Here is a 230,686-nt window from a genome sequence, read left to right as displayed (position 1 = left end):
GACCATTTCCGATACTTGTACATAACGTGTCATCCATTGCGAATGACTGTAATGCATGGAATGTTGGTCCTAAACTAGACTGATCTACAATACGCCACTCTGGCTGAGATAAAATGGAACGGGAATTGCTCATATAACTAACCCCTTATCTTTAAAATGACAATCTCTATTATACCAAAAAAATGAAGAATGGAGTTTTCTCATATATAAAGGGGAGGTTTAGGTGTGAAAGAATAAAAAGGATGCATTACATGCATCCTTTTTATTCTGCAATTTTTTCTAAATTACCGTTTCGATCCATTCGGAAAGATGTTTGAGAACGTTCTTCGTCATCCATGACTGCCAACTTACGAGCTCGGTTCATAATGTTCATAAGTGTTTCGTAATCTTCTTGTACAGTATGAGATTGCTTTTCTAATTTTTCTAGTTTCTTTTCTAGTTCTTCATTTCGAAGGATTTGTGCTTTAATTTCTTGTTTCAATCTCGTATTCTCGTTTTCAAGAGCTGTTACTTTTATATTTGAGGATCCAACTGTTTGTAAGAAATAAATAACATCTTGCATTGTCATAGAGCTTTTTGCAACAGGAACGGTAGATTCTTGATATGGAATAGCCTCTTTATATTGTACAATTGATTCCTCTTGTACGAATTCTTCATAATCAGTTATCGAATCTGAAGCTGGTGGTGTATAAAGTAAACGTTTTTTCGCTTGCTCACCGCTTGCAGCGCGCATTTTATCTTTACGATGTTTTTTTGCTAGTTGAAGAGCTTGTTCATAGCTATAGCGAACGACAGCATTCCAGCGGAAACCACAGGCAGCGGATGTACGATTTAACTGATCCCCTACTTCCTCAAATGCATTTAATTGCGTACTTCCTTCTCGAACATGACGAAGTACCGTTTCAGCAAGTAATAAATCATCCTCATCTGTCCAAGCATCTTGTCTTACTTTCATAGATTCAACTCCCTTTCTTTTTATGAACTTCCTATTTTTATAATGGGCAAAAAAATAAACTTTTATACAAAGCTTTTAAAAATATGGTAGATTTCGATGAAAGGTAAAAATTTTCCCATGAATGGTGAGCGCTTCTGTAGGAGAGCATATAAATATGTAGCATTATGTAGAGAATAGGCCCTGTAGGGAAACTTGCAACGAGCTTCAAAGAACGGTAAAATACCATTTAGTGTTTATTTTTAAATGTACTTGAGAAAAGTTTAAAATAGAGGAAGTGTTATATAATGGGAAACGAATTTCGCGTGTGCGATGACTGTCAGGCAACGAACGTTAAAACGTTAGTTCCGAAGTTAAAAAAAGTAGATTCATGTGCAACGATTGAAGTTGGATGTCAGTCTTACTGTGGTCCTGGTCGTAAAAAATCATTCGCATTTGTAAATAACCGTCCAGTTGCGGCTCCAACAGAAGATGAGTTAATCGTAAAAATTGAAGCAAAGTTAAATAAGTAAGAAAAAGAAGAGTGAAAAGATTACTCTTCTTTTTTATGCCCATAAGAGGAACGATTTATTCTGCGAAAGTGCTCTTGTGTGGACGAACGTTTTCTAAAGGATGGATATAACTTTTGTATTAAAGTTCTAATTTATATAAATTTGTATTTCAAAATAATGGTTGACAGTCTTTTAAAGCGATAGGTAGAATAGAAGTGTCTGATTCTGAGAATCATTATCAGGAAAATAACAATTCACCTAATTTTTTTATTACTATTTGAGAATAAATTTCATTTTAATAAATATATGTTGTTGGTTAGGATGGTTGAGGGATGGAAGCGAGCGCAAGCAGTATAGAACAGCAAGAAGAGAATGTTAAAGAGATTAAGAGCAGACCGCTTATTGCTTCTATTATTTTAGTAGCGGGTACAGTTTTGTTAGCTTTAAGCATGGCAGTTTCTATTTCTTTTGGGGCTGCAGATATTAGTTTAAAGACTGTATGGCAAGCTGTATTTCAGTTTGATGGATCTATTACACATCATAACGTAATTCAAGAGCTTCGCATGCCTAGAGCAATAGGGGGCGTAGTTGCAGGTGCCTTTTTAGCGGTATCAGGAGCAATTATGCAAGGCATGACGCGAAATCCACTTGCTTCACCATCGTTAATGGGGATTACAGATGGTGCAGTATTTGGAATTGCAATTATGTATGCATTTTTCCCTAATTCACCTTATTTAATGTTTGTTATTGCATCTTTTATTGGAGCTGCGTTTGGTGCAAGCATTGTATATGGAATTGGGTCTTCTTCACCAGGTGGATTAACACCTGTGAAATTAGCTTTAGCAGGTGCAGCTATTAGTGCTTTATTAGGGGCAATTTCATCTGGAATTGCATTGTATTTTAATCTTGCCCAAGAGGTGAGCATGTGGAATGCAGGCGGAGTTGCTGGAGTGAAATGGCAAAGTATTAATATGTTAGTGCCAATTGGCCTTGTTTGTCTTTTTATCGCAATTATGATGTCGAGATATATTACAATTTTGAGCTTCGGTGAAGAAATTGCGATTGGACTTGGTCAAAATACGACATTAATTAAATTTATCGGAACAGTACTTGTTCTTGTTTTAACGGGTTCCGCAGTTTCCATGGCAGGATCAGTTGGATTTGTTGGTCTTGTAATCCCGCATATGACTCGTTTCCTTGTAGGCTCGGACTATAGATGGGTTATTCCATGTTCTGCGGTCTTAGGCGGGCTGTTAATTGAATGTGCAGATATGTTATCTCGCGTTATTAACCCGCCATTTGAAACGCCAATTGGAGCAATTACAGCGCTAATTGGGGTTCCATTCTTCCTCTACTTAGCACGTAATGAAGGGAGAGGAAAGATGTGAGGACGAGTGTCTTAACAAAGAAGAACATTTCTATATTAACGATTTTAGTAGGACTAATCGTTTCTATATTTCTTATTAGTTTAAATACAGGAACTTTTAAAATACCGCCAATGGACGTATTAAAGTCATTGGTTGGAATAGGGCCTGAAGATCAGTCTGTTATTTTATTTGAATTCCGTATGCCGCGTATGGTGATTGCTATACTAGTCGGATCTGCTTTAGCTATGTCAGGAGCGATTTTGCAAGGTTTATCACGAAATCCGCTTGCTGATCCAGGTATTATAGGTATTAATGCTGGAGCGGGATTAACAGTTGTTATATTCGTCTACTTCTTCTTCGGGAAAGTAGGGACTGGTACATTTTTATCTGTATTCATTCTTCCATTCTTCGCACTAGTTGGAGCGATATTAGCAGCGGTAATTATTTATTTACTAGCATGGAAAGACGGCGTTTCATCGACTCGATTAATACTTGTCGGTATTGCCGTTGCAGCTGGATTTGGAGCTGTTAGTTTAATTTTCTCTATGAAAATGACATCTAACGATTTTCGTTTTGCTACGATTTGGCTGGCGGGAAGTCTGTGGGGGACAGATTGGAAATTCGTATTAAGTGTACTTCCATGGATGGTTATCTTCTTACCGCTTGCTATAAGTAAAGCACACATATTAAATGTAATGAACCTAGGCGACTCTACAGCTGTTGGTCTTGGTTTAAATGTAGAAAAGGAAAGACGTAAATTATTATTTATTGCAGTTTGCTTAGCTGGTGCATCTGTCGCTGTTGCCGGAGGAATTGGTTTTATCGGTTTAATGGCTCCGCATTTAGCGAGGCGCCTTGTTGGTGGTAAACATCAAATTATGCTGCCTACTGCTGCACTAATAGGGACGTTTTTACTTTTATTCGCAGACGTAATTTCAAGAAGTGTACTAACAACTTCAGAAATACCAGTCGGTCTTGTTATTTCTGTAATTGGTGCACCGTATTTCATTTATTTACTTATGAGGACAAAATAAAGGGAGGCTTTTCGTATGGCAACTTTAGCGGTGGATGCGGTATCTGTTGGCTATAATGAAGGTTTAATTATTGATAGATTAACAGTTGAAATTCCGGAAGGGAAAATTACAACAATTATTGGACCAAATGGTTGTGGGAAGTCCACATTATTAAAAACGGCGTCTCGTATTTTGAAGGCAAAGCAAGGTACTGTTTATCTTGACGGAAAAGCAATTGAGAAACAGCCAACGAAAGAAATTGCAAAGAAAATGGCGATTTTACCACAAACTGCAGAAGTGCCAACGGGTCTTACTGTATTTGAGCTTGTGTCATATGGAAGATTCCCTCATCAAAAAGGGTTTGGCACGTTGAAAGAAGAGGATTATCGCTACATTAACTGGGCACTTGAAGTGACAGGAATGAAAGAATTTGCGAATCGTCCAGCAGAAGCGCTATCAGGTGGTCAACGTCAACGTGTGTGGATCGCAATGGCCCTTGCACAAGGAACAGAATTACTTGTATTGGATGAACCAACAACGTACTTAGATATGGCTCATCAATTAGAAGTATTAAACTTATTGAAAAAATTAAATGAAGAAGAAGGTAGAACGATCGTTATGGTTATCCATGACTTAAACCACGCTTCTCGTTTCTCAGATCATATGATTGCATTAAAAGCAGGTAAGTTAATGAAACAAGGAACGCCAGATGAAGTTATGACAAGTGAAACACTTCGTAACGTATTTGAGATTGAAGCTCAAATCGTTCCTTGTCCAGTAAACTGTAAGCCAATTTGTTTAACATATGATTTAGCGATGATTAGTAATCAATTGCGTAAAAAAGCATAAGTAGGACCCCCTCGTGAAGAGGGGGACTTCTAATGGACGTTGAGCTTCTTATATAAGAATGGGAAGTTGAACGCCCGTTAGAATGGGTTATTAACAACAGTTAATATATATATATTAATTAATTGTTATCTTTGTTTCTTATAGTTCATTGTAACTTATAAGATAAATACAGCTAGAAGGAGTGGGAACATGAAGAATTTTAAAATGGCACTATTAGCAATGGTATTAGTTGTGACTTCTGTACTATTTGCAGCTTGTTCTAACAAAGAAGAAGAAAAGAAAGCAGATGCAAAGACTGAAGAGCGCACTGTAAAACATGCAAAAGGGGAAATTAAAATTCCTGCAAACCCAAAGAAAATTGCTGACCTTAGTGGTTCAACAGAAGAATTATTAATTTTCGGTATGAAACCGGTTATTACTGCTAATACATCTCAAGAAAAAATTGATGCACATATTGAAAAGAAACTAAAAGACGTTAAACCAGTTGGTTCTGCTTGGGGAGATAAAATTAACATCGAAGCAGTAGCTGCTGCAAAACCAGATTTAATTCTTGTAAATAATCGTCAAGAAAAGATTTATGATCAATTATCTAAAATTGCACCAACAGTTATGTTAAATACTCCATTAGATCAATGGCGTCCAAAATTCGAAGAAGTAGGCCAAATCTTCGGTAAAGAAAAAGAAACAAAAGAATGGTTTAAAAAGTATGATGAAAAAGCAAGCAAATTGCATGACAAAATTGTCGCTAAAACTGGTGAAGCAACATTCATGAAAATGGCTGCATATCCAAATGCTTTCCGCGTATACGGTGACTATGGTTACGGTAGTGTAATCTTTAATGATTTAAAACTACCAGCAGTTAAAGGTACACCAACTGATAAACCGTTAGTACAAGTACAAAAAGAAGCTTTAATCGATTACAACCCAGATTACTTATTCGTATTTACAACTGGTGACGGTTCTCAGCGCTTAAAAGAATTCAAAGAAGAATCAATTTGGAAAAACATGAACGCTGTTAAAAACAACCACGTATTTACAATTAAAAATGAGGACTTAAACAAAGGTTACTTCCCACTAGGTAAAGATATGATCTTAGACGAAGTTGCTGAATTCGTTTTAGGTAAATAATGTATAAAGGAAATCACTTTTACTTCGGTAAAGGTGATTTTTTCTTTTTATAAAGGGAATTAATACAGTCTTTCATTTCTTTCTGTTTCTCATTTCGTTTATAATATAAAGTAAGAATGTAGTAAAGAAAGGGGGATGTCGGAAAGTGGTATATTTAAACGACAAACTCAGCGAAACAAAAGTGTTTAAAGACCCAGTACATAAATATGTGCACGTGCGTGATCGTGTTATTTGGGATTTAATCGGAACGAAAGAATTTCAACGCTTGCGCCGTATTAAGCAGCTTGGAACGACATTTTTTACATTTCACGGTGCAGAGCATAGTCGCTTTACTCATTCGTTAGGTGTATACGAAATTATTCGTCGTATGATTGATGATGTGTTTGATGGCAGACCAAATTGGAATGCTGAAGATAGATTGTTATGTTTATGTGCGGCATTACTTCATGATGTCGGCCACGGCCCATTTTCTCACTCGTTTGAAAAAGTATTTTCATTAGATCATGAGAAATTTACGCAAAAGATTATCGTTGGCAATACGGAGATTAATGATGTATTAAGTCGTGTTGATAAGGAGTTTCCACAAAAGGTAGCAGATGTAATTGCAAAAACGTCTACTAATAAATTAGCGATTAGTATGATTTCGAGTCAAATTGATGCGGATCGTATGGATTATTTATTAAGAGATGCTTATTTTACAGGTGTAAAGTACGGAAACTTCGATATGGAACGTATACTGCGTGTAATGCGTCCGTATGGGAATCAAGTAGTCATTAAAAATAGTGGTATGCATGCTGTTGAGCATTACATTATGAGTCGTTATCAAATGTATTGGCAAGTATATTTCCACCCGGTAACGCGAAGTGCAGAAGTTATTTTAACGAAGATTTTACACCGTGCGAAATCACTGCACGAGAAGTATTACACATTTAAAAATCATCCTGTTCATTTCTATTCTTTATTTGAAGAAGAAGTAACAGTAGAGGATTATTTAAAGTTAGACGAGAACGTTATGTATTACTACTTCCAAGTATGGCAGGAAGAAGAAGATTCAATTTTAAGCGATTTATGTCGCCGTTTTATGAATCGAAATCTATTTAAATATGTAGAGTTTACAGATAAACACGGTTTAGATAATTGGATGGAATTAAGTAGTTTATTTAAAAAGATTGGACTTGATCCGGAGTATTATTTAGTAGTGGATTCAACATCAGACTTACCGTATGACTTTTATCGTGCAGGAGAAGAAGAAGAGCGTCTGCCGATCCTACTTCTTATGCCAAACGGAGAGCTTAGAGAGCTTTCACGTGAATCGGATATTGTTGAGGCGATTACAGGTAAGAAAAGAACGGATCAAAAGCTATTCTATCCACATGATTTAATCTATGAAGATGGAAGAAAAGGAAAATATAAAGAGAGAATTATTGAGTTGTTAGAAGGAAAGAAATAAGAAGCAGCTAATGGCTGCTTCTTATGAAAAAACTTGAAATTATTTGTCGCTTAAGCGTTTTCCGCCAACTGCATAATGGTTTTTAGACATTTCTTCGATGAAAACAACGATGTTTTCTTCAGGAGCACCAGTTGTTTCGCTTACTGCTGCTGTTACTTTCTCAGCAAGAGCTTTCTTTTGTTCTTCTGTGCGTCCTTCTAGCATTTTCACTGTTACGTATGGCATGTACAATCGCTCCTTTTATGTAAGTTACACTCTTATTATAGCGGATTATGGGGAAGAACAATCGAAAAAACAAATAATTTCTTTTTTGGACATATTGAAGAGGAGTTGGAGTATGGATCAGTTATTTAGATATCCATTGCACGAAATTCCGTTAGTAGCAATGGCGATTATTATTGCACTATCCGTTCATGAATTTGCACATGCATATGTTGCATATAAATTTGGGGACGATACAGCAAAGAGACAAGGGCGTTTAACTTTATCACCGATGGCCCATTTAGATCCTATCGGTTTGATTGCAGTATTAATTCTTGGTTTTGGTTGGGCAAGACCAGTTCCTGTTAACCCATATAACTTTAAAAGACCGCGTCTTGCAGGCATATTAGTTTCAATTGCAGGGCCGATTAGTAACTTAATTTTAAGTGCAATTGGTTTAATTATTTGGTATAGCTTATTAAAATTTGGTGTATTATACTCAATTCCATCTGCAGTAGCAGATACGTTAGCACAATTTTTCCAGATTTTTATTATGCTGAATATCGTTTTACTTGTATTTAACTTATTACCGATTCCACCACTTGATGGGTATCGCGTAGTGGAAGATTTAGCACCAGCAAATATTCGCGCGAAAATGACACAGTATGAAAAATACGGGGCAATTGCGTTATTAATTCTCGTTATTACACCGCTTAGTAATTACACAATTCAACCTATTTTTCAGGTAGTTATTCCGCATGTATTTGTATTTTTAGATAGCATCATTGCGCCTATTTTTGGCCTTTTATAATTTTTAAGTGAGGAGGATTTTACATATGACAGAGAAAAAGAAAAAAATCGGTTTTAATATCGTGAAAAATGATTCAACAGATGGACATGGTGGATTTGGTGTTGGGGCATTAAGCTTAGAAAACATTTCACCTGTATTTGTTGATGTACTAGAGAAGACTGCATTCGTTGATATCGGTGCGATGCATGCGCGTAGTACAGTAGAAAAAGGTATTAAGTTTTTAACAAATAAAGATGAAGTTCCAAACGGAAAACCATTTTGGCTTGTTTGGGTAACAATTGAAAGAACTGCGACAGGTGCGTATTACGCAGGTGTAACAGCTTGTGAAATGACAGTTGACCGTGAGATTCGCCGCGGATATAAATCACTTCCAGAACACGTAAACAAAATGGATAAATCAATGAAGCGTCACATTATGGTTGACCATATGGATGAATCATCTAAAAAAGTACTTGGTACGTTCTTAAAAGAACATAATGAAGCGATTTGGAACGAATCTAGTGAAGAATTGCGCCGTGCATTATTAAGTGAATAAAAATAGCTGACGGATGCCCGTCAGCTATTTTTTTTACCAAGGAAGATATTTTTTCCACCAACTTATTTTTTTCTTTTCTTCAGTCGTTTTTTCAAATTCTTCTTTATCATCGACGTGATCCATACAATATTCAGTCGGTTCGGTACCTTTAGCGAAATACATTTTCACAGAAATAGGGCAATTTTTTGTAGCAATTTTACCGTTCTCTGGATTGATATTAACCGCTACGACGTCACTTGGTTGTTTAAATTCTTTTTTAGGCTGTCCATCTAAGCCTTTCTCCATCGTATCAGTCCATATTTTCTTCGCATATCCTTGTTCTGCTACGTTTGAAATAGATTTAGGTTGATCGTATCCGACCCATACACCAGTTACGATTTGCGGAGTAAATCCGATCATCCAACTATCTGTTTCAGTAGAACCAGATTTGCCGGCATATGTTCTTGATAGTTTGGATAACATCGATTGACCAGTTACAGCAGCATAACTGCTTAGTTTCTTATTAAACATACCAGTCATCATTTCTTCCATTACAAACGCTTTGCTCTTGTCGAGAACTTGTTTACTCTCTAAATGAGCATCGTATAATATATTTCCTTCATGATCCATAATGCGGCGAATGAAAGTAGGTTTTACTTCTTTTCCACCGTTTGCGAACATGCTATAAGCGTTGACCATTTCAATTGGTTTTACTGGTGATGTACCGAGAGCTAGAGAAGGCACATCTTTTAATGCACTTTTAATTCCAAATTGTTTCGCTGTTTTTGCAAGCGCGTCATCTCCTAAAAATAAATTCGTTTTCACAGCATATATGTTATCAGAGACTGCGAGAGCTTGTGCCATCGTTACGAAATCATCGGCATAATAATCTTTATAGTTCTTCGGTTTATACTTTGAAACACCGTCACCTAAGGTGAATACAGTATATTCGCTTTTTAAGCGCGTAGCAGGCGTGAATCCTCGTTCTAATGCCGCATAATATAGAAATGGCTTAAATGTAGAACCAGGCTGACGGATGGCTTGTGTAGCCCTGTTAAATTGACTCGTAGTATAATCAGTTCCGCCAACAAGAGCAGCCACTTCACCTGTCGTTGGATTCATAGAGACGAGAGCAGTTTGTATGTTTGTTGTGTCAGGTATATGATCTTTTACAGCTTGTTCTGCTACAGCTTGTAGTTTAGGGTCTAGCGTTGTATAAATTCGCAAGCCACCTCGTTGTAAAGCTTGTTCGTCTAATCCAACATCACGAAGAAGCGAAGCTTGTACAGCATCTTGGAAATATGGTGCGACCTCTGCTACTTTTTTCGTATCTAATGAGGCAAAAGTTAGTGGCTCTTTCTTCGCTAAGGCTGCTTGTTGCTTCGTAATATATCCTTGTTCTACCATTTCATCTAATATGAGAGCTTGTCGCCCTTTAGCACGATCCTCTTTCAAAAAGGGAGAATAGACACTTGGCCCTTTTGGGATACCTGCGAGCATACTAGCTTCTGCTAATGTTAACTCTTTTGCTGTTTTATCGAAATATAGACGGGACGCAGCTTCGATGCCATAAGCGCCATGTCCGTAATAAATTGTATTTAAATATCCTTCTAAAATATGATTTTTATTATAGTTTACTTCAAGGCGGACAGTGTACATTGCCTCTAATAATTTCCGTTTCCACGTTTTATCATGATCTAAATACAGATTACGCGCGTATTGTTGTGTAATTGTACTAGCTCCTTGTACCTTTGCCATCGCTTTTAAATCAGCAACAATTGCACCTGCAATCCGTTTTACATCGAAGCCGTGATGTTTATAAAATCTTTGATCTTCAATAGAAAGGGTCGCTTCTTTTACATAAGGTGAAATTTCATTAAGAGAGACATTGTAACGTTTTTGAATTTCGTTACTTTGTCCAATAACAGTATCATCGTTTGCGTAAAAGACGCTTGTTTGCGGGACCGCAACAGGAGGAGGTCCCATAATTTTTGCAACTATAATAATAACAAAAAAAGAAAAAACGAAGAAAAGGACGCAAGAAAACATTGCGGTGAAGAAAAGACGTTTATATTTTTTAAGTTTTGGATTCATAGTTTGATCCATCTTTTTTCAGCCCCTCATTAATACAAGCGTTATTGTATTAGTATTGAGGGTTTTCGTTTATTTTAAACAATGAAATTTCGAAAATAAAAAAGCCCCTTCCATTAAGAAAGGAGCTCAAAGGCACGTGCTGGCCAATCGGTAATGATGACATCTACACCATAATCAATCATAGTTTGTAAATCTTTGTATTCGTTAATTGTATACGGACGGAAAACATATCCTTGCTCTTGTGCTAACTGTACAAATTCTTTCGTTAATAGCTGGAAGTTTGGATGTAACCCACTTGCTTCTCGACGTTTTGCTTCGGCAATTGGATCAGCAATCGGTGTATCATATAAAATTGCTCTTGGAATTTCAGGAGCAATTTCTGCTAATAATGAAACAGAGTCATGGTTAAATGATGAAAATACAATTTGATTTGAAAGATGATATTCACGCACAAGTGCAACGACTTTTTCCTCAATATTTGAGTAGTGAATAACATCTGTTTTTAATTCGATATTTAGTTGTAAGTTCGTTGTGGAAAGCCAAATGAAAACCTCGCGCAACGTTGGAATTTTTGCTTCTTGGAAAGAAGGGGCTTTATGGCTACCAGCGTCCAATGATTGTAATTCCTCTACCGTTTTTTCAGCAACAAGTCCAACGCCATTTGTTGTACGATCGACGGTTTCATCGTGAATTACGACAAGTTCACCATCTTTTGATAGGTGGACATCGAGTTCAATTCCGTGAGCGCCGATGCGTTCAGCTTCTTGGAAGGCAATCATCGTATTTTCGGGATGTGTTCCTTTTACTCCGCGGTGAGCAAAAATAAGTGGTTTACTCATGTGAAAATCTCCTTATTATCTCTTTTCTTTCATTATGAAACTGCTTTAGGGAAAATACAATTGAATATGACAAACATTTACAAAAGTCTAACAGTTGCATAAAAGTTAACGTTAACGTAAAATGTAATAATTGAGTGAAGGGAGGAATAAACATGTATAAAATTGATGAAGTAACAAAGCAAGTCGGTTTAACAAAACGTACACTTCGTTATTATGAGGAAATTGGTTTAATTCATCCCCCAGAACGTAGTGAGGGGAATATTCGTCTGTATACGGATGAGGATATTGCCAGAATTAAAAGAATTGTAGAAGCGAAAGAAGTGCTAGGAATCACACTTCAAGAAATGCAACATTTCTTATCACTAAAAGAAAGAATGGAGCAAAGAAGAAATAGCGAGAACCCTCGTGATCGTGAAGTGATTCAAGAGATTAAAGATATGCTTGAAAAACAAGTGCAAACGTTAGACGAAAAAATGGAGCAAATGCAACGTGTAAAGGCAGAACTTGAAGATAGTTTACATCGTGCAGTAACATTTTTAGAGAGCACAAAAGGAGAGTAATCAAAATGGAGAGCAAACAAAAACTAGGGAGATTGATTACAGTGTTAGCTACCTTTCTTGCCTTTTCGGGTATAGGGGTAGTTGACCCAATCTTGCCGATTATTGCTGAGAAAATTGGTGCAACGCATTGGCAAGTTGAAATGTTATTTACCGCTTATATTTTAACAATGGCAATCATGATGTTACCAGCTGGTATATTTGCATCGAGATTTGGTGATAAACGAATGATGACAATAGGTCTTGCGATTGTGACTGTATTTGCGTTTATATGCGGTATATCGCAAACGATTGCTCAATTATCTCTTTTCCGTGCTGGATGGGGATTAGGAAATGCGATGTTTTTTGCGACAGCAATGACACTGTTAATAGCATTAAGTAAAGAAGTTCATGAAGCAGTAGGATTATACGAAGCAGCTATCGGCTTAGGTATGGCTGGGGGGCCGTTATTGGGTGGAATACTAGGTGGACATTCTTGGCGTTATCCGTTTTTCGCGACGAGTATTTTAATTTTCTTAGCATTTATTTTAGTATTCTTTTTTGTAAAAGAACCAGAGCGAAAAGCGAAGCGTAAGGCTGCTGGCGTAGGGGAATTATTTAACCTGGTGAAGTATAAACCATTTATGCAAGGTGCCATTTCAGGGATGCTATACTACTACGGATTTTTTGTCGTGTTAGCATATTCACCACTTATTATGCATTTATCAGCTATTCAATTAGGCTTTGTATTTTGCGGATGGGGACTCGCGTTAGCTTACGGTTCTGCAATTTTAGCACATAAGCTAGAAGGGAAATATGAACCAAAAACATTATTGAAGGGGAGTTTACTCGTATTTGCGATTTTCTTAATTGCACTATTCTTTGTGAAAATTATGTGGTTACAAATTACTCTTATCGTTTTATCAGGATTGGCATCTGGCTTAAACAATGCATTATATACAAGTTATGTAATGGATATTTCACCTTATGAAAGATCTGTTACGTCAGGTGTTTATAACTTTGTTCGTTGGTTAGGTGGTGCGATTGCTCCAATTTTATCAGGAGTTATCGGGCACACAGTTTCACCACAAAGCCCATTTTTAGTTGGGGGAATTGTTGTGTTAGTTGGTTGTATTATGATCCTAATTCCAATTCGTAAACCAGTAGAACTAGAGACGAAAACCCTTTCTTAAGAAAGGGTTTTCTTTATACACATATGTTAGAACCCTCTGACTAAAATATATTTTCGGTATTTTTGTACTTTTAACTATACATTTTGGATGTTTTGTTTTATTTTTGTTAGGGGACATTAATGATGTCCCTATTATAAATTTGCATTGAAAGGCGTGATTGTACGATGGAACTATGGTTCACTGAAAAACAAACAAAACATTTTGGGATTACGGCGCGTATTAACCGCACATTACATACGGAGCAAACAGAATTCCAGAAACTTGATATGGTTGAAACGGAAGAGTTCGGAAACATGCTTATTTTAGACGGCATGGTTATGACAACAGAAAAGGACGAGTTCGTTTATCACGAAATGGTAGCGCACGTACCTTTATTTACACATCCAAACCCTGAGAACGTATTAGTTGTTGGCGGCGGCGATGGCGGTGTTATTCGCGAAGTGTTAAAACACCCAAGTGTAAAGAAAGCAACTCTTGTTGAAATCGATGGAAAAGTAATTGAGTACTCTAAACAATACTTACCATCAATTGCAGGCGCATTAGATAATGAGCGTGTAGAAGTAAAAGTAGGAGACGGTTTCCTACACATCGCAGAAAGCGAAAATGAATACGACGTAATTATGGTAGATTCTACCGAGCCAGTAGGCCCAGCAGTAAACTTATTTACGAAAGGTTTCTACGCTGGAATCTCTAAAGCGTTAAAAGAAGATGGTATTTTCGTTGCACAAACGGACAACCCTTGGTTCACACCAGAACTAATTACAACTGTGTTTAAAGACGTAAAAGAGATTTTCCCAATTACTCGTTTATACACAGCGAACATCCCAACTTACCCAAGTGGTCTTTGGACGTTCACAATTGGATCTAAAAAACATGATCCATTAGAAGTAAGTGAAGAGCGTTTCCACGAAATCGAAACGAAATACTACACAAAAGAATTACACAATGCAGCATTCGCATTACCGAAATTTGTTAGCGATTTAATTAAGTAAGAAATCGAGTTTGAACAAATAAAGTGTAGGTAGCTCATTTAAGGTGTTTGTCCAGAAGACTTGAACATGCTAGCTACTTACACTCCTGTAAAGAAAATCGTCTTCTTATTGTTAAAAAAGAAGACACCGGTAAATCGAGAAAGAGGAGCAGTTCGCTCCAAATTTGAGAAATAATGAAAGGTTGGGATACCTTAAGTTCCACATAAGGAGGAAAAGAATATGCGTTTTGATGAAGCTTATTCAGGTAAAGTATTTATTAAAAGTCATCCAAGTTTTGAAGAGTCAAAGGTAGTTATTTACGGGATGCCTATGGATTGGACAGTAAGTTACCGTCCAGGTTCTCGCTTTGGTCCTGCACGTATTCGTGAAGTATCAATCGGTCTTGAAGAATATAGCCCATATTTAGATCGTGAATTAGAAGAGGTAAAATATTTTGATGCGGGTGATATCCCATTACCATTCGGAAACGCACAACGCAGTTTAGACATGATTGAAGAGTATGTATCAAAACTTTTAGATGCCGATAAGTTTCCACTAGGTCTCGGCGGTGAGCACCTAGTGTCTTGGCCAATTTTTAAGGCAATGGCAAAAAAATATCCGGATTTAGCAATCATTCACATGGATGCTCATACTGATTTACGTGAATCGTATGAAGGGGAGCCTTTATCCCACTCTACACCAATTCGTAAAGTGTGTGATTTAATTGGTCCGGAAAACGTATATTCTTTTGGGATTCGTTCTGGAATGAAGGAAGAATTTGAATGGGCGAAAGAAGTAGGTATGAACTTATATAAATTTGACGTATTAGAACCGTTAAAAGAAGTATTACCGAAACTCGCTGGACGCCCAGTCTATGTCACAATCGACATTGATGTATTAGACCCAGCTCACGCTCCAGGAACAGGAACGTTAGAAGCTGGCGGTATCACATCTAAAGAATTATTAGATTCCATCGTAGCAATTGCAAATTCAAATATAAATGTAGTTGGAGCAGACTTAGTAGAAGTAGCTCCGGTCTACGACCATAGTGATCAAACACCAGTCGCAGCAAGCAAATTCGTGCGGGAAATGCTGCTCGGTTGGGTGAAGTAAAAGTGAAGCCGACTGTTTAGACCCGGTGACTAAGGTTCTTTCCTGCAAAAGGTGCTTTTTGCCTCGAAGGAAGAAGCGGAGCCACCGATTATTCTAGCTGCTGTAGCTGGATAAAATAGAGGCCTCTATATAAATAGGGGGCTCTTATTTTTGCCATTATGTGTCGGTAAGTCGATATATTAAAAAAATCGTCAATATAATCTTATTTACCATGGCAAGACATGAAAAAAAGAGTTATTCTCAAAAGGTGAGAATAACTCTTTTTCTTATGCAACTTTCTCTTCCGAATTAACGCCGCGAATTTCATCAGCAGAGCGGATCGGATATTTGCGGAACACAATAGATCCGATGTATCCGACAATAGTGGTAACGATTCCACATAGTACAGCAGCAATTGTTACTTTTATAACGTCATTAAATCCGAATAGGACGAGAAGACCTGGAATTGGTGATGCTGTTCCTGGTGCATTATTAACAAGCTGGAATAGCGATGTAATAATACCGGCAAGTGCACCGCCAACGAAATTTGTCATATAAATTGGAATTGGATTTGCTGAGACAACATCGGCTTGTGTTAAAGGCTCGATTGCTACAGCAATTGTATCTTTCTTTGAACAAATTTTTAATCGTTTAAAGAAAATAAAGTTCATCGGGGCTGAAGCTGCTACGGCAAGACTACCAATTGCCATTGGTAAACCTGTTAATCCAAGCATTGCCGTTAGTGCCATAGAACTCAGTGGAGAGGTAGAAATAACTGTTATTAATCCACCAAGCATAATACCCATAATGATAGGACTCTCTGTAGTTGCAACTGAAATCATAGAACCGATTTTACCAAGTGTTGCGTTAACGAGCGGATCCATAAGCATTGCCATTCCACGTGAGATTGGTGCAGCGATGAATAGGATTGCTAAAAATTCCACACCAGCTGGTAATTTCTTTTCGAGAAATTTCACGACGAAGGCACAAACGTATCCAGCGAAAAATCCTGGTAAAATACCGAATCCACTAGTAGCGATACCAATTAAAACAGCGTATACGGGGGAAACACCGATTGCTAATGCGACTAAAATCGCTGCTGCGACACCGCTCATACTACCAGAAGCTTCTCCTACTGATTGTAAAAAGTCATTATGAAACATTTCTCCACCTATATAACGGTGAAATGCTTCAATAAGAAAACTTGCGATTGCTGCATTAGCTAAAGCACCCATCGCCTTCATTCCGTAAGGTGCACGGTAACTGAAAAGTGTAAATAGACAAAGTACAACAAGTAATAGTGCTAAACCTTGCAAGATAGCCATTTGAAAACTGTCTCCTTTGATTTTTGTAATAAAGTGAAACTTTAATCAGTGGGTGTTTTGTCCCTTCCCACTGATTATTAGTTGAACCAATCGGGCATTTACGGGCAGTTGTTTCCCACCGACTTTTCCCGTATTCACCGCATTTGGGGGTGGGAGTCTTACTGCCCGTTAATGCGGGATAAAAATTCGTATCATTCAATAATAATATAAAAGTGTATGAAACGGAAAAAATTTTTCTTGGGAACTTGCTGTAAGAAAAAATCCCTTACAATAATGTAAGGAATGTGTAAGACTTTTCGATAGAGTATAGTATACCCTTTTCCGTATAATACAGGTATAGACATAACATTAGTGAGAAAGAAGTGTAAAACAGGAGGCGCATGTATGAAATTGGTCATTAAAGTTTTAGCTGTATTCGCCATTATTTTAGGGGGAACAGCGTATTATTTGAATACAAAAACAGAAGGTGTACATGCTTTTGTAGACAACTTCTTTTCAAATAAAGAAATACAAGATTATTATGCGGTTGTAGATAAAGGTGAGAAAAAAGACGGTGAGTATTTGTATACATTTAAAGGGTATACAGAGGACGGAAATCAACAAATTATTAAAAGAATGGTAAATCGTGAATTGCATGCAGGTGCTTTTATAAAAATTTATGCAAAAGGTATGCAAGGAAAAGGATGGGCTGAAATAACGAAAGAGTCAATCCCGCAAAAAGCGTTGCAAAAAATAGAAAAACCATAAAAGGAGCGACTCATTCGCTCCTTTTTTAGTACGTTAAAATAGTGATAGATGTCTTTTCTTTGTTAGAAATAATTTTTGCACGTCCACCAATTGGGAAAGTGAAAATCGGGGTTGTATGCCCGAAACTTGCGTTTGCAATGATAGGAATATTTGCAAGTTCAGGTTTTGAAGAAATCATTTCTTGAATGCCCGCTATCGTACATTCTGCTTCTTTTTGCATTCTTCCTATTACAATACCTTTTATATGTTCAAAATTAGGTTGCTGCATAAGGGAATGCAGATAGCGATCAAAAGTTTTAAGTGTCGATTTTCCTGTTAAGCTGTCTTCTTCAAGGAATAAAACTTTGCCCTTTAAGTTTGGCATATATGGTGTGCCTTGTAGTAAATTAAGTGTGCTCATATTACCACCGATAATATCTCCTGTTGCTTCCCCCTCTTGAATCGGAACATACCCTTCATTTTTAATAAATTCTCGATTTTCCTGATCTATATACCAAGAATCATCGCTCCACGTTTCAGCCGGAATGATTTCAATAGGCTCATTAATGGTTAAGCATTGTAAAAAATAATCAGCCGTGTAATGGAGTCCTTTTTCCATTCCAAATGAAGAGAAGTGTGGACCCGAATATGTAACAAGACCTGTTTTTGCGTAAATTGCATTATTTAAGGCAGTAATATCAGAATAACCACAGAAAAATTTCGGGTTTTCACGAATTAAATCATAATCGAGATGTTTCAATAAACTATTTGAGTTGTATCCGCCAAGTGTCGTCAAAATAGCTTTTACATTAGGGTCTCCAAATGCTTCATGGAGGTCTTGAATGCGGGAAGAAATAGAAGAGGAAGCAAATCGATCTATCTCATCAGCATATTTTGAGAATGTCACTTGAAAGCCCATGTCAGTTAATCTTTTTATAGCAAGTTTTCTATTTTCATTTGAAACAATACTTAAACTACAAGATGGTGAAATCACTCGTATTTCATCACCCTTTTTTAGCTTTGTTGGTATCACTGAATTCACCTCTGTAATTAAAAGAATATTTAGATTTAAAAAATATTTTATCATATGAAATAAAGTAGAAGGGAATTATTTTTTGAAATGGAGTTTTCCTGATTTTTCAGCAGACAGACAGAGTCTTTTTTTGATATGATAGGAAAAGTGATTTATTATAAGTAGTATTTAATATCTATAACATTTGAAAGGTGTGCAAGACGTGGAGAAACAACTTGCAGGCTTGCCGGTACACGTTCATTTCGTAACAGAAATCCGTGAAGGGGCGAGGAAGGAAACCGTTGCTTTTGAAGCAAATGGTCAATACTATGTAAAAGGTCAAGGTACATATGTAACATTCCAGGAGCCGAACGAACAAGGCGAAGTGAAGACAATTATTAAAATTCAAGATGAACAAGTTCTCATTATGCGTTCAGGTGCTGTTTCTATGCGTCAAACGCATGTGAAAGGTGAATGGACAACTGGTACGTATACGAGTGAACTTGGTACGTTTGCATTGCAAACAAAGACTGATAACGTTCTTTTTAAATGGTCGGATGAAAAGAAAAAAGGACAACTCTTCTTAACGTACGCATTGCTTCTAAGTGAACAAGAAGCTGGCAGATATACTATTACAATTAATTTGAAGGAGGCAAAATAATGAATTCCTTAGAACAGGTAAAAGGATTGATTAAAGAAGAAATTCAAGCCGCTGTATTAAAGGCAGAATTAGCGACAGAAGAACAGATTCCAAACGTTGTATTAGAATCTCCAAAAGATAAAACAAATGGTGATTTCTCTACAAACATGGCAATGCAACTTGCACGCGTTGCGAAAAAAGCACCTCGTATGATTGCAGAAGAACTAGTTGCAAACTTCGATAAAGCAAAAGCTTCTATTGAAAAAATCGAAATCGCTGGTCCTGGTTTTATTAACTTCTATATGGATAATAGCTACTTAACAGATTTAATTCCAACAATCGTAAACGCCGGTGAAGCTTACGGTGAAACGAATACTGGTAAAGGTGAAAAAGTACAAGTTGAGTTCGTATCTGCGAATCCAACAGGTGACCTTCATTTAGGACATGCACGTGGTGCGGCAGTGGGTGATACTTTATGTAACGTATTAGCAAAAGCAGGATACGATGTATCTCGTGAGTACTATATTAATGATGCTGGTAACCAAATTCATAACTTAGCTCTTTCTGTTGAAGCTCGTTACATGCAAGCTTTAGGTTTAGATAAAGAAATGCCAGAAGACGGTTACCATGGTGCGGATATCATTGGAATCGGTAAACGTTTAGCTGAAGAGTTTGGCGATCGTTACGCAAAAGCTGATGCTGAAGAAAGCTATGAATTCTATCGTTCATACGGTTTGAAATATGAGTTAGCAAAACTTCAAAAAGACTTAGAGAGCTTCCGTGTTAAATTTGATGTATGGTTCTCAGAAACATCATTATACAAAAACGGAAAAATCGATGCTGCACTTGCTGTATTAAAAGAGCGTGACGAAATCTTTGAAGAAGGCGGAGCAACTTGGTTCCGTTCAATGACTTACGGTGACGACAAAAACCGTGTATTAATTAAAAATGACGGTTCTTACACATACTTAACGCCAGATATTGCTTACCATCGCGATAAATTAGAGCGTGGTTTCGATAAGCTAATCAACATTTGGGGTGCTGACCACCACGGTTACATTCCTCGTATGAAAGCTGCTATTCAAGCGCTAGGTTACGATAAAGAAACACTTGAAGTAGAAATCATCCAAATGGTACAACTGTACCAAAATGGTGAAAAAATGAAAATGAGTAAACGTACAGGTAAAGCAGTTACACTTCGTGAGCTTATGGAAGAAGTAGGCGTGGACGCAATGCGATACTTCTTCGCGATGCGTAGCGGTGATTCTCATTTAGACTTCGATATGGACTTAGCTGTATCAAAATCTAATGAAAACCCAGTATACTATGCACAATATGCTCATGCTCGTGTATGCAGTATCCTTCGTCAAGGTGAAGAGTTAGGATTAGCTGCAGATGGAGACGTGAATTACAAACTTGTTACTTCTGAGAAAGAAGTAGAATTACTGAAAAAGCTTGGTGAATTCCCAGCTGTAGTTGCGGATGCAGCACAAAAACGTCTGCCACACCGCATTACAAGCTATGCATTTGAATTAGCAGCAGCATTACACAGCTTCTACAATGCAGAAAAAGTATTAAACCAAGATAACTTAGAATTAAGTAAAGCTCGTTACGAGTTAATGAAAGCAGTACGCACTACACTTCAAAATGCATTAGCAATCGTAGGAGTATCTGCACCAGAAAAAATGTAATGAAGAAAAGCGGAGCCGACTGTTTAGTCCCGAAGGCTAAGGTTCTTTCCCACAGAAGATGCCTTTTATCTTCTCGTGGGGAAGGTTCTTAGACAGAAGGGGCTAGGAGGCAGAGCTGGACATAAAGAAAAGTGGAAGCGGCTTGTTTAGAATATGAGGTGGATGGAGCTCCTGACAGAGAGGTGTACTTTGCCTCGGAGGAAGGCGCGAAGCCACCGAGTATTCTAACCGCTGGAGCTAGACAATAAAGAAAAGCGGAAGCGGACTTTCGTTTTTAAATAAAAGGCAATCACATGATGTTGTGATTGCCTTTTTGTATGGAGATAATAAAAAAAAAAAATTTATCAAACAAAAGGATAATTTGCGTCGTCTTATATAAATGACAGGAGGCTTATGATGGAAGAAAAGGTAGAAGAATTAATTGATATATATAAGCAGCAAATATATTCCTTATGCTATAAGTTAGCGAAAACGAAAGAAGATGCGGAAGATATTTTTCAAGAGACGTGGATAAAGGTTTTTTCATCAAGGCACCAACTTTCCTATGTGGATAATTATAAAAAATGGATTACTACAATTTGTGTTCGTACGTTTTATGATTTTTATCGTAAGAAAAAAAGGTGGAAAGATCGAATATTGGATTTGTTTCATAAAGAAGATGGTGGAGAAATAGATTTCGCAGATGAAGTAAATATATCAGAAGAATTTATTCAAAAAGTGGAAGCGGAAATGATACGGGAAGTTATACAGTTATTGAATGAAAAGTATAAAACTGTGCTCGTACTCTACTATTATGAACAATACTCTTATAAAGAAATGAGTGAAATATTAAATATACCGATTGGTACAGTGAAATACCGCCTTAATTATGCGAAGAAGCAAATGCGAGAACATTTGGAGGGGTTCGTTTATGACGGAAGATAAGTTTGATCAGAAGATAAAAAGTAGCTTAGCGAGAGAGATGGTTCCTAACGAAGAGCTAATAAACGATACGAAACAGAGCGTGCGAAATGCTCGAAAATTAGAAAAGAGATGGGTTGTTTTCATTCATGCTATTTGGATGATTGTATTAACAGTCACCCTAGAGCAGTTTGTTAGTCATTTGGATCATAAAATATCTGTCGTTATAACAATAATTATTATGATGCACCTATACATTCCTATATATGTTGTCATACAGTCATTTTTAAAGAAGGAGTATAAATTACATGATAGAGTTCGCTAATCCATTTGTAGTATTTGAGATAGCTGGGATTACAATGTTTTTGGCTTTTATAGCACTTTTAGTATGTGTAGCATCATGGGTGTATACAGATGCGAAAACGCGTGGAATAAGTAAGTGTTGGAGTGTTATAGCGATTGTATTGCCATTTTTTATTGGAGCTTTGTTATATATGATACGCAGAAGTAGCCGGAAAGTAGAAGGAGAACATACGATGAAGGGTATGAAAAAGCAAAAGGTAACATTAGTTGTTATATTTGCAAGTGCGATGTTTGTATTACTTAGCGGCTTTACTTTCGTTCAAACGTTAGATGATATGTGGAAAGCTGGTGATATATATTTAGAAAATGAGAAGAAAGGGGAGACAAGTTACGAGGCAAAATTCTCATCATGGGATATTGCTGGGAAAGATGTTGAACTTGAGTATGCAAAAGATACAGAAGTAACATTTTCTTATGAAACAGATGCAAAGCGTGGTAACTTATGCTTTAGCTTGTATGAAAGAAAAGGAGAAGGGATAAAGGAATTAAAGGAGATTTGTGAATCGAAAAAAGGTACTTTTAAAGCTACATTAAAAGCAAATGAAAAGTATGTATTCAATATAAGTGGTTTAATGGTGAAAGATGGTTTTGTAAAAGTGAATTGGGAAGCAAAATAAAGGGCCCCTGAGAAAGGCCCCTTATTTTATTGGATTGTATAAGTAACAGAAAAACTAACAGGACTATAGTAAACGTAAGGTGCATGAAATTGAACGTACATATTTCCATCTGTTTTTGCAGTGAAAATTCGGCCGTAACCATCAGAATAACGCCCAATAAGGTTATGATTTGAGTCATAAACACTGTAACTAGGAGTTTTGCTGTTAGGATGAATTGTTAGTTCTTGTCCTTTTTGAAGGAAAATAGGTTCTTGTTCAGAACTACCTCCAGTTTGCAAAGAATAAAATTTTGTAAAGCTTTGTTCTTGAGCGGCAGCAGCGACTTTTGTTTCAGGAATAAACGCGGTAGATCCGGTAATTCCTGCTAAAGTTAACGCACCTACTAAAATCATTTTTTTCATAATAGAAAAAGCCTCCTTATTAGTTGTAATCGGTGTTGTTACAGTTAATATTGTATACGATAATGAGTAGGATAAAATATGCTTTTATGCATATATATTTTTTCTCAATAAAAGACCACTGATAAAAATCAATGGTCTTTAAATGATTAAGCAGCTTTCTGTTCAGTTTGAGTAATAGATTTTTGAAGCGAGTTATAAACTCCTGTTCCGATAACGTCTAATGCCATTTTCATTCGTTCAGGTGAAATGTTTTCTAATACGTTATCTTGAGGTGTATGGTATACCTTCTCAATATGATAGATTAATGGATTCCAACTATCGACACCCATCCAAATAAATAGAGCAGCAGGAATACCAGCTTCAGCAAACGGTACGTGATCACTGGAGCCAAATTTCCCTTGAAGAACGAGGTCATTATTTAATTGTTTACCTGCTTGCAAGGCAGCATCTGTTACAAAGTTTGTAGAGCCATCAGGTGTCATAGCGTATAAATTCTTTGCTTTATCATAATTTGTTGCAACCATATCAGCATTAAAGACGCCTAAAATACGGTCACGTTCTTTTTGGGATAGACTATTAACGTAATAATCCGAACCAAGTAATCCAGTTTCTTCAGAACCAAAGGTAATAAAGCGAATTTCTTTATCAGTTTCTACATTTTGAAAAGCACGAGCTAGTTCTAATACTAATCCAGTTCCAGAAGCATTATCATTTGCGCCAGGTGCTCCAACAACACTATCATAGTGCGAGCTTACAACGACTGCTTTTTCATTACCCGTACTCTTTTTGGGTTTCTTTTTTGCAATAACATTTAGAGATGTTAATTTAGATTCATGTCTTGCTTTTAGGGAAAGAATTGTTGTCTCTTTTTTAGCGATTTCTTCTTTAAATGCATTTCCTTGCGCATAAGCAAGACCAAAGACAGGGATAGATTGCTTTTTCGTTAGGCGGGGATTGAAGGTTTGTCCATAATTTCCGCGTCCGCCAATTAAACTGTATAAAAGAACACCTTTTGCACCTTTGCTAACAGCATTTTCAACTTGTTTATTATAGTCTGTAACTGTCGTTCCTCTTTCAAATAAAACAATTTTACCGTTTACTTCATTTGGAATATCTTCTAATTTTGTCCCACCTTGAACAAAGATAAGGGGAGCTGTAATAGCTTCTGTAGAAATTAGTGCATTAGGAGCAGCACCGGCTTGCCAATTACGTTTTGTTGATAGTGGTGATTCAATAAATCCAATGTATTGATCGGGCACCTGAAATGGCTGATATTCTACTTCATAGCCCATTGATTTAAGCTGCATACCAATGTAACGAGAAGCCCATTCTTCGGATTTTGTTCCACCGGGGCGAGGACCAATTGTTTCAGATAAGAAACGAACATGTTCAATGGCGCGGTTTGGATCAATTTGTTTTGTAATAGATGAAGTTTGTGTAACTTCTGAAGTGGAATCCGCTTTTGTTTGCCCAATTGGAGCTAAGCTAACAGCAAGTGATATAGCAAGCAAAGAGCTTACTATTTTTTGTTTCAATGATTTGCTCATTTTTTCCTCTCCTATTCCTCTATTCTCTCTGACTGACAAAAGAAGACGGATAATGACTTTATTTTACCTTTGCGCCTTTTATTTTTCAATATTCTGACATTGAGAAATAAAAACAATATATGCATATTTGCATATTTTTGAGGGAGATATGTATGCTATCATTTTAAACGAAGGTTCGCTTTCTACTCTGAAAGCTCCTACATTGCATGAATCTAGTGTACCCAAACTTTAGATTATGTAGAGGAATGGAACCACTGTAGGGTTTCATTTCTCATGTTTGAATCAGTTGATGGTAATTATGTTTCCGCATTTCATAATTATTATCAGTGATATATGTAAGGCATCCATATGAAAATACGAGGCTGTTCAAAGGTTTTCCGTACTTTTGGGCAGCCTCACCCCGTTAAAAGGACGATACTTTATGTATCGTCCTTTTTGTATAAAAAAAACACCCAATCCATTGAGAGATTGATTGGGTGTGAAAAAATTATTAATAATGTTTTTTACGTTTTGTAGCTAAAATACTTAATAATCCAGCTAGTAGAAGAACGATACCTACTGTTTGTATAGGATCTTCTTTATGACCTGTATTTGGAAGGTGCTTATCCGTATTTCGATCATCTTGCTGTTTGTTATCTGTTTCATTCGATGTTTCTTCGGAAGTTCCGTTTTCGTGTTTCTCAGATGTTTCAGTGCCTTTGTTTTCTTCTTTATTTGGAGGATTAACTGGCTTGTCATCTCCACCTGAAGAAGATTCAATCTTTTTATTTGAAACTGTAATTTGTAGTGGCGTAGCTTGGGCTTTATCAATTGTAAAGTTTATTGGTGATGCATCTAATTGATAGCCTTTAGGAGCCTTTGTTTCTATTAATTGATAATTACCAGGTTTCAAATCATTTATGATTACTTTTCCTTGTTGATCTGTTTTTAAACCTTCTCGGATGACGTTTCCATCTTGGTCTAAAATATTGAAAATGGCACCTTCAAGTGTTCCATGGTGATCAATATCAACTTTAGTTAACTCAATTGAACCTGTTGTTAAACTATTTAAAGCTGTAACAGAGGTAACCTGAGTTTGCCCTTTCGTAATTGTGAAAGGAATTGGTTTAACGTTTAAATCATAGCCAGTTGGAGCTTTCATTTCAATGAACTGATAGTCACCAGGACGTAAATCAGAAACAGAAATCTTACCATCTTTATCAGTAGTTAAATCAGAACGAACATCCTTGCCGTCCATATCCACAATTTTAAAGATAGCCCCTTCAAGAGTAGTGCCGTCGATGTCATCGACCTTAATTAATTCAACTGCACCTTTCGTTAAGCTATTCGTAGCAGTAACAGAGGCAATTTTTTCTTGGCCTTTTTTAACTGTGAACTTAATAGGTGTTTCGTTTAAGTCATAGTGTTCAGGAGCTTTTGTTTCGATAAACTCATAGTCTCCTGGTGGTAATTCATCCACAACTAAACGGCCGTTTTTATCAGTAGTTAAATCGGTACGGACGTCGTGTCCATCCTTGTTAACAATTTTAAATACTGCCCCTTCAAGTGTTGTGTTTTTCTTGGCATCATCTACTTTAATTAACTCTACACTACCTTTCGTTAAGCTATTAATAGCTGTAACGAAGACATGCTTTGTTTGACTTCTTTCGATTGTGAACTTAATTGGTTCTTCATTTAGGTCGTAATGTTTAGGAGCTTTCGTTTCAATAAATTGATAGTCTCCTGGTTGTAAGTTTTTAGCGATAATTTTACCATCTTTATTCGTAACTAAATTCGTGCGAATGTCGTTACCATTCATATCAGTAATTTTAAATACCGCACCTTCTAGCATTTCTTTCTTATCTATAGAGTCAACTTTCGTTAATTCCACGCCACCTTTTGTTAGGCCATTCTTGGCAGTAACAGAAACGTGAGTTAGTTGACTTTTCTCGATAGTGAAATCGATAGGTGTTTTATTTAAATCGTAATGCTTCGGAGCTTTCGTTTCAATAAATTGATAGTCTCCTGGGCGTAAGTTCGTAGCAGAAATCTTACCATCTTTATCAGTAGTTAAATCAGTGCGAACAATTTTACCTTTCGCATCGATGATGTTAAACACTGCATCAGAAAGTTTTGTATCTGGATTTATATCATCCACTTTTATTAATTCTACAGCACCCTCAGTTAAGCTATTTGTAGCAGTAACTTTGAGCTTTTCTTTTTGGCTTTTCTTAATTGTAAACTTAATAGGTGTACTATCTAATTTATAGTGTTCAGGAGCTTTCGTTTCAATAAACTGATAGTCCCCAGGACGTAAATCAGAAACAGAAATTTTTCCATGTACATCTGTTGTAAGCTCAGTGCGAATGTCATTACCATTCATATCAGTAATTTTAAATATCGCATCTTTAAGAGCGGTACCATCAACATCATCCACTTTAGAAAGCTCCACAGTGCCTTTCGTTAAGCTATTTGTAGCTGTAACAGAGATAGGCTCAGTTTGGCTCTTTGTGATTGTGAATGGAATTGGCTCTTTGTTTAAATCGTAGTGTTTCGGAGCCGTTGTCTCGATGAATTGATAATCACCAGGACGTAGGTCAGAAATGCTAATTTTCCCGTGTTGATTCGTAACAAGATCTTTGCGAATTACAGTACCATTCATATCCACAATTTTAAATACTGCGCCTTCAAGAGTAGTGCCATCGACGTTATCCACTTTAGAAAGTTCCACGCTGCCTTTTGTTAAACTATTTTTCATAGTAACGGTAGCAATATCCTTTTGGCTTTTTTTAATTGTAAATATAATTGGCTTTTCGTCTAAATCATAGTGTTCAGGAGCCGTTGTTTCAACGAATTGATACGTACCAGGACGTAAGTTTTCGACAACGATTTTACCTTCACTGTTTGTTTTTAAATCTGTTTTAAGTACTTTGCCATTTTGATCTAGTAAATTAAATATCGCATCGGCAAGTTTTGTTTGATCGTTTAAATCATCAACTTTAAGTAATTCGATACTACCTTGTTTTAAGCTATTTGTAGCAGTTAAAGAAATAGATTTCTTCTGTCCTTTTTCAATAGTGAATTTGATTGGTGTTTCATCTAAAACGTAATCCTTAGGAGCTTTCGTTTCGATGAATTGGTAATCACCAGGACGTAGGTCGTTAATTTCGATTAGTCCTTGATCATTTGTAACAAGGTCTTTATGAACTACATCACCGTTCATATTAACAATTTTAAATACTGCATCTTTAAGAACAGTGCCATCAACATCATCAACTTTAGAAAGTTTAACTGCACCCTTTGTTAAAGCATTTGTAGCAGTGACATGAAGAACTTCAGTTTGGCTCTTTTTAATTGTAAATACGATAGGTTTTTTATCTAAATCGTAATGTTCAGGAGCAATTGTTTCAACGAATTGATACGTACCAGGACGTAGATTTTCAACAACAATTTTACCTTCATCATTTGTTTTTAAGCCTTCTTCAACTAGCTCTCCGTCTGCATCTAATAAATTAAATACGGCGTTAGCAAGTTTTGTATTTATATCAATATCGTCAATCTTTGTTAGTTCAACGCTACCTTTTTTCAAAGCATTTTTACCTGTAACATTGATCTCTTTCGTTTGACTTCTTTCAATTGTAAATGGAATTTGTGTTTCTTCTAATACATAGTGCTCAGGAGCTTTTGTTTCAATGAACTGATAGTCTCCAGGGCGTAAATCAGAAACAGAAATTTTTCCGTTTTTATCTGTAACAAGATTCGTATGAACTTCCTTACCGTTCATATCGACAATCTTAAAGATTGCACCTTCGAGCATCGTACGATCGATGTCATCGATTTTTGTTAATGTTACTGCACCTTTCTTTAAACTGTTAGTAGCAGTAACAGTAATATTCTCTTTTTGACTTTTTTCGATAGTGAAAGGAATAGGCTCTTTGCTTAAGGTATAGTCTTTTGGAGCTTTTACTTCAACAAATTGATAGTCTCCAGGACGTAAATCAGAAGCAGTAATTTTACCGTTTTTATCAGTCGTTAAACCTTTGCGAATTACCTTTTTAGTATCATGAGCGTCAACGATTATAAATTCTGCACCTTCAAGAGGAGTGCCATCAACATCATCAACTTTTGTTAAAGTGACGCCACCTGTAAGTAAACTGTTTTTTACAGTAACAGGGATAGGAAGATCTTCCTTACTACCTTTTTTAACTGTGAACTTAATAGGTGTTTGATCTAATTTATAGTGTTCAGGAGCTTTCACTTCAATAAATTGATAATCGCCTGGTGCTAAATCAGGGATGACTAATACTCCGTGTGCATCTGTTGTTAAATCTTTCATAATTTCTTTGCCAGTTGCGTCTTGTAATGTGAATACAGCGCCGGCAAGAGCTTTCGCGCTCTCCACGTCATCTTCTTTAATTAATTTGACCTTTCCTTTCGTCAAACTATTTTTGAAAGTAATAGGGATGAGTTTTTGTTGACTCTTTTCAATCGTAAATTCGATTGGCTCTTCATTTACATCGTAATAAGTAGGAGCCTTCGTCTCGATTAGCTTATAATTACCCGGACGTAAGTCTTGTACTACTAATTTACCGTCTTTATCAGTAGTAAGTTCCGTACGAACATCCTCACCTTTGTCATTAACAATTTTAAATACTGCACCTTCTAGGGTTTCCTTAGCATTTACAGAATCAACTTTTGTTAATTCAATACCGCCTTTTATTAAGCTATTAGTAGCTGTAACGTTAATAGCAGTCGATTGGCTCTCCTTAATTGTAAATTCAATCGGTGTTTTATTTAAGGTATAATGCTCAGGAGCTTTCATTTCGATAAATTTATAGTTACCTGGATGTAAACCAGTAGCAATAATTTTACCTTCCTGATTCGTAACTAATTCTGTACGGACATCTTCATTTTTGTTATTAACAATTTTGAATACGGCACCTATAAGTGCAGTGCCATCAGTATCATCGAGTTTTGTTAGTTCAACATCGCCTGGTAATAGACCATTTTCAGCTGTAATAACAATCGGTGTTTTTTGACCTTTCTCAATTGTAAATTCAATTGGTGTTGATCGCAGTTCATAATGTTCAGGAGCTTTCGTTTCAATAAATTTGTATTTGCCTGGACGTAAGTCAGAAGCTTTAACAGTTCCGTTTGTATCGGTAGTTAATTCTGTACGAACGTCTTCGTTCTTATCATTCACGATTTTGAACATAGCTCCAGCAAGAAGAGTCTTTTTATCAAATTCGTCGACTTTTAATAGCTCAACAGCACCTGTTGTTAAACTGTTTTTTGCAGTAATTGAGATAATGCTTGTTTGACTTTTCTCAATTGTAAACGGAATTGGTTCTTTATTTAAGTCATAGTATTTAGGTGGTGTTGTTTCAATAAATTGATAATCACCAGGATCTAAATCTTTAACGGTCAAAGTTCCATCTTTTTCTGTTTTTAAGTTTGTACGGACATCTTCATTTTTTTCGTTAACAATTTTGAATACCGCACCTTCAAGGGTAGTGCCATCAATATCATCCACTTTTGTTAACGTAACGCCACCTTTAATTAAAGCGTTTTTTGCTGTAATAGAAGCGGCTGTAGTTTGGCTTTTTTCTATTTCAAATAGAATAGGCGTTTTGTCTAATTCATAATGCTCAGGAGCTTTTGTTTCGACAAACTGGTATTTACCCGGACGTAAATCTTTTGCTTCTATTTGTCCATGTTCATTTGTTGTTAATTTCTCATATCCAGGAATATTTTTTCCGTTGCGATCCTGAACAGTAAACTCTGCCCCTGCTAAAGTTTTATTATAATTATCCACTTTTGTTAAAAGAGCAGATCCTTTAGTTAAAATATTTGTCGCAGTTCGGTTTACTACTGTTGTTTGATCTTCAGAGATAGTAAACGGAATAAGTTTGCTATCTAATTGATAATGCTCAGGAGCCTTCGTTTCTTGTAAGTAGTAAGTTCCTGGTTTTAGTTTATCTATAATAATTTGTCCGTTATTATTTGTTGTTAATTCTTCATGTTCTGGAATTACTTTTTTGTCTTTATCTAGTAGTGTGAAAACGGCGCCTTGTAGTGTTGCGTTTTTGTTCAGGTCATCAGATTTTGTTAAAACTACTTTCCCGACAAACTTCTTATTTGCAAGTTTATATGTTGTAGTCTCTTGTGTACCAAGTTCAACAATTTTCCCTTGTTTTAAATCCCAGCTAATTACATAGCCTTCAGGAGCCTTTGTTTCTTTTAATAAATATTTATCGCGTTTTAAATTATTAAATTTAGCGATACCGTCTTTGTCTGTTGTAATTTTACGGATAACAGTTTTACCTGTACGATCGTATAAAGTAAATTCTGTCCCAGCTAATAGTACGTTCTTATTGTCGTTATCTACCTTTATAATTTCAAGGTTTCCACGACCTTTGGTAGCAGATCCTCCGCCTGAACCAGAAGACATTCTCACTTCAATCGTTTCAGTAGTTTCTGTGTTTTTAACTGTCAACTTATTGCCTGTGATTTTCGCTTTATTACTTACTTTTTCTTTATCGTCTGCATTAATAAGTGAGCGATATTCTAAAATATAAGCTCGATCAATTTTTTTCAAGAAGGCAATTTCGAAATGTTGCTTTCCAGTATTATTGTCTGTTGTTATTTTGAGTTTATAGTCTGTTCCTTCTTTTAATTCGTTTACTGTATCTTTTGTTAAATTTCCATATGGATCAACAGTTGTAGGATATAAGTGGAATGAATCTTCTACAATTACCTGATTTTCGGTTGGGTCATCTGTTACAACCGCATCTGCAATGGTTGATTGGCTTTCGTTAATTGCGATACTCCAATTAATATAGTTGTCGTCTTGCACAGCTTTTTTAGTAACGAAGCTGCCACCTTTATTTACTTGAGTGTCACCTGTAAGGGTGTTAACAATTTTAGAGCCATCTTTTAAATCTGCCTCGTTTTTGTAGGTGCCTTGGATAAGTTCACCATCAAGGCTTGTTTTAAAGATAATATAGTAAGGTGAATTAATTGATTGTTTGAAATGAACCTTTAGGGTGTTTTTATTTTTCTCTGTAGGTTCTTCAAGTTCATATTTCTCAGTTGGTACAGCATTACCAGGTTGTGCATTATCAGGATTTCCATTTAAAATCATATCGCGCACTTCAATGGATCCAGGAACTAACTTTTGTTTATCTTGTATTACGTCTATAACATAAGGATCTTTAATCTCAACATTATTATAGTTAAAGCCTATTATCCAAGTAATTTCCTTCGTTTGGGCGTTATAAGAACCGTATTTATAACCATTTGCCTTTGTGAAAGTATCAGGATCGAAACTAGCTTCAACTTTATTTGATTGTGGCTTAGAATCCGTATCTATCCAAGATAGGTTACCTGTATTTTTAAATGAAGTTTTACCACTTTCTAGCTTTGTATAATCAAAGTCTGTCGTATATTTTACGACTAATGTCTTTGTCATATTAGACTGATATGTACCTATAAGAGTAATTTTGAAGCCTTTATCTGTTGCATCTAAAACATAGTCAGTCCCAGCTTGAAGGGTATAATTTCCGTCTTTAATTTCTAGTTTTTTATCTTTTAATTGTAATCCACCATGATCAAAGGTGTCCGTAATGATCGCGTTGTTTAATGGATAGTTGTTATTATTTACTATAATTGTCCAAGTTGTTGTTTTGTCTTTATAATTTGTTTCAGCTTTATTATTAGATTTAATAATATTTTGCTGCTTGAAGCTAGCTTCATTTTCTTTACTTGAATCATTATCAGCTGTAACTTTATTTTTTACTTTTCCATCTTCTATAACTTTATTAGTTGGCTTGGTTTTATAGGTAATCACATAAGCACTATTAATATCATAATTAAACTGTAAATCGAATCCATTCTTCTTGTTACTTACAGTGTAATTATTAACAGCGTCTCCTGTTACAAGCGTTCCCTTTTCATTATATGAAGCGTTTTTCACAACAATAGAATTTGCATCTAGTTCGTGTGTATCGTCAAAAATATCTTTTAAAATCGCATCTGCTTTTTTGATTTCTCTTTGATCACCATTGTAAGTAATTGTCCACTCAATTGTTTGCGTTTTTGGATCATATTTACTTGTTTTATTTAAGTGTGTACCACGAGAAACCGTTACAGTAGAGCTTGCGTTTTGTTGCTTTTGATTATCACTCGTTATCGTAACGTTATTTCGGAAACTTTTAATATTTTCATCAGTAATTTTTGTGGCATATTCGATTTGATATGCTCTATTGATAGAATCTTTAAAAGCAATCTCCAATTTTGATCCATCTGATGAAATAATATTGTACTCTGTTGGCTCAGCTTCTGTACCACGCGTTACATTCCCATTAACATCAACTTCTAAATAATAAACTTTAATAGAATCTTTATTTAAGCTTGTACCTTGTGGGATGTTATCTTTAAAAACAGCATTTTTAAGGGTGTCTTTCGTTTTGTTCATCTCTACTTTCCAATTAATTTCATTTGTATTAATTGGTCTATCAGGTAACCCTTTTTTATTCGTAGCTGTTTGTACATTAGGCTTAAAGTCAACTGTAATAGAAACATCCTTATCTTTAATTGGGAAAGGAATTTCTTGTGTTGTTGTACCTTTAATTTCAGCTTTATTAAATTCTGTCTTTAATTGTAGGTTACCAGCAACATCTGGATGCTCTTCAACATAATCGTTGAATGTCATCGTGACTTTTCCGTCTTTTGTAACAGTAAAATTACCAATTTGATTGTTTTCACTATCATATAAAGGACTGTTAATTGTATTGTAAATCTTAAAATGTTTAGGAAGATCAAAGATATAGTAATCTCCGCTTTTCACATTCATTGATTTTAAAAGCTCCCATGTAAATTCAATATTGGCAGGGGAATCTGTATTTGGACGGTTATCCTCTGTAAATGGTTTTCCGTCTTTATCCGTCAACTTTACACCGGTTAAAATGTTTGTTGTTATTTGCTTTGGACCTGAATTTGTATTTTCAGCAGGGTCGCTTGCTAGCTTTCGTTCTGGATTGTCAGTAGCAATTTTAGCTGCTGGGTTTTGTTCCGGATTATCGGTAACAGGTTTAGTTGCTGGGTTTTGTTCCGGATTATCAGTAACAGGTTTAGTTGCTGGGTTTTGTTCCGGATTATCAGTAACAGGTTTAATTGCTGGGTTTTGTTCCGGATTATCAGTAACAGGTTTAGCTACTGGATCTTGCTCCGGATTGTCAGTAACAGGTTTAGCTACTGGATCTTGCGTTTGTTTATTAGTATCCTGTTTGGTGCCATCTTCTTTAGAGTCTTCTACCTGAACAGGAACTGATATAGGCTGAACCATTGTTCCTAAAGGAAAAGCGATTTGAACTGATTTTTCTCCAGTTTTTAAAGTTGAGTTAAACACGGTATCAACTTTAATTTTTCCTTTAGCGTCTTTCAAATTTTCTACTTGATCATTAAATATTAATTTTAATTTATTATCTTTAGCTGTTATAAAATATTGACCAATATTTTTTTGATCTGTTACTAAATCCCCTTGCAAATCTTTAGATACTTTTAATGCAAGTGGTATTTGAACTACTGCTGTATCATTTGCATGTGCAACTTGTTGATCCTTTATTGACCAAGCGTATTCTAATTGAATGGTTGATCCTATCTTTATTAAGTTGGTAGGATTTTTTGCTTCGTCAATAATATGATTCGTTGCATCTTTCATTTCAACAGTGTCAAATAAGGAATCTCCTGTTAAGGTTTCCGCTTTTACTTGATTGTATGGAAAACTAGCAAGTTGCGAAAATAGTACGAATACAATTAAACATACATTGAAAAGTTTTTTCATTTTTCCTCCTCTGAACATTCATTTGTCCATTGGGGACTTATTCCACATGAACAAATGGAATATTAAAAGTATTTGTTATAAGCTATTTGTTTTTGCTATCCCTCCGTTTCTATACGCGTTCTCAGACAAACTGGATTATGTTCAAAGTAATATTATTTAACGTAAAACAAAATGTATATTTACACAGTGATTTGGAAATATACACAATTCGACAAAAAATGTCGAAAAAAACACTGATATAAAGAATGATATCAGACCTTTATATATGAGATAGTTTTCATGTATATCTAGTAAAAAAGAATGGTTATAAAGGTAAGTTTTACGATACATACTAACCAAGGTAGTGTATCCCCTTGTGAAGGCTTATTTTTGCCTTAAAGTTATGTGGAAATAAAAATCTAGATAGGGTTGTTTTTGGTCAGAATGAAGACAATATGTACTTTGAAAACAGTCATCTATTTTGTCTAAAGAGAGTTGTACGATTAGTGGACCGAAGTTGAAAGACGATAGTTTCTTACATTGTTAGAGGAATATAAGAATTACAGAATATTCGACTAATCCGTTACTACGGTCATTTCGAGACTGTTTAAACAATAAAAAAGAAGGTGTTTTCCTCCTTAGCTACAATATCTTTTTAGTAAAGATAAGCTGAAGTAACCTCCGCTAAAGATTATATACTTAAATGATAAAGAGTTCAACAATAGTTCACATATTTTCCCAAAATTAAAAAACGGCTGTTTTATGTGGAATAAATCTACAAAACAGCCGTTTTTTTATATTAGATTTCTGTTAAGATTATTGGTTCACCGCGTGTTACGACAACGGTATGTTCACATTGTGCAACAAGACTTTTATCAGGTGTAACGAATGTCCAACCGTCGTCACCACGCTCAATAATATGATCAGCTTTCATAGAGATGAACGGTTCTACAGCGATAACAAGACCGTCTTTTAGAAGCGCATTATCCATTGGATCATAGTAGCTTAAAATGTGATTTGGTGCTTCATGTAAGCTAAGACCAATGCCGTGACCAGTTAAGTTTTGAATAACATTGTATCCACTTTTATGTGCGAAGTTTGAAACAGCACGACCAATTTGATTTTGTTTTGAGCCAGCTTTAACCTTTTTCATTGCTGCCCAAAATGCATCAACCGCTGCTTGGCAAAGCTTTTCTTTTGCCTTGTCTTCTCCAAGTACAAATGAAATACCTGTATCAGCATAATAGCCATCAAGTGCAGCAGATACATCGACGTTTACTAAATCGCCTTCTTTTAATACACGATCTCCTGGAATACCATGAGCAACTTCTTCATTTACACTAATGCAAGTTACACCTGGAAAATCATATTCTTTTTCAGGTGCAGAAATAGCACCATGCTCATCTAATACTTTTTTACCGATCAAATCAAGCTCTTTCGTTGTCATACCTGGCTTCGCTTGTTTTTTCATTTCTTCACGTGCAAGCGCAACGATGCGGCCGATTTTTCGTAAGCCTTCTAAATCTTGTTCATTACGAATAATCATGAAAACCACTGTCCTTCCTCGAATATATATCTTATCCGATTGTATCATGTTTATTTTCGTCCTGCTACTTGCTTGCGGTATGCGAGCTGATTCCTATCACAAGGAATATATGACAATTGTCATATCGATGTCATGACGTATCATACTGTTTCCTAAGTTTTCCAGATAATACAATGTAAATATAAGAAACGGCGGGGGTGGAGAGATGGAAAAGATTATTGAAGTAAATGGTGTTTCTAAAACATTTAAACATAAAAACGCAGTAAATAACGTTTCATTTCACGTGGATAAAGGAGAAATAGTAGCATTACTTGGACCAAATGGTGCAGGGAAGACGACGATAATTTCGATGATGCTTGGATTAAAAGATCCTACAGAAGGTACGGTTTCTATATTTGGAAAGAGTCCAAAGCATAGAGGCGTTCGTAATAATCTTGGGGCAATGTTACAAGAAGTAAGTGTGATTGATAGCATTACAGTGGAAGAGGCAATTGAGCTATTCCGCAGTTATTATACGAATCCGGTAGCGAAAGAAACGTTACTGCAGTTATCAAATTTAGAATCAGAGCGAAAGCAAAGATGTGAGAAATTATCAGGTGGGCAAAAAAGAAGGTTAAACTTTGCGCTTGCACTTGCGGGAAATCCTGATTTGTTATTTTTAGATGAGCCGACAGTCGGAATGGATATTACGTCTCGAAGAACGTTTTGGGAAACGATTCGAAAGTTAGCAAGTGATGGTAAAACGATTATTTTAACTACGCATTATTTAGAGGAAGCAGATGCATTGGCGAATCGTATTTTATTGTTTGCGAACGGAAAGATTATCGCAGATGGCACACCGGATGAGATGAAAGCGACGATTTCTCGAAAAACGATCTCGTTTTATTCGAAAGAGAAAATTCCTAAGAGTTTACTAAAGGAATTACCGCATGTAACAGAAGTACAGTCAAATGAAGGGCGCTTCACTTTGACGACGGAAGATACAGATGCCACTTTACAAGCAATTTATGAGAGGAATCTACCTGTAACAGATGTTTCAGTTGAACGTGGAAGTCTTGATGAAGCATTTGAACAGTTTGTAGCAAATCAAAAGGGGGAAATCGCATGAGAGCGTTATGGATGCAGTGCAAAATAGAAATTTTACGTACATTCCGCAATAAATTATTTATCTTTTTCTCATTATTAATGCCTGTTATGTTTTACTACATTTTCACAAATGTTGTTCAAGTACCACAAAACGGAGATGCGTGGAAAGCACACTATTTAATTTCGATGGCAACTTTCAGCATTGTAGGGACTGCACTCTTTAGTTTCGGTGTGAGACTTTCTCAGGAAAGAGGGCAAGGATGGACACATCTTCTAAAAATTACACCGCTTCCAGAGGGAGCATATTTAACAGCAAAAATTATCGCTCAAACAGTAGTAAATGCTTTTTCAATATTAGTTATCTTTATTGCAGGGATACTAATTAATCATGTTGAGTTAACGGTAGGGCAATGGATTGGTGCGGGATTATGGTTATTGTTAGGGGTGACACCATTTTTAGCGTTAGGAACAGTAATAGGTTCTATTAAGAAGGCAGACGCAGCTGCTGGCTTAGCAAATATTTTAAATATGAGTTTAGCTGTAATTGGCGGGTTATGGATGCCGATTGAAGTATTCCCAAAAATATTAAGAACGATTGGTGAGTGGACACCGACATATCATTTTGGAAGCGGTGCATGGGATATTGTAGCTGGAAAATCTATTGGATGGGAAAATATCGCGGTACTAGGAGGTTATTTCCTTATATTTGTTGTAGTATCAATATATATAAGAAAAAGACAGGAAGCGGTATAAATGATAGAGAAGAAGAGGATTGAGGTTTTTCCGAAACATATGGGGTTCTTTCCGTATATGTGGCTTGTGTATTTAGCGTTTCCGATTTATGCACTTGTACAAGAGGAGGGCTCAAGGTTAATGTTTGGGGCTGGTATGCTAATTCTTTTTGTATTAGCATACCGGCAGCTGTATTTTGTTACAAAAATGTTCGCAATGTGGGCTTGTATGCAAATGGTTATAGCCTTGTTATTTAGTTTTTTTTATAGTCCGTATCTTATTTTTTTATGTTTTTTCACATCAAATGCCATAGCATTCGCACCTACGAAAAAAATGTTTCGAATATTATTGGGATTATTAGTTGTAACACTTATAACATTTGTATATGGTGCGGGTTTTTCATTTACAAGCTTTATAAATACTGTACCGATGCTTATTTTAATGCTTGTTGCGCCTTTTGGGATGCGCAATTTTAATCAAAAAAAGATATTAAGAAATCAATTAAACGAAGCAAACGAGCAAATTAAAGACTTAGTAAAACGTGAAGAACGGCAGCGGATTGCGAGAGATCTTCATGACACATTAGGGCATACGTTATCTCTTATTACTTTGAAAAGCCAGCTTGTAGAGAAGTTAATTGTGAAAAATCCAGAGCGTGCAAGTGTGGAAGCGAAGGAAATTACACAAACGTCTCGTACAGCCTTAAAGCAGCTGAGAGAATTAATTTCTGATATGCGTATGATTACGGTAGAAGAAGAGCTAGAGCAAATAAAGGTAATCTTACAAGCAGCTAATATTGAATTAGAAGTGAGACAAGAAGCAAGCTCGAGCTCGTTATCACCAATTGAACAAAATATTGTCGGGATGTGTTTACGCGAGGCCGTTACAAATGTTGTAAAACATAGCAAGGCAACGCGGTGTGCAGTTTCTGTATTAGAATTGCAAGGTGAGCTAATTTTGAAAGTAGAAGATAACGGAATCGGTTTAACAGATCAAAATCATGATGGAAATGGTATCCGCGGCATGAAAGAACGAATTGCTCTTATTGATGGATTTGTTGAACTAGGTACAATCAATCCAGGGACGTTGTTAACAGTAAAGGTTCCAGTTGTTATTAGAACAGGAAAGGATGAGGTGAGGGCATGATTCGAATTATTATTGCAGAAGATCAACGAATGCTTCGTGGTGCATTAGGGGCCTTACTTGATCTAGAAGATGATATCGAAGTAATTGGGCAAGCGGCAAACGGGGAAGAGGCGCTAAAATTAATTGAATCGTTAAAACCGGATATCAGTATTATGGATATTGAAATGCCAATTCAAAGTGGATTAGATGTTGCTGAAGCGTTAAAGAAAGAAAAATCACCATGTAAAGTAATGATTTTAACAACATTTGCACGGCCGGGATATTTTGAAAGAGCAATGAAAGCTGGTGTGCACGGCTATTTGTTAAAGGATAGTCCAAGTGAAGATTTAGCGGCAGCAATTCGTAATGTAATGAAGGGGAAACGAGAGGTCTCCCAAGAGTTAATGTTCGGTCTATGGCAGGAGCAAAATCCGTTGTCAGATCGCGAAAAGGAAGTATTGTTGCTTGCGAAAGAAGGAAAGACGGCAAACGAAATTGCGAAGGCACTTTATCTTTCACCGGGTACAGTACGTAATTATATTTCTGAAGTATTAACGAAGCTCGACGCGAAAAATAGAATTGAGGCAATTACAATTGCGGAAGAAAAGGGTTGGATATAAGAAGAAGTTTACCTAAGAGGAGTAAACTTCTTCTTTGTTATTGTACTTCTATTAGCTTATTTACTCTTTGTAACGACTTGTAACCATGTGCTTCAAATGCCTTTGCAAATTCATTTGATACGGCAGTGCCATATAAATCTTTTGCAGCTTGTACGATGTGAGATTGAAGTGATTCAAAGTCTTCAGCGGAAGTTGCATAATTTTGCAATGCACGCATAACAACTTTGCTTACTTTTTCATTGCCTTGTTTTTGAACAGCAACACCGTTATATGTTTTACCTTCAGCTAATTGATATAATACGTGACTGATAATACCGGAATTCACGTGTGATTCTTGATTATTACCATCGTTATAGAAATCTTGTAAATTTGTATATAATTTATGACCGCCGTCACCAATTTCCCTTGGGATATCACGAATTGTTAGGCCACCTAATGTATCGCCCATAATCCAGTTTCCTTTATCTTTCTTTACGTAATATTCGATTTGTGTACCCCAGAAATCCGCTAATCCCTCGTTTAGTGCAGATGTTTCAGCGCTTGGATATCTCACGACTTTATTTTTCGTCGTGCCACTGAATACAGCATGCCCAAATTCATGAGCGGTTACATCAAGAGCTGATGTTAGTTTTCCGTTTAAACCATCACCAAATACCATTTGGTTCCAAGCGGGATGCCAAAACGCATTTACATAGTCCTCTTTTATACCATCACTAACTTCAGTAGAATCAAAACCGTGTACACTAGCAACAACTTTTGAATCTTTATTATCGTAACTTTTTAGATTATGTTCTTTCTTAAAGTAATCATAAATATCACTCATGTTCTTCATAGCGCCCGCGGCTTCTTTATCTGCAAAATTAGGAGTGCTACTTGAAATTAGTGTCCCTGGATAACCAGCTTGACTATATCCTCCGAGGGAATCGGCGTAGTTTGCATTATAAATATAAATACCATTTCCGCGTGATAAATCCGCTAAATAAAATTTCCCATCAGTTCCTTTGGCAATATTGAAAGAGATGTTTTCTTGAAGTGCATTTTTCCCAGTTCCTTGCTCACTTGCAGGGGATAATCTAGGTGATGTTACTTGATTTATAGTCTTATTCTCTTTGTTTTTAATGAATTTTTCTTGGAAAAGTACTTCGCCAGTTTTTAAATCAACGATAGCATTGCCGTTTATAATTTGTTCATTGTTTTCATAAGTAAATGTAATAACAGTTGCGAATGTATAATAGCCATCTTTTTTCTTATAAACAACGGTTTCGCTAGAGAATTCTGTCTCAACTGCATCACTTGAAATTTGAACTATATCGCGTAATTTAGATTTTACTTCATTTTTCGACAAAAAATTTGTTATAGTAAGATTAGGTTGTTGATTTAAATTTTGAACAACTTTACCACTAACAGTTGTGATCACTCCATTTTTATCTACTTTTACAATGAGATCTTGGCCATATACTTTATAGTTTTTATATGTTTGTGCAAGGCGAACTTCGGTTTGATTTTCTTTGGTTTCTTTATTTGTAGGTTGGAAATCTACATTTTTTTCAGTAGTGACTTGTTCTTGTTGAGCTTTAGCCCCATCTACCTCACCTTTTAAATACTTTTTAGCAATATTTTCTTTCGTATCATTTTGAGGTTGTGTTAATTTCCCGATTGTTAAACCAGGCTGAGCAATTTCAACTTTGACTGCACTTTTGTCTAATTCTTGAGCATGAATAGCTTCTGTTGATAAAGGGTAAAGAAGACCGAATGTAACGAAAGCACTGGCAAGTTTTCTATAATTCATCTATAACACTCCTAATCTATTATTGTATGTGAGATGAATTGTATGAAAAATTTGCCGAATTTTATATATATTATGCATTATTTCATATCAAAAATTGTCGAATGCACATTATTGTAGTGGTATGACAACTTAACAAATTAGATTGTTATAATGGGATGGTGAGTAAGTATGCAAGCAGAGAAATTAGGAAGTGAAATTAAGAAAATTAGAGTGTTAAGAGGATTAACACAAAAACAGTTATCCGAGAACATATGTCATCAATCGGAAGTAAGCAGAATTGAATCGGGTGCGGTATACCCAAGTATGGATATATTGCAAGGTATTGCAGCAAAGTTACAAGTTCCCATTATTCATTTTTATGAGGTACTCATTTATTCCGATATTGAGAGGAAAAAGCAGTTAAAAGATCAAATCATTATGCTTTGTAAGCAAAAGAAATATAAAGAAATTTATAATAAAGTATGGAATGAGCTGAAAAAGGAAGAATATCATCCGGAGTTTCAGCAATTTCTTCAATGGCAATATCATGTAGCAGCTTATGTATTGAAGAAAAGTGATTATGAATATTGTATTTTAGAATTAAAAAAATTGTTAAACCAACAATTAACTGGGATTGATGTGTACCAAAATCTTTATATAGAGAATGCAATTGCAAATATTTATGCTGAAAATGGTTACTTTAAGAAGGGTATGGAGTTATTTGAAGGTATATTAAAGCAATTAGAGGTATTACCTGAAAATAAAGAGTTTGATGTGAAGGTAAGACATAATTATGCAAAAACATTATACTTAGATAATCAATATGAAGAGGCTCTTTTTCAAATAAATAAAGCTATTGAAATATCGTGTCGAATCAATAGTATGGCATTGATTGGGCAGCTATACTATCAAAAAGGTGAATGCTTGGAAAAGCTAGGCTATGATGAGACAGAGAGTGAAGAGGCTTATGAAAAAGCTTGTTTCTTTTTTGATATATTAGAAATGCATACGTATAAAGAAAAGTTTATGAAAAAAATGAAGAAATAAAATAACACAAAAACTAAATATGCATAATTGCATAATGTATGGATAAATTTTCATGATATATTAAAAGAAAAAATGTGGGTGATGGAATATGAAGAAACTACTTATTGGTAGTTTATTAACGTTAGCAATGACATGGGGTATTTCATTAGCAGATACAGCTTTAGAGAAAAGCCAAGTAATTTCTCATGATGATCAAGAGGTACAATTAGCTTCAGATATGCCTTTTGAGTTTTAAAAAACAACCGCCTTACTTAGACGGTTGTTTTTTTATGGAGTAACATCCAAACGTCTTTACTAGAAACAGGTTTGCTAATAAAGAATCCTTGAATGTGATCACAATTTTGTCTATGTAAAAATTCCCATTCTTCTTCCGTTTCTACACCTTCTGCAATCACTTCTAAATTTAGTTCTTTTGATAGTGTAATAATGGAAGAGACAATTGCTTCTTCTAAAGGACTATTTGTAATTCCACAAATAAACTCTCGAGCAATTTTTAATGTGTTAATTGGATATTTTGTTAAATAAGCTAAAGAACTATAACCAGTTCCAAAGTCATCGATTGAAATTTGAATGCCGAGATTTTGAAGCTGTTCTAGTTTTGCAACTACAGATTGATTTTGATTAATTGCGATGCTTTCCGTAATTTCAATATCTAGTGCTTCTGGTTTCAGTTCTGTTTCTTCTAACACCTTTGAAATAGTTGGGATTAAATCTGCATGGTTAAATTGAACAACAGATAAATTCACACCAACTTTTAAGTGAGAAAAACCTTGATTATGCCATCTTTTTGCCTCTAAACAGGCAGTACGTAAAATCCAATTACCAAGTTCAATAATAAAACCAGTTTCCTCTGCTAGAGGAATAAATTGGGCAGGAGATACGATACCGAGTTTTGGATGCTTCCAACGTATTAATGCTTCAAAACCGATAATTTCTTTTGTTTTTGTGCTTACTTGTGGTTGGTATTCAAGGAAAAATTCATTTTGTTGTAATGCTTTTGAAAGTTCACCTTCTAAGAATTGAATTTCATTTTGAGCGATACTCATTTCTTTTGAGAAGAAAACAAATCTGTTTTTTCCATTTGCCTTCGCACGGTACATAGCCATATCAGCATTTTTCATTAACTCATTTACATCAGTTCCATAATCAGGATACATCGCAATTCCGATACTTGGTGTAATAGAGAGTTCTTCGCCTTGAATGAAGAACGGTTTGTTTAAAATAGTTAAAATCTGTTCAGCTATAAAAATTGCACTTTTTTCTGAGTACATTTCTGGTAATAGAATGGTAAACTCATCTCCACCTTGGCGAGCGACGACATCTTTTGAACGCAAGCAACCGCGTAGTCTGTTTGCTACTTCAATTAATAATAAATCTCCGACGTCATGGCCAAGTCTATCGTTAATTTTTTTAAATCGATCTAAATCAAGGAATATGACGGCGACATCATTTGCGTTAGTTTGGGCTGTATTCAAAATGGCTTTTAAATCTTTTTCGAACTTTCGGCGATTTGGTAATCCAGTAAGTGCATCGTGAAAGGCTAAATGTTCTACTTGTTTTTGTTTCTCATATAAAGTGGTAATATCACGCGCTATCCCAAACATTCCGACCACTTCTTTGTTTATAAAAGTGGGGATAAGTGTAATATGGAGATAATAATAATAGCCTTCTTGTTCTTTTGTACGAACTTCTAACGTTTGTGGCTTACCTTCCTTTGTAATTTGTAAAGCCTTCTTTAGTAGTTCGTGGTCTTTTGAATCAATGAAGTGTACCAGAGAATAGCTTGCCACTTCGCAATAATAGGCAGTAAATAAGCTTTCGCATGCCTTATTAGATTGTTGAAAAATGCCATTCATATTTAAAGAGAAAACGGCATCGGGATGATCTTCGAATAAAGATTTATAGCGTTGTTCACTTTTTGATAATGCAAATGCACCTTCTTCAACTTCGCCCTCTAGTTGTGTAGTCAACTGTTCATATGTATGGATTAGTGCTTGATTATCTTTCCACATGTAAAGTTGCCGCAAGAATAACAAAATAAGTGATAACACGAGGCCGATTAACATGAATTTATCATCCCAAGGTTGAATGATAATAAAAGAAAAAGTAATAATTATACTAAAATAAGGTAGTATAAAACGTATATAATCGAATCGATAATATTTTGCTTTCGTTTCATGCTGCATTGGTTTATCCAAAATATATAGTATGGAAGAAAGTCCAATTAATAAAATAGAAGCAGTGTGTATTAAATAATTAATTTCAGCGGAAGTTTTCATCCCAAAATTCAATTGAAACAGATGAATATAACCGTATACGAGTATAATAGTGAAACCGATAATTAATGCGACTCTACTAGAAGAATATTGTTCTCTTCTATATAGGCTAATAACGGCGTAAATTACTAATGATTGTGCAATGAAATACCCAATTAAAATCCAAGTATCCTTTGTTAACATGCGGAAGCTTGAAATATCTAAGATAAAAGTTAAGGTGAAATAAATGTTCATAATAATAATAAAGATGCTATCGAATGAGAATTGAGAAAGTCCCTTAATAGAGTAATTTTTTATAAACTTTATAGCAAATCCAACAAAGAGCAAAATATATTGTATGATAAAAAAAGGTAATGCTTTATACGAAAATATAGATTGATTATTCATGGAAATCGAACTAAGAAATAGGGTTATCTCCATAACTAATCCACATAGGCAAGTGCATAGTAATAAAATCCAAAATAGTTTATCACTGCGTTTCATTTTTTTAATAGCTTTATATAAACAGTGGCAAGAAAAAAGTGCAGCAAAACAGAATAAGAAAAGAATCCCAATTTCCTTTATATGCGACTCATTTGGAATAAAGAGTATCCAAAGAGCAAATATAGATATGTATATTATGACAAATTGTACATACTTTTTTTGATTAATCATATTATGACTCCGTTTCAATAAAGTTGAATCTCGGGGGAATGCTAATTTAAATAATAGCATATAAAATAGGATGTTTTTTACTATAAAAATTACTTTTTTGAAAAAATGGTGCAAAGTTACAATTTACCACTGTAACATTGCACCACTTATTCTTTTAATGCCTCTTATAGCAGAAAGTTCATCTATTAATCGGAATAGTGCTAAGTCTTTTTGTTTACTTTCAATCATAATATCGAAATTATGATTGTTTTTTTTTGCAACGTGTAAGAAGGGCTTAATAAACTCTAAATCGATATATTCAGCATGAGCCCTAAATTCTTTTTCCGATCTTGGGGAGGAAATGTGAACTTTAGGAGAGATATTTGTATGTGACCAAGTTTCAAAAATTGCAGGAAGCAACTCTTCTAGTGGTTCCTCGCAAAGATTGGCCATATGATGATGATAATCAAATACAAATGGGATATTTTCTTTTTGGCAAATTGATAAAGTTTCAGAAGTTGTATACGTTTTATCATCATTTTCAAGAGTCATTTGTTTTTTTATATGTGCAGGAAGTTTTTTTATGTTTTCATGGAAGCGCTCAATTGCCTTTTCTTTATTTCCATAGGCTCCACCTACATGAATGTTAATGTAAGAAGAATCTGCAATGCCTATAGCATCCAATATTTTATAATGATAAGTCATATCCGTAATAGCGTTAGTAGTAATATGTGGCTTGTCGCTTGTAAATAACGTAAATTGATTTGGATGAAAACTTATTCGTAAATTGTGTTCTTTAATTAAAGCTCCTATTTTACGCCAAAGTGGTGTGAATACCCCAATATAGTCAAACTCGACTTCGGGGTGTGTTGCCAGTGGGACGATGGAAGACGATAGGCGATATAGCGGGATTTCATGCGCTATATTGTAATGAAGGATACGTATTGTGTGCTCTAAATTTTGCCTTATAACATGGTACAGTTTGTCTTCTCGCTCTTGTTTACTCAGTTTTTTAAAGCTTGTAAACGTCATTGTTTTGGCAGGAGAACAGTCCCAGAGTGCCATTGCATTTGAGACATATCCAAACCGCATAATCATATGAGATACACCTCTTTTATTCATTGTCTTTCCTATAAAAAGAAAGCAAGCATTGTTCCAATCCATTCCTTTCCTCTATCGATAAGAGAAGGTGGGTTTACATCGCTATAGGAAAGTACGGATGCATTCTCTAGATCTTCATGGAATTTATTTTTTACTGTTCGAATGAACTGTTTATTATATAACAGGCAGTTTATTTCATGGTTAATATATAAACTTCTCATATCAAAGTTTGCTGTTCCGATATCACAAATATCATCATCCACTATAATAATTTTGGCGTGAAAAAAGCCTTGTTGAAATGCGTAAATATTGCAACCAGCCTGTATTAATTTTCGGCAGTACGGGAATTTTGCTTCTCGAACGAGAGGATGATCAGCTTTTTCTGGGACGAGAATTGTGATTTGAACCCCTCTTTCTCTTGCTTTTAATAAGGCATTCATAATTTTTTTTCCAGGAATGAAATATGGTGTACCGATACAGATTTCTTTTTTTGCTCCGTTAATTAAATATAAAAAAGTATGCTGTAAATAAGCACCATCAGTCGGAATAAATCGATGCATTATGGTACCTTTGTTTTGTTTTGGAAAATAAAGAGAAGCATCCAAAAAATTCTGTTTCGTATCATCAAACCAGTCATGCAAAAATTGCTTTTGTAAATCTTGAACCCCTTCTCCTGTAAGACGTAAATGATAGTCTCGCCATAATCCTAAATATTCATTATGCCCTAGATACTCTTCGCCGATATTAAATCCCCCGATATAGCCAGTTTTCCCATCAATCACTGTAATTTTTCTATGATTTCTTTGATTGGCAGAAAAGAAAAGCAGAGGAAATTTTACCTTATGACAAAATGAAAAAGATACACCATGTTTTCGCAGGGAGCGAATAGCTTCGTTTGATAAATAATGGCTGCCAAATCGATCAAGTAAAAGTCGTACTTCAATTCCTTCCTGAGCCTTATCAATCAGCAACTTTAAAAATTCACGACTGATTTTATCGTTTTTTACAATGAAGAATAAAATATGAATGTGGTGCTGTGCTTGTTTTATATCCGTAAATAAGGCGTCATACAAATCTTTCCCGTATGTATAAAGGTGAAAATCACTTTGACGTAAAGGGAAAGTGCGAGAGCTTACCCGCTTTAAATGAAGAAGTCTCCCGTATGAAAGGTCAATTGTAATCCAAAGAGCAACGGATATTAACAAAAGAGATAAGTAGAGCATCAGTGAATTCCCTCCTTCGCATTCTTTTCACCTTCAGTGTGTTACAAATGATACGGGTAGCACGGTTGTTATTATAAATTTCATCAGAGGATAGTATGTTGCACTGATTAAAGTTTCACTTTATCCCGCTTTAACGGGCAGTAAGCTTCCTACTTCAAAAATTGATGAATAAGTAGAAGTGAGTTTGGAAATCAACTGCCCGTAAAAGCCCGATTGGTTCAACTAATAATCAGTGGGGGATGAACCGCCCCTACTGATTAAAGTTTCACTTTATAGTTTCACCGAAATAAACAGCTTTATGAAAAAATGTGTTGTTCTATAACAAAAAACTGTTGACTGAATGCTCACTCATTATATAATGGGGGTAGGGGATATAATTCAGAAAATTATATATTTTTGAAGATTCTAAAAAGAAAGAGAGCTTACAAAGAGAGGGGTAGCATAAAAATGAATAGCTTACTGATCATTAATTGGCTGGCTGCCATTGCTGTTATTGCTTATGCAGGATATTTGTTTGTATATCTTATACGGACGAGAATAGCCTACATACAATTAGGAAAAAAAATTGAATTTGACCGTCGTTTTAAAGAGCGTTGGGATCTCCTTAAGGTCAATGTTTTCGGTCAGAAAAAGCTGCTGAAAGATAAGAAAAGCGGCATCATTCACGTTATGTTCTTTTACGGATTTATTCTTGTCCAATTTGGAGCAATTGACTTCGTTTGGAAAGGACTCGCACCAGGATCACATCTTCCACTTGGACCACTATACCCTGCATTTACATTCTTCCAGGAAATTGTCACACTTGTTATTTTAATTGCAGTATTTTGGGCTTTTCATAGACGTTATGTAGAAAAGCTTGTTCGTTTAAAACGTAACTTCAAATCAGGTCTTGTTCTTATCTTTATCGGTGGTTTAATGATTTCTGTGCTACTTGGTAACGGTATGGGACTTATATGGCATGGCGAGGAGCTTTCATGGAGTGAACCAATTGCTTCTGCAATCGCTTACGTTTTTAGCGGGATAAATGAAACCGTAGCCATTTCAGTGTTCTATTTCTCTTGGTGGGTGCATTTACTAATTTTGTTAACGTTTTTAGTGTATGTTCCACAGTCAAAACATGCGCATTTAATTGCGGGACCAGCTAATGTATTTTTCGGTCGTATTTCAAACCCAGGGAAGCTTGAAAAGATTGATTTTGAAGATGAAACGCAAGAAACATTTGGTGTTGGTAAAATTGAAGACTTTAGACAAAATCAACTTATTGACTTATACGCTTGTGTAGAGTGTGGCCGTTGTACAAATATGTGTCCAGCAACAGGCACAGGAAAAATGTTATCGCCGATGGACTTAATTTTAAAACTTCGCGATCATTTAACTGATAAAGGGGCTGCGGTAACATCAAAAGCACCGTGGGTTCCAGTAGTTGCCTTCAATAATACACAAGGAAATCAGTTAGCGATGATGGCAGCTGGAAAAGGACAACAAGAATCAGCGGCTACAACGCTCGCTTACGATCCGAGTTTAATCGGAGATGTTATTACAGAAGAAGAGATTTGGGCATGTACAACGTGTCGTAACTGTGAAGATCAATGTCCAGTTATGAATGAGCATGTTGACAAAATTATTGATTTACGTCGATATCTCGTTTTAACAGAAGGAAAAATGGACGCGGAAGCACAACGCGCGATGACAAACATCGAGCGTCAAGGAAATCCGTGGGGTCTGAACCGTAAAGAGCGTGAAACATGGCGCCAAGGTGATGATGAAGTAACAGTTCCAACTGTAAAAGAAAAATCAAAAGCTGGTGAGGAATTCGAGTATTTATTCTGGGTTGGTTCAATGGGATCATACGACAACCGTAGTCAGAAGATTGCAATATCATTTGCGAAGTTAATGAACGAAGCAGGCATTTCATTCGCAATTCTCGGTAATAAAGAAAAGAATTCTGGAGATACACCACGCCGCCTCGGAAATGAATTTGTATTCCAAGAGATGGCGACAAAGAATATCGAAGAATTTGAAAAGGCAGGAGTGAAGAAAATCGTTACGATTGATCCTCATGCTTATAACACATTTAAAAATGAGTATCCGGACTTTGGCTTGCAAGCAGAAGTCTATCATCATACAGAATTGTTAGCTCAGTGGGTGAAAGAAGGGCGCTTAAAGCCTGTTCACGCTATTAAAGAAACAGTTACGTACCATGATTCCTGTTATTTAGGAAGATACAACGAAGTGTACGAAGCGCCACGTGACATTTTGAAAGCGATTCCTGGAGTGAATCTTGTAGAAATGGCACGTAACCGTGAAACGGGAATGTGCTGTGGCGCAGGTGGTGGCTTAATGTGGATGGAAGAAACAACAGGTTCACGTATTAACGTTGCTCGTACAGAACAAGCATTAGCTGTACAGCCATCCATTATCGGTACAGGTTGTCCATATTGCTTAACGATGATCAGTGATGGAACGAAAGCGAAAGAGGTAGAAGAGAAAGTTCAAACTCTTGATGTGACAGAGATTTTAGAACGATCTGTTATCGGACAGAAAAAAGAAGCGATGTAGTTTATAAGAATGTATACAACTTTAGAAAGAGGTGCAATGATTGCACCTCTTCTCAACGTAGGGATACCGAGCGAGCGCTCAGTGTTAAAAAATGAAATGGGGGAAAGAAACATGAGTAAAACAGTTATTTTAAGTGCTGCAAGAACACCAGTTGGAAAATTTGGAGGATCTTTAAAAGATGTAAAAGCGACGGAACTTGGAGGAATTGCAATTAAAGCAGCGCTTGAAAGAGCAAATGTTGCGGCTAGTGATGTTGAAGAAGTTATATTTGGAACGGTTATTCAAGGTGGACAGGGACAAATTCCATCGCGCCAAGCTGCGAGGGCTGCTGGAATCCCTTGGGAAGTGCAGACGGAAACAGTGAATAAAGTTTGTGCATCAGGCCTTCGTGCGGTTACGTTAGCGGATCAGATTATTCGTACTGGCGATCAATCACTGATTGTAGCTGGTGGTATGGAGTCGATGAGTAACAGTCCTTACATTTTACGCGGAGCAAGATGGGGATACAGAATGGGCAACAACGAAGTTATTGATTTAAACGTTGCTGACGGTTTAACATGCGCATTTTCAGGTACACACATGGGTGTTTATGGCGGAGAAGTTGCGAAGGAAGATGGAATTTCTCGCGAAGCGCAAGATGAATGGGCATATCGTAGCCATCAGCGTGCGGTTTCAGCGCATAAAGAAGGACGTTTTGAAGAGGAGATCGTTCCAGTAACGATCCCGCAAAGAAAAGGCGATCCTATTGTCGTTGCAAAGGATGAGGCGCCACGTGAAGATACAACGATTGAAAAGTTAGCAAAGTTAAAACCTGTATTTGATAAGACAGCGGCGGTGACAGCTGGTAATGCGCCGGGACTAAACGATGGTGGTGCCGCACTTGTATTAATGAGCGAAGACAGAGCGAAGCAAGAAGGAAGAAAGCCATTAGCGACAATTTTGGCGCATACAGCAATTGCAGTGGAATCTAAAGATTTCCCAAGAACGCCAGGTTATGCAATTAACGCATTGCTTGAAAAAACAGGCAAGAAAATTGAAGACATCGATTTATTCGAGATTAATGAAGCATTTGCAGCGGTAGCAATTGCAAGTACAGAAATCGCAGGAATTGATCCAGAAAAATTGAATGTAAATGGCGGCGCAGTGGCGATGGGACATCCGATTGGAGCAAGCGGAGCGCGCATTATCGTAACATTAATCCATGCACTTAAGCAGCGCGGCGGCGGAATTGGAATTGCTTCGATTTGTAGCGGTGGCGGTCAAGGGGACGCAGTGATGATTGAAGTTCACTAATTAAAGTTCGAGGGTATAAATTTTATTAACAATTAAGGGGGAAGAAAAAATGGGTGTACAAAACATTGTTGTAATTGGTGCAGGGCAAATGGGATCAGGAATTGCGCAAGTATGTGCAATGGCAGGGTATGACGTGAAGGTACAAGATTTAAAACAAGAGCAATTAGATAGAGGATTGGCTATTATTACGAAAAACTTAGTGCGCCAAGTAGAAAAAGGACGCATGAAGGAAGAAGAGAAGGAAGCGACATTAAATCGTCTTACAGTAACGCTTGATTTAGATTGTGTGAAAGAAGCGGATCTTATTATTGAAGCAGCTGTTGAGAAAATGGATATTAAAAAGAAAATCTTTGCGAATCTAGATGAAATTGCTCCAGAACACGCAATTTTAGCGACGAATACTTCATCTCTGCCAATTACAGAAATTGCAGCGGTAACGAAGCGTCCGGAAAAAGTAATCGGCATGCACTTTATGAATCCAGTTCCAGTTATGAAGCTTGTTGAGATTATTCGTGGTTTGGCTACAGATGATGCGGTATATGAAGCAATTGAAGATATTACGAAAAAAATTGGGAAAGTACCAGTTGAAGTGAATGACTTCCCAGGTTTTGTATCAAACCGCATTTTGCTACCGATGATTAACGAAGCAATTTATACGTTATATGAAGGTGTAGCGACGAAAGAAGCAATTGATGAAGTAATGAAGCTTGGTATGAACCATCCGATGGGGCCTTTGACGCTCGCTGATTTTATCGGTTTAGATACGTGTTTATACATTATGGAAGTGTTGCATGAAGGATTAGGAGATAGTAAATATCGCCCATGTCCGTTATTACGTAAGTATGTGAATGCAGGATGGTTAGGGCGTAAAACAGGTCGTGGATTCTACGTTTACGAATAAATGCCCCCTTTGTTACAAAATAGTGGTCTTACCAAATTGTTAAAAGGATATATAGCAAATGGAGGCGGAGTATATGAATTTTCGTTTTAATGAAGAGCAGCAAATGATGAGGAAAATGGTTCGGGATTTTGCACAGAAGGAAATAGCTCCCTTTGTTCCTAGTATGGAACAAGGGGTGTTCCCAAAAGAGATTTTACAAAAGATGGGTGAGCTTGGATTAATGGGGATTCCAGCGCCTGCAAAATACGGCGGGGCAGAAATGGATTTTATTTCTTACATTCTAGCAATTGAGGAAATCTCAAAGGTAAGTGCAACAGTTGGTGTAATTTTAGCTGTACATACGTCAGTTGGAATGAATCCGATTTTATATTTCGGAACAGAAGAACAGAAGAAAAAATATGTTTCTAAACTTGCAACCGGGGAATATTTAGGCGCATTTGCTTTAACAGAGCCAAATGCAGGATCAGATGCAGGGAGTTTGAAATCAAGAGCTGTAAAAAAAGGCGATCATTACATTATTAATGGATCGAAAGTGTTTATTACAAATGGTGGTGAAGCAAGTACATACATTGTATTCGCTTCTACAAATCCAGATGTAGGAAAAAGTGGTATTTCTGCATTTATAGTAGAGAAAGATACACCTGGTTTAATCATCGGAAAAGATGAACATAAGATGGGGCTTCTCGGTTCTCGTACGGTACAACTTACTTTTGAAGATATGAAAGTGCCAGCTGAGAATTTACTTGGGGAAGAAGGACAAGGATTCAAGGTGGCAATGGCGAATTTAGATGTTGGGCGAATTGGAATCGGTGCACAGGCGTTAGGAATTGCTGAAGCGGCGCTTACATGTGCGATTGATTATGCAAAAGAACGAGAGCAATTTGGGAAACCAATTGCGGCGCAGCAAGGGATTGGCTTCAAGCTTGCAGATATGGCAACAAGTGTCGAAGCAGCAAGGTTACTCGTATATAGAGCGGCGTCTCTTAGGGCACAAGGATTACCATGCGGTAAAGAAGCATCTATTGCGAAATTATTTGCTTCTAAGACAGCGGTTGAAGTCGCGATTGAGGCGGTGCAAGTATTTGGTGGTTACGGTTATACGAAAGACTATCCAGTAGAACGATTTTTCCGTGATGCGAAAATCACGCAAATATATGAAGGAACAAGTGAAATACAGAAACTTGTTATTAGCCGTGCTTTATAAAAGGGCGAGGGGGAGACGGAGATGCATTTTAAACTATCAGAAGAACATGAAATGATAAGGAAAATGGTTCGAGATTTTGCTAAAAATGAAGTAGCACCAACAGCAGCTGAGCGTGATGAGGAAGAGCGATTTGATCGAGAGTTATTTGATCAAATGGCAGAGCTTGGTTTAACCGGCATTCCGTGGCCTGAAGAATACGGCGGAATTGGAAGCGATTACTTAGCGTACGTAATTGCTATTGAAGAATTATCTCGAGTTTGTGCTTCAACAGGTGTAACACTGTCTGCGCATACTTCACTTGCTGGATGGCCAATTTTTAAATTTGGGACAGAAGAACAAAAGCAAAAGTTTTTACGACCGATGGCTGAAGGGAAGAAAATTGGTGCATACGGCTTAACGGAGCCAGGATCTGGATCGGATGCTGGTGGAATGAAGACAACCGCAAAGAGAGATGGCGACCATTATATTTTAAATGGATCAAAAATTTTCATTACAAATGGCGGTATTGCTGATATTTATGTTGTTTTTGCGCTAACTGATCCTGAATCGAAGCAGCGCGGTACGAGTGCATTTATTGTAGAAAGTGATACACCGGGATTTTCAGTTGGGAAGAAGGAGAGCAAGCTAGGGATTCGCTCTTCACCAACGACTGAAATTATGTTTGAAAATTGCCGTATTCCTGTAGAGAATCTACTTGGAGAAGAGGGGCAAGGATTTAAAGTTGCGATGCAAACATTAGATGGAGGTCGTAACGGTATCGCGGCGCAAGCAGTTGGTATTGCACAAGGGGCTTTAGATGCTTCTGTAGAATATGCAAGGGAGCGCCATCAATTTGGAAAGCCAATTGCGGCGCAGCAAGGGATTGGCTTTAAACTTGCGGATATGGCAACAGATGTAGAAGCGGCACGCCTTTTAACATATCAAGCGGCTTGGCTTGAATCAGAAGGGCTTCCGTATGGAAAAGAATCAGCGATGTCAAAAGTATTTGCGGGGGATACAGCGATGAAGGTGACGACTGAAGCGGTACAAGTATTTGGTGGTTACGGTTATACGAAAGATTATCCAGTAGAGCGTTATATGCGAGATGCAAAGATTACACAAATATATGAAGGAACACAAGAGATTCAGAGGCTTGTAATTTCTCGTATGCTAACGAAGTAGGAACGAAAGCGTAGGTATTTTCCTACGCTTTTTCCTTCCAAAAAATAATAGAGAGAGGTGAAGGTAATGGTTAAACATAATGTACATGCATCGGTGAAAGATGAAAAATTAGTTGCGTTAAGACGTGAACAAATGATTAAAGGTGCGGTGCAACTGTTTAAACAAAAAGGATTTCCGCGTACAACAACGAGAGAGATTGCAAAAGCGGCTGGATTTAGTATAGGGACACTTTATGAGTACATTCGTACAAAAGATGATGTTTTGTATTTAGTTTGTGATAGTATATATGAACATGTAAAAGAACGATTAGAGGAAGTAGTGTGTACAGAAAAAGGGAGTATAGAAAGTTTAAAGATAGCGATAACGAATTACTTTAAAGTGATGGACGAATTACAAGAAGAAGTATTAATTATGTATCAAGAAGTACGTTTTTTACCGAAAGAATCTCTCCCATATGTATTAGAAAAAGAGTTTCAAATGGTAGGAATGTTTGAGGATATTTTAGAACAGTGTACGGAAAATGGAACATTTATATTAAATAAAAAAGAAATACAGCTTCTTGCACATAATATTTTTATACAAGGACAAATGTGGGGGTTTAGACGCTGGGCACTGCAAAAACTGTATACGCTCGAAGAATATACAGAAATGCAAATTAGGTATGTGTTGCAAGGTGCCCATATGCTTCCGGAATAAGGAACAGACAAATTATTAATTTTATTACCATATAAAAGTTTCCCGTTTTTTTTTGTAGCATATTTGTGCGACTTTTGTTTATAATGAATAGTATGGATTTTTTTAAGCAGACCGTTATATATAAGGTTATATTTGATGAAAGGAAGTGCCGCATAAGTGAATTTTAAGCAATATTCACCAGAAGAGCTAAAAGAATGTTCAATGATTGAAGTTGTACATAGCGTTTTAGGGGATAAAAGACAAGCAACGACATTCAACGAGTTGGTTCAAGAAATCGCTCAAGTGCTGGGACTATCTCAAGAGCAAGTTAATGCGAAACTCGCACAATTTTATACAGACTTAAACATCGATGGACGTTTCATTAATTTAGGAGAAAATCGTTGGGGACTACGCAGCTGGTACCCATATGAGCAAATTGATGAAGAAATCTTACCGCAGCCAAAACCGAAGAAGAAACGTAAAGTTGAAGAAGACGGTTTTGACGACTACATTGAAGAAGATGAAGATGACTTTGACGATGCAGACGGAAATGCAGACGAAGAAGATGATGTAGAAGATTTGGACAAGGTTCTTGAAGAGGAAGACGGAGATGACGACGATCTTGATGATTTAGATGAAGATGAAGAAGACGACTTCGCTGAAGAAGAACTTGAGTATGATGAAACTGAAGAAGAAGAGGAAGAACTGTAGTTCTTGACTTTTCATTATCGTCCATGTAGAATCATTTTTGGGCTCTTTAAAAAAGGACGATAATACTTTTAAAGTGTAAATATAAAAGAAAATTGCTCCCTACTTGTTACTTTATGTGATGAGGGGAGCAATTTTCTTTTTTGTTTTTTGTTTAGAAAATAAAAAGAGTCTAACAATAAGATGGATACAGTGTTATCTACATACGTTGCGCTTTGCAACGGTGATTATATAACAGCAAAATAGAAGGGAGCTTTTTCATGACTAAGTATATTTTTGTAACAGGCGGTGTAGTATCGTCTTTAGGAAAAGGTATTACAGCAGCATCTCTTGGAAGACTTTTAAAAAATCGTGGTTTAAATGTAACGATTCAAAAGTTCGATCCATATATTAACGTAGACCCAGGGACTATGAGCCCATACCAACACGGTGAGGTATTCGTAACAGATGATGGCGCAGAAACTGACTTAGACCTTGGTCACTATGAGCGTTTTATCGACATTAACTTAAACAAATACAGCAACGTAACAACAGGTAAAATTTACTCTTCAGTTCTTCAAAAAGAGCGTCGCGGTGAATATCTAGGAGGAACAGTTCAAGTTATTCCTCACATTACTAACGAAATTAAAGAGCGCGTATATCGTTCTGGCCGTGAAACAAATGCGGATGTTGTTATTACAGAAATCGGTGGAACTGTTGGTGATATCGAGTCTCTACCATTCTTAGAAGCAATCCGTCAAATTAAGAGCGACATCGGTCGTGACAATGTAATGTACATTCACTGTACGTTAATCCCGTACTTAAAAGCAGCGGGTGAAATGAAGACAAAACCAACACAACATAGTGTTAAAGAACTTCGTAGCTTAGGTATTCAACCAAACATTATCGTTGTTCGTACAGAAATGCCTGTTTCTCAAGATATGAAAGACAAGCTTGCATTATTCTGTGACATCGATACAAAAGCAGTTATCGAAGCTCGCGATGCAGATACTTTATATGCGGTTCCATTATCTCTTCAAGAACAAAACATGGACCAAATCGTTTGTGACCACTTAAAATTAGACAATCCAGCTGCAGATATGACAGAGTGGACTGCGCTAGTTAACAAAGTACGTAACCTTTCTAAGAAAACAAAAATCGCTCTTGTTGGTAAATATGTAGAACTTCAAGATGCATATATTTCTGTTGTAGAAGCACTTCGTCATGCTGGTTACTCATTCGATACAGATGTAGAAGTAAAATGGGTAAATGCTGAGCACGTAACAGCAGAAAATGTACAAGAATTAGTAGGAGACACAGATGGTATCCTTGTACCAGGTGGCTTCGGCGATCGTGGTGTAGAAGGTAAAATCGTTGCGATTCAATATGCTCGTGAAAACAAAGTTCCATTCTTAGGAATTTGCTTAGGTATGCAACTTGCATCAATCGAATTCGCACGTAATGTATTAGGTTTAGAAGGTGCTAACTCTTCTGAAATTAACCCTGATACACCATACGCAATCATTGACCTATTACCAGAACAAAAAGATGTAGAGGACCTAGGTGGTACACTTCGTCTTGGTCTATACCCATGTAAGCTTGCTGAAGAAACAAATGCTTACAATGCTTATAATGAGCCGGTTGTATATGAGCGTCATCGTCATCGTTATGAGTTCAACAACCAGTTCCGTCCGGATATGGAAAAAGAAGGATTCGTATTCTCTGGTACAAGCCCAGACGGCCGTCTAGTTGAAATCATTGAATTAAAAGACCACCCTTGGTTCGTAGCAGCACAGTTCCACCCAGAACTTGTTTCTCGTCCAAACCGTCCACAACCATTGTTCCATGACTTCGTAAGAGCTTCTATTACGAATAAAGAGAGCAAGTAATAAAAAAGGCGCCGTCACTTTAAAGTGACGGCGCTTTTTTTAATATTCGTTTAACATTTCATCGATTGTAAATTTGATTCCGTGATAAGCAAATAAAGCTACTATTAAGCTTGGGAACCCGTAGCGATTACCTTCATCGTCTGGAATAAGGCCTTTTAACAGTTTTGTATCAATATGTACGTCTGTATATTGTTCCAGTGATTTCGTACCTTCTTGAAGAGCAGAAATGCCGACAATAGAGTGTCCCTCTTCTTGTAGTTTTTTTGCAATTTCTACAACTGCTTCATCTGTTGAAAAACGGCTAATAAGAAGTACACGATCCGCAGAGGTTACTTCTGCTTCTTTACCATTTTCAAATAAGCGTTTTGCTTGCTTCATTGGTTCAGCACCGAATAGTGCTTCGGTAACAACGCCATCCATTTCATTTGTACCATATAAATAAATGAAACCATCGCCAACTAGTGCTTGAGCAAGTAAACGAGCGCTATCTTCTATATTCATTTCTTCTTTTTGAGAAACTCTGGAGAAATAACCACTTAATTGAGTTGAAAAAATTTTTAACATAATGTTACTCCCTTCGTACGTGTTTGCCGGCTTTCATTATAGTTTATTTTTTTAGAAAGGTGAAATCGTAGGGTAGCATAACAAAATAGGAAACGGTAAAATAAGAAGTAATAGGAAGGAATTTGCCAAAGAATAGCGAAAATAAATCGTTAAGATATAAGAAGCTTTAAATCTTGTACTTACACAGAAAGGTTGGGAATTATGGAAGGTAAAATTTTAATCGTTGATGATCAATATGGGATTCGTGTGTTATTACATGAAGTGTTCCAAAAAGAAGGTTATCAGACATTCCAAGCAGCGAATGGATTTCAAGCTTTAGATATCGTGAAAAAAGATAATCCGGATTTAGTAGTATTAGATATGAAAATTCCAGGCATGGATGGTATAGAGATTTTAAAGCATGTAAAAGAAATTGATGAGAGTATTAAAGTCATTTTAATGACTGCTTATGGAGAGCTTGATATGATCCAAGAAGCAAAAGATTTAGGTGCTTTAATGCATTTTGCTAAACCATTTGATATTGATGAAATTCGTCAAGCTGTGAGAAATGAGCTCGCTGTAGAGGCGTAAAAATGAATTTTTTATAAAAAATATGGAAAAAAGCGTTTACATGGACTATTGTGCAGGTGAATACGGTTGAGTTTTTGAGTACAAGTTGTTATCCTATTGAGTGTAGAAAAAAGTCCGGTATGTAGATATACATATTTTACCTTATTCTGGTCATACTACCAGCGATAAGAACTTATCGGATACAAAAAACGTTTTTTAGGAGGATTCACCATGCCTTTAGTTTCTATGAAAGAAATGCTAAACAAAGCACTAGAAGGAAAATACGCAGTTGGTCAATTCAACATGAACAACTTAGAGTGGACTCAAGCTATCTTAGCTGCTGCGGAAGAAGAAAAATCTCCTGTAATCCTAGGTGTATCTGAGGGTGCAGCTCGTCATATGACTGGTTTCAAAACAGTTGTAGCTATGGTTAAAGCTTTAATCGAAGAAATGAACATCACTGTTCCTGTAGCGATTCACCTTGACCATGGTTCAAGCTTCGAAAAATGTAAAGAAGCAATCGATGCAGGTTTCACATCTGTAATGATCGACGCTTCTCACCACCCATTCGAAGAAAACGTTGAAACTACTAAACAAGTAGTAGAATACGCACACGCTCGTAACGTATCTGTTGAAGCTGAGCTTGGAACAGTTGGCGGACAAGAAGACGACGTAATCGCTGAAGGCGTAATTTACGCTGACCCAGCAGAGTGTAAGCACCTTGTTGAAGCAACAGGTATCGATTGCCTAGCTCCAGCTTTAGGTTCTGTACACGGTCCTTACAAAGGTGAGCCTAACTTAGGATTCGCTGAAATGGAACAAGTTCGTGACTTCACTGGCGTACCTTTAGTATTACACGGTGGTACTGGTATCCCAACTGCTGATATCGTAAAAGCTATCTCTTTAGGTACTTCAAAAATCAACGTAAACACTGAGAACCAAATCGAGTTTACAAAAGCTGTTCGTGAAGTATTAAACAAAGACCAAGAAGTTTACGATCCTCGTAAATTTATTGGACCTGGCCGCGACGCTATTAAAGCAACTGTTGCTGGTAAAATGCGTGAGTTCGGTTCTAACGGTAAAGCGTAAGAATAAAATTCCGTTTTGGAAACCGTCTAGTCTTTTAGACGGTTTCCTTTCGTTGTATAATGAAAGCGTGAACAAGTCGAAAGATTTTATCATTTTTGGTTTTTAAATAGAAAATAATGTGCATAGTCCTATTAATAAATGTGATAACGTATCTAAATTGATAAAGTGAATTCGATGAATAGTTGATCTTTATCTATTCGTGCTACAGGAGAAATGAAGATAATGGTTTCCTATTTATTGAGTTTTGGGATGGAAAGAGTAATTGAGATTCTTAAGGGGAGCTTTCTATAAAAAGATAGAAAGTAAATACATTCACAAGAAGGGAGCTCAATATGGAAAAATTGCTAATTGAAGGCGGAAGAGCTTTAAATGGAACAATTCGAGTAAGCGGTGCAAAGAACAGTGCCGTTGCATTAATTCCAGCGACAATTTTAGCAGATACTCCAGTAACTATTGGTGGTGTCCCTAATATTTCGGACGTGAAAATGTTAGGAGACTTACTAGAGGAAATTGGAGGGAAAGTAACTTATGGACAGGAGGAAGAGATGGTAGTCGATCCTTCTAACATGGTTGCAATGCCTTTGCCAAATGGAAAAGTGAAAAAGTTGCGCGCTTCTTATTATTTAATGGGTGCGATGCTTGGCCGTTTTAAAAAAGCTGTTATTGGGCTTCCGGGTGGATGTCATTTAGGACCGAGGCCGATTGATCAGCATATTAAAGGGTTTGAAGCGCTGGGTGCACATGTTACAAATGAACAAGGTGCCATCTATTTAAGGGCAGATGAACTACATGGAGCACGTATTTATTTAGATGTTGTTAGTGTGGGGGCTACGATTAATATTATGCTAGCAGCTGTACGAGCGAAAGGTAGAACTGTTATTGAAAATGCAGCGAAAGAGCCCGAGATTATTGATGTAGCTACATTGTTAACAAGCATGGGAGCACGTATTAAAGGTGCTGGTACAGATGTAATCCGAATAGATGGTGTGGACTCTTTACATGGTTGTCACCATACTATCATCCCAGATCGTATCGAAGCTGGTACGTATATGATTCTAGGAGCTGCATCAGGAGGAGAAGTAACGGTTGATAACGTTATTCCTCAGCACTTAGAATCAGTTACTGCAAAGCTAAGAGAAGCTGGTGTTCAAGTTGAAACGAACGATGATCAAATTACGGTGAACGGTAATAGAAAGTTAAAAGTAGTTGATATCAAAACGCTTGTATATCCAGGTTTTCCAACGGATTTACAACAGCCGTTTACGACGCTTTTAACAAAGGCGCATGGGACGGGAGTTGTAACAGATACAATTTACGGTGCCCGTTTCAAACACATTGATGAATTACGTCGTATGAATGCTCAAATTAAAGTAGAAGGTCGTTCGGCAATTGTAACTGGTCCTGTGTTACTGCAAGGTGCAAAAGTGAAGGCGAGTGATTTACGAGCGGGAGCGGCACTTGTTATTGCAGGGTTAATGGCAGATGGAATTACAGAAGTAACAGGACTTGAGCATATTGATCGAGGTTATGAGAATATAGTGGACAAGCTTAAAGGGCTTGGAGCAAACATTTGGCGAGAACAAATGACAAAACAAGAAATTGAAGAGATGAAGAACGCATAAGTGATACTTCCGCAAGGGGGAAGCGAAGCATCACTACTTGCGGAAGTACACTTTATAGAAAAACACGGTTCACAAAATACGGCAGAAATATAAAGACTTAAAGGAGAGGGATTATTGTGGAAAGAAGTTTATCTATGGAGTTAGTACGTGTAACAGAGGCTGCAGCATTATCATCAGCGCGTTGGATGGGGCGCGGGAAAAAGGATGAAGCAGACGGTGCAGCAACATCAGCTATGCGGGATGTATTTGATACAATTCCGATGAAAGGTACAGTTGTAATTGGTGAAGGTGAGATGGATGAAGCACCAATGCTATATATCGGAGAGAAATTAGGTACAGGATATGGACCACGTGTAGACGTTGCAGTTGATCCTTTAGAAGGGACAAACATCGTAGCAGCTGGTGGCTGGAATGCTCTTGCTGTTATTGCAATTGCAGACCATGGTAATTTGTTACATGCTCCTGACATGTACATGGATAAAATCGCGGTTGGCCCAGAAGCAGTTGGGGCGGTCGACATTGATGCGCCTATTATTGATAACTTACGTGCAGTTGCGAAAGCGAAAAATAAAGATATTGAAGATGTTGTAGCGACAGTTTTAAATCGCCCACGTCATCAAGAAATTATCGAAGAAATTCGTAAAGCTGGTGCTCGTATTAAATTAATTAATGATGGAGATGTAGCTGGAGCGATTAATACAGCGTTTGATCGTACAGGTGTAGATATTTTATTTGGATCTGGTGGAGCACCTGAAGGTGTATTAGCAGCGGTTGCTTTAAAATGTTTAGGTGGAGAAATTCACGGAAAACTATTGCCACAAAACGAAGCTGAATTAGCACGTTGTAAAAAAATGGGCATAGAAGACATTAATCGTATCCTTCGTATGGAGGACTTAGTAAAAGGTGACGATGCAATCTTTGCAGCAACAGGTGTAACAGATGGAGAACTATTACGCGGTGTTCAATTTAAAGGTAGCGTAGGAACAACGCAATCTCTTGTTATGCGTGCGAAATCAGGCACAGTTCGCTTCGTAGATGGTCGTCATAGCTTAAATAAAAAACCAAACTTGGTTATTAAATAAAAAGTGGAAGCGGCTCGCTCAGAATCGCAGGGCATTGGAACTCTCGACCTTGAAGCGCTCTTTGCTTCGAGTGAGAGAGTGAAATGACCGGGGATTCTAGCCGCTGGAACTGGATTTAAATAAAAAGCGTAAGCAGCTCGTTCAGAATGGGAGGGGGATGGAGCTTCTGATGTAGAGGCGCTTTTTGCCTCGCAGGAAGAAGTGAAGCCACCGACCATTCTAGCTTGCTGAAGCTGGATTAAATAAAAAGCGTAAGCAGCTCGTTCAGAATGGGAGGGGGATGGAGCTTCTGACGTAGAGGCGCTTTTTGCCTCGCAGGAAGAAGTGAAGCCACCGACCATTCTAGCTGCTGAAGCTGGATTAAATAAAAAGCGTAAGCGGCTCGTTCAGAAAGGTTAAGATGGTCGATCTTTTTAACTATCGGAGCTGGAACTAAATTAAATAAGAAGCGAAGACAAATTTTCTTGTCTTCGCTTCTTGTATTTGTGTTCCAACGTATTGATTAAAACTAGATAAAAGGGTTACAATAGTGAATATTACCCTACTTGAACTTATTGCCTTTCATTATTAATTATTTGCCTTCCGTATTTTTCCCTTTACCCATGAAAAAAGAGAATAACGTTAAAGTGTGGTGTCTGAATGAATTTGTCAATTGCAGCATTAGAAAACATGAAGTTAAAAGAGTTATACGAGCTTGCGAAAGAATTTAAGATTTCGTATTATAGCAAGTTAACGAAAAAAGAGTTAATCTTTTCTATTTTGAAAGCTCGAGCAGAAAAAGAAGGTTTCTTTTTCATGGAAGGCGTATTAGAAATTATTCAATCAGAAGGATTTGGATTCCTACGTCCTATCAACTATTCTCCAAGCTCAGAAGATATTTATATCTCAGCTTCGCAAATTCGTCGTTTCGATTTACGTAATGGAGACAAAGTTTCTGGTAAAGTACGACCTCCTAAAGAAAATGAACGCTATTTTGGGTTATTACAAGTTGAAGCTGTAAACGGAGATGATCCAGATTCAGCAAAAGAGCGTGTGCATTTCCCTGCATTAACACCATTATACCCAGATCGCCAAATGAAATTGGAAACGGAACCGAAAAAGTTACCGACACGTATCATGGATTTAATCGCACCAGTTGGATTTGGACAACGTGGTTTAATTGTTGCGCCTCCAAAGGCTGGTAAAACAAGTCTATTAAAAGAAATTGCACACAGTGTTACAACAAATCATCCAGAAGCAGAATTAATTGTTCTTTTAATTGATGAGCGTCCAGAGGAAGTAACAGACATTGAACGTTCTGTTAAGGGCGACGTTGTAAGTTCTACTTTTGATGAAGTACCAGAAAATCATATTAAAGTAGCTGAACTTGTGTTAGAACGTGCAATGCGTCTTGTAGAGCACAAAAAAGATGTTATCATTTTAATGGATAGTATTACCCGTTTAGCGCGAGCTTACAACCTCGTTATTCCGCCAAGCGGTAGAACATTATCGGGTGGTATCGACCCAGCGGCTTTCCATAGACCGAAGCGTTTCTTTGGAGCTGCACGTAATATTGAAGAAGGCGGTAGCTTAACGATTTTAGCAACAGCCCTTGTTGATACAGGATCTCGTATGGACGATGTTATTTACGAGGAATTTAAAGGAACTGGAAATATGGAACTTCACTTAGATCGTTCGTTAGCTGAACGTCGTATCTTCCCAGCGATTGATATTCGTCGTTCTGGTACACGTAAAGAAGATCTATTAATTCCAAAAGAGCATTTAGACAAGTTATGGGGCATTCGTAAAACAATGCGTGATACACCAGACTTTGTTGAAAGTTTCTTACGTAAGCTTCGTCAAACGAAGACAAACGAAGAATTTTTACAAAACATTGTTGCAGACTCGAAAAGATATGTAACAACTAAGTAAAGGGAAAAGATTGGGACTCGCTTATTTTATAGTAAGCGAGTTTTTTATGCCTTTTAGGTGATATTAAAGAGAGAAATAAGTGGGAGAACCTTAGCTAGTCAGAGCAGAATGAGCCGCCTCCACTTTAAGGTGATATCTAGCTCCAGCGGCTAGAATGGTAGGTGGCTTCGCGTCTTTCCATGAGGCAAAAAGCGCCTCAAGTGAGAGGGTGTGAAGTGTCCTGGATTTTTAAGTGATATCCAGTTCCGGTGGCTAGCTCTTCACATCTAAGAACCTTCCGCCCGAAAGGTAAAAAGCACCTTTAGGGCGAAAGAACCTTAGCTGGTCAGAGCTGAGCGAGCCCCCGCCGCTTTAAATTTAATATCCAGCTCCAGCGGCTAGAATGGTCGGTGGCTTCGCGTCTTCCTACGAGGCAAAAAGCGCCTCTACGTCAGAAGCTCCATCCCCCTCCCATTCTGAACGAGCCGCTTGCGCTTTTAAAATTAAAAAGACAAAAACAGGTAGTTGCAAAATGAAGTTAGCCTTGTTATAATTTCATCATATGTGTTTCATCAATATAGTTGTGTATGCAGCTGAAGATGAAAAACTCTGTTTCGAAAATGATTCAGGGCGGAAGGAGATGAAAAGAATGAAAGCAGGAATTCACCCAGATTACAAGAAAGTTGTATTCATGGACACAAACACAGGCTTCAAATTCTTAAGCGGGTCTACTAAAGGCTCTAGCGAAACTGTTGAGTGGGAAGATGGTAACACTTATCCATTACTAAAAGTTGAGATCAGTTCTGATTCTCACCCATTCTACACTGGACGTCAGAAGTTTGCTACTGCAGACGGACGCGTTGATCGCTTCAATAAGAAATACGGTATCAAGTAATAAAAACATAAAACAGGCAAGTGTATGTATTCGCTTGTCTGTTTTTTTTGCGAAAATATTATACCTTTACCCTACTTTTAACTAAAAAGTAGATGAAAGGAGAGCTTCATGTACTTAATAAATCAAAATGGCTGGATTGAAGTGATTTGCGGTAGTATGTTTTCTGGTAAATCAGAAGAGTTAATCCGCCGTGTGCGCCGTACGCAATTTGCGAAACAACATGCAATTGTATTTAAACCATGTATTGATAATCGCTATAGTGAAGAAGACGTTGTATCACATAACGGATTAAAGGTAAAAGCAGTTCCTGTTTCAGCTTCAAAAGATATATTTGAACATATCACTGAAGATATGGATGTAATTGCAATCGATGAGGTGCAATTCTTTGATGGGGACATTGTGGAAGTGGTGCAAGTATTGGCAAATCGTGGCTATCGTGTCATTGTAGCTGGTTTAGACCAAGATTTCCGTGGTCTACCATTTGGACAAGTTCCTCAGCTGATGGCGATTGCTGAACATGTAACAAAACTACAAGCAGTATGTTCTGCATGTGGATCTCCGGCAAGTCGTACACAACGATTAATTGATGGAGAACCAGCGGCATTTGATGATCCGATTATTTTAGTTGGGGCTTCAGAATCGTATGAACCACGCTGTCGTCATTGTCATGCAGTTCCTACAAACAAAGACAAGTAAAACTCGCTGCGCAAGGCGGGTTTTTTTCAGAATAGAGAGTGTGGGTGGTGTGAGCCGCTTACGCTTTTAAATATTATCTAGCTCCAGCGGCTAGAATCTCCGGCCATTTCACTCTCTCGCCTGAAGCAAAAAGCGCTTCAAGGTCAAGAGTTGAAAGTGTCCTGCGATTCTGAGCAAGCCGCTTGCGCTTTTAAATATAATTTGCGTTTTTTTGAGTAAGTACCATATACTATTTGTATTAGATACTAGGATGTAGAGGTGAATGATGTGTTAGATCGTTTGCAAGCTGTAGAAAATCGTTATGAGAAGTTAAATGAATTGTTAAGTGACCCAGAGGTTATTAGCGATACAAATAAGCTTCGTGAATATTCAAAGGAACAGTCTGATATACAGGAAACGGTAGAGGTGTATCGTGAGTATAAGGATGTTCGTGAGCAATTAAAAGATGCGAAAGCAATGTTAGAAGAGAAGTTAGACGCAGAAATGCGTGACATGGTAAAAGAAGAGGTTTCTGAGTTAGAATCACAAGAAAAAACGTTATCAGAACGTCTGAAAATTTTACTAGTTCCAAAGGACCCTAATGATGATAAGAACGTTATCGTTGAGGTTCGTGGGGCTGCTGGTGGCGATGAGGCCGCTTTATTTGCTGGTGACTTATACCGCATGTATAGCCGTTATGCTGAGGTTCAAGGTTGGAAAACAGAAATTATCGAGGCTAGCTATACAGAGTTAGGTGGATATAAAGAGATTATCTTTATGATTAACGGTAAAGGTGCTTTCGCGAAGCTGAAATTCGAGAATGGTGCTCACCGTGTACAACGTGTTCCTGAAACGGAATCTGGTGGACGTATTCATACATCTACAGCAACTGTAGCTGTATTACCAGAGGCAGAAGAAGTAGAAATCGACATTCACGAGAAAGATGTTCGTGTTGATACATTCGCTTCTAGTGGTCCTGGTGGACAGAGCGTTAATACAACGATGTCAGCGGTACGTTTAACGCATTTACCGACTGGTGTAGTTGTATCTTGTCAGGATGAGAAATCACAAATTAAGAATAAAGAAAAAGCGATGAAAGTATTACGCGCACGTGTTTATGATAAGTTTAGACAAGAAGCACAAGCTGAATATGATCAAAACCGTAAACAAGCTGTTGGTACGGGTGATCGTTCAGAGCGTATTCGTACGTATAACTTCCCGCAAAACCGTGTTACAGACCATCGAATCGGTTTAACGATTCAAAAGCTAGATCAAATCTTACAAGGTAAGTTAGATGATTTCATCAATGCCTTAGTGATGGAAGATCAGGCTCAAAGGATGGAGGCAGCTGAGTAATGCGTGTCTATGAAGCCCTGAAATGGGCTTCTTCTTTTTTACAGGAAAATGGACGAGATGAAAATGCGGGAGAAATTGTCCTTTGTCATGTATTAAAGATGAACAGAACAGGATTACTTATGAATATGCGTGAAGAAATAAATGAGGAACAAGAGGCAAGCTTTACGGAGTTTATCCACAAGCATGTAGAAGGTATTCCTATTCAATATATGATTGGTTATGAAATGTTTTATGGCCGGTCGTTCTTTGTGAATGAAGAAGTATTAATACCAAGACCGGAAACAGAAGAGCTTATAGTAGGAGTATTAGAAAGAATTGAGCGCCATTTTGGCGACAAGGAACTACATGTAGCAGATATAGGCACAGGTAGTGGAGCGATTTCTATTACGCTTGCTTTAGAAAATAAAAATCTTCACGTGTATACAGTAGATATTGCACAAGAGTCGATTGAAGTTGCAAAAGAAAATGCAAAATCTTTAGGTGCAGAAGTAACGTTCTATCACGGTGATTTATTGTCACCATTTGATAAAACGGGTCAAAAGCTAGATGTTGTTGTTTCAAATCCTCCATATATACCGGAAGAGGATTGGCGTGGTCTTTCTCCTGTTGTGAAAGAGCATGAGCCGAAGAGAGCACTTGTTGGTGGAGAAGACGGATTAGATTTTTATCGCCGTTTTATGGAAGAATTGCCGAATGTGTTGCAGGAGAAAGCAATTGTAGCGTTTGAAATTGGAGTAGGACAAGGTGAGGATGTAAAGAGATTGTTACAACAAGCTTTTCCGCATGCCCATGTTGAGGTTGTTTTTGATATTAACGGAAAAGACCGTATGGTATTTGCTGAGATGGAGTAAGGTTCACACCTTACTCTATTTTTTTTGGGAAAATTCATATAGATTTTGAATTTAATAGTTTAGAAATATGAAAGTCTGTCCACACTGTTTGTAGAAGGGACGGTGGAGGAAATGAAAAAACAAGTTATTGCTTATCTTCTTATATTATTAATTGGTGCACAGTTACTTGTGCAGTTTGGATATATGAAAGCTGATGCGAAAGGGCCTTCAGTTATTCCGAAAGAGGCCGTTCGATTAAGAATTTTAGCAAATAGTGATTCAGATAAAGACCAGGCATTAAAGCGTAAAGTGCGTGATGAAGTAAAAGCACAAATTGATGGATGGGTAGCGGATTTAACTTCATTTGAAGAGGCACGCAAAGTAATTCAAAATCATATTCCAGAAATCGAGAAAACGGTGGAAAATACGTTAAAAAGAGAAGGAAGTAAAGAATCATTTCAAGTGAAATTTAGTAAGAATGTAAAGTTTCCTACAAAGGTATATGGGAATTTTATTTATCCAGCAGGAGAATATGAAGCAGTATTGATCACAATTGGAGAAGGTGAAGGCGCTAACTGGTGGTGTGTATTATTTCCACCAATGTGTTTCTTAGATTTTTCAAGCGGGACAGCTGTAAGAAAAGAAGAGCACGTTGTGAAGGCGGAATCTCCTGAAGAGGAGCAGGTGAAACAACTAGATGAAGAAGTAGTAGATACAGAAGAGAAGAAAGTGGATAAGGTAAAAGAAAAGAAAGTTGTAAAACAGGAAGTAGTAAAAAAAGTAACAGCTTCTGAAAAGAAAGTAGTAAAAAATGAAACAAAAGTCGAAGAGCAGCCTGTAAGTGAAGAAGAAACAAAAACTGTGGAAAAAGTGGAGAAAACTGTGGAGAAAAAACAAGAAAAGCAAAATGAGTATGTAAAAGTCGAAGAGGAAGAAGAAAAGCCAGAAGTTAAATTGTTTATTGTAGAAGCTTTTACATCTTTATTCTCTAAATAGTACTATTAATAAATCCCTCCTCATATATAAAAATGAGGAGGGATTTATTATGAAGAAAGTGTATTTTGCTACGAAAGCAGATGTGGAAAGATTACATTCTTTTTTCGGACAAGCTAATAAAAAAGATGATAAAATAAATGAGTTGTACGCACAATTTATGATTTTGGAAGAGGCGGAAGAAATACGAGCTGTAATTGGTTATGAACAAAGTGGGGAAGATGTACTTATTCGTTCTTGTTTATTCACACCTCATGTGGATAAACAGACTTTCTTATATTTTTTTGAAATGTTTTTGCAGTATATGAAAGAAAAAAGTGTTCAACAATTGTACTTACTAACAAACCATCCACAATCTGTACCGATCTTTCAGTTCTTTGACTTTTTTACTATAGAAAAGGATGAGGTTCCAGAGGGAATTCAACAGTTAGAACATTTTTGTAAAAATATAAAAGAGCAGAATGCAATAATACTAAATTGTCAGCTATTCACAAAGTTATCCACGGATTAATTAGGTTTATCCACATTTTGTGGATAAACCTTGTTTGTCTTTTGGATAAATCTCATAGTAAACTAAAAATAGACAAGTATTTAAGGGTAGAAAAGGACGTGGAAAAAAATGCATACAAATATGTGGGTTGTGGATAATGTTGTGGAAAGAAAAAAATATTATCCACAGTTACAAGAAGCAGCAAAATTATTAAGAGAAAATGAGGCGGTTGCTTTCCCTACGGAAACAGTATATGGGTTAGGTGCAAACGCGATGGATGATGAAGCAATCGCGAAAATTTTCGAAGCGAAAGGAAGACCGAGTGATAATCCACTCATTGTCCACATAGGTACAAAATCTCAGTTAGATGGGATTGTGAAAGAAATTCCACCAGTTGCAGAGAAGTTAATGGCGCATTTTTGGCCAGGACCATTAACAATTATTTTGCCGAGAAAAGAAGGGATTTCAGAGAGGGTGACGGCGGGACTTAATACGGTTGGGGTAAGAATGCCTGATCATCCAGTTGCACTTGCTCTTATTGAAGAGGCGAATGTACCTGTTGCGGCACCAAGTGCGAATCGTTCAGGGCGTCCAAGTCCAACACTAGCTTCTCACGTATATGAAGATTTGAATGGGAAGATTGCAGGTATTGTTGATGGTGGTGCAACTGGAGTAGGCGTTGAATCAACTGTAATTGATTGTACAAGCCCGGTTCCAACAATATTACGTCCAGGTGGGATTACGAAAGAACAATTAGAAGCGGTGATAGGTACCGTTTCTTTAGATCCAGCTTTAAAGGATGAGAAGGAAAAACCGAAATCACCTGGAATGAAATATACACATTATGCGCCGAAAGCACCACTTAGTATTGTTGAGGGCTCACGTGAGTTTATACAGCAACTTGTGGATGGGAAAAAGGAAGAAGGATTTAAAGTAGGCGTATTAACGACGGAAGAGTATCAACATGTATATAACGCAGATGTTATATTGTCTTGTGGTGTTCGAAGTGACTTAGCTAGCGTTGCGACTAAATTATATGATGTACTTAGAACATTTGATGCAAGTGAAGTGGATGTTATTTTTAGTGAGTCGTTCCCTAATGAAGGAATAGGAAATGCTATTATGAATCGTTTAACAAAAGCGGCAGGACATCATATTATTATTGAATGATAAGGTAAGGTTAGCAAACAGAATATTTCTCCTTGGATAAGCATATTGTGAAGTAGCACGTCCAAGGAGGGGCATGAATGACGTTTGAACAGCTAATACCTTTAATAATTATGGCATTCGCCTTAGGGATGGATGCGTTCTCGGTGAGTCTTGGTATGGGGATGATGCCCCTAAAGTTAAGACAAATCCTGTATATTGGTATGACGATAGGGATATTTCATATTATTATGCCGTTTATAGGGATGGTACTAGGTCGTTTTTTATCAGAGAAGTATGGAGATATTGCACATTTTGCGGGTGCTATTTTATTAATTGGACTAGGTTTTTATATCGTATATTCGACCATTTTACAAAATGAAGAGACTAGAACTGCCCCTATTGGAATTAGCTTATTCGTATTTGCATTTGGCGTTAGTATAGATAGTTTCTCAGTAGGGCTTAGTCTTGGTATTTATGGGGCACAAACAATCATTACGATATTACTTTTTGGATTTGTTAGCATGTTATTAGCGTGGATTGGTTTATTAATTGGTAGACATGCGAAAGATATGCTCGGTACATATGGCGAGATAGTAGGTGGCATCATTCTAGTTGGATTTGGATTATATATCCTTTTTCCTATATAATTTTATGTAGGAGGGAATTATGAACAAGCTATTGGAATGGTATGTTAAGTTTTTAACCTTCTTTCCTCGATGGCTAAGAAGGCTTATAATTTGGGGTATTATTTTGCAAATTGCAATTTTAGGTTGGATTAAGTTAATTCGCGAATAGTAAGATAGCTCCTTTCTGTGCATAGTTTTGTTTGTACTATACTGATTGCGCTAAAAAATTACACATATAGAAAGGATGAGATGAATGACGAGATTGAAGCAAGTTTTTGGTATTATTATTAGTTTTTTTGTTTTTTGGTTTAGTATGCTCGGTGTACAAATGTTTGCTGAGTTTTTAGATATTGAGTCATTGAAATTTGTTGCGGGAAAGACTGAGGCGGCGCGTGCCTTTTACTCTCCGTACCCGTTTTTAATTGTTTTTCTTATTACACTGCTTTCCCTATATTTCTTCGTAATTAAGCTAGGGAAACCGAAAAAAGAAAAACTGCCTACTTTAGAGGAAAAGAAGGAAGAATTACAATGATAAAATCCCCTGCTAAAAAGCAGGGGATTTTATGTTTGAGTGATGGCAGGAATCGAGCCGCCTTGCTTTTAAATATATCCAGCTCCAGCGGGCTAGAATGGTCGGTGGCTTCGCGTCTTCCTGCGAGGCAAAAAGCGCCTCTACGTCAGAAGCTCCATCCCCCTCTCATTCTGAGCGAGCCGCTTCCGCTTTTAGGTATATCCAGCCCCAGCGGGCTAGAATGGTCAAAAAAGCGCCTCTACGTCAGAAGCTCCATCCCCCTCTCATTCTGAGCGAGCCGCTTCCGCTTTTAGGTATATCCAGCCCCAGCGGGCTAGAATGGTCGGTGGCTTCGCGTCTTCCTGCGAGGCAAAAAGCGCCTCTACGTCAGAAGCTCCATCCCCCTCTCATTCTGAGCGAGCCGCTTCCGCTTTTAGGTATATCCAGCTCCAGCGGGCTAGAATGGTCGGTGGCTTCGCGTCTTCCTGCGAGGCAAAAAGCGCCTCTACAAAAAGCGCCTCTACGTCAGAAGCTCCATCCCCTCTCATTCTGAGCGAGCCGCTTCCGCTTTTAGATATATCCAGCGGGCTAGAATGGTCGGTGGCTTCGCGTCTTCCTGCGAGGCAAAAAGCGCCTCTACGTCAGAAGCTCCATCCCCCTCTCATTCTGAGCGAGCCGCTTCCGCTTTTAGATATATCCAGCTCCAGTGGCCAGCTCTTCGCATCTAAGAACCTCCCGCACTAAAGGTAAAAAGCACCTTTTGTACGAGAGAACCTTAGCTGGTCAGAGCTAAACGGGCCACTTCCGCTTTTAAACTGGCCTAACCAGTTCAAATTGTTCTCCTAATTTTGCATAGTTGTGTCCTGCTAGGCGGCTTATTGGTTTGAGTCCTTCTGCGTGAATGCGCCCTTTTTCATATAGATGTTCGGCAACATGGAAACGAACGACGCGTCCAATTAGTAGATCGCAAGCTGGTGAGTCTTCTGTTCCACCAAGTGGAATTGCACGTTCTAATATGCATTCCATTCGAATATTTGCTTCTTTTACACCTGGAACGGAGATGACTTCACTTTCAATTGGTGTTAGTTTTGCTAGTTCAATTTCACTTTCATTTGGAGGGAGATTAGCTGCTGTTTCGTTAATTGCTGCTACATATGATTCATCAGAAATATGTACAACAAATTCTCCTTTTTCAATTGCGTTTCGAGAAGTGTCCTTTCTTTCTCCCGCTTTTCGTTGTACAGAAACTGAGATAAGTGGTGGATTAGCAGCGACAATATTGAAATAACTATATGGTGCTCCGTTTAATACACCATCTTTTGTTACAGAAGTAACGAATGCGACAGGGCGAGGGATGATACTTCCAGTAAGTAATTTGTAATTATCTTTTTCAGTTTGTTCATTTGGATTAATGGATAACATGCTTGTAATCCCCTTTCTAAATATGAATACTTATTGTTTGTTTACAAGATATCGGTGAGAAAATCCTGCTGGAAATAATATTTTGTTTCATAAAAAGAACTTACTTCAATTGTAATGAAGTAAGTTCTTTTTCAAGAATCTCAAGATTGAGATGAAAATTAAAGTAAAACGTATGCGCCAGGTCCGATTAAAGCTACACCAACAGCAACAGCGATTAACATTAAGTTATATTCATATCCGTTTTGTGTCACCCAGTAACCATTTTTCCCGTGAACAGTGAAGATAGCCATTAACATTGTTCCAACGATAAATAATGAGCCAACTATAATGAAAATACCTGATGCGAATAAGAAACCACCTAGTAATTCAGTTGCACCAGCCATAAATGCCATAAATACACCAGGACGTAAACCGATTGATTCCATCCAGCCACCTGTTCCTTTTAAACCGTAACCGCCGAACCAACCAAATAATTTTTGAGCACCATGACCCATGAATGTAATTCCTATAATAAGACGAATAATAAGAAGACCGAAATCCATCATTTTTAAAAAACCTCCTAAAAGTTATTAACTTACCTTATGTAAGTAATGATAAAATAGTTACTTACTTTAGTCAAGCGGATTTTGAAAAAAGTTTGAATTAAATTTTACAAATTAACAACAAAAAATAAAATGTAGTAAAGACCTCTAGACAAGTTGGACGAAAAAAGAGAAAATATAAATAGAAGTTAACTTCTTATTGTTATTCAGACAATCAGAATTGACTGGAATTTTGTGAAGCGCTACAATAAGAGTCTATTAGTAATGACGTAATTTATTTCGAAAGCGTTTTTACAGTATAATATTCGAAGTATGAAGTCTTACATGTATCCCGAGCTTTACTAGGGATTGCCCTATAAACTTTTAGGTAAATTATAAGGAGGACTATCCTATGTTTAAAAAATTATTTGGTCTTGGTTCAAAAACAAATGAAGAAACAATCGTAGCTCCATTAACTGGAGCAGTGAAAAATATTGAAGAAGTACCAGATCCAGTATTCGCTGGTCGTATGATGGGTGACGGTGTTGCAATCGATCCTACTGAAGGTGTAGTTGTATCTCCAGTTGATGGTGAAATCGTACAATTATTCCACACAAAACATGCTATCGGAATTAAAGCGAAAAACGGCACAGAAATTTTAATCCACGTTGGATTAGAAACTGTAAAAATGGAAGGCGAAGGTTTCGAAGCTCACGTTTCTGAAGGCCAAGCTGTAAAAGCTGGAGATAAATTAATCTCATTCGACTTAGAATTAATCCGTGAAAAAGCGAAAAGCACAATTACTCCAATCGTTATTACAAACACAGATGCAGCTGAGTCTATTAAGACAACTGTAGGCGTAACAGCTACAAAAGGTTCAACAGAAGTAATGAAAGTTACAATGAAATAATTGCTGCATAAGAGGAATCCGTTTCGTATGAAATGGATTCCTTATTTTTGTTGCATATTCAGTAGGTATGTTAAAATACTCTGGGCACTTGGAAATAGGGTTTCACATATATGTGGATAAGGCGCATTTTTCTTAGAAAAAATATAAGAGAAATGCGCCTTTTGTATATTCACATTTCTTTTGTTCTATTCTAATGTAAGTTATGATGAGTGGTAAGAAATTGAATATAGGGGTGGGTTTGGATGAAACGAGTGTTATTTGTTTGTACTGGCAATACATGTCGTAGTCCAATGGCTGAGGCGTTGCTTCGTCATCACGGAGGAGATAGGTTTGAAGTGCAATCTGCCGGTGTTTTCGCCTATCCTGGGAGCGATGCATCGGTATATGCGAAGGAAGCTTTAGCTGAAAAAGGGATTTCAATTGATCATGCCGCGCAACAAGTAAACGAAACTTTGCTTGATTGGGCTGATATTGTCGTAACGATGACAGAAAATCATAAACACATTGTACTTGGGCATTATCCGAGTGTTGAAAAGAAATTGAATACGTTATATGGATTAACTGAAGGTATAGGTAAGGACATTTCAGATCCATTTGGAGGCTCGCTTTCTATTTATAAAGAAACGTTAGATGAGATGGAAAAACTTGTACAAACTTTACTGAAAAAACATTCAGTAGGTTGATGTTTCGTGTATAATACGATATTGGAGATCACTTCGTTCTATTGAGGTAGCGAGTGTGAAATGAAGATAATTGATTGAAACTTTGGAGGGGTAAAAATGAAAGTAGTAATAGCATCTGATCACGGCGGTATGAATATCCGCAAAGAACTTGTAAGTTTATTAGAAGAGTTAAATATTGAATATATTGATTTAGGTTGTGAATGTGAAGCTGGTTCTGTTGATTACCCTGACTTTGCGTTTCCAGCAGCTGAAATGGTAGCGAATGGTGAAGTAGATCGTGGTATTTTAGTTTGTGGGACAGGCATTGGTATGTCAATCGCAGCAAACAAAGTAAATGGTATCCGTTGTGCGTTAGTTCATGATACTTTCAGTGCGAAAGCAACGAGAGAGCATAATGACACTAACATGCTAGCAATGGGCGAGCGTGTAATTGGTGCTGGTCTAGCGCGTGATATTGCGAAAATCTGGTTAACAACTGACTATGAAGGTGGTCGTCACGAAAACCGCGTAGGAAAAATTAAAACATACGAAACAAAGTAATAGATTCTAACTATTAGTAGTGTGAAATATAATTTGGTGAACCAACCTGTGAAAGGAAGAGGCGTAATGACAGAAATCGTAAAGGTAAGAGAACAGCTACAAATGTCGCTTTCTGATTTCCAAGAACAAGCTTCATTACAAAGCGGTCAAATTTTTGTAGTGGGTTGTAGCACGAGCGAAGTGCTAGGCGAAAGAATTGGAACATCAGGAACGATGGAAGTAGCAGAGGCGATTTTTTCTGAGTTAAAACAATTTCAAGAGCGAACAGGTATTGAATTAGCGTTTCAATGTTGTGAGCATTTAAACCGTGCTTTAGTAGTTGAGAGAGAAGTAGCGATAAAATATCAATTTGAAATTGTAACAGTTACGCCTGTTAGATCAGCGGGTGGTGCATTGGGGACATATGCGTATCACAATTTGAAAGATCCGGTAGTAGTTGAGTTTATTAAAGCAGATGCAGGAATGGATATTGGTGATACATTTATTGGTATGCATTTAAAACATGTAGCTGTTCCGGTTCGTACAAGTGTGAAGGCAATTGGAAGTGCGCATGTAACGATGGCCAAAACACGTGGAAAACTAATTGGTGGAGCACGTGCTGTTTACGCGGTGGCGGAAGAGACTACCACTTGCCGTTAAATATGAGAAATTAGGAAGTCATATAGTAGCTGTTTATCATAAGATAAAAGGTATGTTGTCTGACTTTATAGTAGAAGAAAGAAAAGACCGATTTTCGGTCTTTTTTTTCTTTTATGATATAGAAAGTCATGTTAGAATGTAGTTGAAAACATGAAGGTTCGAAAGAATTACAACCTGAATTTTCGTTTTTTCTGAATAAATGAGAAAAAACTGTTGGGAATCGATGTAATTCGTTCAGAAAAGGGGGATTTTGGTGGATCATTTAAAACGTCAAGATGAAAAGGTATTTGCTGCAATTGAGGCAGAACTAGGAAGACAGCGTTCAAAGATTGAGTTAATTGCTTCGGAAAACTTTGTAAGTGAAGCGGTAATGGAGGCGCAAGGTTCTGTTTTAACAAATAAGTATGCTGAAGGATATCCTGGAAAACGTTACTATGGTGGCTGTGAACACGTAGACGTAGTAGAAGATATCGCACGTGATCGCGTGAAAGAAATTTTCGGCGCAGAGCACGTAAATGTTCAACCACACTCTGGTGCACAAGCGAACATGGCAGTATACTTCACAATTTTAGAGCAAGGCGATACAGTACTTGGTATGAATTTATCTCATGGTGGTCACTTAACACACGGAAGCCCTGTTAACTTCAGTGGAGTACAATATAATTTCGTAGAATATGGCGTGGATGCTGACTCTCACCGTATTAATTACGATGATGTATTAGCAAAAGCGAAAGAACATAAACCAAAATTAATCGTTGCAGGTGCAAGTGCGTACCCTCGTGTTATCGATTTCAAACGATTCCGTGAGATTGCAGATGAGGTGGGTGCATACTTAATGGTGGATATGGCACATATCGCTGGTTTAGTAGCTGCTGGCTTACATCCAAATCCAGTACCACATGCACATTTCGTTACAACGACAACACATAAAACGTTACGTGGTCCGCGCGGTGGTATGATTTTATGTGAAGAGAAGTTTGCAAAACAAATTGATAAATCAATCTTCCCTGGTATTCAAGGTGGTCCACTTATGCACGTAATCGCTGCAAAAGCTGTTGCGTTTGGTGAGACACTTCAAGAGGATTTCAAAACGTATGCACAAAATATCATTAACAATGCGAACCGCTTAGCTGAAGGTCTTCAAAAAGAAGGACTTACACTTGTTTCTGGCGGAACAGACAATCACTTAATCTTGATTGATGTTCGTAACCTAGAAATCACAGGTAAAGTAGCAGAGCACGTATTAGATGAAGTTGGTATTACAGTGAACAAAAATACAATTCCATTTGAAACAGCAAGCCCATTTGTAACAAGTGGTGTACGTATCGGTACAGCAGCTGTAACATCTCGTGGTTTCGGTTTAGAAGAAATGGATGAAATTGCGTCACTTATTGCTTACACATTAAAAAATCATGAAAATGAAGCTGCATTAGAAGAAGCACGTAAGCGTGTAGAAGCGTTAACGAGCAAATTCTCAATGTATCCAAATCTATAATAGATTGAAGAAGACTGCTGAAACGTAATTGTTTTGGCAGTCTTTTTTGTGGACATATATTATTTTTAAAGTATGTATACAAATGATGAATAAATTTTGGCGATATAATGAAGGATACAGCTCCCATAATTGGTAAAGATACTAGATAGATTCATCGTAAAATCATGATTTTGCCAAATTTGCCCTTGAATATTAGTAGCGTTTTCTTTACAATCGTAAATAGTGTAAAAAAGCGTGCAAACGCATGAATATCATCTAAAGGAGAGATTCACATGGGAAAACTGTATGTATTTGATCACCCGTTAATTCAACATAAGATTACATATATTCGCGATAAGAATACAGGTACGAAAGATTTTCGTGAATTAGTGGACGAAGTAGCAAGCTTAATGGCTTTCGAAATTACTCGCGACCTTCCGCTTAAGGATATTGAAATTGAAACGCCTGTAAGCAAAGCGACAACAAAAGTGATCGCTGGTAAAAAACTTGGTTTAATTCCGATTTTACGTGCAGGTTTAGGAATGGTTGATGGAATTCTGAAATTAATTCCAGCAGCAAAAGTAGGACACGTTGGTTTATACCGTGACCCTAAAACATTGCAACCGGTAGAATACTATGTGAAACTTCCAACGGATGTAGAAGAGCGTGACTTTATCGTACTAGATCCGATGCTAGCAACAGGTGGTTCTGCGGCTGAAGCGATTAACTCTCTGAAAAAGCGCGGTGCGAAACAAATTAAGTTAATGTGTATCGTTGCAGCTCCAGAAGGGGTAAAAGTAGTACAAGAAGAACATCCCGATGTTGATATTTATGTAGCAGCATTAGATGAGAAATTAAATGACCACGGATATGTAGTACCAGGTCTTGGTGATGCTGGTGACCGTTTATTCGGAACGAAGTAAGACAACTGACGAGCAGGGGAGATTCCCCTGCTCGTTTTTTTTTTTTGCTGTAAGCAAGTAGGGGAGAGGATAAATATACATCGTATATACAACATAAGTTGCATACACATCACATATAATATAGAAGTCTTACGTCTGAGGAACACTATATTATGGAAGAAAAGCGTTATATCTCGAAAATATAATAGTGACAAACTTGTGAACATTTCCTTCTATTATAAAGAGAAAACTGTTAGAAATTGCATATATGTAACCAGTATTTAGAAGGGGAACGTTTTCATTTTTGGGAGGAAATGCCTAATACTCAAATTTTTAGATTTTTTACGATTTCTCGTTGACACTGTTAATACCCTATTGTATGCTAACAACGGGGATAGATGGTAGGGCTTTCAGTGACAAAATTACATCTATTCCGTGACGAAAATGTAAACTTTTTGTTTTGTATAGGATTTATGCAAAAAAATGAGTTATTATTAACACATCGTGAATGAGGGTTACATATTGGAGGGATGAATCCTTGCAAAAAAACGATCGCAGCCATATAAAAGCATATGCTTTAATGTCAGGAATTCTTGCTCAGTTAGTCGGTTCTATACTTGTTGGAATCTTTGGTGGGCAGTGGATTGATAATAAGGTTGGAACGTTTCCATTGTTTCTTATTATAGGGTTATTACTCGGGTTAGGAACAGGGGTATACGCAATGATTCGACTCATTCGACATTACTATTCGGGAGAGCAATGATGATAGACGTACATGGACTTGTCCAAAGACAAAAGAAATATATGTACTACTTGCTTGCGCTTCTAGTGCTAGGATGGGGATTTACCTCTTACAAGGATGTATTTCTTGGGCTGATTATCGGAACGATTTTCAGTTTTCTTAGTTTGCGCATCATTGCACGTAGAACAGACAAGCTGTTAGATCGCGTAACAAATGGAGAAAACGTGAAGTTTAAGGCGACAGCTGTAAGTACATATTCAAGATTCGCTACGATTGGGTTATTAATTTTATTTGCAGCCAAATATCAAGAGTTAATTGCGATGTGGGGCTTAGGTGTAGGATTGCTGACAGGATACCTTGTCATGATCATAGATTTTCTTTATTTAGAGTATAAGAGCAGGGAAGAGAGGTGAATTACTAGTGGAACACGGTAAATTAGTTAAATTTCTAGGTTTAACGTTCGATTTGTCATCAGTTATGATGGTTACTGTAGCAGCAGTTATTGTTTTCTTAATCGCTGTTATCGGAACTCGCAGCTTAGCCCTTCGCCCAACCGGGATGCAAAACTTCATGGAATGGGTGTTTGACTTCGTGAAAGGGATTATCAATAGTACGATGGACTGGAAAACAGGTGGACGTTTCTTAACGCTTGGCGTTACGCTTATCATGTTTATCATCGTATCGAACTTCCTTGGTTTACCATTCATGTATTCAGCAACTGAAGCTGGCGAACATATTGCATGGTGGAGGTCACCAACGTCTGATCCAGCAGTTACATTAACATTAGCCGTGATGGTAGTTACCCTCACCCATTATTATGGAATTAAGATGAAGGGTACGAAAGAGTATGTTAAAGGTTATTTCCAACCTATGAAATTCTTATTCCCATTAAAGGTTATTGAGGAGTTTGCTAACACATTAACGTTAGGTCTTCGTTTATTCGGTAACATTTATGCAGGTGAGATCTTATTAGGATTACTTGCTAAGTTAGGCGGGGCATCATTCCTTGGAGCATTAGGTGCGCTTGTACCGATGTTAGCGTGGATGGGATTCAGTGTATTCGTTGGATCAATCCAAGCATTTATTTTCGTTATGTTAACGATGGTTTATATGGCTCATAAAGTAAGTCATGACCATTAATATAATTTAAGTAAGAAAAAATTTATTTTTTTATAATACAAAGGAGGACAAATTAAATGAGTTTAGGTGTAATCGCAGCTGCAATTGCAATTGGTTTATCAGCATTAGGTGCAGGTATTGGTAACGGTCTTATCGTATCACGTACAATCGAAGGTGTTGCTCGTCAACCAGAATTAAAAGGCGCACTTCAAACAATTATGTTCATCGGGGTTGCTTTAGTTGAGGCACTTCCAATCATCGGTGTAGTTATTGCATTCATCGTAATGAACAAATAAGGGAGACTCCCCTTACATAGATGGCGAAGAGTGTTTTTCCGAACTTTCTTCGCCATTGCTTTATGAACGAAACGTATGTCTTTTTTTTTCATATGATCAATTTAGATATTTTGAAGGGAGTGAATCCTTGTGCCAACTTTATTATTAGGAGCTTCCATTCCATTTGGAACGATTGCTTATACATTGTTCATTTTCTTAATTCTATTAGTAATGCTACGCAAATTTGCGTGGGGTCCTTTAATGGGAATTATGAAAGAACGTGAAGAGCATGTTACTAATGAAATCGACGCTGCAGAAAGAAGTAACGCTGAAGCGAAGAAGTTAGTAGAAGAACAACGTGAAATGTTAAAACAATCGCGTGTTGAAGCACAAGAGTTAATCGAAAGAGCGAAAAAACAAGCTGTAGATCAAAAAGATGTGATTGTTGCTGCTGCGAAAGAAGAAGCAGAATCAATTAAAGCATCTGCTGTACAAGAAATTCAACGCGAAAAAGAGCAAGCAATTGCTGCTTTACAAGAACAAGTCGCTTCTTTATCTGTTCAAATTGCTTCTAAAGTAATTGAAAAAGAATTAAAAGAAGAAGATCAAGTTAAGTTAATTCGCGATTATATTAAAGAAGTAGGAGAAGCGCGATGAGCAATGGGATTGTAGCAAAACGTTATGCTGTCGCTCTTTTTAAAATTGCAAAAGAAAAACACGTATTAGAAATGTTTGAAGAAGAATTACGCCTTGTACAAAACGTTTATGTAAAGAACGGAGAACTACATAGCTTTTTAACACAACCAAACATTTCAAAAGAGCAGAAGAAAACGTTTCTTGCAAACGTATTCGGATCTGTTTCTGAATCAATTTTAAATACGTTATATATTTTAATTGATAACAAGCGTATTGATATCTTACCTGAAATTGCAGATGAATATGTTGTTCTTGCTAATGAAGAACGTAACGTAGCGGATGCAACTGTATATTCTATTCGTCTTCTATCTGAAGAAGAGAAGCTTAACATTGCAGAAGCATTTGCAAAGAGAACGGGAAAAGATGCAATTCGCGTGAAAAATGTTGTAGATGAAGATTTACTAGGCGGAATTAAAGTACGTATTGGAAATCGCATTTATGACGGAAGTTTACAAGGAAAATTAGCACGTATTCAGCGTGAATTAATGAAGAATAGATAGGGGTGAAGCACATGAGCATCAGAGCTGAAGAAATTAGCGCACTGATAAAGCAACAAATCGAGAACTATCAGTCTGAAATCGAAGTTAGTGATGTTGGTACAGTTATCCAAGTTGGTGACGGTATTGCGCGTGCTCATGGTCTTGATAACGTTATGGCTGGTGAGCTTGTAGAGTTCTCTAACGGCGTTATGGGACTAGCACAAAACTTAGAGGAAAACAACGTAGGTATTATCATTTTAGGACCTTACACAGAAATCCGTGAAGGTGACGAAGTTCGTCGTACTGGTCGCATCATGCAAGTACCAGTAGGAAAAGAACTAATTGGTCGTGTTGTAAACCCATTAGGTCAACCAGTTGATGGTCTAGGCCCAATCAATACAACAAACACTCGTCCAATCGAAAGTCCAGCACCAGGTGTAATGGATCGTAAATCTGTTCATGAGCCACTTCAAACAGGTATTAAAGCGATCGATGCTCTTGTACCAATTGGCCGTGGTCAACGTGAATTAATCATCGGTGACCGTCAAACTGGTAAAACAGCAGTTGCACTTGATACAATCATTAACCAAAAAGATGAAGATATGATTTGTATCTATGTAGCTATCGGACAAAAAGAATCAACTGTACGTAACGTAGTAGAAACACTACGTAAGCATGGTGCATTAGAGTACACAATCGTTGTAACTGCATCTGCTTCTCAACCAGCTCCATTATTATACTTAGCTCCTTATGCTGGTGTAACAATGGGTGAAGAGTTCATGTACAATGGTAAACACGTATTAGTAGTATATGATGACTTATCAAAACAAGCAGCGGCTTACCGTGAGCTGTCATTACTATTACGTCGTCCTCCAGGTCGTGAAGCTTATCCAGGGGATGTATTCTACTTACATTCTCGCTTATTAGAGCGTGCAGCAAAATTAAGTGATGCAAGAGGCGGCGGTTCTTTAACTGCACTACCTTTCATCGAAACACAAGCAGGGGACGTATCAGCTTACATCCCAACAAACGTAATTTCTATTACGGATGGACAAATCTTCTTACAATCTGACCTATTCTTCTCTGGCGTACGTCCAGCGATCGATGCGGGTACTTCTGTATCTCGTGTTGGTGGATCTGCTCAGATTAAAGCAATGAGTAAAGTATCAGGTACACTTCGTCTTGACCTTGCATCTTACCGTGAGTTAGAAGCGTTCGCTCAGTTCGGTTCTGACCTTGATAAAGCAACTCAAGCGAAACTAAACCGTGGTGCTCGTACTGTTGAGGTATTAAAACAAGGATTACACAAACCGTTACGTGTAGAGAAACAAGTTATCATTCTTTACGCTTTAACACGTGGATTCCTAGATGATATCCCAGTAGTAGATATCACTCGTTTCGAAGAAGAATTCCATGCTTGGTTAGATTCTAATGCGACTGACTTATTAGAAGAAATCCGCACAACTAAGAAACTTGCGGATGACGACAAATTTGCAGCAGCAATTAACGGATTTAAAAAAGTATTCGTAGCTTCTGAATAATAAAAGCAGAAGCGGCTCGTTCTGAATGTGAGGGGGATGGAGCTTCTGAAGAAGAGGCGGTTTTTGCCTCGTAGGAAGAAGTGAAGCCACCGAGCATTCAAGCCGCTGGAGCTAGATAATAATATATATAGGCATCTCAATCTTTGAGATTGCTGACGGTTATGTAAAGGAAAAGAGTAGGTGCACCTATTCTTTTCCTTCAATCATGAGCAAGAATATCTTGCAACGTAGATTAGGAAGAGGATTCTTACTAATCGTGCCAACTTCCGGAAAAAAGGTGGTGAAAACCTGTGGCATCTTTACGCGATATAAAAGCGAAGATTACCTCGACAAAGAAAACGAGTCAAATTACGAAAGCGATGGAGATGGTATCTGCATCTAAGTTAAACCGTGCAGAACAAAATGCTAAATCTTTCGTTCCGTATATGGAAAAGATTCAAGAAGTAGTAGCGAGCATTGCGCAAGGAAGTAAAGGAATTAATCATCCGATGCTAAATGCGCGTCCTGTAAAGCGTACAGGATACATCGTTATTACATCTGATCGCGGACTAGCAGGTGGTTATAACAGTAACGTATTACGTACAGTGAGTAACGTAATTCGTGAACGTCATAATATGGATTCAAACCAATATTCAATTATTGTGCTTGGACGACTAGGACGTGATTATTTAAAACGTCGCGGCTTTAACATTATTGATGAAGTAGTTGGATTATCTGACCACCCATCATTTACTGATATTAAAGATCTTGCTTCTCGAGCAATTGCGATGTTTGCAGATGGCGCTTATGATGAGCTGTATATTTACTACAACCATTACGTAAGTAAAATTTCACAAGAAGTAACGGAAAATAAAATTTTACCGCTTACTGATGTGGCGTCTGATAAACCGACGACAGCTTATGAATTCGAACCTTCTGAAGAAGAAATTTTAAAAGTACTATTGCCACAATACGCAGAAAGCTTAGTGTACGGTGCATTACTAGATGGTAAAGCAAGTGAGCACGCAGCGCGTATGACAGCAATGAAGAGTGCTACAGACAACGCAATGGAAGTTATCGATTCACTTACACTTTCATTCAACCGTGCGCGTCAGGCAGCGATTACGCAAGAAATTACGGAAATCGTTGGTGGAGCAGCAGCGTTAGAGTAGTATTAAAAAGCGTAGGCGGTTCGTTCAGAATGAGAGGGGGATGGAGCTTTTGACGTAGAGGCGATTTGTGCCTCGTAGGAAAAAGCGAAGCCACCGAACATTCTAACCGCCGGAGCTAGATTCAGTAAAAAATGGAAGCGGCTCGTCCAGAAAAGGAGGGCATTGGAGCTCCTGACGAAGAGGCGTAGTTTGCCTCACAGGAAGGCGCGAAATGACCGACTGTTCTAGCCGCTGGAACTAGATTCAATAAAAAGCGGAAGCGGCTCTTTCAAAAGAGTCGCGTAAGCTAAACTAATAAAAAATTAAAAGCCAACTTCTCTTAGAAAGCTGGCTAATTAAAAGAAAGCTAGGAGGGAACCCGATGAATAAAGGGCGCGTTACGCAAATCATGGGTCCGGTTGTAGACGTTAAGTTTGATGGCGGAAAGCTACCAGAAATCTACAACGCCCTTACGGTAAAACAAAGCAACGAAAACGGAAGCATGAACTTAACATTTGAAGTTGCACTTCATTTAGGTGATGATACAGTTCGTACAGTTGCGATGTCTTCCACAGATGGACTTGTTCGTGGCACAGAAGTAGAAGATACTGGTAAAGCAATCTCTGTACCAGTTGGTGATGTAACACTTGGACGTGTATTCAACGTATTAGGTGATGCAATTGACTTAGATGGTGAACTTCCTGCGGATGTACACCGTGATCCAATTCACCGTCAAGCACCTGCATTCGAAGAATTATCTACTAAAGTAGAAATTCTTGAAACTGGTATTAAAGTAGTAGACTTACTTGCTCCTTACATTAAGGGTGGTAAGATCGGCCTATTCGGTGGTGCCGGTGTAGGTAAAACAGTATTAATTCAGGAATTAATTAACAACATCGCACAAGAGCACGGTGGTATCTCTGTATTCGCTGGTGTAGGTGAGCGTACTCGTGAGGGTAATGACTTATACCACGAAATGAGCGATTCTGGCGTAATCAAGAAAACTGCGATGGTATTCGGACAAATGAACGAGCCACCTGGAGCACGTCAACGTGTTGCATTAACAGGTTTAACAATGGCTGAGCATTTCCGTGATGAGCAAGGACAAGACGTACTTCTGTTCATCGATAACATCTTCCGTTTCACGCAAGCGGGTTCTGAAGTATCTGCCCTTCTTGGTCGTATGCCATCTGCGGTAGGTTACCAACCAACACTTGCAACAGAAATGGGTCAATTACAAGAGCGTATTACATCTACAAATAAAGGGTCTATCACGTCTATCCAAGCGGTATATGTACCAGCCGATGACTATACTGACCCAGCACCAGCTACAACGTTCGCTCACTTAGATGCAACAACAAACTTAGAGCGTCGTTTAACACAAATGGGTATTTACCCAGCCGTAGATCCATTAGCATCTACATCTCGTGCACTTTCTCCAGAAATCGTAGGAGAAGAACATTATGAAGTAGCTCGTCAAGTACAACAAACTTTACAACGTTATAAAGAACTTCAAGATATCATCGCTATCTTAGGTATGGATGAGTTATCTGAAGAAGATAAGTTAGTTGTACATCGTGCTCGTCGTATTCAATTCTTCTTATCTCAAAACTTCCACGTAGCTGAGCAGTTTACAGGTCAAAAAGGTTCTTACGTACCTGTAAAAAATACAGTTAGTGGTTTCAAAGAAATTCTAGAAGGAAAATATGATGACCTTCCAGAAGATGCATTCCGCTTAGTAGGTGGCATTGAAGAAGTTATTGAAAACGCGAAGAAAATGATGGCATAAGGCCTTAGGAGGGACGAAGTATGAAGACATTTCCAGTCAGTATTGTAACTCCTGATGGACCGGTTTACGAAAAAGAAGTAGAAATGGTAAGTGTAAAAGCAGAGAGTGGGGAAATGGGGATCTTACCAGGTCACATTCCAACTGTTGCACCATTAAAAATTAGTGCAGTTCGTCTGAAAAATGGTGGACACACTGATTATGTAGCAGTAAGCGGTGGCTTTATCGAAGTTCGTCCAGATAAAGTGACTGTATTATCATCATCTGCTGAAGAAGCAAACCATATCGATATCCATCGTGCAAATGAAGCGAAGCGTCGCGCTGAGCAACGTATGCAAGATAAACAAGCACATGTTGACTTTAAACGTGCAGAAATGGCCTTGCAACGTGCCGTGAACCGTTTAAACGTTTCTGATATGAAGTAAAAAAATCCGTAAGGGCCCTTGCCTTTACGGATTTTTTTGTGTATTTTATGGATAATTTTACAAAACTGGTATAATTATATTGATGCTTGTATAAGTAGAAGTGTACAACAATTTATATTTCATAAAGGGGATGAATCAATGATTGGTGAAATGAAGCGAGAAGCATTGTACTCTTTAAAAGGAAAATGGGGACTAGGTGTTGGATCAACAATTTTATATTTTATTTTAAGTTATGTCGTTTCGATGGCTGCAATGCTTATACTATTAATTCCAGGAATTATTATATTTCTCTCAGTTGCAAGCTTAACTGGATCATTTGAAGAGGAAACGATGTCAATTGGAGCAGGTATTACCTTTGGGATTTTTTATTGCATTATGATAATTTTGAGTAACGCATCGTATGGGATTACATCATATGGTTATACAAATGTATTTTTACAGATTAGTAAACGAGAAGATGCTAAAGTAGATCACTTATTCGAAGGATTTCGCGGTTTTAAAAGAATGATGAAAACAATGTGGGCAATGCTTGCGATTTTGTTATATACAGGTACATGGATTCCGATGCTGTTAATAGGCTTATTTGCATTGTTAGGTGAAGAAGGGAATACGTCATTTGCAATAGCTTTCTTCGTACTATTAGCGATTTCAATTGTTGGTATGATTGTGATGTATTTTTCTTATGCGCTGACGTACTATGTGATGATTGAAAATCCAGAATATAGTGTTTCGCAGGCGATGAAGGAATGTAAGAATCTTATGAAGGGCCATAAGTTAGATTTGTTTCTTTTATGGCTGAGCTTCATAGGATGGGCTATTTTAGCGCTTCTTACTTTTGGAATAGGCTTTCTTTGGCTTAGTCCGTATATGAGTACAACGACAGCACACTTTTATCGCTACATTTCAAAAGGTGAATTTCAATAGGAACATGCTATACTAATAGAATTATTGTGTATAGGAGGCGAGGCTACGCATGATTAGTGATTTAAAAGGAGAAGCACTAGATTCATTAGAAGGAAAATGGGGATTAGCTGTTGGAGCTACACTACTCATTTCAATTCTTATCACGGCTTTTAGTTTTAGTGTTGATTGGGGATTTTCTTTAATTTTCGGTTGGCAAAAAACAAATGGTTCACTTTCAACGAATATTCTTACATTTTTTGTTACTGGACCGTTAACTTTAGGTGGATATTACCTTGGTTTAAATATCCTTCGTGAAAAGCAAGCTAGTATTGGTAATGTATTCATTTGGTTTTCAGAGGGAAAGAGATTTCTAAAATCATTTTTATTATATTTATTAGTAAATCTTTATCTTTTCTTATGGACGTTATTGTTCATTATTCCAGGTATTATTAAATCATTTTCTTATGCGATGACGTACTTTATTATAAACGATCATCCTGAGTATTCCCTGAACCAAGCTATTACAGAAAGTCGTCGTATGATGGATGGACATAAGATGGAGTATTTCATTTTATGTTTAAGTTTTATTGGCTGGTTTATATTGAGTTGTATTACGTTAGGGATTGGATTCTTATGGTTAATTCCATATTTCTACACAACATCTGCGGCTTTTTACGAAGAAATCGCAGAAGAATATTATGAGAAAAAAATTTAGCACTATAAAACCCCCAGTATGAATTATTTGTTCATACTGGGGTTTTTTTGTAGAAACTTTATAAACTGATTACTAGTAAGTGGTTTACTGAAATAGTAACCTTGCATATATTTACAGTTATGTTTTTGCAGAAACTTAAGCTGTTTTTCGGTTTCAATTCCTTCGGCAACGACTGAAAGATTTAAAGTATTTGCGAGGGAAAGGATTGTAGAAACGATGGCTCGTTCTTCAGGACGATGATCAGCTAATTGTGTGAATTCTCTCGGTACTTTTAATGTATCGATTGGAAAAATTGATAAATAAGCAAGAGAAGAATACCCAGTACCGAAGTCATCAATGGAAGTTTGGATACCGTACTCTTTTAATTGTTTCAGTCTCAATAACGTTTCTTTCTCGTCAATCATTGCAATTCTTTCTGTTAACTCAAGTGTTACATATTTTGGATCGACTTGCACGTCGTTTAATATTTGTGAAATGTTTTCGATTAATTGATCTTGCCGGAATTCTTTTGCGGATAAATTAACACTTATTTTTAAATTTTGGTAGCCAAAGGTATGCCATATTTTTAATTGGAGACAAGCTTCTTGTAATACCCAATGTCCAAGTGGGACTACTTGTGGCGTCTCTTCTACAATTGGAATAAACTCACATGGTGAAATGTCACCTAATAGTGGGTGTTTCCAACGTATTAAAGCTTCAGCACCGATAATTTTATTTGTTGTCGTATCAATTTGTGGTTGATAAACGAGATAAAATTCTTTGTTTACTAAAGCGATTGGCAAATCTTTTTCAATTCGAGCTTTTCGTTCCATTTTTTTATATAGTTCTTTCGTGTAAAGAGAGCTACCGTTTTTTCCTTTATTCTTTGCTTCGTACATGGCCATATCAGCATGCTGCAAAATGGATAGCGCATCTTCACCTGCTTCAGGATATATTGCAATTCCGATGCTCGGTGAGATTTGTAAATGTTGATTTTCGATTTCAAATGGCTCATTCATGGCCGCTACAATCCTATCAGCTATTTTTTGGACATCTGGCTTTTTTTTGTAATTCTCGATAAGGATTGTGAACTCATCCCCAGCTAGCCGCGCGAGTTTCATATTTGATGTTGCTATTCTTTCGAGCCTTTTTGCTACTGCGATGAGCAATAGGTCTCCTACTCGATGACCGAGGGTATCATTAATAACTTTAAAACGGTCTAGGTCGAGAAACATAACAGCAAAAGGCTTTTTCGATATTTTTGCTCGTGCAATTGCCTGTTCCAAATGTTGATGAAATGCACGACGATTTGCAAGCTCTGTTAAAGTATCATGGTATGCTAAGAAATTAATCTGTTCTTGCTGTTGTTTGCTTTCCGTAATATCTTTAATCATTAAATAAACCCCAGAAATTTTCTCCTTTAAAAAGATCGGTACGGCGGTAACGTGCAAGTAGTAAATATCTCTGTTTTTATGATACGCCCGTATTTCTAAAGAGATAGAATGTCCCTTTTTTACACGATGAAAGGAATTAATCATTTCTTCTAAATCTTCTTCGTATATGAGTGAATAGTAAGGCTGGTTTAATAATTCATTCGTTTGATAACCGAGTAAAGTAGTACCAGCGTTATTTACTTTGAGAAAATTGCCGTATAAATCTAATGTGAAGATTGGATCTGGATGATGCTCGTATAAAGATTTAAACATTTGTTGATTATGATAGAGTTCATTTTTCTGTTCTACTAAATCTTCTGTACGTAGTTTAATTTGTTTCTCGAGTTCTGAGTTGAATTGCATTTGAGCTAACAATAATATTTTATTTTGTTTTCGAACTAAACTATGACGTATGAGAACGAAAGAGAAAGTTATTATAAGACCGATTACTATAATAGGCGCAAAGACGTATTCAACTAATATAAAAAGAATAAGTGTTACTACTGAAATATAAGGCAATGATAATCGGATTGATTCACCAATTTTAGGTGTTAGTAGTACTTGCTCTTGTTTTTCAGGTTCTTTTGTATGGAGAATACAGGCGATTGCTACTAGCACTAAGGTTACTTGATAGAAAGGAGTAACTGTAAACATAGAATACTCTGGTGTGAAGTATTTTATATAAGCATAAATCGCATCTGTAGTAGTATATAAAATTAAGGCACTGCCAAGAAGTGCACCAACCTTTTTAGGTAATAAGGATAGTGGTTTGAATAAAAGATTGATTCCTATTAAGAGAAAGAGTAAATCAGCCATTGGATAGGTAAGTTGAACAAATATGTCGATATAGGATGTTGTAAAGATGTGAATGGTTCGTTCAATAAGTAGGTAGTAACTTAAAGTAAATTGGGCTGTAACGATAATACAAATATCACATAGCATAAAAAGTTTTTCTAATAAATCTCGGTTATAAATGATTTCGTATAGAAAGGCAAATGCAAAACTAACTAAAAAAAGTAAGTAAAAAAAATCAGACGGATCAACGAACGTATAGAAGTCCTTTACAATTAAACGCTGATAGGCAACGACTATATCACCGATAAAATAAGAGAGAGCTCCAGTAGATAATATGATCCAAAATAAACGAGGTAGCCCTTCTTTCATGTTTGAAAAGTAAAGTATATAACTACAAGCGATAATATCAATTAATAAGGTACTCATTCCGATTAATAGCTGAAAAGGAAATGAGTATTCATATAGAAAAGGCATCGCTACGTAGTGAATCGTTATAGACAGCAATACAATGCTTATAAGAATACTTACATGTGTTTGTTTTTTCATTTATATCACCTACGGTTTCTTGAAAAGCATATATAAGTTTTATATTTATTTTGCACAATTATATCAAGTTGTAAAGATAGATTTTAATAATTCTTGTTTCTGTCTCCCAACATATCGACATAGGAATTTGAAGTTTGCTATAATGATTAGAATAGTTGCATTATTTAGAAAAATTTAAAAATAATAATTACTGCAACTAGGACATATTGTTTACTATGTGAACTTGTTCTTAATTTAGGGGGGAGGGTTTCACAATGGCAAGTGTATATGAAAATAGTTATATGATCGTTTTGATTTTCTTGCTATTAGGTATATTGCTGCCGGTAGTGGCTCTTACATTAGGAAGGATGCTGCGCCCAAATAAACCAAGTGCAGCAAAGGCGACGACGTATGAGAGTGGAATTGAGCCTTTTCATGATGCAAATATTCGGTTTCATGCTCGTTATTATATTTTCGCTTTATTGTTTGTGATCTTTGATGTAGAAACTTTATTTTTATATCCTTGGGCTGTTGCGTATGACAAGCTAGGTTTATTTGCATTAATTGAAATGCTCATCTTTGTTGTAATGTTGCTAGTTGGATTAGCGTATGCTTGGAAAAAGAAGGTGTTACAATGGTTATAAATTTTGAGGAATTACATCCAAATGAGCGAGCAGAATTAGAACGAAATATCTTTTTTTCTACATTGGAACAGTTGAAAGGATGGGCGAGGAGTAATTCTTTATGGCCGATGACATTCGGACTGGCGTGCTGTGCAATTGAAATGATGGGAGTAGGCTCATCACATTACGATTTAGATCGATTTGGGTCATTTTTTCGGACTTCACCAAGGCAATCGGACGTCATGATTGTATCGGGAACAGTAACGAAGAAGATGGCTCCTATTGTTCGGCGTTTATATGATCAAATGCCTGAACCGAAATGGGTTATTGCGATGGGATCTTGTGCGACAGCAGGTGGTCCGTATGTAAATTCATATGCTGTTGTGAAAGGTGTAGACCAAATTGTACCAGTTGATGTGTATATTCCTGGTTGTCCCCCAAATCCAGCTGCTTTAATTTATGGAATTAATAAATTAAAAGAAAAAATTCGTTACGAAGCAAAGACCGGGAAGCAGGTGACGAATAAATGAGTAATCCAAATAAAGATTTAGAGGAGCTGAAAAAAGAAGCAGCTAGGCGTGCAAAAGAAGAAGCGAGAAAACGCCTTGTAGCGAAACACGAGGCGGAAATAAGTGAGCTTGAGGAAGAAGATCAAGAAAAAGAGAAAGCGCTACCAAAAAACGATGATATTACTATAGAAGAAGCGAAACGACGTGCAGCAGCAGCTGCAAAAGCAAAAGCGGCAGCGTTAGCGAAGCAAAAAAGAGAAGGGACAGAAGAAGAAAAAGCGAAAGTAAAGGCGAAGGCGGCAGCAGCTGCAAAAGCAAAAGCGGCAGCGTTAGCGAAGCAGAAAAGAGAAGGAATAGAAGAAGTAACGGAAGAAGAAAAAGCGAAAGCCAAGGCGAAGGCGGCAGCAGCTGCAAAAGCAAAAGCGGCAGCGTTAGCGAAGCAGAAAAGAGAAGGAATAGAAGAAGTAACGGAAGAAGAAAAAGCGAAAGCCAAGGCGGCAGCGGCTGCAAAAGCAAAAGCGGCGGCGTTAGCGAAGCAGAAAAGAGAAGAAACAGAAGAAGTAACGGAAGAAGAAAAAGCGAAAGCCAAGGCGAAGGCGGTGGCAGCGGCCAAGGCAAAAGCGGCAACATTGGCGAAGCAGAAAGCCTCGCAAGGTGATGGGGATTCGGGAGATGAAAAGGCAAAGGCAATTGCAGCGGCAAAAGCGAAAGCAGCAGCAGCTGCAGCTGCAAGAGCGAAGACAAAGGGAGCTGAAGGTAAGAAAGAGGATGAGCCGAAGCAGGAAGAACCGTTCGTAAATCAGCCGTATTTAAATCAATATGTTGAGGCTATTAGGGAGAAGGTAGGAGAGGGTGCATTAGTAGATTCCTACATTAATAAACTGTCAAAGGATGTGCCGACTCTTGTGGTAGATCCCGAAAAATATTATGAAGTGATGGAGTCACTGCGATTCCATGAAGGACTTGCTTTTGATTATATGTCAGAGCTACATGCGACGGATTTTGTGACACATATGGAAGTATATGTTCATTTGTTTTCATATGGTAAGAAACAATCGGTAGCGGTGAAGGTAAAGCTAGACCGGGAAGAACCGCAAGTTGAATCTGTGACAGCGCTTTGGAAAGGGGCTGACTGGCCGGAGCGAGAAGCATACGATTTGCTCGGCATTGTATTTAAAGGGCATCCGAATTTAACGCGCATTTTAATGCCAGATGATTGGGTAGGACATCCGCTTAGAAAAGACTATGAACCGTATGATGTGGAGGTGTAGCTATGATCCGTACGGAAGAGATGCTTTTGAATGTAGGACCTCAGCATCCGAGTACACATGGTGTGTTCAGGCTCGTAATTAAGATTGACGGGGAAATTATTAAAGAAGCTACACCGGTTATTGGGTATTTGCATCGCGGGACCGAAAAGATTGCTGAGAGCTTACAGTATACGCAAATTATCCCTTATACAGATCGAATGGACTATTTATCAGCCATGACGAATAATTACGTCATTTGCCATGCTGTAGAGACGATGATGGGGCTTGAAATTCCGGAGCGTGCCGAATACTTGCGAGTACTTGCGATGGAGCTAGGGAGAATTGCAAGCCATCTCGTTTGGTGGGGGACGAATCTTCTTGATATAGGAGCGGTCAGCCCGTTTTTGTACGCGTTTCGTGAACGAGAGATGATTATAAATTTATTAAATGAATTATGCGGGGCACGGCTTACTTTTAACTATATGAGAGTTGGCGGTGTGAAGTGGGATGCGCCAGATGGTTGGATTGAAAAGGTGGAAGAGTTTGTTCCGTATATGAGAGAGCAATTGGCAGGCTATCATGATCTTGTTAGCGGTAATGAGATTTTCTTAAATCGTGTGAAAGGCGTTGGTATATATAGCGCGGAAGAAGCGATCTCGTATTCTTTAAGCGGAGCAAATTTGCGGTGCACTGGAGTAAACTGGGATCTTCGCAAAGATGAGCCGTATTCGATTTATGATCGTTTTGATTTTGATATTCCTGTTGGAAGCGTGGGAGATGCTTGGGATCGCTACGTTTGCCGAATGCAAGAAATCGAGGAGTCTTTAAAGATTGTTGAGCAAGCAGTTCAGCAGTTCCCGAAAGATGGAGCTGTGCTGGCAAAAGTACCGAAAATTATTAAGGCACCTAAGGGAGAAGCGTTTGTACGTATCGAATCGCCGCGCGGAGAGATTGGTTGTTATATCGCTAGTGACGGAAAGAAAGAGCCGTACCGTTTGAAGTTTCGTAGGCCATCTTTTTATAACTTGCAAATTTTACCGAAGTTATTGAAAGGTGAAAACATCGCTAATTTAATTACGATTTTAGGTGGAGTTGATATTGTACTTGGGGAGGTTGATGGCTAATGATTGAGACGCTCTTACAATCACCTTCAAGCTGGACGAATTTCTTCATTTTTTTCGGATTAGCGGTGCTTCTACTATTTGCAGTCCTTGGCTTCGTTACATATGGAATTTTGGCAGAACGGAAAGTGATGGGGTTTATGCAAGGGCGGATTGGACCAAACCAGGTTGGAGGCCGATTCGGTTTACTGCAAACGGTAGCTGATGTTTTAAAACTATTATTGAAAGAAGATAGTATTCCGAAAGCAGCAGATAAACCGCTGTTTATATTAGCACCTGTCATTGCATTTGCGCCAGCATTTATGGTGCTGGCAGTTATCCCGTTCACTGATAAATTTCAATTTGCCGATATTGGAGTCGGGCTACTTTATTATATCGCTGTTTCCGGTATTACGACGATAGGTGTTGTAACTGGGGGATGGGCGTCGAATAATAAATATTCCCTTTTAGGAGGGATGCGTGCGGCGGCACAAATGATTTCTTATGAGATTCCGCTCGTAATGAGTGTAATTGGTATCGTTTTGTTAGCTGGTAGCCTGAATTTAAATGAGATTGTAGCGGCGCAGGAGAAGGTTTGGTACATTTTCGTGCAGCCAATTGGCTTCGTCGTTTTCTTAATTGCAGCAGTTGCAGAGTTAAATAGGACGCCATTCGATTTGCCAGAAGCGGAGTCAGAACTTGTTTCTGGATATCATACGGAATACTCAGGTTTTCGCTGGGCGTTTTTCATGCTTTCAGAGTACGTATATTTCTTCGGGATGGCATCGTTAATTACAGTGCTCTTTTTAGGCGGGTGGAATCCAGTCATGTTTCTTGGATTTATCCCAGGTGCCGTATGGTTTGCTTTGAAATTTAGCAGTGTAGTCTTTCTATTAATTTGGTTCCGCGTTACATTCCCGCGTATAAGAGGTGACCAGTTAATGGAGTTTGGTTGGAAAGTATTATTGCCGATTGCACTTGCAAATATTTTCTTAACGGCATTGATTAAGGAGTTATTCTTTTAATCTATGAGGGGGGTGCCAGTAAGAGATGAAAGGACTATTTAAAGGATTAAAATATACATTAAGTAATTTGAGCAAGAAGAAGGTAACGTATGATTATCCAAATCAACCGTTGCCGTTGCCAGACCGTTTTCGAGGAATTCAAAAATTTTATCCGGAGAAATGTATTGTTTGTAATCAGTGCTCTAACATTTGTCCGACAGACTGTATTCAGTTAACAGGAAAGAAACATCCGGATCCTACGAAAAAAGGAAAAATTATCGACACGTATGATATTAATTTTGAAATTTGTATTCTTTGTGATTTATGTACAGAAGTTTGTCCGACAGAGGCAATTGTCATGACAAATAACTTTGAACTCGCGGAATATTCACGTGATGACTTATTTAAAAATTTACAGTGGCTTGACGAAAACGACGAAAATGTCAGGAAGGAGAATAAAGCATGAATGGCGAGTTTGTAGCATTCTTTATACTATCCTTGTCTGCAATTATCGGCGGTGTTCTTATGTTGAACTTAACGAAAGTTATGCACATGATGCTAGCTCTCGTTCTGACATTTCTAAGTATTGCAGGTTTGTATTTTCTTTTATCAGCCGAATTTATAGGCGTTGCACAAATTTTACTTTACTCTGGTGCAATCACAATTATTATGATTTTCGGCATTATGTTAACGAAACATAACGCGGAAAATGAATCGCGTCTTACTCTTCGAAAATGGATTATCTTCTTTGCAGTTGTAGCATTTGGAGCGGTTATGTATTTCGCTGTTAATAATGTTGATTTTGCAAATGAAAGCACACAAGGAAGTTTACCTCTCCATGAAAACAATACACTTCAAATCGGTACGCTTCTCTATTCAAAATATATTATCCCATTTGAATTAACTTCAGTTATTTTACTTGTAGCACTCGTTGGCGCGATTGTACTTGCGAAAAAGGATGAGAAAGAGGAGGGTTCCAATGAGTAGCGTTCCAGCTTCTGCATATTTAACACTTGCGATTATTTTGTTTTGCATCGGTCTATTTGGAGCTTTAACAAAGCGGAATACAGTAATCGTATTAGTTTGTATCGAATTAATGCTGAATGCTGCCAATTTAAACTTAGTGGCGTTTAGTAAATTAGGCTTATTTCCGAATTTAACAGGTCAAATTTTCTCACTGTTTACGATGGCTGTAGCGGCAGCGGAAGCGGCGGTAGGACTCGCTATTTTAATTGCTTTATATCGTAATCGTACGACAGTTCAGGTGGATGAAATGGATACGCTCAAAGGATAGCATTGTGACCGAAAAAGGGGGAAGGAAACAATGATCGATTATGCATGGCTCATACCGCTTTTCCCACTCGTTTCGTTTTTGTTACTTATTATATTTGGGAAGAAAATTAGAGAAGGAAGCAGCGTACTTAGTATTTTTTTCGTCTTTCTCTCCTTTATACTTGCGGTACTTGTGTTAATAGAAAGGTTTTCAGAAGCAAGCGTGAAGCATAAGTGGGTGTGGCTTAGAGCTGGAGATGTGGATATATCATTCGGCTTTGAAGTGACTGCATTAGGAGCTTTAATGTTATTTATCGTGACGCTTGTGAGTCTACTTGTACATGTGTATTCGAAAGGTTATATGAAAGGTGATGAACGATTACCAACCTTTTACGCATATTTAGGACTCTTTACATTTGCGATGTTAGGGCTTGTTATATCAACGAATTTATTACAGCTTTATATATTTTGGGAATTAGTTGGCCTTGGCTCATTTTTACTTATCGGTTTTTATTTCTTTAAAGAAGAAGCGAAGGCTGCTGCAAAAAAGGCTTTTATTATGACCCGTATTGGGGATGTTGGTTTATTTATCGGGATGATTTTAATTTTTTGGTACGCAGGTAGTTTTGAATATGACGCAATATTTAGGGCGATTTATACAGGGGATCTACCTCCTTACATGATTACAATAACGGCGATATTAATTTTTATCGGGGCGATGGGGAAATCAGGTCAGTTCCCGCTTCATACGTGGTTGCCAGATGCAATGGAGGGGCCAACGCCCGTTTCGGCACTTATTCACGCGGCGACGATGGTCGCAGCTGGCGTATATTTAGTAGCGACGATGTTCCCTCTATTTTCAGCAAGTACAGTGGCGATGCAGACAGTGGCAATCGTTGGAGCTTTCACTGCAATCTTTGCGGCCTCTATCGGTCTTGTGCAAACAGATATAAAGAGGGTGCTTGCTTATTCTACAGTTAGCCAGCTCGGGTATATGATGCTCGCGTTAGGTTCTGCCGGTTATGTAGCTGGTATATTTCATTTAACGACACATGCTTTTTTTAAAGCACTACTATTTTTGGCGGCAGGAAGTGTAATTCATGCTGTGCATACGCAAAACATTAATAAAATGGGTGGTTTACAGAAGAAGATGAAAGTAACTGGTACGCTATTTTTAATAGGTACTCTTGCCATTAGCGGTGTTCCGCTCCTTTCCGGTTTTTTCAGCAAAGATGAAATTTTAGCGGCGACGTGGATGAATGGCAATTACGTTTTATTTACTTTAGCGGTAATTGCGGCGTTTTTAACAGCGTTTTATATGTTCCGCCTTTACTTTCTTGTCTTTACTGGAGAAGTGAAGACGAAGGAAGAAGTGCATGAATCGCCTCGCGTTATGACGTATCCAATGATTGTTCTCGGCGTTCTCGCAGTAGTGGCAGGATATATAAATACACCATGGTTTGGGACGTTTCTCGGAGATTGGTTGACGAAAGATGTAGGGTTTAAGGTTGAAGAAGCGCATGGACCAGTTTGGATTATGATTGTTGCGACACTCGTTTCATTTGCGGGAATCGCTCTTGCATATTTCATATATGGCAAGAAATCAATTTCTAGAGATTGGGCTGGGGGTACGAAAACATCGCTTTATAATCTTTTGAAAGAAAAATATTATGTGGATGAACTATACAACATGACGGTGATTCCTATTACGAAAGGAATCGCTCATGTGCTTCGCTTATTTGAAGTGTATGTAGTCGAAGGAATTGCAGTTTTAATTGCAAGTGTAGTTAAAGGCACAAGTAATCTTGGATCGAAACTTCAAAACGGGAATGTACAAGTGTACGGTACTGTAACGGCGGTTTCGCTCGCTGTACTCGTCATTATTTTGCTCTATACGGGAGGGGATTTACGATGAATGATTTGTTGTTAACGTTCTTCATTTTTTCCCCGCTTTTAGGAATTTTATTGCTTGTATTAACACCGAAAAAGGAATTGCGTACAGTGCGGGCGCTTGGCTTATTTGGGACGGCACTTCCATTTGGAATCGCCATCGTCCTCGCTTGTACATATGCTTCTGGAAAGAGCTTGTCACTATTTGATGAAAAGGTGAAATGGATTAAGTTCGGAGATTTTACAGCGGTGGATAAAAGGTGGTTTTCTATTTATTACGAGCTCGGTATTGATGGTTTGTCGCTTGTCATGATGGTACTGACGGCTCTTCTAGCGATGCTTGCAGCAATTGCAGCCTTTTCTATTAAAAGCAATTTAAAAGCATTTTATATGCTGTTACTCATGCTAGAAATAGGGATGCTCGGCGTCTTTGCTGCTCAAAATTTAATGTTGTTTTTTATCTTCTTTGAAATTACGTTGCCACCAATGTTTTTATTAATTGGGAAGTGGGGAAAATTGTCGAGTGAAAAGGCTGCTTATAGTTATTTAATATATAACGGTATTGGTTCAGCTATTTTGCTCATTGTTTTCTCAATTTTGTTCGCGAAAACAGGTACAACAAATATTGTGGAGCTGAAAGAGATATTAAGAAGCGTAAGCGCAGGGGGAGAACTCGTCATCCCAAGTAGCTTGCAGCTTGGTGTATTTATTGCCATAATGATTGCCTTTGCAATTAAACTACCTGTTTTTCCGTTGCACCGCTGGATGGTCAATGTACACATAGAAGCGCATCCAGCTGTAGTTATGCTTCATGCGGGTGTTTTGTTAAAGATTGGAGCGTACGGTATTATTCGCTTCGGGAAAGGGTTATTCCCGGAATATTTTCACGATGTTGCAACGCTAATTGCGATATTAGGCGTAATTAATTTATTATACGGTGCCTTTTTAGCGCTCATTCAAACAGACTTTAGGAAAGTCCTCGCTTACTCTAGTATTTCGCATATGGGAATTGTGTTAATGGGACTTGCGTCACTTAATGCACCTGGTACACAGGGAGCGCTATTCCAAGTTGTATCACATGGTTTAATTGCAGCCTTGCTCTTCTTCTTACTAGGTGTTATAGAACAACGATTTGGAACTTCGGATATTACGGTGCTAGGCGGACTTGCGAAAAGTGTACCGATACTTAGCGGATTCTTTTTAGCAGGAGGAATGGCATCGCTTGGATTACCAGGGATGTCTGGGTTTGTTAGTGAATTTCTTGCCTTTCTCGGTTTATTTCAAGGAGAGCCCGTCATTGCTGCAGTCGGTGTGATTGGCATCATTTTAACCGCTGTATACGTATTAAGAGCGACACTTCAAGTGACATTTGGAAAGAAAGAGTGGGAAGCAAAATCTGATATACACGGATGGGAGTATGTCCCTGTTTTACTACTTATCTTTTGTATTATTGCAATTGGAGTTATGCCAGAGATACTAGGGGATCCGCTTCAAAATACATTGAAAACATTGGGGGTGAAGTAGGATGGATATGAATACGTTACTTAGTTTATCGTGGCATCTAATGGTGCCAGAATTTATTATTCTTGGGGCCGCCATCCTTCTTTCCATATGTGATTTGTTTTTTAAGCTGAACCATAGATATGTAGCTCTTGGTGCGATCGCTGCCATTGTATTAGCACTTGTGTCATTAATTACGCTATATAGCGAACCAGCTGGAGATATTTTAAACGGATCGTTTGTGTTAGATGGATTTTCAAAAGGGTTTAAAACGTTGTTATTAGGCGCCTCAGCCCTCATTTTATGCACCGCAATGAGCGATGATAAGAAGAATCCAATTGAAGATAAGGGTGAATATTATTACTTATTTTTAATGGCACTTCTTGGCGCGATGTTCATGGCTTCTAGTGTTGATTTTATTACCCTTTTCGTTGGTTTGGAGTTACTTTCACTTTCTTCTTATATTTTAGTCGGAATACGAAAAAAGAGCCGTGCATCAAATGAAGCGGCAATGAAATACGTCATTAGCGGAGGAATTGGAACGGCGATCACGCTCTTCGGAATGAGTTATTTATACGGTATTACAGGTTCAACTAACATTGTAGATATGCAAAAGGTACTCACTGGGGAGCTCGCTAGTGGTATTCAGTTATTGCTAGCTCTCGCATTTCTTTTATTGCTAGTCGGTCTCTCATTTAAAATTGCCACAGTGCCGTTTCATATGTGGGCACCTGATGTGTATGAAGGAGCGACTACACCTGTTACCGCTTTTCTTGGAACGATTTCTAAAATTGCTGGGTTCCTACTCATTATTCGTTTGTTCCTTATGGTTTTTGCAAGTGTATTAATACAAGGAGATATGCAATCTTTATATGGGCATATGAGTATATATATTGCGGTGCTAGCAAGTATTACGATGATTGTTGGGAATGTAGTCGCGTTAAAACAATACAACATAAAACGTTTATTTGCTTATTCAGGCATTGCGCATGCTGGGTATTTGCTCGTTCCACTTGTGGCATTATCACCATTTACGCTGGATAGCATGTGGTTTTATACGCTGGCATACATGCTTATGAATATAGGCGCGTTTGCCATTATCCACGGCTTAATCTTACAAAACGATAAGGAAAACATAACGATTTTCACCGGATTATATAAGAAATCACCATTTGCAGCGATCATGATGACAATCTTTATTTTATCGCTGGCCGGGATACCAGGGACGGCTGGCTTCATTGGAAAGATTAACATCTTTTTAGGCGCGCTTCATGTAGAGCCAGCACATTACGTACTAGCTTCGATTATGATGGGTACGACAGTTGTTTCATTCGTATATTATTTCCGTATTTTACAACAAATGTTTTTCCGCACCGGAGAGACAGAAGAGAGGATACGGTTACCGTTAAATATAAAGGTTGTTATGAGTCTTTGTGCAATTTCGATTGTAATACTAGGGATTATGCCGATGATTGGGTACAATTTCTTTTATGAATATTTTCCATTAATGAAAGATTTCTTCTTCTTAGGGAACGTGGTACAATAGTGAAAATAAAAGGTGTGGAGTCAGTACTCTGCGCTTTTTATTTTGTGTTAACTTGTAATGTAGATATACGTTTTTTGAAAGAAAATCACGATGTAAAATGTAAGATGTCTATTTGCATTTGAAAAAGTGTGGCTCCTACTTATTATGGTATCGTTTTTATATTCTTTCATAAGTAGTAGCTGAGTAAAAAGGGGTCGATTTTTTGGCACAACTTTTAGGGCAACAAGCACTGATTGCCATTGTTTCGCATTTATTGTTTATTACCATTACGTGGTGGGCTTTGCAAGGCATTCACATTGAGCGTTTAATGAAGTCCGGAAAAGTGCTGCAGACGCGAGTATTACTCATCTTAATTACAATTGCAATTGGGACATCTGTAAGTAACTTTTTCCTTGATTATTTAGGCTATTCGAAGAGTTTAACGTATTTAGTAAAGTAAGTGTATAGAACCTCAAATCTCCGTTAACAATGGGGATAGGAGGGGATGAAATTGAAGCTTAAAGCCATTCTTATTGTTGCACTTAGTGTTGTTTTATTTTTGGTTGGATATAGAGAGATGAAACCGATAAGCGATGAACAGAAAATGGAGAGCATGATTAAGGCTTTAGAGAAAAATGATGCTAAAGTAGAAAAATGGTCATGGTTAGCTAGAGAAACAAAAACAATTTCTAATATACATACGTTTCAAAAGTTGTTAAACGATGTGAAGGACAAGGCAAATATTCAAAAGTGGGAAGTAGAGCAATCTCCAGATGGATATAAAGCTACATCCTATAAAAAGTTTGCTTCTCATGAAGAACGAGTAGTAGTAACTTGGAGTAAAGAAAATACTAAAGAAAACACTTTCATTATCTTTGAAGTAAGTGGGGCGAAATGGGACCCGAAGTATGTTCAAAAAGTGAATAAAATTTTTAGTGAAAAACCTATAATTTACACTTGTGTTCAAGGTGTACTGAATGATAAGATTGAAGGTGTTTTGCAAAATAAAACCAATCAGGTTTTGAAAGATCTTTCAGCAAGAGCGATCGAACAAGTAGAAGAAAGAGCATTTGTGTCAGTCTCCGCATACAATAAAAAGTGGGATGACGCTCTTTCAACAAATAGAGAGAAAATAAATGTGCAAATAGCAATACGTTCTACAGACAACAAAGATACAATTGTGGTTGGCACACCGATCATAACTTCTGAGTATTGAGTGAATAGATACTGAAAAAAGGACACGGAGGGGAATAATTTGGAAAAGATCATCGTCCGTGGCGGAAAGCGGTTAAACGGCACAGTGCGTGTTGAGGGCGCAAAAAATGCTGTATTACCTATAATCGCTGCAGCCCTATTAGCGAGTGATGGAAAGAATGTACTATCTGAAGTACCAGTTTTGTCTGATGTATACACAATTAATGAGGTATTACGTCATTTAAATGCTGAAGTCGTATTTGAAAATAATCAAGTAACAATCGATTCTTCTAAAGAACTAAACATTGAAGCACCATTTGAATATGTACGTAAAATGCGTGCATCTGTTCAAGTAATGGGACCATTATTAGCACGTAATGGTCGTGCTCGTATTGCACTTCCTGGTGGATGTGCAATCGGTTCACGTCCAATTGACCAACATTTAAAAGGCTTCGAAGCAATGGGAGCAAAAGTACAGGTTGGTAACGGTTTTGTTGAGGCATATGTTGAGGGAGAACTAAAAGGAGCTAAAATCTACTTAGACTTCCCAAGCGTAGGCGCGACAGAAAACATTATGTCTGCAGCTACATTAGCAAAAGGGACAACAATTCTTGAAAACGCAGCGAAAGAACCAGAAATCGTTGACTTAGCTAACTTCTTAAATGCAATGGGAGCGAAAGTACGCGGAGCTGGAACTGGAACGATTCGTATCGAAGGCGTTGATAAATTATATGGTGCAAACCACTCTATTATTCCTGACCGTATTGAAGCGGGAACATTCATGGTTGCAGCAGCAATTACTGGTGGAGACATCTTAATTGAAAATGCTGTACCTGAACATTTACGCTCAATTACAGCGAAAATGGAAGAAATGGGTGTTAAAATTATTGAGGAAAACGAAGGTGTACGTGTTATCGGCCCAGATAAGTTAAAAGCGGTTGATATTAAAACTATGCCTCACCCAGGTTTCCCAACAGACATGCAATCACAAATGATGGCATTATTACTACAAGCTGATGGAACAAGCATGATTACAGAAACGGTATTCGAAAACCGCTTTATGCACGTTGAAGAATTCCGTCGTATGAATGCTGATATTAAAATTGAAGGTCGTTCTGTTATTATGAACGGTCCAAACAGCTTACAAGGTGCTGAAGTAGGCGCAACTGATTTACGTGCTGCAGCTGCATTAATCTTAGCTGGTTTAGTATCAGAAGGTTATACTCGTGTAACTGAGTTAAAACATCTTGACCGTGGTTATGTAGATTTCCATAAGAAATTAGCTGCATTAGGTGCAACTATTGAACGTGTAAACGAAAAAGTAGAAGAAGTGAAAGAACAAGAAGTTTCTGATCTTCACGCTTAATTGAAATAGTCTCTATGTCTTTTGACATAGGGGCTATTTTTTTGGGTTATTACTGTTATAGTCAATAAATTCTATACTTATGCACGTACCAGTAAAAATATTTAGAAAATTTACGTTTTATGCTCTTCCTCCTTAAGTATGTTCTAAAAGAAAGAGTTGTTCCATAAGAATGAATGGAGTAAAGCTTTTATATTGGGGGAAAATAGGATGAAATTTTCAAAGCCACTTTTTATTACAGTAGCGCTCTTAATAGCGCTCGTTATCATTGTACCTGCAGCCCTTGTTATCCCATTTGCGAAAGCAAAAGTAGGGGAAGAAACGGCCTCTAAAACTCCTCCAGCGATAGAAAGTATACCAGCTCCAGGAAAAGTAGATACAGCGGTTCAAGTTGCTGTATATCGTGAGAAACAGAAGAAGGTAGAATCATTGCCTATGGAGGAGTATGTGACCGGTGTAGTAGCTTCTGAGATGAATGCCAGTTTTGAAATAGAGGCACTAAAGGCACAGGCATTAGCAGCGAGAACATTTGTAGTACAACGTATGCTAAGCGGAGGAAAGAAAAATAATGCGGACGTGACAGATACGGTGAAAGATCAAGTGTACAAAAGCAAAGATGAATTGAAGAAGCAATGGGGCAATAACTACGAAAATAATGTAAAGAAAATCGAAGAAGCCGTTTCGAAAACAGCAGGACAAGTTTTAACATATGATGGAAAACCAATTTCAGCATCCTTTTTTTCAACGAGTAATGGCCGGACAGAAAATGCGGCTGATTATTGGGGAAATGATTATCCGTACTTGAAAAGTGTAGATAGTCCGTGGGATCAAGCCTCTCCAAAGTTTACGAGCGAGCAAACATTTACAGTAGCTGATTTTCAAAAACGTCTCGGTGTGAAAGTGCTGGCAGACGGGAAGGTTGGAAACATTAAAGACCTTACGGAAGGAAAGCGCGTAAAGGATGTAGCTTTTCAAGGAAAAACATTAACAGGAAAAGAAGTTCGTGAAAAGTTAGATTTACGTTCTTCTGATTTCAAGTGGAAACAACAAGGAGATAAAATCATCGTTACGACGAAAGGCTTCGGTCACGGCGTTGGTATGAGTCAATACGGGGCGAACGGCATGGCAGCGGAAGGAAAGAAATATACAGATATCGTCGCTCATTACTATAAAGGCGTTGAAATAAAGACGATGAATGATTATGAAGGAAAATTGATGGTGAAGAAATAGGTGTCAGAACTCTGGCGCCTATTTCTTCTGTTTGGAATAGAATAATTTTCCATTAATTGTTTGATATAATAGGATAAAAAGTATTTGGGGGAGACGAAATGGCGCTACTGGAGTTAAAGCAGTTAGGGAAGACGAACCAGTTACCAGAAATTGAGCTAAAGGTTGAAAAAGGACAATGTATTGTTTTGCAATGCAATAATCATACAGCTAAAGTGTTACACCGCATCATTATTGGTGAAGAAGAAGCGTCGACTGGCAATGTATTGTTTGAAGGAGAAGCAATTGGAAAGAAAAATTATTCCCGCATCGGTTTTTGTTTTTTGAAAGATGAGGCATATGATCGTTTGAAGGTGAAAGAATACTTTAAGTTTTTAATAGGGCTTTATGAATCAAAGATAAGTATAGAAGAAGTTGTGAAGTCTGTTGGTCTCCTAGATAAACTAAACGTTAAAATAGAAAAACTATCGTTTTCAGAGAAGCGTCGTCTTCATATTGGACGAATTATGATTCATAATCCGGATTTAGTTATTTTGGAAGAGCCAGAGCAAAATGTAGATACAGAGAGTACGGTTATTATTCGAAAAGCAATCATGAAAATGAAAGAGCAAGGAAAGGCAATCTTTATTACGTCATCATTTCTATCGGATGCCCTTTCGTTAACAGAGGATGTATACATATTAAACAACGATGGTGTGAAAAAGATAGAAATTGAGCAAGAGGAAGTGGAAGAAGTCGATGAAGAAAAAGTCATTCAAATGATTCCGCAAATGAAGTTAGAAAGAATACCAGCGAAAGTGAACGATAAAATCATTTTACTTGATCCGATGGAAATCCATTTCATTGAAACGCAAAATGGAGTAACACATATTCACGTTCGTGAAGGCGATTTCGTATGCGCCTTAACATTAAGTGAACTAGAAGCGAGATTAACAGGTTTTGGTTTCTTTAGATGTCATCGCTCGTACCTTGTAAATTTACAAAGAGTACGAGAAGTGATTACATGGACTCGTAACAGTTTCAGTTTAATTTTGGATGACGAAAGAAAAAGTTCAATTCCGCTTTCAAAAGGACGCATGGATGAATTAAAAGGTGTGATTGGACTATAAAAAGTGCTCCAATAAGCTCAACATGCGATTCATTCACCGGTAAAAATACTCCTTTTACCGGTATTTTACTGCGTAATCCCTTTGTTTTTCATATGATTGAGTCAAGACAAGCGAAACAAATAAACGAAAAGCGCTAAAGCGACTTTCATCTATAAAGAAGAAAAACAAAGGGGATGAAGAAATGACATTGGCAATTGAAATGAAAGATGTAATGAAAAGTTTCGACGGAAAAACGGCACTTGGAAATGTAAATATTGAGGTGAAGCAAGGAGAGATTTTCGGATTCCTTGGACCGAGTGGATCTGGTAAGACGACAACAGTAAAGATTTTAACTTCTCAATTGCTTCATAGTGTTGGAACGGTAAGAGTATTAGGGAAAGATATTACAGGCCCAAGTAGCATCGATTACAAACGAATTGGTATTTTAACAGATAACAGCGGCTTATATGAAAGACTTAGCATTTATGATAACTTACTATTATTTTGTGACTTATACGATTGTAAAAAAGAACGAATCGATGAAGTACTAGCACAAGTAAATTTATTAGATGATAAAAAAACACCAGTAAAGAAACTATCAAAGGGAATGAAGCAACGCGTCACACTAGCAAGAGCAATCCTTCATAAACCAGATATTCTCTTCTTAGACGAACCAACATCTGCACTCGATCCAGTAAACGTACAAAACATTCATAAAATCTTAAAAGACTTAAATGAAGAAGGAACGACGATTTTCTTAACGACTCACAACATGGATGAAGCAGAAACGCTTTGTAACCGTATTGCCTTCCTTTGTGGCGGAGAAATTGTAGCGCTTGATACGCCAGAGAACCTACGCTTACAATACGCTAAGGATCAAATAGAGGTCGTATTAAAAGATAAACAAAAAGAAGTAGTGCAAAAAGATGAATTAGGCGCAAAACGTATTTCAGAATGGATGAAAAAGGGAGAATTACTATCCATTCATTCACACGAACCAACTTTAGGCGATATCTTTATTGAAGTTACTGGGAGGGGATTATAATGACATTTTCAATGAGACGTGTATCAGCTATTTTTAAAAAAGAAGTACAAGATTTTAAGACAAATTCACAAGTGTTGTTAATGGCATTTTTACCAATTATACTTTCATTTTTGTTTAGCAGATTTGGAGTGGGAAAGGAAATGTTAGGCATTACTACTATAACGGCCTTCCTATTTGTCGCAGGCTTTGTTCAATCTATGGTAATTGCAGAAGAAAAAGAAAAACATACATTGCGTGTATTAATGCTATCACCGGCATCTTCGGTTGAAGTTCTACTTGGAAAGGGTTTATTAACATCGGGTCTGACGATGGTCATTTGTATTGCAAATTTATTCATTTTAGATCAGTTAAATATTAATCTTCCATTGGTAGGATTGATATTCTTATGCGGAACTATTTTGTTTATCGTACTTGGAACAATGATCGGATTACTTGCATCTTCTGTACCACAAACATCAATAATTGGAATGCCGATATTAATGACGATGTATTTGGCTGTACAGTTTGAGCCAATGGTTGAAAATAAAGTAATTAAGACGATGATTGGATATCTTCCAACATCTCATATTGTGAAAGCACTTAACAGCTTAGCAGGTGGGGCGGGATTTAGTAATATTAGTGGGCATGTATTAAATGTTGCAGTTTGGCTTATTATATCGCTCGTTATATGTTTAATCGTATATAAAAAGAAACAATTAGACTAAAAACTGAGCTAAAAGTGCTCAGTTTTTTCTTTTTTCTATCATTTCCTCGGAAATTTTACAGTTCTTATACATATTTTTACAGATTTTGTCGAAAAGTAATTAGTTATGCGTTGTATAGGATACGTGAATATTGTTCAAAATGATTGCTGAGGTGATGATGGAATGCGAGGAAGAAATAATAAAAAGTCGCAAAAGGTAGTACATTTATTTCAAAAAAGATGGGTGTTTCCGGCACTATACATTGCTTGTGCAGCGGTAATCTTAATGGTTGCGCTATGGTTCCAAGGAGCTAATCCGAAGAAGACTCCAAACCACGATCAAGCAACACCGTATACACAATCGGAAGATCCAGCAGTACCAGTAACGAAATCTTCAGAAGTAGTGAAAATGCCAGCTGCCGCGAATGCGGAAGTAGTCGTACAGAAGAAATTCTATGAAGATGCAGCAAATGAGGCGGAACAAGAAAAAGCACTTGTCTTTTATAACAACACATATTCCCCAAACAAAGGAATTGACATTGCTGCGAAGAATGGAAAAGAATTCAATGTTGCTGCTGCTTTAAGTGGTACAGTAACGAAAGCTGAAAAAGATTCACTTCTTGGTTATGTTGTAACAGTTGATAGTGGAAATGGTGTAGCGGTATCTTATCAAAGCTTAGGCAGTGTGAAAGTAGAAAAAGGTGCAAGAGTTGCACAAGGTGAAGTATTAGGAACATCCGGTCTAAGTGCAATGAATAAAGAGGCAGGCTCTCACGTTCACTTTGAAGTACGTAAAGACAATGTGGCTGTGAATCCTGAACGTTACTTAAATAAATCAGTAACAGAAATTAAAGCTGATGCAGGTGCTGCAAAAGCTACGAATGCTTCTGGTAAAAAAGCTGACGACAAATCTCAAAAAGAAGAGAAGTCAACGAGCACGAAACCAGAAAATAAAACAGAAGACAAGTCTCAAAAAGAAGAGAAATCAACAAGCGGTTCAACTAGTGACAAAAAAGAAGAACCGAAGAAAGAAGAAAAATCAACAAATGGTTCTACAGAATCATCTAACGATTCTTCTTCACAAGAATAAGAAAGTGAAAAAATCAGTTCTCACTAGGAGAGCTGATTTTTTTATTTCTATATAAAAATAATCAATTTCGAGAAAAAAGTTGCAAAAACAAGGAAAAATGACGAGATTCTCGAATATATATTACAAAAGGGAGGGGATACTGTGTCATTTTTATTTGTTCTGTCGACTGCTATTATTTTATTGTTTGTTTTATTCACTTTATATTATTATATTGCCGGTAAGAAAGAGGTTCCCCACCATCAGTTGTTAGAAGAAGAATTGGAACGAGAAGAATGACGCCTTTTATACAAGGTGTCATTTTTTTTTGGCCATAATAGTCAGTTTTAACGTATTTCTCACAAAAAAACGTAATTTTTCTTAACTTAGTCCGCAAAAATAGTGAACATGTAGCATATATCAGTAGTGCGGGCAATACAATGGTATAAACCAAAGCAAAGAGAGTGTTTGAGGTGAGAAATCGTGAATCATTTCATTATAAATCCAAGAATGTTTAACGCTTACAAACAGCACTCACACTTACTTCTTAGTCGTATGCAGCGAGGCTCATTTCACCCTTCTCACATCCAAATTAGGGAGGCGAGTGGTGTGCACGATTACATCAAAGAGAGAACTATCAAGATTGGTAAGTATATCGTGGAGACAAGAAAGACAGTGCGTGTCATTGCAAAGGAATTTGGGGTATCAAAGAGTACAGTCCATAAAGATTTAACAGAACGTCTACCAGAGATTAATCCAGAGCTCGCAAATGAAGTAAAAGAAATTCTTGATTATCATAAGTCTATTCGTCATTTAAGAGGTGGAGAAGCAACAAAGCAAAAGTATAGAAAAGAAGATGTAGAGAAGCCTGTACGTCAATAATGTTACAGTAGCAAACATTCCGTTCACATTCGGTAATATTTTTCAGAAGAATTCTTTTTGCGAATATTACGTTTCTGTTAAATTTATGATAAAATCAGAAATTAGGTGAAAAGAATTCGGGTGTAACCTGATTTTGAATATCGAGGAGGAAAAAACGGGAATGTTTGCGCGAGATATCGGAATTGACCTAGGTACGGCTAATGTATTAATTCATGTTAAAGGTAAGGGTATTGTATTAAACGAGCCATCTGTTGTGGCAATTGATCGTAATAGTGGTAAAGTATTAGCAGTCGGTGAAGAAGCGAGAAGTATGGTGGGACGTACGCCTGGTAATATTGTAGCAATTCGTCCGCTTAAAGATGGTGTAATAGCAGATTTCGAAATTACAGAAGCAATGTTAAAGTATTTCATTAACAAATTGGACGTAAAGAGCTTCTTTTCAAAACCTCGTATTTTAATTTGTTGTCCAACAAATATTACATCAGTAGAACAAAAAGCAATTCGTGAAGCTGCTGAACGTTCAGGTGGTAAAACAGTATTTTTAGAAGAAGAACCAAAAGTAGCCGCAGTTGGTGCTGGTATGGAAATCTTCCAACCAAGCGGTAACATGGTTGTTGATATTGGTGGAGGTACAACAGATATCGCTGTACTATCTATGGGTGATATTGTTACCTCTTCCTCTATCAAAATGGCTGGCGATAAGTTTGATATGGAGATCTTAAACTATATTAAACGTAAGTATAAGCTATTAATCGGAGAACGTACTTCAGAAGATATTAAAATTAAAGTTGGTACAGTATTCCCAGGTGCACGTAGCGAAGAACTTGAAATTCGTGGACGTGACATGGTAACAGGCTTACCACGTACAATTACAGTATGCTCTGAAGAAATTACAGAAGCATTAAAAGAAAATGCAGCTGTTATTGTACAAGCTGCAAAAGGTGTACTAGAGCGCACACCACCAGAATTATCTGCAGATATCATCGACCGCGGTGTTATTCTAACAGGCGGTGGAGCTTTACTACACGGTATCGACATGCTTCTAGCAGAAGAACTAAAAGTACCAGTATTAATTGCTGAAAACCCAATGCACTGCGTTGCGGTTGGTACAGGTATTATGTTAGAGAATATCGACAGATTACCAAAGCGTGCTTTGAGATAATTTGAAAGAACTAAGGCTGACGCCTTAGTTCTTTTTTTCGTTTTTATATTTTTTTATTTTGTTTTTTTGCGAAAATGGAAGGAAAATAGAGAAATATGAAGGAAACAGGTAAAATATTCATATATATGGTTAAATTTAATATTTCCTTATTTGAAAACGTTTATAATATAATGAGTCGAATACGACATTAAGGCAAATAATGTTTCAATACATATTGCCTTTCCCTAATTTGGGCATACACTCTTTTCCACCTCCGTGTCAGTTGCAAAAATGTGCAACTATTTTAATGGAATAGAGTGTGTGCATTTTTTTTAGGAAGGCGTACTAAATATAAAATGTTACTTTGTAATGACAAATAATAAACAAAATGGGATAATAGCAATATGTCCAAGTGGTAAGACCAATATTACAAAAGGGGCGATTGTTACATGCTAAATATAGAACAAATTAAAGAAATCATTCCTCACCGCTATCCATTTTTACTTGTTGATAAAATATTAGAAGTAGATGAAGGAAAAAGAGCGGTTGGGATTAAAAATGTATCCGCAAACGAAGAATTCTTTAACGGACACTTCCCTGACTATGCAGTTATGCCTGGTGTACTTATTGTAGAAGCATTAGCACAAGTCGGAGCAGTTGCAGTATTAAAGAAAGAAGAAAACCGCGGAAGACTTGCTTTCTTTGCAGGTATCGACAATTGCCGTTTCAAAAAACAAGTACGCCCAGGTGATCAGCTTCGTCTAGAAGTAGAAATGACACGCGTACGCGGCCCGATTGGAAAAGGAAAAGCAATCGCAACAGTGGATGGTGAGGTTGCATGTGAGGCAGAAATTACATTTGCGATTGGTGATAAAAAAGAATAGAAATTAAAAAAATCTCCTTGTGAAAAGACAAGGAGATTTTTTAATTTCTGCTATATAACGATGAAACGATAATTTACAAACTAATCAGAAAATAACTTGTAAATAGATGGGAATTACCATATACTTACTTTATTATTTATCTAGAAAACAGGATAAGTGATAAAGGTAATAAAGAAATAAGGGCATTGTCATATTGTTAAGGTACTTAAATAAGACAAAGTAGAATGTTATTGATTATGATGAAATGTGGGGAAATCAGCAAGAAAATTAATTAAACGTATGAAATCGAGCATAAAAGAGAGAAAAGGGAAATGTCGCATTTCACAAAAGGAGATTATGAATATGTTCGGGAGAAAGAAAAGAAAACCATTACGACAATTAATTACACATAAAGAGCCTAAATCGCGTATTACAGAACAATACCGTAACATTCGTACAAACATTGAGTTTACATCTGTAGATAATCATGTTCGTTCTATCATTGTTACTTCAGCAGATCCAGGTGATGGGAAAACAACAACAATCGCAAACTTAGCAGTTGTTTTCGGACAACAAGGAAAAAAAGTTTTATTAATTGGAGCTGACTTGCGTAAGCCGACGATACAAAACTTATTTGCCATTCATAGTTCGAATGGGTTAACAAACTTATTATCAGGACAAGCAAAACTTATGCAATGCATTCAAAAAACAGATATAGAGAACGTATATTTAATGGCAGCAGGTCCAATCCCGCCAAACCCAGCAGAACTATTAGGGAGTCGGGCAATGGACGAGGCGTTGCTAGAAGCGTATAACATGTTTGATATTATATTAATCGACACACCACCTGTCCTTGCGGTTACAGATGCACAAATACTTGCTAATAAATGTGATGGAATCGTACTCGTTGTACGCAGTGAAAAGACGGAAAAAGATAAAATCGTAAAAGCGAAACAAATATTAGATAAAGCATCAGGAAAACTACTAGGTGTTGTTTTGAACGATAAAAGAGAAGAAAAAGAACAGTATGGTTATTACTGAAATAAAAAAAGCCAATAAGAATGAAGTGACCCCCGAAAGTTAGACAGGTCGTTTCATTAGGCAGCCTCTAGGGTATGAGCCCGGTATTGTACTGGGCTCATACCCTTTAATTTTGCCTTAATTCTTTTATGATTATAGTATTCTATATACTTTGCTAATTCTTGTTTGAAATGTGTTATACTTTCAAATTCTTTTCGATACAGAAATTCCGATTTCATGATACCGAAGAAATTTTCAATAACGGCATTGTCATAACAGTTTCCTTTGCGAGACATACTTTGAGTTATGCCACAATTCTTAAGAGAATGACGGTATTGTTTCATTTGATAGTGCCAACCTTGATCAGAGTGAATGAGGAGTTTATCCGGATCGGTTACACAATAAAGAGCTTGTTCCAACATCGTTGAAACAAGGGAATAGGTCGGTCTTGAACCAATTGTATACGTGATAATTTCACCATTAAATAAATCCAACATTGGTGATAGGTATAACTTCTCCCCAAATAACTTAAACTCCGTAATATCTGTAACCCACTTTTCATTTGGTTTTTCAGCTTGGAAGTTGCGATTTAAAATATTTGGCGCAATTTTCCCAACTGTCCCTTTGTAAGAGCGATATTTTTTCATACGAACCAGACATTTTAACCCTAATTCTTTCATAAGGCGATACACTTTTTTATGATTTACTTTGTGTCCACGATTCATAAGTTCATCACGAATACGACGATAACCATAACACCCATCGTGTTCATTATAAATAGCTTGAATCCGTTCTTTTACCTCCGCATTTGGATCAGGACGATTAAAACGTTTCATCCAGTAATAGTACGTACTACGTGGAATGTTTGCGAGTTGAAGTAACTCCTTGATAGGAAATTCATGCCTTAACTCGTAGATTACTTGCGCTTTGTCTTGTTTGGTGATTTTTCTTTGTTTTGAACTAAGGCATTCAACTTTTTTAAATATGCATTTTCCATACGTAAACGCTCATTTTCCGCTTGTAAGGCTTCGATTGATCCTTCATCTACTGGTTTTATTTTTTTATCTTTCATGGTTGGACGCCCCTTTTTCTTTGATTGTAGGGCATCCAATCCTCCTGTTTCATAAGCTATTTTCCATTTCCGAAGTGTTTCATAAGACGGTATATTGAAAAGTGCCGCTGTTTCTCTGATAGATGTCCCGTGTTCATTCATATAATAAAGTACATCTAGTTTATACTGGGCTGGGTAGAATGTATAGCACTTTTCAAAGGCCTTTTCACCTGAAGACTCATATCGTCTAATCCACTCACGAAGTACGCTAGGGTTAACTCCTATAGATTTAGCAATTGTTTTTCCACTTTCTGTACCATCTAAATATCGTTTCACCGCTTGGATTTTTTCTTTTGAAGAAAATTTAGCCATAAAAAATGCACCTCCAATTGTTAGGCTGTGTCTAACAATTGGGGTGCACTTCAGAAATACTTGTTGGCTTTTTTTCTCATTTTGAAATTTATTTCTCAAGTTACATAGCATAAAAAACATGATATGATAAATAATTTGGAAAATCATTGGAATGTGTTGTCATATTTAAGATTATTTTGTAAGATTAAACTTGTTTCTTGTGAACAAATATAGAACTGAATTATTAAAAATAAAAAATGTAAGATTTATATGTTATAATTTTTCCTATGTGTAAATTTTAGAAAGTTGGAGGAACTTATGGAAGAAACAATTAGTTTAAAAGAGTTATTTCATATCTTAAAAAAACGTTTAGCAATGATCCTCGTAATCGCATTTGGTGCAGCTATAGTAAGTGCTATCATTAGCTTCTTCTTTATGACACCAATCTATCAATCTTCGACGCAGATTCTTGTTAACCAGAAGAAGCAAGAAGGGGCAGCTATTCAATACAATGAGGTACAAACAAATATTCAATTAACAAATACATACAAGGTTATCATTAAAAGCCCTGTTATTTTGGATCAAGTGAAAGAAAAGCTAGGTTTAAATATAACAGTACAAGAGCTAAACAATAAAATTGAAGTAGCTAATGAGAAAGACTCACAAGTAGTGGCGGTAACTGCGCAAGATAAAGACCCAAAACTAGCTCGTGATATTGCTAATACAACTGCAGAAGTGTTTAAAGGTGAAGTTGCTAAAATTATGAGTGTTGATAACGTAACAGTGTTATCAAAAGCAGAAGTTGCAGAAAATCTATCTCCAATTAAACCACGTCCAATGCTAAATGTAGCAATCGCTTTCGTTATTGGTTTAATGGTTTCAATTGGTCTTGCATTCTTACTAGAATACTTAGATAACACAGTGAAAAAAGAAGAAGATGTTGAGAACTTACTTGGATTACCAGTGTTAGGTATCGTTGCTCGTATGGATGAAGAAACAATGAACGTGAAATCGCACGCTCCATCATCAAGAAAAGTGAGGGGACAAACAATTGGCTCTTAATTTATTTAAAAAGAAACAGAATCATCGTCAGCGTCGTCAATTAATTGCTCATCAACAACCGAAATCACCAATTTCAGAGCAATATCGTAATATTCGAACCAATATTGAATTTGCAGCTGTTGATACGAATTTACATTCACTAATGGTAACATCTGCGAACCCAAGTGAAGGGAAAACGACAACGACAGCAAATATGGCAGTTGTGTTTGCTCAACAAGGGAAAAAAGTATTATTAATTGATGCGGATATGCGTAAACCGGCAATGCATCAAATGTTCCAAGTAGATAATATTTTTGGACTAACGAACGTATTAACACATAGTGAACGTTTAGAGAAATGTGTGCAAACAACATTAGTAGATAATCTACACTTTTTAGCCTGTGGTCCAATCCCACCAAATCCAGCAGAATTATTAGGTTCAAAGTCAATGAAAGAACTTCTTGGACAAGCATACAGTATGTACGATCTAGTTATTTTTGATATGCCACCAATTTTAGCTGTAACTGATGCGCAAATTATGGCAAATGTATGTGATGCTTCTATTCTTGTTGTTCGTAGTGAATCAACAGAGAAAGAAACAGCAGTAAAAGCAAAAGGATTGTTAGAATCGGCTAAAGGTAAATTGTTAGGTGTTGTTCTGAACGATCGTGAACGTGAAGAAGGCTTATATTATTACTACGGTGCAAACTAATTAAAAGAGTGAGATATGGTTGAAACATATCTCCTTTTTTCCCTTGAATATGAGATTTCTCATATTCAAGGGAAAAAAGATTTTTATATGAGAGAGGGAGGATAAAATAAATGATTGATTTACATTGTCACATTTTACATGGCATCGATGACGGTGCACAGACAGTAACAGATAGTTTAGCAATGGCGCAACAAGCCGTAGCAGAAGGAATACATACCATTGTTGCTACACCACATCATCAAAATGGCAAATATGTAAATGAACGTACCTCAATTATTCATCACGTAAAACAACTAAATGATGAACTACAACAATATAATATTCCACTTACTATTTTACCGGGGCAAGAGGTCAGGTTATATGGTGATTTATTAGAAGACTATGAAGCTGGTAAAATCGTTACTTTAAATGAAACAAATAAATATATATTCATTGAATTTCCATCGAATCACGTACCTCGTTATGCTGAACAATTATTATACGAATTACGTGTAAAGGGAATGATTCCAATTATTGTTCATCCAGAACGTAATGCCGAGTTAATCGAGCGGCCAGATAAGTTATATAACCTTGTAAATAAAGGGGCATTAACGCAAGTAACGGCGGGTAGTTTATTAGGGAAATTTGGTAAAAAAATTAAAAAGTTTTCACTTCAACTTGTAGAACATAATTTAACACATATGGTCGCTTCAGATGCACATAACACAACTTCAAGAGGATTTCATTTAGCGGAAAGCTATGAATTAATTGAGAAAGAATTCGGGATGAATGTTATGAGCGATTTGAAAGAAAATCCGTATTTATTAATTAGCGGGAAGGCAATTTACAAAGAAGATCCAGAACAAATCCGTCGTAAAAGATTGTTCGGTATTTTTTAAATAAGGAACTGGTGATGTCTCCTAACCGTTATCAATGGAGGCACTCGGTCGTGCTGTGGGTAGAAAATTTATTTTCGAACCTACCTTAGACGCTTGTCGTCGGGAGTATGGCGTGAGGATGGGTTGGATGCCCATAATTTATTTCTAATAGAAACTCTACCTATGGAGTTATAAGTATGACTCTATAGGTAGGGTTTTTGTTATTGCTACATGTGAATAAATAGATTTATAGGGGGCCTATAATTGAAAAAAGTAAGAAAAGCGATTATCCCAGCTGCTGGTCTTGGGACAAGATTTTTACCAGTGACGAAAGCAATGCCGAAAGAAATGTTACCTATCGTCGATAAACCGACAATTCAATACATAGTAGAAGAAGCGATAGAATCAGGTATTGAAGATATCATTATTGTGACTGGAAAAGGAAAACGTGCCATTGAAGATCATTTCGATCATTCTTTTGAACTAGAACAAAACCTTTTAGAAAAAGGGAAGTATGAAATGCTTGAAAAAGTACAAGCATCTTCAAAAATTAATATTCATTACATAAGACAAAAGGAACCAAAAGGTTTAGGGCATGCAGTATGGTGCGCGCGTAAATTTATTGGAAATGAGCCATTTGCCGTGTTACTTGGTGATGATATTGTCCAAGGCGAAACACCATGTTTACGTCAATTAATGGACCAATACGAGGACACACAATCATCTGTTATTGGTGTAAAAACAGTACCAGAAAATGAGACACATCGTTACGGTATCATTGATCCAATCGAACAAAATGACCGTCGTTATCAAGTGCGTCAATTTGTAGAGAAACCAGCTCAAGGAACAGCACCATCAAATTTAGCAATTATGGGTCGTTACATATTAACACCGGAGATTTTTACATTTCTTGAGAACCAGCAAACAGGTGCCGGTGGAGAGATTCAATTAACGGATACAATTCAACAATTAAATGAGATTCAACGAGTATTCGCGTATGACTTTGAAGGAATACGTTATGATGTTGGGGAGAAGTTGGGTTTTATTACTACAAACCTAGAGTTTGGGTTGCAGAATGCTCAATTAAGAGAAGAACTTATAGAGTATATTAGCAATTTATTTCAAAACAGATTGGATAATTTTAGATAGAATAAGAGGTGCAGCATTATATGGCTATGAGAGAAATGAAAAAATATCCCCTAGATGAAACAATTGAAACTAATATTAACCTTCCTAATCATTACATTTATTTTACTTTAAAAAATACGGCTGATTTTCTTATGGCATTACTGGGTCTTGTAATTCTTTCGCCGATATTGTTACTTTTTGTTTTAGCTATAAAACTTGAGTCAAATGGCCCGGCTTTTTTTCTTCAAGAGCGTGTGGGATTAAACGGAAGAGTGTTTAATATAATAAAATTAAGGTCAATGTATATTGATGCTGAGAAAAATGGAGCACAATGGGCGAAGAAAAATGATGCTCGTGTTACAAAGATAGGTGCTTTTATTAGAAGAACTAGAATTGATGAGATACCGCAACTAATTAATATGCTAAAAGGTGATATGAGTTTGGTAGGACCTCGTCCAGAAAGACCAATATTTACTGAACAATTTAATAAAGAAATCCCTGGATTTAAAAATCGTATAGTTGTAAAACCAGGGATTACTGGGTGGGCACAAGTAAATGGTGGATATGATATTTCACCAAAGGAAAAATTAGAGTTTGATATTTACTACATAAAAAATTTAAGCCTGTTTATGGACGTAAAAATAATATTTAAAACTATTAAGGTTATTTTTACTGGAGAGGGCGCTAGGTAAGAAGAGTAGAGGGTACCTTATAGAAAAACTAAAAAGTTAAATAACATTTTATATTAGAATGTTAATAGTTAAAAAAGATATATTTTAGAGGTGTAATGTATATGAGAGAATTGGTTTCAATTATTACTCCAGTCTATAATGCTGAAAAGTATTTGAGAAATACCATTGAATCTGTGATAAATCAGAATTATTCTAATTGGGAATTAATAATTGTTGATGATTGCTCCAAAGATAGCAGTCGATTAATTATTGAACAATATATGGAGTCCGAGAAAAGGATTAGGCTAATAGCTCTAGATGAAAATAGGGGAGTTACTTTTGCTAGAAATACAGCCATAAAGGCCGCTAATGGGAAATATATTGCTTTTTTAGATAGTGACGATTTGTGGCATCCTAATAAATTATCAATTCAGTTAAGTTTTATGCAGAAAAACAATTATGTTTTCTCCTTTTCAAGTTATGAATGGATGAATGAAGATGGGACAACGTTTAATAAAATAATCGAGGCGCCTAGTGTTGTTGACTATCATAGGTTATTAAGAGGTGGTAACCCAATAGGGTGTTTGACAGTTATGATTGATAAAGAACAGGTTGGAGATATCGAAATGCCAGATTTAAGACATGAGGACTATGCAACGTGGTTGAGTATCATGAAAAGTGGAGTTATAGCTTATGGAGTAAATGAAAATTTAGCTTCATATAGAAAATCAAATAATTCGCTAAGTTCAAATAAATTCAAAACCATTATATGGACTTGGAATATATATAGGAAAAATCAAAAACTTAGTTTTTTAAAATCAATGCAATGTTTAGTGATGTATATTTGTAATACATCACTAAAATATTTGAGGAAATAAATGTAAAATCAAAACCTTATTGGAGAAAAGCATATCCATTAGGGATATAAAAGAAAAAATATATCAATGTTTATGGTAGTATGTACTGCTTATTTGGTATGTACTTTTTAACAATTATGTTAGGGATAAATTATTAAGAGTTTAATATGTAAAATTGGAATGGTACCTAATAAAAAAGGAGTAATTATGAATATAGAAATGTTAGTATCCACGATGAATCAAACAAATTATAATTTGATTCATCGTATGAATATAAAAGATAGAGCAGTGATTATAAATCAGTTGACAGATAATAACATCCAAATTCCACGGAATTTGGATGAGGAAAAACTTAAATTTATTAATGTGCATGATAAAGGATTGAGTAAAAGCAGAAATATGGCAATTAAAAATTCAAGTGGCGATATTTGTGTGATTTGTGATGATGATTTATTTTATCACGATGATTATACAAATAAAATAAAAACAGCATATGAAGAAAATGCAGAAGCAGATGTAATAATTTTTTGTTACGATACAGATGGAAGACATAAGAAAAAATTTTACAAAGAAGCGAAAAGCCTTGGATATATAGATGTGATGAAAGTATCTTCAGTACAAATTACTTTTAGAAGAAAATCCATAATAGAGAATGACATCTATTTTGATGAGTTATTTGGAACTGGTTCTTCTTATTATCAGTGTGGAGAAGAGAACATTTTTCTTTTTGAATGTCTAAAAAAAGGGTTGAAAATTCATTTTGAACCTGTATCTATATTATCTATTGATAATAGTGATGAATCAACTTGGTTTAATGGTTTTAATGATAAGTTGTTTTGGGATAAAGGAGCAATGTTTACTGCATTAAGTAATAAATTTTATCACTTTCTAATATGGCAGTTTGCTATTCGTAAGTATAAGTTATATCGACATGAAACAAATTTCATTAAGGCAATTAACAGTATGTATAAAGGTCATAAAAATTATCTCAGTATCCATAGATAGAAGAATGCTAGATAATGTTAGGTAGGCAAGGGTATAAAAATTATATATTTTTATTAAGTATAATATATAATTTTTATGAAGTAATCGACATAATTTAAGCAAGTATTTGGAGTGAAGCAAATTGAAGTTATTTTTTGTAGGTGATTTTGATAGTGACAATGGGCCAGCTAGTGTTAACAAAGCGTTAAAAAAATATATGCCTAATAATACATTATATTCAATGGAAACTAAATTGTATAAAAGGATAATAGAATTGTATTCAAAGATAAGGAAGTCTGATGCAGTCCTTTTTTCAGGTTTGTCAAAAATTAATATTATTGGATTCAAAATGGCAAAATTACTGGGAAAAAAATCAGCATATTTAATGCATGGGAGCGCGTTGTTAGAAGGTAAAATAAATCAAAATTCTAACTCTAAATTGATTAATGTGGAGAAACAAACATTAAAAGTGGCACCGATTACTATTTGTGTATCAGAAAATTTTATGGAATCCATAAAGGTTAGTTATCCTCAGTGGATTGACAAATTAACTTTTGTAAATAATGGAATTGATTGGGGGATGATCGAAGCATCGGATTATGAGAATGTAAAAAGGGAACCTAAAACATTATTATGTGTAGGTGGAGGTGTCCCTTTAAAAAAAATTAAAGTAGTTTGTGAAGCTATTGATTATTTGAATACACATAAGAATTCTAATTTAAAGCTAATAGTTATAGGGGCTGTTGGAAAAGATACTAATAAAATTAAGTCATATCCTTTTGTGCAGTATATTGAAAAGGTAGCAAAAAAAGATATGGAATCTTATTACAAAAAATCATATTTGTATATTCAAAATAGTGAATTTGAAACATTTGGCCTTGCAACAATGGAAGCCTTAATAGGCGGTTGTAATTTGCTCATTTCACAGAATGTTGGGGCAAAAGCGATTATTAATGGTTTAGAAGCAAATGATTTGATTAATGATGTCGATAATATAAAAGAGATTTCAAACAAAATAATGCATAATTTATTTAATAGTAACAATAATAGGTTGATCAATAGTATAAAAAAAGATCAAACATCAGTAGAAAGTTCTTATAAAAAAATAATGCATATTTTAGCAGAAGCAGAGTAGAAGTTAATTGTTATTTTTAGAGGAATTACTTGTAATTAGAATATCAGAGAAAAATAATTAATAAGGAAAATCTTTGGTGAAATATATGTCTATAAGAGTCGATAATACTGCAGTTTTAAAAATAAATAGTTTCATAATATCATTGATTGTCTTTTTAAATATTTATCAAATAGGTTTGAATTGGTTATTTGGTATCTCTTTTAACATGGCAATAGAGTATTTGTTCATTCCATTATTGTTCATGATAAATAAATTTCAATTGAAGATTTTTAGAAACTATAAACTTGTGTTTTATATGTATTTTATGATACTTTCATTTACTATTACATTTTATTTGAATAATAATGCCATGTTATCATATTATTTCAATCACTTTGTTTTATATGGATTGATATTATTAATTGTCTTCTTGTTCCCTATCAGTCATGAATACTTATATAAGTATATTTTATGGCATTCCTATGCTATAACGTTGATATATATGTCTGCATTATTTATGGGAAAAGTCAGCATTATACATGATTACATGACATGGGGATATTATTGTGTATTTGGTTTAAGCTTTATTTTAGGTGACGCAATTATAAATAAAAAGTTTTTTAAATTAATATGTTTAATTCCCTTGCTAGGAATAGCTTTTATTAATGGTCCTAAGGGAGCTTTTATTATAATAGCAGCTCTTCTAATAATCTGTTTTTATCAATTGACAAATAGTTGGTTAAAAAGGGTTTCAATGTTAATAATACTTTCGGTTTTAGCATTAAATTTTGTTGGTTTATTAAATGGATTAATAAAGATTCTTGAAAATATTAGTTTTACTGCAAATAGTTATTTCATTAATAGTTTAAAAAGTGTTTTATCAGTAGATAAAATTTCAGGCGTCTTTGATAATCGTGATTTCATTTATGGATATGGTATACATACGATAGAGGAGAATGTCTTTGGTATTGGAATAGGTAAATTTCAATCGACATATGGAGTCTTCCCACATAATATATTTTTAGACATATTTTCAACCTATGGTATTCTTCTGGGTGGTTTAATAGTTGTCTTTTTAGTATATGAAATAGTTACTTGTTTTATGGTTGTAAAAAATAAAAAACAATTAATAATATTTATAGTTGTTTTAAGTAATTCATTTAAGTTGTTAGTGTCAAAAACTTTTATTTATGATCCTGTATTTTGGCTTTTGATTTGTATTATGGCAGTTATAAAAGGGAAGAAGGATAGCTTAAGTAATAATAAGGTGTCTAATTGAGATTTTTTATATATTACATGAATATGGCTTTAGAAGGGATGAAAGATGGAGAACCTAACAATTTTTACACCTACATATAATAGAGGATATCTTATACAGCGATGCTATGAGAGTTTATGTCGGCAATCTAATAAAAATTTTGTTTGGCTTATTGTAGATGATGGTTCTATCGATAATACTGAACAAATAGTTAATTCTTTTATTAAGGAAAAGAAAATCAAAATAATTTATTCTAAACAAAAAAATAGTGGTAAACAAGTGGCACATAATACTGGTGTATTAATGTGTACAACAAAGATATTTGTTTGTGTAGATTCAGACGATTACTTGTCAGATAATGCAGTACAGTTGATTTATGATACTTGGGATAAGATTGAAAGTGATAGAAAATTAGCTGGTATAATTGCTTTAAAAGGAAACACCTTTAGTGAAGTAGTAGGTACAGAGATGCCGAATAATATTGAAAGATCGTCTATCTTTAATCTCTATGAGAAGTATAAATTTAAAGGTGACGCAATGTTGGTATTTAAAACAGATATTTTAAAAAAGCATTTGTTTCCTGTTTTTGAAGGAGAAAAATTTATTACGGAAGCTGTTGTCTATGATCAGATAAGCCAGAAGTATGAGATGAAATTATTAAATAAAGTCTTGTATTTCTGTGAATATTTAGATGACGGATATTCGAAAAATATACAGTCAATTCATAAGAAAAATCCTAAAGGATATATGTATTTTTTAGAGCAAAGAATTGAAAACGCAAGAGATTTAAAAAGTAAATATAAAGCAGTTTCATATTATATTGCAGGGTGTTTAGAAATAAAAAGTATATCAGCCTATATAAATTGTGATTTTGGTTTCTTAAAATTTATTTCGCTCCCAAAAGGTTTAATTATATATATAAAGCCAATTATAAAGAATAAATTAGTTAAGTATAACATAATAAAATTCTAATACATTGAGGTGAAAGCATTGAATAATGCTAAGGTAAGTATAGTAATTCCAACTTACAAAAGGGCGGATAAAATTGTAAGAGCTGTGGAGAGTTGTATTAACCAAGATTATAAAAATATAGAAATAATAGTTGTGGATGATAATGGAGATGGTTCGGAATTTAGAGCCAAGACCAAATCTTTAGTCAGTCCATATATTGAAAAGTACGGGGTTAGATATATAGAACATGAAGAAAATAAGGGTGGAGCAGGCGCTAGAAATACGGGAATCAGGGAGGCAACGGGAATTCTGATTTCTTTTTTAGATGATGACGATGAGATATTACCTAACAAAATTTCAGAACAAGTTGAATTATATAATCGACATAAAAATGAAAATGTAGGACTAATATATTGTTATTGTGAAGCAGTAAATGCAAAAGGTGCGCATAAACAGTACTACAATAATGATTTGCAAGGAAATCCCTTATATGAAAACATGTTGGGATGTATCGCTGGAACTTCATTATGGCTTTGTCCGAAACACGTATTAGAAGATGTGGGGTATTTTGAGAATACACCTTCTAAGCAAGATACAATATTATTATTGAAAATTTTAGCTGCAGGATATAATGTTTTTAGAGTTGATCAACCATTAGTTAAATATTATGAATATAATGATGGGAAAATTAGTGGTATAGGTTTAAATAATATTAAAGGAGAATGTAATGCACGGGTATTTAGTAGAAAATATTACTATAAGTTGAACAATGTAAATAAAATGTTAAATGTAGAATATGCATTCTCTAAAAAATTATTAACTTTATATTTATTAAATGGACTAAATGATTTGGCTAAGGAAGAATTAAAAAATATGATTACCCTTAAACGTTATTCTTTTAATACTTTAAAAGGAGTATTAAAATACAACTTTAAAACTATTTATAAAATATTTATAAATAATAAAAATAAAAGGCTTACTTAAAATGAATAATGTAAAAAAGTTTAAAGTTAATAAATTCACCAGTAATACAATTTGGTTAATATTAGAGAAAATTTTTCAATTAATTTTAGGTTTAGTTGTAGGAATCTGGACAGCTAGATATTTAGGGCCTTCAAATTATGGAATATTAAATTATGGCGCCTCATTTATCGCGTTTTTTTCTGTAATATGTAGCTTAGGGTTAGAAAATGTAATCATTAAGTATTTTGTTGATTATCCAAGGAAAAATAATATAATTCTCTTTTCCGCTATAATAATTAGATTTGTTACCTCGATAATATCTATATTAGTGATTTGTTTGATAGTTTCAATAACTCATTATGATGAAAAACTAGTTATTGCTGTTATAACATTACAATCATTAGCTTTAATATTTAATTCCCTTGATACAATTGATTATTGGTTTCAATCGAGATTAATGTCCATGTATGTGGTAATAGCAAAGTCAGTCACGAGGTTTATTGTTAGCATTTGGAAAGTGTATTTACTAATTTCAAATGCTTCATTACAACTTTTTGCCTTATCAAGTTCAATTGAAGCTATGATTCTAGGTGTGATTTTATTAGTAGTCTATTTTAAAAAAAATCCCATTAACTTCTCTTTTTCCAAATATTATTCAAAAGAGCTGTTTTTGAATGGCTATCATTTTATTTTATCAGGTCTTTTAGTAACTCTCTTTACTCAGATGGATAGAATTATGTTGGGAAATTTGATTGGACAAGAAAGTGTTGGGATATATTCTGTTGCATCAAACATAGCGACTTTGTGGTATTTTGTTCCATTAGCTGTGATTAACTCTGCTAGACCAATTATATTAAAAATGAAACAAATATCTATAGTAGAATACCAAGAGAAATTAAAGCAATTGTATGCATTTATTTTCTGGTTAGGGTTACTAGTATCTTTATTTATTACAGTATGCTCTAATTTGATAATACAAACATTATACGGACAACAATATATTGAAGCAGCTATTCCACTTGCGATTTTAATATGGGCGAGTGTTTTTTCTTTGTTAGGAACTGCTCGAAATATTTGGATAGTAAGTGAAGGAGTTAACAAGTATACAAAATATTATTTTTTAATAGGTATGTTTGTGAATTTTGTACTTAATTACATCTTTATAAATTACTTTGGTGTAGTAGGTTCTGCTGTAGCAACTTTAATTGCCCAAATCATTACTACAATTGTGGCCCCATTGTTTTTTGCAAAAACAAGAGAATCTACATATTTAATGAGTCAAGCAATGATGTTAAAGGGTGTAATACCAAAACGAAAAGAGGAGAAATAATTAAGAATTTTTACGATAGATAAAATATACTCTATAGTGTTAATTTAATGTTAAATTAATACTATTTATAGTAATTATAAGCAGTTAAAATATAGTAGTAAAACTTATTTTTTAGGATCTTAAAAGAAATTTTAAGGATAATTTTACTATTTTAGTAGATTAGTGCAAAAATTATTGATAGATAAGGAAGATAATAATGAAAATAGCTGTAGCTGGAACTGGATATGTTGGATTAGTAACTGGCGTGTGTCTTGCAGAACATGGACATTTCGTTTCTTGTGTAGATATGAATGAAGACAAAATACAACTCTTAAAATCTGGAAAATCTCCAATTTATGAGCCAGGGCTTGAAGAGTTAATGGTTAAAAATATGGATAAAATTAAATTTACTACAAATTATAAAAAGGCTTATAAAGATGCTGATGTTATTTTTATAGGTGTGGGGACCCCTGAGAAAGCAGATGGTTCAGCTGATTTACAGTATCTTTATTCGGTAGCGGTTCAAATTGCAGAAAGTGTTGAAAAAGATTGTATTGTAGTGGTGAAATCAACAGTTCCTATTGGTACTAATGAACGGTTAGAATACATTATCAAAAATAATCTTATGAATGATGTGGTTATACATGTTGCATCAAATCCAGAGTTTTTATCACAAGGTTCGGCAGTTAGGGATACATTACATTCTTCAAGAATTATTATCGGGGCAGAAGAAGAAAGTGTAGCGGATATTTTAAAAGAAGTATATAAAGATTTTGGTGCACCTATATTGGTAACGAGAAGACGAAGTGCAGAAATGATTAAGTATGCATCTAATGATTTCCTTGCGCTTAAGATTTCATATATTAATGAAATTGCTAACCTATGTGAAATTGTCGGTGCTGATATTGATGATGTAGCTAAAGGCATGGGATATGATAGTAGAATAGGGAATAAATTTTTGAATTCAGGTATAGGTTATGGTGGTTCCTGTTTCCCAAAAGATACTAAAGCGTTACATTGGTTAGCTAATTTCCATGACTATGAATTAAAAACGATTAAAGCAGCTATAGATGTTAATGAGAATCAAAAAATAAAATTAATCAAAAAATCACGTAAATACTTTCAAAGTTTAAACGATGTAACAATTGCTGTTTTAGGTTTAACCTTTAAACCAGGGACAGACGATTTAAGAGAGGCACCATCTTTAGTTAATATACCTATTATGTTAGACGCTGGAGCGAATGTGAGGGTTTGGGATCCGGTTGCCTTTGATAGGTTTAAGGAAATGTACCCTAATGAAATAACATATTGTGCAACTATTGAAGATGCATTATTAGGAGCAGATATATGTTTTATTTTTACTGAATGGGAAGAAATAAAAGATTTTGAAATATCTAAGTATGGGGATTTAATGAAAAGTCCAATAATTATAGATGGAAGGAATTGTTATGAATTAGATATTATCAAAAAGGATAATGTTATTTATGATTCCATTGGAAGAGAGACGATTAATAATTTAAAATATATCATGTCCTAAAATCTAGAATATGTATAACGGTTAATGATAGTTGAATAAGTACGAGGGAATTTTTCTATATTAGTTTAGTTTGGTAAAATAGGGTTTTTATTTCTATGCAATAAAAACCCTATTTTAATTTGGAATCTTCATACTCTATACGTCAGTGTTATTTGGGATTTGGGGTATAGGAGAGAAAAATGCATATGCTTTTGTTTATACAGTTTCATGTAGAATGTAATTACTGTTTTTTCTTTGAATTTTGCACTAGCTGGTATAAGAAAAAAGTTTTGTTTTGGATACTTGGTATTACCTTATTTGTTGGTGGCCTAGATATGTCGATAGCAACTGTAGAAAAACTCTTAAATATCCCTAGCAATTATTGTATCGAAGTGAATATGGAGGGATTTAGAGATATTGTAGCTGTAGTAGATATTAATAATGTCTTAGAGTTTTCCTTGGAAGAAAAGTGTTTTAAAAAAGGAATATTCACTTAACTGATGATTAAGCTTTAGCTTATGCATGCATAGAGAAGAGCCACATGGTGACTTTGGTCATCAAATGCGTCAATGTCAAGTTATGCAAACTTATCTTCGTTAGCTCATTATGTAGAGATGCTTATAGCAATTCAACAAAATGTGAAAATAAACTTAATGCAAGATTAAAATACTTAGTATGCAAAAGAATCATAAAGATTGCTTGAAAAAAAGTGAAGATATTCAAATCCCAGGTGATGGTCATAAAGCATCTGATAGTATCTACTATTATGTTTCAGATTTAGCGAAACAAAATTTAACAAATAAATTACGAACACATCTTGACTTAAATAAGTGAAAAAAACAATTCCTTTGGAAGGAGTTGTTTTTTTGTAGGCTTATATTGTGAGATAAATAGATAAGTCGAATTAATGAATAAGAAAGTAGTACTTGCCTTATTTGTTTTTATGTTGTTTGTCACTTCAATTGTGAACGATAAATTATATTGAGATAAGAAACTCGCTAATGCAACGGGACAAATGAGTGAATTAAAAAAGACAACGCATTGAAGCAGAAGATGGTGGAGGAAAGAAGATAGTAAAAAGAGAAAAAAACAAGATAAAAAGGTAATGAATCCTGTTATTGTTGGTGATCAAGTTTTTTTTTCTGAGAAAGATGCCTGAATATCTAATTTGATTTTATTATAGGTACTATTTATTACCTATAATAAGGGAAATGATAATTCTGTAGCTAATACCTAGAAATTTGTTCGAGTACTTTCTATGAATGCAGAAGGTAATACGATTATAATTCATCCATCAAAGAAGAATTTAGCTTCCCTAGTGAGAAAAGATATGATATTTAGGCATAATATGTAACAAATTATTTTGTGTCTACATAAAAAATAGTTTAAAGAGGAGATTGTAAATTAAATAATTTCTGCTTTTTTTAATAAATTATAGCAATGGAGGTTTAATTATGAGAATACTTGTAACAGGTGGAGCAGGATATATTGGTAGTCATACATGTGTAGAATTACTAAATAGCGGTTACGAAATTATAGTAGTGGATAATCTTTCGAATAGCTCGGTAGAATCTATAAATCGAGTGAAAGAAATAACAGGAAAACAATTTAAGTTTTATAAAGAAGATGTTTTAAATCGCGAAGCGCTTGACGCAATTTTTGAAGAAAATGCAATTGAAGCAGTTATTCACTTTGCAGGATTTAAAGCTGTAGGGGAGTCAGTAGCGATTCCATTAACATATTATCATAACAACATTACAAGCACGTTAGTGCTATGTGAAGTAATGCAGAAACATAATGTAAAGAAGATAATCTTTAGTTCATCTGCAACTGTATATGGTATCCCGGAAACGTCACCGATTACGGAGGAGTTTCCATTAAGTGCAACAAATCCATATGGTCAAACGAAATTAATGATTGAGCAAATTATGCGTGATGTAGCATTTGCAGATGCAGAATGGAGTATCGCATTACTTCGCTATTTCAATCCATTTGGTGCACACGAAAGTGGGCGTATCGGAGAAGATCCAAATGGAATCCCAAATAACTTAATGCCATATGTAACGCAAGTAGCAGTAGGTAAGTTAAAAGAATTAAGTGTATTCGGAAATGACTATCCAACGAAAGATGGAACAGGAGTCCGTGATTACATCCATGTTGTGGACTTAGCAAATGGTCACGTAAAGGCGCTTGAGAAAGTACTGAGTACAACAGGAGTAGATGCTTATAACCTGGGCACAGGCATGGGCTATAGTGTACTAGAGATGGTTGAAGCATTTGAAAAAGTTTCGGGCAAGAAAGTTCCTTATAAAATTACAGAGCGTCGCCCAGGTGATGTGGCAGTATGTTTTGCTGATGCATCGAAAGCAAAGCGTGAATTAGGCTGGGAGGCAAAACGCGGATTAGAAGAAATGTGTGCAGATTCTTGGAGATGGCAGTCTGAAAATAAGACTGGATATCAGAAAGTTAGTAACTAGAGAATAGGTTATAGGTGCTAAAACTTTCATTGAGTTATCAATATAGTTTGGCTTAAAAATTGAATTAGATGTATAATGTATTTTATATTTTGTAGTCATAATAATTTGATAGCGGTACCTGAAGAAAGAAGGTTAAAAGCATGAAAAAGAAAATCTTATTTTGGATATTAGGAATCATAGGAGTATTAATTATAGGTGGAGGAGCTTACGCTTATAATATATATTCTTCTGTTTCAAAAACATTAGATGAAGTTCATAAACCATTAAAACGTGATCAAGGTAATAAACAAGAAGAAAAAATCAATAAATCTGAACCTGTTTCAATTTTACTATTAGGTGCAGATGAGCGTGGTGGAGATAAAGGACGTTCAGATTCTTTAATGGTCATTACATTAAACCCTAAAAACAATTCAATGAAAACAGTAAGTATTCCTCGTGATACATATACAGAAATTGTTGGAAAAGGTAAAAGTGATAAAATTAATCATGCGTATGCATTTGGTGGCGTAGACATGTCTGTAGCGACAGTAGAAAAATTCTTAAATGTTCCAATCAATTACTATATTGAAGTAAACATGGAAGGATTTAAAGATATTGTAGATGCAGTAGGCGGGGTCGATGTTAATAATGATTTAGAATTCTCCCTGGAAGGGAAACACTTCCAGAAAGGGAATATTCACTTAACGGGTGACCAAGCTCTAGCATATACACGCATGCGCAAAGAGGACCCACGAGGCGACTTCGGTCGTCAAATGCGTCAACGTCAAGTGATGCAAGCTGTTATTAAGAAAGGTGCAAGCTTCTCTTCTTTATCAAGCTATGGAGATGTACTTACAGCAATTCAAAAGAATGTGAAGACAAACTTAACGCAAGATCAAATGTTTGATATGCAAAAGAATTATAAAGATTGTCTGCAGAATAGTGAAGATATTCAAATCCCAGGTGACGGCCACAAAGCTGCTGATGGTATTTGGTACTACTATGTTCCGGATGCTGCAAAACAAGATTTAACGAATAAATTAAGAGCGCATCTTGAAGTGACTAAGTAGTATGTAATAACCCAACTCCTTTGGAAGGAGTTGGGTTTATTTTTGCGTGAATTTATATTAGTATTATATATTGTGAGATTAATAGATGAGGTGAATCGATGAATAAGAAAGCGGTACTTGTCCTTGTTATTTTTGTATTGTTTGTTGCTTCGATTGTGAGCGGTAAATTGTACTGGAATAAGAAAGTTGCAAATGCAACGGGACAGACGAGTGAAGTAACGAAAACAAAGGCTGAAGTGAAAGATAGCGGAGCAAAGAAAGAAGAGAAAAAGGAAGAGAAAAAGGAAGAGAAAAAACAAGATGCGAAGTCATCTTTTAATGAAGCATACGCGAAGAACTTGCCAGATGCAGTGAAAGAGAAGTTAAAGAAAGCTGCTGAGGATAAAAAGGCAGTAAATCTTGTTATTGTTGGTGATGAAGCTTCTTCATCTGAAAAAGGTGCTTGGGCAGCTAAGTTAACGACTAATTTAGAAACTGCTTATGGTAAAGGTTTATGGAATGTGACTGTAAAGGAATATAAGGGTGAAAGTACAGAAGAGTTAATCGCGAATAAGCGTGATAAAGAGATTGCGAAAGAGAATCCAGATGTGATTTTATTTGAGCCACCATTTATTACTGATAACGGTAAAACTGGTAATGGGAATTCTGTTGCGAGTACACAGAAGTTTGTTCAAGCACTTTCTACTAGTGCAAAGGGCGCTACGATTATGATTCAGCCATCAAATCCAGTGTATGGTGCGAAAAATTATCCGAAAGCGATTGAAGCATTAAAACAATTTGCGACGCAAAATAATTATACATACATTGATCATTGGGGAGCATGGCCGGATGCATCGACAAAGGCTATCCTACCATACTTAAAAGAAGAGTTTGGTTTCCCAACTGCTAAAGGTCATGAAGTTTGGGCACAATATGTAACGGATTATTTTGTAGCTAAATAATAAAAGGGGAGAGGGTATCGTCGACAAAATATGTTCGACAATACCCTCTCTTTTTTTATAAGATTTTTGCTATACTAAACTGTACTATAATACATGATGGAAGGAGGAGAATGATGAAAATACTTGTGGTTGATGATGAATCGAGTATTCGTAATTTGATTCGGATGCAGTTGGAGATGGAAGGTTATGAAGTATTGGCAGCGGCTGATGGGAGAGAAGCTTTAGAGCGATGGAATGAAGGGCCGGATGTATTGATTTTGGATGTTATGCTTCCGGATACGGATGGGTATGAGTTGCTTCGTTTGTTCCGTGAGAGGGATAGGGATATTCCGGTGCTTATGTTAACAGCAAAGAGTCAGATGAATGATAAGTTGCTTGGCTTGCAGCTTGGTGCTGATGATTATGTGACGAAGCCGTTTAATTATGCGGAGCTTATTCTTCGGATTAAGAATATGGCGCGGCGTGTAAAGAAGACGGAGGCCGCTGTAAGTCATGAAGTAATTGAGGCTGGAGAGATAGTGATTTGTCCTAAGGAAAGAAAGGTACATGTGAGTGGACAAGAGATTCAGTTAACGTACCGAGAGTTTAATTTATGTCAGTTGTTTGTTTCAAATCCGCAGCGTGTGTTTATGAGGGATGAGTTGCTTGAGAAAGTATGGGGGTTTGAGTATATCGGAAATACGAGAGCAGTTGATATTATGGTGCAGAGACTTCGCAAGAAGCTCGGGACGAGCGGAGAATATATTAAGACAATTTATGGCGTTGGCTATAAACTGGATTGTTAAGTGGTGATGGTATGTCTTTAAAGCGAAATATGGTGTTTGGAATAGTTGGGCTGTTAATTCCGATTTTTGTTCTTTTATATGCAGTTGTTTATATTACGTTAGAAAAGAATATGTATCATAACGCAGCAGATTCTTTAGAAAAGTTAAGTGTAGAAGCACAAATTTATACGATGAATTATTTAGAGAAGGAAGCAGAAGTGGATACGCTTGGTCCTAATTCACTTTTAATTGCGTCCTATTTAGCGAAGCGTATGGATGTCCGTGTGCAGATGATCGGGAAGAATGGCGATGTTGTTGCAGATACACAAAAAGGGGCATTGCTTCACCGTAACATCGACATTGAGAGTTCTTTGAAGGGAAAGAAGTCTTATGTTTTTGAGGAGGCGGATCCCGCTCCCATTCTTTTGTTTTCAAGCCCGGTTTATTATGGAAACGATGTCATTGGAAGTATTCGTTTTATAAATGAGTTAACGGGCGAGAAGGAAGTTTTAACAAATGTGAGCTGGACGTTCTTAATGACATCTCTTTGTTTAGTAGCTACCGGTATTTTCTTTGCGATTCGTTTGGCGAAGTCTCTTCATAAACCAATTGATCAGTTGAGACAAATGGCACAGCGGCTCGCGAATGGTGATTATAAGAGTAAGATTGAGTTAAATGAGTACGTGGAAATTGCTCAGCTTTCAGCATCTTTTAATGCGATGGCCGATGGAATTGAGCTGCATATTAAGCAATTGCAGGAGGAGAAAGAGAAGCAGAAAGATTTCCTAGACCGCATTACGCATGAATTAAAAACACCGCTAACGGCAATTATCGGTTATGTTGATTTAATTCCAAAGTTACAGTCGAAAGAAGATGTACAGGAAAGTCTTCGTTATGTGGCTGTGGAAAGTGAGCGTTTATTATCACTTGTAGAGGAACTGCTTAAGTCTTCGAAATATGGGAAGAGTACGTTTGAAGTGTCACCTACAGTTGTGAACATAAAGGAATTGGCAGAAGAAGCTGTTTCAATTGTGAAACCTCGTCTAAATCAATTTGAAATTGAAGTGATAAATGAGTTAACGGATGTACATGTTGTTGCGGATTTTGATAAGACGAAGCAAATTTTCTTAAATGTGCTTGATAATGCAATTAAGTATAGTGATGCTTCGCACATTCGTATGAATGTAATTGTAAATGAGCATGAGGCAAAGGTTTTTGTTCATGATGATGGGATCGGTATAGACGAAGTGGTGCTTGCAGAGTGGAATGAGTCTTCGAAAGGAAAGGCACTTCCTTCTAGTTACGGGAATGGTTATGGTTTGTATATTTGTCAGGAGATTATGAATAAGCAGGGCGGAAGCATGCGGATTGAGAGTAGTGAAGAAATAGGTACTACAATATTCATTACATTTTTGCTTCCGAGAAGGATGGAAGACATAAAAAACTTGAAAGCGGTTAAATGATACATTTATGAAACAATTATGCGGTATTTTCGAAACAACGTTTTTTTATCTTGGAGGTAGGCAGAAATGAAAAGGCTATCATTTCAAATTCTTATGTTTGTCATTTGTATGATTGTTTCTCTTGTTTTGTTTTATGTTATGGAGAAGCAAATCTATAATCGAATCAACATTGTAAATGATAAACAAGCCGTTTTACAAAGGGTGAATGAATCTCTTCCAATTGAAGTGAAAGTAAGACATGAAAAGTGGGGAGAAATTGTTGTAACGGATGAAGTTCGTTTGCATACGATTGTTTCATTCTTTGACCGAATTCGAATAGAACCTGAGGACGTTAAGAGCCAAGAACAAGTATTTACTGGAGAAGTAACGTACTTGAATGGACATAAGCGTACTTTTGCAGTAGGTGACTTGTTCCAGTATGGGGAAAATGTATACGGAAAGAATGGCATGGATCCGATGATTTCAGCACTTCAAACGTATTTATTAAGCCTGTATTACACGCCAGAGCGTATTAGTGATTTCTTTGCTTCGGCAAAGGATATCGTAGTACGTCAAGGCGATGTGGTACGTACTATCAATCTTACGCACATACTTGATTCTATTCGGTACGCAAAGCAAATTACAGATTACGGAGAAATTCAGAAGTTATTACAATCGCAGAATGAACCGATTGCTTATATTACAGCTTATAAAACAGGTAAGCGTGTAAAGAATGATCGTGAAGATATTCTTACGATTTCTGTGTATCCATCGTACTTTGTTGTGCAATATCTCGGTGATAATAACGGGAATGTCATGTATATGAAAGGCTCTCTAGCAGAGTTATTCGTAAAGGAGAATGCGTCATGAGAAAGATAGCCTTTTTCTTCTTTTTGCTAGTAATTGGAGGAGCGATGTCTAGTTGCTCTCGAGATACAACCTCTATTAAATATAGTAAAAATGGTCTCCCTATTTTGGATGATCGTCATATTGTTGCGTATGTAGCGGCTCGTGAGGAAGTTGGTGAAGCGTTACTTTCATCATTTTGTAAGCCACGCGGATGTACGTATGAATTTATTCGTCTTTCAACAGAAGAACTTCTTCGTAGAGTGGAAGAAGAAGCTGGAAATCCGAAGGCGGATATTATTATTGGCGGTACAGTAGATGCGCATCAAATGATGAAGCAAAAAAATCTTTCTATTCCTGTGATAAGCCAACATGCAAATCGTATTTCAAAAACTGTTAAAGATAAAGATGGTTATTGGTACGGTTATGAAGTGGAGAAGCTGGCAATTGCGATTAATAAAGAGCGGTGGAACGAGGAAATAGCGCCGCTCGGTCTCTCGTATCCGTTAAGATGGAAAGATTTATTGAATCCAGTATATAAAGGAAAGATTGTCATGCCCGATCCAAATGTTTCAGGTACAGCATATACGTTTTTCCAGTCACTTATTGATACGTTAGGTGAAGAGGAAGCGAAGGAATATGTGAAAAATCTGGCAGAACAAGTTGGAGAAGTAACAGTAAATGGTTACATCCCAGCAGAACTTGTTGCGAGCGGTGAATATATGATAGGCATCAACTTTATGGGAGATCAGAGAATGCTTCAAAAACAAGGCTTTCCTATTTTAAGTAACGAACCTGAGCAAACAGGGTTATCCGTTAATGCGATTTCTAAACTAAAACGTGCACCGAGTGGTATTATTGCGGATTTATTTATTGATTATTGTTTATCAGAAGAAGCGGGTCACATTTTAGAAAAAGTGTCGTTTGGCGTACCAACGATGTTTGCGAAGAATGAGAAAGAAATAGAAGGACAGCCGGTTAGAAGGACGAACCAAAATATATCAAATAGCGGAATAATCGAGATATGGAATAGACAGCGTCTCTCTCTGAAGTGAGAAAAGGAGACGAAAATATATGTTTAAATGGCTCAAGCCAGCACCTGCAATTGAAAGATTGCCAGCGGATATGATCGACCGTGTATATCGATTACTGCGTATTCGTGTGTTAATCGGGATTTCAGTTGGATATGCTGCTTATTATTTAGTTCGTAGTAACTTTACGTTATCAAGTACGTACTTAGTACAAGAATATGGTTTTAGTACAGCTGAAATTGGTCTACTAGGTTCAGTAATGGCAATTGTTTATGGATTTAGTAAGTTCTTTATGGGGAATTTATCAGATAAAGCTTTTGCCCAGCGCTTTATCGCAGTCGGTTTATTCTTATCAGGGCTTGTAAATATTTGTTTTGGCTTTGCATCATCATTTGGGATGATTGTTACATTACTTGTTGTTAACGGTATTGTACAAGGTATGGGAGCACCACCTTGTAGTATTGTTATGACGAAATGGTTCTCAAAGAAAGAACGTGGTACGAAAACAGGTCTTTGGAATATTTCACATAACGTTGGTGGAATGCTTGTGCCACCACTTGTCGGAATTGGTGTAGGTATTTTTGGTGAAAACCATTGGCAAGGCGGCGTGTTTATTTTCCCTGCAATTATCGCAATGGTAATTTCAGTTCTTGTTTGGATTAATGCGAAGGATACACCAGAATCTGAAGGTCTTCCTCCAATTGATGAGTATCGTAATGACTATGAAAATCTTGAAAAAGCAGATAATGCTAACAAGATGTCACCAAAAGAAATTTTAATGAAGTATGTAGTGAAAAATAAATTTGTATGGTTCTTATGTATTGCGAATGCTTTTGTTTATTTAATTCGTTTCGGTGTTATTAACTGGGTACCACTTTATTTAACGACAGTTAAAGGATTTTCAAAAGCAGAAGCGCATGCGGCATATGCAATCTTTGAAGGTATGGCAATTCCAAGTTCATTAATCGTTGGTTTTTTAAGTGATAAATTATTTAAAGGAAAACGTATGCCATTATGTATTATTAGTATGGTTGGCGTTGTTATTGGTACGTTTATATATTGGCAAGCAACTAGCGTACTTGTTGTAAGTATTGCAGTTTCTATTATCGGTTGTTTAATTTATGTACCACAGTTCTTAATCGGTTTAAGTGCGATGGAATTAGTACCGAAATTTGCAGTAGGTACGACAGTTGGTATGTGTGGTTTATTCGGTTATGTAGGCGGAAGTCTTGTAGCTAACGCAGCAATTGGTGTTATTGTCGATCGTTCTGGCTGGGATGGTTGTTTCATCTTACTATTAACAGGTGCGGTTTTATCAACAATTTTCTTATTTATTGTTCAACGTGGACATGAGAGAAAAGATCCTAAAGTAGCGTAATATTTTGTTTGAAAAAGCTATCCAATTGTGTGTGATTGGATAGCTTTTATATTAGAAAAAACAAACAGTATGTAAAATTGCAGTTTAATATATAAATGATTTTTGTTAATTAATATAATTTTTTTAGATTTAATAAACCAATTACGTACATAGTTAGACCGAAAAATCCGCCGCCACAGATGAAAATTACAACCTTAAATAAAGAAATAGAGATTTCTTCTGAGCCTACATAGGGAAGGATATAATTCATAAAAACAAACATTTGAAAGCCCCAAAGCACACCTGCTTTTAAGCCAGCTTTTCTTAATTTTTTCTTGAGTTGTAAATATTCTTCTTTTGTTGCACATTCAGTATCACTTAAACCTTTTTTCTTGAATTTAAAGGCTAAGTAATTAGCGTAAATCATATTAGATAGAAAAATAAATATTGTCCCTATAGATATTGTGTGATTCATAGTATCAACAAGTAACATAATAAGCATTACCAACATATTTAACCACCACAAGCCAATTCCAGCTACAGATAACTCTTTATTAATTTCTTGTTTTTGATATTCATCTCTCTCACTCAGTGTTCCAACAAAACTATTATAAACTCTTTCTTTCCATTCAATTTTCATCATTTAATCTCCCTCCCAAAATAGACTATTTAAATCTGTTTTTAGTGCTTTTGCTAATTCGATACATAAGGCTAAAGAAGGGTTATATTTATTGTTTTCAATTAAATTTATTGTCTGTCTCGCCACATTAACTTTTTTAGCTAACTCTAGTTGCGATAGCCCTTCAGATTTTCGATATTTTTTAACGTTATTCAAATATAACCCTCCCATTGATTGTTGTAGACCCCGTGTACCGAAATGTCATTTATATGTGACATTTTATAATTGAATAGATGAAATGTCAAATATATATGACAAAATAGTGATGGTGCAATTAGGAAAATGATTTTAATGATTCATCTTGGCAAGAAATTTGTTAATAAAGAATGGCTTCCATTCAATTAAAATTGCCCTTTTTCCTTTCCTTAAATCTATCTTAAAAGATATAATGTCATATTTCTAATCATTGGAATTTTTGTTACAATATAAATGGATGTGTAAAACTTTGTAAAAATAATGTAATAATATGTAATCTATTTTCAGAAAGTTTTATACAATTTTTATATTAAACTATTAAGTTATAAAAGGGAGCGAGAATATGTTACCAAATACGGTTCGTACTCCAAACAAGAAGAAGAAATGGATTATTATTGGGGTTATTGCACTAATTGTTATTGTAGCGGCAATTAATATTTTTGTTATGCAAGGGAAGAAGAAGGGTGCATCAACAAATGCTGATGCTGTAAGTTTTGAGAAAGTGACAGAGCGTAAGCTGAATAATACGAAGTTAATTTCTGGTCAGGTGAAGCCTGGTAATATTGAAAGCTTCTATGCAGATCCGGCCAAAGGGAAAGTGAAAGATATTGAGGTAAAAGAAGGGCAAGAGGTAGAGAAAGGCACGAAGTTGTTCTCTTATGATAATGAAGAGATTAATCTTCAAATGAAGCAAGCTGAGCTTGATCAGAAGATGGCGGATATGCGTTATGATCAAGGGAAAAAGAAGATTGATTCGCTAAAGAAAGAAATTAAGAAGGCGAAAGATAGCGGAGCTGGGAAAGAAGTAACGGATCCGATGGACGAGCAAGTAAGTGAGCTGGAAATTGCTCAAAAGACAACTGATCTTGAGAAAGAAAAAGGAAAGTTGCAGAAAGAAGAGTTAAGTAAGAAGCAGAAAGAGCTTACGATTTATAGTAATTTCGCAGGTGTTGTTCAAAAGTTAGATAAAGATGCGGCACAAAGTTCATCTCAAGCGTTAGGTGGTCAAGGAAAAGCGTTTTTACAAGTAGCTTCTAAAGATCCATTCCAAGTTCAAGGTACGTTAACTGAGCTTCAGAAGTCACAAATTCAAAAGGATCAAACATTCACTGTAACTGCAAAAGCAAATAGCAAGAAGAAGTGGACAGGTAAGATTACAGAGGTAAGTGAGTTCCCAACGAGCGCAGAGATGGCGCAAGCTGGCGGCGTGGGTGAAGCAACTCAAAATATGTCTCAGTATACATATAAAGCAAGCCTTGATAGCCAAGACGGTTTATCTCCAGGTTACCACGTTTCTCTGCAAGTAAACTTAGAGAATAAGACGATGATTGCTGTTCCAAGTAAAAGCATTGTAGAAAAAGGCGATGATGCATTTGTTTATGTTGAGGAAAAAGGGAAGCTTCGTAAACAAAATGTGAAAAAAGGTTCTACTGATGGAGACTGGACAGAGGTTGTAGAAGGCGTAACAGTGGGGCAAAAGGTGGTTAAAAATCCTTCCGACGATGTGTATGACGGAATGGAAGTGAAAGAGAAATGATTACGTTAAATAATATTGCTAAAACGTATTATCAAGGAAAATTGGCGGTGCCGATTTTGCATGGTATTAGTTTAACGATTCAGAGCGGTGAGTTCGTTTCTATTATGGGGCCATCCGGTTCTGGTAAGTCAACGCTTATGAATATTATCGGTTGTTTAGACCGTCCAACAGAAGGCGAATATGTGCTGAATGACGTGAATATCTTAACAGCAGACGAGTCAAAGCTTGCTTTAATTCGTAATGAATATATTGGATTTGTATTCCAGCACTTTAATTTACTGCCTCGTCTTTCCGCGGTGGAAAATGTTGAGCTTCCGCTCGTATATGGTGGTGTGAAGAAAGCGGAGCGTCGCAAGCGTGCTTTGGAGGCGTTAGGTAAAGTTGGATTGGCAGATCGCGTGCATCATTTACCGAATGAGTTATCAGGTGGACAGAAGCAGCGTGTAGCGATTGCAAGAGCGATTGCGAATAACCCAACGTTCATTATGGCCGATGAACCGACTGGTGCACTTGATACGAAGTCTGGTGAGCAAGTTATGGATATTTTCACGAAGCTTAATGCAGAAGGTACAACAATTGTTATGGTTACGCATGAAGAGGAAGTAGCAGCGTATTCTTCCCGCCGCATTGTACTGCGAGACGGGAAAGTTACAGAAGATAGAAGGTGTGCGGTATGAGTTTACTAGATAGTATAAAAATTGCCCTATCTTCTATTTTAGCTCATAAATTGCGTTCTGCTCTTACGATGCTCGGTATTATTATCGGGGTAGGTTCGATTATTACGGTCGTTGCAATCGGGCAAGGCGGGGAAGCGATGCTGAAGTCGAAATTCGCAGGTTCTGGTGGTAATAACCTTATGCCAATTCAATTTAAACCAGATATTAATGATGAGTTTGCTATAGGTGGATTTGAAATGCCGAAGTTAACGGAAGAGGATATTTTGGAAGTAAAACAAGTGAAAGATGTTTCACATGTTATTACGACAAACCAGAATTCAGAGGTGCTTGATGTAAATGATAAAAAAGCAAATTTGAATGTTATTGGTCTTGATAATGAATATTTTGCGGTTAATAAAGTAAAGGTCGTAAAGGGACGTACTTTAAATGAATCAGATATTTCTCATGCAAATAACGTTGTGATGATTAGTACAAAAACAGAAGAGACGTTATTTAAGGGCGTAAATCCAGTAGGACAAATTATTGAGATGAAAGGACAACCGATGCAAATTGTCGGTGTGTATACATCTGATAATGAATTTATGGGATTTGAAATGGAAGAAGCGTTAATCCCTCTTACGTTATGGCCTGTTTTATACGGAACAGATGAAATTCAAAGTATCGCAATTCAAGCTAAAAATGTAGACGATTTAGAAGCAGCAGGGAAACAAGCTGTTGATGTATTAAATAGTCGTAAGCCAAGTGAAATTCCGGGTAAATATGAACTGGTTAATTTAAAAGAATTCCAAGAAAATGTTTCTAAAGTTACTAACATTATGACGATGATCATCGGTGGTATCGCTGGTATTTCATTAGTCGTTGGTGGTATCGGTGTTATGAACATCATGCTTGTATCTGTAACGGAGCGTACGCGTGAAATTGGTGTACGTAAAGCACTTGGAGCAACGCGTAGTAAAATTTTATTACAGTTTTTAATTGAAGCAGTTATGTTAACACTTCTAGGTGGTTTGATCGGAATTGGTCTTGGGTATGGCGGAGCATATATCGTTTCTACATTCGCAAAATGGCCACCACTCGTTTCATGGGAAGTTGTCGTTGGAGGCGTACTGTTCTCGATGACACTCGGTATTATTTTCGGATTAATTCCAGCAAATAAAGCTGCGAAATTAGATCCAATTGAAGCATTGCGTTATGAGTAATTAATAGTGTAGTAGAACTACACATTACCGTTCTAGTGGGCGGTTCGTAGCCTCTTGCGTGAGGAAGTGAACCGCCCACTAGAACGGGTTATATAAATAGAAGGAGGCGTTATAATGGAAGCAAATATTAATACGCAAGATGTAGTTTCAAAAAAGCCATCATTATTCGGAATGATTACTTCTCCAGGTGAGCAGTTTGAGAGAATGAAGACGAGTAATGCAGTTTGGGGTGCATTTTGGCTACTCGTTTTAATAGCTGGGCTTGTTGGTGGATTTGCTGCTTATGTATATTCTCTAACACCTGAAGCAATTGAGCTTAATAAAGAATTAGGTGTTACTGTTTCAGCTGCAATGACATATGGTATGGGATTTGGGATAATTGCTATTAGTATGGCATTCGTCTTTCTACTTAGTGCTGTGGTGTATAAAGTGTTAATGGTGTTTATAAGCAATGATACTTCTTATAAAAAATTATTAGCGATTACTGTATATTCAAGTGTTATTTCATTACTGGGTTTATTAATAAATACGATTTTAGCATATATCTTAGGTGGATCGGGTCAAGAAATGTACACTGGTCTAGAACCGATTTTTGCTTCAAGTAGTGGTGTTGTAAAAGGTATTGTAAGTAAATTTGAAGTGTTTACAATTTGGGGATATGCAGTTACATGGCTAGGTCTTCAAATTACAGCAGGTTTAACTAAAAAGCAGGCAACAATTATTACTATTGTTTTCTTTGTTTTAACTCTCGGAATGGGTGCTTTACAAGGTATGTTCCAATAAGGAAATAAAATAGAAAAGGTGACTCTTCAAAGGAGTCACCTTTTTTATTTTTACCCTTACTTCAAATACCACCAACAAAATTTCAAATTCTACATAGTGTAATTTCAAATTCCGTCGGTAGTATTTGAAATTACTCACAGTGAAATCTTTTCTTTATTTTTATATTGTGAAGGTACCGCGGAATACTAGAAAGGTATACCTTTTAGAAACGGGTACTGTGTGAAGCCAGCGACTTTTAAAGAGGCAGTTGTTTTGTATGAAGGGATGATTGTAAATCAAATAAAGAAATTAGGTATTCGTAAAGATTATGAAGAGTATTATCAATGTGGTTTAATTGGTCTTTGGCATGCGTATGAAAGGTTTGATGCAAAGAAGGGGTGTTTCCCTGCATATGCAGTTGTAACGGTGCGAGGTTATATATTAGAGAGATTGAAGAAAGAGTTCACAGTGCAAGAAAGGTGTGTATGTGTAGGAGAGTATGAGGATATCTTTCATTTTGAAGATGTTGAAATGAAAGTGAAGGATTTTATGAGCGTGCTAGATGAGAAGGAGAAGTATATTATTTTTGAACGCTTTTTTGTAGGAAAGACGATGGGGGAAATCGCTTTAGAGACGGAAATGACATATTATCAAGTAAGATGGATGTATCGGCAAGCACTCGAGAAAATGCGAGATAGTGTAAGGGGATAAATATTAATATAAGAATGGAAGGCAAGAGATGTTGCTTTCCATTCTACTTGTTAGTTTAATGTAGTAAATGCAACAAGGGGTTTTTAAATTGTAGTGAATCTTGCATGTTCATACGAGATAGTATGTATCCAGCTTTTAATAATTGTTGCTGCAATTTATGGGGACTAATAGATATTGTTGTAGTAGTGCCATTTGAAAAATGTATTTTAGCCTCTTTAATCTTTTGGCAAAACTCTATATCATGTATGTGGTTATAAAATAGCCATATACAGTTTGGAGATGAAGGAGATTCTGTTGGAAAAGTACAAATGTATTCCCGATGATTAATTGGAATTGGAACGTTTTGTTTGAATCTAAAATTTGTTTGGACTGCATTACGCCTGCCTTGATAAGTAGAATGAATCTGGGTTAAGCAAGATTTCTTAATGAGTTGTAGTGCGGTTTGGCAGGAACAAAGATCATTTCCGCTACTGTCAATAATTTTTGTACGGTAATAAGGGTGATTGTATGGAACAAGCATCATAGTAGAACTAGAAATAATAATGTTATTTTCATCATTCATGATTTTAAGTCCTCCCTTATAAAATTAATATTTCGAATATAATTATATACGGAATAAGTAAATTAAGTGTTAATATTTTGTTTTGTATTGTAAATCTTGTTTATTCGTTTACAATCAATAGGTGATAGTCTTTCTAATTTGCATCGCTTGTACATATATATGAAAATAGAAAAGAGTAGGCGGTGATATAGTATGAAGAAAAAGTATATTATTATGGCTTTAGTTGTCATTCTCCTAGTATATTTAGCAAACAGTAATCCGAGTAAAGGAGAATATACAGAATGGGCAGCGAAGCAGTTTATGAAGCGTAATGATGTGAGTAAGAAGCTAGATGAAGTTCAAAAAGAGAATGAAGAGGGTCTCCTTGGCGACTTGGCATCGGCCGGTAAAAAGTTAGCGAAAAAGTATGTTGAGCCACAAGTTGGGTTATTAATTGATCATTATACGAAGCGAAATGATTATATATTCTTCTCAACATATACGACTGAGTTTGATATAGGTGAAGAACATTATAAGTATGTATGCGTCGGTTTTTCAAAGATTTTTATTCCGATTGAAATGCCGAAGAAAAAAGACGAATCTGCAAAATGATGCAGATTCGTCTTTTTTATTTTATAGAGTAATTGGAATTTCAGATACATTTTTTTCTACAAGGCGAGCTCCCTTTTTTCTTGTATTTTCATCAATGGATGAAAATACAGATGAGGCAAGGATTGTATCCATTACTTGATTTACGACTTGTGCATCAATTGGTGTGATGGGCATATCGATAGAAAAAACGACTGTTTTTCCATCTTCTTTTGCGAAAATCAACTCTAGTACTTGCATGTGTTATTCCCTCCTTTGTATTTATCCCGCTATTTACGGGATTCGGGTCTGCCGGCTAAATTGCGGGCTAATAATCAGCGGGGATGAATAAAATCCCCACTGATCTGAAGTTTTACTTTATAGTTTAGAAAGATCTGATGTGCTTACAAGTTGCACAGAATGAAGTGGTGATGCCTGTAAGGAAGCAAGAGCATGAGCTACGTTGTGTACTTGATCTAAGCTCGCATTTGTTTTAACACGTTTAAATTGTTTGCTCTTGAAAACTGTTTTGCCGTTCTTATCTAATCCGTTGCTTAAGACAAGACGTAAAGTTAAATCCATTACGATTGTTTCAATTGCCATGTGTATCACCTCCTTTCATTTTATAAATAGGGTGCAAATGTCATGTTTTGGCGTGAAATTTTTTCTTTTTTTTGGTACCCTTAAAAGATTAAGAGAGGAGAATTCTGGATAATGAATCGTAAATGGTTATTTTGGATTCCTGTATTACTATGGATGGGGCTGATTTTCTATTCTTCGGCACAACCATATAAAAAGCAGGATATGCGTTCAGATATTGAACAATATGTAAATGTTGAATTTGTAAAAGAGCATTTTTCATGGGTATCTATCGATTATGGTGGAGGAACCCCTGTTAGTATTGCGAATAAAGGTGTAGGCGGATTTATTGAGTTTTTCCTTCGTAAAGGTGCTCATTTTATGGTGTTCTTTATGCTAGGTTCATTGATTTATTACGCTTTTCATCGATCAGGTCATTCGAGGAAAAGATGTTTTATATATGCCCTTCTTTTCGTTGCAGGTTATGCAACATTTGATGAGATTCACCAATGGTATACGGGTGACCGTACACCAATGTGGCAAGATTCATTGCTTGATACGTGCGGCGGATTAACGGGAATTATAATAAGTAATTGGTTTTGGAATAGAAAAAAGCGCTAATCTCATTTCGAGATTAGCGCTTTTTTGCGGGTAGTAAAACTCCCCGTAACCGGCCTGATTCAAGTTTCACTTTATACACCAAGTAATTCTTTTAGTTCGTCTGTTGATAGTTCAGTCATCCAGCTATCGCTTGTGATGACCGCATTGTTTAGAGATTGTTTTCTTTCTAGCATTTCATCAATTTTTTCTTCTAATGTTCCTGTAGTAATGAGTTTGTGAACATGAACAAATCTTTTTTGACCAATGCGATATGCGCGGTCTGTTGCTTGATTTTCCACAGCTGGATTCCACCAACGATCGTAGTGAATGACATGGTTGGCAGCAGTTAAGTTTAATCCTGTTCCGCCGGCTTTTAAGGATAAGATGAAAATGTCATACGTTCCGTTTTGGAACTCCTCAATCATCTTGTCACGATCTTTTTTCGGTACACTACCGTTTAAGAAGAGGACACGCTGGCCAAATTGTTCTTCTAGCACACGTTTTAGCATGTTTCCCATGCCGATGTATTGAGTGAAGATGAGGCAACTTTCATTTTGATCTTTTATATTTTCGATGAGCTCCATTAACGTTTTTGTTTTCATAGAGCGTTCAACGACATTTTGTGGTTCTTCTTCTTTTAAATAAAGAGCAGGATGATTACAAATTTGTTTTAGCTTGTTCAACATAAGTAATATAAAGCCGCGTCTTTCAATTCCGCTTAATCCTTCTACATTTTGCAGTGTATCTTGAACAAGTTGTTCATATAAGGAAGCTTGTTCACCAGTAAGAGGACAGTAAGCTTTTTGTTCTTGTTTATCTGGTAAATTTAATGCAACTGTTTGATCTTTCTTCGTTCGGCGCAGTAAAAATGGTGAGATAAACCGTTGAACTTGCTGGATTTTTCCTTCATCACGATCTTTTTCAATCGGTGTGACGAAGCGGCGTTGGAATTGTCCTAAGCTTCCGAGATATCCATGATTAATAAAGTCGAAAATGGACCAAAGTTCAGCGAGGCGATTTTCCATTGGTGTACCAGTTAAAGCGATTTTGTGATTTGCTTGCAAGTTTCGTACTGCTTTCGACTGTTTCGTATGTGGGTTCTTAATATTTTGTGCTTCATCCAAAATAACAGCATCCCAGCATAATGAAGTCAGTTCTTCCTCATCGAGTTGAGCCAATGCATAAGATGTTAATACAACATCTGCTGATTGAAGGAAATCTTCAAATGAATTGCCCTTCTCTCTATTACTTCCGTAATGTAATTGGACACGTAAATTCGGTGCGAAACGCTCAAATTCCTTTTGCCAATTTCCAAGAACAGATGTCGGCGCTACGATTAATGCAGGGCCTGTTTTGAGATTGTTTTCTTTTATATATAGTAAGTAAGAGATTGTTTGAATACTTTTCCCGAGTCCCATATCGTCAGCTAGCAATGCTCCAAATCCAAGCTTTCGTAAATATAATAACCATTCAATACCGTGTTGTTGATAGGGACGAAGTGTTGCGTTTAGTGAAGTAGGGACATCTACCTTTGGAATATCTCCAATATGAAGCAGCTTTTGGAATAGTTCCTCATAATATCCATCTAGTTCGATTTCAATATCAGTAAACGGACTATCATCTTCTACAATTTCTGTTTCAGCCGTATTTGATAAATGTTGCTGCAGGACATCTTTCATCTCTAGTCCGTATTTATCGGCACGGTTCATGAGTTTCCTTACTTCTTCGATAAAGGCTGGATCTAGTCGCATCCATTGACCGTTTATATTAAATAGACGTTTGTTTTGTTCAACGAGCTCGAAAAATTCGCTTTCTGATAAATCAATGCCGTTCGTCGAAATGCGCCAGTCAAAATTAACGAGCGTATTCATACCGAAGAACGATTGTGTTTGTGCTGTATTTTGCTTCAACTGGACACGTAATTTCGGTTTTGTTGCTTTTAAATTTTGCCACCATGATGGTAGTAAAATTGTAATGCCGGCTGCAAGTAATTCGTTGCTTGCATCTGTTAAGAAGTTCCAAGCTTCTGTTTCAAAGAGCTCATTTCGGAATGTATCTCCTTCTTTTAACCACGGTATGAGCTTACTAAAACCTTCTTGTGTTTCTGTAATCCGTTCTTCGTAATCGTGCCATCTTTTCGGTAAGGAATCGATGTTTTCATATACATATATGCGATGAGCTCCGCGCTTTGGTGTCACAATTGTTTCAAGCTTCCACATTTCAAATTCTTCTTGTGGTTCTTGTAGTCTTAGTCCGATTGTAAACGGAAGATCATCTTCAATATAACCAATTTTTCGAAGCCAATCTTCTTCATGTAGTGCTGTTTCCAATTGTCTTTTCGTAAAGTCGTAATGTTCATATAGCCTTTTGGCATCTTCCCAGCCGTCATTCGAGCGATTATCTTGTAATATGCTTTCATTAACTGCTGCTGAGAAAAGAGATGCTAATGTGTCATCTTCAATTGGTGTATTTTGAACTTTCCAAGATGGTTGTTTAGGCCAATGAGTCATATCTGGTACGAAGCTACCACTTGTAAAGGCGTCCCATAATTCATTTGCATCTTTCGTAAGTGCTGTAATAGGTCCGTTTATTTGCATATGTGCAAATGAATTCATTGGTTTGTTTGCAATGTATTCAAAGGCTTGTGCATTTGTTAGTAGCACACCTTGTTTTCCTTCGAAGGTTGCTTCTTTTAGAGAAGTACCGTAGAAAGAAGTGGAGTGCCATGTGAATGCATTTCGTTTCCAACTTGTTACGGATAATGGAGTACCGCTGTCATCTTCTCCCCAAAGGAACCAACCTTGACTAACATGCTGGAGCCTAATTGTTACTTCAGTTTGATTGATCATCGATTAATTTTCCTTTCCGTAATTCCTCTTGTAGTGCACGCAGACGTGAATGGAGATTGGCGATGTGAATAATGAAAGCATCCCATTCATCGGTGCGTTTTAATCGTTTATACAATGTACGTAATTTCTTTAAGTAACGAACTGCGCGTTTATATGATTTACGATTTCGTTCTTCAATCGCCTCTACAGCAGCAAGATGGTAAAGAGGAAGTGCCACTTCTGGCGCTTCTTTTTCAATATCTTTCAGTGGCTCTTTCAACAGCTCAATTGCTTCAAATCCATATAGGAGATGAAGCTCTGCCCATGTACGATACTGTTTTTTCGCGAGTACGTACTGTTCATAGTTTGTGAAACTATACGGTAATAGTTCTTGTAAGATCATTTCGAAACCAGCTTGTTCATTTGTATGTGTTGCATATGTTTCATACATGATTACAAATAGCCGAACGACATCTTTTATGAAAATCGTATTTTCGTGATCTTGGATCGTTTTCTTTACTTGTTTATACGTAAAGGAAAGCCAGTTTTTTGCACGATCCCAATGCATGGCACTTAATAGTTCTTCTAACCAATAGAAGTATAGACTCACAACAGAAGCAGGCTGTTTTTTTAGTAAGTCCATCGCTAGTAGATCTTCGTCATTCAAAAAGAGAAGATGGGAAGACGCTAACGCTTTGGATAGTGGATTGATTTTCGTATCGATTCGTTTTTCTTCTTCTTGTATTTTCTCTTTATTGTTTAAAAGTTCACTCCATATGTGACGATAAATGAAAAATCGCTCTTGCGTATAAGTGTCGGTAGAGAAGAATACTTCATGAACGAGACGAGCTGTTTCTTGTAAAATTATTTCAGACTCTGAAGGAATCGCTTCTGATTGTAAGTCCCGAACGATGGATTCCACTTTGTCTACAAATAGGCGAATGACATTAACAGGTTGGTGATAAGAATACGTTTTGTTTGCGTCGAATGCCTGAATTTCTTCTAATAACTTTTGAAAGCAGTACAGTGCTGCGTGTAACCTGAATAATTCATGTATCGCAATGACACGCGGAGCTTTCCGCTCAAGTTTCGTATAGAAATCTGTAAAGATACTCATAAGAAAATACATTTGTTTATAAGTAAGCCGAGCTTGTTCTTTTTTAAATGATTCATATTCTTTTTCAAAATACGATTGCCAACTTTTATAATCGGTTTCTTCAAAAGCTGATGATTGCAATACTTGTCTTGCAGTTCGAATAGGAGGAAGGGAAGGTTTCGTATTATTTTTAAATAAAGTTAATACATCTCCTACTTGCCCGAAACTAGACGCTGCAGATAGTAATACAGCAAGCATATGCTCACATTGTGTTGGTGCGAAGCAATCACAATAACTTTCAGCGACGTTACGAATCGGAATATGAACGCTATATACGTTGCCTTCCGCATCTACAGTTCCTGATAGTGTATAACCATCAAAGTCAACATTGTAGACAACACCACTACGATATAGGTGCCGAGCTGTAGCGACATGTTCCTGATCAGCTGTTTGCTGTGGATCTAGTCCTTGAACGAACTCATTCGCAATCATCATAATTTCATCTTTCGTAATTGAGTGTTGCAGCATAATATTCCTCCGTACACATATTTCTTTCCTTTACCATTATAAACAAAAAATGCTCAAAACAGAAAAAATGAAATTTGGATTACATAACTTGAAAATCATGGTAATATATAAAATGTTAATTTCGTATATTACTATATATTTATAGGAGGGGAAGTTGTGTCAGATTTACAAGCGAAGTTTGGTAATGGTATGAACAAGTTGCAAGAGGGAATTGAGCAAGGAAAGATGAAGTTGCAAGTTGCACAAGAGGTTGCACAACTAAAGAAAATTACGCAGGAGAAGTTACAAGTGAAAACTGAAATTTTGTTGGAGCTTGGTCAAACTACATATATGCAACTGCGCAATGATGAAGTTCGAATAGAGGTATTGAAAGGAATTGTAGAACCGGTACAAGAGCTTGATATTGCTATTTATAACATGCGTAAGCAAATTGCTAATTTGCAGAATCAAGGTCAGAAAGGGCAGTGTAGCTGTGGTGGCTCATTATCATTAAATGATAAATTTTGTGGACAGTGCGGGAAAGAAAATGAGTTACTCCTTCAAACAAACAATGTTGAAAATGAATCATGTTCTTCATGTAGTGAACAAATCGCAACAGAAGCTATATTCTGTCCAGTTTGTGGTATGAAGCAAAGTAAGGAGTGAGGAACATGTATTGTAAAACTTGTGGTTTAGAACAGTCTGATGTATCAAATTATTGTACGCATGATGGGTCTAGTACAGGTGGTGTAGCGAGTCATATTATATTAGCGCCTAAAGACTCAAAATATTGCCGAACTTGTGGAGTGGAAAGTAAAGAAACTGCTACATATTGTGAGAAATGCGGCGATTCCTTACTAGTAGGTATTACGAAAAAAGAAATGAAAACGAAATTACCAGACCAGGGTTTACAACTAAATGTGGGTTCATCTGGAATTGCTTTGAAAAAAGGCTTACTTGGTGGTGGTCTGGCAATTATATGCATGTTTTTGGCTGGCTGGATTAGTAGTTTAATTATCGATGCAGCGATGAATGATTTAATGAGAACGATGGTTACAAATACGAACGGTATGCTGGATATGACTACTATTAATCAATCTTTCATTGGCATAGCGCCATTAATTTTAATGTATCATTTAGTGGGTCTTGAAGTCAGTGGAAGTGGTACATACATAATGTCATTTATTCTTCATGTCCCATTGTTCATTTTATTAACTATTCCAGCACTTATATTAGGTGGAATTGGCTTTTTTGTAGAGAAAAAAAACCCGTCTATTGTTTGGCGTGAGAAGCTAGTAACAGCATGTATTATCGGTATTGTATATGGAATTTTCTTATGTGTTATAAGTTTTGTAGCAAGTTCTTCTACGACGATTTCTCAATTCTATGAAACAATGACAATTAATGTTAGTTATTCTCATATTATTAGTTTGTTGTACGGTATTATATTTGGTTTATTATTTAGCTTTATTGGCATGAGTATTGCAGCGGGACCACATCGTATGCTTTCCGCAATTAGTCAAAGTGTTCCATATGCAGCATCTATTTATTATAGTGTAGTAACTGTTTTAAAAGGATTAATCATTACATTTGGTATTATACTTATTACGATTTTATTTAGTAGTTCAAAATCAATGGGACCAATTGATTTCCCTGAGAAAACATATAAAGCATTAATTTCATTAGAAGCAACACCGTATATGTGGAACATGGCTCACTTTGCTCCAACTGCAATTGAATGGGCGAACATGGAGAAAGAAATACAGAACTATCCAGGAGGAAAAGGGCCCTTACATTTATCATATACATCAGGCATATCATTAAATGGTACGTCTTTAAAAGATGTGGCAATTGCTAATGGTGCTTCTGTTAAAGAAATTAAATATATGGATGATTTCAATTCCTACATGCATTGGTGGGGTTTATTAATTTTAATACCATGTATCTTACTATTTAGAGCTGGAATGAAATTAGCTCAATATCCAATGAAAAATATATATGTAACGATTGCGATGTTTAGTGCGGTTTATACTGTGATGATGCTTTGTGTAAATGGATTAGCAAAAATCCAAATCGAAGCTTCAGGTAGTAAGGAAATTATGAAGGAATTTACGGGGATTTCTGGTCCGCTATTATCGATTCAAAGTAGCACAATGTATTTAATAGTAGGTAGCTTTATTCTTTCTTACGTATTAGTGTTTGCTGGGATGAAGTTGGTAAAAAAATAAGGGGGAGAATCGCTTGAAGTTTTGTGGAATATGTAGTGAAAAAGTTGCAGACCATTTAAATTTTTGTCCAGAGTGTGGAAGTAAGATAGAAGAAATCGCTGATCAAACAGCTTCTTCTCGTTCAGAAATACAACGGGAAACAAAGCCGGTGAAAAGTAAGAAGAACATATTTTTACTGCTAGGTTTTCTCGTTATTTTTGCTATATTGTTCGGAGCATATAAATTTGGTGCAAGCAAGTTTTCAAAGGAAAAACAAGTAAACGTTATGATTGAGGCGTTTCAAAAGAAAGATGCGAATGCAATTGATGAGTTTGTAAAGGTAGATGATCCGAGCTTAAAGATTAAGGCAGAGGATATTAAGGCGTATATCCGTTATTTAAAAGACAACCCTTCATATAATAAAGAGCTGCTGTCTTATTTACAAAGAGAGACAGTGGATCAAAAACTAGCAAGTGATAAAGCATCGTTTAAAGATGGACAAATTATAGAAGACGGAAAAGAATGGTTTTTATATCCGAAGTATAAATTTAGCATGAAATCTTATTATATGAATGTAAGTACAACTGCGAAGAATGCAGAAATATATGTGAATGATAAGAAAGAAGTAGAATTGTCTAATGACAAAACTTCAAAAGAAATTGGTCCATATTTTCCGGGTTCTTACGTTGTAAAGGCAAAAGCAAAGTCAGAGTTAACTGAGTTAGAAACAGAAAAAGAAGTAGATTTAGCAGATGAAAAAAGTGCGAAGGTAGATGTGAATTTATCATTAGAAGGCAATTATGTAACAATTTCCTCTGATGAAAATGATGCAAATGTAGTTGTGAATGGTAAGAAGCGTGGGAAGTTAAGCCGCGGAAGTTATAAACTTGGTCCTGTACCAACAGATGAAACGGTAGAAGTGCATTTAGAGAAAAATGCTGAGTTTGGCTTAATTAAATCAGAAAGCGTTAAAGTGGGAGATCAAAGTACATATTACTTAAGATTCCCGAAAGAAACTTCGAGTTCGGCCGTTGGAGACTTTGTAAGAAATCACATTTATAATAATGTACGTGCCATTTCGTTAAATGATTTTAGCTTGATTGAAAGTGATTATGATAAGAGTGGGAAATCTTATAAAGAAGATCGTGATTATCTACAATATTTAAATAAAAAAGGAATTACAGAAGACTTATTAACGATGGATGTTCGTAATGTAGAGCGTCAAAGTGATACGAAATATAAAGTAACGACATATGAAGAGTACCATATTCGTTACGGTGATGGATCTGTGAAGTTCAAAAGTTTTAATAACGAACATATTGTAACTGTGAATGGAAATGGAAAGATGTTGTATCATTCTCTTGGTGCAAATAATACGTTGAAATCAGAAGATGTATCTGGTCCAACTCGTTAATATGAGAGAAGCTGTTCAATATTTGAACAGCTTCTTTTTTGTAGCTAAATCGATATTTCGTGTCGAACCGTTGATATATTGCGATTTATGATAGATATATTCGGAAAATCGTTGATATATTTTTTTACAATTATGAGTGCGTTTCCTTTAATATCGCTTGTACATAGGGATCATGTAATATTTGCTCTATAATTGGCAACATGTTTTTTTCAAATGGAATGTCGATAGGAAATGGCTTTTGAGATCCTGGTTTTATTCCATATTGCACAATTTTGTAATGTGTATTGTTTTCAGACTTGAGCACAATTAGCTTATAGCGATTATCATCGCCAGCGAGTGAGAAATCAATAGAAGTAGCGTTATATGTTACTTCATCTTTATATATGTACGGTTTTGGCGTACCAATCCAGTCTACTTTTGCTTGTATATTCATGGGCATAGCCTCCTTATATGTATTATAAATAAATAAAAGCCAGCTCTCAATAAAGAGAACCGGCTTGTAATTTAGCAGTCATTGGTTATTTTAAAATTTTCACTTTAACAGTTTTGCGTCCCCATTTTTGAGCAGCGCTATCTGATCCAAGTAAGATATCGATACGGTTACCTTTAATTGCACCACCAGTATCTCCAGCGATAGCTTCTCCGTAACCTTCTACCCATACTTTAGATCCTAATGGGATTACTTTCGGGTCAACAGCGATCATTTTCATGTTTGGATTCGCAGTTAAATCATGACCCATTGCGGTTAATACACGGCCGCCATATGTGCCACCGTTTTCGCTCGGGTGAGCTGTATATGCTGTAGCTACAACTGTTAACTCACGACCACCAGATGGTTCGCTAGTTTCAGCAGCTTTCACAGCAGGCTTAGCAGCTGGTTTTGCTTGTGCTGCAGGTGTTTGAGCCTTAGCTGGTGCTTCAGCTTTAGCAGGAGCAGTTGTTTCTTGTTTCTCAATTACAGGTGCTGTACCTGTTAAGAAAGGAACATGAACATAAGCTGTTTTCCCGTTATATTCAAATTGTAACCACTCATTTTGTACTTGGTTCGTTGTTTCGATTACATCGTCTTTCTTCAACTTTCCAAGAATTTCTGAGTTTGTGTTCGCTTCAGCACGTACGTTTAATACGTTAGCTGTTACGTAGTAGATGCTTTTTGTGAACTCTGCACTTACGAATGCGTCTTTACCGTCTAAAGTAACTTTTGACCATCCGTTCTCTGTATTTTGAACATCTATTTTATTACCGTTTAGTAATTTACCGACAACTTTTGATTCCGTAGTAGGGTTTTCGCGTACGTTTAGTACGTCTGTTGTTACAACAGTTTCTGCATTAGCAGATGATGTGAAAATCCCAAGACCAAAAACTGCTGCTGTTGCTATACCAATTAATTTTTTCATGATAGCCTCCATTGCGTTTGTTTTCGTGTCCTCATTATAGCAACAGATTTTTTCGGATTTGGGGAAAACACACAATTACAAACCATTCGTAATAAGTCGTTAACATCCTGTAATATAACAAAAAATATAGGAAAGCGTTTTTCATTCTATATGACTCATAGGTTTCTAGTTATATTCAAAATATTTAATACAACATGTTTTTTTCGACGTAAATAAAAATGTTACAGTAATGTTACATAATGTTTACTAAACGATTACATTCCTTGAGTATTTTACCGTTTTATGGGTAATATAGTTATATAAACATAAACATTTTGTTTGTGAAGCTATAAACACGTGCTATATACTAGCAAAAAAACCGCATAATTGTTACAAAACGAAAGGGTTGTAAGGAAGAAATTCGCCCTTTTTTACATATGTAACACATCCTTTTTTAGGAAAATACATTCCTATCCGCGTTTTTCTCACACAATTTGACAGCAGTATTTCTAACTTGTAGCTCTTGCAGAGTGAAAAGGTTATACGAAAGGTAAGGCTGTCCATAAGAATTCGAATTGGTGAAGGTGAAAGTAAGAAAATCACCGCAAAATTATAGTTTTCTATCCGATTTTACATATCGGAATTTATGTTATTTACAAAAACGAAACCTACGAAGGGGGATTTGATGAGGAAACTGACAAAAACATTCATCGTTTCATTAACATTATGTATTGCATTTACAATTTGGGGGATTATTCCCGAATCTATTATTGGAAAAGGTAGCTTAGGAAATGTAACAACCGCAATTCAAACTGCATTAGTTAGTAAGTTTGGGTGGTTTTATATTATTTCCGTTTCTATTATTTTAGGTGTGTCTATCTTTTTAATTGTTTCGAAATACGGTTCTATTCGTTTAGGTAAAGATGATGACGAACCTGATTATAGTTATATGACATGGTTTGCTATGTTATTTAGTGCTGGTATGGGTATCGGCTTAGTTTTCTGGGGCGTTGCCGAACCATTAAACCATTTATACGCACCTCCGTTTGGAGAAGGTGCAACTGAGGAAAGTGCGCGCCTTGCACTGCGTTTTTCATTTTTCCATTGGGGGTTACATCCTTGGGGACTATATGCGTTTGTAGCGTTATGTATTGCTTATTTTACCTTTAGAAAAGGAAAAGCAAGTACGATTAGTGCGACAGTAGGTCCGTTATTTAAGGGCGGGGAACACGGACGTATTGCTCATTCATTTGATGTGTTAGCTGTTTTCGCAACTGTGTTTGGTGTTGCAACGTCATTAGGTCTTGGTGCAAAACAAATTGCAGGTGGTGTTAGCTATTTAACATCTATCCCGAACTCATTAACGACACAGTTGGTTATTATTGCAATCGTAACAGTTCTTTTCATGTTATCTGCACAAACAGGTCTTGATAAAGGAATTAAATATTTAAGTAATACGAACATTATTTTGGCATTTGCACTTATGATCATTGTATTATTTGCAGGTCCAACAAACTTTATTATGAATTACTTCACTTCAACAATTGGTTCTTATATTCAAGAATTGCCAAGCATGAGTTTCCGATTAAGTCCTTTAGATGAAGGCGGAAATCAATGGATTCAGTCATGGACAATTTTCTATTGGGCATGGTGGATTGCGTGGTCACCGTTCGTAGGTACGTTTATTGCTCGTGTTTCACGAGGTCGTACAATTCGTGAGTTTGTTATCGGTGTGTTACTTGTACCGACTGTAATTGGTGCACTTTGGTTCTCAGTTTTCGGTGGGACTGGTATTCATATGGAGCTATTTGGTGATGCACATATCTTCGACAAAGTGAAAGAAATGGGAACAGAAGTAGGATTGTTTGCTATGTTTGATCAGATGGGCAGCTTTGGATCAGCTTTATCAGTTTTAGGTATTTTACTTATTGCAACATTCTTTATTACATCGGCAGACTCTGCAACATTTGTTTTAGGAATGTTAACGACACATGGTAGTTTAAACCCACCAAATCGTATTAAAATGATTTGGGGTATCGTTCTAGCCGCGATAGCTTCTACCTTATTATATATTGGCGGATTAGAAGCCTTGCAAACAGCAGCTATCATTGCAGCATTCCCATTCGTCTTTGTTATTTTCTTTATGATGGCAGCATTATTTAAAGAGTTACAAAAAGAAGGGCGTATGAAGCGTCATTAATAATAGAAGGAAAAGGGCTGATTTTATATCAGCTCTTTTTTTAATCCCTCTATTTGTTGGGCTGCCTGTAAAAGTCCGATTGGTGATGGCTGATTAAAGTTTCACTTTAAATAGAAGGAATTTGAAATGCGGGTAGGGAAATAAAATACTTTACCATATAAGTAGTATGCCTTTTATACGAAGAAAAAACGATGGGTTTCGACAATATTCGATATCTTACGAATTCTATTCGTATTTTTGTCAAAAATATGTCGGAAATGTGTTGTCACTTTTATGTATATGTGCTATATTATTTCCTGTAAGCGATTTCAAATAGTTTTAAAGCGCATTCAAGGGGGACATCTAGAATAATGAAACGTTACGAAAGAAAGTGGAAGCATATTTGTTTGAAACGTGTGGCACATCGTAGTGTCCAAGAAAGCACGGAACCTAAGACTGAAACGCGCAAAGAACAGCAAGAGAAGCAATTGGTTCTACAAAAATAGCAATCACTTTTTCGTATATAAATGAAGGTCGATCGTTCGTTGGGGGATGGACGTGAAATTACTTTCAGCTAAGGGGTATTGTCTGATATATAATTTATACGGCAATAAATAAGCACAGAGCATACGGCGCTCTGTGCTTATTTTTATTTATCTTTTTTAAATCGAACTGTCTTATCCCAGCCGATGACTTGTTTCTTGCTCTTTGCACGTAAATATAAGATTAAGCTGCGAATAAATAAGTACGTAAAGAGCTGTGCATACGTAAAGTACATAATAACGCTAATAAAAATATTAGTCGGTGTAAAGGTTCGTTCGACACTCTGGGCACTAAATAATTGTGAAACATATGTAATATATGCGACATACCACATAAATAGTAGCGGAATGCTATATTGAATTTGGAATATCCCGAGTAGCCCAATTACAAACCAAACGTTTGAAATGATTAGGAATAGCCAAAATACAACATACACTAGAACTTGTTGTAAGGAATGAACGAGCAGTTTTCCTTTAAAGAAACTTAATGACGAGAACATTTTTTCTAAAATGTATAAATTTCCTTGGAGCCAACGTGTACGTTGTTTAATAAGAATTTTTAAATGCTCTGGTTCTTGTTCCCAAGTAACTGATTCTGGGACGATTGGTAAGAGATAACCTTTTTGTGTAATTCGTAATGTTAATTCAGCATCTTCTGCAATTGCATAAGGGTCATAGCCACCAAGCTCTTCTAGTGCTGAGCGACGAAGAAGCATATTTGTTCCTGTTAGTGAACCCGTTTGGAATAGTAACCAGCGTCCAGATTGCATAAGGAGCTGGAAGATTTGAAATTCCAGTGAAATCATTCGTGTCAGCCAGTTTCTTTTTTCGTTTACAGTACGAACATGTCCAACAGCTCCAACAGCATCCTCAGTTGTTTCAGCGTGCTCTACAAGCATTCGTAGTGCGTGTGGTTCAGGTTGGTTATCTGCATCATAAACACAGAAGTATTCACCATCTGAAATACTAAGGCCGTAGTTTAATACGCGTGATTTACCCTTCGGTTCACCGGATGGAACACGAATGTGACGAATATGAGCATAAGCTTTGTCGAAATCATCGCCGATTTCAGGTGTTTCATCTTGAGAGTTATCATTTAATAAGTAAATGGTTAACTTTCCTGGATATTCAATCTTCGCCATCGCCTCTAAAGTATCTTTAATAACGACCCCTTCATTATGAGCAGGTATGAAAATATCGACGCTCGGATAATGTTCTAATGTACGATCTTTTCGTTTACTATTTCGGTGAATTAAGCCCGCGATTGTTAAGAAAGAGTAGTAAACGAGTAAGCCAGAGAATAGAAAGGCCGTAAAAATAAGTACATATTTAATTGAAAATGTGATACTGATCCAAAAAACGAGTACGCAAAACAGAAGGAATAAAAGAAGTATAACGAGAGTCATCATAACAATGTCTGTCCTTTGTTTCCAATTTGCTCGCGTGAAATTTTTATATCTTGGATTGCTTCAGCTGCAAGCCATTTTTCTAATTTTGGCTGTAGACGGTTCATTACTATATCTGCACCAGCCTCATTTGTGTTCTGTAATAAAATAACTAAGGTACTCTCATTATATTCAGCAGCAAGGTCAAAATCATTCCTTACCGTTTCAACTAATAAGGAAGCTACACGGTCCATAACACTTTCCTTCGTATAATTACTAAAGGAAGTGAAATCAAAATAAACAATAACGCCTGTTTCATTACGACGATTCATTGCAGTCGTTAATAACGCTTGGCGTCTCTCGAATTCTTGTCTTGTTAGTAATTTTGATTCTCCAATATATTGTTCTAATGTTCTCACACGCTCAGTTAAAGTTTTATTTTCATGAATCACTTTTTTCAATAGGTGAGTTGTTATATATACAATGAAGAAGTTAGCTACCATCAGGAAGTGGGTAATGATATATTGCCATTGATCTGATGTACTCCATAAATGAAGCCATGCTTGATAAAATAAATAAAATACGGAAATAATGGTTCCTAGTATGAAGAAAATAAATGCTTTTTTGTCAGCTAAAAATAAGAATAGTACATTTACGATTACGTATATTATTGTAAAAATGAGCGCATGCTCATATTTCGTCACATGTACAGTAGTAAAATAAAATACAATTTGTAAAATCCACATAGAGATGATTTTATAGAACTTATCTTTCACAAAACGTTCCTCCTTAAAGCTATTTCATCAATAGATACCTGTAGTATGCGCAATTATTAAGAAATTGACTATGTCGTTAAATTCTTTTGAAGGGCAACACCAAGTAGTATCTCTATTTTCATCAGAAAAATAAAAAGACTTGAACATTATTGTATCATAATGTTCTTATATTTGGGATAAGGTGCTTGATAGATATATATAATACGTTTGGATTGCATGAAAAAAGTCTTCTCTTGGAGAAAGAGAAGACTCTATATAAGTTTATAGGAACATCATACCTGCAACTGCTGCATTTAAGAAGTTCGCTAATGTACCAGCGATAACTGCTTTAATCCCTAATTGTGCAATTTGTTTACGGCGAGTAGGAGCTAACGTTCCTGTTACACCTAATTGAATTGCGATAGAAGAGAAGTTTGCAAATCCACAGATTGCGAATGTTAAAATTAGATTTGTTTTTGCAGAGAACTCTGCCATATGTGGTCCTAAGTTTGCGTATGCAACGAATTCGTTGATTGCAAGTTTTTGACCGATAAAGCTTGCTGCTTGTATCGCTTCACCAGGAGAAACCCCGATTAAGATTGCGAATGGTGATAATAAGTAACCGAAGATTAAATCAAGGCTAAGTTTAATATCGAACAGAGAACCAACCCATCCTAATAATCCATTTAATAAAGCAATTAATGCGATGAAAGCCATTAACATTGCTGCTACGTTAATAACAAGCTGCATACCTTCAGATGCACCGCGTGCAGCTGCATCGATAACATTTGCGTCTTCACGTTCTGTAGAAAGTTCAACGTTATTATCTACTTTTTCTGTCTCTGGCATGATTAGTTTTGCAATTAATAAGCTTGATGGAGCCGCCATAATTGCAGCTGCTAATAAGTGCTCTAACGGAATACCCATTGCTGCATAACCGACAAGAACGGATCCAGCAACAGCTGTCATACCGCTTACCATAATAGTGAAGAATTCACTATTTGTTAAACGTGCTAAGTAAGGTTTAATTAAGATTGGAGCTTCAGTTTGTCCTAAAAATACAGTTGTTACTGAGTTTAAGCTTTCTGCTTTAGAAGTTCCAAGAAGTTTACTTAATGCACCACCAACGATGCTAACAAATTTCTGCATAATACCGAAATGATATAAGATTGCTACTAATGAACTAATAAATACGATTGGAAGTAGTGCTTGAATAAAGAATACAAATCCCCAAGGTCCTTTTGCGTTGACTAAATCCCCAGTAACGAACTTAATTCCCTCGTAAGAAAAATTAATTAATCCTTGAACACCGTCAGCAGCATGTTTTAAACCTGCTTTACCAGCGTCCCATCGTAATACGATAAATGAAAATGACATTTGTAATGCTAGCGCAATTAAAATTGTGCGCCAATTAATAGCTTTGCGGTTGGAAGATAGTAAGAAAGCAATTGCTAATACTCCAATCACGCCGCCAATTCCCCATAAAAGATTCATGCAGTGTATGCTCCTTCCTCATAGTAAAAACAGTGTATAAACCAGTTGTCTATACGTTTACGAATATAACATCTTTAGTAACTTATCATAATGGACATCGGAGGTCAAACGTCTAATGAAAAGTTTAAATAAAAAGAAAATTCTTCAAAAAAACACATATAAAATAAATAGACATGAAATAGGTTATGTTTTTTATGAAAATATATACATTATGATAACGTTATGCATTGTTTTTGCAGAATAAAGTGTATGAAATAGAAGAATAGATATATTATTTTTGTAGAGAGAAACTAGGGGAAAGGGAGTAATGTGGTGAACTCGTAACTAAAAAGCCTTCTAGTAAACTAGAAGGCTTTGAAACTATTAATTAAGGTGCTTTCGTGTATCCTAAGAAGTGGCTCTTCCAATAAGAGTTACTTAATGAAGCGATTGCTACACCTTTATCTCCAGCTTGGATAAATGATCCGCCTCCAAGGTAAATACCCATATGAGAAGGACCTGATTTATAAGTGTTTTGGAAATAAATTAAGTCACCTGGTTGTGGATTTGAAGTTTGTGGTAGGCTACTCCAATATCCCGCAACACTTTGACGGCTAATGTTATGACCAAATTTCTTAAATACGTGGTAGATGTAGCCACTGCAGTCTACGCCGTTAGCAGAAGTTCCGCCCCAAACGTATGGTACACCTTGCATTGATTTTGCATATGCAAGTACGGAAGAACTGTCGCCGCTATTATTGCCTGTATTATTGTTGTTATTGTTTTGATTGTTATTTTGGTTATTGTTAGGCTTATTATCTACTGCGCCTCCAACTGGTGTTTTAGATAGGTAACGTGTTCCGATATAACCAGTTTGACCGTTGTAGTTAATTTTACTCCATCCAGAGTTTTCAGAGATTACTTGAACCTTCTGTCCTTGTGGAAGTGCGCCTATGATTCTATAATTTGTACCTTCGCCGCTACGTACATTTAGTGCAGAAGCATTAATGTAGTAGTCGCCAATTGCACCTTGGTTAGGTTTTTCAGGTTGTTTTGGTTGCTCAGGAGTAGTAGTGCCACCTTTAACGAATTTTACAAATTCGCTACTAACAAAGCCTGTTTTTCCTTGGTAATTTACTTTAAACCAACCGTTTTCAGATCCAACTACGTTTAATGTTGTACCGTTTAAAACACCACCAATTACACTATGGTAAGCAGCAGGGCCTGTACGAACACGTAAAGATGTAGCGTTAACAACGTAAGAACCGCCAGTTTGAATAGTTCCATTATTGTTTTGCTCTTGTTTGTTGCCTTCTGTAACGTTTTCGTTAGAACCGCCTTTTGTTACGTAGTCTTTGCTTATATAAGCAGTTTGTCCTGCGTAATTGATTTTGAACCAATCTTGAACTTCGCCAACAACTTGTACTACTTGTCCTTTTGTAACAGAACCTACAGTTGTGTGAGAAGTACTAGGACCTGTACGAACACGAAGGGAAGATACATTTACTGTATAGTTTCCGCTTGCTGGTTTTACTTCTTGGTTGTTATTGTTATTATTCGTATTGTTGTTTGAAGAACCCGCATTAGAAGAAACGCCAGATACGAATTCGCCACTTACATAACCTACTTGTCCATTATGGTTAATTTTCACCCAACCATTTTCTTGTCCAATTACGTTTAATGTTTGTCCTGCATATACACGTCCAGAAACAGAACTAGAAGTGTTAGGAGCTGTACGTACACGTAATACATCAGCAGTAACTTTATTGTTTCCGCCTGTGCTTACATTGTTGTTTGTTGCTCCACTTTTTGATACAAATTCGCCACTAACAAAGCCTGTTTTTCCGTTAATGTTAATTTTGAACCAACCATTTTCTTCGCCAATCACGTTTAGTGATTGACCGTTATAAACGCGTGAGATGATGTCGTGAGAAGTGCTTGATCCCGTACGAACATGTAATACGCTCGCGTTTACCTTATAAGATGAGTCGTTTGATGCAGAAGCTTGGACAGTTGTAGCAGCTTTTTGTGTATTTTGTTCAGGTGCAGCTTGAACACTATCAAGTGTAGGTGCTGCTCCTCCTGCTACAGACACTGCCGCAAGACCGGCAAGATACTTTTTCATAATTTGTCGATTCCTTTCTGTCTGTAATGTAGTGAAGAAATATTTACCAACTGTTAAAAATTCTAAAGAGCATGTCGATTACTGTCAAGACTTATGTAGGAATCTGAATATGACAAAAAGATTACAAGAAAAAATCAAGGCATAAATTTACACCTTGATTTCCATTTAAATGCATATATTGAATATGAAAGGACAGAAATGATTCGTGTTTAAGAAGATGCCATATTGGATTGTAACAAGATTTGATTAAAAGATTTTTGCAGTTTTTTGGTGATAGGCCCAACTTGCCCATCTTGAATCGCGGTTCCATCAAGGTGGGTCATTGGTAAAATTTCAATCGTTGTGCCTGTAAAAAAGCATTCATCTGCTTGATAAACGTCACGAACGCTGAAAAGTTCTTCCTGTACAGGAATGTGAAGAGTATTCGCTAAAGAAAGGACATATTGACGAATAATGCCATTTAGAATAAGGTGATTGGCTGGATGTGTGTAAAGAGTTCTGTTTTTAATTAAAAAGAAGTTGGAATGGCTTCCTTCCGTTACGATACCATTCCTTACGAGAAGTGCCTCTTTACAGCCTTTACGTTCAGCTTTCGTAGCAGCTAGTACGTTTGGTAATAAATTTAATGATTTAATGTCACAGCGTAGCCATCGAGTATCAGGTTCTGATATAGCGCGTATACCATATTCAATCCATAATGCTGGTCTTTCTTTTTTTGTAATATAGGCATAAATTGTCGGAGGGGTGTCATATGAAAATACATGTGTGCGAGCTTGTACACCGCGAGATACTTGCAAATAAATTGTGCCATCTTCGTGGAAATGGTTTCGTTCAATTAATTTGTAAAGTAAAGTGATGAGTTCAGCTTTTGAGAAAGGGAGCGATAATTCTACTTCTTCCATGGATCGATATAATCTTGTTATGTGCGGATCTAATAAGTGAAAGTTCCCTTTATATAGGCGAATAACCTCGTAGACACCATCTCCGAACTGCGAACCTCTTTCTTCAAGTTCTATGTACGTTTGTTGTTTTGTTGTATCAATAACTTCATCATTCCAAAGTACAAATTTTTCGTATGCCAATTTCCGTCCCATCCTTTCGTAAGTACGTAAATAAAGTGAAACTTTCATTCATGCTTACATAAAAGTCATTATAGTAATTTTTATGTAAGCAATTCTCTACATATGACCGTATATGTATTTGTAAATCATAGAGAAGTAAGGACGATTTCCCCCGCATTAACGGGCAGTAAAACTCCCATTTGAAAATTTGGTTAGCAAAGAAGTGAAGTGGGCGAATAACTGCCCGATTGGTGAGGGCTGATTAAAGTTTCACTTTACAGCATTTTGTATATACAAATTCGAAAATAAGAAATGAGAATCCTGCTTTTAAATAAAAAAAAGCAACATTCTTATGGAATGCTGCACAAGGAGGGTAGCTATCTTTCATAGGGACATTGTCTCGTTGAATGTTTTGTGTATGGAAACAAAACATGTTGAAAGAAAATTATAAGAAAGTAGAAACAAAGGATTTACACATTTCTTTAAGGGATCTTACGAAAGATGAGAGATAAGAAATATGTAGAACCTTGTTTACATATTTTATTATAGAGATTCTTCATTAACCCTATGTGAATATTTGGTAAAGGTTCTGTAATTTTAAAGTTAATGAATATAAGCAGTTGTATGGAAGAAAATAAAAAAAGAGGCTGAGATTACTCAGCGCTCTTCTTTTCTTCTTTAATAGCTGTTTTTACTTCACCAGTTTTGATCTTATTACTTTCAGAGAAGCGAAGTAAGTCACCTTCAATGATTTTATCAGACATGTTCAATTCATTTTGGGCACGATCAATTAGTGGTTGAGATTCTTCTTTCGGTAATTGTACAACTTCGCCAGTAGCACGGTCATAGAATGTACTGTTTGTGTACATGTATTTATCTGTAACGAAGCTACCGTCACGAAGAACAACAAATCCTTTATTATCAGGTGAGAATACATCATGACCGAATCGAACGTCATTTGTAGAATCTACACCAAGTAAGTTTAGAATAGTTGGTTTAATGTCAATTTCACCAGTTGGTTTCGAAATTGTTTTACCTTCTTTTTGACCTGGAACGTGAATAAACATCGGTGTTTTTTGTAAGTTCATATGGTCAAATGCAGTGATTTCTTCTTTTCCTAAGAACTGTGCCATTGCACGGTTATGGTTTTCAGAAATACCGTAGTGGTCACCGTAGAATACGATTACTGAGTTGTCGTAAATACCTTCTGCTTTTAGACGCTCAATAAAGTGTTTCATTGCTTCGTCTAAGTAACGAGCAGTTACCATGTAACGGTCAAATACTCCATCACCAGAATTATATTCGTCGATTAATTTTGTACTGTCATCGTAAGTGAATGGGTAATGATTCGTTAAAGTAAGGAAGCGAGTATAGAATGGTTGCTTCACTTCTTTCAACATATCAATAGATTGATCGAAGTATTCGATATCTTTTAATCCCCAGTTTAATTTTGTTTCCGGCGTAATCTTGTAATCAAGCTCGTTGTAGTAACGATCATAACCAAGTGCTGGATACATAATGTTACGGTTCCAGAATGTTGCGTTGTTTGCGTGGAAAACCGACGTGTGATACCCTTGCTGACGTAAAATTTCTGGAGTTGCTGTATATTCATTGTTACCGTGTGTGAAGAATACAGCACCGCGGTCTAGTGGATATAAAGAAGTATCTACTAGGAATTCAGCATCAGATGTTTTACCTTGCCCAGTTTGATGGAAGAAGTTATCAAAGTAATAACTTTCTTTCGTAAATTGGTTTAAGAACGGTGTAACTTCTTGTCCGTTAACTGTTGCGCCAATTAAGAATGTTTGTAATGACTCAAGAGAGACAACAATTACGTTTTTCCCTTTTGCAGTACCGAACATATTTGGATCTGGTTTACTTTGTGTTGTTTTCACGTAGTTTTCTGTTTCTTGTAATTTACTACCGTCAGCGAATGCTTTTTGTGAACTTGATTTCGCTTGTAAGCCAAGATCGTATACTTGGTGTACATATAATCCTAAGTTTTTAACAAGCATAACGCGGTCGAATGAACGTGTTAATAGTTCTGGGCGTTCAGCTTCTGCAAGCCCTAAGTTTGCGAAGAAAATAGCAACTGTTGATACGAAGTATAGAGAACGCATCGGGCGTGCTACACGCTCTGTAGGTGCAAAGTTTTTCATTTTCTTCAATAGAACGAAGAATACGATAATGTCTGCGAATGCAAGAATAATTTTGTAGTTAAATAATTCTTTCACACTAGAACCTAAACTTCCGAAGTTAGATGTTTGTCCGAGTACTGGTAAAGTAACGAAGTCATTGTAGAATCCGTAGAACATTACGTTACCAACAAGAACGATTGTTAAGACAAAATTAATTCCAAGTGCTATATAGTTACGTTTTTTCCCTTTTGCAAATAATGCAAGACCAACAAGCAGTAATGATGCTGCTAATGGGCTAAGGAATAAAATGAATTCTTGCATGAAAGATTCAAGTTTTAAATCAAAGCTTGTACGTGTAATAATGTAAGTTTTCAGCCATAAGGCTAAAGCTACGAATACAGTGAAACGCACATTTTGAAATTGCGATTTCAAGGTTTCTTTCATTCATTTCCACCCTTTCTCTATCAGGCTTGGTCGATTTTGGAGCGAAAAATGCTAAAATAAAAAATACATAGTTTTCTTGGCCATAATTAAAGGTTCTATATTCACCCATATACGACTATAACTATGCATACCCTTTTGGTTTCTTTTGTTGCTCATAAGCATAACGTCATTTCTGTATTATACAACAAAATTCATTTCTGAGAAACACTATAACATTTTACATTTTTTGTATAAGGTTTGTCACTACCAGAGAAAACTTTAACATTCGTTTATATGTCCGTCAACTAGAAAATATAACAAAGATAGAGCAGGATGTTAAGTGGAAGTGAAAATTTCTTTGTTGAGAAATAAGAAACGAAGATGGATAAGGGTTATCTAGAAATCTATTATATGAAGGAAATCGTGTAAAAATTAACGAACACTTGTTCTTTTTTGGTTTGTTTGTTACAATGAAAGTTCATTGATAGGTTTTGTGTAATTTCCATGAACTTTTACTGATAACATATTGTAGCTTATTTCTTTTTAAAAATAGGGAGGCTTTTACATGAAACAAAAATTTTCAGTTGAAGCGTTTTGGAAGAAAGTAAAACATGTTGCAAAGCAAGCAGGGCAGTCGGTCATTTATGCAAGTTTATTACTGTTTTACGTTTTGCAAAGACCCGATGTTCCAAAACGAGTGAAAATTATTGTAATTGGAGCACTTGCTTATTTTATTGCACCGATTGATGCGATTCCAGATTTCGTTGCTGGAATTGGCTATACGGATGATTTAGGGGCGTTAACGGCCGCACTAATACAGGTGTCGTTATACGTCAATGAAGATGTGAAAGATAAGGCACGAGTGAAGTTGGCAGAATGGTTTGGTTCGGATATAGACACAACATTTATCGATCAGAAATTAGGTCAATAGGTGAAATCTGTCATAAGGTGACAGGACGAACGTAAGCGAGGAAGTGCATTATGCCATCAGGAAGAACGCATACGAAAATAAACTTAATATCCCTTCCGGTTGTTTTGTTTTTGCTCTTTTCGTATGGATTAACAAATTTTGATTTTTTATTAACTTTTGCAATTGGTTTTTTAGTAGGTACTTCATTTTTAACACCAGATTTAGATACGTACAGTAATGCTTATAACAAATGGGGTTTCTTACGTATATTTTGGTATCCTTATAAGAAAGTAATGCCACATCGATCTTTCTTTACGCATACGATTATACTTGGTGATGTGATTCGTATTGCGTACATGTTAATCGTCTTTTCTCCATTTTTATTCCTATTAAATGTAATCGCACTGGATGGTAATTTAATAGAAATTGCGAAGAAACATGAGGTTGAAATTGTAACGTTCTTAATGGGAATTGTTGTGGCAAGTACGCTCCACATTATAGCGGATAAGGTGAATACACGCCGAAAGAAAATGATGAGAAAAAAGAAGAAACGCAGAAGGTAAAGTGAACTAATCTGGAAAAGGACCCTTGCAATTTGCAAGGGTCCTTTTTTAAACAAACGTTTGTTTAAAATTAAGCTTTCAGTACTTTAATTCCTTTTACAATGTTCCAGATGAAGTAGTATAAGCTGATGATTCCGCAAATAGCTAAGACAATCATTGCTCCAATTCCAAGTGTTACATCTGGTTGGTCAGATCCTATGCCCATAATTCCTAAAATGGTTAAGCCGATAAATGTAGCGATACTTGGAATGATGTGTGTCCATAGAGCACGTTTTGCGTGTGGCTTTGTTTCAGCGTCTCCTACAATCCAAACGATAATAGGGAATAAGATAGGGGCAAATAGTACACTAAAGTACGATAAAGCAGCTAATATTTTGTTTCCATTCATATATATCACCTCATAAATAATGTCCGTTGTTATACTATTATTATGCAATAATTTTTGCAAGCTTTCTATCGATGAACATTACAGGAACATGACGATTTTGTAAGATTTTTTTGTTAAATGATAAAATTTTCAAAAAAATCTTTTTTAATGGAAATTGTTATGGTACAGTATAAATGAAAGTTGTTGAAAACGTTTTCTTAAACGTTTTTTTATTTTTAGACTTAAAGGTATGATGACCTGATAGTCTATTGATAAGGTTGTATTTATTTAAAAGGGGATTCTTTAGGGGGAGAGGACAATGAACACATGGACACAAGTTTATGATCCGTTCGGTAATATTTGGATTTCAGCAGCAGTAGCACTTATTCCGATTATCTTTTTTTTCTTAGCTTTAGCGGTTTTTCGCATGAAGGGGTATGTGGCAGGATTTATTACAGTTGTACTTACAGTTTTAGTAGCGTTATTCGCTTATAAAATGCCGTTCACGATGGCAATGGCAGCAACCGGGTACGGTTTTTTGTACGGGTTATGGCCAATTGCTTGGATTATCCTTATGTCGGTATTTTTATATAAAATTTCTGTAAAAACAGGTCAATTCGATGTGATTCGTGCATCGGTATTATCGATTACGAACGATCATCGTCTACTCGTTATTTTAATTGGATTTTCATTTGGAGCATTTTTAGAAGGAGCGGCAGGATTTGGGGCACCAGTAGCGATTACAGCAGCGCTTCTTGCGGGTCTTGGGTTAAATCCTTTATACGCAGCAGGTCTTTGTTTAATTGCAAATACTGCACCAGTGGCGTTCGGAGCGATGGGAATTCCGATTACAGTTGCTGGACAAGTAACTGGTATTGATCCACATAAAATTGGACAAATGGCTGGACATCAATTACCGTTCTTATCATTATTTGTTCCATTCTTTATCGTATTTTTAATGGATGGATTTAAAGGGGTAAGGCAAACGTGGCCTGCGTTACTTGTAGCGGGTAGTTCATTTGCGATTACGCAGTTCATTACAGCGACATTTTTAGGGCCGGAACTTCCGGATATTACGTCAGCACTTGTAAGTTTAGTGAGTTTAGCACTGTTCTTAAAAGTTTGGCAGCCGAAAGAAATTTATCAATCCGGGCAAGCAAATAATGAGGTAGCGGCAACAACGACAGCAGCATCGATGCCGAAATTAACGTTTGGAAAAGTAGTGAAGGCATGGTCCCCATTTATCGTATTAACGGTTATGGTAGTCATTTGGAGCCAAAGTTTCTTTAAGGCATTATTTGCTCCAGGAGGGGCTTTAGAAAGTCTTGTATTTAAGTTTGAAATTCCAGCTCTGCATAATCTAGTAATGAAAGCAGAGCCAATTGTAAATAAACCAACGCCTTACGAGGCAATTCTGAAGTTTGATGTATTATCGGCAACTGGAACAGCGATTTTAATTGCTTGTATCATTTCCATGTTTATTTTGAAAATGAATGTAAAAGATGCAGTAGTAACATTTAAAGAAACGTTAAGCGAATTAAAAATGCCAATTCTATCTATCGGATTCGTACTAGGGTTTGCATTTATCGCAAACTATTCTGGTCTATCTTCCACGTTAGCGTTAGCATTAGCCGGAACGGGCGGACTATTCCCGTTCTTCTCACCATTCTTAGGCTGGATTGGCGTATTCTTAACAGGGTCTGATACGTCAGCAAATGCACTGTTCTCGAATTTACAAGCCATTACAGCGCAGCAAGTCGGTGTATCTGAAGTACTTCTCGTTGCAGCAAATACAACGGGCGGTGTAACAGGAAAAATGATTTCTCCGCAATCGATTGCAATTGCTTGTGCAGCAGTTGGACTTGCTGGAAAAGAATCCGATTTATTCCGCTTTACAGTGAAGCATAGTTTATTCTTCGTAATTATTGTTGGTATTATGACGTATGTACAGGCATATTATTTAACGTGGATGATTCCATAAGTAACAAAAGAAATAAACTTTGCATTTTTCAGATTATCGTGTATGATGAGAAAGTATTGAAAATTAAATCAGTGATAAACTAGGGGTGCCTAACGTATGCGTAGGCTGAGAGAGAAGCGCGTGAACTTCTTAACCCTTTGGACCTGATCTGGCTCGTACCAGCGTAGGGAAGTTAACGGCTTTACATAATGATGTCTTTATGAGCCAGGTCCTTATTTTTTTATGGACCTGGCTCTTTTTATTTTGGCATACGCTGGCCATATCTCGTCCTTGTCACGTACAGGGGGGCAACAAAGGTTATGAAACAATCTGTTTCATCTGAGCAAATTGAATTGAAATCGAGTTTACCGGGAAGTAAGAAAGTATATGTGGATGGGCCACGCGCGGGTATGAAAGTGCCGATGCGTGAGATTGAACAAAGTGAAACGAACGGCATTCCGAATCCGCCAATTCGTGTATATGATACGAGCGGTCCTTATACAGATCCTGCGTATAAAGTGGAGCTGGAAAAGGGGTTGCAGGCGCCGCGCCACTCTTGGATCCTAGAACGCGGGGATGTAGAAGCATACGAAGGGCGCGAAGTGAAACCAGAGGATGACGGTGTGAAGGTAGCTTCGAAACATACACCTGTTTTCCCGCAAATGGGTCGCAAACCGCTTAGAGCGAAGCAAGGTGCAAATGTTACGCAAATGCACTATGCACGTAATGGCATTATTACGTCTGAGATGGAATATGTTGCGATCCGTGAAGGAGTAGAGCCTGAGTTTGTTCGTAAGGAAATTGCGGAAGGTCGAGCTATTTTACCAGCAAATATTAACCATCCGGAAGCAGAACCGATGATTATTGGACGTAACTTCCATGTGAAGGTCAATGCAAATATCGGAAACTCTGCTGTATCTTCTTCTATCGCAGAAGAAGTAGAGAAGATGACGTGGGCAACGCGCTGGGGTGCAGATACGATTATGGATTTATCTACAGGTAAAAATATTCATACGACACGTGAGTGGATTATTCGTAACGCGCCTGTACCAGTTGGAACTGTACCGATCTATCAAGCGCTGGAGAAAGTAAATGGAATTGCAGAAGATTTAACGTGGGAAGTGTATCGTGATACGTTAATTGAGCAAGCGGAGCAAGGCGTTGATTACTTTACGATTCACGCTGGTGTATTGCTTCGTTACATTCCAATCACGGCAAAGCGTACGACAGGTATCGTTTCACGCGGTGGTTCGATTATGGCGCAGTGGTGTTTATTCCATCATAAAGAAAACTTCCTATATACTCATTTTGAAGAGATTTGTGAAATTATGAAGCAGTACGATGTTTCGTTCTCTCTTGGAGATGGATTACGTCCAGGGTCTATTGCAGATGCAAATGACGAAGCACAGTTTTCTGAACTTGAAACACTTGGTGAATTAACGAAGATTGCTTGGAAACATGATGTGCAAGTGATGATCGAAGGACCTGGGCATGTACCGATGCACTTAATTAAAGAGAATATGGAGAAAGAGCTTGATATTTGTCAGGGCGCGCCGTTTTACACGCTTGGGCCACTAACGACAGATATTGCACCAGGTTATGACCATATTACATCCGCAATTGGAGCTGCGATGATTGGCTGGTTTGGAACGGCAATGCTTTGCTATGTAACGCCGAAAGAACATTTAGGTTTACCGAATAAAGATGATGTACGCACGGGTGTTATTACGTACAAAATTGCAGCGCATGCGGCTGATCTGGCGAAAGGGCACAAAACGGCTCATCAGCGTGATGATGCACTTTCAAAAGCTCGCTTTGAATTCCGTTGGCGCGATCAATTTAATTTATCTTTAGATCCTGAACGTGCGATGGAATATCACGATGAAACATTGCCAGCAGAAGGCGCGAAAACAGCTCATTTCTGTTCCATGTGTGGACCGAAGTTTTGTAGTATGAGAATTTCACATGATATTCGGGAATATGCAAAAGAAAATGATTTAGAGACGACAGAAGCAATTGAAAAAGGAATGAAAGAGAAAGCAGAAGAATTTAAAGAAGCTGGTAGTCATTTATATCAATAACATGTTACACCTCTTTACTTGATTGATCACATTGTAGTACCTAACTTTATTATAGAAGAATCCCCATTTGCTAAGACGGTAGCAAATGGGGATTCTGTTATTTAGAGGGCGAAGAAGAGGTGTACCCAGTAGAATAAGAGGAATAGTGTGACGACTGTTGTGAGCGGGATAACGATAAGGGATACACTTAAATAGTCTTTCCATTTTACTTTAATTTTGTTTTGTTTCAGAATATACATCCAAATGAGTGAAGCTAGCGTACCAATTGGTAGTAATAGTGAACCGATGTCACTACCAATGATGTTTGCGAGATAGATTGTTTTTAATGTGACTGGATCTAGTCCCATTTCTGTTAATGTGATTGTACCAATCATAAGGGCAGGATGGTTATTGAAGACGTTAGAGAGGATGGATACAAGTCCGCCCATCGCAAAGCTAGCATAGAGTAGATGCTGATTCACAACTGGCTCGAGCCATTGTACAAGTGCAGCTGTTAATCCTGCGTTGTGGAGTCCGTAAATAATGACGTACATAGAGAAGGCGAAAATTAAAATGTGCCACGGTGTCTTTTTCAAAATGTCGACAGGATTTGTTCGTAAGTAGTACCATCTCCAAATGAGAAGAATGAGTGAACCAAGTACCGCAACGATTTCAATTGGGATGGATAAGAAGGATGCAACGAATAGAAGACAGCGCATAAGGAAGACAAAACCTAATACTTTTAACATGAATCTTGTCCGTTTTTGTTTCGTATCAACAGAATTATTTCCTTTTAGTGGATGGAAGTTTTTCGTGAAGAAAATTTCTTCAATATCATATGAAGAAACAGGTAATTTTTTCGGAAGTTTTTTCTTCAAAACTGTATACATGAGCCATGACATAAATAATAAGCCTAATGTTGCAGGTACAAACATCATAGCAGTATGCATATAAAGAGTCATATTAACGATATTTAATGCAATTAAGTTTACAATATTACTTACACCAATTGGTGCACTAGACGCAGTAGCGATTAAAGCACCACTTAATAAATAAGGAATTTGTTGATGTGGTTTTAATTGAAGGTTTTTTAGAAGGAGAATTAAAATGGGAGTTGTAATTAAAATACTACCGTCATTATTAAATAAAAGAGTCATAAGAAAACATAATAATTGAATATACCAGTATAGACGGCGTCCAGAACCTTTCGCTAGATTTGCCAGTTTCGCTGCGGACCAATGGAAGAAGCCGAAGCTTTCTAATATAACTGCCATAACTATGGTCGCTAATATTGTTATGGAGGCCCCTCCTATTTTACTAACAATATCTATGACGTCTGGTTTTGATACGATTCCTGTAATGAGGATAATACCAGCGCCGACCGCTGCTGGCCACGCCTCATTTAAACCTCGAGGCCGCCAAAAGATAACAATCATTGTTAAGAAGAATACAATAATAGTAATCCATATTTCAATGCTCATATTTTGCCTACCTTTCTATTTTCCCTTAAACAGATGTAGCTTGTCTCAAGTTTATATTGGTAGTATATTCAGCAAAAAATAAGAAGAACTAGACGTATAACGAGATGAAGCGAATATGTGTTTTTCAAGCTAAAGGACAAGTGTCACTAGTAGTGAAATAACTATTGTGATAGGAGTCTATAAATTGATTGGGCAGTAAGGTAGGAAATGAGATTTATATCGGCGATTTTTAAAATATATCGACTTAACAACAAAACATAACAAGAGGAGTCTATCCCAAAATGCCCTTTGGAACAGACTCCAAGGCTATATTATTTTTCCTTCAAAAAAGTGCGATCCTTCAAGAATAAATTCCAGAAGAAAATAAATCCAGGTAGTAAAATTGCGATTCCAATTGCGTATAGAATGAGCAGTGCATAGAACGTTTCTTTCGTTGTAAAGCTTGTAAATACAGTTACGTCAGGATAAATAATATACGGTAAATGCGCGACCCCGTAAGCATAGCTTGCAAATGCATATTGAGCGACGACAGCTAAAACAGCAATGCGAGGGAATCCTAGTGTGCTATACTTCTTGTTTGTCCACCAAAGGGACGAGTACCCGATAACGAATAAAACGATAGAAACGGTAAACCATGGGAATTGCTTTATTAATCCTTGCATAAGCCAGTGCGTTTCTGGATCCATTACAACGAGAGCGATAATCGCCGTAACAAGTGTTGCAGGGCCAAGTATGATGGCATTCCTTCTATAAAGTTTGTATGCATCTTCTGAACCTTGCTCTCTCGCAAAATCAGCAAGAAAGAGAGAGGAGAGAAATAGTTCAGACGTTAGTCCAAATAGCATATAACAATAGATAACGGGGCTAGAAAGAAGTTTTCCATACAGGAGTACTTCTTTTCCTTCAGACATTGTAATATAGGCTCCCTCTGTAACGGGTAAAACGGTAATTAATAGTGCTGGAATTAAGAGACCAGTAATACCTGAAATAACCCGAAGAAGGTACTGATATTTTGGCAAGGAGTAAGCAAATACCATAAATGTACTACGTACTGCAACGAGTACTAAAATTAACATAACTGGTACGAACATAACGGTTGCAAGGGTAAAGGCAGCTTTCGGGAAGAAGCCGAGAAATGCGACAACTACGAAAACGAGAAACGTATTTGTTACTTCCCACGTTGGTGATAAGTACCGATTGGCAAGTTTGGCAGCGAGCGTTGGATGTTTTGCGTATACCATGCCCCAAAAACCAGCTCCAAAATCGATGGACCCTAATATACTGTATACGAAAATAAGGGCCCATAAGATGATGATTGCAATACTTTCCTCATGCACGAGAATCGCCTCCTTGGTGTTGTAAATCATTCTTTAATGGATGTCTTCTAAAGAATGTCCGTAGAACAATGACTGTTAAAATAGCGAGTCCAATATATAAAATGATAAATAAAACAAATAAAGGACCGACGAAATCAGCGCGAGTAGAAGCATCGACTGTACGTTGCATACCATAAATTGTCCATGGCTGACGACCGCTACAACTGAAAATCCATCCGAATTCAATACCGAGCATCATAATTGGTCCGCATGCGGCAGCCCCCCAAAGTAGCCACTTCGGCAGTTCCGTTCCTTTTTTTCGGTAAACGAAGTACCAATATAAGAGAGCAATTGCTGCAACTGCAAAGGTAAACGCAGCAGTGCCGACCATTAAGTTGAACAGTGTATGTGTATAAAATGGTGGCCATGTTTCTTGTGGGAATTCATTTAGACCTTTTACGACAGTGCTAGGGTCTAGTCCCACTAATAAGCTAAGCATGTTTGGAATTTCAAGTGCATAGTTTAGTTCAAGTGTATTAGGATCCACAACCCCGCCAATGGATAGCGGTGCGTGTGATGTTGTTTCAAATAAAGCTTCAGCAGATGCAAGTTTTTCAGGTGAGTGTTTATGTAGGGCGATTGCCGATTCGTGCCCTGAAAGCCACATCGTAGCGCCTGTAATAAATGTCACGACAAGCCCTAATAGTAGCCCCTTTTTATGATAAGCTACTTCACGTTCACTTAAATTCTTCTTTAATAACTTAAATCCAGCAATAGAAGCAATGACAGCCGCACCAGTTGCATAAGCCGTAATAACGACATGGAATGCACTTGTGCCAAAACTCGGATTAAAGAAAGCTTTCCACGGATCAACGTTAAAAACAGATCCATCTGGATTCATTGAAAAGCCTGCTGGTGTATTCATCCATGTATTTGCTGATGTAATAAGTACGGCGGATGCCGTGGCACCAAGCATGACGAAAAATAGCGAAATCAATCTCATAAATGGAGGAAGTTTATCGGCTGCATATACGTAAATCGACATGAATAAAGCCTCCAAAAAGAAGGCGAAAATCTCAATTTGGAAGGGAACGGAAATAACTTGCCCAACAATTTTGGCGAAACCAGGCCAAAGAAGTGAGATTTGCACACCAACTATTGTTCCAGTTGGAATTGCTACACCGAGAAGAATAGCAAACGCCTTTGTCCATCTTTTCGCCATAATGGCATAGTCGGAGTCTTTCTTCCAGTGATAGAGTATTTCGCTTATAAAAATCATTAATGAAAGTCCAACGCCAAGTGTTGCAAAGATAATGTGGAATGCTAATGAAGAACCAAAAAATGCTCTTGCTAATGTTACCGTATCCATATGTAAACTCCTCTTCTTTTTTGCCATTATTTTCTGATTGAATTGGAAGATTTATTCAAAAAAACTACCAAAAATATATATGTATTTAAAAAGTGAATATGATAATATAATGTTGTAATATTTTGAATAGAAAGAAATAAATAGTTGCTCATGTTTTGTTTGTTTTTTGCACAGGAATCTTTTATAATCTTTTATGCGAACATAAGTTCTGTTTTTCAAAAAAAGAAGTTTATGTGAAATGGAGAGGGTGTTTTATGTATCCTGAAGTCATTAAAAAGATGGCATTTTCAAAAGAGCATAGAGATTTATTATTGAAGCTATATAATAAAGAGATTACACGTCGTGAATATGATCGACTTGTACAATCGCTATATAAACCTTCTAAAGAGGTTTGTGGGGGATAGAAATGGGGGAGACAATCTAATAGATTGTCTTTTTTAAATTTATGTATGTTCTGATAAAATTAAGGTTAGCCTTACTAGGGAGGTGAAAAGATTGCGGAAACGTTTATATATAGGGATTGGAGTTATCTTCTTAATCGCTTTAGGTGGAATTGTATTTTGGTCAGCTTTACAAGGAAACCGTACAGAGAATTTTATTTTAAGACATATGGTGAATGAAAATGGAACGCTTGCCACGTATCGTTTAGTAGATACTAAGGCAGGTACGGGTGAAGCAAAGGGACGTGAAGCTTTATCAGAATCGGCAGGATTATGGTTACAATATACACTTGATAAAGATGACCAGGCGTTATTTGATGAGCAAGTAAAGGTTATTCAAGATAATTTCGTATATAAGAATCACATCGTTTTATGGAAACTCTCTGAAAAGGGAGCGAGGCAGTCAGCTACAAATGCACTTATAGATGATCTTCGTATTATAGAACAATTATATCGTGCTTATGAAATGTATAAGGAAGAGCGTTATAAAAACCTTGCCGATCAATTAAGTGATGCTATACTTCGTTATAATAAAAAAGATAATTATTATGTTGATTATTATGATACAGATGCAGGGAAACAAAATAATTTTGTAACAACATCATACGTAAATCCGCGTGCATTCTCCTATATGAAGAAGTACGGCAAAGTTTCTGCTCAGCAATATCAGGAAGTCGTTCAATTTTTAGCGGATTATCCAAGGCATGGCTGGGCATTCCCGAAAGAGTATAAAGAAGATGGTACATTTACGTACGATAAAGAAGTGAATCTTATTGACCAATCATACGTTGCATATCATCGAAGTTTAGGTGGTCTTTCATCAGCTGCTTATTTGGAATTTATAAAGAAGAAATTCCAGGAGGATGGAAAGCTATACGGTCGTTACAATTTGGAAACGGGAAAACAAACTGTGAATTATGAATCGCCAGCCGCTTACGGACTAACGATTTTGTACGTACTACAAACTGGTGATACAAAGTTTGCGAAGGCATTGTATGATCATATGTCCACATTCCGAAATGACAACGTATTTAGTAGATATTACGGTGGATATGTAACAGGTGAAAATAATAATACGCATATTTTTGATAATGTACTACCACTTTTAGCTGAAATGGAATTAAAAAAGAGTGAACAATAAAAGGTGCCACCATATGAGGGTGGCACCTTTTATTTGTTGATATAATTTTACGTTCTAATGTTGGAGAAGTAATCAATCACGAATTCACGGAATTGCTGAGCTGTTTTTGATAAGTATCGTTTTTTTGACCAACTTAATCCGATGGTTCGCTTACAAGCGGGTTCAATAATACGCAACTTGTTTGCTGCTAAAGTAGAGTTTTTTAATAAAGTTAAACTTGGAACAAAAGCGATGCCGAGACCTTGCTTAATGAGGTCGCTAATCACGGTCGGTTCATCTACTTCAAAAGCAATATGCGGAGTGAAACCAGCTTCTTTACAAAATTCATCCGTTAAGTGCCGAAATCCATAGCCAGTATTCATACTAATAAACGGTTCGTCTTTTACTTCATACAGGTGGATACTTTCGCGGTTTGATAACCGATGGCCTGAAGGAACGACTAAGAAAATTTCTTCTGTAATAAGTGGTTCCCAAACAATTTCTTCTCCTTCAACTGGTACAGAGGAAAGACAAAAGTCAATTTCCATATTTTCCAGTTGTCGTTTCATAGAAGGAGTAGACGCAAGAAATTGCTGGAATCGAACATTAGGATGTTCTAGTAAAAAAGAACCTAGTAGTTCTGGTAATATTCTTGGAATAGAAACGGCCATTGTAATAGAGCCTTGTTGTAATTCGGCTAAATCTTTAATTTCTCGTTCCCCTTCACTTAATTCATGAAAAATACGTTCTACTCGTTTTAAAAATACTTTTCCGAAAGAATTTAAAGTAATCTGTCGGCCTTGGCGATCAAATAAAGGGACGCCTAAATCCTTTTCGAGTCTAGCTATTGTTTTGCTGAGTGAAGGTTGTGCGATATGCAATTCTTCAGCTGCCTTTGTCATATGTTCTAGTCGTGCGACTGTCTGAAAGTATTTTAACTGGAGCAGTTCCATTTCGAATCCCCTTTCTATAGACCAAAAGGAATGAATTGATAATTAAAGATGTATTATACAGTATGGAAAGTGACGTGTATAGTAAATCTGTTAAACCATTCGAAGGGTGTTAAATTAGAAGAGGAGTATGTTTCATGAAGGGAATTAAACTTATATTTAAAGATTGGAAAGCGATGTGGCACCATAAACATGGACGTATCGCTTTAATTTTTTTATTAATCGTTCCGTTAATTTATTCAGGATTCTTTTTAGCTGGATATTGGGATCCGTACGGAAAATTAGATAAATTACCTGTTGCGGTTGTGAATTTAGATAAGGGTGCTGCGATGGATGAAAAAACAATTCATGCAGGAGACGATTTTGTTAAAAATTTAAAAGAGAATAAGGAATTGGCTTTTCATTTCGTATCAGAAAAAAATGCTGATGAAGGGTTAAAAGAAGATAAATATTATATGGTTGTTACGATTCCGGAAGATTTCTCTAAAAAGGTAAGTACACTTATGAATGAGAAACCAGAGCCGGCACAATTGCAGTACAAAGTAAATCCAGGTAAAAACTTTGTAGCGGCTCAAATTGGAACGACAGCTGTTGAAAATATGAAAACAAAAATCTCGAATAGTATTACGAAATCATATACAGAAGGTGTTTTTTCAAAGTTTCAAGATTTGGCACAAGGGTTGAGTGATGCAAGTAACGGTGCTGGGAAGTTACATGAAGGAACGACCGATGCAAAAAATGGAGCAAGTCAGCTTGCAGATGGTATTCATGGTTTAAGTGACGGGACATCGAAATTGAAAGAAGGAAGTGACAAGCTTGCGTCTAGCCAATCTGCCTTAACGGGGGGAGCAAATGAGCTGAGTCAAGGAGCGACATCACTTCATAGTGGTATGGAGTTATTAGCACAAGGTGAAAAAACGTTACAATCAGGAGTTAGTGAATTAAGTGCTGGTACAAATGAATGGGTGAGCGGAAGTGAGAAGCTTGCTGAAGGCCAAGTAAAAGCGGATGGTGCGGCTAATAGTATGAAACAACAATTAGAAGAGTACGTGAAAAATCATCCAGAAGTGCAGCAAGATCCCGCTTTTCAAAAAATTGTTGCTACGTCTAATGGACTAGCTAAAGCAACAAGTACTTTAAATAATAGCCAACAACAATTGACACAAGGTGCGAAGAAGCTTACTGAGGGTCAACATAAGATTGAAGAAGGCATGAATACATTCGGAGTTAAGTTAAATGAAGCTACTTCTGGAACGAAAAAGATAGCAGATGGTGCATCGAATTTAGCTGATGGATTTACGAAGTGGGGAAATGGATTTACATCATTGCAAGAAGGTGTAAATCAGCTTGCGAGTGGTGGAACGGAGCTGAATAACGGTGCTAGTAAATTAACAAATGGACTTGTTAAACTTGATGATGGTGCGAAAGAACTTTCTACGAAATTAGGAGAGGGCGCAGAGAAGATAGCGGATGTTCGTAATGATGATGCACGCAATACGATGTTCTCAGAGCCAGTTCAGTTAGTGAAGTCAACAGTTTCTGACGTTCCTAACTACGGTTCAGGCATTGCACCATATTTCTTATCACTTGCATTTTATGTTGGCGGAATTATGGCATCGAATATTTTACCTCTTGGCCGCAGACAAAATATGAAGGTAAGCGGAACGGTACATTTTATTAATAAACTAGGATTGGTATATTTAATTGGACTCATTCAAGCGCTACTCGTAGATGTAGTTGTGCTAGGAGTTATGAGATTAGAAGTTGCAAGTGTGCCACTTTTTGTTTTATCAAGTATTGTTATTTCCTTTACGTTCATGACATTTATTCTTATGTTAGTCACAGTATTTGGTCTTGTTGGAAAGTTCTTAGCGGTAACGCTTCTTGTCCTGCAATTAGCGACGAGCGGAGGTACTTTCCCAGGAGAATTAAACATAGCTGTTCTTAGCAAAATTGGACAGTTTCTCCCAATGTCTCATTCTCTTAGAGGATTACAAGATGTTATTTCTTTAGGGGATTGGTCGCAATTACAAATGCAAATTTTAATATTGTTATGTTATCTCGTTGTTGCCGGTGGAATTGCTTGGATCACGAGCCATATACAGCATAGAGAAACGAATGCAGAACAAGTTTCTTAAAATGAAAGAAGCTATCCGATTTTTTCGGATAGCTTCTTTTTTATTTACGTTCCATTACTGCAAAGTAATTATTTTCATTATCAGCAAAGTTGAATGCTCTACCAGTAGGTAAATCTACAACCTGTCCAACTGTGACATTTTTCTCAGAAAGATCTTTATACAGTTGATCTAAGTTATTAGAGAAGAACATAAGTGAAGGTGTATTTAAGTTTAATTCAGGTTGCATCTTCGCAATTAACGCTTTATCGTGAAGGACGATGCTTGTGCCTCCTTCTTTCGTTGGTGCAATTTCAATCCAGCGAAAGCCTTGTCCGTTATTTTCTTCCGCAATAATTTGGAATCCTACTGTCTCAGTCCAAAATTGTACTGCTTCATCTTGATTATTTACATATAACATAATTTGTCCAATTTGATTAATCATAGGTGTGTCCTACTTTCTTTTCTTGTATGGAATTCTATTATATCAAAGATATGGTTTGAATACTTTTTTGTGATTTTTCCGAAGTACAATCTTAGCCCATTTCATATTTGTCGTAGGGGAAGGCCCTGTAATCCATGTATGAAATGGTAGTGTACTGCAAATGACCATTGCTGAAATCGAGATTGTGGCCGTTATTGTAAATAATAATAAGCTATACAATATTGTGTTTTCTTGCAGCGTGAATAAGGAAAGAAGTTTTGTGCATAGTTGCAAGAAGAATAAATGAGCTAAATAAGCACCATACGTGTAATTTCCAATGAAACGTAACGTTTTATATAAGAAACCACGACGCTGTACTATCATAATAGATAACACATACAGTATGATAATTTCGCATACGATATATAAAAACATAGATGGTTTTAAATAGGTAGAAACAGTTAAATGAATAGAGTTTGCTCCGTAAAAACTAAACAACTCATAATTGATGAATAAAAATAAGATGAAAAATAATATTGTTATAAGCGGGATATGTTTCATGACGAATAGACGCCAAGTTTTTAGTGCTACAGCGGCAATGCCGCCCATAACGAAATAGAATGAGTAGAATAGAAATGATCGATCTGTATAATGTAAAATTGTTGAACTTGTTAATTTTTCTCCATTAAAAATATAGTGAGAAGAGAACCACATTAATAGAAAATATAGGCAAGCGAAAAAGGTCATATATTTATATATGTCTTTTTTATTTTCTGTTCGTTTTTGAAACCAATAAAAAAGTGTGCATAGTAAAGGGAACAATAAGTGAATTTGGAACATCATAATAACGTACCAAAGATGGGGCGCGGCTGTTCCAAGTAATAAACTTTTTATTCCACTTTGTAATGTAATAAGATCATTTGTTGTTAATAAGTAAAGAATAGACCAAAAGAAATAAGGAATGAGTAAATGTGCGGCTTTTTCATAAATATATTCTGTGTAGGCTAGTTGCTTTGTATATTGCCGAATTAAGTGAAAACCAACGATAAATATGAATGCAGGTGCTGAAAATTTTGCAAGGTTGAATAGCATGCCCATAATGAGGGATTGCTCAAGTAAGACATTTCCTTGATTCATTGTATATAATAAGGAACTTTGCAAAACAACAGCAAGGAATGCAATGCTTTGCAAAATTTTAAATTCTGGTGCGCTTTGAGTCATTATGTCCATCTCCTTTTCCATACATGATTATAGTACGGAGAATGGATAATGGATGTGGAATATTTGTGAAGATTGTAACAAATTTGTGGCGAGAGGGAATAAGTGTTATCGAATAATCAATAAATAACGATAGAAAGAGGATGCTCGTTTAGAGCATCCTCTTTCTATCTATTAAGCAAATTTGTTTTTGATCCAATTCTTACCTTCTACAAGGCGAGCTGTCATTACGGCACAAGCGTTATCTCCTGTTACGTTTAACATCGTTGCAGGTGGATCAATGATTGTACTAATTGCTGCGATAATTGGCAATGCTTCTGGCGGGAAGCCGTATAGAGAAACGATTAACATTTCACCAATCATACCTCCGCCTGGAATAGCACCCATTACTGTTCCTACTAATAGAGAAACAACAAGCGCGATTGCTAATGTTTTTGGTCCTTCGAATTCCATGTTGAAAATACCGAATAAGAAAGCAATTTTTAATACGCCACCTAAAACAGAGCCGTCTTTATGAAGAGTAGATCCGAGAAGGACAACTGTTTCACGAACGTCTGAAGAAATACCCATTTTCTTCGTTGCTTCTAAGTTCGCTGGAATACTTGCGGCACTACTACAAGTTGCAAGTGATGTAACTGTAGGAGAGACCATGTTCTTCCAAAATAATTGTACACCTTGCTTGCGACCCGCAAGGTATGCATAGAATGTGAAGAATACAAAGAAGTAAATTAGAGACGCTGGATAGTATACCATTGCTGCTCGGAAATAAGTTCCAAGAAGTTGTGGTCCGAATTCACCAACTAATGCCGCGAAGTAAGCAGCAAGTCCGATTGGAGCGTAGTACATAATGAAAGATACAACTTTCATTGAAATTTCTGCACCAGCTTGTAAGAATGTAGCGAATGGTTTTCCTTTTTCACCAACTGCTGAAGTTGCAACCCCCATTAAAATAGAGAAGAAAATAAGAGCTAACATATTTTCACGAGATAGTAACTTCGAGAAATCAGATACTGTTATAATACCGACAATTTGATCCGCAACACTAACAGCTTTTTCAGCTTTATCGGGCTGCGTTAGTTCTAATACAACACCTTGTGCTGGCGGGAATACTTTCACGACAATAATCATAAAAATAGCAGCTAAAATACTTGTAAATAAGAAAGTTCCAGCCATACTAGACATAATTTTACCGAAACGTTTTAATCCATCCATATTAGCAATAGATGACGCGATGCTAAAGAACACTAAAGGTACAACAATCGTAAACATTAAGTTTAAGAAAATGTCACCAAGCGGCTTTAAAGCAACGGCATCGGCACCCATGAAATAACCAATGAAACCACCAATTAGGATAGAAGATAATAAAATAAGCGGAAAGCGATATGCCTTCATAAATATATCCTCCTATCAATTAAAAAAATCATACTGAATTATTATAGCGAGTTAGAGTCCTCTTTACTAGGAGAATAATGATAGATGGAATAGCGTGAAAACCGAGAAATTTTTGTTTTTAAGCTCGGCATACAGCAGGAAATCTAGACATATATATTTGTAACCTAGTGGTGGCAAAGGATGCGCCGTAACTTAGGTTTGGAAAAAGGGGGAGGGGAAAAGGGATGAATATTTTACTTTGCTGTGCAGCGGGAATGTCTTCCAGTTTGATTGTTACAAAAATGGAGAAAGCAGCAGAGGCAAGAGGGATAGAGGTAAAGATTTGGGCAGTATCAGGTTCTGAAGTAAATAGTCACATAGATGAAGCTGATGTACTTTTACTTGGACCACAAGTACGTTATTTATTACCGAAAATGAAAGAGTTATGTAAGGAGAAGGGAGTACCTGTTGATGTCATTCAATCGGTCCATTACGGGCTTTGTAATGGAGAAGCTATCTTACAAGCAGCTTTGTCAATGAAACCATGAGGAGAGTGGGATAGATGATACGGTTTTTAGAGAAATATGTAATGCCAGTAGCGGGAAAGGTTGCAGAGCAGAGGCATTTGCTAGCAATTCGTGATGGACTTGTATTGACGATGCCTTTCTTAATTATAGGATCATTTTTCCTCATCATTAGCGCTTTACCAATACCAGGTTATAATGATTTTATGGCAGGTTTGTTTGGGGAGAATTGGCAGAGGGCTTTGGGGTATCCAGTTAGTGCAACTTTTAATATAATGGCTTTAATAGCTGTTTTTGGAATCGCTTACAGGCTTGGAGAATATTATAAAGTGGATGCTTTAGCATCCGGGGCATTGTCGCTTGTGACGTTTTTACTTGCGACGCCATTTCAAGTTGCATATATTATACCAAGCACAAAAGAGAGTGTACTTGTAGAAGGTGCTATCCCAGCTGCATTAATGGGAAGCCAAGGGTTATTTGTAGCAATGATTATTGCACTTATATCTACTGAACTTTATCGGTTTATTGTACAAAAAAAGATAATTATAAAGATGCCAGAGACAGTTCCGCCAGCTGTGACACGTTCATTTGCCGCGCTTGTTCCAGGATTTATTGTTGTAACGGTTATTTGGATTTTACGCTTAATTATAGAAAATACTTCTTTTGGCAGTATCCATAATATTGTGGGGCAAATTTTACAGGAACCACTTAGTGTACTTGGTGCTAGTCTTTGGGGCGCAATAATAGCTGTTATTCTCGTTCATGTTCTTTGGTCATGTGGAATTCATGGAGCTACTATTGTTGGTGGTGTAATGAGTCCGGTTTGGTTGTCGTTAATGGATCAAAACCGAGTTGCTTACCAAGCAGGGCAAGATATACCAAATACGATTACTGCACAGTTTTTTGATTTATGGGTTTATATGGGCGGATCTGGTGCAACGCTTGCTCTAGTTGTCGGAATGTTACTATTTGCACGAAGTCAACAATTAAAAAGTTTAGGGAGATTGTCAATTGCACCTGGTATATTTAATATTAATGAGATGGTAACTTTTGGTATGCCGATTGTAATGAATCCACTGTTACTAATTCCATTTATATTAGTTCCAGTTGTGTTAACAATTGTTTCTTACTTTGCAATGGAATGGGGATGGGTCGCACGTCCGAGTGGGGCCGCTGTACCTTGGACGACACCTATTCTTTTTAGTGGATATTTAGGATCGGGCGGGAAAATTTCAGGTGTTATTTTGCAACTTGTTAACTTTGCGCTAGCATTCTTCATTTATTTACCGTTCTTAAAAATATGGGATAAACAAAAACTGGCGGAAGAAAAGGGGGAGTAAAGAACTAAAATGGATACGATAGAGACGAAAGCTTTTCATTTAATCTTGCATGGGGGAAACGCGAGAAGTTGTTCAATGGAAGCAATTGATTGTGCGAAGCGTGGGGAGTTTACAGAAGCTGAAGCTAAATTACAAGAAGCACTAGAGGAATTAAAAGAGGCGCACCGTGTACAAACGGAGCTTATCCAGAAAGAAGCTGGTGGTGAAAAGACCGAAGTTACTCTTTTAATGGTACACGCACAAGACCATTTAATGAATGCAATTACGGTGAAAGAATTAGCGAGTGAGTTTGTAGAGTTATATAGGAAGATGTCGGTGGATGAATGAACCTTGCTTATGCAAGGTTTTTTTATCTCGAATTAACGGGCAGTAAAACTCCCACTAATTAAAGTTGCACTTTATGTATGTGCCTGTACCATCAGTGGAATGTTCACCCCACTGATGGTATTTACAATCCTCCTTTTTCTGGATGAGTAAGAGTGAAAATTAATCGGTAGTAACAATCTCCCCTATACCACGGATTAGCTTTTTTATATGCATCTCATTCGGTTTTAATATACTTACGATATAATCAACCGCTATTTGCGGTTCAATGGTCGTACCACACGTATAACAGTCAATGGCTGCAAAGTTTTTTTCTGGATAAGTGTGAATAGAAAGGTGGCTTTCAGATAGTAAAACTAAAACAGTAACGCCATGCGGATCGAATTCTTTTGTACTTACGTTTAAAACATGGGCACCAGAGTAATCTGCAGCTGTAACTAGATGATATTCTAAAAAGTGCATATCATCTAGTAGGGAAAAATCCACTCCCCATAAGTCTACTATCATATGTTTGCCAAAAGTAGAATATTTCATAGGGCAGCACTCCTTACTATAATATCGTCAAAACTTCATTTCCTGTTTGTAGCATTGATGTAGGATAAGGTTCGATTCTGAATTTAAAAGAGCGAGGTTACGTTGTTCTAGATGTTCTTCTTTAAATTGAAATAAAGGAAAAAGAAGAGCAGGCAATGTTCGAGGGGTTGGTACTACATATAATTGTTCAATTTGATTGAGTACATGTGCGGAGTTAGCAGCAATATGAAATCCCCAGTCAGTTCCGAAAGAAGGAACGATTGTATGATAGCTTTTTACAGTTAATCCAGCGTGTTCAATTGTATTACCGATACTCCAATATACGCGAGGTGCATCAGCAGGTGAGTTAGATTGACAGACGAAAGCACCATCTTCTGTTAAGAATGTAGCTATACGAGCAAATAGTTCGCTTGTATATAAAGTACTTAATAATTCTGTCGCTGGGTCTGGAAAATCAATAATGATTACATCGTATAAAGATGAAGGTGAATTTAGAAATTCCTTTGCATCGCATACGTGCACGTTCACGCGATTATCAAAAAAAGCGTTTTTGTTTAAAGATACTATTTCTGGAACATTACGTGCCATATTAATCATTGCCTCGTCTAAATCAACAAGGTCTACATGTAGCACAGTTTCATATTTCAAAACTTCTCGTAAGGCAAGACCATCGCCACCACCTAATATGAGAACACATTTTGGATCGATTACTTTTGACATAATTGGATGTACAAGTGCTTCATGATAAATTTGCTCATCAACGGAACTAAATTGTAGTTGCTTGTCCAAGTATAAGCGAACATCATTTACTTGGACTAAATTAATATTTTGATAATTACTCTTTTCTTCAAATAACTTCGTATGTTCACCAGCTTGTATTTCCTTTAGAGAAATTTCATCCCACACATCTAAGCTGTGTGAATCCGTAGGTACTATAATTACATTTTCCGATTGTACTTGCTTATCCTGTTTGTCCTGTTTATTTTCTATTTCCTGCTCTTCTAGTTCAAAATTGTCAGAGTCTAATTCAGAACGTCTATCTTTCTTACAGCATGTTATTTTATAAATCGTCATTTTGTTCTTTTTTCTATGTTTTGGCATAGGACTCTCCTTTCAAATTCTGTTATTTTATTCTATTTTATGTAATCTAGTAGAGTTTGCTTGGACAAAAGATAGAAGAGTGTGTTCAAGAGTATGTTGTTTTTTTACTAGATTTCTACGATAAAAAAATTTTTTAGTGTTTTTTCATATGAAACATAACTAGACAACTAAACACTAATCTATTTTCATACAGTTATGTGTTAAAAGCTTGTTGTTTTATAACACACTGTGTGTTTTTTGAGTAACACACTAATTGAAAGCGTTAACACACAAAGAAAATGCTCGAAAAAGCACTGATTTTAGTGCTTTTAAAAAGTTGGCACGCTAATTGCATTAATAAATAGTGTAAAGAAAAATAAATAAACATAAATTTTTTATACTACACAAGGGGGATTTTCAAATGAATATTTTATTATGTTGCTCAGCAGGGATGTCTACAAGTTTACTAGTTACAAAAATGGAAGCGGCTGCAAAAGCTCGCGGTCTAGAAGGAAAGATTTGGGCTGTATCTGGGGATGCAGTAAAAAACAATATCGACCAAGCAGATGTGTTATTACTAGGACCACAGGTTCGTTACATGCTCTCTTCAATGAAAACGCTTGCTGACGAGAAAAATGTTGGAATCGACGTTATCAATCCAATGCACTACGGCATGATGAATGGAGAAGCAGTTTTAGATCACGCATTAACACTTAAAAAATAATTAGGGGGGAAGTAAAATGCAAAAGTTTATTGCATTTATGGAGAAGTACATGGTTCCGATTGCTGGTAAAATCGGATCGCAACGTCACTTAGCTGCGATCCGAGATGGATTTATTGCAGTTATGCCACTTATTTTAGTTGGTTCGATGGCAGTACTAGTTAATGGTTTACCAATTCCAGCATTCCAAAATTTTATGAAAGATTTATTCGGTGAAACTTGGACACAAATTGGTGCTGGTATGTGGACAGGGTCCTTCGGGGTATTAGCTCTGATGGTGGCGGTTACCATAAGTTATAACTTAGCAAAATCTTACGGTGTTGATGGATTGTCAGCAGGTATTATTTCGTTTGGTGCATTAATTATTCTTACACCAACAACACCAAAAGAAGCTGGAATAAATATGCTTTGGACAGGCGCACAGGGTTTGTTCGTTTCACTTATTGTCTCCATACTCGTAACGGAGATATTCCGCTTCTTTGTTCAAAGAAACATTACAATTAAAATGCCTGACGGTGTACCACCAGCAGTAATGAAATCTTTCGCTGCTTTAGTTCCAGCATTTGTGATTTTAACAGGTATTGCAAGTATTCAATTAGCAGTAAAACTAGCAGGTACAAGTGTTCATGAGTATATCTTTAATACATTACAAGTTCCATTACAAGGTTTAGCGGGTACGTTACCAAGTGCAATCTTTATTGCGTTATTAGTACATGTACTTTGGTTCTTCGGTTTACATGGTCCAAATATTGTTGGTGGTATTATTGAGCCACTTTATTTACCAGCATTAGAGAAAAATATTAAGTTATTCCAAGATGGTACATCTGCATTTGATGTTCCAAACATTATTACAAAACCATTCTTTGATACTTTCGTATATCTTGGTGGTTCTGGTGCAACATTAGCGTTTTTAGTAGTTGTATTAATTGTAGCGAAAAGTGCACAATTACGCGGTGTATCTCGTCTATCAATTGGACCTGGTGCATTTAACATTAACGAACCAGTAATCTTTGGTACACCAATCGTATTAAATCCAATTTTATTCATCCCGTTCGTATTAACACCTGTTGTGTTAGTTATTACATCTTATACAGCAATTTACTTAGGATGGGTACCAAAAACAGTAGCGATGGTTCCATGGAACGTTCCACCAATTATTAGTGGGTATCTTGTAACAGGTTTACATCCTTCTGGTGCGATTTTACAATTATTCAACTTTGTTGTTGCAATGGCGATTTACTTCCCATTCGTTGTCGCATGCGATCGTTCAGTTATCCGTACTGAGAAAGCAGCACAAGGAAATAACAACTCTGTACCTATGTAACATAATAATTGTTCTCACAGATAACATGATCTGTGAGAACAATTACCTTTATATCATGTTCAAAAAGATGATACTCATCTACAAGAACACCAAACTATCATTCATAAAATAATAATTTAATAGACATGTTCAAACTGAAGGGGTATTTTAATCGGTTGAACCTTATAGAGAGGGCGGTAATTATGATGACTACAGCAGAACAAATTCCATTCCAATTAATTTTAAATAGTGGTAATGCACGAAGCTTTGCGATGGAGGCACTTCAATTTGCCAAACAGGGGAAAATGGCAGAGGCTGATGAAGCGATGGTGAAGGCGAAAGAAGCGATTAATGAAGCGCATCATTTCCAAACAGAGCTCATACAATCAGAAGCAAGAGGAGAAAAAACAGAGGTTAGTGTCCTTTTAATTCACGCACAAGATCATTTAATGAATGCGATTACAGTAAAAGAATTGGCGGCAGAATTTATTGACCTTTATAAAAAATTAGAAGCGAAAGGGGAATAAAGCATGACTGGAATTAAAATTGCTACAATCGGCGGTGGATCTAGTTATACACCAGAGTTAATTGAAGGATTTATTAAACGTTATGATGAGCTTCCTGTTCGTGAAATTTGGTTAGTAGATATTGAGGCAGGAAAAGAAAAGTTGGAAATCGTTGGTAACTTAGCGAAACGTATGGTGAAAAAATCAGGTTTACCAATTGAGATACATTTAACACTTGATCGCCGTGAGGCATTAAAAGATGCTGACTTCGTAACAACACAACTTCGCGTTGGTTTATTAGAAGCACGTGCAAAAGATGAAGCAATCCCGTTAAAATATGATGTAATCGGTCAAGAAACGAATGGTCCTGGTGGTTTATTCAAAGCATTGAGAACGATTCCTGTTATTTTAGATATTTGCAAGGATATGGAGGAACTTTGTCCGAATGCATGGTTAATTAACTTTGCAAACCCAGCTGGTATGGTAACAGAAGCTGTCCTTCGTTATACAAATATCCAAAGAGTAGTTGGTCTATGTAACGTTCCAATCGGAATCCGTATGGGTCTTGCGAGATTACTTGAAGTAGATGCAAGTCGTGTACACGTTGACTTCGCAGGTTTAAACCATATGGTATACGGACTAGACGTATATTTAGATGGCGTAAGTGTAATGGACCGTGTGTTAGAGCTTGTGACAGATCCAGAAAAGCAAATTACGATGGAAAATATCGCAGCGCTTAACTGGGAACCAGACTTTATTCGCGGACTTCGTGCAATTCCATGTCCATACCATCGTTACTACTACAAAACACGTGAAATGTTAGAAGAAGAAAAAGAGGCTTCTGTTGAAAAAGGTACACGTGCAGAAGTAGTAAAACAATTAGAAAATGATTTATTTGAGTTATATAAAGACCCGAACTTAGATATTAAGCCACCACAATTAGAAAAACGTGGCGGAGCTTATTATAGTGATGCAGCATGTAGCTTAATTACGTCTATTTACAATAATAAAGGTGATATCCAGCCTGTTAATACACGAAACAACGGAACAATTGCAAGCTTACCACATGATTCTGCTGTTGAAGTGAACTGTATTATTACGAAAGAAGGTCCAAAACCAATTGCAGTGGGAGATCTTCCAGTACCAGTTCGCGGTTTAGTACAACAAATTAAATCATTCGAGCGCACAACAATTGAAGCTGCTGTTACAGGGGATTATCATAAGGCGCTGCTTGCTATGACAATCAATCCACTTGTACCATCAGATAAAGTTGCAAAACAAATTTTAGATGAAATGTTGGAAGCACATAAAGAGTATCTTCCACAGTTCTTTAAAAAGGTAGAGAAGTAAAAGCGGCGCTATTTAGCCCGCTTTTTTTATTCTATTAGGAGGTATTAGGATGATTAAGTTAATTGTAAATGCAGATGATTTCGGTCTTACAGAAGGTACAAATTACGGCATTATTGATGGGCATATAAATGGACTTGTAAATTCAACGACGATGATGATGAATATGCCAGGAACAGAGCATGCGGTACGCTTAGCGAAAGAATACAACCTACTCGGAGTAGGCGTACATCTCGTATTAACAGCAGGGGAACCACTGTTAAAGGATGTGCCGTCACTCGTAGGGGCAAACGGGTCGTTTCATAAACAAAGTGTTGTAAGGGAAGGGAATATAAATCCAGAAGAAGTTGAGAGAGAATGGACTGCTCAAATTGAGAAGTTTTTATCTTACGGATTAACACCAACTCATTTAGATAGTCATCATCATGTGCATGGTTTACCGATTTTACATGATGTTCTTGAGAGATTAGCGGCTAAATATAATGTTCCGATTCGTCGTTGTGAGGAAGATAGAGCGGTGCATCCATTTTCTGATGTGTTTTACAGTGACTTTTATGCGGATGGTGTGACGGAAGATTACTTTGTGAAGTTAAAAGAAAGAGTACAAGGTGAACAAACGGTAGAAATTATGGTTCATCCAGCTTATATTGATCCAGAGCTTGTGAAGCGTTCTTCTTACGTAATGGATCGTGTGAAGGAATTGCGTATTTTAACAGAGAGTGAGTTGCCAGAAGGAATAGAACTTGTGAAATTTTAATAGAAAAAACGACGGCTACATCATGCCGTCGTTTTTTCTATTTATAAAATGGACAGAATATATCCGCCAAAGGCTCCGAGTATAACGATAACCCAAGGTGGTGTTTTCCAAAAAGCTAGTAAGCAAAAAAGAAGCGAAGCGAAAACGAAATCTGAAGCATTTATAATTGTACTCGTCCAAATGGGATCGTAAAAAGCGGCAATTAAAATACCAACAACTGCGGCGTTAACACCAAGTAGTGCGCCTTGTATGAATGATATTTTTCTCACACTGTTCCAAAATGGTAAAACACCAATAACGAGTAAGAAAGCAGGGAGGAAAATCGCAATTGTTGCGAGTGTTGCCCCAAGCGTCCCGTTTAACACTGCTCCTATATAAGAGGCGAATGTAAATAGTGGTCCTGGTACTGTTTGTGTTAATCCGTATCCAGCTAGGAACTGTTCTTTCGTCATCATTCCGTTTTGTACGAACTCACCTTCAAGAAGAGGCAGCACGACGTGTCCTCCTCCAAATACAAGTGCGCCAGAGCGATAGAAACTATCAAATAAAGCGATGTAATAAGAGAACGGTCTTAATATTGGTAGCAGTAGTAATAGTCCAAAGAATAAGACGAGACAAGAAACTGCTATCTTTTTTGAAATAGGTACTTTTATATTTTGAGATTGGCTAATTGGTTGGTTGCGATCTGGAGTTAACTTTTGCGCCATTCCCCATATGGCATGAGCGACAATAGCGACTGCTACAAGTTTTAGTCCATGAATCCAGCCAGCACTTCCAAGATCGAACTGATTAAGGAATGAGGCGAAGAAAACTAAAACAAGTACAGACGGTAAAGTGAATCCAATCCATGAAATAATAGCTCCTAATAACCCGCCCCTTAATAATCCAACCCCCATACCGACTTGACTGCTGGCAGGACCAGGAAGGAATTGACATAGCGCTACTAAATCTCCATAGCTTCGTTCATCCATCCATTTTCTTTTTTGCACGTATTCGTGGTGAAAATAGCCGAGATGAGCGACAGGACCGCCGAATGAAGTAAGTCCTAATTTAAATGAGACGAGAAAAATCTCTAATAATGTGTGAAAGATGTGTTTGTTTTTTTTCAAAATAACCTCCTATAATGTTTTTCTATGTGCATTATACAAGAGACTTTCAATCTACAGGAACGGTTTTAATGTAAAGATTTTGTGAATCTTTTCTTTGTAATTAAAATTGAAAAAGTCATAAATGATTATGTCTAAACCATAAAGTAGTAGAAGTAGTGCTGGGAAATTTATATAAGGAGAATGCCTTATGACAACACATTTCTTTGCCAGGTTAACAGGTAAGAGGGAAGTGCCTCCTGTAAATACAGAAGCTTTTGGGGTAGCAGAGTTTATTTTTAGTGATGATTTAACGAAATTGCATTACAGAGTAATACTAAAAAGTATAGAAAAGGTTACATCGTGTCAAATTCATTTAGGAAAGTCTACTCAAATTGGTCCTGTTGTTTTATATTTGTATGGTCCACTGGAGCAAGGGATAAGCTTAAACGAGGGAAGCATTACTGGTGTAGTGAATGTGGAGGATTTTGAGGGACCTTTACAAGGGAAATCATTTGTACATTTACTTCAAGAAATTATTCAAGCAAATGTATATGTTAATGTCCATACGAAATCACAAAAAAGAGGAGAAATAAGAGGGCGAGTTAGAAAAGTAAAGAAGTAGAGGAAAAGGCTGTCCATATGTTGGAACAGCCTTTTCTTCTTAATATAAGGTGCTAGTTTTAGCGATTATTGTCGGTAAATCGATATATTTTGAAAATCGCTGATATAACTCGCGTTACGGTCGATATTTTTAAAAAATGCCTCGATTAATTTTTCGCAGGCTGATTTTTAATAAAGAAGTCCATAACGTAAAATACTTCGTCATCAGGTATTTGTATTTCAAATGTATTTTCAATTGGTTGCAATGCTTTTTTTACTTTCATATACATCCAGTATTCATCTTGTCTTCTTTTCTCTTTATCAGGGTGAGGAAGAAGGCTTTCTCCTTTTTGAAGACGGTCAACCATACAGCTCATATGCAGAATAACACCCATTAAGCTATCAGGAGTTAGCTGTAAGGAGATTAATTCTTGAATTGTATTTAATGCGTAACGAATTGTTTTGATAAGTAATGCCCCATCGTTACGCTGCATTTGTTGTTCAAGAATATCCGCCATTTTTGCATATGTTTCTTCATACGTAATTAATTCTTGAATGGGCTGAATCGCTGTGTAGTTTACGATGTCTTGGAAATGATATGTTAAGCACGGCACTTGCACATCGAAATTCGTGACGATACAAATGATGTTACGCTCTTTTTTTATGTTCTCGATCATTTTCGTTAAATCTTTTTCATGCACGATACTAATCGGAATAATTTCAATTAAGTCTTTATCAAATCGTAAATAGTTCTCTAACATTTTTTGAATAGCTAAAGCACTTCCTTCACCAGTTAAACAAGCTGTTAAAATAACAGATTTCATTGGAGAGAGAGGTTTTTTCTTTTCTTCTTGTACGTTTAAGTAAAACGGTGTTAAATTTTTTACTGTTTCATATAGCGCATCTAATGAATAACCGAGCTGGGCTTTTCGAGCTGCTTCTAGTGCGTGTGGTGTGCTCGTCATCGAGAGAACACGTACAGGAATTTTGAACTCCGTTTCTAATATGTCACCGATATAAGCAAGTGACCCCATATCGACAAGTAAGAGAAGCCCATTTACATTTTGTAGTGTTTTCATATACACTTTCACACGTTCTAAGAAATCTTTCGGTGATTCGTGTAACGGCATATCAATACCGGTTACTTCCTCAATGCCGAGAAGTTCGTTTGCAACGTTTGCCATTTCAGTTGCGATGCCATTACCGTGTGCTAATATTAATACTTTTACTTCTGTTTGTGAGGCAGGAATTGGATCAACAACGAAGAACATTGTTAAAAAGCCAGCTTCATCAATAGGCATTGTTATTTGTAATTCTTCTTCCAGTAGTTGAATGCCTTGCATAGCTACGGAAAAGGCTTCTTTATATTTCGTACGAATTTGATTTAATTGTGGGTGATGTATTTGTTTTCCGCTTTGTAAACGTTGTAGAGTTGTCTGTACATGTAAACTTAAAGCGAGAAATACTTTTTCATCAAACGTCTTAGATAAATACTTTTCCGCAAGTTCCGCTATTTTTTCACATACGGAAACGATATTACGATCCACAATTTTAAAAACATTTTCATGGCTTGTTTTTTTTGATATTTGGTTAAAATATTGTACGAAAAAGCTTTGAACATCATTTTCTATTAGTAATTCTAATTCTTCCTCTTCAATACCGCGTGCTTGAAGTTCTTCGTATTTATAATCAATATAATCGTAAATAGAAGAACGTTTTTCATCTTCTGTTTTATGATTACTCCAACCTTCATCACCTGTAAATACAAATGTTTCATTTGGTATTTGGTATAAGTGACGGCTCTTCCTTTCAATGAACAGCCCTTCTTTCATATACCAAGGTAAGTCTGTACTTGAAACATAGACAGAATCACGTTTCTTTGTCACGAATTCAGAATAGGCTTTCGCACAGGCAATTTGTACATCCGTTTTTAATTGACCGATGTTATTGGGGCAATTGTAAAAGACGAAAGCACGCATTGCATTCGGACTAACGTGAATTTCTTTTCGCAGACGAATTGCTTCATTTGTAAAAAATAGCTGTAGTAAAGCAAAGCGTTCTTTATGTGTACGCTCACGAAGTGGTGGCAGCGTGACAGTCATCGGTATACGTCTTGTAAATGTTTTTAATAAAAATGAATTTGGTTCTTCTGTTGTTGCAGTAATGATTAATACTTGTGCTTTACGCTCGTTTTCTGTTTCTCCAAGGCGTCGGTATACTCCGCGGTCAATAAAGGTGAAAAGCATTTCTTGTCCCTCTGGAGGCAGGCGATGGACTTCATCTAAGAAGAGAATCCCTTCATGAGCTTTTTCAATTAACCCTTTTTGATCACTTGCACCTGTGTAAGCTCCTTTTTTAATTCCAAATAACTGTCCAAGTAGTAGTTGTGGATTATTTGCATAATCAGCACAGTTAAATACGATAAATGGTGCATCTTTGGGAAGCTGTTCAACTTCAATCGCATATTCGTGCATTAAAGAAGCAAACATAGACTTTCCCACTCCTGTTTCTCCGAGCAGTAAAGTATGCATACCGTTTGGAGGATAGAGAATAGAAGCTTTCGCTTTTTCAATTGCGATTTTAAGGCTTGTATTTTCAATTGCAAATGTATCTAATGAAGTTACTTCTTTTGAATGCGTTTCCAACGAAGCGTTCGTTTCTATGTAAAAACGAACAGGACGCGTATTTGTTTTTAATAAACGTTTGTCTTTTACAAGTTTGTTTAAGTCGCTACTTACATTGGCGCGATCTAGTTGCAACAGGGTAGCTAGTTCTGATGCGGTTACACCTTCTGTATAATTGCCTTTTTGTATTGCGTTAAAAATGAGATCTATTCGTTTCATTTCTATTCACCTCGAAACTTCATCACTATCTAAAATTTTACACAAAAATGGGAAGGGTGGGAAGAGAAAAATAAAACAGCTTTAGTACATAAGCACTAAAGCTGTTACAATCTTGTGTCTTTCCAAAAATTTACCTTAAGATGAGAAGAAGGATTATAGGGAAGAAGTTTGTATCCTTGTGACTGTAAATAATCAATTACTTGTGGCAGTATTTGTACGGTTACACTCGAATCATGCATTAAAATGACTTCTACTTGTTCATCACTTTGATTACGTACTCTTTCGAGTATGGCAGAAGGATTGTCATAGCTTTTCCAGTCGTATGTATCGATTGTCCAATCCCACATTTTATACTGGGCCGATACAAGTGCGTCACGGTAATTCTTTTTTAAGTAAGGCATACTACCATACGGAACGCGAACGAGATGTGTATTTAATTTCGTAACTTGCTGGACAATGTTTTGTGTTTGTTCCATTTCTGTAATTAAAGCAGATGGATCGCCAGTGTAAAGGCGTTTTACATCGTGTGACATACTGTGAAGTCCGATATAATGTCCGTCTTTAATTAATCGCTGCATTGTTTTTTTATAATGTGGTACTTTTCCACCAATAACAAAGAAAGTTGCTTTTCCGTTCTTTTCTTTTAAGATGTTTAAAATTTGTGTAGTATATTTGTTTGGTCCGTCATCAAATGTTAAGTACGCGATTTTTTGGGTAGAAGAGGTAGTTTCAGTATTTGGATGATGTTCAGCAGGGGTAATTGTAGTTGCTCCTGCATGAGATGACGCGTACATAGTAATCGTTAAAAATAAAATAGTGTATTGAAATACTCGCTTGATCATAACATTCACCCTCAGTTTGACAATCAAGATGTAAAAAGAAAATATAATCCTTTTCTTATTATGTATATCTTTCTCCAATAGTGGAACTCTCAAACAAGCTATATTTTGGAAATGTAAAATAATGAATAAAAAATAGCATCCTCTTATAAGAAAGAGGACGCTATTTGAATATTTCATAATGGTAAAGGCTATACTACAATTAGTCTTCGCGTTTTTTCACTTTTTTATAAAAGGAAATAAGTGGTTTGTAACGTTCATGTACAAGCCCGATTATTTCAGCAATGATTTCTGTGAAGAAAATCAAAGCGAAAAGAAGAATAATGGATAACCATAACGTTGCACTAGTGAAAATAATGGCATTTACACTAAAGAAAATACCGAATGCGTATATAATTAGTACCGTTTTGCGATGAGAGAATCCCATTGCAAGTAAGCGGTGATGTAAATGCGATTTATCTGGTGCTGAAATAGGTTTTTTATTTACGATACGACGGATGATTGCAAATATCGTATCAAATATAGGTACACCTAAAATGATAATTGGAACGATAAAACTGAATAACGTTACACTTTTGTATAATCCAAGCAACGATATAACAGAAATACAGTATCCTAAAAATAGTGCTCCTGTATCTCCCATGAAAATTTTTGCTGGATGGAAGTTGTAGAATAAAAATCCAATTGTACTTGCTAATATAATTAATGCGAGTGGCAAGATAATAGCTGTTCCAGTACCCCATGGGCTAGTGAAGGCCATATATGCTAGCGTTGCAAGTACGATAGATGAAATCCCAGCAGATAATCCATCTAAGCCGTCAATTAAGTTGATTGCATTCGTAATACCTACAAGCCAAAATACTGTGATTGGATAAGCAAGCCATCCAAGTTCAGTATCCCCAAGGAATGGAATATATAATACTTGCACTAATAATCCACTTTTTACAATCATAATGGCAACTAACAGTTGTCCACCGAATTTTACTCTCGCAGATAACTCGTACATATCATCTAAAATTCCGATGATTACAATGATAATCGCACCTAGCGTTATCGATAACATTCTTTGCTCATATAAGCCACCGACAACAAATCCTACAGCTACACCAATAAATATTGCTAACCCGCCAAGACGTGGCATAATCTTTTGGTGCACTTTACGTGCGTTTGGCTTATCTGTCGCTCCTATTTTAAAAGCTAATTTAATAACTAAAGGAGTAACGACGAGTACAGTGATAAAAGATGCCAAAATGGCATAAATCACTTGTGAGTCCATTAATACCCCACCCTTTATAGTCTAACGTAATTTTTTTTTTGAAAATATATTTATCTGAAAATTATGATGTTTATTTACAGGCTCATAACATATGGTATCACAAAAAGATTAGAATTCAATCTTTTTTTCTTTTTACGGTTAATGGAAGCGGATAGAATATATGACAATTGTATATAGAATATTGAATCATATGAGAAGGTTAATCGTACTGGACTTTGGAATATGACATTTCCTCTTTTTCTTCGATAGTGAATACTTTTAGTTCAGTATTATAAGTGTTACACGTAGAAATGAGTAAGTTTCGTGTTAAAATGTGGGAATTTATCTCACGTCAACTAGTAGCCCCATTCCTACTAATTAAAATTTTACTTTATCCCACATTAACGGGCAGTAAGACCCCCACCTCAAAATTCAGCAAAGCAAAGAAGTTAGGTGGGGATTAACTGCCCGTAAAGGCCCGATTGGTGAGGGCTGATAATCAGTGGGGGGTGAACAAAACCCCCACTGATTAAAGTTTCACTTTATATTATAGTGCATTTAATTTTACAAAAACTTTAAAAAGAATGAGAGAAGTAATTCATATAATGAAAAAGGAAAAGAGTTTTCTCATTTTTAATGTGAGAGGGGGAAGCACAGGGAGAATTCTATATTTCATATCTTTTCTATTGTATGTTCCTGTGCGAAAAGGAAATGAAAATTACGATAGTAGGTACTGGATATGTTGGATTGATTACAGGAGTAGGATTGGCAAAGTTGGGGCATTCAGTTACATGTTTTGATATAGATGATGAGAAAATTGAACGGATAAAACAAGGGGATTTACCTATTTATGAGGTTAGATTACATGAATTAATAAATCATGCATATGAGAATAATGCTTTAACTTTCACATCAAATAAAGAAGAGGCATTTGAGGATGTAGAGTTTATATTTATTGCAGTTGGAACACCACCTTTATTAGATGGGACGGCGGATTTAACGTATATTCAGAGTGCTTGTAACGATATTGGATTATATGCGACGAACGATATTATTGTTGTTACGAAAAGTACAGTTCCAGTAGGTACAAATGATGTAATGAAAGGATGGATTGAGGAGGAGTTAAAGGGGAGGTATACATTACATATCGTATCGAATCCAGAGTTTTTGCGTGAAGGTTCAGGAATTTATGATTTCTTTCATGCAGATCGTATTGTAATTGGAGCGGATAGTGACGAAGTAGCAAGAAGAGTAGAGAGTTTGTATGGTGAATTACGCTTAGAAACGTATATTACAGATATTAAAAGTGCAGAGATGATTAAATACGCGTCGAATGCCTTTTTAGCTACAAAGATTAGTTTCATTAATGAAATTTCAAATATATGTGAGAAGGTAGGCGCAAATGTATTGGATGTTGCTAAAGGGATGGGAATGGATAAGAGGATCGGTGCATCTTTTTTAAATGCAGGTATTGGATACGGGGGATCATGTTTTCCAAAAGATACGAAAGCGCTGGTGCAAATTGCGGGAAATGTTGCTCATGATTTTCGTTTGTTAAAAGCGGTTATTGAAGTAAATAATAAGCAACAACTGCTATTGATTGAAAAAGCGAAAAAAGTCATGAACATGAATAAAAAGCGGATTGCAGTTCTTGGCGCATCCTTTAAACCGAATACGGATGATATTAGAGAGGCATCATCTCTTATTATAATAGAAGCATTAATTAATATAGGTGCAGATATTGTTCTTTACGACCCAAAAGCAATTCAATATGTGAAAAATATATTTGGAGATGCTATACAATATAGTAGATGTATAGATGAATCGATTAGAGATGCGAGTGCGGTTTTTATCGTAACAGAATGGGAAGATATTCAAACTTATCCGTTAGAAAAGTACGTACAACTTATGAGGGAGCCTATTTTATTTGATGGGAGAAATTGTTATACTGATGAAGATGTTAAGAAACAAAAGATAGATTATTACTCGGTGGGAAGAAAAAGTATTTGTAATAGAAAAGTTTCTGTTATGCGTTAAAAAGGGATGTACTCATGCATATTTTTATATGTCATAATAGAAGCTGTAATTAGTGAAAGAAAAGAGGCAATCACATGACTGAACGTTTAAAAGTAATGACAATTTTCGGGACACGTCCAGAAGCAATTAAAATGGCACCTCTTGTATTAGAGTTGCAAAAACACCCAGAAAAAATTGAATCGATTGTGACTGTAACAGCACAGCATCGCCAAATGTTAGATCAAGTATTAAGTATCTTTGGAATTACGCCAGATTTCGATTTAAATATCATGAAAGACCGCCAAACTTTAATTGATGTTACAACGCGTGGTTTAGAAGGTTTGGATAAAGTAATGAAAGAAGCGAAGCCGGATATTGTACTTGTACATGGTGATACAACAACAACATTTATTGCAAGCTTAGCTGCTTTTTATAATCAAATTCCAGTAGGTCATGTTGAGGCGGGCCTTCGTACGTGGGATAAGTATTCTCCATACCCAGAAGAGATGAATCGTCAATTAACAGGTGTAATGGCGGATCTTCATTTCTCACCAACAGCAAAATCAGCAACGAACTTACAGAAGGAAAATAAAGATGAGTCACGTATTTTCATCACAGGAAATACAGCGATTGACGCGCTACAAACGACTGTAAAAGAAACATATAGTCATCCTGTACTAGAGAAACTTGGAAATGATCGTCTTGTACTTATGACAGCTCACCGTCGTGAAAACTTAGGTGAACCGATGCGTAATATGTTCCGTGCAATTAAGCGTCTTGTTGATAAGCATGAAGATGTACAAGTTGTGTACCCAGTTCATATGAACCCTGTTGTTCGTGAAATAGCAAATGAAATTTTAGGTGAACATAACCGTATTCATTTAATTGAGCCGCTAGATGTAATTGATTTCCACAATGTTGCAGCTCGTTCATACTTAATGTTAACGGATTCTGGTGGTGTACAAGAAGAAGCTCCATCACTTGGGGTACCAGTTCTTGTTCTTCGTGATACAACAGAGCGCCCTGAAGGTATTGAAGCAGGTACGCTGAAATTAGCAGGAACAGACGAAGAGACAATCTTTGGTCTTGCTGATGAGCTGTTATCAGATAAAGAAGCTCATGATAAGATGGCGAAAGCATCTAACCCTTACGGTGATGGTCGTGCATCAGAGCGTATTGTAGAAGCGATTTTACAACACTTTAATAAGTAAATAAAAAAAGGCCCAATCGGATAGATTGGGCCTTTTTGTTACGGCTGATTGCGCATAATCCACTCTGCATGAGCATTTGTAGAAGGTGGCGGATCAGTTGGTGTTTTATTTTGGTTTGTCTCTTTTTTTGTTTGTTCGTTAGAGTTAGAACTTGAATTTGAATCAGGATTTGAGTTGTTTTTTGTAGTTGGATTTTTTGCTTTTTCTCCTAATTCTTTTTCAATTTCGTTACGCACCGTTTCTACACTGATTGGATCTGGAAGGAAGTAATAAATACCGCCTATCTTTTTGTCTTCGCCTTCAAGCTTTAACGTTTGCATTGTAGAAGGATCAAATCCAGAAAGTTTATTGTAAAGAGCAAGTCCGTCTGAAATAGGAATGTCGGTTTTTATATATTTTCCAACGACAGCTGTTAAATCTTTAATTTTAAATACAGTAGAGGTGGAGTTTAGTTTATGAGCAACAGCGGCCAGTAATTGTCTTTGTCTAGCAGCTCGACCATAATCGCCATTTGGATCTTGCTTTCGCATACGGACGTAAGCAAGTGCTTCTTCACCGTTTAAGTTTTGCTGTCCTTGCTTAAATTGAATTTTTTTGTAGTAATCCACGTCAGAGCGCTCCCAGAAATCGAAGGGTACGTCAACAGTAACACCGCCAACAGCATCAACGATACCTTTAAAGCCTTGGAAATCAATTTTCAGATAATGGTCTACAGGAACTTTTAGAAAGCCTTCGACAGTTTTGATTGCCATTTCTTCTCCGCCGTAAGCATGGGCAGCGTTAATTTTGTCTTCCTTATTTTTGCCAACAATTTTAACTCGAGAATCACGAGGAATACTCATAAGTGAAATCTTTTGCGTTTTTGGATTGACTGTTGCAAACATTAATGAGTCTGTACGACCATTTTGACCATCTGTCGCATAATCTTCTATACCCATAATGAGAATTGTAAAAGGTTCCTTTGTAATTTCTACATCTTTGTTTCTTAAATCCGATTTTTCACGAGTAAAACCACTATACATCCCCATAAGAGAAGAGTAAGAATTTAACACATAAACTCCTATACTGCCAAATAAAAATGCGAAAATAAGGAAGAAGAAAAGTTTCCTTCTTCGCTTCTTTTTTATTCTGCTATTTTGGAGATGATAATAACGTTCTTCCATATATAATCTCCTTAGTTCGTTAGTCCATTTGTAGGGAAGTAATTCACTACATTAATCTTTGAAGGTGATAAATGGGTTATGCTTAGATAACATCTTGTTCTAAGTACAACATATCTCCTTCTGTAATTGTACATTTCCCGTTTGTTAATTCAATCATCCAATCTGTAAATGCTTGTTTACCGTCTTCTTCTACATACGTATCAAATGTGACATTTTCTAGATAATGTATATCTTTAATAGCATATTTTGAATTGCGTAATTCATTTTCCACTTTGCCAAGTAATGTGTAATCAATCTCGGTTTGCATCACACGCATTAGTTTTCGCTGGACAACACCGACATGATTAATGCCTTCGCTTGTACACTTTCCATATGCACGAATTAAGCCACCTGCGCCAAGTTTAATGCCACCAAAATAGCGTGTTACGACGACGACGGTATCTTTTAGTCCACGTTTTTTAAGTACTTCTAGCATTGGTACGCCAGCTGTACCGCTAGGCTCACCGTCATCATTTGCCTTTTGAATATGATCTTGTTCGCCAATTAAATAAGCGGAACAATTATGTGTTGCATTCCAATGTTGTTTTTTTATTTTTTGTATAAATTCTTGAGCCTCTTCCTCAGTCGTTGCTCGGCTAATATAACAAATAAATCTTGATTTTTGAATGACGATTTCGTGTTCGCCGTAGTCTTTGATTGTTAAATATTGTAATAGCACTTGTGTACGCCCCTATCTATCAAAATGACTAGTACTTTCCATTTTAAAAGCGAGTCTTTTTATATTCAAACATTTTTTCTAAATATGCTGAAGTTTTTGGTGAGTATTTTATCTTTTTGTTGTAATTTGTCGAGATGGTAGGTATAATTTCAACCGGCATTTTCATGTATGGATGCACCATTTGTAGTTTTCGTGTAAAATTAGGAAATAAAACTTTTTATAAGGCAGGTACGAAAATGAAAATAGCTATTGTTACTGATAGTACGGCATATATACCGAAGCAAATTCGTGATGAACTCAATATATATATGATTCCATTAAACGTTGTGTTTGGAACAGAATCTTATCAAGAAGAAGCTGAAATTTCAGCAGATGATTTTTATGTGAAAGTACGTGAACAAGAGGAACTTCCAAAAACTTCTCAACCAGCAATCGGAAAGTTTGTTGAGCTATATGAAGAGCTAGCTAAAGATTATGATGCAGTTATTAGTATTCACCTATCAAGTGGAATTAGTGGTACATATCAAACATCAACGACAGCTGGACAGATGGTAGAGGGTATTGATGTATATACGTATGACTCTGAAATTAGTTGTGAAGTACAAGGGTTTTATGTGCGTGAAGGTGCAAAGTTAGCAAGTGAAGGAAAGAATCCAAAAGAGATTATCGCTCGTTTTGATGAAATGAAGAAAACGATGGACGCCTATTTTGTAGTTGATGATTTACATCATTTGCAACGTGGTGGTCGATTAAATAGCGCGCAAGCTTTCATCGGCAGTCTGTTACAAGTGAAGCCAGTTTTATATTTTAGAGATAAAATCATTATTCCGTTTGAAAAGATTCGTACACGTAAAAAAGCATTAAAACGTATCATTGAAATTTTTGATGAGCAAGCAAGTAAAGGTGTACCTATGGAAGCAGTTATCATTCATGCGCAACGTGAAGAGGAAGCGAATGAATGGAAGAAAGAATTAGAAGCAAAATATCCTCACGTCACAATTCGTACAGGTTATTTTGGAGCTGTAATTGGTACGCACTTAGGTGAAGGTGCATTAGGTCTTGGATGGTATACGAAGTAATAAAGATATAAAAAGCTCTCTTTTTAAGAGGGTTTTTTTACGGGTATGTTACGTTTAGTTGACAAGTTAATATTTGGAAATGGTAAAATGTACGTAAAATAAAATAATGAGGAAAGTTTTATAACTTACTTTTTACAAGAAACTATATTATAATAGAAGAGAGGTGAAACATATGGAGCATAATTCTTGTTTATGTCCAAAGTTTGAGTCAGCTTTTACTTTGCTTAGTAAGAAATGGACTGGCTTAATTATTAAATCTTTGCTTGAAGAGTCGAAACGTTTTAGAGAAATCGCAGATATTATCCCAAATATGAGCGATCGTATGTTGTCAGAGCGTTTGAAGGAATTGGAAAGCGAGGGCATTGTAGTTCGTAATGTCTATCCAGAAGTACCAGTTCGAATCGAGTATGGCTTAACTGACAAGGGAAAAGCGTTAGAAAGTGTTATGGATGAGGTCCAAAATTGGGCTGAGAAATGGATGAAGTAGCATTTCATTTGTATTCGTATATTTAATAAAACGTAAGGGATTCCTTGCGTTTTTTCTTTGTTTACAGAAGTGAGAAAAGTATATAAATTTCTACACATACATACAAAAATATACGAATTTTGCGCTAGAGCTACAAATAATATTACATTTGTTTTACAAAAGCGTAACATTAGCAAAAAAAATCCCGAATTATGGTATAAATTTTATAGGTTATATACGGAAAAAGAAAAAAGAAAGCGGTGTAAAAAATAAAATGAAAAAGCTAAAAATGGCATCTTGCGCATTAGTTGCAGGGTTAATGTTTTCAGGACTAACACCAAATGTATTTGCAGAAGATAAAATTTCTGACGTGAAATCACAAATTAACACACAAAATGACACTTTACATAAACAACAACAAGAACGTGATGAATTACAAAAACAAATGAATGACTTAAACAAAACAATTCAAGGTTTAGATAAATCTGTTCAAGAGAATGCTACAAAGCTTGATGAAACAACGAAAAAAGTTTCTGATACTGAGCAATTAATTGAAAAGAAAAATAAAGATATTGCAGAATTACAAACAAAGATTGCAAAACGTGAAGAGTTATTAAGAAAGCGTTTAGTTGCACTTCAAGAACAACCAAATACGAACGTTGTAACAGAAGTTCTTGTAAACTCTAAAAACGTTGCAGATTTAGTTGATCGTTTAACTTCTGTTTCTAAAATTCTTGAGTCTGATGAAGATATCATGAAAACACAACAAGAAGACCAAGCTAGTGTGAAAAAAGATGTTGCAACGGTAAAAGAGAAACAAAAAGAATTAAAAGAAGCACAAACTCAAATTGAAACTGCTAAGAAAGAACTTGACGCTGAAAAAGAGAAAAAAGCAACAGCGGTAAACGATTTAAGCGGTAAAATGGATACAGTTGTAACTACAATGACAAGTACAGAAGGTCAATTGAAAGAGCTTGAAAAACAAGCGTTACAATTACAACGCATTGCAGAAGAAGAAGCACAAGCAAAAGCTGCACAAGAAGCTGCTGCTCAAAAACAAGCAGAGCAAGCTGCTAAAGCTGCGCAAGCTCAGCCAGCACAAGCACCTGCAGAGCAAGCTGCACCAGCAAACAATGGTGGACAAGCTCAAAAAGAAGAGCCTAAAAAAGAAGAACCAAAAAAAGAAGAGCCTAAGAAAGAAGCACCTAAAAAAGAAGAGCAAAAGCCAACACCAGATCCAAATCCGGTTCCGGGCGTAATTGGTAAGGCAAAGCAATACTTAGGTATGCCTTATGTTTGGGGAAGTGCATCTCCATCAAACGGTGGTTTTGATTGTAGTGGATTCATTTCTTACATCTTTGGTGTAGGTCGTCAAGACGTTGCAGGTTACTGGAACTCAGTTTCTAAAGTAGGTAGCCCACAACCAGGAGACTTAGTATTCTTCCAAGGTACTTATAAAGCAGGTCCATCTCACATTGGTATTTACGTTGGTAATGGCCAAATGATTCATGCTAGTGATAAAGGAATTGCGTACGGTGATATTAACAGCTCATATAACCAAAAACATTTCTTAGGTTACGGTCGATTCTAGGATTTATAAAAGAATAAAAAACGTGTATAAAGTCGATAGCTTACTATTTTATAAGTAGGTTATCGGCTTTTTTGAGTTTTTACGGGATTTGAAGAAGGGTTTATAGTAGTGCTGGAGGTGATTGTTGATGCTAGCGGGGAAACAGTTGCTATTAGACGAACTTTCTTCAGATTTACAGAGGGAATTAAATGATTTGAAAAAGAAGGGAGAGGTCGTGTGTGTACAAGGTGTAAAAAAGAAGGCTTCTAAATATGTATGTCAGCGCTGTGGAAATATAGAGCAGCGGCTATTTGCGTCGTTTTTATGTAAAAGGTGCAGTAAAGTGTGCGCATATTGCCGGAAGTGTATAACGATGGGGAGGGTAAGTGAATGTGCTGTACTTGTTCGCGGGATTGCTGAAAGAAAGAGAGAAAAGAATTTAAATTTGTTACAGTGGAACGGGACGTTGTCTACTGGTCAGAATCTGGCGGCACAAGGTGTTATAGAGGCTATTAAGCAAAAAGAATCATTTTTTATTTGGGCTGTATGCGGGGCTGGGAAAACAGAGATGTTGTTTTACGGTATTAACGAAGCGCTTCAAAAAGGAGAAAGAGTTTGTATCGCAACGCCGAGAACGGATGTTGTTCTTGAATTAGCACCGAGATTGCAAGAAGTATTTCCATATATAAAGGTAGCGGCTTTATATGGAGGGAGTGTGGATAAAGAAAAAGATGCAGTACTAGTCGTTGCGACCACGCATCAATTATTACGTTATTATAGGGCGTTTCATGTCATGGTTGTAGATGAGATAGATGCTTTTCCATATTGTGCAGATCAAATGTTACAGTACGCGGTAAAACAAGCGATGAAAGAAAGAGCGGCGCGTATTTATTTAACTGCGACTCCAGATGAAACGTGGAAGCGAAAATTTAGAAAAGGTGAACAAAAAGGTGTTATTGTTTCTGGACGATATCACCGTCATCCTTTGCCAGTTCCTTTATTTTGTTGGTGCGGGAATTGGAAAAAAAGCCTCATTCATAAAAGAATTCCTCGAGTTTTACTACAGTGGTTACAAACATACTTAAATAAAAAACATCCTATTTTTTTATTCGTTCCCAATGTGCGATATGTAGAAGAAATAAGCCTGTTGTTAAAATCATTAAACAAGCGAATTGAAGGTGTACATGCAGAAGATCCGGGGAGAAAAGAAAAAGTAGCAGCTTTCAGAAAGGGAGAAATCCCATTATTAGTTACAACGACAATTTTAGAGCGAGGCGTAACGGTGAAAAATTTGCAAGTCGCGGTTTTAGGGGCGGAAGAAGAAATATTCTCAGAAAGTGCACTCGTACAAATTGCAGGCCGAGCCGGGCGGAGCTTTGAAGCACCGTATGGAGAGGTCATTTATTTTCACTATGGTAAGACAGAGGCGATGGTGCGCGCGAAAAAACATATTCAAGGTATGAATAAAAATGCCAAAGAACAAGGATTGATCGATTAATGCATTGTTTACTTTGTGACGAGTGTTTTGTAGAAAAGGTTAGTTGGTACACTTTTTTTGTAAAGTGTCATAGAAAATATATATGTGATAGATGTGAGCAGAAACTTTCCTATATTATAGGAGAAATTTGCATGGGATGTGGGCGGCCTTTAGAATTTGTTCCTGCCTTATTTCAAGAAGACGGTTTTTGTATAGATTGTATAAGGTGGATGAAAGAGGAGAAGTATCGTCCTTTTAAAAACCGTTCGTTATATATGTATGATGATGGGATGAAAGAAATAGTAGCGCAGTTTAAGTTTCGGGGGGATGCAGAGTTAGTGCGCATTTTTTATCGTCCTTTTCGAAGTTTATTTCAAAAGCATTTTGCCAATGTTTCAACCGTTATCGCTGTTCCGCTTAGTAAGGAAAGGGAAGTTGAACGTGGTTTTAATCAAGCTGAGTTATTAGCAACTTGTTTGCCTGTCAAACTTTCTTATCCATCATTAAGAAGAAGGGAAACAGAAAAGCAAAGTAAGAAGACACGTAAAGAAAGGGTGTCAGGAAGCAATCCTTTTTATTTTCAGGGAGAAGAGATGTTTCATGAGCAACATGTTTTAATCGTGGATGATGTGTATACGACAGGAATTACTGTTAGACAAATTGGAAGCCTTTTGTATGATCGAGGAGCTAGAGAAGTTTCTTGTTTGACGCTTTGTAGAGGTTAATATGTGAATGTCGAAAGGAATAATAAAAAGACGACAAATCTTCTTTGACTAAAAGTCTTGTCATTCGTTATAGTCAGAATATGGGGTGAATGCCCTGATTTTTAGAGTGAAGGGAATGGAATGAACATGCAAGGACGAGTGAAATGGTTCAATGCAGAAAAGGGATTTGGATTTATTGAGCGCGAAGATGGTGATGATGTATTTGTCCATTTTTCTGCTATTCAACAAGATGGGTATAAGTCGTTAGAAGAAGGGCAACAAGTAGAGTTTGACATTGTAGATGGAGCACGTGGACCACAAGCAGCTAATGTTGTGAAACTGTAGGGGATATTGTTTTGGGAAGAGAAAGCTGCGTTTGTGGCAACGTTATATATATGTAGTAGAACCTCTTGTTTTTCGCAAGGGGTTTTTTGTTATAGGGTAAGTTGTCAAAAAGTTGTTTCTTTTCTGTAACGAATTGTCCACAGTTATATTCGTTATTCACGATGTTAATAGGATAAAATAAAGATAGAAACGATGCATCTTTTCATTTCAACAAAAAACGATAAAAAAATCGCAATTCCACTAATTTTTTTAAAAAAGTTAGAAGGAATTTTTAAGCCAGTGTCGAAATTATAGTACATAGGCTTGAAAGGAGGAATTCATCTATGAAATTCAACATTCGTGGTGAAAATATTGAAGTAACTCCAGCATTAAAGGAATATGTAGAGAAAAAACTAAGTAAGTTAGAGCGTTATTTTGATACATTCCCAGAGATTAAAGTTAATTTAAAAGTATACTCTGACAAGCAACGTGTCGAGGTAACAATACCATTTACTGATTTATTACTTCGTGCAGAAGAAACTAATAGCGATATGTACGCTGCTATCGATTTAGTAGTTGATAAAATTGAGCGACAAATTCGTAAACATAAAACAAAAGTAAATCGTAAGTTACGTGAGAAAGGTTCTATGAAAACGAACTTTATCCTTCCAGAAGCAGTAGCTGTTATGGATGAGGTAGAAGAAGATGAATTAGAACTTGTACGTACAAAACGATTCGATTTAAAACCGATGGACGTTGAAGAAGCGATTCTACAAATGGATATGCTAGGACATAATTTCTTCGTCTTCACAAATGCTGATACAAATGAAACTAATGTTGTATATGGCCGTAAAGATGGGAAATACGGTTTAATCGAAACTAAATAATAATTCGAAAGCGCAGCCGAAATGGCTGCGCTTTTTTTATGTTTTAGTTTTTTCTTTTCGAAAGGTGAAAGAATTTATAAGTAGCCCATTTCATTAAGACGTGATTTTTAGACAGTGTTTCGTCAAAACAGCATGGGGAAATTAAAAGGCGAGTTACTCTTTATGATTTGGAACAGGCGTAGGTAAGTAGTTATCTCTATAAGTAATTTGTTGCTAGGAGTGTATTATTATTTTTGTTAATTTGGCAAAATGTTTACAATTGCAAATATAATATTAAATATTCTGAAATGTATTGAAGGTGTGTTGAGAGAATGATATTGTAATATTGTGTTATAAGGATTTAATTTATTTCTTCAGTGAAAAAATAAAATCAATATAATGCTACAAATTATCGGAGGTGCTTTTAGTGAGTATTAAGAAAAAAAGTCGTTTTATGTTTGGATCTGTTTTATCTTTAGGTATTTTAGCTAGTACTTTTGCTTTAACCGAACCTGCTAAGGCTGATACAAGGGATGATCATGTAGAATTTACCTTTAGACTTTGGAGTGCATATGATTTTACTAATGCACGTCCTAAAGAGAACCCTACTTCTATGTATATGCGTGTGAAGAGTAGTGAGAAGGGCGGTGGTTCTTTTAACGTTTGGACAGAAGCGGATAAAAATAAAGGTAAAGGTGATAGAGATTGGGTAAATGTTTCAGGTAAGCATGAAGGAGAAGTGCAACCAGGTAAAACATATCTTTTCCAAAATTATGCATATGAACGATATAGGAAAAATGTTCCTGTTAGATTTGGTGGTTATTCTAGAGAAAATAATGCTTATCCTACTGATTGGAGTCCTGATAGTGTAAGACCTAATGGACCTTACATTGAATATTGATTTAGAAATTATAAATTGAAATTATTTATTTTGTAGCGCTAGAAAAAGTCGTCTAGTTCCGAATCTGAATTATACGACTTTTTCTGCTATTTCATTTTAAAAATAGGAGGAGCTGTAATGAAACTTATTTTAAAATATATTGTATTCTGTTTTTTTATATTGAGTATTAGTTTCTTAGTTTCTTGTCAAAAGAAAGTAGATGAACCTATTGTAAATATTGAAGATACTTTAACGGAAAAATATAATTTGAAAAGTATTCAGTTGCAAGAAATTAAGAAAAATACTATTTATGAACAAGTATTTTCGGGGAATAAAAATGGTAATGATTTCTTTCAAGGTCAAATAGATAGAAATGATATTGCAATAGAAGATAGGCTTTCAGATAAAAATTTAAAGTCAGGAGTTATACCAGAAAATTATTATGTGTTTTTATCGGGTGTTACGAATAAGAAAAAACCAACGTATCTTTTGGGACGGATTGAACAAACTGATGGGAAAGTAATTGAGTGGAAACAAGAAGTTAAGAGTGTAAAAAGAAAAGGTACAAATGATGTTTATCAGTATGAAGTTGAGTTTCCTAAATTTGAAGGAGAGAGAGCAAATGTTGCTTTTCGTTACATCTGGTTAAATAAAGAAAATAAATGTTATGGTGTTGCGGATCAATTGTTCATATTAAAAAAGGTTTAAATTTAATTAATGGTTTATGGAGGAGCTGTAGATGAGTTACTTTTTAGGAAGGATTTTAAAAGGTAGGATGTTTTGGTTGTCTTTATTTATTATGTTAATAATTGTTACTGCTCAATATATTGCTATGTTTGTGACAACTAAAGGATTTAACGATGCTGGGATTATAAAGGTATCCCCATATTTATCTAATATTTTACATTTTAATAGATTGTCATTTTATAGTGAGTTTTATCTACTTATATTTCCTATGCTTTCCGCAATGGCTGTAGCAGGGATTTATAGAATTGATAAAAATTATGGATTTATTTATCCTGTTATTTCTAAAATGGGAACAGGTTATTATTTTAAGCTACTTTATTTTATTAATTTTAGTGTATCTTTTTTTATTATAAGTTTCCCTTTACTATTTAATTTTTATTTATATGCAATGACTTATCCAACAGTCGCTCCGCATCCAATATTAAATTATATGGCTGCTACTGTCTCACCAACAGCTCAATTTAATACAGTTTATTATGAGTACCCTACTTTATATTTTCTAATGTATGTATTTTTAAATGGTTTATACGGTGCGGTTTTTTCGAGTTTGGCTTTATCAGTTTCATTTTTTATAAAACGAGTTTATTTTATTTATTTAGTTCCATTTGTTTTACATATTTTTTGGCTTGGTATTGGAAAAGGGATTCTCAATCCTAAAGATTATGTAATTAAAGATTTCGGCTTTTTTGAATTACAAATTTTTCTTAGTGTCTTGTTATGTATTTGGTTTTGTTCTGTAGTTCTTTATTTACGGGGGAGTAGGAAGCATGTTCTTTTATAATGTAATGAAAGAAACTATAAGGATGAAGTACGTTTGGTTAAGTATTCTTTTTTTACTTAATGTTAGTATCATTGGTTGCTTGTTCAATTATTTTGAACAGGGCATTGTAAAAGAAAAAATGAACGAATTAGAAACTTTGTATAAAGTTATGTCGTTTTATAATTTGTCGACTATATTTATTCCTTTAACCATCGTTTTTTCTGTATATTCTATGTCGAATTTTTTTAGTATTTATGTAGTTTATCGAGTGAATAATGCAATGAAATTAGTTTCTATATATTATTTGAAACTATTCGTTTTTGTTTGTTTTTTCGCTGGGAGTATGATTTTACAGTTATTTTTACTGTCAAATATGATGGCTGTAACTAGTGTTGATGTAAATTATCCATTACTATTTTGTATTCAATTATTTGCGAATGTTTTTATATGTATGATAAGTGCTTTATTGCAATTATTTTTACCTAGTTTACTTGTAATAATATGTATGATCATTGCTGTTTTACTAGATAGATTTATATTACATGGATTTTTATTTACAAATGCTTTTTATATAAATGTCTTTGAAGATGGTACTGGTTTATTTATACGTTTATTTGGATGCTTTTCTATCTTTTTTATAAGTGTATGGATTTTAGCTAAAAAAAGTTATATTGCTATGAATGATGAGACAGAGGTGATCTAGTTTACATTATGATTTTATATTATTTGTTAAAAAGAGATTTACATGTAAGGTTTCGAGATTCCATCAAGATAATGGCTTTTTTATTTTTAATTTACGCTATTATAGCAATTACTTTTTTATACAATCAGCCTCTTAGTAATGGTAAAGAATTTGTATTGGTAGATGTTACCTTTTATCGATTTTTTCATGGAGTAGACTTTGTGGATTTATCTTATTTTTATAAGGAGGGGCGATTTTCTATCCCTTTTTATTGGATATTTTTTCAAATCACTCCTTTGTTGCTTGTAGGGAATTTTGCTTTTTCAGATATTCAACAGAATGGTGTTTATTTATTTCCTCGTGTTAAGAAGAAGCATTTTCTGTGGTTAACGAAAATATTATCTTTGTTTTTTTATATAATTAGTATTTGGATTGTTATGTATTTTCTTTGGTTTAGTGCTTACTATGTGCTTTCTTTAGGCGAGTATACTTTTTTAAATTTATATAGTCAATTTCCTTATAAAATATTAGGTACTATGCTAATTCAAATAATTATAAGCTTTTTATTAGCTTTGATTTTTGAGTTTTTAACGCTTTATATACCAATAACTATTGTTTTTGTACTGATGTTGATGTACCTATTTTTGTCTATTTTCTTTCATAGTACTTATTTTTTAGGTTCTTTTGTTATGCCAAATCGTTGGTATTTTGTTGATCACAGTTCAATTCAATTGACTTTAGGTAATAATCAATCTATTCAATGTAATGATTTACTTTTAATAGGAATAGTAATTGTTATTGTAATGATTTTATTAGGTAGTTTTTGTTTTAAAAAACTAGATGTGATAGGTGAATAATTTATGGACAATTATATTAAATGTGAATGTATGACGAAAAGATTAAAGGGAAATATTGTGTTAGATAATATTAGTTTGTCAGTAAAAAAAGGAGAGTTTTTAGTTTTGAAGGGGCATAATGGTTCTGGTAAAACAATGATTTTACGTGCTATATCAGGATTAATGCGTTTAAATTCTGGAGTTGTTTATGTAGATAATGAAATGATTGGAAAACAAAAGCAATTTCCTGATTCTATGGGGATATTGATTGAATATCCAAGTTTTATTCCGGGGTATACTGGTTTTCAGAACTTGAAGTTTTTATCATCGATTAACAATAAAATCTCTGATGAGGAAATTTATAATATTATTCAAAGGGTTGGACTTGATAAAACAGATAAGAGAAAGTATAAAAGATACTCTTTAGGTATGAAGCAACGTTTAGGGATAGCGCAAGCTTTAATGGAACAACCAAAATTATTGTTATTAGACGAGCCAACTAATGCTTTAGATAGTGATGGAATAAAAGATGTTTTGGATATTTTGAAAGTAGAAAAATCTAAAGGAACGACTATTATAGTAGCTAGTCATGATGTGCATGTTCTAGATAATGAAATAGTAGATCGCATTGTACATGTTAATAATGGAAAGTTGGTAGATTAAGAGTGACAAGAAATCATGTCTTAATAATCATTGGATTGTGTCTGTTGCTATGTGTATTTGCTAGTTTCTTTAGATTTAAAACATTAAATCTAAAGAATGAATCTTATAAAGTGGTAAAAGGTGAGTTTTTATCTAATAGAATTTTTGAAGATGGACAAGGAATTACGTTTCATGCACTTGATCCTCTTGATCCTACAAAAGTTTATGATCCTTATGAAGACCGTGAAGTAGTGACGTATGTGTTACCTTTAGATATTACAAATACAACGAATCGGGATATTAATTTGCTTAGTAATAAGTCTATTTCTAATACAATGTTTTATTCTAAAATAGGAGAGTTTTATAATTTAATTCCGTATTCAATGGAATTACCTGAAAAATATCAGTTTGAGCCTGTAATACCTGCTGGTAAAACGGTACGAGGATATATTGGGACAAATTATTTTATAGGAGATGACCCTGGTAAGAATTATAAAAACTTTTCAAATGAATCAACTAAGGTGAAATTCATTTCTTTTATGAAGGATCAGAAAGGGAAATATCATGAATTAGAAATACCAATAAATTAATAAAATTCATGATTGATCCATATATATTTTAAAGGTGTTTTTTTGCTGTGGTTGAGTAGATCTTGCAACATAATAATATTTTTTAAAGTCGGAGTTGTTTCGCAGGTGTAAGTATCTATGGATGCTGCACCTGCGAAATTTCCGGCTTTTTGTAATTTTTGATTTAAAACTAATAGATTTCCTTCGATCATCCTCTTTTAAAAGGGGATATTTAATACAAAATGTGCAATAGAGGGATGGAGAAAAGACATGTTAGTTTGTTGGAACAAATGAAATAAAAACTTTTTTTGAATATAAGGCCTGACATTCGGTCGATTGTTGTCATAGTTATAAGACAAGTGTTACAATTATCATTAGGTATATACATTTTAGTTTTTTTAATTAGGAGAAAAATTGGCATAACATACATTTGATTTTTACAACGACTGATTGTAATAGAGAAAAAGAAAAACAATCGGAAGTTTTATTTTAATAAAAAGAGGAGCGTATTTCCTATGATCGGTATTTTAAAAAAGGTGTTTGATGTAAACCAACGCCAAATTAAACGTATGCAAAAGACAGTTGAGCAAATTGATGCATTAGAGTCATCTATTAAGCCACTAACTGATGAACAATTAAAAGGAAAGACGCTTGAATTTAAAGAACGTCTAACAAAAGGTGAAACAGTAGATGATCTATTACCTGAAGCTTTTGCGGTTGTTCGCGAAGCGGCAACTCGTGTTCTTGGAATGCGTCCATATGGCGTACAGTTAATGGGTGGTATTGCCTTACATGAAGGGAATATTTCTGAGATGAAAACGGGTGAAGGTAAAACGTTAACATCTACATTACCTGTATATTTAAATGCTTTAACAGGAAAAGGTGTTCACGTTGTTACAGTCAATGAATACTTAGCACAACGTGATGCGAATGAAATGGGACAACTTCATGAGTTCCTTGGCTTAACGGTAGGAATTAACTTAAATAGTATGTCACGCGAAGAAAAACAAGAGGCTTATGCTGCTGATATTACGTATAGCACAAATAATGAGCTTGGATTCGATTACTTACGTGACAACATGGTTTTATATAAAGAGCAGTGCGTTCAACGCCCGCTTCACTTTGCTATTATCGATGAAGTCGATTCTATTTTAGTCGATGAAGCGCGTACGCCGCTTATTATTTCAGGACAAGCTCAAAAATCAACAGAGCTATACATGTTTGCAAATGCATTTGTTCGTACGTTAGAAAATGAAAAAGATTATTCATTTGATGTGAAAACGAAAAATGTAATGTTAACAGAAGATGGTATTACGAAAGCAGAAAAAGCTTTCCATATTGAAAACTTATTCGATTTAAAACATGTAGCACTTCTTCACCATATTAATCAGGGGCTTCGTGCACACGTTGTTATGCACCGTGATACAGATTATGTTGTACAAGAAGGCGAAATCGTAATTGTAGACCAATTTACTGGTCGTCTTATGAAAGGTCGTCGTTATAGCGAAGGATTACACCAAGCGATTGAAGCAAAAGAAGGTGTAGAAATTCAAAATGAAAGTATGACGCTTGCAACAATTACATTCCAGAACTACTTCCGTATGTATGAAAAATTATCTGGTATGACTGGTACAGCAAAAACGGAAGAAGAAGAATTCCGTAGTATTTACAATATGAATGTTATCGTAATTCCAACGAACAAAGATATTATTCGTGATGATCGTGCTGATTTAATCTTCAAATCAATGGAAGGTAAGTTCAATGCAGTTGTTGAGGATATTGTAAATCGTCATAAACAAGGGCAACCTATTCTTGTTGGTACAGTTGCAATTGAAACGTCAGAGCTTATTTCAAAAATGTTAACACGTAAAGGTGTACGCCATAACATTTTAAACGCGAAAAACCATGCGCGTGAAGCAGATATCATTGCAGAAGCTGGTATGAAAGGTGCTGTAACGATTGCGACGAATATGGCTGGTCGTGGTACGGATATTAAGCTTGGAGACGATATTAAAAACGTGGGTCTAGCAGTTATCGGTACAGAGCGTCACGAAAGCCGTCGTATTGATAATCAGTTACGTGGTCGTGCTGGTCGTCAAGGGGACCCTGGTGTAACGCAGTTCTACTTGTCTATGGAAGATGAATTAATGCGCCGCTTCGGTTCTGACAATATGAAAGCGATGATGGATCGTCTTGGTATGGATGATTCCCAGCCAATTGAAAGTAAAATGGTTTCTCGTGCGGTAGAGTCTGCACAAAAACGTGTTGAAGGAAATAACTATGATGCACGTAAGCAGTTATTACAATACGATGATGTACTTCGTCAGCAACGTGAAGTGATTTATAAGCAGCGTCAAGAAGTAATGGAATCGGAAAACTTACGTGGCATTATTGAAGGTATGATGAAATCTACAGTAGAACGTGCTGTTGCGCTTCATACACAAGAGGAAATTGAAGAAGATTGGAACATTAAAGGTCTTGTTGACTACTTAAATACAAACCTTCTTCAAGAAGGAGACGTAAAAGAAGAAGAATTACGTCGCCTTGCTCCTGAGGAAATGAGCGAACCGATTATCGCGAAATTAATAGAGCGTTACAATGACAAAGAAAAGCTTATGCCAGAAGAGCAAATGCGTGAGTTTGAGAAGGTTGTTGTATTCCGCGTTGTAGATACAAAATGGACAGAGCATATTGATGCGATGGATCATCTTCGTGAAGGTATTCATTTACGTGCTTACGGTCAAATTGATCCACTTCGTGAGTACCAAATGGAAGGATTTGCAATGTTCGAGTCAATGGTTGCTTCTATTGAAGAGGAAATTTCTCGTTACATTATGAAAGCTGAAATTGAACAAAACTTAGAACGTCAAGAAGTTGTTCAAGGTGAAGCTGTTCATCCATCTAGCGATGGCGAAGAAGCGAAGAAAAAGCCAGTTGTAAAAGGTGACCAAGTGGGCCGCAACGATTTATGTAAATGTGGTAGCGGTAAAAAATATAAAAACTGCTGTGGTATTGTTCAGTAATATAGGGCGGTAGCTTTGGCTGTTTTGCAAACTTTTATATCAAAAATGTATAATTAAGAAGGGTTAAACTCTCTCCGTAATAAGTGGAGAGAGTTTCCCTTGTTTTCATACGAAAGTAACAGCAATTACATAGAGGTGAAGGAAATGGAATTAGTAGAAATTAGACAGGAATTAGAGAAAATGGCTAAGCGATTAGCGGCTTTTAGGGGGTCTCTTTGACCTTCCTACTAAGGAGAAACAAATTGCAGAATTAGAAGAAAAAATGATGAGCGCAGGATTTTGGGATGACCAACAAGGCGCGCAAGCTGTAATTAATGAAGCGAATGCGTTAAAAGATATGGTTGGAAGTTTCCGTCAATTAGATGAAACGTTCGAAAATTTAGAAGTAACGCATGAGCTTTTAAAAGAAGAATACGATGAAGATTTACATGAGGAATTAGAGTCAGAAGTAAAAGGCTTAATTCAAGAAATGAATGAGTATGAGCTTCAGTTACTATTAAGTGATCCTTATGATAAAAATAATGCAATTTTAGAATTACATCCAGGTGCAGGTGGAACTGAGTCACAAGACTGGGGTTCTATGTTATTACGTATGTATACACGTTGGGCTGAAAAACGTGGATTTAAAGTAGAAACGGTTGACTATTTACCGGGTGATGAAGCTGGTATTAAGAGTGTAACTTTATTAATTAAAGGTCATAACGCTTACGGTTACTTAAAAGCAGAGAAAGGTGTACATCGTCTTGTACGTATTTCACCATTTGATTCTTCAGGTCGTCGTCATACATCGTTCGTATCTTGTGAAGTTGTACCAGAGTTCAATGATGAAGTTGAAATCGAAGTACGTACAGAAGATTTAAAAATTGATACGTACCGCGCAAGTGGAGCGGGTGGGCAGCACGTTAATACGACAGATTCAGCAGTTCGTATTACACATACACCGACAAATACAGTTGTGACGTGTCAGTCGGAACGTTCTCAAATTAAAAACCGTGAGCATGCGATGAAGATGTTAAAAGCGAAATTATATCAAAAGAAACTAGAAGAACAACAGGCACAATTAGATGAAATCCGCGGGGAACAAAAAGAAATCGGATGGGGTAGCCAAATCCGTTCTTACGTATTCCACCCGTATTCTCTTGTAAAAGACCACCGTACAAATACGGAGGTTGGTAACGTACAAGCAGTTATGGATGGAGAGATTGATCCATTTATTGATGCTTACTTACGTTCTCGCATCTAATAAGTGAAAAAAAGCCAACTAAATTGTTGGCCCACGCTGAGGATATAGAGGATATAAAGAATTTGATTTTATTTTTATAGATGAAGTAAAGAGGAAGAGAAGTTGGAAACGACAACTTCTCTTTTTGATGGGATTATATGTAGATTACAATGGTGTATATTGTTTTGTAAAAAGTAGAGAATAGTAAAATAGAGCGATAATAGGGTAAAGATTTATATAGAACATTTCTAATTTTCCTTTTAAAAAGGATTCTTTATAGAAGTTTTTTAAGCTGTTCACAGAATTGAAACAACTTATGAAAGCTTTATTTTATCAAGGTTCTCACTGTATTTTTGAGGAATATGAAATACACCTTAGTTTTTCTATATAAAGATAATGCTTATAATGAAAATGAGTGTGTTAGGAATAAAAAGAATATCAACAATGGGGAGCGATAGAAGTGAAAAAGAAATTGTTGGCTATTGCGCTAGGGACATCGGTTGTTTTTACTTTAGGAGCATGCGGAAATAAAGAAGAGAGTAAGTCTTCGAAACAGTCTGCAAGCACAGACAGCGCAGAACAAATTTTCCAAAGAAGTTGTGCTGGATGTCACGCGACAGATTTATCAGGGGCAACTGGACCTGATTTAAGAAAAGTAGGCGGTAAGTACGACGCTGCAGATATCGAAGAGATTATTAAAAAAGGCCGCGGTTCAATGTCACCAGGACTTATTCAAGGTGAAGATGCGAAAAAAGTATCTGAATGGTTAGCTGAACATAAATAAAAAAGGTGAACTGGACGAGTTGATAATATAGGTCAACTCGTTTTCCTTTTCATTTATGTAACATAACTGTAACAAAAATGTATCCGAACTGGAAACCGTTTGATGTTACAATGGGGTTTGTAGAATTTTGCTGAAATATATTACATAGAGTGGTATTGCTTATGAGAAAGCATAAGTAAACTACCTTCAACAAGGATGACTAAGTGAAAATGAAGGATGTCTTTTATTTTCAGATGTACAGAAAAGTATTTCGAAAAAAATCATTAAGTATTGGGTGATAAATAATGATAAAAATGACGAATGTTTATAAGGAGTACCCGAATGGTATGAAAGCCATTGCTGGTCTTACAGTTAACATTAAACAAGGTGAGTTCGTATACGTAGTTGGACCGAGTGGAGCCGGAAAATCTACATTTATTAAAATGATGTATCGTGAAGAGAAGCCATCTACAGGATCAATTAATGTAAATGGACTTGTTATTGAAACATTGGCAGAAAGAGATGTTCCGTATTTTCGTCGTCAATTAGGCGTAATTTTCCAAGATTTTAAATTACTACCTAAATTAACGGTATATGAGAATGTTTCGTTTGCTTTAGAAGTAATTGAAGAAGAACCAGATGCAATTCGTGAGCGTGTAACAGAAGTTTTAGGTCTTGTAGGTCTTGAAGATCGTGCAGATGCAATTCCAAGTGAACTTTCAGGTGGAGAGCAACAACGTGTTGCGATTGCAAGAGCGATTGTAAATCGACCAAAGGTTGTAATTGCCGATGAGCCAACAGGTAACTTAGATATTGAAACAGCTCTTGATATTATGAAGATTTTTACTCGCATTAATGAGCGTGGTACAACAATTGTTATGGCGACGCATAATGCAGATATCGTAAATACAATCCGTCATCGTGTAATCGCGATTGAAGGCGGAAAAATTGTTCGAGACGAGATTGAGGGAGGATACGGATATGAAGGCTAAGACCCTTAGTCGACATTTGCGAGAAGGTGTAAAGAATCTATCACGTAACGGATGGATGACATTTGCTTCTGTTAGTGCAGTAACAGTTACATTATTACTTGTAGGTGTCTTTTTAACAGCGATTATGAATATGAACCATTTTGCGACGAAAGTAGAGCAAGATGTAGAGATTCGTGTACACATTGATCCAGCTGCAAAAGAAGCTGATCAAAAGAAATTAGAAGAAGATATGAGTAAGATTGCAAAAGTAGATTCTATTAAATATTCTTCTAAAGAAGAAGAGTTAAAACGTTTAATTAAAAGCTTAGGTGATAGCGGAAAAACGTTTGAGTTATTTGAACAAGATAACCCACTTAAAAACGTATTCGTTGTAAAAGCAAAAGAACCAACAGATACAGCGACAATCGCGAAGAAGGTTGAAAAAATGCAGTTTGTCAGTAATGTTCAGTACGGAAAAGGGCAAGTTGAACGATTATTTGATACTGTAAAAACTGGTCGTAACATTGGGATTGCGTTAATTGCTGGTCTTTTATTCACAGCAATGTTCTTAATCTCTAACACAATTAAAATTACAATTTATGCTCGTAGTACAGAAATTGAAATTATGAAACTTGTTGGTGCAACAAACTGGTTCATTCGTTGGCCATTCTTGCTAGAGGGATTATTCTTAGGAGTATTAGGATCAATTATTCCAATTGGCCTAATTCTAGTTACGTATAATTCGTTGCAAGGTGTGTTTAACGAAAAACTTGGCGGAACAATTTTCGAGCTTCTACCATACAGTCCTTTCGTATTCCAATTAGCTGGTTTACTAGTGTTAATCGGTGCGTTAATCGGTATGTGGGGAAGTGTAATGTCAATTCGTCGCTTCTTAAAAGTATAAAAAGTTGCAAACATAATTCGTACAAGCTTATCATATAGTAGAAATAGGTAAAGGCATCACACGCTGTGTGATGCCTTTTGCTACACCACCTGTGTGTTTTGGAAAGGGGAATTCCGCATTGAAACGTAGAGTTGCAATTATTGGAATGGTTGTTGCATTTTTAATTGGTGCTGGCGGAATGTTTGCAGGCATGTCTGTATTTGGGGTTAACCCAGCAGAAGTAACGCAAACAATTTCGAGTGGGAATGCTAGCACTGCGCAAGGGAATTTGGCAAAAATTAATGAGGCGTATGCACTAATTGATTCACGTTATGTGGAAGACGTGAAAGATGAAAAGTTAGTTGAAGGTGCAATACAAGGCATGTTGTCTACGCTGAAGGACCCTTATTCCACGTATATGGATAAAGAAACAGCCAAACAGTTTAGTGAATCGCTTGATCCTGAATTAGAGGGGATTGGGGCTGAGGTGAACAAGACGGACGATAAGCTTATTATCGTATCGCCAATTAAAGGTTCACCAGCAGAAAAGATAGGAATTAAACCGAATGACCAAATTTTATCTGTAGATGGAAACAGTGTGAAAGACTTATCACGTGAAGAAGCAGTATTAAAGATCCGTGGTAAAAAAGGAACGACTGTCGCAATTGAAATTAAACGTGCGGGAGTAACTGATCCGATTGTATTTAAAATTAAGCGTGAAAAAATTCCGATCTTCACAGTGTTTAGTTCTGTGAAGCAAGAGAGCGGAAGAGATATCGGTTATATGCAAATCACTTCTTTTGCTGAAAATACAGCGAAGGAATTTAAGGATCAGTTAAAAGAGTTAGAGAAGAAAAATATAAAAGGCTTAGTTATTGACGTGCGTGGTAATCCTGGTGGCTATTTAAATAGTGTAGAAGATATACTAGGAGAAATTATGACGAATAAAAAGCCGATGCTACAAGTAGAGCAGCGAAATGGTGAGAAGAAGAAATTCTCTACGGAACTGAAAGAGAGAAAACCATATCCAATTTCAGTATTAATTGATAATGGAAGTGCTTCTGCTTCAGAGATTTTAGCTGGTGCGCTGAAAGAAGGAGAAGGATACGATTTAATTGGTGAAAAGACATTTGGTAAAGGTACTGTTCAGCAAGCTGTTCCATTTAAAGACGGCAGCAACATTAAATTAACGATGTTTAAATGGTTAACACCGGATGGGAACTGGATTCATAAAAAAGGAATCGCGCCAACAGTAGAAGTGAAGCAACCAAATTATTATCATGCGACACCAATTCAAATTGAAAAAACACTTTCATACAATTCAAATGATGTACAAGTAAAACATGCTCAAGAAATGCTTAAGAGCTTAGGGTATGTACCAGGTCGTGAAGATGGATACTTTAGTAAAGAGACAGAATCGGCGCTGAAAGCATTCCAAAATGCGAATGAAATGGAAGCGACAGGACAGCTTGATAAAAAGACAGCTGAAGCGATTCAAACTAAAATTATCGAAAAAATCCGTTCTGGAGAAAATGATCTACAATTACAGTCAGCATTAAAATTAATGGCAAAATAAGAAGAAATACAGGCAGTTTTCTGCCTGTATTTTTTTGTGTTAAACAAACGTTTGTTTAGTTATGATAATATAAAAAGAAAGAATGATATAAATGGTGGTGAATGAGTTCGTGGAGTCGTGGATTTTTGAAATAATGCGGGCAGTTGGACGTTTTTTCTTACACCCTGCTGTCTATATATTTGTAATAAGTAGTATCTTCGTTGGATACTTACGTATGTTAAGAGAACGAAAAGATTTTTCTTTTAAAGTTTATGATATTTGGTTTGAACTGCGAACCTCTCTATTTGCAGGGATGGGATACGGATTAGTAGTATCTATTATTACGATTGGGCTTGGACTTGTTGTTTCTAAAGCAAGCTTATGGGCCATTTTAATTTGGACATTACTATTTGGATTAACGGCTATGTATCGATATTTATCGGCGGCTTATACATTTAGCATTGCGATTGTATGTGTTCTATTATCTTCTAAGCTACCAATTTCCTTCTTACAGCTTCGAGAAGGTGAAGAGAATACCATTGTATCCCTTGCTATTTTGCTAGGCGTTATGCTTATTGTAGAAGGTTTATTGATTTCTAAAAACGCAGTAGGATACTCTACACCGAAGATTAGGAAGGGGAAGCGTGGATTAAAGATTGGTTTACACGAATCAAAGCGTTTATGGATCGTTCCTATTTTTATTCTTGTACCGGGTGATGCGGTAACGCAGTTTATTTCATGGTGGCCTGTCGTTTCAATAGGTTCAAATACATATTCTCTATTCCTCGTTCCATTTTTAATTGGATTTATGAGAAAGATTAAAAGTTATGAGCCGACGGAAGCTTTATTATTTACAGGAAGACGTGTTTATGGGTTAGCAGGACTTGTGCTCGTTTTAGGAATCGCAAGTTACTGGTGGCATGTACTTGCAATTATCGCGATGGGAGTCGCAATGCTTGGGCGTTTCACAATTTCGATGCAAGAGAAAATTACTGATGAAACAAGACCAGCGTATTTTGCTGCACGCAATGATGGGCTCGTTGTACTAGATACAATCCCAAATACAATTGGAGCAGAGCTAAAATTACTGCCTGGAGAAATTATTACGAAAGTAAATGGAGTCATTCCAAAAAGCGCCGAGGAATTTTATGATGCGCTTCAAACGAAGACGACAGGAGCATTTTGTAAATTAGAAGTATTAGATACAAATGGTGAGCTTCGTCTTGCGCAAACTGCATTATATGCTGGTGGACATCACGAATTAGGTATTGTATTTGTTGAGCAGGAGCATGAGTGGGATTCGGAAGCGATGTAATAGAAGGAAAGGTATCATCTTGTGGTGGTACCTTTTTTGTTTTTTGGGGGGAGGGTAGTTAGTAAATGAAATTTATATCGGCGATTATTCGAATATATCGACTTCCTGGAAAAAACGACAACTATCAAAAATCTTATTTTTAGTTTCATAGACGGATAACTTGAATAATTATTTGATAATGGTTATCATTTAGAGAGTCTTTTTAATTTTGGAAAATGGAGGTAAGATATGCTGCGTAAATTTTTTTCTTACTATAAACCGTATAAAGGTTTATTTATACTCGACTTTTCTTGTGCGGTTGTCGCAGGATTACTAGAACTTGGCTTCCCGCTTATCGTAAATCAATTTATTGATAAGTTATTGCCAGGACAAAACTGGACGCTTATTTTATGGGCTTGTTTCGGTTTACTTGCAGTGTATATATTAAATGCAGGCTTACAATATGTTGTTACATATTGGGGACATATGCTTGGTGTTAACATTGAAACGGATATGAGGCAGAAATTATTTGATCATATTCAAAAGCTATCATTTAGATTTTTTGACAATAATAAAACAGGTCATTTAATTTCACGTCTTACAAACGACTTAATGGAAATTGGGGAAATTGCTCACCATGGACCGGAAGATTTATTTATCGCTATTATGACTTTAGTTGGGGCATTCTCATTTATGATGATGATCAACTGGAAGTTAGCGCTATTAACGTTCTTCGTCATTCCATTCTTATTATGGTTAGCACTTTACTTCAACAAAAAAATGACAGGTACATTTAGACGTTTATTCTCAGACGTTGCTGATTTCAATGCATGTATTGAGAACAATGTTGGTGGTATTCGCGTAGTACAAGCATTCGGAAATGAAAAGTTTGAGAAAGAGCAATTTGCTGTTAACAACGCTCGTTTCCGTACAACGAAATTAATGGCGTATAAAATTATGGCATTAAATTCATCGATTAGTTATATGCTCATGCGTCTCGTAACACTCTTTGTGTTAATATGCGGTACATGGTTTGTTCTGCAAGGTGAATTAACGTACGGTGGATTTATTGGATTCGTTCTATTAACGAATATTTTCTTCCGCCCAATTGAAAAAATTAATGCGGTAATCGAAAGCTATCCGAAAGGGATCGCTGGTTTTAAGAGATATGTAGAGCTTCTGGAAACAGAGCCAGATATTGTAGACTCTAAAGGTGCGATGGAAGTTAAACATGTACATGGTGATATTCAATATAGCAACATTACGTTCGGATATGAAAATAAAGAACCGATTTTAAATGACATTAGTTTGAACATACATGCAGGTGAAACGGTTGCGTTCGTTGGACCATCAGGAGCTGGAAAAACAACGTTATGTAGTTTACTCCCACGTTTTTATGAACAATCGTCTGGTTCAATCCAAATTGATGGTATTGATACGAAAGATATGACATTATCTTCACTTCGTAAACAAATTGGAATTGTGCAGCAAGATGTGTTCTTATTCTCAGGAACGATTCGTGAAAATATTGCTTACGGAAATTTAAAAGCGTCAGAAGCTGAAATTTGGCAGGCGGTAAAACGTGCGCAGTTAGAAGACTTAATTTACTCACAACCAGACGGTTTAGATACCGTTATCGGTGAGCGTGGTGTGAAACTTTCTGGTGGACAGAAACAGCGTCTAGCGATTGCTCGTATGTTCTTGAAAAACCCACCAATTTTAATATTAGATGAAGCGACTTCTGCATTAGATACAGAGACGGAACTAGCGATTCAAAAATCGCTTGCAGAACTATCTGTCGGCCGTACAACATTAGTTATCGCTCACAGGCTTGCAACGATTAAAAATGCAGATCGTATCGTCGTTGTAAATAAAGATGGTATTGCAGAACAAGGTTCGCATGAGGAACTAATTGAGCAAGGCGGAGGATACAGCCGATTATACGAAGCTCAGTTCAGTTCATAAATATAATTTCTACTGAATTAGTGCACCATAAGTAAGTGAAAATCTTATATGGGAGGCTATAAAGCATGATTGTAACAACAACGTCTACAATTCAAGGAAAAGAAATTATTGAGTACATCGATATCGTCAATGGAGAAGCGATTATGGGCGCGAATATCGTTCGTGACCTTTTCGCTTCTGTTCGTGACGTTGTCGGCGGTCGCGCGGGTGCTTATGAAAGTAAATTAAAAGAAGCGCGCGACATCGCAATGGAAGAAATGAAAACTTTCGCAAGACAAAAAAATGCAAATGCTATTGTTGGTATCGACGTGGATTACGAAGTAGTTCGCGAAGGAATGCTAATGGTTGCAGTGAGCGGGACTGCTGTCCGTATATAAAAGTAAAAAGCCGTGCATCAGCACGGCTTTTTACTTTTATATGTCGAAGTTTCAATATTTCTTGGGAAATGCGGAAGGTCCCGTCGATATATAGGGAAGACATTAGAGTACTTCTTTACATTTTTGAATTTGAGTTAATAATTTTGCGTATTCTTGTTCGAGAGATGTGATGTCATCGTGATGATTTGGCATGGAAATTCGGCCGATGATTTCTGTTAATTTTGTTTGTAATCGTAATAATTCTTGTTCAGTAACGTTTACAGAATCCCCGGTTGTTCTTTTTGTGTATTGCTCGTAATTACCGTGGAATATTCTTGGTTCACTCTCATCTACTTGTAGAATATGGTCTGCAACAGAGCGAATAAAGGCACGGTCATGGCTAATGAAAAGTACTGTGCCAGGGTATTCTCGTAACATGATTTCTAATTCTTCTTGCGTCGCTAAGTCTAAATAGTTTGTCGGTTCATCGAGCAGAAGCATATTATAGTTTCCTAAAAATACTTTTGCGAGTGCGACCTTCATTCGTTCGCCGCCACTTAAGACATGTACAGGTTTATGAACATCTTCACGGCGGAATAAAAGCCGTGCAAGTATTGTTCGAACGAATGCTTCTGTATAGTTGGTTTCTTCTAGAGCGTTCTCTAAAATGGTTTTATCTGTTTTTAAAATTGATAGTGTTTGTTCAAAGTATCCAATTTTACA

General features: G+C 36.4%; 217 protein-coding genes, 1 pseudogene and 1 riboswitch (2 of these 219 cut by a window edge). Of the genes and pseudogenes, 165 read left to right on the top strand and 53 right to left on the bottom strand.

The annotated features are described in order from the left end of the window. Positions 1-133, bottom strand: the beginning of a protein-coding gene (locus tag MHI26_RS27690) for a lipoate--protein ligase family protein (RefSeq protein ID WP_000071955.1). 713 nt of this gene lie to the left of the window's left edge; the window shows 133 of its 846 coding nt (coding positions 1-133); the start codon lies at positions 131-133; its stop codon lies beyond the left edge, outside the window. A 129-nt stretch (positions 134-262) separates the two neighbouring features. Further along, positions 263-955: an RsfA family transcriptional regulator gene (locus MHI26_RS27685; protein WP_000868355.1), complete on the bottom strand. Its 693-nt coding sequence runs from the start codon at positions 953-955 to the stop codon at positions 263-265. Between the two features lie 284 nt (positions 956-1,239). Between MHI26_RS27685 and MHI26_RS27680 the strand changes: the two genes are divergently transcribed. The 6 genes from MHI26_RS27680 (at position 1,240) to MHI26_RS27655 (ending at position 7,250) form a co-directional block, all read left to right on the top strand. Continuing rightward, positions 1,240-1,464: a DUF1450 domain-containing protein gene (locus MHI26_RS27680; RefSeq protein WP_000526079.1), complete on the top strand. Its 225-nt coding sequence runs from the start codon at positions 1,240-1,242 to the stop codon at positions 1,462-1,464. A 311-nt stretch (positions 1,465-1,775) separates the two neighbouring features. Further along, positions 1,776-2,831, top strand: a complete 1,056-nt coding sequence (locus MHI26_RS27675; protein ID WP_000388296.1) for a FecCD family ABC transporter permease — start codon at positions 1,776-1,778, stop codon at positions 2,829-2,831. Next, positions 2,828-3,844, top strand: coding sequence for a FecCD family ABC transporter permease (locus tag MHI26_RS27670; protein WP_061667919.1), 1,017 nt, complete (start codon positions 2,828-2,830; stop codon positions 3,842-3,844). Before MHI26_RS27675 ends, MHI26_RS27670 begins: the two co-directional genes overlap by 4 nt. Before the next feature lie 15 nt (positions 3,845-3,859). Further along, positions 3,860-4,672, top strand: a complete 813-nt coding sequence (locus MHI26_RS27665; protein ID WP_061667918.1) for an ABC transporter ATP-binding protein — start codon at positions 3,860-3,862, stop codon at positions 4,670-4,672. A 189-nt stretch (positions 4,673-4,861) separates the two neighbouring features. Next, positions 4,862-5,800, top strand: coding sequence for an ABC transporter substrate-binding protein (locus MHI26_RS27660; protein ID WP_061667917.1), 939 nt, complete (start codon positions 4,862-4,864; stop codon positions 5,798-5,800). A gap of 145 nt (positions 5,801-5,945) precedes the next feature. Continuing rightward, a complete protein-coding gene (locus tag MHI26_RS27655; RefSeq protein ID WP_061667916.1) occupies positions 5,946-7,250 on the top strand; it encodes an HD domain-containing protein in 1,305 nt (434 codons plus the stop codon). A gap of 39 nt (positions 7,251-7,289) precedes the next feature. Here MHI26_RS27655 and MHI26_RS27650 read toward each other — a convergent pair whose 3' ends face one another. Then, positions 7,290-7,475 (bottom strand): 2-hydroxymuconate tautomerase, encoded by a 186-nt coding sequence (locus MHI26_RS27650; RefSeq protein WP_001147171.1) that lies wholly within the window; start codon positions 7,473-7,475, stop codon positions 7,290-7,292. Positions 7,476-7,587: 112 nt separating this feature from the next. Here MHI26_RS27650 and MHI26_RS27645 point away from each other — a divergent pair, with 112 nt between their 5' ends. Next, positions 7,588-8,262 (top strand): site-2 protease family protein, encoded by a 675-nt coding sequence (locus MHI26_RS27645; protein WP_000372445.1) that lies wholly within the window; start codon positions 7,588-7,590, stop codon positions 8,260-8,262. Between the two features lie 25 nt (positions 8,263-8,287). After that, positions 8,288-8,797: a YwhD family protein gene (locus tag MHI26_RS27640; RefSeq protein ID WP_000136683.1), complete on the top strand. Its 510-nt coding sequence runs from the start codon at positions 8,288-8,290 to the stop codon at positions 8,795-8,797. Between the two features lie 33 nt (positions 8,798-8,830). On the opposite strand, the gene MHI26_RS27635 is transcribed toward MHI26_RS27640, so the two are convergent. Then, on the bottom strand, positions 8,831-10,882 hold the full coding sequence (locus MHI26_RS27635; protein ID WP_000372961.1) for a transglycosylase domain-containing protein: 2,052 nt from the start codon (positions 10,880-10,882) through the stop codon (positions 8,831-8,833). Between the two features lie 101 nt (positions 10,883-10,983). Continuing rightward, positions 10,984-11,709, bottom strand: a complete 726-nt coding sequence (locus MHI26_RS27630) for a glycerophosphodiester phosphodiesterase (protein WP_061667915.1) — start codon at positions 11,707-11,709, stop codon at positions 10,984-10,986. Between the two features lie 152 nt (positions 11,710-11,861). Here MHI26_RS27630 and MHI26_RS27625 point away from each other — a divergent pair, with 152 nt between their 5' ends. The 4 genes from MHI26_RS27625 (at position 11,862) to speB (ending at position 15,522) form a co-directional block, all read left to right on the top strand. Beyond that, on the top strand, positions 11,862-12,269 hold the full coding sequence (locus MHI26_RS27625; protein WP_000276560.1) for a MerR family transcriptional regulator: 408 nt from the start codon (positions 11,862-11,864) through the stop codon (positions 12,267-12,269). 5 nt (positions 12,270-12,274) lie between these two features. After that, on the top strand, positions 12,275-13,438 hold the full coding sequence (locus MHI26_RS27620) for an MFS transporter (RefSeq protein ID WP_061667914.1): 1,164 nt from the start codon (positions 12,275-12,277) through the stop codon (positions 13,436-13,438). A gap of 164 nt (positions 13,439-13,602) precedes the next feature. Beyond that, positions 13,603-14,430 (top strand): polyamine aminopropyltransferase, encoded by an 828-nt coding sequence (gene speE / locus MHI26_RS27615; RefSeq protein WP_000424697.1) that lies wholly within the window; start codon positions 13,603-13,605, stop codon positions 14,428-14,430. Positions 14,431-14,649: 219 nt separating this feature from the next. After that, on the top strand, positions 14,650-15,522 hold the full coding sequence (gene speB / locus MHI26_RS27610) for an agmatinase (protein WP_001209831.1): 873 nt from the start codon (positions 14,650-14,652) through the stop codon (positions 15,520-15,522). A gap of 266 nt (positions 15,523-15,788) precedes the next feature. Here the strand turns inward: speB and MHI26_RS27605 are convergent, their stop codons facing one another. Next, the gene (locus MHI26_RS27605) at positions 15,789-16,826 is read right to left on the bottom strand and encodes a PTS sugar transporter subunit IIC (RefSeq protein ID WP_000996327.1); all 1,038 of its coding nucleotides are present in this window, start codon (positions 16,824-16,826) and stop codon (positions 15,789-15,791) included. A 384-nt stretch (positions 16,827-17,210) separates the two neighbouring features. On the opposite strand from MHI26_RS27605, the gene MHI26_RS27600 reads away from it, so the two are divergent. After that, entirely contained in the window at positions 17,211-17,573 is a 363-nt protein-coding gene (locus MHI26_RS27600) for a YxeA family protein (protein WP_000779933.1), read from the top strand. A 25-nt stretch (positions 17,574-17,598) separates the two neighbouring features. Here MHI26_RS27600 and MHI26_RS27595 read toward each other — a convergent pair whose 3' ends face one another. Further along, positions 17,599-18,585 carry a S66 family peptidase gene (locus MHI26_RS27595; protein WP_061667913.1) on the bottom strand — a complete coding sequence of 329 codons (987 nt, stop codon included), beginning with the start codon at positions 18,583-18,585 and terminating at the stop codon, positions 17,599-17,601. 202 nt (positions 18,586-18,787) lie between these two features. Between MHI26_RS27595 and MHI26_RS27590 the strand changes: the two genes are divergently transcribed. From MHI26_RS27590 to MHI26_RS27570, 5 genes are all read left to right on the top strand, one after another. Continuing rightward, positions 18,788-19,225: a DUF1934 domain-containing protein gene (locus tag MHI26_RS27590; RefSeq protein ID WP_000414867.1), complete on the top strand. Its 438-nt coding sequence runs from the start codon at positions 18,788-18,790 to the stop codon at positions 19,223-19,225. Next, on the top strand, positions 19,225-20,895 hold the full coding sequence (argS, locus tag MHI26_RS27585) for an arginine--tRNA ligase (protein ID WP_001086462.1): 1,671 nt from the start codon (positions 19,225-19,227) through the stop codon (positions 20,893-20,895). Before MHI26_RS27590 ends, argS begins: the two co-directional genes overlap by 1 nt. Positions 20,896-21,291: 396 nt before the next feature. Continuing rightward, complete coding sequence (locus MHI26_RS27580; protein ID WP_000391650.1) at positions 21,292-21,819, top strand: RNA polymerase sigma factor; 528 nt, start codon at positions 21,292-21,294, stop codon at positions 21,817-21,819. Continuing rightward, positions 21,806-22,120, top strand: a complete 315-nt coding sequence (locus MHI26_RS27575) for a hypothetical protein (RefSeq protein WP_061667912.1) — start codon at positions 21,806-21,808, stop codon at positions 22,118-22,120. Before MHI26_RS27580 ends, MHI26_RS27575 begins: the two co-directional genes overlap by 14 nt. Then, positions 22,104-22,775, top strand: a complete 672-nt coding sequence (locus MHI26_RS27570) for a hypothetical protein (protein WP_061667911.1) — start codon at positions 22,104-22,106, stop codon at positions 22,773-22,775. Before MHI26_RS27575 ends, MHI26_RS27570 begins: the two co-directional genes overlap by 17 nt. 26 nt (positions 22,776-22,801) lie before the next feature. Here the strand turns inward: MHI26_RS27570 and MHI26_RS27565 are convergent, their stop codons facing one another. From MHI26_RS27565 to map, 4 genes are all read right to left on the bottom strand, one after another. Then, positions 22,802-23,176, bottom strand: coding sequence for a hypothetical protein (locus MHI26_RS27565; protein ID WP_000738258.1), 375 nt, complete (start codon positions 23,174-23,176; stop codon positions 22,802-22,804). Between the two features lie 146 nt (positions 23,177-23,322). Continuing rightward, entirely contained in the window at positions 23,323-24,723 is a 1,401-nt protein-coding gene (locus tag MHI26_RS27560) for a M28 family metallopeptidase (RefSeq protein WP_000045709.1), read from the bottom strand. Positions 24,724-25,213: 490 nt separating this feature from the next. Next, positions 25,214-34,546, bottom strand: coding sequence for a SpaA isopeptide-forming pilin-related protein (locus MHI26_RS27555; RefSeq protein ID WP_061667910.1), 9,333 nt, complete (start codon positions 34,544-34,546; stop codon positions 25,214-25,216). Between the two features lie 778 nt (positions 34,547-35,324). Further along, positions 35,325-36,119: a type I methionyl aminopeptidase gene (map, locus tag MHI26_RS27550; protein ID WP_141559486.1), complete on the bottom strand. Its 795-nt coding sequence runs from the start codon at positions 36,117-36,119 to the stop codon at positions 35,325-35,327. Between the two features lie 157 nt (positions 36,120-36,276). Between map and MHI26_RS27545 the strand changes: the two genes are divergently transcribed. Genes MHI26_RS27545 through MHI26_RS27530 form a run of 4 tightly spaced genes read left to right on the top strand, consistent with a single transcriptional unit; the run spans position 36,277 to position 39,634 of the window. Continuing rightward, complete coding sequence (locus MHI26_RS27545; RefSeq protein ID WP_061667908.1) at positions 36,277-37,179, top strand: ABC transporter ATP-binding protein; 903 nt, start codon at positions 36,277-36,279, stop codon at positions 37,177-37,179. Then, positions 37,176-37,910 carry an ABC transporter permease gene (locus MHI26_RS27540; protein WP_001202432.1) on the top strand — a complete coding sequence of 245 codons (735 nt, stop codon included), beginning with the start codon at positions 37,176-37,178 and terminating at the stop codon, positions 37,908-37,910. The genes MHI26_RS27545 and MHI26_RS27540 overlap by 4 nt, the downstream gene beginning before the upstream one ends. After that, positions 37,911-39,035 (top strand): sensor histidine kinase, encoded by a 1,125-nt coding sequence (locus tag MHI26_RS27535; RefSeq protein WP_061667907.1) that lies wholly within the window; start codon positions 37,911-37,913, stop codon positions 39,033-39,035. It begins immediately after the preceding gene. Further along, positions 39,032-39,634, top strand: a complete 603-nt coding sequence (locus tag MHI26_RS27530) for a response regulator transcription factor (protein ID WP_000619243.1) — start codon at positions 39,032-39,034, stop codon at positions 39,632-39,634. Before MHI26_RS27535 ends, MHI26_RS27530 begins: the two co-directional genes overlap by 4 nt. A 37-nt stretch (positions 39,635-39,671) precedes the next feature. Here MHI26_RS27530 and MHI26_RS27525 read toward each other — a convergent pair whose 3' ends face one another. After that, positions 39,672-41,423: a M4 family metallopeptidase gene (locus MHI26_RS27525; RefSeq protein WP_001109526.1), complete on the bottom strand. Its 1,752-nt coding sequence runs from the start codon at positions 41,421-41,423 to the stop codon at positions 39,672-39,674. Positions 41,424-41,591: 168 nt separating this feature from the next. Between MHI26_RS27525 and MHI26_RS27520 the strand changes: the two genes are divergently transcribed. Continuing rightward, positions 41,592-42,449 (top strand): helix-turn-helix domain-containing protein, encoded by an 858-nt coding sequence (locus tag MHI26_RS27520; protein ID WP_001147496.1) that lies wholly within the window; start codon positions 41,592-41,594, stop codon positions 42,447-42,449. Positions 42,450-42,537: 88 nt separating this feature from the next. Then, on the top strand, positions 42,538-42,684 hold the full coding sequence (locus MHI26_RS27515) for a quorum-sensing peptide PapR (protein WP_000734744.1): 147 nt from the start codon (positions 42,538-42,540) through the stop codon (positions 42,682-42,684). Positions 42,685-42,700: 16 nt separating this feature from the next. Here MHI26_RS27515 and MHI26_RS27510 read toward each other — a convergent pair whose 3' ends face one another. The 3 genes from MHI26_RS27510 to cls all read right to left on the bottom strand — a co-directional run bounded on the left by MHI26_RS27510 (position 42,701) and on the right by cls (position 47,682). Next, a complete protein-coding gene (locus MHI26_RS27510; RefSeq protein WP_061667906.1) occupies positions 42,701-45,379 on the bottom strand; it encodes a DUF4084 domain-containing protein in 2,679 nt (892 codons plus the stop codon). A gap of 123 nt (positions 45,380-45,502) precedes the next feature. Further along, positions 45,503-46,456, bottom strand: coding sequence for a UV DNA damage repair endonuclease UvsE (uvsE, locus tag MHI26_RS27505; protein ID WP_042973463.1), 954 nt, complete (start codon positions 46,454-46,456; stop codon positions 45,503-45,505). A gap of 32 nt (positions 46,457-46,488) precedes the next feature. Beyond that, positions 46,489-47,682, bottom strand: coding sequence for a cardiolipin synthase (gene cls, locus MHI26_RS27500; protein ID WP_061667905.1), 1,194 nt, complete (start codon positions 47,680-47,682; stop codon positions 46,489-46,491). Between the two features lie 447 nt (positions 47,683-48,129). On the opposite strand from cls, the gene MHI26_RS27495 reads away from it, so the two are divergent. From MHI26_RS27495 to pyrG, 8 genes are all read left to right on the top strand, one after another. Beyond that, positions 48,130-50,241, top strand: coding sequence for a heterodisulfide reductase-related iron-sulfur binding cluster (locus tag MHI26_RS27495; RefSeq protein WP_001086754.1), 2,112 nt, complete (start codon positions 48,130-48,132; stop codon positions 50,239-50,241). A 9-nt stretch (positions 50,242-50,250) separates the two neighbouring features. Continuing rightward, complete coding sequence (locus MHI26_RS27490; RefSeq protein WP_003308258.1) at positions 50,251-51,534, top strand: acetyl-CoA C-acetyltransferase; 1,284 nt, start codon at positions 50,251-50,253, stop codon at positions 51,532-51,534. 49 nt (positions 51,535-51,583) lie between these two features. Further along, positions 51,584-52,435, top strand: a complete 852-nt coding sequence (locus tag MHI26_RS27485; RefSeq protein ID WP_061667904.1) for a 3-hydroxybutyryl-CoA dehydrogenase — start codon at positions 51,584-51,586, stop codon at positions 52,433-52,435. 73 nt (positions 52,436-52,508) lie between these two features. Then, a complete protein-coding gene (locus MHI26_RS27480) occupies positions 52,509-53,639 on the top strand; it encodes an acyl-CoA dehydrogenase (RefSeq protein ID WP_061667903.1) in 1,131 nt (376 codons plus the stop codon). Between the two features lie 21 nt (positions 53,640-53,660). Beyond that, a complete protein-coding gene (gene acdA, locus MHI26_RS27475; RefSeq protein ID WP_000545550.1) occupies positions 53,661-54,800 on the top strand; it encodes an acyl-CoA dehydrogenase AcdA in 1,140 nt (379 codons plus the stop codon). 66 nt (positions 54,801-54,866) lie between these two features. Next, positions 54,867-55,496, top strand: coding sequence for a TetR/AcrR family transcriptional regulator (locus tag MHI26_RS27470; protein ID WP_000238593.1), 630 nt, complete (start codon positions 54,867-54,869; stop codon positions 55,494-55,496). A 156-nt stretch (positions 55,497-55,652) separates the two neighbouring features. Further along, positions 55,653-56,186 carry a DNA-directed RNA polymerase subunit delta gene (gene rpoE / locus MHI26_RS27465; RefSeq protein ID WP_001009773.1) on the top strand — a complete coding sequence of 178 codons (534 nt, stop codon included), beginning with the start codon at positions 55,653-55,655 and terminating at the stop codon, positions 56,184-56,186. A 257-nt stretch (positions 56,187-56,443) separates the two neighbouring features. Then, positions 56,444-58,051, top strand: coding sequence for a CTP synthase (pyrG, locus tag MHI26_RS27460; protein WP_000170461.1), 1,608 nt, complete (start codon positions 56,444-56,446; stop codon positions 58,049-58,051). A 39-nt stretch (positions 58,052-58,090) separates the two neighbouring features. Here the strand turns inward: pyrG and MHI26_RS27455 are convergent, their stop codons facing one another. Next, a complete protein-coding gene (locus MHI26_RS27455) occupies positions 58,091-58,615 on the bottom strand; it encodes a DUF2529 domain-containing protein (RefSeq protein ID WP_000912410.1) in 525 nt (174 codons plus the stop codon). Between the two features lie 201 nt (positions 58,616-58,816). On the opposite strand from MHI26_RS27455, the gene spo0F reads away from it, so the two are divergent. From spo0F to MHI26_RS27380, 15 genes are all read left to right on the top strand, one after another. Next, positions 58,817-59,185 carry a sporulation initiation phosphotransferase Spo0F gene (gene spo0F / locus MHI26_RS27450; RefSeq protein WP_000398594.1) on the top strand — a complete coding sequence of 123 codons (369 nt, stop codon included), beginning with the start codon at positions 58,817-58,819 and terminating at the stop codon, positions 59,183-59,185. A gap of 210 nt (positions 59,186-59,395) precedes the next feature. Then, positions 59,396-60,253 carry a class II fructose-bisphosphate aldolase gene (locus MHI26_RS27445; RefSeq protein ID WP_001131856.1) on the top strand — a complete coding sequence of 286 codons (858 nt, stop codon included), beginning with the start codon at positions 59,396-59,398 and terminating at the stop codon, positions 60,251-60,253. 332 nt (positions 60,254-60,585) lie between these two features. Then, complete coding sequence (gene murA / locus MHI26_RS27440) at positions 60,586-61,875, top strand: UDP-N-acetylglucosamine 1-carboxyvinyltransferase (protein ID WP_000413248.1); 1,290 nt, start codon at positions 60,586-60,588, stop codon at positions 61,873-61,875. 116 nt (positions 61,876-61,991) lie between these two features. After that, a complete protein-coding gene (glpX, locus tag MHI26_RS27435; RefSeq protein WP_000442340.1) occupies positions 61,992-62,957 on the top strand; it encodes a class II fructose-bisphosphatase in 966 nt (321 codons plus the stop codon). 639 nt (positions 62,958-63,596) lie between these two features. Continuing rightward, positions 63,597-64,868 (top strand): transcription termination factor Rho, encoded by a 1,272-nt coding sequence (rho, locus tag MHI26_RS27430; RefSeq protein WP_001053903.1) that lies wholly within the window; start codon positions 63,597-63,599, stop codon positions 64,866-64,868. 628 nt (positions 64,869-65,496) lie between these two features. Continuing rightward, positions 65,497-65,742: a type B 50S ribosomal protein L31 gene (locus MHI26_RS27425; RefSeq protein WP_000643435.1), complete on the top strand. Its 246-nt coding sequence runs from the start codon at positions 65,497-65,499 to the stop codon at positions 65,740-65,742. Between the two features lie 108 nt (positions 65,743-65,850). Continuing rightward, positions 65,851-66,438 (top strand): thymidine kinase, encoded by a 588-nt coding sequence (locus MHI26_RS27420; RefSeq protein ID WP_000280851.1) that lies wholly within the window; start codon positions 65,851-65,853, stop codon positions 66,436-66,438. A 267-nt stretch (positions 66,439-66,705) separates the two neighbouring features. After that, positions 66,706-67,773: a peptide chain release factor 1 gene (prfA, locus tag MHI26_RS27415; protein ID WP_000887066.1), complete on the top strand. Its 1,068-nt coding sequence runs from the start codon at positions 66,706-66,708 to the stop codon at positions 67,771-67,773. Then, positions 67,773-68,624: a peptide chain release factor N(5)-glutamine methyltransferase gene (gene prmC / locus MHI26_RS27410; protein ID WP_001267025.1), complete on the top strand. Its 852-nt coding sequence runs from the start codon at positions 67,773-67,775 to the stop codon at positions 68,622-68,624. Before prfA ends, prmC begins: the two co-directional genes overlap by 1 nt. A 111-nt stretch (positions 68,625-68,735) precedes the next feature. Next, positions 68,736-69,599 (top strand): stage II sporulation protein R, encoded by an 864-nt coding sequence (spoIIR, locus tag MHI26_RS27405; protein ID WP_061667945.1) that lies wholly within the window; start codon positions 68,736-68,738, stop codon positions 69,597-69,599. Positions 69,600-69,648: 49 nt separating this feature from the next. Further along, positions 69,649-70,107 carry a mechanosensitive ion channel protein gene (locus MHI26_RS27400; protein WP_000758437.1) on the top strand — a complete coding sequence of 153 codons (459 nt, stop codon included), beginning with the start codon at positions 69,649-69,651 and terminating at the stop codon, positions 70,105-70,107. A gap of 108 nt (positions 70,108-70,215) precedes the next feature. Next, positions 70,216-71,256 (top strand): L-threonylcarbamoyladenylate synthase, encoded by a 1,041-nt coding sequence (locus MHI26_RS27395; RefSeq protein ID WP_061667901.1) that lies wholly within the window; start codon positions 70,216-70,218, stop codon positions 71,254-71,256. 77 nt (positions 71,257-71,333) lie between these two features. Beyond that, positions 71,334-71,882 carry a manganese efflux pump MntP gene (locus MHI26_RS27390; RefSeq protein WP_000142475.1) on the top strand — a complete coding sequence of 183 codons (549 nt, stop codon included), beginning with the start codon at positions 71,334-71,336 and terminating at the stop codon, positions 71,880-71,882. A 19-nt stretch (positions 71,883-71,901) separates the two neighbouring features. After that, the gene (locus MHI26_RS27385; protein WP_001037632.1) at positions 71,902-72,030 is read left to right on the top strand and encodes a hypothetical protein; all 129 of its coding nucleotides are present in this window, start codon (positions 71,902-71,904) and stop codon (positions 72,028-72,030) included. 84 nt (positions 72,031-72,114) lie between these two features. Next, positions 72,115-72,393, top strand: coding sequence for a DUF3935 domain-containing protein (locus MHI26_RS27380; protein ID WP_000197471.1), 279 nt, complete (start codon positions 72,115-72,117; stop codon positions 72,391-72,393). A gap of 789 nt (positions 72,394-73,182) precedes the next feature. On the opposite strand, the gene MHI26_RS27375 is transcribed toward MHI26_RS27380, so the two are convergent. Together MHI26_RS27375 and MHI26_RS27370 are read right to left on the bottom strand one after the other, a co-directional pair. Next, the gene (locus tag MHI26_RS27375) at positions 73,183-73,794 is read right to left on the bottom strand and encodes a flavin reductase family protein (protein ID WP_000949048.1); all 612 of its coding nucleotides are present in this window, start codon (positions 73,792-73,794) and stop codon (positions 73,183-73,185) included. A 158-nt stretch (positions 73,795-73,952) separates the two neighbouring features. Next, positions 73,953-74,339, bottom strand: coding sequence for a DoxX family protein (locus tag MHI26_RS27370; RefSeq protein ID WP_000968613.1), 387 nt, complete (start codon positions 74,337-74,339; stop codon positions 73,953-73,955). Positions 74,340-74,727: 388 nt separating this feature from the next. Between MHI26_RS27370 and MHI26_RS27365 the strand changes: the two genes are divergently transcribed. The 19 genes from MHI26_RS27365 (at position 74,728) to MHI26_RS27275 (ending at position 89,274) form a co-directional block, all read left to right on the top strand. Then, positions 74,728-75,225, top strand: a complete 498-nt coding sequence (locus MHI26_RS27365; RefSeq protein WP_000473666.1) for a PTS sugar transporter subunit IIA — start codon at positions 74,728-74,730, stop codon at positions 75,223-75,225. Between the two features lie 242 nt (positions 75,226-75,467). Beyond that, positions 75,468-75,908 (top strand): low molecular weight protein arginine phosphatase, encoded by a 441-nt coding sequence (locus MHI26_RS27360; protein ID WP_000832376.1) that lies wholly within the window; start codon positions 75,468-75,470, stop codon positions 75,906-75,908. Positions 75,909-76,004: 96 nt separating this feature from the next. After that, positions 76,005-76,448 carry a ribose 5-phosphate isomerase B gene (gene rpiB / locus MHI26_RS27355; protein ID WP_000869542.1) on the top strand — a complete coding sequence of 148 codons (444 nt, stop codon included), beginning with the start codon at positions 76,005-76,007 and terminating at the stop codon, positions 76,446-76,448. A gap of 66 nt (positions 76,449-76,514) precedes the next feature. Beyond that, positions 76,515-77,087, top strand: a complete 573-nt coding sequence (locus MHI26_RS27350; RefSeq protein WP_000136382.1) for a TIGR01440 family protein — start codon at positions 76,515-76,517, stop codon at positions 77,085-77,087. Between the two features lie 253 nt (positions 77,088-77,340). Next, complete coding sequence (gene glyA / locus MHI26_RS27345) at positions 77,341-78,582, top strand: serine hydroxymethyltransferase (RefSeq protein ID WP_000349800.1); 1,242 nt, start codon at positions 77,341-77,343, stop codon at positions 78,580-78,582. A 272-nt stretch (positions 78,583-78,854) separates the two neighbouring features. Continuing rightward, on the top strand, positions 78,855-79,484 hold the full coding sequence (upp, locus tag MHI26_RS27340; RefSeq protein ID WP_000517539.1) for a uracil phosphoribosyltransferase: 630 nt from the start codon (positions 78,855-78,857) through the stop codon (positions 79,482-79,484). Between the two features lie 377 nt (positions 79,485-79,861). Further along, the gene (locus MHI26_RS27335) at positions 79,862-79,975 is read left to right on the top strand and encodes a DUF4024 domain-containing protein (protein WP_000232962.1); all 114 of its coding nucleotides are present in this window, start codon (positions 79,862-79,864) and stop codon (positions 79,973-79,975) included. 26 nt (positions 79,976-80,001) lie between these two features. Further along, positions 80,002-80,226: an AtpZ/AtpI family protein gene (locus tag MHI26_RS27330; protein WP_001171223.1), complete on the top strand. Its 225-nt coding sequence runs from the start codon at positions 80,002-80,004 to the stop codon at positions 80,224-80,226. Next, entirely contained in the window at positions 80,226-80,618 is a 393-nt protein-coding gene (locus MHI26_RS27325; protein ID WP_000567600.1) for an ATP synthase subunit I, read from the top strand. Before MHI26_RS27330 ends, MHI26_RS27325 begins: the two co-directional genes overlap by 1 nt. Before the next feature lie 7 nt (positions 80,619-80,625). Continuing rightward, positions 80,626-81,345 carry a F0F1 ATP synthase subunit A gene (atpB, locus tag MHI26_RS27320; protein WP_000399879.1) on the top strand — a complete coding sequence of 240 codons (720 nt, stop codon included), beginning with the start codon at positions 80,626-80,628 and terminating at the stop codon, positions 81,343-81,345. Between the two features lie 56 nt (positions 81,346-81,401). Next, a complete protein-coding gene (atpE, locus tag MHI26_RS27315) occupies positions 81,402-81,620 on the top strand; it encodes a F0F1 ATP synthase subunit C (RefSeq protein WP_000052064.1) in 219 nt (72 codons plus the stop codon). Between the two features lie 129 nt (positions 81,621-81,749). Continuing rightward, on the top strand, positions 81,750-82,256 hold the full coding sequence (gene atpF / locus MHI26_RS27310; protein WP_001142622.1) for a F0F1 ATP synthase subunit B: 507 nt from the start codon (positions 81,750-81,752) through the stop codon (positions 82,254-82,256). Beyond that, complete coding sequence (atpH, locus tag MHI26_RS27305) at positions 82,253-82,795, top strand: F0F1 ATP synthase subunit delta (RefSeq protein ID WP_000064682.1); 543 nt, start codon at positions 82,253-82,255, stop codon at positions 82,793-82,795. Before atpF ends, atpH begins: the two co-directional genes overlap by 4 nt. Positions 82,796-82,806: 11 nt before the next feature. Next, positions 82,807-84,315, top strand: a complete 1,509-nt coding sequence (atpA, locus tag MHI26_RS27300) for a F0F1 ATP synthase subunit alpha (protein ID WP_000027521.1) — start codon at positions 82,807-82,809, stop codon at positions 84,313-84,315. A gap of 290 nt (positions 84,316-84,605) precedes the next feature. Then, positions 84,606-85,466, top strand: a complete 861-nt coding sequence (gene atpG, locus MHI26_RS27295) for a F0F1 ATP synthase subunit gamma (protein WP_000157703.1) — start codon at positions 84,606-84,608, stop codon at positions 85,464-85,466. Between the two features lie 361 nt (positions 85,467-85,827). After that, on the top strand, positions 85,828-87,234 hold the full coding sequence (atpD, locus tag MHI26_RS27290) for a F0F1 ATP synthase subunit beta (RefSeq protein ID WP_001032597.1): 1,407 nt from the start codon (positions 85,828-85,830) through the stop codon (positions 87,232-87,234). Between the two features lie 20 nt (positions 87,235-87,254). Further along, complete coding sequence (atpC, locus tag MHI26_RS27285) at positions 87,255-87,656, top strand: F0F1 ATP synthase subunit epsilon (RefSeq protein ID WP_000847214.1); 402 nt, start codon at positions 87,255-87,257, stop codon at positions 87,654-87,656. A gap of 138 nt (positions 87,657-87,794) precedes the next feature. Continuing rightward, the gene (locus MHI26_RS27280; protein ID WP_061667081.1) at positions 87,795-88,580 is read left to right on the top strand and encodes a DUF975 family protein; all 786 of its coding nucleotides are present in this window, start codon (positions 87,795-87,797) and stop codon (positions 88,578-88,580) included. A gap of 49 nt (positions 88,581-88,629) precedes the next feature. Further along, positions 88,630-89,274 (top strand): DUF975 family protein, encoded by a 645-nt coding sequence (locus MHI26_RS27275; protein WP_000622466.1) that lies wholly within the window; start codon positions 88,630-88,632, stop codon positions 89,272-89,274. 23 nt (positions 89,275-89,297) lie between these two features. On the opposite strand, the gene MHI26_RS27270 is transcribed toward MHI26_RS27275, so the two are convergent. Further along, positions 89,298-92,027, bottom strand: a complete 2,730-nt coding sequence (locus MHI26_RS27270) for a putative bifunctional diguanylate cyclase/phosphodiesterase (protein ID WP_061667080.1) — start codon at positions 92,025-92,027, stop codon at positions 89,298-89,300. Between the two features lie 254 nt (positions 92,028-92,281). On the opposite strand from MHI26_RS27270, the gene nuoA reads away from it, so the two are divergent. The 24 genes from nuoA to MHI26_RS27150 all read left to right on the top strand — a co-directional run bounded on the left by nuoA (position 92,282) and on the right by MHI26_RS27150 (position 114,271). Continuing rightward, on the top strand, positions 92,282-92,650 hold the full coding sequence (gene nuoA, locus MHI26_RS27265) for an NADH-quinone oxidoreductase subunit NuoA (protein WP_000179273.1): 369 nt from the start codon (positions 92,282-92,284) through the stop codon (positions 92,648-92,650). Then, positions 92,641-93,159, top strand: a complete 519-nt coding sequence (gene nuoB / locus MHI26_RS27260; RefSeq protein WP_000236331.1) for an NADH-quinone oxidoreductase subunit NuoB — start codon at positions 92,641-92,643, stop codon at positions 93,157-93,159. The genes nuoA and nuoB overlap by 10 nt, the downstream gene beginning before the upstream one ends. After that, a complete protein-coding gene (locus tag MHI26_RS27255; protein WP_340809155.1) occupies positions 93,156-94,409 on the top strand; it encodes an NADH-quinone oxidoreductase subunit C in 1,254 nt (417 codons plus the stop codon). The genes nuoB and MHI26_RS27255 overlap by 4 nt, the downstream gene beginning before the upstream one ends. Before the next feature lie 2 nt (positions 94,410-94,411). After that, positions 94,412-95,512: an NADH-quinone oxidoreductase subunit NuoD gene (gene nuoD / locus MHI26_RS27250; RefSeq protein WP_000621434.1), complete on the top strand. Its 1,101-nt coding sequence runs from the start codon at positions 94,412-94,414 to the stop codon at positions 95,510-95,512. Further along, positions 95,512-96,513, top strand: coding sequence for an NADH-quinone oxidoreductase subunit NuoH (gene nuoH, locus MHI26_RS27245; protein WP_000573426.1), 1,002 nt, complete (start codon positions 95,512-95,514; stop codon positions 96,511-96,513). The genes nuoD and nuoH overlap by 1 nt, the downstream gene beginning before the upstream one ends. Before the next feature lie 25 nt (positions 96,514-96,538). Then, positions 96,539-96,958, top strand: coding sequence for an NADH-quinone oxidoreductase subunit NuoI (gene nuoI / locus MHI26_RS27240; RefSeq protein ID WP_000677191.1), 420 nt, complete (start codon positions 96,539-96,541; stop codon positions 96,956-96,958). Then, the gene (locus MHI26_RS27235; RefSeq protein WP_001012815.1) at positions 96,955-97,479 is read left to right on the top strand and encodes an NADH-quinone oxidoreductase subunit J; all 525 of its coding nucleotides are present in this window, start codon (positions 96,955-96,957) and stop codon (positions 97,477-97,479) included. Before nuoI ends, MHI26_RS27235 begins: the two co-directional genes overlap by 4 nt. After that, positions 97,472-97,786 (top strand): NADH-quinone oxidoreductase subunit NuoK, encoded by a 315-nt coding sequence (nuoK, locus tag MHI26_RS27230; RefSeq protein ID WP_000100079.1) that lies wholly within the window; start codon positions 97,472-97,474, stop codon positions 97,784-97,786. Before MHI26_RS27235 ends, nuoK begins: the two co-directional genes overlap by 8 nt. 30 nt (positions 97,787-97,816) lie before the next feature. Beyond that, on the top strand, positions 97,817-99,679 hold the full coding sequence (gene nuoL / locus MHI26_RS27225; protein WP_061667078.1) for an NADH-quinone oxidoreductase subunit L: 1,863 nt from the start codon (positions 97,817-97,819) through the stop codon (positions 99,677-99,679). Continuing rightward, entirely contained in the window at positions 99,676-101,178 is a 1,503-nt protein-coding gene (locus MHI26_RS27220; protein ID WP_000998944.1) for an NADH-quinone oxidoreductase subunit M, read from the top strand. The genes nuoL and MHI26_RS27220 overlap by 4 nt, the downstream gene beginning before the upstream one ends. A 7-nt stretch (positions 101,179-101,185) precedes the next feature. Continuing rightward, positions 101,186-102,700 carry an NADH-quinone oxidoreductase subunit NuoN gene (nuoN, locus tag MHI26_RS27215; protein WP_061667082.1) on the top strand — a complete coding sequence of 505 codons (1,515 nt, stop codon included), beginning with the start codon at positions 101,186-101,188 and terminating at the stop codon, positions 102,698-102,700. A 202-nt stretch (positions 102,701-102,902) separates the two neighbouring features. Next, on the top strand, positions 102,903-103,139 hold the full coding sequence (locus tag MHI26_RS27210; protein ID WP_000057889.1) for a DUF1146 family protein: 237 nt from the start codon (positions 102,903-102,905) through the stop codon (positions 103,137-103,139). A gap of 51 nt (positions 103,140-103,190) precedes the next feature. Next, on the top strand, positions 103,191-103,895 hold the full coding sequence (locus MHI26_RS27205) for a YwmB family TATA-box binding protein (protein ID WP_000767913.1): 705 nt from the start codon (positions 103,191-103,193) through the stop codon (positions 103,893-103,895). 39 nt (positions 103,896-103,934) lie between these two features. Continuing rightward, the gene (gene murA / locus MHI26_RS27200; protein WP_000411275.1) at positions 103,935-105,239 is read left to right on the top strand and encodes a UDP-N-acetylglucosamine 1-carboxyvinyltransferase; all 1,305 of its coding nucleotides are present in this window, start codon (positions 103,935-103,937) and stop codon (positions 105,237-105,239) included. Positions 105,240-105,446: 207 nt separating this feature from the next. After that, positions 105,447-106,466, top strand: coding sequence for a stage II sporulation protein D (spoIID, locus tag MHI26_RS27195; protein ID WP_061667077.1), 1,020 nt, complete (start codon positions 105,447-105,449; stop codon positions 106,464-106,466). A gap of 98 nt (positions 106,467-106,564) precedes the next feature. Continuing rightward, positions 106,565-107,572 (top strand): LytTR family transcriptional regulator DNA-binding domain-containing protein, encoded by a 1,008-nt coding sequence (locus MHI26_RS27190; RefSeq protein ID WP_061667076.1) that lies wholly within the window; start codon positions 106,565-106,567, stop codon positions 107,570-107,572. A gap of 181 nt (positions 107,573-107,753) precedes the next feature. Further along, entirely contained in the window at positions 107,754-108,596 is an 843-nt protein-coding gene (locus MHI26_RS27185) for an ABC transporter ATP-binding protein (protein WP_000170820.1), read from the top strand. Next, entirely contained in the window at positions 108,596-109,300 is a 705-nt protein-coding gene (locus MHI26_RS27180; RefSeq protein WP_061667075.1) for an ABC transporter permease, read from the top strand. Before MHI26_RS27185 ends, MHI26_RS27180 begins: the two co-directional genes overlap by 1 nt. Positions 109,301-109,462: 162 nt before the next feature. Further along, a complete protein-coding gene (locus tag MHI26_RS27175; protein WP_061667074.1) occupies positions 109,463-110,368 on the top strand; it encodes a M23 family metallopeptidase in 906 nt (301 codons plus the stop codon). Positions 110,369-110,509: 141 nt separating this feature from the next. Then, complete coding sequence (locus MHI26_RS27170; protein ID WP_000008903.1) at positions 110,510-110,644, top strand: hypothetical protein; 135 nt, start codon at positions 110,510-110,512, stop codon at positions 110,642-110,644. A 309-nt stretch (positions 110,645-110,953) separates the two neighbouring features. Next, positions 110,954-111,226, top strand: a complete 273-nt coding sequence (gene spoIIID / locus MHI26_RS27165; RefSeq protein WP_000544012.1) for a sporulation transcriptional regulator SpoIIID — start codon at positions 110,954-110,956, stop codon at positions 111,224-111,226. Between the two features lie 160 nt (positions 111,227-111,386). Further along, positions 111,387-112,388, top strand: coding sequence for a rod shape-determining protein (locus MHI26_RS27160; protein ID WP_000457978.1), 1,002 nt, complete (start codon positions 111,387-111,389; stop codon positions 112,386-112,388). A gap of 428 nt (positions 112,389-112,816) precedes the next feature. Next, positions 112,817-113,251: a 3-hydroxyacyl-ACP dehydratase FabZ gene (gene fabZ / locus MHI26_RS27155; RefSeq protein WP_000931959.1), complete on the top strand. Its 435-nt coding sequence runs from the start codon at positions 112,817-112,819 to the stop codon at positions 113,249-113,251. A 342-nt stretch (positions 113,252-113,593) separates the two neighbouring features. Continuing rightward, positions 113,594-114,271 (top strand): CpsD/CapB family tyrosine-protein kinase, encoded by a 678-nt coding sequence (locus MHI26_RS27150; RefSeq protein ID WP_000467945.1) that lies wholly within the window; start codon positions 113,594-113,596, stop codon positions 114,269-114,271. Between the two features lie 56 nt (positions 114,272-114,327). Here MHI26_RS27150 and MHI26_RS27145 read toward each other — a convergent pair. Next, positions 114,328-115,673, bottom strand: a protein-coding gene (locus MHI26_RS27145) for an IS3-like element ISBth10 family transposase (RefSeq protein WP_098316879.1) whose coding sequence is annotated in 2 segments (ribosomal slippage) — positions 114,328-115,232 and positions 115,232-115,673 — 1,347 coding nt in all. Because the reading frame shifts where the segments join, the coding sequence is not laid out codon by codon here. 297 nt (positions 115,674-115,970) lie between these two features. Between MHI26_RS27145 and MHI26_RS27140 the strand changes: the two genes are divergently transcribed. The 22 genes and pseudogenes from MHI26_RS27140 (at position 115,971) to MHI26_RS27030 (ending at position 138,941) form a co-directional block, all read left to right on the top strand. Next, the gene (locus MHI26_RS27140; protein WP_042596756.1) at positions 115,971-116,714 is read left to right on the top strand and encodes a YveK family protein; all 744 of its coding nucleotides are present in this window, start codon (positions 115,971-115,973) and stop codon (positions 116,712-116,714) included. Next, positions 116,704-117,405 carry a CpsD/CapB family tyrosine-protein kinase gene (locus MHI26_RS27135; protein WP_042596754.1) on the top strand — a complete coding sequence of 234 codons (702 nt, stop codon included), beginning with the start codon at positions 116,704-116,706 and terminating at the stop codon, positions 117,403-117,405. The genes MHI26_RS27140 and MHI26_RS27135 overlap by 11 nt, the downstream gene beginning before the upstream one ends. Positions 117,406-117,515: 110 nt before the next feature. Next, positions 117,516-118,283 carry a tyrosine-protein phosphatase gene (locus tag MHI26_RS27130; RefSeq protein WP_042596752.1) on the top strand — a complete coding sequence of 256 codons (768 nt, stop codon included), beginning with the start codon at positions 117,516-117,518 and terminating at the stop codon, positions 118,281-118,283. Between the two features lie 243 nt (positions 118,284-118,526). After that, positions 118,527-119,411: a UTP--glucose-1-phosphate uridylyltransferase GalU gene (gene galU, locus MHI26_RS27125; RefSeq protein ID WP_061667819.1), complete on the top strand. Its 885-nt coding sequence runs from the start codon at positions 118,527-118,529 to the stop codon at positions 119,409-119,411. 20 nt (positions 119,412-119,431) lie between these two features. Then, on the top strand, positions 119,432-120,082 hold the full coding sequence (locus MHI26_RS27120; RefSeq protein ID WP_016079673.1) for a sugar transferase: 651 nt from the start codon (positions 119,432-119,434) through the stop codon (positions 120,080-120,082). A 101-nt stretch (positions 120,083-120,183) separates the two neighbouring features. Beyond that, entirely contained in the window at positions 120,184-120,939 is a 756-nt protein-coding gene (locus MHI26_RS27115; protein WP_042596749.1) for a glycosyltransferase family 2 protein, read from the top strand. Between the two features lie 213 nt (positions 120,940-121,152). Then, positions 121,153-121,923 (top strand): glycosyltransferase family A protein, encoded by a 771-nt coding sequence (locus MHI26_RS27110; protein WP_223697989.1) that lies wholly within the window; start codon positions 121,153-121,155, stop codon positions 121,921-121,923. Between the two features lie 121 nt (positions 121,924-122,044). After that, positions 122,045-123,037: a glycosyltransferase family 4 protein gene (locus tag MHI26_RS27105; protein WP_061667818.1), complete on the top strand. Its 993-nt coding sequence runs from the start codon at positions 122,045-122,047 to the stop codon at positions 123,035-123,037. A 526-nt stretch (positions 123,038-123,563) separates the two neighbouring features. After that, positions 123,564-124,295: an O-antigen ligase family protein gene (locus tag MHI26_RS27100; protein ID WP_223697991.1), complete on the top strand. Its 732-nt coding sequence runs from the start codon at positions 123,564-123,566 to the stop codon at positions 124,293-124,295. Positions 124,296-124,340: 45 nt separating this feature from the next. Then, positions 124,341-125,246, top strand: coding sequence for a glycosyltransferase family 2 protein (locus MHI26_RS27095; RefSeq protein ID WP_042596743.1), 906 nt, complete (start codon positions 124,341-124,343; stop codon positions 125,244-125,246). Positions 125,247-125,264: 18 nt separating this feature from the next. Continuing rightward, positions 125,265-126,209, top strand: coding sequence for a glycosyltransferase family 2 protein (locus tag MHI26_RS27090; RefSeq protein ID WP_016079679.1), 945 nt, complete (start codon positions 125,265-125,267; stop codon positions 126,207-126,209). A 1-nt stretch (position 126,210) separates the two neighbouring features. Further along, positions 126,211-127,518: a flippase gene (locus tag MHI26_RS27085; protein WP_061667817.1), complete on the top strand. Its 1,308-nt coding sequence runs from the start codon at positions 126,211-126,213 to the stop codon at positions 127,516-127,518. 196 nt (positions 127,519-127,714) lie between these two features. Further along, complete coding sequence (locus MHI26_RS27080) at positions 127,715-129,034, top strand: UDP-glucose dehydrogenase family protein (RefSeq protein WP_061667816.1); 1,320 nt, start codon at positions 127,715-127,717, stop codon at positions 129,032-129,034. A 302-nt stretch (positions 129,035-129,336) separates the two neighbouring features. Continuing rightward, a pseudogene (locus tag MHI26_RS27075) lies at positions 129,337-129,847 on the top strand (LCP family glycopolymer transferase); the annotation flags it as partial. Positions 129,848-130,467: 620 nt separating this feature from the next. After that, a complete protein-coding gene (gene galE, locus MHI26_RS27065; protein WP_061667814.1) occupies positions 130,468-131,490 on the top strand; it encodes a UDP-glucose 4-epimerase GalE in 1,023 nt (340 codons plus the stop codon). A 140-nt stretch (positions 131,491-131,630) separates the two neighbouring features. Further along, positions 131,631-132,539, top strand: coding sequence for a polyisoprenyl-teichoic acid--peptidoglycan teichoic acid transferase TagU (gene tagU, locus MHI26_RS27060; protein WP_061667813.1), 909 nt, complete (start codon positions 131,631-131,633; stop codon positions 132,537-132,539). Positions 132,540-132,637: 98 nt separating this feature from the next. Continuing rightward, positions 132,638-133,480, top strand: a complete 843-nt coding sequence (locus tag MHI26_RS27055; RefSeq protein ID WP_061667812.1) for an SGNH/GDSL hydrolase family protein — start codon at positions 132,638-132,640, stop codon at positions 133,478-133,480. A gap of 113 nt (positions 133,481-133,593) precedes the next feature. Next, the gene (locus MHI26_RS27050) at positions 133,594-134,265 is read left to right on the top strand and encodes a response regulator transcription factor (RefSeq protein ID WP_061667811.1); all 672 of its coding nucleotides are present in this window, start codon (positions 133,594-133,596) and stop codon (positions 134,263-134,265) included. Positions 134,266-134,276: 11 nt separating this feature from the next. Continuing rightward, entirely contained in the window at positions 134,277-135,707 is a 1,431-nt protein-coding gene (locus tag MHI26_RS27045; protein ID WP_061667810.1) for a HAMP domain-containing sensor histidine kinase, read from the top strand. A gap of 66 nt (positions 135,708-135,773) precedes the next feature. Continuing rightward, entirely contained in the window at positions 135,774-136,556 is a 783-nt protein-coding gene (locus MHI26_RS27040) for a DUF3919 family protein (protein ID WP_000826613.1), read from the top strand. Further along, a complete protein-coding gene (locus tag MHI26_RS27035; protein ID WP_001225641.1) occupies positions 136,553-137,587 on the top strand; it encodes an ABC transporter substrate-binding protein in 1,035 nt (344 codons plus the stop codon). Before MHI26_RS27040 ends, MHI26_RS27035 begins: the two co-directional genes overlap by 4 nt. 19 nt (positions 137,588-137,606) lie before the next feature. Next, the gene (locus MHI26_RS27030) at positions 137,607-138,941 is read left to right on the top strand and encodes an MFS transporter (RefSeq protein WP_000477603.1); all 1,335 of its coding nucleotides are present in this window, start codon (positions 137,607-137,609) and stop codon (positions 138,939-138,941) included. 109 nt (positions 138,942-139,050) lie between these two features. Here the strand turns inward: MHI26_RS27030 and MHI26_RS27025 are convergent, their stop codons facing one another. Together MHI26_RS27025 and MHI26_RS27020 are read right to left on the bottom strand one after the other, a co-directional pair. Next, entirely contained in the window at positions 139,051-139,563 is a 513-nt protein-coding gene (locus MHI26_RS27025) for a DUF3278 domain-containing protein (RefSeq protein ID WP_000975593.1), read from the bottom strand. Next, positions 139,564-139,755 carry a helix-turn-helix transcriptional regulator gene (locus tag MHI26_RS27020; protein WP_001067005.1) on the bottom strand — a complete coding sequence of 64 codons (192 nt, stop codon included), beginning with the start codon at positions 139,753-139,755 and terminating at the stop codon, positions 139,564-139,566. A gap of 382 nt (positions 139,756-140,137) precedes the next feature. Between MHI26_RS27020 and MHI26_RS27015 the strand changes: the two genes are divergently transcribed. The 5 genes from MHI26_RS27015 to MHI26_RS26995 all read left to right on the top strand — a co-directional run bounded on the left by MHI26_RS27015 (position 140,138) and on the right by MHI26_RS26995 (position 144,680). Next, complete coding sequence (locus MHI26_RS27015) at positions 140,138-141,331, top strand: efflux RND transporter periplasmic adaptor subunit (protein ID WP_061667809.1); 1,194 nt, start codon at positions 140,138-140,140, stop codon at positions 141,329-141,331. Then, positions 141,328-142,008: an ABC transporter ATP-binding protein gene (locus MHI26_RS27010; RefSeq protein ID WP_000631630.1), complete on the top strand. Its 681-nt coding sequence runs from the start codon at positions 141,328-141,330 to the stop codon at positions 142,006-142,008. Before MHI26_RS27015 ends, MHI26_RS27010 begins: the two co-directional genes overlap by 4 nt. Continuing rightward, positions 142,005-143,207: an ABC transporter permease gene (locus MHI26_RS27005; protein WP_000054363.1), complete on the top strand. Its 1,203-nt coding sequence runs from the start codon at positions 142,005-142,007 to the stop codon at positions 143,205-143,207. Before MHI26_RS27010 ends, MHI26_RS27005 begins: the two co-directional genes overlap by 4 nt. A gap of 114 nt (positions 143,208-143,321) precedes the next feature. After that, positions 143,322-143,990 carry a Yip1 family protein gene (locus MHI26_RS27000; RefSeq protein ID WP_061667808.1) on the top strand — a complete coding sequence of 223 codons (669 nt, stop codon included), beginning with the start codon at positions 143,322-143,324 and terminating at the stop codon, positions 143,988-143,990. 219 nt (positions 143,991-144,209) lie between these two features. Further along, the gene (locus tag MHI26_RS26995; RefSeq protein ID WP_003308200.1) at positions 144,210-144,680 is read left to right on the top strand and encodes a sigma-70 family RNA polymerase sigma factor; all 471 of its coding nucleotides are present in this window, start codon (positions 144,210-144,212) and stop codon (positions 144,678-144,680) included. 55 nt (positions 144,681-144,735) lie between these two features. Here the strand turns inward: MHI26_RS26995 and MHI26_RS26990 are convergent, their stop codons facing one another. Then, positions 144,736-145,242, bottom strand: a complete 507-nt coding sequence (locus MHI26_RS26990; RefSeq protein WP_000997457.1) for a competence protein ComK — start codon at positions 145,240-145,242, stop codon at positions 144,736-144,738. A 192-nt stretch (positions 145,243-145,434) separates the two neighbouring features. Between MHI26_RS26990 and MHI26_RS26985 the strand changes: the two genes are divergently transcribed. Continuing rightward, entirely contained in the window at positions 145,435-145,833 is a 399-nt protein-coding gene (locus tag MHI26_RS26985) for a DUF4359 domain-containing protein (protein ID WP_000731400.1), read from the top strand. A 21-nt stretch (positions 145,834-145,854) separates the two neighbouring features. Here MHI26_RS26985 and MHI26_RS26980 read toward each other — a convergent pair whose 3' ends face one another. Both MHI26_RS26980 and MHI26_RS26975 read right to left on the bottom strand, forming a co-directional pair. After that, on the bottom strand, positions 145,855-146,070 hold the full coding sequence (locus MHI26_RS26980) for a DUF2922 domain-containing protein (protein ID WP_001197588.1): 216 nt from the start codon (positions 146,068-146,070) through the stop codon (positions 145,855-145,857). A 117-nt stretch (positions 146,071-146,187) separates the two neighbouring features. Continuing rightward, positions 146,188-146,412 (bottom strand): DUF1659 domain-containing protein, encoded by a 225-nt coding sequence (locus MHI26_RS26975; protein WP_000963863.1) that lies wholly within the window; start codon positions 146,410-146,412, stop codon positions 146,188-146,190. 111 nt (positions 146,413-146,523) lie between these two features. Between MHI26_RS26975 and MHI26_RS26970 the strand changes: the two genes are divergently transcribed. Beyond that, positions 146,524-147,009, top strand: a complete 486-nt coding sequence (locus MHI26_RS26970) for a VanZ family protein (RefSeq protein ID WP_001080707.1) — start codon at positions 146,524-146,526, stop codon at positions 147,007-147,009. A 71-nt stretch (positions 147,010-147,080) separates the two neighbouring features. Here MHI26_RS26970 and MHI26_RS26965 read toward each other — a convergent pair whose 3' ends face one another. Both MHI26_RS26965 and MHI26_RS26960 read right to left on the bottom strand, forming a co-directional pair. Next, entirely contained in the window at positions 147,081-149,837 is a 2,757-nt protein-coding gene (locus tag MHI26_RS26965) for a DEAD/DEAH box helicase (protein WP_061667807.1), read from the bottom strand. Continuing rightward, positions 149,821-151,440, bottom strand: coding sequence for an SWIM zinc finger family protein (locus MHI26_RS26960; RefSeq protein WP_061667806.1), 1,620 nt, complete (start codon positions 151,438-151,440; stop codon positions 149,821-149,823). The genes MHI26_RS26965 and MHI26_RS26960 overlap by 17 nt, the downstream gene beginning before the upstream one ends. A gap of 156 nt (positions 151,441-151,596) precedes the next feature. Between MHI26_RS26960 and MHI26_RS26955 the strand changes: the two genes are divergently transcribed. From MHI26_RS26955 to MHI26_RS26945, 3 genes are read left to right on the top strand one after another with little or no spacing between them, the layout of a single operon-like run. Beyond that, on the top strand, positions 151,597-152,085 hold the full coding sequence (locus MHI26_RS26955) for a zinc ribbon domain-containing protein (RefSeq protein WP_001281739.1): 489 nt from the start codon (positions 151,597-151,599) through the stop codon (positions 152,083-152,085). A gap of 5 nt (positions 152,086-152,090) precedes the next feature. Next, positions 152,091-153,647, top strand: a complete 1,557-nt coding sequence (locus MHI26_RS26950; protein WP_061667805.1) for a zinc ribbon domain-containing protein — start codon at positions 152,091-152,093, stop codon at positions 153,645-153,647. Positions 153,648-153,660: 13 nt separating this feature from the next. Beyond that, a complete protein-coding gene (locus tag MHI26_RS26945) occupies positions 153,661-155,040 on the top strand; it encodes a zinc ribbon domain-containing protein (RefSeq protein WP_061667804.1) in 1,380 nt (459 codons plus the stop codon). 130 nt (positions 155,041-155,170) lie between these two features. Here MHI26_RS26945 and MHI26_RS26940 read toward each other — a convergent pair whose 3' ends face one another. Together MHI26_RS26940 and MHI26_RS26935 are read right to left on the bottom strand one after the other, a co-directional pair. Beyond that, positions 155,171-155,473 carry a DUF3910 family protein gene (locus tag MHI26_RS26940; protein ID WP_001025273.1) on the bottom strand — a complete coding sequence of 101 codons (303 nt, stop codon included), beginning with the start codon at positions 155,471-155,473 and terminating at the stop codon, positions 155,171-155,173. Between the two features lie 85 nt (positions 155,474-155,558). Continuing rightward, positions 155,559-156,437, bottom strand: coding sequence for a cell wall-binding protein EntA (locus MHI26_RS26935; protein ID WP_000733339.1), 879 nt, complete (start codon positions 156,435-156,437; stop codon positions 155,559-155,561). Between the two features lie 664 nt (positions 156,438-157,101). On the opposite strand from MHI26_RS26935, the gene opuD reads away from it, so the two are divergent. Both opuD and MHI26_RS26925 read left to right on the top strand, forming a co-directional pair. After that, positions 157,102-158,616, top strand: coding sequence for a glycine betaine transporter OpuD (opuD, locus tag MHI26_RS26930; protein ID WP_001230119.1), 1,515 nt, complete (start codon positions 157,102-157,104; stop codon positions 158,614-158,616). 350 nt (positions 158,617-158,966) lie between these two features. Continuing rightward, complete coding sequence (locus tag MHI26_RS26925; protein ID WP_000833067.1) at positions 158,967-159,101, top strand: hypothetical protein; 135 nt, start codon at positions 158,967-158,969, stop codon at positions 159,099-159,101. A 143-nt stretch (positions 159,102-159,244) separates the two neighbouring features. Here MHI26_RS26925 and MHI26_RS26920 read toward each other — a convergent pair whose 3' ends face one another. The 6 genes from MHI26_RS26920 to MHI26_RS26895 all read right to left on the bottom strand — a co-directional run bounded on the left by MHI26_RS26920 (position 159,245) and on the right by MHI26_RS26895 (position 168,518). Beyond that, on the bottom strand, positions 159,245-160,546 hold the full coding sequence (locus MHI26_RS26920; protein ID WP_000988755.1) for a glycosyltransferase family 2 protein: 1,302 nt from the start codon (positions 160,544-160,546) through the stop codon (positions 159,245-159,247). Then, positions 160,543-161,298: a diguanylate cyclase gene (locus MHI26_RS26915; RefSeq protein WP_000653215.1), complete on the bottom strand. Its 756-nt coding sequence runs from the start codon at positions 161,296-161,298 to the stop codon at positions 160,543-160,545. Before MHI26_RS26915 ends, MHI26_RS26920 begins: the two co-directional genes overlap by 4 nt. Before the next feature lie 261 nt (positions 161,299-161,559). After that, positions 161,560-162,771 carry a NupC/NupG family nucleoside CNT transporter gene (locus tag MHI26_RS26910; protein WP_001051027.1) on the bottom strand — a complete coding sequence of 404 codons (1,212 nt, stop codon included), beginning with the start codon at positions 162,769-162,771 and terminating at the stop codon, positions 161,560-161,562. A gap of 367 nt (positions 162,772-163,138) precedes the next feature. Then, positions 163,139-164,875 (bottom strand): C40 family peptidase, encoded by a 1,737-nt coding sequence (locus MHI26_RS26905; RefSeq protein WP_000760265.1) that lies wholly within the window; start codon positions 164,873-164,875, stop codon positions 163,139-163,141. A gap of 209 nt (positions 164,876-165,084) precedes the next feature. After that, complete coding sequence (locus tag MHI26_RS26900; protein ID WP_080546898.1) at positions 165,085-165,969, bottom strand: D-amino-acid transaminase; 885 nt, start codon at positions 165,967-165,969, stop codon at positions 165,085-165,087. A gap of 620 nt (positions 165,970-166,589) precedes the next feature. Beyond that, positions 166,590-168,518, bottom strand: a complete 1,929-nt coding sequence (locus tag MHI26_RS26895; RefSeq protein ID WP_000665345.1) for an LTA synthase family protein — start codon at positions 168,516-168,518, stop codon at positions 166,590-166,592. 544 nt (positions 168,519-169,062) lie between these two features. Between MHI26_RS26895 and MHI26_RS26890 the strand changes: the two genes are divergently transcribed. Both MHI26_RS26890 and MHI26_RS26885 read left to right on the top strand, forming a co-directional pair. Next, positions 169,063-169,428, top strand: a complete 366-nt coding sequence (locus tag MHI26_RS26890; protein WP_000810377.1) for a YkvA family protein — start codon at positions 169,063-169,065, stop codon at positions 169,426-169,428. A gap of 50 nt (positions 169,429-169,478) precedes the next feature. Next, positions 169,479-169,970, top strand: coding sequence for a metal-binding protein (locus MHI26_RS26885; RefSeq protein WP_001139059.1), 492 nt, complete (start codon positions 169,479-169,481; stop codon positions 169,968-169,970). A gap of 70 nt (positions 169,971-170,040) precedes the next feature. On the opposite strand, the gene MHI26_RS26880 is transcribed toward MHI26_RS26885, so the two are convergent. Continuing rightward, complete coding sequence (locus tag MHI26_RS26880; RefSeq protein ID WP_001014091.1) at positions 170,041-170,358, bottom strand: DUF4870 domain-containing protein; 318 nt, start codon at positions 170,356-170,358, stop codon at positions 170,041-170,043. Between the two features lie 298 nt (positions 170,359-170,656). On the opposite strand from MHI26_RS26880, the gene lldP reads away from it, so the two are divergent. Further along, positions 170,657-172,318 (top strand): L-lactate permease, encoded by a 1,662-nt coding sequence (gene lldP / locus MHI26_RS26875; RefSeq protein WP_061667803.1) that lies wholly within the window; start codon positions 170,657-170,659, stop codon positions 172,316-172,318. A gap of 71 nt (positions 172,319-172,389) precedes the next feature. After that, a riboswitch (TPP riboswitch) is annotated at positions 172,390-172,505 on the top strand. Positions 172,506-172,617: 112 nt separating this feature from the next. Then, complete coding sequence (thiC, locus tag MHI26_RS26870; RefSeq protein ID WP_061667802.1) at positions 172,618-174,378, top strand: phosphomethylpyrimidine synthase ThiC; 1,761 nt, start codon at positions 172,618-172,620, stop codon at positions 174,376-174,378. Between the two features lie 101 nt (positions 174,379-174,479). Here thiC and MHI26_RS26865 read toward each other — a convergent pair whose 3' ends face one another. The 3 genes from MHI26_RS26865 to cydA all read right to left on the bottom strand — a co-directional run bounded on the left by MHI26_RS26865 (position 174,480) and on the right by cydA (position 178,523). Then, on the bottom strand, positions 174,480-175,838 hold the full coding sequence (locus MHI26_RS26865) for an arsenic transporter (RefSeq protein WP_000021147.1): 1,359 nt from the start codon (positions 175,836-175,838) through the stop codon (positions 174,480-174,482). 311 nt (positions 175,839-176,149) lie between these two features. Beyond that, on the bottom strand, positions 176,150-177,175 hold the full coding sequence (locus MHI26_RS26860) for a cytochrome d ubiquinol oxidase subunit II (protein WP_000544184.1): 1,026 nt from the start codon (positions 177,173-177,175) through the stop codon (positions 176,150-176,152). Next, a complete protein-coding gene (gene cydA, locus MHI26_RS26855) occupies positions 177,168-178,523 on the bottom strand; it encodes a cytochrome ubiquinol oxidase subunit I (protein ID WP_000381972.1) in 1,356 nt (451 codons plus the stop codon). Before cydA ends, MHI26_RS26860 begins: the two co-directional genes overlap by 8 nt. Positions 178,524-178,777: 254 nt before the next feature. Between cydA and MHI26_RS26850 the strand changes: the two genes are divergently transcribed. Further along, positions 178,778-178,927, top strand: coding sequence for a hypothetical protein (locus tag MHI26_RS26850; RefSeq protein ID WP_000283180.1), 150 nt, complete (start codon positions 178,778-178,780; stop codon positions 178,925-178,927). Between the two features lie 91 nt (positions 178,928-179,018). Next, the gene (locus MHI26_RS26845) at positions 179,019-180,104 is read left to right on the top strand and encodes a hypothetical protein (RefSeq protein ID WP_061667801.1); all 1,086 of its coding nucleotides are present in this window, start codon (positions 179,019-179,021) and stop codon (positions 180,102-180,104) included. A gap of 47 nt (positions 180,105-180,151) precedes the next feature. Here MHI26_RS26845 and MHI26_RS26840 read toward each other — a convergent pair whose 3' ends face one another. Beyond that, a complete protein-coding gene (locus MHI26_RS26840) occupies positions 180,152-181,036 on the bottom strand; it encodes a LysR family transcriptional regulator (protein WP_061667800.1) in 885 nt (294 codons plus the stop codon). A gap of 134 nt (positions 181,037-181,170) precedes the next feature. Between MHI26_RS26840 and MHI26_RS26835 the strand changes: the two genes are divergently transcribed. Then, positions 181,171-183,171, top strand: a complete 2,001-nt coding sequence (locus MHI26_RS26835) for a YhgE/Pip domain-containing protein (RefSeq protein WP_061667799.1) — start codon at positions 181,171-181,173, stop codon at positions 183,169-183,171. 40 nt (positions 183,172-183,211) lie between these two features. Here MHI26_RS26835 and MHI26_RS26830 read toward each other — a convergent pair whose 3' ends face one another. The 3 genes from MHI26_RS26830 to MHI26_RS26820 form a co-directional block, all read right to left on the bottom strand. Beyond that, complete coding sequence (locus MHI26_RS26830) at positions 183,212-183,592, bottom strand: VOC family protein (protein WP_046960095.1); 381 nt, start codon at positions 183,590-183,592, stop codon at positions 183,212-183,214. A 42-nt stretch (positions 183,593-183,634) separates the two neighbouring features. Beyond that, positions 183,635-184,792, bottom strand: coding sequence for an acyltransferase (locus MHI26_RS26825; RefSeq protein WP_061667798.1), 1,158 nt, complete (start codon positions 184,790-184,792; stop codon positions 183,635-183,637). A 171-nt stretch (positions 184,793-184,963) separates the two neighbouring features. Next, entirely contained in the window at positions 184,964-186,181 is a 1,218-nt protein-coding gene (locus MHI26_RS26820) for a dicarboxylate/amino acid:cation symporter (RefSeq protein WP_061667797.1), read from the bottom strand. Positions 186,182-186,405: 224 nt separating this feature from the next. Between MHI26_RS26820 and MHI26_RS26815 the strand changes: the two genes are divergently transcribed. Genes MHI26_RS26815 through MHI26_RS26805 form a run of 3 tightly spaced genes read left to right on the top strand, consistent with a single transcriptional unit; the run spans position 186,406 to position 188,351 of the window. After that, positions 186,406-186,708 carry a PTS sugar transporter subunit IIB gene (locus MHI26_RS26815; protein ID WP_001023539.1) on the top strand — a complete coding sequence of 101 codons (303 nt, stop codon included), beginning with the start codon at positions 186,406-186,408 and terminating at the stop codon, positions 186,706-186,708. A 14-nt stretch (positions 186,709-186,722) separates the two neighbouring features. Beyond that, complete coding sequence (gene celB, locus MHI26_RS26810) at positions 186,723-188,024, top strand: PTS cellobiose transporter subunit IIC (RefSeq protein WP_061667796.1); 1,302 nt, start codon at positions 186,723-186,725, stop codon at positions 188,022-188,024. Positions 188,025-188,033: 9 nt separating this feature from the next. After that, positions 188,034-188,351, top strand: coding sequence for a PTS lactose/cellobiose transporter subunit IIA (locus tag MHI26_RS26805; protein ID WP_000379645.1), 318 nt, complete (start codon positions 188,034-188,036; stop codon positions 188,349-188,351). 159 nt (positions 188,352-188,510) lie between these two features. Here the strand turns inward: MHI26_RS26805 and speD are convergent, their stop codons facing one another. Both speD and MHI26_RS26795 read right to left on the bottom strand, forming a co-directional pair. Then, entirely contained in the window at positions 188,511-188,882 is a 372-nt protein-coding gene (gene speD / locus MHI26_RS26800; protein WP_061667795.1) for an adenosylmethionine decarboxylase, read from the bottom strand. A 27-nt stretch (positions 188,883-188,909) separates the two neighbouring features. Next, positions 188,910-189,983: a polyamine aminopropyltransferase gene (locus tag MHI26_RS26795; RefSeq protein WP_061667794.1), complete on the bottom strand. Its 1,074-nt coding sequence runs from the start codon at positions 189,981-189,983 to the stop codon at positions 188,910-188,912. Positions 189,984-190,383: 400 nt separating this feature from the next. On the opposite strand from MHI26_RS26795, the gene MHI26_RS26790 reads away from it, so the two are divergent. The 5 genes from MHI26_RS26790 to chbG all read left to right on the top strand — a co-directional run bounded on the left by MHI26_RS26790 (position 190,384) and on the right by chbG (position 194,596). After that, a complete protein-coding gene (locus tag MHI26_RS26790) occupies positions 190,384-190,686 on the top strand; it encodes a PTS sugar transporter subunit IIB (RefSeq protein ID WP_001023563.1) in 303 nt (100 codons plus the stop codon). A gap of 16 nt (positions 190,687-190,702) precedes the next feature. Continuing rightward, positions 190,703-192,007, top strand: coding sequence for a PTS cellobiose transporter subunit IIC (gene celB / locus MHI26_RS26785; protein WP_001168858.1), 1,305 nt, complete (start codon positions 190,703-190,705; stop codon positions 192,005-192,007). A 182-nt stretch (positions 192,008-192,189) separates the two neighbouring features. Continuing rightward, positions 192,190-192,513 carry a PTS lactose/cellobiose transporter subunit IIA gene (locus tag MHI26_RS26780; protein ID WP_000989055.1) on the top strand — a complete coding sequence of 108 codons (324 nt, stop codon included), beginning with the start codon at positions 192,190-192,192 and terminating at the stop codon, positions 192,511-192,513. 3 nt (positions 192,514-192,516) lie between these two features. Further along, complete coding sequence (gene celF, locus MHI26_RS26775) at positions 192,517-193,842, top strand: 6-phospho-beta-glucosidase (protein WP_000145741.1); 1,326 nt, start codon at positions 192,517-192,519, stop codon at positions 193,840-193,842. A 49-nt stretch (positions 193,843-193,891) separates the two neighbouring features. Continuing rightward, complete coding sequence (gene chbG, locus MHI26_RS26770) at positions 193,892-194,596, top strand: chitin disaccharide deacetylase (protein WP_000593495.1); 705 nt, start codon at positions 193,892-193,894, stop codon at positions 194,594-194,596. Positions 194,597-194,637: 41 nt separating this feature from the next. On the opposite strand, the gene MHI26_RS26765 is transcribed toward chbG, so the two are convergent. Further along, the gene (locus MHI26_RS26765; protein WP_061667793.1) at positions 194,638-195,705 is read right to left on the bottom strand and encodes a chromate transporter; all 1,068 of its coding nucleotides are present in this window, start codon (positions 195,703-195,705) and stop codon (positions 194,638-194,640) included. Between the two features lie 187 nt (positions 195,706-195,892). Between MHI26_RS26765 and exsM the strand changes: the two genes are divergently transcribed. Further along, positions 195,893-196,306, top strand: coding sequence for an exosporium regulatory protein ExsM (gene exsM / locus MHI26_RS26760; RefSeq protein WP_000207049.1), 414 nt, complete (start codon positions 195,893-195,895; stop codon positions 196,304-196,306). A gap of 145 nt (positions 196,307-196,451) precedes the next feature. On the opposite strand, the gene MHI26_RS26755 is transcribed toward exsM, so the two are convergent. The 3 genes from MHI26_RS26755 to MHI26_RS26745 form a co-directional block, all read right to left on the bottom strand. Continuing rightward, positions 196,452-199,127 carry a sigma 54-interacting transcriptional regulator gene (locus tag MHI26_RS26755; protein WP_000820979.1) on the bottom strand — a complete coding sequence of 892 codons (2,676 nt, stop codon included), beginning with the start codon at positions 199,125-199,127 and terminating at the stop codon, positions 196,452-196,454. A 104-nt stretch (positions 199,128-199,231) separates the two neighbouring features. Further along, positions 199,232-199,969 (bottom strand): polysaccharide deacetylase family protein, encoded by a 738-nt coding sequence (locus tag MHI26_RS26750; RefSeq protein WP_000597169.1) that lies wholly within the window; start codon positions 199,967-199,969, stop codon positions 199,232-199,234. A 199-nt stretch (positions 199,970-200,168) separates the two neighbouring features. After that, positions 200,169-201,242, bottom strand: coding sequence for a glycosyltransferase family 4 protein (locus MHI26_RS26745; RefSeq protein WP_000378320.1), 1,074 nt, complete (start codon positions 201,240-201,242; stop codon positions 200,169-200,171). Positions 201,243-201,932: 690 nt separating this feature from the next. On the opposite strand from MHI26_RS26745, the gene MHI26_RS26740 reads away from it, so the two are divergent. Both MHI26_RS26740 and wecB read left to right on the top strand, forming a co-directional pair. Continuing rightward, complete coding sequence (locus tag MHI26_RS26740; protein WP_061667821.1) at positions 201,933-203,258, top strand: UDP-glucose dehydrogenase family protein; 1,326 nt, start codon at positions 201,933-201,935, stop codon at positions 203,256-203,258. A 74-nt stretch (positions 203,259-203,332) separates the two neighbouring features. Beyond that, positions 203,333-204,448, top strand: a complete 1,116-nt coding sequence (gene wecB / locus MHI26_RS26735) for a non-hydrolyzing UDP-N-acetylglucosamine 2-epimerase (RefSeq protein WP_000140145.1) — start codon at positions 203,333-203,335, stop codon at positions 204,446-204,448. Positions 204,449-204,486: 38 nt separating this feature from the next. Here the strand turns inward: wecB and MHI26_RS26730 are convergent, their stop codons facing one another. Continuing rightward, entirely contained in the window at positions 204,487-205,611 is a 1,125-nt protein-coding gene (locus MHI26_RS26730; RefSeq protein WP_000392797.1) for an LCP family protein, read from the bottom strand. An 82-nt stretch (positions 205,612-205,693) separates the two neighbouring features. Then, on the bottom strand, positions 205,694-206,329 hold the full coding sequence (locus MHI26_RS26725) for a YigZ family protein (protein WP_000926669.1): 636 nt from the start codon (positions 206,327-206,329) through the stop codon (positions 205,694-205,696). Positions 206,330-206,565: 236 nt separating this feature from the next. Here MHI26_RS26725 and MHI26_RS26720 point away from each other — a divergent pair, with 236 nt between their 5' ends. The 14 genes from MHI26_RS26720 to MHI26_RS26655 all read left to right on the top strand — a co-directional run bounded on the left by MHI26_RS26720 (position 206,566) and on the right by MHI26_RS26655 (position 217,952). Then, complete coding sequence (locus MHI26_RS26720) at positions 206,566-207,408, top strand: DegV family protein (RefSeq protein ID WP_000684725.1); 843 nt, start codon at positions 206,566-206,568, stop codon at positions 207,406-207,408. A 172-nt stretch (positions 207,409-207,580) separates the two neighbouring features. Further along, on the top strand, positions 207,581-207,895 hold the full coding sequence (locus tag MHI26_RS26715) for a winged helix-turn-helix transcriptional regulator (protein WP_000400857.1): 315 nt from the start codon (positions 207,581-207,583) through the stop codon (positions 207,893-207,895). A 148-nt stretch (positions 207,896-208,043) separates the two neighbouring features. Beyond that, a complete protein-coding gene (locus MHI26_RS26710; RefSeq protein WP_061667792.1) occupies positions 208,044-209,465 on the top strand; it encodes a coiled-coil domain-containing protein in 1,422 nt (473 codons plus the stop codon). A gap of 127 nt (positions 209,466-209,592) precedes the next feature. Further along, a complete protein-coding gene (gene comFA, locus MHI26_RS26705) occupies positions 209,593-210,942 on the top strand; it encodes an ATP-dependent helicase ComFA (protein ID WP_061667791.1) in 1,350 nt (449 codons plus the stop codon). Further along, on the top strand, positions 210,942-211,646 hold the full coding sequence (locus MHI26_RS26700) for a ComF family protein (RefSeq protein ID WP_080546895.1): 705 nt from the start codon (positions 210,942-210,944) through the stop codon (positions 211,644-211,646). The genes comFA and MHI26_RS26700 overlap by 1 nt, the downstream gene beginning before the upstream one ends. Before the next feature lie 126 nt (positions 211,647-211,772). After that, positions 211,773-211,970, top strand: coding sequence for a cold shock protein CspC (gene cspC / locus MHI26_RS26695; protein WP_001990088.1), 198 nt, complete (start codon positions 211,773-211,775; stop codon positions 211,968-211,970). Between the two features lie 323 nt (positions 211,971-212,293). Then, positions 212,294-212,836, top strand: coding sequence for a ribosome hibernation-promoting factor, HPF/YfiA family (gene hpf, locus MHI26_RS26690; RefSeq protein ID WP_000671187.1), 543 nt, complete (start codon positions 212,294-212,296; stop codon positions 212,834-212,836). 406 nt (positions 212,837-213,242) lie between these two features. Further along, positions 213,243-213,716, top strand: a complete 474-nt coding sequence (locus tag MHI26_RS26685) for a hypothetical protein (protein ID WP_000023376.1) — start codon at positions 213,243-213,245, stop codon at positions 213,714-213,716. Positions 213,717-213,833: 117 nt separating this feature from the next. Next, positions 213,834-214,403 (top strand): hypothetical protein, encoded by a 570-nt coding sequence (locus MHI26_RS26680; RefSeq protein ID WP_061667790.1) that lies wholly within the window; start codon positions 213,834-213,836, stop codon positions 214,401-214,403. Positions 214,404-214,434: 31 nt separating this feature from the next. Continuing rightward, on the top strand, positions 214,435-215,223 hold the full coding sequence (locus MHI26_RS26675; RefSeq protein ID WP_000120041.1) for a hypothetical protein: 789 nt from the start codon (positions 214,435-214,437) through the stop codon (positions 215,221-215,223). Next, positions 215,210-215,905 carry a hypothetical protein gene (locus tag MHI26_RS26670; protein ID WP_000466502.1) on the top strand — a complete coding sequence of 232 codons (696 nt, stop codon included), beginning with the start codon at positions 215,210-215,212 and terminating at the stop codon, positions 215,903-215,905. Before MHI26_RS26675 ends, MHI26_RS26670 begins: the two co-directional genes overlap by 14 nt. Positions 215,906-215,976: 71 nt before the next feature. Beyond that, positions 215,977-216,741 (top strand): hypothetical protein, encoded by a 765-nt coding sequence (locus MHI26_RS26665; RefSeq protein WP_061667820.1) that lies wholly within the window; start codon positions 215,977-215,979, stop codon positions 216,739-216,741. Positions 216,742-216,744: 3 nt separating this feature from the next. Next, on the top strand, positions 216,745-217,383 hold the full coding sequence (locus MHI26_RS26660) for an ATP-binding cassette domain-containing protein (RefSeq protein WP_000371031.1): 639 nt from the start codon (positions 216,745-216,747) through the stop codon (positions 217,381-217,383). A 41-nt stretch (positions 217,384-217,424) separates the two neighbouring features. Further along, positions 217,425-217,952 carry a hypothetical protein gene (locus tag MHI26_RS26655; RefSeq protein ID WP_042973457.1) on the top strand — a complete coding sequence of 176 codons (528 nt, stop codon included), beginning with the start codon at positions 217,425-217,427 and terminating at the stop codon, positions 217,950-217,952. On the opposite strand, the gene MHI26_RS26650 is transcribed toward MHI26_RS26655, so the two are convergent. Next, entirely contained in the window at positions 217,949-218,143 is a 195-nt protein-coding gene (locus MHI26_RS26650; RefSeq protein WP_061667789.1) for a hypothetical protein, read from the bottom strand. The two genes, MHI26_RS26655 and MHI26_RS26650, sit on opposite strands and share 4 nt — an antisense overlap. A 303-nt stretch (positions 218,144-218,446) precedes the next feature. On the opposite strand from MHI26_RS26650, the gene secA reads away from it, so the two are divergent. The 9 genes from secA to MHI26_RS26605 all read left to right on the top strand — a co-directional run bounded on the left by secA (position 218,447) and on the right by MHI26_RS26605 (position 229,984). Next, positions 218,447-220,954: a preprotein translocase subunit SecA gene (gene secA, locus MHI26_RS26645; protein ID WP_000579371.1), complete on the top strand. Its 2,508-nt coding sequence runs from the start codon at positions 218,447-218,449 to the stop codon at positions 220,952-220,954. A gap of 144 nt (positions 220,955-221,098) precedes the next feature. After that, a protein-coding gene (gene prfB, locus MHI26_RS26640) for a peptide chain release factor 2 (RefSeq protein ID WP_097807990.1) occupies positions 221,099-222,197 on the top strand; the annotation gives its coding sequence in 2 pieces (ribosomal slippage) (positions 221,099-221,170 and positions 221,172-222,197; 1,098 coding nt in all). A 439-nt stretch (positions 222,198-222,636) separates the two neighbouring features. Further along, positions 222,637-222,960, top strand: coding sequence for a cytochrome c551 (gene cccB / locus MHI26_RS26635; protein ID WP_000727975.1), 324 nt, complete (start codon positions 222,637-222,639; stop codon positions 222,958-222,960). 284 nt (positions 222,961-223,244) lie between these two features. Next, a complete protein-coding gene (gene ftsE, locus MHI26_RS26630; protein ID WP_000594331.1) occupies positions 223,245-223,931 on the top strand; it encodes a cell division ATP-binding protein FtsE in 687 nt (228 codons plus the stop codon). Beyond that, positions 223,921-224,814 (top strand): permease-like cell division protein FtsX, encoded by an 894-nt coding sequence (gene ftsX, locus MHI26_RS26625; protein WP_000645028.1) that lies wholly within the window; start codon positions 223,921-223,923, stop codon positions 224,812-224,814. The genes ftsE and ftsX overlap by 11 nt, the downstream gene beginning before the upstream one ends. 118 nt (positions 224,815-224,932) lie before the next feature. Next, positions 224,933-226,369, top strand: coding sequence for a S41 family peptidase (locus MHI26_RS26620; RefSeq protein ID WP_000830306.1), 1,437 nt, complete (start codon positions 224,933-224,935; stop codon positions 226,367-226,369). A gap of 91 nt (positions 226,370-226,460) precedes the next feature. Next, the gene (locus MHI26_RS26615; RefSeq protein ID WP_050427763.1) at positions 226,461-227,663 is read left to right on the top strand and encodes a PDZ domain-containing protein; all 1,203 of its coding nucleotides are present in this window, start codon (positions 226,461-226,463) and stop codon (positions 227,661-227,663) included. A 228-nt stretch (positions 227,664-227,891) separates the two neighbouring features. Next, entirely contained in the window at positions 227,892-229,607 is a 1,716-nt protein-coding gene (locus MHI26_RS26610) for an ABC transporter ATP-binding protein (RefSeq protein ID WP_000944608.1), read from the top strand. A gap of 65 nt (positions 229,608-229,672) precedes the next feature. Next, on the top strand, positions 229,673-229,984 hold the full coding sequence (locus tag MHI26_RS26605) for a heavy metal-binding domain-containing protein (RefSeq protein WP_000637523.1): 312 nt from the start codon (positions 229,673-229,675) through the stop codon (positions 229,982-229,984). A 102-nt stretch (positions 229,985-230,086) separates the two neighbouring features. Here the strand turns inward: MHI26_RS26605 and abc-f are convergent, their stop codons facing one another. Then, a protein-coding gene (abc-f, locus tag MHI26_RS26600; RefSeq protein ID WP_061667788.1) for a ribosomal protection-like ABC-F family protein crosses the window boundary here: on the bottom strand, positions 230,087-230,686 show its 3' portion. The gene runs 1,035 nt beyond the window's last position; only the last 600 of its 1,635 coding nucleotides appear in the window; its start codon lies off the right edge, out of view; it ends in the stop codon at positions 230,087-230,089.

Origin of the sequence: Bacillus sp. FSL K6-1218 (genome assembly GCF_038006445.1) — a bacterium.
GTDB classification, from domain to species: domain Bacteria; phylum Bacillota; class Bacilli; order Bacillales; family Bacillaceae_G; genus Bacillus_A; species Bacillus_A thuringiensis_S.
This window is presented reverse-complemented; position numbering and strand designations above follow the sequence as displayed.

Excerpts from the sequence above, each read along its gene's own strand:
- MHI26_RS27685 (WP_000868355.1), bottom strand. The coding sequence starts at position 955 with ATGAAAGTAAGACAAGATGCTTGGACAGATGAGGATGATTTATTACTT.
- MHI26_RS27680 (WP_000526079.1), top strand. The coding sequence starts at position 1,240 with ATGGGAAACGAATTTCGCGTGTGCGATGACTGTCAGGCAACGAACGTT.
- MHI26_RS27675 (WP_000388296.1), top strand. The coding sequence starts at position 1,776 with ATGGAAGCGAGCGCAAGCAGTATAGAACAGCAAGAAGAGAATGTTAAA.
- MHI26_RS27665 (WP_061667918.1), top strand. The coding sequence starts at position 3,860 with ATGGCAACTTTAGCGGTGGATGCGGTATCTGTTGGCTATAATGAAGGT.
- MHI26_RS27660 (WP_061667917.1), top strand. The coding sequence starts at position 4,862 with ATGAAGAATTTTAAAATGGCACTATTAGCAATGGTATTAGTTGTGACT.
- MHI26_RS27650 (WP_001147171.1), bottom strand. The coding sequence starts at position 7,475 with ATGCCATACGTAACAGTGAAAATGCTAGAAGGACGCACAGAAGAACAA.
- MHI26_RS27645 (WP_000372445.1), top strand. The coding sequence starts at position 7,588 with ATGGATCAGTTATTTAGATATCCATTGCACGAAATTCCGTTAGTAGCA.
- MHI26_RS27640 (WP_000136683.1), top strand. The coding sequence starts at position 8,288 with ATGACAGAGAAAAAGAAAAAAATCGGTTTTAATATCGTGAAAAATGAT.
- MHI26_RS27635 (WP_000372961.1), bottom strand. The coding sequence starts at position 10,882 with ATGGATCAAACTATGAATCCAAAACTTAAAAAATATAAACGTCTTTTC.
- MHI26_RS27630 (WP_061667915.1), bottom strand. The coding sequence starts at position 11,709 with ATGAGTAAACCACTTATTTTTGCTCACCGCGGAGTAAAAGGAACACAT.
- MHI26_RS27625 (WP_000276560.1), top strand. The coding sequence starts at position 11,862 with ATGTATAAAATTGATGAAGTAACAAAGCAAGTCGGTTTAACAAAACGT.
- MHI26_RS27620 (WP_061667914.1), top strand. The coding sequence starts at position 12,275 with ATGGAGAGCAAACAAAAACTAGGGAGATTGATTACAGTGTTAGCTACC.
- speE (WP_000424697.1), top strand. The coding sequence starts at position 13,603 with ATGGAACTATGGTTCACTGAAAAACAAACAAAACATTTTGGGATTACG.
- speB (WP_001209831.1), top strand. The coding sequence starts at position 14,650 with ATGCGTTTTGATGAAGCTTATTCAGGTAAAGTATTTATTAAAAGTCAT.
- MHI26_RS27605 (WP_000996327.1), bottom strand. The coding sequence starts at position 16,826 with ATGGCTATCTTGCAAGGTTTAGCACTATTACTTGTTGTACTTTGTCTA.
- MHI26_RS27600 (WP_000779933.1), top strand. The coding sequence starts at position 17,211 with ATGAAATTGGTCATTAAAGTTTTAGCTGTATTCGCCATTATTTTAGGG.
- argS (WP_001086462.1), top strand. The coding sequence starts at position 19,225 with ATGAATTCCTTAGAACAGGTAAAAGGATTGATTAAAGAAGAAATTCAA.
- MHI26_RS27580 (WP_000391650.1), top strand. The coding sequence starts at position 21,292 with ATGGAAGAAAAGGTAGAAGAATTAATTGATATATATAAGCAGCAAATA.
- MHI26_RS27575 (WP_061667912.1), top strand. The coding sequence starts at position 21,806 with ATGACGGAAGATAAGTTTGATCAGAAGATAAAAAGTAGCTTAGCGAGA.
- MHI26_RS27570 (WP_061667911.1), top strand. The coding sequence starts at position 22,104 with ATGATAGAGTTCGCTAATCCATTTGTAGTATTTGAGATAGCTGGGATT.
- MHI26_RS27565 (WP_000738258.1), bottom strand. The coding sequence starts at position 23,176 with ATGAAAAAAATGATTTTAGTAGGTGCGTTAACTTTAGCAGGAATTACC.
- MHI26_RS27560 (WP_000045709.1), bottom strand. The coding sequence starts at position 24,723 with ATGAGCAAATCATTGAAACAAAAAATAGTAAGCTCTTTGCTTGCTATA.
- MHI26_RS27555 (WP_061667910.1), bottom strand. The coding sequence starts at position 34,546 with ATGAAAAAACTTTTCAATGTATGTTTAATTGTATTCGTACTATTTTCG.
- map (WP_141559486.1), bottom strand. The coding sequence starts at position 36,119 with ATGATACAATCGGATAAGATATATATTCGAGGAAGGACAGTGGTTTTC.
- MHI26_RS27545 (WP_061667908.1), top strand. The coding sequence starts at position 36,277 with ATGGAAAAGATTATTGAAGTAAATGGTGTTTCTAAAACATTTAAACAT.
- MHI26_RS27540 (WP_001202432.1), top strand. The coding sequence starts at position 37,176 with ATGAGAGCGTTATGGATGCAGTGCAAAATAGAAATTTTACGTACATTC.
- MHI26_RS27535 (WP_061667907.1), top strand. The coding sequence starts at position 37,911 with ATGATAGAGAAGAAGAGGATTGAGGTTTTTCCGAAACATATGGGGTTC.
- MHI26_RS27530 (WP_000619243.1), top strand. The coding sequence starts at position 39,032 with ATGATTCGAATTATTATTGCAGAAGATCAACGAATGCTTCGTGGTGCA.
- MHI26_RS27525 (WP_001109526.1), bottom strand. The coding sequence starts at position 41,423 with ATGAATTATAGAAAACTTGCCAGTGCTTTCGTTACATTCGGTCTTCTT.
- MHI26_RS27520 (WP_001147496.1), top strand. The coding sequence starts at position 41,592 with ATGCAAGCAGAGAAATTAGGAAGTGAAATTAAGAAAATTAGAGTGTTA.
- MHI26_RS27515 (WP_000734744.1), top strand. The coding sequence starts at position 42,538 with ATGAAGAAACTACTTATTGGTAGTTTATTAACGTTAGCAATGACATGG.
- MHI26_RS27510 (WP_061667906.1), bottom strand. The coding sequence starts at position 45,379 with ATGATTAATCAAAAAAAGTATGTACAATTTGTCATAATATACATATCT.
- uvsE (WP_042973463.1), bottom strand. The coding sequence starts at position 46,456 with ATGATTATGCGGTTTGGATATGTCTCAAATGCAATGGCACTCTGGGAC.
- cls (WP_061667905.1), bottom strand. The coding sequence starts at position 47,682 with ATGCTCTACTTATCTCTTTTGTTAATATCCGTTGCTCTTTGGATTACA.
- MHI26_RS27495 (WP_001086754.1), top strand. The coding sequence starts at position 48,130 with ATGAATAGCTTACTGATCATTAATTGGCTGGCTGCCATTGCTGTTATT.
- MHI26_RS27490 (WP_003308258.1), top strand. The coding sequence starts at position 50,251 with ATGTATACAACTTTAGAAAGAGGTGCAATGATTGCACCTCTTCTCAAC.
- MHI26_RS27485 (WP_061667904.1), top strand. The coding sequence starts at position 51,584 with ATGGGTGTACAAAACATTGTTGTAATTGGTGCAGGGCAAATGGGATCA.
- MHI26_RS27480 (WP_061667903.1), top strand. The coding sequence starts at position 52,509 with ATGAATTTTCGTTTTAATGAAGAGCAGCAAATGATGAGGAAAATGGTT.
- acdA (WP_000545550.1), top strand. The coding sequence starts at position 53,661 with ATGCATTTTAAACTATCAGAAGAACATGAAATGATAAGGAAAATGGTT.
- MHI26_RS27470 (WP_000238593.1), top strand. The coding sequence starts at position 54,867 with ATGGTTAAACATAATGTACATGCATCGGTGAAAGATGAAAAATTAGTT.
- pyrG (WP_000170461.1), top strand. The coding sequence starts at position 56,444 with ATGACTAAGTATATTTTTGTAACAGGCGGTGTAGTATCGTCTTTAGGA.
- MHI26_RS27455 (WP_000912410.1), bottom strand. The coding sequence starts at position 58,615 with ATGTTAAAAATTTTTTCAACTCAATTAAGTGGTTATTTCTCCAGAGTT.
- spo0F (WP_000398594.1), top strand. The coding sequence starts at position 58,817 with ATGGAAGGTAAAATTTTAATCGTTGATGATCAATATGGGATTCGTGTG.
- MHI26_RS27445 (WP_001131856.1), top strand. The coding sequence starts at position 59,396 with ATGCCTTTAGTTTCTATGAAAGAAATGCTAAACAAAGCACTAGAAGGA.
- murA (WP_000413248.1), top strand. The coding sequence starts at position 60,586 with ATGGAAAAATTGCTAATTGAAGGCGGAAGAGCTTTAAATGGAACAATT.
- rho (WP_001053903.1), top strand. The coding sequence starts at position 63,597 with ATGAATTTGTCAATTGCAGCATTAGAAAACATGAAGTTAAAAGAGTTA.
- MHI26_RS27425 (WP_000643435.1), top strand. The coding sequence starts at position 65,497 with ATGAAAGCAGGAATTCACCCAGATTACAAGAAAGTTGTATTCATGGAC.
- MHI26_RS27420 (WP_000280851.1), top strand. The coding sequence starts at position 65,851 with ATGTACTTAATAAATCAAAATGGCTGGATTGAAGTGATTTGCGGTAGT.
- prmC (WP_001267025.1), top strand. The coding sequence starts at position 67,773 with ATGCGTGTCTATGAAGCCCTGAAATGGGCTTCTTCTTTTTTACAGGAA.
- spoIIR (WP_061667945.1), top strand. The coding sequence starts at position 68,736 with ATGAAAAAACAAGTTATTGCTTATCTTCTTATATTATTAATTGGTGCA.
- MHI26_RS27400 (WP_000758437.1), top strand. The coding sequence starts at position 69,649 with ATGAAGAAAGTGTATTTTGCTACGAAAGCAGATGTGGAAAGATTACAT.
- MHI26_RS27395 (WP_061667901.1), top strand. The coding sequence starts at position 70,216 with ATGCATACAAATATGTGGGTTGTGGATAATGTTGTGGAAAGAAAAAAA.
- MHI26_RS27390 (WP_000142475.1), top strand. The coding sequence starts at position 71,334 with ATGACGTTTGAACAGCTAATACCTTTAATAATTATGGCATTCGCCTTA.
- MHI26_RS27385 (WP_001037632.1), top strand. The coding sequence starts at position 71,902 with ATGAACAAGCTATTGGAATGGTATGTTAAGTTTTTAACCTTCTTTCCT.
- MHI26_RS27380 (WP_000197471.1), top strand. The coding sequence starts at position 72,115 with ATGACGAGATTGAAGCAAGTTTTTGGTATTATTATTAGTTTTTTTGTT.
- MHI26_RS27375 (WP_000949048.1), bottom strand. The coding sequence starts at position 73,794 with ATGTTATCCATTAATCCAAATGAACAAACTGAAAAAGATAATTACAAA.
- MHI26_RS27370 (WP_000968613.1), bottom strand. The coding sequence starts at position 74,339 with ATGATGGATTTCGGTCTTCTTATTATTCGTCTTATTATAGGAATTACA.
- MHI26_RS27365 (WP_000473666.1), top strand. The coding sequence starts at position 74,728 with ATGTTTAAAAAATTATTTGGTCTTGGTTCAAAAACAAATGAAGAAACA.
- MHI26_RS27360 (WP_000832376.1), top strand. The coding sequence starts at position 75,468 with ATGAAACGAGTGTTATTTGTTTGTACTGGCAATACATGTCGTAGTCCA.
- rpiB (WP_000869542.1), top strand. The coding sequence starts at position 76,005 with ATGAAAGTAGTAATAGCATCTGATCACGGCGGTATGAATATCCGCAAA.
- MHI26_RS27350 (WP_000136382.1), top strand. The coding sequence starts at position 76,515 with ATGACAGAAATCGTAAAGGTAAGAGAACAGCTACAAATGTCGCTTTCT.
- upp (WP_000517539.1), top strand. The coding sequence starts at position 78,855 with ATGGGAAAACTGTATGTATTTGATCACCCGTTAATTCAACATAAGATT.
- MHI26_RS27335 (WP_000232962.1), top strand. The coding sequence starts at position 79,862 with ATGGTAGGGCTTTCAGTGACAAAATTACATCTATTCCGTGACGAAAAT.
- MHI26_RS27325 (WP_000567600.1), top strand. The coding sequence starts at position 80,226 with ATGATAGACGTACATGGACTTGTCCAAAGACAAAAGAAATATATGTAC.
- atpE (WP_000052064.1), top strand. The coding sequence starts at position 81,402 with ATGAGTTTAGGTGTAATCGCAGCTGCAATTGCAATTGGTTTATCAGCA.
- atpH (WP_000064682.1), top strand. The coding sequence starts at position 82,253 with ATGAGCAATGGGATTGTAGCAAAACGTTATGCTGTCGCTCTTTTTAAA.
- atpA (WP_000027521.1), top strand. The coding sequence starts at position 82,807 with ATGAGCATCAGAGCTGAAGAAATTAGCGCACTGATAAAGCAACAAATC.
- atpD (WP_001032597.1), top strand. The coding sequence starts at position 85,828 with ATGAATAAAGGGCGCGTTACGCAAATCATGGGTCCGGTTGTAGACGTT.
- atpC (WP_000847214.1), top strand. The coding sequence starts at position 87,255 with ATGAAGACATTTCCAGTCAGTATTGTAACTCCTGATGGACCGGTTTAC.
- MHI26_RS27280 (WP_061667081.1), top strand. The coding sequence starts at position 87,795 with ATGATTGGTGAAATGAAGCGAGAAGCATTGTACTCTTTAAAAGGAAAA.
- MHI26_RS27275 (WP_000622466.1), top strand. The coding sequence starts at position 88,630 with ATGATTAGTGATTTAAAAGGAGAAGCACTAGATTCATTAGAAGGAAAA.
- MHI26_RS27270 (WP_061667080.1), bottom strand. The coding sequence starts at position 92,027 with ATGAAAAAACAAACACATGTAAGTATTCTTATAAGCATTGTATTGCTG.
- nuoA (WP_000179273.1), top strand. The coding sequence starts at position 92,282 with ATGGCAAGTGTATATGAAAATAGTTATATGATCGTTTTGATTTTCTTG.
- nuoB (WP_000236331.1), top strand. The coding sequence starts at position 92,641 with ATGGTTATAAATTTTGAGGAATTACATCCAAATGAGCGAGCAGAATTA.
- MHI26_RS27255 (WP_340809155.1), top strand. The coding sequence starts at position 93,156 with ATGAGTAATCCAAATAAAGATTTAGAGGAGCTGAAAAAAGAAGCAGCT.
- nuoD (WP_000621434.1), top strand. The coding sequence starts at position 94,412 with ATGATCCGTACGGAAGAGATGCTTTTGAATGTAGGACCTCAGCATCCG.
- nuoH (WP_000573426.1), top strand. The coding sequence starts at position 95,512 with ATGATTGAGACGCTCTTACAATCACCTTCAAGCTGGACGAATTTCTTC.
- nuoI (WP_000677191.1), top strand. The coding sequence starts at position 96,539 with ATGAAAGGACTATTTAAAGGATTAAAATATACATTAAGTAATTTGAGC.
- MHI26_RS27235 (WP_001012815.1), top strand. The coding sequence starts at position 96,955 with ATGAATGGCGAGTTTGTAGCATTCTTTATACTATCCTTGTCTGCAATT.
- nuoK (WP_000100079.1), top strand. The coding sequence starts at position 97,472 with ATGAGTAGCGTTCCAGCTTCTGCATATTTAACACTTGCGATTATTTTG.
- nuoL (WP_061667078.1), top strand. The coding sequence starts at position 97,817 with ATGATCGATTATGCATGGCTCATACCGCTTTTCCCACTCGTTTCGTTT.
- MHI26_RS27220 (WP_000998944.1), top strand. The coding sequence starts at position 99,676 with ATGAATGATTTGTTGTTAACGTTCTTCATTTTTTCCCCGCTTTTAGGA.
- nuoN (WP_061667082.1), top strand. The coding sequence starts at position 101,186 with ATGAATACGTTACTTAGTTTATCGTGGCATCTAATGGTGCCAGAATTT.
- spoIID (WP_061667077.1), top strand. The coding sequence starts at position 105,447 with ATGAAATTTTCAAAGCCACTTTTTATTACAGTAGCGCTCTTAATAGCG.
- MHI26_RS27190 (WP_061667076.1), top strand. The coding sequence starts at position 106,565 with ATGGCGCTACTGGAGTTAAAGCAGTTAGGGAAGACGAACCAGTTACCA.
- MHI26_RS27185 (WP_000170820.1), top strand. The coding sequence starts at position 107,754 with ATGACATTGGCAATTGAAATGAAAGATGTAATGAAAAGTTTCGACGGA.
- MHI26_RS27180 (WP_061667075.1), top strand. The coding sequence starts at position 108,596 with ATGACATTTTCAATGAGACGTGTATCAGCTATTTTTAAAAAAGAAGTA.
- MHI26_RS27175 (WP_061667074.1), top strand. The coding sequence starts at position 109,463 with ATGCGAGGAAGAAATAATAAAAAGTCGCAAAAGGTAGTACATTTATTT.
- MHI26_RS27160 (WP_000457978.1), top strand. The coding sequence starts at position 111,387 with ATGTTTGCGCGAGATATCGGAATTGACCTAGGTACGGCTAATGTATTA.
- fabZ (WP_000931959.1), top strand. The coding sequence starts at position 112,817 with ATGCTAAATATAGAACAAATTAAAGAAATCATTCCTCACCGCTATCCA.
- MHI26_RS27150 (WP_000467945.1), top strand. The coding sequence starts at position 113,594 with ATGTTCGGGAGAAAGAAAAGAAAACCATTACGACAATTAATTACACAT.
- MHI26_RS27140 (WP_042596756.1), top strand. The coding sequence starts at position 115,971 with ATGGAAGAAACAATTAGTTTAAAAGAGTTATTTCATATCTTAAAAAAA.
- MHI26_RS27130 (WP_042596752.1), top strand. The coding sequence starts at position 117,516 with ATGATTGATTTACATTGTCACATTTTACATGGCATCGATGACGGTGCA.
- MHI26_RS27120 (WP_016079673.1), top strand. The coding sequence starts at position 119,432 with ATGGCTATGAGAGAAATGAAAAAATATCCCCTAGATGAAACAATTGAA.
- MHI26_RS27115 (WP_042596749.1), top strand. The coding sequence starts at position 120,184 with ATGAGAGAATTGGTTTCAATTATTACTCCAGTCTATAATGCTGAAAAG.
- MHI26_RS27110 (WP_223697989.1), top strand. The coding sequence starts at position 121,153 with ATGAATCAAACAAATTATAATTTGATTCATCGTATGAATATAAAAGAT.
- MHI26_RS27100 (WP_223697991.1), top strand. The coding sequence starts at position 123,564 with ATGACATGGGGATATTATTGTGTATTTGGTTTAAGCTTTATTTTAGGT.
- MHI26_RS27095 (WP_042596743.1), top strand. The coding sequence starts at position 124,341 with ATGGAGAACCTAACAATTTTTACACCTACATATAATAGAGGATATCTT.
- MHI26_RS27085 (WP_061667817.1), top strand. The coding sequence starts at position 126,211 with ATGAATAATGTAAAAAAGTTTAAAGTTAATAAATTCACCAGTAATACA.
- MHI26_RS27080 (WP_061667816.1), top strand. The coding sequence starts at position 127,715 with ATGAAAATAGCTGTAGCTGGAACTGGATATGTTGGATTAGTAACTGGC.
- galE (WP_061667814.1), top strand. The coding sequence starts at position 130,468 with ATGAGAATACTTGTAACAGGTGGAGCAGGATATATTGGTAGTCATACA.
- tagU (WP_061667813.1), top strand. The coding sequence starts at position 131,631 with ATGAAAAAGAAAATCTTATTTTGGATATTAGGAATCATAGGAGTATTA.
- MHI26_RS27055 (WP_061667812.1), top strand. The coding sequence starts at position 132,638 with ATGAATAAGAAAGCGGTACTTGTCCTTGTTATTTTTGTATTGTTTGTT.
- MHI26_RS27050 (WP_061667811.1), top strand. The coding sequence starts at position 133,594 with ATGAAAATACTTGTGGTTGATGATGAATCGAGTATTCGTAATTTGATT.
- MHI26_RS27045 (WP_061667810.1), top strand. The coding sequence starts at position 134,277 with ATGTCTTTAAAGCGAAATATGGTGTTTGGAATAGTTGGGCTGTTAATT.
- MHI26_RS27040 (WP_000826613.1), top strand. The coding sequence starts at position 135,774 with ATGAAAAGGCTATCATTTCAAATTCTTATGTTTGTCATTTGTATGATT.
- MHI26_RS27035 (WP_001225641.1), top strand. The coding sequence starts at position 136,553 with ATGAGAAAGATAGCCTTTTTCTTCTTTTTGCTAGTAATTGGAGGAGCG.
- MHI26_RS27030 (WP_000477603.1), top strand. The coding sequence starts at position 137,607 with ATGTTTAAATGGCTCAAGCCAGCACCTGCAATTGAAAGATTGCCAGCG.
- MHI26_RS27025 (WP_000975593.1), bottom strand. The coding sequence starts at position 139,563 with ATGATGAAAATTGAATGGAAAGAAAGAGTTTATAATAGTTTTGTTGGA.
- MHI26_RS27015 (WP_061667809.1), top strand. The coding sequence starts at position 140,138 with ATGTTACCAAATACGGTTCGTACTCCAAACAAGAAGAAGAAATGGATT.
- MHI26_RS27010 (WP_000631630.1), top strand. The coding sequence starts at position 141,328 with ATGATTACGTTAAATAATATTGCTAAAACGTATTATCAAGGAAAATTG.
- MHI26_RS27005 (WP_000054363.1), top strand. The coding sequence starts at position 142,005 with ATGAGTTTACTAGATAGTATAAAAATTGCCCTATCTTCTATTTTAGCT.
- MHI26_RS27000 (WP_061667808.1), top strand. The coding sequence starts at position 143,322 with ATGGAAGCAAATATTAATACGCAAGATGTAGTTTCAAAAAAGCCATCA.
- MHI26_RS26990 (WP_000997457.1), bottom strand. The coding sequence starts at position 145,242 with ATGAATGATGAAAATAACATTATTATTTCTAGTTCTACTATGATGCTT.
- MHI26_RS26985 (WP_000731400.1), top strand. The coding sequence starts at position 145,435 with ATGAAGAAAAAGTATATTATTATGGCTTTAGTTGTCATTCTCCTAGTA.
- MHI26_RS26980 (WP_001197588.1), bottom strand. The coding sequence starts at position 146,070 with ATGCAAGTACTAGAGTTGATTTTCGCAAAAGAAGATGGAAAAACAGTC.
- MHI26_RS26975 (WP_000963863.1), bottom strand. The coding sequence starts at position 146,412 with ATGGCAATTGAAACAATCGTAATGGATTTAACTTTACGTCTTGTCTTA.
- MHI26_RS26970 (WP_001080707.1), top strand. The coding sequence starts at position 146,524 with ATGAATCGTAAATGGTTATTTTGGATTCCTGTATTACTATGGATGGGG.
- MHI26_RS26965 (WP_061667807.1), bottom strand. The coding sequence starts at position 149,837 with ATGATCAATCAAACTGAAGTAACAATTAGGCTCCAGCATGTTAGTCAA.
- MHI26_RS26960 (WP_061667806.1), bottom strand. The coding sequence starts at position 151,440 with ATGCTGCAACACTCAATTACGAAAGATGAAATTATGATGATTGCGAAT.
- MHI26_RS26950 (WP_061667805.1), top strand. The coding sequence starts at position 152,091 with ATGTATTGTAAAACTTGTGGTTTAGAACAGTCTGATGTATCAAATTAT.
- MHI26_RS26940 (WP_001025273.1), bottom strand. The coding sequence starts at position 155,473 with ATGAATATACAAGCAAAAGTAGACTGGATTGGTACGCCAAAACCGTAC.
- MHI26_RS26935 (WP_000733339.1), bottom strand. The coding sequence starts at position 156,437 with ATGAAAAAATTAATTGGTATAGCAACAGCAGCAGTTTTTGGTCTTGGG.
- opuD (WP_001230119.1), top strand. The coding sequence starts at position 157,102 with ATGAGGAAACTGACAAAAACATTCATCGTTTCATTAACATTATGTATT.
- MHI26_RS26925 (WP_000833067.1), top strand. The coding sequence starts at position 158,967 with ATGAAACGTTACGAAAGAAAGTGGAAGCATATTTGTTTGAAACGTGTG.
- MHI26_RS26920 (WP_000988755.1), bottom strand. The coding sequence starts at position 160,546 with ATGATGACTCTCGTTATACTTCTTTTATTCCTTCTGTTTTGCGTACTC.
- MHI26_RS26910 (WP_001051027.1), bottom strand. The coding sequence starts at position 162,771 with ATGAATCTTTTATGGGGAATTGGCGGCGTGATTGGAGTATTAGCAATT.
- MHI26_RS26905 (WP_000760265.1), bottom strand. The coding sequence starts at position 164,875 with ATGAAAAAGTATCTTGCCGGTCTTGCGGCAGTGTCTGTAGCAGGAGGA.
- MHI26_RS26900 (WP_080546898.1), bottom strand. The coding sequence starts at position 165,969 with ATGGGACGGAAATTGGCATACGAAAAATTTGTACTTTGGAATGATGAA.
- MHI26_RS26895 (WP_000665345.1), bottom strand. The coding sequence starts at position 168,518 with ATGAAAGAAACCTTGAAATCGCAATTTCAAAATGTGCGTTTCACTGTA.
- MHI26_RS26890 (WP_000810377.1), top strand. The coding sequence starts at position 169,063 with ATGAAACAAAAATTTTCAGTTGAAGCGTTTTGGAAGAAAGTAAAACAT.
- MHI26_RS26885 (WP_001139059.1), top strand. The coding sequence starts at position 169,479 with ATGCCATCAGGAAGAACGCATACGAAAATAAACTTAATATCCCTTCCG.
- MHI26_RS26880 (WP_001014091.1), bottom strand. The coding sequence starts at position 170,358 with ATGAATGGAAACAAAATATTAGCTGCTTTATCGTACTTTAGTGTACTA.
- lldP (WP_061667803.1), top strand. The coding sequence starts at position 170,657 with ATGAACACATGGACACAAGTTTATGATCCGTTCGGTAATATTTGGATT.
- thiC (WP_061667802.1), top strand. The coding sequence starts at position 172,618 with ATGAAACAATCTGTTTCATCTGAGCAAATTGAATTGAAATCGAGTTTA.
- MHI26_RS26865 (WP_000021147.1), bottom strand. The coding sequence starts at position 175,838 with ATGAGCATTGAAATATGGATTACTATTATTGTATTCTTCTTAACAATG.
- cydA (WP_000381972.1), bottom strand. The coding sequence starts at position 178,523 with ATGGATACGGTAACATTAGCAAGAGCATTTTTTGGTTCTTCATTAGCA.
- MHI26_RS26850 (WP_000283180.1), top strand. The coding sequence starts at position 178,778 with ATGTATCCTGAAGTCATTAAAAAGATGGCATTTTCAAAAGAGCATAGA.
- MHI26_RS26840 (WP_061667800.1), bottom strand. The coding sequence starts at position 181,036 with ATGGAACTGCTCCAGTTAAAATACTTTCAGACAGTCGCACGACTAGAA.
- MHI26_RS26835 (WP_061667799.1), top strand. The coding sequence starts at position 181,171 with ATGAAGGGAATTAAACTTATATTTAAAGATTGGAAAGCGATGTGGCAC.
- MHI26_RS26830 (WP_046960095.1), bottom strand. The coding sequence starts at position 183,592 with ATGATTAATCAAATTGGACAAATTATGTTATATGTAAATAATCAAGAT.
- MHI26_RS26825 (WP_061667798.1), bottom strand. The coding sequence starts at position 184,792 with ATGACTCAAAGCGCACCAGAATTTAAAATTTTGCAAAGCATTGCATTC.
- MHI26_RS26820 (WP_061667797.1), bottom strand. The coding sequence starts at position 186,181 with ATGAAGGCATATCGCTTTCCGCTTATTTTATTATCTTCTATCCTAATT.
- MHI26_RS26815 (WP_001023539.1), top strand. The coding sequence starts at position 186,406 with ATGAATATTTTACTTTGCTGTGCAGCGGGAATGTCTTCCAGTTTGATT.
- celB (WP_061667796.1), top strand. The coding sequence starts at position 186,723 with ATGATACGGTTTTTAGAGAAATATGTAATGCCAGTAGCGGGAAAGGTT.
- MHI26_RS26805 (WP_000379645.1), top strand. The coding sequence starts at position 188,034 with ATGGATACGATAGAGACGAAAGCTTTTCATTTAATCTTGCATGGGGGA.
- speD (WP_061667795.1), bottom strand. The coding sequence starts at position 188,882 with ATGAAATATTCTACTTTTGGCAAACATATGATAGTAGACTTATGGGGA.
- MHI26_RS26795 (WP_061667794.1), bottom strand. The coding sequence starts at position 189,983 with ATGCCAAAACATAGAAAAAAGAACAAAATGACGATTTATAAAATAACA.
- MHI26_RS26790 (WP_001023563.1), top strand. The coding sequence starts at position 190,384 with ATGAATATTTTATTATGTTGCTCAGCAGGGATGTCTACAAGTTTACTA.
- celB (WP_001168858.1), top strand. The coding sequence starts at position 190,703 with ATGCAAAAGTTTATTGCATTTATGGAGAAGTACATGGTTCCGATTGCT.
- MHI26_RS26780 (WP_000989055.1), top strand. The coding sequence starts at position 192,190 with ATGATGACTACAGCAGAACAAATTCCATTCCAATTAATTTTAAATAGT.
- celF (WP_000145741.1), top strand. The coding sequence starts at position 192,517 with ATGACTGGAATTAAAATTGCTACAATCGGCGGTGGATCTAGTTATACA.
- chbG (WP_000593495.1), top strand. The coding sequence starts at position 193,892 with ATGATTAAGTTAATTGTAAATGCAGATGATTTCGGTCTTACAGAAGGT.
- exsM (WP_000207049.1), top strand. The coding sequence starts at position 195,893 with ATGACAACACATTTCTTTGCCAGGTTAACAGGTAAGAGGGAAGTGCCT.
- MHI26_RS26755 (WP_000820979.1), bottom strand. The coding sequence starts at position 199,127 with ATGAAACGAATAGATCTCATTTTTAACGCAATACAAAAAGGCAATTAT.
- MHI26_RS26750 (WP_000597169.1), bottom strand. The coding sequence starts at position 199,969 with ATGATCAAGCGAGTATTTCAATACACTATTTTATTTTTAACGATTACT.
- MHI26_RS26745 (WP_000378320.1), bottom strand. The coding sequence starts at position 201,242 with ATGGACTCACAAGTGATTTATGCCATTTTGGCATCTTTTATCACTGTA.
- MHI26_RS26740 (WP_061667821.1), top strand. The coding sequence starts at position 201,933 with ATGAAAATTACGATAGTAGGTACTGGATATGTTGGATTGATTACAGGA.
- wecB (WP_000140145.1), top strand. The coding sequence starts at position 203,333 with ATGACTGAACGTTTAAAAGTAATGACAATTTTCGGGACACGTCCAGAA.
- MHI26_RS26730 (WP_000392797.1), bottom strand. The coding sequence starts at position 205,611 with ATGGAAGAACGTTATTATCATCTCCAAAATAGCAGAATAAAAAAGAAG.
- MHI26_RS26720 (WP_000684725.1), top strand. The coding sequence starts at position 206,566 with ATGAAAATAGCTATTGTTACTGATAGTACGGCATATATACCGAAGCAA.
- MHI26_RS26715 (WP_000400857.1), top strand. The coding sequence starts at position 207,581 with ATGGAGCATAATTCTTGTTTATGTCCAAAGTTTGAGTCAGCTTTTACT.
- comFA (WP_061667791.1), top strand. The coding sequence starts at position 209,593 with ATGCTAGCGGGGAAACAGTTGCTATTAGACGAACTTTCTTCAGATTTA.
- MHI26_RS26700 (WP_080546895.1), top strand. The coding sequence starts at position 210,942 with ATGCATTGTTTACTTTGTGACGAGTGTTTTGTAGAAAAGGTTAGTTGG.
- cspC (WP_001990088.1), top strand. The coding sequence starts at position 211,773 with ATGCAAGGACGAGTGAAATGGTTCAATGCAGAAAAGGGATTTGGATTT.
- hpf (WP_000671187.1), top strand. The coding sequence starts at position 212,294 with ATGAAATTCAACATTCGTGGTGAAAATATTGAAGTAACTCCAGCATTA.
- MHI26_RS26680 (WP_061667790.1), top strand. The coding sequence starts at position 213,834 with ATGAAACTTATTTTAAAATATATTGTATTCTGTTTTTTTATATTGAGT.
- MHI26_RS26675 (WP_000120041.1), top strand. The coding sequence starts at position 214,435 with ATGAGTTACTTTTTAGGAAGGATTTTAAAAGGTAGGATGTTTTGGTTG.
- MHI26_RS26670 (WP_000466502.1), top strand. The coding sequence starts at position 215,210 with ATGTTCTTTTATAATGTAATGAAAGAAACTATAAGGATGAAGTACGTT.
- MHI26_RS26665 (WP_061667820.1), top strand. The coding sequence starts at position 215,977 with ATGGCTTTTTTATTTTTAATTTACGCTATTATAGCAATTACTTTTTTA.
- MHI26_RS26660 (WP_000371031.1), top strand. The coding sequence starts at position 216,745 with ATGGACAATTATATTAAATGTGAATGTATGACGAAAAGATTAAAGGGA.
- MHI26_RS26650 (WP_061667789.1), bottom strand. The coding sequence starts at position 218,143 with ATGATCGAAGGAAATCTATTAGTTTTAAATCAAAAATTACAAAAAGCC.
- secA (WP_000579371.1), top strand. The coding sequence starts at position 218,447 with ATGATCGGTATTTTAAAAAAGGTGTTTGATGTAAACCAACGCCAAATT.
- ftsE (WP_000594331.1), top strand. The coding sequence starts at position 223,245 with ATGATAAAAATGACGAATGTTTATAAGGAGTACCCGAATGGTATGAAA.
- ftsX (WP_000645028.1), top strand. The coding sequence starts at position 223,921 with ATGAAGGCTAAGACCCTTAGTCGACATTTGCGAGAAGGTGTAAAGAAT.
- MHI26_RS26615 (WP_050427763.1), top strand. The coding sequence starts at position 226,461 with ATGGTGGTGAATGAGTTCGTGGAGTCGTGGATTTTTGAAATAATGCGG.
- MHI26_RS26610 (WP_000944608.1), top strand. The coding sequence starts at position 227,892 with ATGCTGCGTAAATTTTTTTCTTACTATAAACCGTATAAAGGTTTATTT.
- MHI26_RS26605 (WP_000637523.1), top strand. The coding sequence starts at position 229,673 with ATGATTGTAACAACAACGTCTACAATTCAAGGAAAAGAAATTATTGAG.